Source organism: Moellerella wisconsensis, assembly GCF_022592395.1.
GTDB classification, from domain to species: Bacteria; Pseudomonadota; Gammaproteobacteria; order Enterobacterales; family Enterobacteriaceae; genus Moellerella; species Moellerella wisconsensis.
Genome location: NZ_CP093242.1, coordinates 2883569 through 3114254 on the forward strand (window position 1 = coordinate 2883569; position 230686 = coordinate 3114254).

Here is a 230686-nt window from a genome sequence, read left to right on the forward strand (position 1 = left end):
AAACACTAACATTTGCCGATCAGCTAGAGCCTGATTTATACCAAACTCGTCCTTCGTTAATGAATATAATGAAGCAAGCAGGGTTTAAAACATTTTGGATCACTAATCAGCAGACAATGACCGAAAGAAATACCATGTTAACGGCATTTTCACGGCAAACAGATAAACAATATTATCTCAATAACGATATGGCACAAAGCTCCAGAAGTTATGATGATGCTGTATTGGCACCGTTTAAAGAAGCATTAGCCGATCCTGCAGAACGCAAATTTATTGTGGTTCATCTGCTAGGTACGCATATGAAATATCAATTCCGTTACCCACCGGAAAAAGAAATTTTTACCGGCAAAGATAACGCGGTTCCAGCCAATTTAAGTGATAAAAATCTTGATGACTATAATGCCTATGATAATGCCCAACATTATAATGACTATGTAGTATCGAGTTTAATTAAAGATTTTGATAATACAAAGGACAATGGTTTCTTAGTTTACTTTTCTGATCATGGAGAAGAAGTCTTTGATACTGAACCTCATAAAACTTTAGGTAGAAATGAAGGTTCACCGACTAAGCCAATGTATAATATCCCTTTCATTATTTGGCGTTCGCCTGCATGGCTAGAAAATCATAATATCAACCTAGATGACAAAACTCAGCGCCCATATAGCAATATGAATTTTATTTATACATGGAGTGAATTAGCTGGGTTTAATTACGATGGATTTATCCCTGAGAAGAGTTTACTCAATGATAACTATCAGCCTCAACCTAGATATATTGGCGATCCTAGTAAAAAACAAAACCTGAGGCTATATGATGATCTCACAAAATAGTCACATCATCATAAAAAACCAGATTGAATAGAATAAATGATTATCAAAACTACTCGGCGGATCTCGTCGAGTAGTCATTATTATAATAATACATCATTGAAATTGAATAAATGCAACCAATTGTCGTTAACCATAGAATAGATTATTCTTCATTAGTTCGATTGATTTTTCCATCAGTTAAAATAAAACTTACCTTATCATTCCAATACTCGGCCAAAAATATATCTTCTATTTTTTGGATATTATGCTGTTTAATTTGCTGCTGTATCCATTCTTTATCTTTACCTATTTTGTCTAACGCGGCGACTCTAATCTCACCATCTTTCATTAAAATAACTGAAGGCATTTTTGATTTATCGCAGATGACCGTTAATTGACCATCAGGCTCAATTTGAGCATAGTAAATTTCTTGGAAAGCATGGATCCCTTGGGCATGAAGGCGAGAAATTAAATTAAGGATATCTATTTTATTACTTTTTTCTAAAATATTATCCATTAAAAAATTACCATTTTTTATAATTGGAATTGGATCGCCAATGGTAACCGAACGGAAAAAATTAAATTTCTTAGTTAAATAATTAAGTAAAGATATAAAAATCACACCAATAAACAATAATATAATATATTGATGTAAGGGGATACTATCACTATAAATAACCCCACCAATAATTCCCCCTAAAACAAAGTTTCCAATAAAATCAATCGGGGTCATTTGGGATAACTGAGTTTTACCAGATAAATTCATGTGTGTTATCACGATAGTAAATCCGATAAAGAATTTAACGATTACTAGCGCATAATAATAGGTCATTTTACTTCATCCATTAGTCTATTATATTAATATAACTATTATAGAGCATATTCAGTTATTTAGTCTTTGTTATATGACGCTATTTATTAAAACACTGAGAAAAAAGTATAATATACAGTTTTTAAATAACGCCCTGATGAGGAAACAATAAAATATATATAAAAATCAAATAATTAACCAATCAATTAATTGACCATGTTTTTAGATACTATTCTATTTGTGATAATAACAAGAAAAATCAATCAGTTTAGTTTGTTTTATCGCAATCCCGAAAGTATCGTTTTCCAGACTTTGCTACAAACTTTGCTAAATATACTATATTTATCAGGCTTAATTGGTTATAGTTTTTAGCCAATGACAGCAATAAGTGATTGTCTGACATACTGAAATAGCTTAGTTCGTTAAATCATTTTAACCAGAAAGGATTTATCTATGAATAAGAAAATTTTAAGTTCTTTAATTTTAGCAGGTGTGATCACAATGGCAGCTGGCTGTGATGATACAACAAAAAATAAAGCCGACGATGCTGTTCAGCAAGCTAAAGAAAATGCGGAACAAGTAAAAGATGCGGGTGAAAAAAAGGCAGCTGAATTAACTGATAGTGCTAAAGATAAAGCAGCTGAAATAAAAGATAGTGCTGATAAAAAAGCTGATGAACTCTCTGATAAATCAGCTGAATTAAAAGATAGCGCTGATAAAAAAGCTGATGAGATAGCAGAGAAAGCTACTGAATTAAAAGACAGTGCAGATAAAAAAGCCGACGAACTCTCAGTTAAAGCCGGTGAATTAACTGACTCTGCTAAAGATACTGCAGCTGAGCTTAAAAAAGATGCAGAAAAAAAAGCTGACGCTATCAAACAAGATACCAGCAAGCTAAGTGCTGAATTATCTGACAAAGCGCAGGATGTTAAAACTGATGCAATTAACAGAGCTGATCAGCTAACTGATGATGCTAAAAAGAAAACTGAAGAGTTGAAATCAGAAAATAAATAATAAATTCACTCTTTAAATTAATGCCAATTAAGCGAATTGAAAACATCAATTCGCTTTTTTATTTTTAATTCACTATGTTAATCTAACCGCTAAAATTTATATCATCATTATTCTATTCAGGGCATCCAATGGAAATAAAACACAGTATAGGCTATCAATCAGCAGAACTAATCCAACAGGCATTTTATTTACGCCATGCTGTTTTCAGTGACGAACAAGGTTTTCCTGCTGAAATCGATGTTGACCAATATGATGATACCGCTGTGCATGTAGTTCTATTTGATAATAATAATCCTATCGCTGTTCTCCGTGCAATGGACCTACAAGATGGTAGATTGAAAATTGGTCGAGTTGCTGTATTAGCGGAATATCGAGGCAAAGGTGTTGGTCGTATGTTGATGGATTTTATTGCTAATTACGCTCGAAATAACCATTTTAATCAACTGGTACTTTCCGCTCAATGTTCAGCAAAAGCCTTCTATGACCGCTTAGGTTATCAAGCTGAGGGGGACATTTATTCTGAGGAAGGTGTGGATCATATAAAAATGTACCTAAAATTATAGCGATGGATACAATCTAGGCTGAGACCATATGAACTGAATAGGGGCTATGGCTGTGAGCATAGTGCAACAGCCTAGTTTCTTCTATATGCTGTTTATTTAAACAAAATACTGGGTGATCTTAATTTCAGTAACAATGTTATATTTTATATTAATTATGAAAAATAATGTGATAGCTAAAGTAAATAAGATTATTAAATAACTGCCATGAACAATAAACTGTTCATAAATAAAATTTATAAATAGATAATATTACTTACTTCCCTATTTAAAGGATAATAACATACTTATATTTTATATAATCATATTATTACATAAAATATGTATAAATAAGATTATTTTTGTTATCGATGATTTAAAATATATAGTACTAAAACAACAACTCAGCATCCAAAATGGCTAAAAGTTGATTTTCACGGCATAAAATGGCAATATGCATCGCGTTTTAACAGAGTAATTAATTAGTCTACGTTATTGTTTACTCTTTGCGTCACTTGCTCAATAGTATGAATATAGAGTTCTTGAGCAGTTTAATTATTATAAATAAAATTTATAATTTCTATTTATAATGCTATATCCACCATAAGTTTACGAATAAATCGTCCTAGAGATAAACTAATGAGATGATATTCGTATTTTAAGAAGGGTTTCTCATATCAACATGTTTGATATGTAAATAAAACAAGAAAAAGAGAAAAATTTTATGAGTCAACATGCTACTGACGAAAAGAAAGTACGCTCAAAAATTAGTCCCCCCGTTTTTTACTCCTCAGCTGTTGTTATTTTATTAATTGTTGGGTTCGCCGCACTGCTACCTGAATTAGCAGAATCTCATCTAAGTCATCTTCAGCAAAACCTGTTCATGAATGCAAGTTGGTTTTACATTCTGGCTGTTGCTATCATCTTATTGAGTGTGACTTATCTGGGACTCTCCCGATATGGCCAAATTAAATTGGGTCCTGATCATGCGCAACCTAATTTTAGTTACCTCTCCTGGTTCGCCATGTTATTTTCCGCAGGTATGGGGATCGGCTTGATGTTCTTCGGTGTTGCTGAGCCAGTGATGCACTACCTTAATCCACCAACTGGCGATGCACAAACCATACAAGCCGCGAAAGAGGCTATGCGCCTGACCTTTTTCCACTGGGGACTGCATGCATGGGCTATTTACGCCATAGTTGCGCTTATATTAGCTTTCTTCAGTTACCGCCATGGCTTACCTCTGACTTTAAGATCGGCACTGTATCCTATTATTGGTGACCGTATTTATGGGCCGATTGGGCATGCGGTCGATGTATTTGCCGTCGTTGGTACCGTATTTGGTGTCGCTACCTCTCTCGGATTTGGTGTATTACAGGTTAACTCGGGGCTAAATCATCTATTTGGCTTACCTGTTACTCCAACGGTTCAAGTGTCTTTGATTATCTTATTTACCGGATTAGCCACGCTATCGGTAGTGTCTGGTTTAGATAAAGGGATCAGAATTCTGTCCGAACTTAACCTCGGATTAGCCTTCTTATTACTATTATTAGTACTGATTTTGGGCCCAACAGTTCTGCTGCTGAAATCATTTGTTGAAAACACTGGTGGCTATCTTTCTGAAATAGTCAGCAAAACCTTTAATTTATATGCTTATGAACCTAAATCCAGTGATTGGCTAGGTGGATGGACGCTACTATATTGGGGATGGTGGTTATCTTGGTCTCCTTTTGTTGGGATGTTCATCGCTCGTATTTCGCGCGGCCGCACCATTCGTGAATTCGTGACTGGTGTATTATTTGTTCCCGCAGGTTTTACGCTTTTATGGATGACTATCTTCGGTAATAGTGCAATCAACCTGATAATGAATAAAGGCGCCACCCAACTGGCCGAAACTGTTCAATCTGATGTTTCTCTTGCATTATTTGATTTTTTAACCTATTTCCCATTCTCCACCGTACTGTCTTTCGTGGCGATGGTGATGGTGATTGTGTTCTTCGTGACCTCTGCCGACTCCGGTGCGATGGTTGTTGATACATTAGCCTCAGGCGGTGATTCAAATACCCCTATTTGGCAACGTATCTTCTGGGCAGCGCTAATGGGCATAGTCGCGATAACGATGTTACTGGCGGGCGGTCTGCAAGCCCTACAAACTTTAACAATCGCCAGTGCTTTACCGTTCTCAATGGTGCTATTAGCCTCCATTTATGGTCTGTTTAAAGCACTACGTGTCGATGCTTATAAACGTGATAGCCAACAATTGGCAACGATTGCACCAACCAGTAGTCGAACACCAATACCTTGGCAGCGTCGACTAAGAAATATTGTCTATTTCCCGAAACGCTCACAAGTTAAACGCTTTGTTGATGAAGTGGTTCAGCCGTCAATGGAACTGGTATCACAAGAACTAGAAAAACAGGGAACTGTATGCATCATTCATCATGAAGACGACGGACGCATCGGTCTGGAAGTAGACTTAGGCGATGATATGAACTTCTTATATGAAGTACGCTTACGCTACTATATTCAGCCGTCATTTGCCTTAAGTGGAATGAATGACACCGATGATGAGAAAGATGAGGAACAAAAATACTATCGTGCTGAAATCCATTTAAAAGAAGGTGGTCAGGATTACGATATTATGGGATGGAATAAAGAACAAATTATTCATGATATCCTTGACCAATATGAAAAACATATTCACTTCTTACATATACTGGGCAAATAACTACTATTATTTGTGGTGTCCACGTTAAGCTATATATGCCGATGATTAATTCATCGGCATTTTTTTGCCTCTATTTTACATATATTATACGAAATTATTTTTTTCTATTTCATGCTGATCATTAACACGATCCAAAGCAATTAATTCATCGAGTAGTTGAGTCAACTGCTGCATTTTCTCACTAGAAAAAGCCTGTTCGATAGAGTGATAACCCGCTTCGACTTCTTGCCGAGCACGATCATACAAATCTTGCCCCTGCGGCGTAAGGGATACATATAGCTTACGTTGATCATTCAATGGTTTAAGACGAAAAATAAGCCCATCACGTTCCATTCGCGTTAATATTCCAGTCAAACTTGGCCGTAAAATACAGGTTTTAACCGATAAATCATGAAAATCAATTGAACGACTATCAGCAAGTACGCGAATAATTCTCCATTGCTGTTCGGTCAAATTATAGGATTTCAGGATCGGACGAAAAAAACTCATCGCGGTCTCACGGGCTTGGAGTAAAGCAATGGTCAATGATTCATGCATAAGTTAATAGCCTATCAGATGTAAAGAGTGACTCATTCAATATCTACAACATGTTACTTCAAATCGCCGCTGCATTGAAATTTCCACAGCAATTTAAGTATTTTGCGCCCCAGTATAGATACTGATGATTTAATGATCCTCATCGTGCTGAGATTAGCATACACAATGAACAATCACCAAGAAAAAAGCCTTTAATATTAATGAATAAATAATAATTAAAATCAAGATTATAGTTAAATAAAAGTTAAAACCAAAAAGAAAAACAAATCATAGGAAATCATAACTCAATGTTTTTAGTTAATTTTATTTTTCACTGATAGCAAAATGTTAATAAGATCACAATTAGAATTAACAAATCAGTTAATCTATTGCTAATCGGGATTATTTACTTTATTAATATGTTAATAACTTTCGAGGCTAGTCTCATACCATGCATTAGGAGTCGTCAATGAAAGGCACTGTTTTTGCCGTTGCTCTCAATCATCAAAGCCAAATTGATTTTTGGCATGATGCCTTTGAACAAGCCCCCTATAAAAACCTACCAAAAACACCGGTATGGTTTATTAAACCGCGTAATACCATTATCCAATCAGGCGAGATTATCCCTTACCCTGTAGGTGAAGAGGTTTTAAGTGGTGCGACAGTGGCGATTGTGATTGGCAAAAAAGCCCGCAAAGTCAGTGTTAAGAACGCCTCAGATTACATTGCAGGCTATGCACTAGCCAACGAGGTTAGTCTACCAGAGACCAGTTTTTATCGCCCAGCTATCAAAGCTAAATGTCGTGATGGCTTTTGTCCCATTGGGGAGATAGCCGATATTTCGTTCCCAGAGATATTAGAAATAGTGACTGAAATCAATGGACAAGAAGTCGACCGCTGGTCCACAAAAGATTTACTTCGCTCGGCGAATCAATTAGTGGCTGCACTCAGTGATTTTGCGACCTTAAAAGCGGGCGATATGATTTTAATCGGCACACCACAGCAACGTATAGCAATCCACCCCGGTGATAATATTCAAATTAAAGCGGCTGGTTTTCCAACCCTAACCAATAACGTGATAGCACAATCGACACAAAAAAATGCTCCAAAAGATGATCCCTCAGTACTGATTGGGCAAGCTAAAATTCGCTACCAAGGAACTGAATATACGGTCACCGTTGAAGAAAATAACGCGATTACTCTGCCAACAGGGCAACAAATCGCTGCCGATGATCCTCAGTTAGAATTTTTGCCCCCGACACGCGGCACCTTATTTGCTTTAGGTTTAAATTATGCCGATCACGCGGCTGAATTAGCATTCAAACCGCCAGTCGAGCCGCTGATTTTTATCAAAGCTAATAATTCACTTACTGGGCATCGTCAAGTTTCTGTTCGCCCAGATAATGTTGAATATATGCACTACGAATCTGAATTAGTTGTCGTTATCGGTAAAACAGCCCGTAATGTTTCACAAGCCGATGCCATGGATTATGTCGCTGGATATACTTTATGTAACGACTATGCAATACGCGACTATTTGGAAAACTATTACCGCCCTAACTTACGCGTCAAAAGCCGAGATACGCTGACCCCTATCGGCCCGATAATTATTGATAAAAAATACATTAGCGATCCGCATAATTTAGCCTTAAGTACTTATGTTAATGGGGAATTACGCCAACGCGGGACTACCGCTGATTTAATTTTTAATATTCCTTTTTTAATCGCTTATTTAAGCGAATTTATGATATTACAACCGGGTGACATGATAGCTACGGGTACCCCAAAAGGGCTTTCTGACGTCGTACCCGGCGATGAAGTTATCGTTGAAGTCGAAGGCGTTGGTCGCCTATTCAACCACATTATCAGTGAAGACGATTATCGCCAAGTGATTGCCCGCCAAGAAAATCCCCCCGCGTGTGACAATACTGAAAGGAGCGCCTGTAATGACTAAGATTAATCATTGGATCAACGGTAAAAATGTCGCCAGTAAAAACTATTTTACGACAACAAATCCCGCCACTGGTGACGTACTTGCAGAGGTCGCTTCTGGTGGACAAGATGAGGTTAATCAAGCTGTTGCAGCAGCCAAAGCGGCTTTCCCTAAATGGGCAAATACGCCAATGAAAGAGCGCGCACGTTTAATGCGTCGCCTTGGCGAATTAATTGATCAACATGTCCCGCAAATCGCCGAGATGGAAACCAACGATACCGGTTTACCTATCCATCAGACTAAAAATGTATTGATCCCTCGCGCCTCGCATAACTTTGAATTCTTTGCCGAAGTGTGTCAGCAAATGAACGGCAGAACCTATCCTGTCGACGATAAAATGATGAACTATACGCTTATCCAACCCGTTGGCGTATGTGCGCTGGTTTCGCCTTGGAACGTGCCATTTATGACGGCAACGTGGAAAACCGCTCCCTGCTTAGCGCTAGGGAATACAGCGGTGTTAAAAATGTCTGAACTCTCCCCGCTGTCGGCTAATCGTTTAGGCGAATTAGCGCTTGAAGCGGGTATTCCGGCAGGCGTATTAAACGTGGTTCAAGGTTATGGCAGCACCGCAGGCGATGCATTGGTTAAACATAACGATGTGCGTGCGGTTTCATTCACTGGCGGAACCGCCACAGGTCGTATGATCATGCAAAATGCTGGCCTAAAAAAATATTCAATGGAATTAGGCGGAAAATCGCCAGTGCTTATTTTTGAAGATGCGGATGTCGAACGCGCTCTAGATGCGGCTTTATTTACTATTTTCTCCATTAATGGTGAACGCTGCACCGCAGGATCGCGCATCTTTATTCAAGAAAGCATTTATCCCGAATTTGTAAAACGCTTTGCCGAGAGAGCTAATCGCCTAAAAGTGGGTGATCCGAATGATCCTCAAACTCAAATTGGCGCGCTAATTAGCCAGCAACATTGGGATAAAGTATCGGGATATATTCGTTTAGGTATCGAAGAAGGCGCAACATTATTAGCTGGCGGCCCTGATAAGCCTCGCGATCTGCCTTCTCATTTGAAAAATGGTAACTTCTTGCGCCCTACCGTGCTAGCCGATGTTAATAATCAAATGCGCGTTGCCCAAGAAGAAATCTTTGGCCCTGTAGCCTGCTTGATCCCCTTCAAAACCGAAGAAGAGGGTCTGCGTATGGCCAATGACATCGAATATGGTCTAGCGTCTTATATTTGGACTCAAGATGTCAGCAAAATACTGCGTCTATCGCGCAGCATTGAAGCCGGTATGGTGTTTGTTAATACCCAAAACGTTCGTGATTTACGCCAACCTTTCGGTGGGGTAAAAGCCTCCGGTGTAGGACGTGAAGGTGGGGAATATAGCTTTGATGTTTTCGCTGAAATAAAAAACGTCTGTATTTCATTGGGTGACCACTCAATTCCACGTTGGGGCATTTAACATTAATACACGCCACGGGATTAGCTTAAATATCGCGTCACAGCCAGTGCCGCTATCCTCGGTGTCGCTTTAAATGACCGCAGGACAGTGCAACAAAGATAGATTTTACAGTGAGGATTTATGGGCAAATTAGCGCTAGCAGCAAAGATTACACATGTTCCTTCGATGTACCTGTCTGAATTACCGGGTAAACATCAGGGGTGTCGTCAAGGGGCTATCGACGGACACAAAGAAATTAGTCGACGCTGCCGTGAATTAGGCGTAGATACCCTGATTGTATTTGATACCCACTGGCTGGTAAACAGCGCCTATCACATTAATTGTGCCGATCACTTTAAAGGCATTTATACCAGCAACGAATTACCGCATTTTATTCGTGATATGGAATATGAATACGATGGTAATTCAACCCTAGGTCGCATGATAGGCGAAGAGGCCAGAAAACTGGGTGTTAGAGCGCAATCACATGAAATTCCTAGCCTAACACTGGAATATGCCACATTAGTTCCGATGCGCTACATGAATAGTGATCGCCATTTTAAAGTGATTTCTATTTCTGCATTTTGTACCTCTCATACTTTTGAAAATAGCCGAAAACTGGGTGAAGCCGTATTAACGGCGATTGAAAAATATGATGGTACCGTAGCCGTCTTAGCCAGTGGCTCGTTGTCCCACCGCTTTATTGATGATACTCGTGCAGAAGAAGGCATGAATAACTATACCCGTGAATTTGACGAGCAAATGGATAAACGAGTGGTGAAATTATGGTCTGAAGGCCGCTTCAATGAGTTCTGTAAAATGTTGCCGGAATATGCTGATTATTGCTATGGCGAAGGCCATATGCATGACACCGTAATGCTGCTTGGTATGCTGGGTTGGGATCAATACGCTGAGCCCGTCGAGATATTAACTGATCTCTTTCCAAGCTCCGGCACCGGACAAATTAATGCGATATTTCCGCTGCCCGAGTCAATAACTCAGCGCCAAGCTGCTACAGCTTAAGGAGTCGATTCATGCCGCATTTCTACGCTGAATGTACCGAGAATATTAAACATCAAGCCAAACTACCCGAGCTATTTGCAAAAGTTAATACGGCTTTAGCGAATACCGGGATCTTCCCGCTGGCAGGTATTCGTAGCCGAGCTATTTGGCTGGATACTTGGCAAATGGCAGACGGTAAACATGATTATGCTTTTGTGCATTTTACCTTAAAAATTGGCGCAGGACGCAGCATTGAACAGCGTAAACAGACCGGTGACATGCTCTTTGCGCTGATCAAAACGCATTTTTCTGCCTTAATGGCACAGCGTTATCTGGCGTTGTCATTCACAATGGAAGAGTTAGACCCGATCCTCAACTTTAAACAAAACAACGTTCACGCTCTGTTTGCCAAGGAGTAACATGCCGATGCCTCAGCCTCTGCTCGCGTTACCTCAATCTCCACAACAGCCACCTAAATGGCTGATCCCCTTGTTGGGTTCGTTGGTGGCATTCGGTCCTTTATCGATTGATATGTATCTGCCTGCGTTACCACAAATGGGCTCAGAGTTGCAGGCGTCACCGGGGCAGATACAATATACGCTTGGGGCTTTTTTTATCGGATTTTGTGTTGGCATGCTGCTGTATGGCCCCCTGAGCGATACGTTAGGGCGGCGTAAAATATTGCTCGCGGGATTAGCATTATTTTCACTCGCCAGCCTACTGTGTAGTTTTTCAACACAAGTTGAACAACTGATTTTATTGCGCGCTCTGCAAGCTTTTGGCAGCGGAGCCGCTATTGTTATGGCTCGCGCCATTGCCCGTGATATTTATGCCAATCATGAATTACCACGCGTTTTATCGTTAATGACTTTGGTTACCATGATAGCGCCGCTAATCGCTCCATTATTGGGGGGATTTTTACTGCTGCATTTTAATTGGCCATCAATTTTTATTTTACTGTGCGGGATGGGATTATTAAGCATGCTAGTAGTTTTCTGTTATTTGCCAGAGACATTGGCTTCAAAACGAATCTCCAATGTACCAACTCGCTTATCTCCCTCTGTAAAGCAGCTTATTGGGTCAGCATTTGATAACTATAAACAATTAATCGCTGACAAATATACTCTCAGTATTATCGGGACTCTGGCATTTTCATTTGCGGCGATGTTCGCCTTTATAAGCGGGTCGCCTTTTATTTATATCAACTATTTTAATATTTCAGCGCAATATTATGGGCTACTATTTGGCTGCAATATTCTCGGCATGATGCTGATGTTATTAGTCAATGTACGAGCATTACGTCGCTATAATTTGCCAAAACTGCTATTTATGCAGACAACTGCTCAATTAGTATTCGGTCTGCTGCTAGTTATTTGTTATCAGCAAAGTCTTCCTGTTATTGTAGTACTAATAGTGCTGTTTTTGTCGCTGGTTAATGCGATTGGAACAAACAGCCTATCACTCTTATTGCAACATCGAGCGAGTCTCGCTGGCAGCGCAAGTGCACTGGCGATTTCAGTGCAATTTGCCATGGCGGCGCTGGCGAGTGTTGCAGTTTCTGTTCTACAAGATGGTTCCCCATTTGCTATGACACTGGTTATGGCAGTCTGTGCCGCTTTAAGCTGGATAAGCCAACGCTTTTCTGCAAAGCATGCTTCGACACAACTGCAATCCGTGTCTTCGGAGAAAAAATAAAAATGACTATGATCACCTCTTCCTCACTTTATCGCCAGCAAGCTTATATCAACGGTCAATGGGTTGATGCAGATAACCACCACGTTTTTGAAGTGACTAATCCAGCAACCGGAGAAGTGATAGCTAACATCAGCGATGTTGGCGCCGCGGAAACTCAGCGGGCTATTCAAGCAGCAGAGCAAGCGTTACCGGCATGGAAAGCCATGACGGCGAAACAACGCAGCCAAATTCTGAATAAATGGTTCCGTCTGATGATGGAAAACCAGCAGGAATTAGCCGAGATCCTCAGCTTAGAGCAAGGAAAATCTCATGCTGAAGCCATGGGTGAAATCGCTTACGGTGCTAGCTTTATTGAATGGTTTGCCGAAGAAGGTAAACGGACTTATGGCGAAACCATTCCTTCTCCGCTGCCAGGCCGTCGAATCGCGACCATTAAACAGCCAATTGGGGTAGTTGCCGCAATTACCCCGTGGAATTTCCCTAATGCCATGATCACCCGCAAAGCGGGCCCCGCCTTAGCGGCTGGCTGTACCATGGTATTAAAACCTGCCGCAGAAACACCGTTATCTGCATTAGCCCTAGCGGTATTGGCGCAAGAAGCAGGGATCCCCGCTGGCGTATTTAATATTGTTCCAGGTACCGATGCTAAATCTATCGGTGAAGTACTGACCTCAAGCCCCATTGTGCGCAAATTAACCTTCACGGGTTCAACGCGTGTCGGTAAGCTGTTAATGGCACAATGTGCTGATACAGTGAAAAAAATGTCATTAGAGCTGGGAGGGAATGCGCCATTTATTATCTTTGATGACGCCGATTTAGACGCCGCCGTTGAAGGGGTATTAGTCGCGAAATTCCGTAACAGTGGGCAAACTTGTGTATGTGCCAACCGCATCTTAGTGCAAGAAGGCGTGTACGATGAATTTGCGGCTCGTTTAGCCACCGCTGTAAAAGCACTGAAAGTTGGCCCGGCGACACAAAGTGATTCTCAACAAGGCCCATTAATTAACCAAGCCGCGATTGATAAAGTTAAACAACATATTGCCGATGCGGTCTCCCACGGGGCGCGTGTTATTGCCGGAGGGAAATCCGCCTCTCTCGGTGGACTGTTCTTTGAACCAACCGTGCTGGTGGATGTCGATAAATCGATGAAAGTATCTTATGAAGAAACTTTCGGCCCTGTTGCCCCGCTGTTCAAATTCCGTGATGAAGCAGAAGCTATCAAACTGGCTAACGATACTGAATTTGGTTTAGCGTCGTACTTCTACTCTCGCGATATCGGGCGTATTTATCGAGTGGCTGAAGCGCTCGAAAGTGGCATGGTGGGGATCAACGAAGGGATTATTTCAAACGAAGCCGCGCCATTCGGCGGTATAAAACAATCGGGACTGGGGCGTGAAGGTTCACGTTACGGAATCGAAGACTATCAGGAAGTGAAATACCTCTGCTTTGGTGGCATAGAGGAATAGGAGCCAAACCCATATGTTACAGAAAGATATCGTATCGCAGGTTGCACAGCGTCTGAATAACGCAGAAAAAAAAGGTGAGCAAATCCGCCAGATCTCTTTAGATCATCCAGAAATTACGATTGAAGATGCATATGCGATTCAACGTGAATGGGTAGGTTTAAAAATGTCTGAAGGGCGAATACTGAAAGGGCATAAAATTGGGTTAACCTCGAAAGCGATGCAAGCTAGCTCGCAAATTGATGAACCCGATTACGGTGCATTACTGGATGATATGTTTTTCGCTGATGGTAGCGAGATCCCTTTTGACCGTTTTATTGTTCCTCGCATTGAAGTTGAACTGGCATTTGTACTGGCAAAGCCACTCCGTGGCCCAAATTGTACCTTGTTCGATGTTTATAATGCGACAGACTATGTTATTCCTGCGTTGGAGTTGATTGATGCTCGTTGTCATAACATCGATCCTGAGACTCAACGTCCACGCAAAGTGTTCGATACGATTTCTGATAACGCCGCTAACGCAGCCGTTATCATGGGCGGACGTCCAATTAAACCGAGAGATCTCGACTTACGTTGGATAAGCGCCCTTCTGTACCGCAATGGCGTTATTGAGGAGTCAGGTGTTGCTGCCGCAGTACTGAATCACCCAGCAAATGGTGTGGCTTGGTTGGCGAACAAACTGGCACCTCATAATGTTGAGTTAGACGCGGGACAAATTATTCTCGCGGGCTCCTTCACCCGTCCTGTGCCTGTTCGTCGTGGAGATACTTTCCACGCCGACTATGGGGTAATGGGATCAATCAGCTGCCATTTTGTCTAAAGAGGCTCTCATGGAAATGCCAAAAAATAGCTTTAAGCGCGCCCTAAAAGCGGGCCAACCACAAATTGGTCTATGGCTGGGCCTGAGTAGCGCATACAGCGCCGAATTGGTCGCAGGAGCCGGATTTGACTGGTTATTGATTGACGGTGAACATGCACCAAATACAATCCCGACTATTTTATCTCAATTACAAGCTATCGCCCCATACCCATCACAGCCAGTAGTCCGGCCACCGTGGAATGATCCAGTAATTATCAAACAATTATTAGATATTGGCGCACAGACATTATTGATCCCGATGATCCAAAATGCTCAGCAAGCCGAGCAAGCCGTTAAAGCGACTCGTTATCCTCCCGCGGGGATCCGGGGTGTTGGTAGCGCACTAGCCCGTGCCTCACGCTGGAATCGGGTCGCAGATTATATTCATCAAGCTAACGATGAAATGTGTGTGATTGTGCAAGTTGAAACGCGTGAAGCCTTAATAAACTTACCTCAAATTTTACAGATTGATGGCGTGGATGGCGTATTTATCGGCCCTGCCGATCTCAGCGCTGACATGGGATTTGCGGGCAATCCTAATCACCCTGAAGTTAGAACCGCTATCGAACAGGCGATTTTATTAATCAAACAAGCCGGTAAAGCTTCAGGCATATTAATGGCTGCACCTGACGTAGCTGAACATTATTTAAAATTGGGTGCCTTATTTGTTGCTGTCGGCGTTGATACCACTTTATTAGCCCGCAGTGCGGAATCACTAGCCGCAAAATTTAAATCTAATCGTCAAATATCAGTGGCTGCATCTAGTGTTTATTAATAATTAACTCACTATAGATAAAGCCATATATAAAAAAATATTAAATTTTAAAAATTATTATAAATAGAATATACCGATGAAATATATGCCTGATTTATTTCAGCGTTTATTGGTGCTTATAAACCATCAAAAATAATCAGAATAAGAATTAAACTGTTTATAATTAAATGGTTAAAGAATAATAAACCTCGCGTATAAAATCAGTCGGAATAGCCAACTGGGCAGATGCACGTTATCTGCCTAATAGCCTCTTGTACCTATAAATGAGAGAATAATAATGAAAAATACCGCGGATATTACGGCGAGCAATCCCGCAGACCAACATAAAAATTTAACTGAGCCTCAACAACGAGTAATAAAAAAACTGTTTCGTCGTTTAATTGTATTTTTATTTGTTCTATTTATTTTCTCATTTTTAGATCGCATTAATATTGGCTTTGCCGGTTTAACCATGGGTAAAGATCTCGGCCTTTCATCCACGATGTTTGGCTTAGCCGCAACCCTATTTTATGTCACTTACGTTATTTTCGGTATTCCTAGTAATATTATGCTTGGGATTGTAGGCGCTCGCCGTTGGATTGCCACCATTATGGTGCTGTGGGGATTTGCCTCCACTGCCACCATGTTCGCAACCGGCCCTACCAGTTTATATATTTTGCGCATGCTGGTCGGTATCGCCGAAGCGGGTTTCTTGCCCGGCATTTTAGTTTATCTCACCTACTGGTTTCCCGCCTATTTCCGAGCTCGCGCCAACGCATTATTTATGGTTGCGATGCCGGTCACTATGGCTTTTGGCTCTTTAGCTTCGGGCTATATTCTCGAAATGGATGGAATACTTAACTTACATGGCTGGCAATGGCTATTCTTGCTAGAAGGCTTTCCATCGGTATTATTGGGCGTATTAGTTTGGTTTTATCTTGATGATTCTCCGTCAAAAGCCAAGTGGCTGACTTCAGAGGATAAAGCCTGCCTCAAAGAGATGATGGAGCAAGATAATCTGCAATTAGTTCAGCCTCACGGGGCTAAAAGCCAGAGCGCATTACAAACCACCAGCTTATGGAAAGAAATATTCACTCCTACAATCTTAATGTATACCGTGGCCTATTTTTGTTTAACCAATACATTGAGCGCAATTAATATCTGGACACCACAGATAATGCAAAGCTTTAATCAGGGCAGCAGTAACGCCATGATTGGCTTGCTCACCGCCATACCTCAATTCTGTACTATTTTTGGTATGATCTATTGGAGTCGGCGCTCTGACCGATTACAAGAACGAAAAATGCATACCGCTTTGCCGTTCTTATTCGCGGCCGCAGGTTGGATCCTTGCATCACTTACCAGTCATCCACTTGTGCAGTTGCTCGGTATTATCATGGCATCAACAGGCTCATTTACAGCAATGGCTGTCTTTTGGACTACGCCAGATCAATCCATTAGCCTGCGCGCCCGTGCTGTAGGTATTGCGGTTATCAATGCAACCGGTAATATTGGCTCCGCCGTTAGTCCATTATTAATAGGTTGGTTTAAAGATACTACCGGCAGCTTTAACTCAGGGCTGTATTTTGTCGCAGGGCTATTGGTTATTGGGGCTATAATTGTGCTATTCATCCCGATGAAAAGCTCACGCCCAAGAGCAACACCTTAGCGAATGTTGATGGTTATTATCCATGGAGTCCTGCGTTATGTCTGATGTTTCTATATCGACAATCACCAACATTGATATCAGTAAAGATTATGACGAAACTCAGGGCACTGATGACGTTCATTATCAGACATTCGGTAAAATGGCGGCTTTTTTTGGTCGTGATATGCAAGCCCATCGTCATGATGGGTTTTTCCAACTGCATTATTTAGTCACCGGGCATATCACTTTACAGCTTGATGAGCAGCGTTATTCTGTTCAAGCACCGTTATTTATTTTGACTCCGCCCTCGGTACCCCATACTTTTTTTACTCAGGAAGATACCGACGGCTACGTGCTCACAGTACGTCAGGAACTGATCTCGCCATTGTTACATTCGCTGTATCCTACCCAGCCTGATATTATCGATATTCCAGCTATTTGCTTATCTGTAGCTGATAAACCGGCTGATTTAGCTACTTTTAATCATTATTGGGCATTGATTGAAAGAGAATCATCCCATCAATATGCTGGTCGCGATCAAGCACTCTCGAACCTTGCACAAGCGATGTTTACTTTTTTACTTCGCAGCATTCCGCTCGATGATCATCATATTTGTGGAATGCGAGGTGAGCTTAAGTTATTTCAAAGATTTAACCAGCTTATTGACCATCATTATCACCAGCATTTATCGGTACCAGAATACGCCGATAAATTAGGCATTACTGAATCTCGCTTAAAAGATATGTGTCGCAGATTTGCCAATCGACCACCTAAGCGATTGATTTTAGACCGTATATTACGCGAGGCTAAGCGTTTATTATTGTTCAGCGATAGCCCTGTATTTGAAATCGCCTATCGGCTCGGGTTTAAAGATCCGGCATATTTCGCCCGCTTTTTTAATCGTTCTGTCGGCAGCTCACCCAGCGTATGGCGAGATAATAATCTTCATTCTCCGTCATTATAACTGATGTCTCTTCTCTAATTTGAGGCTACCCGTTAGCGCCCTATTTTCCTCATCGATTTTTCCTTTTGTTATAATTTTATCGTCTCTATAAACAATTATTTGCTAACCCGTTTTCTTATCAGTGCGGAGTTTCTGATTTATCTAATTAATTATAACTTTACAAATTAAAAACATTTTAATTCTTTGTTATTTTATTTTAATCTACATTAATACTGGCTAACAAAATCACAAATAGTGATATTCAATATTAAAAACATCACTTTCCATCATGACAGGTATAATTATAAAACCACTCTATCCATATGAATAAAAACAATAAAATAATGTGAAATTAATTTATTATTATAAAAGTATATTGCAGATCACAATTCCATAACAAATAATCACTTCCAACGAAAAGTACCGGTTATCCTCTGTAAAATCTCTGTTCTCTCTCAAGAAAAGACGCTTCAATGGTCATACATAAAACAAACATAAATTTAACATTTCGTATTAGTCATTATTGCCTAATATGCTTTCCGATAACGAGGTAGACATGAAGCCAGAAGATTTTCGTTCCGATGCTAAACGCCCTTTTAATAGTCAGGAATATCTGAAGAGCCTCCAAGATGGTCGTGAGATTTATATTTATGGTAAGCGAGTTAAAGATGTCACTACCCACCCAGCTTTTCGTAATTCAGCAGCGTCGATAGGGCAATTATATGATGCACTTCATGATGAAAAAACACACAATTCACTCTGCTGGAATACCGATACCGGCAACGGCGGTTATACCCACAAATTCTTCCGCTATGCGACAGGAAAAGACGAATTGCGCCAACAACGTGACGCCATTGCCGACTGGTCACGCCAAAGCTACGGATGGATGGGACGCACTCCCGATTATAAGGCGGCATTCGCCAGCGTTTTAGGGGCTAATCCTGAATATTATGGTCAATTTGCGGATAATGCACGCACTTGGTATAAACGCATTCAAGAGAGCGGACTGTACTTCAACCACGCTATCGTTAACCCCCCTATCGATCGCCATAAATCCGCGGATGAAGTAAAAGACGTTTATATCAAACTGGAAAAAGAAACAGATGCAGGTATTATCGTCAGCGGCGCAAAAGTAGTCGCCACTAACTCGGCACTGACTCACTATAATTTTATCGGTTTTGGCTCAGCGCAAGTGATGGGCGATAATCCTGATTTTGCCCTCATGTTTGTGGCACCTATGGATGCTGACGGGGTTAAATTAATCTCGCGAGCATCCTATGAATTAGTCGCTGGCGCTACGGGAGCACCATTTGATTACCCACTTTCTAGCCGTTTCGACGAGAATGACGCGATACTGGTAATGGATCATGTGCTGATACCATGGGAAAATGTCCTGATTTATCGTGATTTTGATCGGGCGAGAAACTGGGCAGTTCAAGGGGGATTTGCTCGCTTATTCCCACTGCAAGCCTGTGTACGCTTGGCGGTGAAATTAGACTTCATCACCGGGCTATTGCAAAAAAGTTTAGAGTGCACTGGCGTTATCGATTTCCGCGGTGTACAAGCATCGTTAGGCGAAGTCGTCGCATGGCGTAACTTATTTTGGTCATTGAGCGATGCGATGTGTTCAGAAGCGCAGCAATGGGAAGGCGGCTCTTATTTACCGGATACCCAAGCGATTCAGACATACCGCGTAATGGCACCAATGGCCTACACCAAAATTAAGAATATTATTGAAAGTAACGTCGCTAGTGGTCTGATTTATTTACCATCAAGCGTACGCGATATGAATAATCCGGAGATTGATAAATATCTGGCTAAATATGTTCGCGGCTCAAATGGTATGGATCACGTTGAACGAATTAAAGTTTTGAAATTAATGTGGGATGCGATAGGCAGTGAATTCGGCGGGCGCCATGAGCTATATGAAATAAACTATGCGGGTAGCCAAGATGAAATTCGCCTGCAATGCTTACGTCATGCTTATGGCTCAGGAAATATGAAAGCAATGACCGATATGGTTGACCGTTGCCTATCTGATTACGATCAGCATGGCTGGACTCGACCGCATCTACACAATAATAACGATATTAACATGTTAGATTCGCTGCTTAAATAATTAGCAGCAGGAGGCCAAAAATGTCCCTAGAAAACGAACATCGTCTGCGTTTTAGAGATGCTATGTCGAGCCTATCGGCAGCGGTGAATATTGTCACTACCGACGGGGATGCAGGTTGCTGCGGTATCACCGCAACAGCAGTCTGCTCTGTAACTGATACACCACCGACATTAATGGTATGTATTAATCGCAATAGCAGCATGAATGCGGTGTTTCAGGAAAATGGCCGCCTGTGTGTCAATATTCTTAATCATCAACAAGAAGAGATGGCTTGCCACTTTGCCGGAATGACTGGCACCAGTATGGAAGAACGCTTTAGTTGGGACATTTGGAGCCAAGGTATTCTCAATCAACCCTTGCTAAAAGAAGCACTAGCCAATCTTGAAGGTGAAATTACCCAAGTACAAGAAGTTGGGACTCACTATGTTTATTTGGTTGAGATGAAACAAATTATTGTACGAGATGAAGGGCATGGGTTAATTTACTTTAAACGCAAATTCCATCCGGTTATACATCAACAGCTGCAAGTTGCCATATAATCTACATCACTATAGCCAACATCTTACTTTATAAGCGCCTTAATAGGCGCTTTTTTAGCACCGAAGCTTAGTACCAGTGCATTAGCAAAATCAAAATATAGCGCTGAAATATAGCCCCGAAATATAGCGTGGATTAATACTAAAAAGCCCCCGACAGATCACTGCCGAGGGCTTATATCAACAACAATAATTGTTACTTATTCATAGTGACAATACGATTGTTTGTTTTATAAAAGAATAACTTACAGTACATTCACGCTGTTAAGCTCTTTAAATGCTTGTTCCAAACGAACAACCATAGAATCCTGAGCTTTACGTAACCAAGCACGTGGATCATAGTATTTTTTGTTTGGTTTATCAGCACCTTCTGGATTACCCAGCTGAGCTTGTAAATAACCTTCATTCTTTTTGTAGTAATTCAGAATACCTTCCCAAGTCGCCCATTGGGTATCAGTATCGATATTCATTTTAACCACACCGTAACCTACTGCTTCTTTTATTTCTTCTGCTGTAGAACCTGAACCGCCATGGAACACGAAATTTAGGCTGTTATGTGGCAGATTGAATTTTTCAGAAACATAGTCTTGAGAGTTACGCAGAATTTTTGGCGTTAACTGTACGTTACCTGGTTTATAAACACCGTGTACGTTACCGAAAGATGCTGCGATAGTGAAACGTGGGCTAACAGCATTCAGTTTTTCGTAAGCGTATGCAACGTCTTCTGGCTGAGTGTATAACTCTGAGCTATCCATACCGCTGTTATCAACGCCGTCTTCTTCACCACCAGTACAACCCAGCTCGATTTCCAGAGTCATATCGATTTTCGCCATGCGCGCAAGATATTTAGCACAAGTCGCGATATTTTCTTCCAGTGATTCTTCTGACAGGTCAATCATGTGAGAAGAGAACAGTGGTTTACCCGTTTTAGCGTAATGTTTTTCGCCAGCATCCAGTAAGCCATCAATCCAAGGCAGCAATTTACGTGCGCAATGGTCAGTATGCAGGATGACAGGTACACCATAGTGTTCAGCCATTTGATGCGCATGGTGGGCACCAGAAATAGCCCCCAGAACTGCTGCTTGTTGACCTTCTGCTTTCAGACCTTTACCGGCGATAAATGCTGCACCACCGTTAGAGAACTGAACAATAACTGGCGAACGTACTTTTGCAGCCGCTTCCATTACCGCATTGATAGAATCTGTACCAACACAGTTAACAGCTGGCAGGGCAAAATTATTTTCCTTAGCAACTGCGAAAACTTTCTGAACATCATCGCCAGTAATTACACCTGGTTTTACGAAATCAAAAATCTTAGACATATGACAGGGTCCTGTAGTTAACAAGCAGCCAATGCTGCCTGTTGTTTCATGACATAATTACGCTTTAGCACGTTCTTCTAGCATCACAACTGCTGGCAATTTTTTACCTTCAACGAATTCAAGGAATGCACCACCGCCAGTTGAAATGTATGAAATTTTATCTGCAATACCAAACAGATCGATAGCTGCTAATGTATCGCCGCCACCAGCAATTGAGAAAGCTTCGCTATCTGCGATAGCTTTAGCAATCACTTCAGTACCTTTACGGAAATTAGGGAATTCGAAAACGCCTACTGGGCCATTCCACAGAATAGTTTTCGCATTTTTCAGAATTTCAGCTAAACGCTCAGCAGATTCATCACCTAAATCCAAAATTTGTTCATCGTCTTTAATTTCAGTCGATGATTTTAAAGTTGCTTCTGCAGTTTCTGAGAACTCGGTTGCAACACGGACGTCTGTAGGCACAGGAATATGGCAGTTAATCAGTAATTTTTTGGCTTCTGGAATTAAATCTGCTTCATATAAAGAACGACCTACGTTATTACCTTCTGCAGCAATAAAGGTATTAGCGATACCGCCACCAACAATCAGCTGATCAGCGATTTTAGACAGTGAATCTAATACAGTCAGTTTGGTCGATACTTTAGAACCGCCAACAATTGCCACCATTGGGCGAGCTGGGTTGCCTAATGCTTTCCCTAAAGCTTCTAATTCTGCGCTCAATAATGGGCCAGAACAGGCGATAGGTGCAAATTTAGCCACACCATGAGTTGACGCTTGTGCACGGTGAGCAGTACCAAACGCATCCATCACATAAACATCACACAGTGCTGCATACTGTTTTGATAATGTTTCGTCGTCTTTTTTCTCGCCTTTATTAAAGCGAACGTTTTCCAGAACAACTAATTCACCTTCTGCGATATCAACACCGTTCAGATAATCTTTTACCAAACGAACGGGGTAATCAATTTTATCGGCCAGATAGTCAACAACAGGCTGCAGGGAGAATTCTTCATTGTACTCACCTTCGGTCGGACGACCTAAGTGAGAAGTGACCATTACTTTTGCACCTTGCTTAAGAGCATTTTCAATTGTTGGTAATGAAGCGCGAATACGCGCATCAGAGGTAACTTTGCCATCTTTCACAGGAACGTTCAGGTCAGCACGGATGAATACACGTTTACCCGCTAGATCCAAATCGGTCATCTTAATTACAGACATGGTGAATCCTCTTGTTGATTCTCTATATAAATTGATCTTCTCTGCTGAGCCTTGATTGGCGTGAGCCGTGTGGTCTAACAGCAGATAATTAGTTTAAATCTGTCGCTACCATTGCCAATGTTGTATCGAGCATCCGGTTAGCGAATCCCCACTCATTATCGCACCAAACTAAGGTTTTTATCAGGTGCTTACCGCTCACTCTGGTTTGTGTTCCATCAACGATGGCACTGTGGGGGTCATGATTAAAATCCATCGATACCAGAGGGAGTTCTGTATAATCTATTATACCACGAAATCTATCAGCTGCAGCGCTGCGAAGTAAACGATTCACTTCCTCAACACTCACATCATCTCGCACAGTCACACTCAAATCAATGGCAGTCACATTTATCGTTGGTACACGTACAGATATCGCTTCGAAATGATCTTTAAATTGTGGGAAAATACGCGATATCCCTGCCGCTAATCGCGTATCAACCGGAATAATTGACTGGCTTGCAGCGCGAGTTCTGCGTAAATCTTTATGATAAGCATCAATCACGGGTTGATCATTCATCGACGCATGGATAGTTGTTACTGTCCCTGATTCAATACCAAAAGCGTCGTCCAACAATTTAATCACTGGAATAATACAATTGGTGGTGCAAGATGCATTAGAAACCAATTTATCATTTGAAGTTAGCGTTTGATGATTGACTCCATACACCACCGTTGCATCTAAATCATCGCTGCCAGGATGAGAAAATAACACCTTTTTTGCGCCGGAGGCTAAATGAGCTAAACCGTCTTCGCGGCTGCCATAGACTCCACTGCAATCTAGCACAATATCGATGCCTAACTCTTTCCAAGGAAGTTGCGCTATTTCAGGCCGGTGGAACAAACGAATTTGATCATCACCCACCAAAAGTAAATCATTATTAAGGCGGACATCCCATGCAAATCGACCATGGCTGGAATCATATTTAAGCAAATGAGCGATCCCTTCGGGCTCTGCTAATTCATTGACTGCAATCACAGAAATCTCAGCTCTTCGGCCTGATTCATATAGGGCTCTTAACACACTTCGTCCAATACGACCAAAACCGTTAATTGCCACTCGAATTGCCATGTCACACCTTAAAATAGAATAAAAACCTACGGTCACTAAGGATAACTGACTCAATCAAACTGTACTGCTGATTTCATCGGTGAAATAACAAAAGTGTGCTTCACTCGACATTTTTGACATTTATTTTTCAACATTTCTGGTGTTTTTATATTTTCTCGCCAGAAACTGAAACGGTTCAGCAGGTATAAAAATAGCTTAAGGGATATGATGGGATAACGCAATAGTAAAAAAACTGTCTGATTAAAATAAAGACAAAATAATGATAAACATCATCGGTGGCAATTATTGAAAGACGCAGAAAGAAGAAAAGTAACAATAATATAATAATAGTATAAGAATAAAAAAAACGCCCCCGTTCAAACTGACACGGAGGCATTTTCAGCAAAAAACAGAGATTATTTCAGCAGAGATTTCGCTTGAGTAACCACGTTTTCAACTGAGAAACCGAATTCTTTAAACAACAATTCAGCAGGAGCAGATTCACCGAAGCTGTGCATTCCGATGATAGCACCATTCAAACCGGTATATTTAAACCAGTAATCAGCAATGCCTGCTTCGATAGCAACACGTGCAGAGACAGCAGAAGGCAGAACAGACTCACGGTATGCTGCGTCTTGTTTATCAAATGCATCAGTAGATGGCATAGAAACAACACGCACTTTACGCCCTTCTGCACTCAGTTGTTCACTGGCTTTAACCGCCAGCTCAACTTCAGAACCGGTCGCAATGAAAATGAGTTCTGGCTGACCTTCACAATCTTTCAATACATAAGCACCTTTCTCAATATCAGCCAATTGCTGGGCAGTACGAGGCTGCTGAGCTAAGTTCTGACGAGAGAAAATTAATGCGCTAGGACCATCTTTACGTTCAACGGCATATTTCCAAGCCACTGCCGACTCAACTTGGTCACAAGGACGCCAGGTACTCATATTTGGTGTCACGCGCAGGCTAGCCAATTGCTCAACCGGTTGGTGAGTTGGGCCATCTTCACCCAGACCGATAGAATCGTGAGTATAAACAAAAATGCTCCGAATTTTCATTAATGCAGCCATACGCACAGCATTACGCGCATATTCAACAAACATTAAGAAAGTTGCACCGTAAGGAACAAAACCGCCATGCAGAGCAATACCATTCATGATCGCAGACATACCAAATTCACGCACACCATAATGAATATAGTTACCCGCGATATCTTCATTCAATGGCTTAGAACCTGACCACATAGTCAAATTACTTGGAGCTAAATCGGCAGAGCCACCAAGAAATTCTGGTAAAATTTTACCAAAAGCTTCTAAGGTGTTTTGAGATGCTTTACGGCTAGCGATATTGGCTGGATTAGCTTGTAAGTTGTCGATAAATTTCTGAGCTTCTTTCTCAAAATCAGCCGGCAGTTCACCTGCCATACGGCGTGTAAATTCACTGGCTAACTCAGGGAATTCTTTTGCATAAGCGGCAAATTTCGTTTCCCATGCGGCTTGTTTAGCTTTTCCTGCTTCACGCGCATCCCACTCTGTATAAATTTCTTGTGGGATTTCAAATGGTGCATACGGCCAATCTAACGCTTTGCGCGTTGCCGCAATTTCATCATCACCTAAAGGCGCACCATGAACGGCTTCAGTACCTGCTTTATGAGGTGAACCAAAACCGATAACGGTTTTACACATAATCAATGTTGGTTTATCAGTAACGCCGTGCGCTTCAGTAATTGCCGCTTTAATTTGATCAGCATCATGCCCATCAATATCACGAATAACATGCCAGTTATACGCTTCAAAACGCGCTGCGGTATCGTCAGTAAACCAACCCTGAACATGACCATCAATGGAAATACCATTGTCATCATAAAATGCGGTCAATTTGCCCAGCTTTAAGGTACCCGCTAAAGAGCAAACTTCATGAGAGATACCTTCCATCATACAACCGTCGCCCATAAAGGCGTAAGTATGATGATTAACGATATCATGGCCCGGACGGTTAAATTGTGCAGCTAGCGTACGCTCAGCAATAGCGAAGCCAACAGCATTAGCAATACCTTGACCTAATGGGCCAGTAGTTGTTTCAACGCCTGGAGTATAACCATATTCTGGATGGCCGGGAGTTTTAGAATGTAGTTGGCGGAAGTTTTTCAATTCTTCGATAGAAAGATCATAACCTGTCAGATGCAACAAGCTATAAATCAGCATAGAGCCATGACCATTAGATAAAACAAAGCGATCGCGATTGGCCCAATGTGGATCGGCTGGATTATGATTCATATAATCACGCCACAATACTTCTGCAATATCTGCCATGCCCATAGGCGCGCCAGGATGCCCTGATTTTGCTTTTTGTACCGCGTCCATACTGAGAAAACGGATAGCATTAGCAAGGGTTTTACGACTAGTCATTATTATACTCCAGGTCGGATAAAAGCGTACTTAAACCAATTTATTACAGCGTAGTTCAGCATATAGTCAGCGTATAGTTTTGCGTATAGTTTACCATATAGCTCAGCGGTTACTGTAAGGCAATTGCTGCCAGTTAGAAACTCATGCTATGAAACTAACGCAAATCGTCGCAGACAGCAATTATTTGCTTCTCAGCTAACACTATATTATACAGATAAAGTATCACCTCAAATAAAAATGCTTTATTGCGCAACACGCTAATTTCATCAGCTGTTTTGCGCAAACCATCGGGATATTAAACCTGAGATTAATACCTATAATCAAGGTAATTTACTGATAAAGCGTAGAAAGTCACAATAATCTTAATTTTGTGCAAAATACCAACATTTCAAAAGAAAATGAGCCTTTTTAGATAATCTAATCATCAATTCAATCTAGCTCTTAGCGTGATTATTTACCTGAAGCAATAAAAAACTTTATCTTAATTATAGCCAACTCAATTGATCTTATCAGGAATACAATTATCTTAATTAGCCAACGGACGAAAAATAATTTAAATGGAGATTCACTTATGACTAAAAATATTAATTTATCAGTAATTAGCCAACAATTAATTAATACATGGAATAATAATAAAGAACCGTACTTAGTAAAAGATATTAATTCTAAATACTTATATTTAAATAATGCATTTCGTAAACTAATTAATTTACCCGACAACATTGATATTATTGGACTAACCGATGCTGATATCAGTTCAGTGAGCTATTTTTTACATCAAGACTATATAAAATTAGAAAAAAAAGTACATAAAGAGTTAAGGCGTGTATCATCCGTTGAATCACATATATTCCACTCAAATAATCCAAGAGAAATTTACATCTGTGATAGAACACCATTATTTGATAATGAGCATAAATTATTTGCAGTAAGCTTTCATTTCTCTCTTTATAGTAATTTTTCTTCTAATTACTATATTGATAACCAACTTCCTAGCATGATAAATATTCAAGACCCTGATCCTGAAATAAATATGACATCTGAAGAAATAGCAACTCTAACATTATTTTCTCATTTAATGACTCCTGAAGAAATTGCCACTCTTTTAGACTTAGACAATGAAGATGTATCTGAATATTTAACAAATATATGCTTTAAATTAAAAGCCTCATCGCTTGATGAATTATCCGAGTATTGCCAAGAACATCAATTTAATAGCAATGTTCCTGATAAACTTATGCCGCAAGGCACACATGAATTAACCTAACCATAATTAATTCAACCATTAAACACACACCATCTTTATGTCTATAATTTATTATCGGGAACAACTATGAATAATTTCAATATTAATAATCTGCCAGCAGATATGATCAATACTTTTGAAATGAGTGAAGATGCTTGGGGAATTAAAGATAAAAATTCAAATTTTGCTTATGTTAATACTACATTTAAAAATTTACAACGCTTATCTAATGAATTCGATTATGAAGGTTTAGCTGATAAAGAAATCCCATGGGAAGGGGCTAAATTTTTTCAAGAATTTATTACCCATGATAAAACGGTCATGAGCAGAAATAAAACCATTACATCGCTGGAAACCCACAAGTGGTATAATGAATTAAACTTATCATCATATTTATTTGATAAGTTTCCATTCTATGATGAACAAGGGGAATGCCAAGGTATTATATTTTATGGGCGTCAAGCTCACTCATATTGTCTCAATCGTCTATTTCGTGGCAAACTTCCCGGTTCATTAATGTTTACTCCGCCGGTAGAAACGATATCTGCTCGAGAATGGGATGTTATTTTCTTATTTATTCATCGCTATACCAGTAAACAAATCGGTAATATTTTAAATATCTCCTACCGTACTGTCGAAAACCATTTCGCCGCTATTTATCAAAAAATTGGCATTCATAAAGCCTCTCAATTTTTAGAATATTGCTACGAGCACGATTTTGATTTGTACGTCCCAGAACATTTTGTTAAATCCGGTAGTCGCTTATTATTTAAGGAATAATATTATGAATAATTTCAATATTAATAATCTGCCAGCAGATATGATCAATACTTTTGAAATGAGCCAAGATGCTTGGGGAATTAAAGACAAAAATTCAAATTTTGCTTATGTTAACACTAAATTAAAAAACTTACATAGCTTATCTAATGAATTCGATTATGAGGGTTTGTCTGATGGAGATATACCGTGGAATGGCTCTACATATTATAAAGAACATATATTACATGACCAAACAACAATAAAAAAGAATATTAATGTAACATCATTAGAAACTCATCATTTTTCTAAAGAAAATAATCTATCGTCATACCTATGTGAAAAAATGCCTTTCTATGATGAAAATGGTATCTGCCAAGGGCTTATCTTTCATGCCCGCCAAGCTCACTCATATTGTCTCAATCGTCTATTTCGTGGCAAACTTCCCGGTTCATTAATGTTTACTCCGCCGGTAGAAACGATATCTGCTCGAGAATGGGATGTTATTTTCTTATTTATTCATCGCTATACCAGTAAACAAATCGGTAATATTTTAAATATCTCCTACCGTACTGTCGAAAACCATTTCGCCGCTATTTATCGAAAAATTGGTATTCATAAAGCTTCTCAATTTTTAGAATATTGCTACGAGCACGATTTTGATTTGTACGTCCCAGAACATTTTGTTAAATCCGGTAGTCGCTTATTATTTAAGGAATAATATTATGAATAATTTCAATATTAATAATCTGCCAGCAGATATGATCAATACTTTTGAAATGAGCCAAGATGCTTGGGGAATTAAAGACAAAAATTCTTGTACTGTTTATGGTAATAATGCGGTTAAAAACTTACTTTCTCTTGACAAAAAATTCTCTTTAGAAGGCCTTTATGATGATGAAATCCCATGGAGTGGGGCTGAGTATCATAATGAATTCAAATTACACGACAAACTGGTTATGGTCCAAAAAAAAACCATTACTTCTTTAGAAACCCATAAATTTTCTCATGAAAATCATTTTTCCTCATACTTATGGGATGTAATTCCATTTTTTGATCAGCAAGGGGAATGCCAAGGTATTATATATTATGGACGCCAAGCTCACTCATATTGTCTCAATCGTCTATTTCGTGGCAAACTTCCCGGTTCATTAATGTTTACTCCGCCGGTAGAAACGATATCTGCTCGAGAATGGGATGTTATTTTCTTATTTATTCATCGCTATACCAGTAAACAAATCGGTAATATTTTAAATATCTCCTACCGCACTGTCGAAAACCATTTCGCCGCTATTTATCGAAAAATTGGCATTCATAAAGCCTCTCAATTTTTAGAATATTGCTACGAGCACGATTTTGATTTGTACGTCCCAGAACATTTTGTTAAATCCGGTAGCCGCTTATTATTTAAGGAATAACACTATAAATAATTTCAATATTAATAATCTGCCTGCAGATATGATCAATACTTTTGAAATGAGCCAAGATGCTTGGGCGATTAAAGATAAAAATTCCTGCTTTATTTATGGTAATAATGCCGTTAAAAGCTTACTTTCTCTTGACAAGAAATTTACTTTAGAAGGCCATTATGATAATGAAATTCCATGGGATGGGGCTGAATACTACCAAGAATTTATGCTCCATGATAAAATAGTCATGAGCAGAAATAAAACCATTATCTCTTTAGAAACCCATAAGTTCTCTTATGAAAATTATTTATCCTCCTACTTAACTGAAAAAATTCCATTTTTTGATAAAAATCAAGAATGCCAAGGCATTATCTTTCATGCTCGTAAAGCTAACTCGTATTGTCTCTATCATTTATTTCGCGGTAAAATTCCAAGTTCATTAATATTTACTCCACCAGTCGAAAGCATTTCCTCAATAGAATGGGATATTATTTTCTTATTTATTCATCGCTATACTAGGAAACAAATAAGTCGGATTTTGAAAATTTCCTACCGTACTGTCGAAAATAATTTCGTGAGAATTTATCGAAAAATAGGTGTTCATAAAGCTGCTCAATTTTTAGAATATTGTTATGAACATCATTTTGATTTATACGTCCCAGAGCATTTTGTTAAATCTAGTAGTTGCTTGCTGTTTAAAGAGTAAATATAATATGATTTCAGTTTGTTTTTTAATTAACTCGAAAAATACAAATGGTATATAAATAGACTCAAAATATCTAGAGTTAAATATTTAAATTAAAAATAATAGTTCACTCTAAAAAATAGTGTATATAATATAATGCATTTAGAAAACAAAGACTTATTATCAGCGGAAATAATAAATACATTAGATAATAATACAGATCCTTGGTATATAAAAGACACTAAATTAAAATATATTTATGCAAACAGTCCATATAAAGAACTAATTGAAAATGATAATTTACTTGGATATACAGAAAATGAAATAACTTCATTATTTAAAAAATATAGCTATCTAATTGAACAACATGAAATTAATGTAATGAAAAAATTACATCGAATATCATCCATAGGAAATTTTAAATGTAAAAATAATAATAAAAACAAATTATTATTTTTTGATAAAATGCCAATGATCAATGCAAACAATTTTTGTATTGGTATTTTATCTCATGTTAGGGAAACTATTTACTTTAATGCATTAGATTATTTAAATAACACTAGTTTTTTATCTATTTATACTAATAATCCAAATAAATTATTAACATCAAGAGAATGGAAAATTTTATTTCTTTTTTGTCGTGGAATTTCTAATAAATCAATCTCAAATGAAATTGGGATTTCACAAAAAACACTAGAAAATAATTTATGTCTAATTTATGAAAAACTAACAGTAAGTTCACCAATAGAACTCAGAATTTTGTGCAAAAAGTACCACTATGATCTTTATATCCCTAAAGCATATTTAAATAGCCTCAGTTATCTTATTATCTAACACTAAGTATTTAACCCTCTTTTTTATAAATAAAGATCATCTATGATATAACAATGAACTACTAAAAGTTGAAGTTGAAATTTAGTTATCTAAATAACAATTATAATATAATTTAACTGTATTTAATAACTTAATTTATTTAAATTCTAATATTTTAGTAGTTACTCGATATATCAATCACGATATATTAATAATATATAAATGAATTTATTATGGAGATGATTATATGAATATACTGGATAAATATGATTGGCATCCCGCAGATATTATTGCAGCAATAAAAAAACAAGGTACGTGCCTATCACAAGTATCACGGAGGGCAGGCCTTGCTTCTTCAACATTATCAAATGCTTTACAACGTCCATGGCCAAAAGGGGAAGCAATTATCGCACATCAACTCGGGATATCACCCATGGATATTTGGCCTTCACGATATATAAATAATAAAGCCAATACTTTTTGGCTAGAACTAACACTAACTAATGTACGCTGATCATCACAGATATAAACAACAAAAAACCCTGAGTATAAATACTCAGGGCTTCAAATTTGTTGGCGGAACGGACGGGACTCGAACCCGCGACCCCCTGCGTGACAGGCAGGTATTCTAACCAACTGAACTACCGCTCCACTCTTTGTCCTTGCTTCAGAACAAGGCGAATATTACGGATACTAGACACTCCCGTCAATCATTTTTCTTTCAAAATGATTCGTTTGAGCAGTTTTTAGCCTTAATTCTATTTTATACTAGTGCACGATCTGACTTTCATCTTTTTCTAGTCGCCATAAGCAAGATTTTCCAGACTTTTTATCCACTAGATCAAGACGAGACTCATGTTCTATCAGTTCAGTCGCGTTGGCATAAATAACTTTTAGCCCCGATACAGGTCGTTCTACCCGCTGAATCTCCTGAATCGAATTTTCATTTGATGATTCCATTTCCAATGAAAATGCTAAAGAGGTCTGCCCGCCAGTCATGGCTAAATAGACATCAGATAATATTTCAGCATCCAGTAACGCCCCGTGTAACTGGCGTTTTGAGTTATCGATCATGTATCGATCACATAATGCATCTAAGTTATTGCGTTTCCCCGGGAATAACGTTCTTGCTAACGCCAAACTATCGGTTATCTGACAAAACTCAGCAGTTGGGGGGATCCCTCGATTAAGCTTTCTAAATTCATAATCCATAAATCCAATATCAAACGACGCATTATGGATAACTAATTCTGCCCCGCGAATAAATTCGATAAATTCATCAGCTATATCAGCAAATACAGGTTTATCCATTAAGAATTCATCACTAATCCCATGGATACCAAAAGCTTCAGGATCAACTAAGCGATCTGGTTTGATATAGATATGAAAATTTCGCCCTGTCAATCGACGATTAATCACTTCTACCGCACCGATCTCTATAATATTATGGCCTTCATAATGAACACCAAGTTTGTTCATACCGGTTGTTTCGGTATCAAGTACAATTTGTCGTTTTATCGCCGTGCTCATAATAGTTTTTTATGTCAGACTAAGGTTTTTAATAATATAAGGTAAGTCTACCAGAAATGATTAAACAGGTAGAGATTTTCACTGATGGTTCATGCTTAGGTAATCCCGGTCCCGGTGGCTATGGAGTTCTTCTTAGGTATCAAGGTCATACGAAGGAACTAAGCCAAGGGTTTTTCTTAACAACCAATAATCGAATGGAACTTCTCGCTGCAATTGTAGCATTAGAGTCCTTAAAGAGGCCGTGTAATATTATTTTAACCACAGATAGCCAGTATGTACGCCAGGGGATCACACAATGGATCCATAACTGGAAACGTAAGCAATGGCGTAAAGCGGATAAATCTCCTGTGATTAATGTTGATCTGTGGAAGCGGCTTGATGAAGCCATTATCCGACATCAAATCGATTGGCGCTGGGTTAAAGGTCATGCTGGGCATGCAGAAAATGAAAAATGTGATGAACTCGCACGTCAGGCTGCCAATTCACCAACCGAAGAAGATAGCGGATATAAACCAGCAAATTAAATTTAATCACGTTTTTTCATTGACTTAGTAACTCCAAGTGCATTACCTATTTTCATATTTGACCGGCTGAATTTCAAACATGTTGGGGTCAGTGGGCAGGTTCGTTTACGTGCGACGATAATGCTCAATGTCCCAATTCCCTTAATATGATGATTAAGCCAAGACTCCGGATGGTGCCAAGGGAGTAATTGACAATGAGTTAAATAGAAAATTTCATAATTTAGGACACTCAACCAATCATAAATACGCCAAGAGGGAAACATTCGACTATTAAAAGGCGGCTGCTTTCTTAATACAGGAATACATTTAGCCATCCCTATTAAGCTAAAGGGATTAAATTCAGAAATGATCAACCAACCATCATCAACCAAAACCCGATCTACCCCGCGTAATAACCAATGTGGATCCTCGCTGTATGAAAGCATATTTACCATTAGACAAGCATCGATCGACTTGCTGTCAAAAGGTAACGCATAAGGATCACCGATCACATTAAAACGTGGATCATTATTCCCCATACTAAACTGATGAGATATCATACACTCTTCAGTCTGAATTTCAGTGCTCAAATGCCCTAACTTAAGCAAATGAAAACCATAAATTTTTGCTAACCAAGGCTGTAATTGATATTCCAGAGCTAAGCGATATTGTTCACCAAAATAGATATCTGACCAGCTTACTGGCATCTTAATTTTTTTCTTTATGCGCGCTGACTTCATGAATTTCCCCTTTCATCGACTTATAGAGGTAATAATGGAGCTTATACGGATACCTGCCCTGAATGATAATTATATTTGGCTACTCGCAGATGCTGATCATCAGTGTATCATTGTTGATCCTTCGGAGTCAGAACCAGTTATCGAAATTATTAACCAAAAAAAACTCACCCCTGTTGCTATTCTATTAACTCATCATCATAACGACCATGTGGGTGGCGTTCCTCAATTATTAACTCACTATGCCAAATTACCCGTTTTTGGTCCTGCCGAAACAGCTAAAAAAGGAACAGACCACCTAGTTACAGATGGTGATTCAATTAATATTGGTTCGTTCTATTTTAATGTTATTGCCCTGCCTGGTCATACTCTGGGTCACATTGGCTTTTATCAAGCGCCTTATCTATTTTGTGGAGATACATTATTTTCTGCCGGCTGTGGTCGGATTTTTGAAGGGACGCCTGAACAGATGTTTCAATCTCTGGAGAGAATTTCAGCTTTACCTGATGATACATTGATATGCTGTGCCCATGAATATACAGAATCAAACCTCAAATTTGCACATCATATTTGGCCTGAAAATGAAGCTATAACTAATTATTTACATCTAATTCATACTAAACGACAAAAATTAGAACCAACAGTACCTAGTACATTGAAAATAGAAAGAAAAATTAATTTATTCCTACAATGTAATAATAGTGATTTACAGAAAAAGTTAGCAATCAAGATCGACAAACCTTCACTAAGAGCGACATTTACCTTACTTCGTCAATTAAAAGATCAGTTTTAAACTTTGATCATTGTGTTATCTAGCTTAGGACAGTATTATTGTTCAACTTTTAGATATGAAGAATAACAACGATGAAGACAAAAGCGATACTATTCGCCATTGTTCTGCTTGCTGGTTGCCAATCACCTTCGAAACACAACAAGCAGAACGTCTCTTCAGCAAGTCACGCTATAGAAACTGTTGCTTCCCATAATCAGGCGGCAAGTAGACAAACTCCATTGTTAGAAAATGATCTCTGGGGTTATATTAGTGATGAACTGAAGATGAATGTGCCAAGAAATGCTCGTATCCAAGAACAAGCGAATAATTTCTTATCAAAAAAAGATCAACTTCAAACCATGACTGTTCGGGCTGAGCCTTATATGTACTGGATTGTTGATGAAATCAATGATCGCAATTTACCTATGGAGCTGGCACTGGTTCCCATTATTGAAAGCTCATTTAATCCAAATGCAACGTCATCAGCCCAAGCCGCGGGATTATGGCAAATCGTGCCTATTACTGCACGCTCATATGGCTTAAAACAAAATCAATGGGTTGATGATCGGAGAAATTTAGCTGCCTCTACTTCGGCGGCATTTGATCTGCTTGAAAACTTAAATGTCATGTTTGGGCATGATTGGGAGCTAACTTTAGCCGCATATAATTGTGGTGAAGGTTGTGTGCTAAATGCGATAAAGAAAAATGAAGCACAAGGATTACCTACTGATTTTTGGTCTTTATCGCTCCCCAAAGAAACCATGTTATACGTGCCTAAAATTTTGGCATTAAGTAAAATATTACGCGATAAAGATAATTATCAAATACGATTACCGCACTCAAATAAGAATAAAGCATTAACTCAAATAGATGTCGGCCAACAAATTACACTTTCACAAGCCGCTGAACTCGCAGGATTAACGATAGAATCGCTTAAAACATATAACTCGGGATATAAAAAAGGGATCACATCTCCTGATGGCCCTCATTATATTATGCTACCGGCAAATAAAGCTGAGCGGTTTAAACTCGCATTAACAGATCAATCTGTTTTAGCCAATATTCGTTCCGCAGTAAATAAAAATAATCAGCGTACTCAACAGATACACCAACAAGCGATAACTCGCTATAAGGTCAAATCTGGAGATACACTTTCAAGTATCGCTAAACGTTATAATACCCACCCGAAAAAAATCCAACAAATTAATGGTTTAAAAACAGCGAGTAATATAAAGGTTGGTCAAATATTAAAAATTACAGGCAAACAGCGATCAGAAAATCATGCTAAATCAAAATCACCTTCTTCTATCTATAAAGTTAAAAGAGGGGATTCTTATTACAGTATTGCTAAGCGCCACGGAATCAAACTAAAAGACCTAATGAATTGGAACTCTGGTGTGAAAATGGCTGATTTAAAGCCAGGCGTGACTCTTTCTCTATACCTGTAATTCAAATAGGAGCCAGCTTAAATTTAGTAAAGCTGGTTTTTTCTTAATAACCTAAAATTATTTTATTATTTTAATTTTTAGCACATTAACAATATTCCATTACTGATTAACTTAAATTTATTAGTTATATATAAAAAAAGCATTTTTTATTCATTATTTCTTTCACTCTAATTTTTTTACTTTTTTTATAAGAAAATTTAAAAAATATAGATAAAACAATACAAATAACTATATATTAAAACTTTTACAGCTTAAAATTGTATTATTTTGAAGCAACTCTACCGATGGTGATAAAAAAAACCTTCATACGGGTGGTGACTTATGCAAGAATAATGCTATATTAATGCTTATTGAACACTAGCGATACCAATCAATTCTATATCCAAAATGACACTGTCAAAATTTATCAAAATAATTAGATATACTATTACAATAGCTTTCTAAGTAGTTTGTAAGTGGTTTTTTGATATAGTATTTTTTGGGTTAATTCAGAAAATTTATTATGATTAATAATACAATTTATTAATCATAATAAAACTGGTAAGTGTTTTTTCTAATCCACTGACCGGAGGTGACTATGGATGAATATTCACCCAGATATTACGATACTGCTGAATTAAAGTATTTATGTGATAGCCTTAACAATGATGCGATATTATCGCTACATAAGACTAAAACGCATTGGATTAATGATTTAAGTTCACAGCAAAGTACGAATTTGAATGAGTTAATAGAGCATGTGGCTGCATTTTTTTGGAAATTTAAGATAAAATACCCTAGTGAACGCTTAGTCATCTCTCTAGTTGATGAATATCTTGATGAAACTTATAATTTATTTGGTAGTCCATTAATCACATTAAATGAATTTTCAGATTGGCAAAAAATGAATACTCACTTAATTGATGAATTAAATAACGATTTAAAGTGTTCAGTAGCCAAACTATGATGCATTTACCCCCTCCACGATCAAAGAAATTTAAAAGTTTTAAATTATGAATGAAAGACAGGAAAATATGACTAAAACAGACTATCTGATGCGTTTAAGAAAATGCACGACTATTGAAACATTAGAGCGTGTTATTGAAAAAAATAAATATGAGCTATCTGATGATGAACTCGAACTGTTTTTTTCCGCTGCTGACCATCGTCTAGCAGAACTAACAATGAATAAACTGTATGACAAAATTCCAGCATCTGTCTGGAAATATGTTCGATAAGCAACAGCACCTAATATCAGATAGCATTTGTTTTAGCCGATAAGTTAATTATTCTATCGGCTAGATGCTTTTATATGATTTATTAAAATAAGTTATTAAAATAAGTTATATCAATTAAAGCTACTGTTAGATTGAACTGTTCAAAACAATTATTAGTCTATGAGATTATTCATATCGCTATCGCTCACCATAAAAACCACTTACATGAGTAATCCCCATTAAATAATAATTGTAAGTTATTACAATTATACGATTTATTGTATTTTAATCACAACATAAGTATATTTAAAATCTAAACAATATAGAAATATCAATTTTCATTAAATACTTATTTTTCATATTATAAATTTTATTAAAATCATACTATTAAGAATAAACTAATAAAATTAGATATTTTAACCATGGAATAAAAAGTTTAATGATACCAATAGCAACATACAAGAAAGAGTGTAAAGAAATATAACGATGAGATTTAGATTGGGTGGGAACCCTGTCAGCGACATCCCGGCACACACATCCCCTGCCATGGCTGCTTCCTTCCGGACCTGACCAAGTTAACAAGTTAGCATTGCGGGAGAACCAACAGGATCCCCATTGAGTACTTCTAATAAAGCGAGGGCATTATGCGTGATATAAAAAAGAATAGCAACAATTGAGCCACTAACCGCTCAGTTATTATACAATGACATTTTGATTAATAGCGAATATCATTAATTTAGCTTAATAAACGCCCATTGTATATTAATAACCATTTATCAATCAGCCATCACTATCAACAGCTGTCAGCACCATATCAACATTATTATCCACGCCATTGTTTACCACTTCATAGAGAGATTCGGTGACATACCATAATTTTCCTTCTACTGAAATCGTAGCACTTACAATAACTTTTGCATCTGGTCTAACTTCACTTTTTTTATAATTAATTTCAAAGGGAAACGGCGATTGATGACCCTTTGTATTATAAGATTTTTGAGAAAGGATAACAGAAGGAACGCCAAATAAAGAGGCATCCGATAAAGTTACAGTAATAATGGCATTTTTAGGCAACGCAATGCGTTGTAATACCATGATAGATCCATTTACGGTATTAATATCCGTAGTATTCTTACTAGCATCATCTTTCGGTGCAAAAAACTCTATATTTTTTCCATTACCTTCACACGAAGATAATACGAAAATAGATGCTAAGGCGATGATTACATTATAAACCTTCATATCACGTTCCCGATGACACATTTTGTTAAATTTAAATTACCTTACTTATACAAATACATATTTTCTTACTCAATTTAATCAATTATACACAAATTTATAGTTAGCATAGCTAGATAATCATCAATTAAAGTTAGTTTTTGCTAAAAATGACCTTCTATAATCTGATAAAAATAAAATTTAAATTCAGTAAAATAACAACAAATAAGCTAAGTAATTACACCTAAGCCAGTGATTGTAAACATAATAATAGATATCGTTAACGAGTTTAAAATATCTATTTCTATACTAAATATGCCCCTCATTAAACGTAATAAAAATTAAATCTCCTACCTCTTTAATCCTTTTAGTGGGAGAATATTTTACATTGAACTATGATGAATTAGGTAAAAGTTGATTATGAGTCCAGCATTAAAAAATCTGATTGAATTAATGAAGCTCGAAAAAATTGAGGAAGGTTTGTTTCGAGGACAAAGTGAAGATCTTGGTTTACCTCAAGTATTTGGCGGCCAAGTTGTTGGGCAAGCAATGTATGCAGCAGAGCAAACCGTACCAAATGAACGAATGATTAATTCGTTTCATAGCTATTTTCTTCGCCCTGGAGATAGTCGTCGACCAATTATCTATGATGTTGAAATATTAAGAGATGGCGGCAGTTTTAGTGCGCGTCGTGTTAGTGCTATCCAGCATGGTAAACCTATTTTTTACATGACCGCTTCATTTCAAACTCAAGAAGATGGATATCAGCATCAAAATTTAATGCCTGATATTCCTGGGCCTGATAACTTAATTTCTCAAGATGAAATTATAAAAAAAATAGCGGCTAATCTTCCTGAGCCAATAAAAAAATACGCATTACGCCCTAATCCCTTTGAATTTAGACCGATTGAATTTTACAGTCCATTTGACAATAAACCACAGGAACCAAATCGCTATATTTGGTTTAAATCACAAGGAGAATTACCAAATATTCCTTCTTTGCATCATTATTTATTAGGCTATGTTTCTGACTATAACTTTTTACCAACCGCACTTCAGCCACATGGTCGCGGATTTATGGAAAAAAACTTACAAGTAGCAACAATAGATCACTCTATGTGGTTCCATCGTCCATTTAAGCTCGATGAATGGCTATTATATGCCATTGAAAGCCCTTCAGCCTCTGGTGGACGTGGGTTTGTTAAAGGACAAATTTATGACCAGAGAGGAAACCTGATCGCAACTGCGGTGCAAGAAGGTTTGATGCGGATACGTGATAATTAGCCATTAACGGTAGATGAGATAACTGATTGTAAATAGATAAGATATTATAAATAATGCCAGCATTATACTGTAATGCTTGTCAGTTAAGCATCCAATAATGCCGCAATGTATATCGTTGCGGCTTTTTCTTTATGGCCCGGGGTAATATCTTTGTCATCGAGCGGGCAGAATAAATTAACTCTACCACTTCAAAGCTCAACTAATTCATCTTCAATGCCTAGTTTTCCTGAACCTAATTTTCCAGTACATAATATTGCGAGCCGGTATCCCGTATTTTCTATATCTGATATTTACCAATGACACAATAAATCGAATGTATAAAATTTTTTATCGAATATTGTCAGAGAATGGCTGAGGTCAGTCAGAGTAACAGTGTTCATTTGCTGTCGGCACGAACTCTGCATCATTTTCGGGGTATCGGGTATACGCCAAAGCGTCCCATCTCTGAGCATCAAAATTAACTCACTCCCGTTCAACAAAGGTCATATTTCCAACCAGAGCTATCTTATTTTCTCAAAGACTTTGCGAATAATATCTTCACCTAGCAGCTGTCAAGCCTAAACAATCACGCTTCGTGTGACATAATGCGATTTTCTGGATAAAAGCAATATAGAGATGTGAAGCAAACTGAGTTATAGAAAGTGACCTGAAAATCGACATTCCAGTAACATCTCAAACCATCATTTACACCGGAAGTCTATATTTATGTAGAGTAATAATACCAGTATTGATCAAATATACTTTGATGAGTTCAGTAGAAAGGAGAACAGAAAAAGTAGCAAGCTTTTTTTGGTAGAAATGAAACAATAATATCAATAACTTAGATAAATAAAATCCGTAACCTTAGGAAGACTACGGATTTTTACAGAACTGGAGTATCGTTCTATTTTATTCTTAACCAATCGATATCAGAGCATTATTCTGCCATTTAACTTTTATTTTATAACTGTCTCAAAAGAGATTAATTTCTGAAATTTGATCATTCGTTACAGCTCGTTATTAACAATAGTTGTAGTAAGTAATCACTTACAATTAATAGCTTAAAGCTCTAATATATTAGCTAATTAATTATATGCACTTTCACCATGTGATGTTACATCTAGACCTTCACGCTCTTGTTCAATACTAACTCTTAAACCCACAGTCATATCGGCAAATTTAAAGGCGCATGCAGCAACAATGGCTGTCCAAACGATACATATCACAATACTTAATGCCTGCACTCCTGCTTGCTTAGCCATGGTCATGCCTTCTGCATAGCCGGTTCCACCAAACACCGAGGCGGTTAAAATACCGGTTAATAAGCAGCCTATAATTCCACAAACACCATGCACTCCAAAGACATCACAGACATCATCTGCTTTCAGCCAGCGTTTTAACACCACAACCCCCCATAAACCAGCAGCACCGCAGAGTAATCCAATAATTAATGCGCCGCCAATACCGACTGTTCCTGCAGCAGGTGTAATCCCAACTAATCCAGCAAGGCATCCTGATGATGCGCCTAATAATGAAGGCTGACCGCGGAATAACCATTCAGAGAGTGTCCATGACAATATCGCCCCCGATGTTGCAACAACTGTATTAATAAATGCTAAGGCTGCGACCTCATCTGCGGCACCAGCAGATCCGGCATTGAAACCAAACCAACCGATAAATAAAATAGCCGCGCCAATGAATACCATTGGTAAGTTATGCGGTTTAATCGCTTCTTTGCCCAAACCAGCACGCTTGCCTAAAAAGTAAGCCCCCACTAACCCTGCAACTGCAGCATTAATATGAACGACCGTTCCTCCAGCAAAATCTAACGCGCCATCTTGAGATAACCAACCTCCCCCCCAAACCATATGAGCCATCGGTAAATAAGCAAATGTCGTCCAAATCAGACTAAAAATAAGTACTGCAGAGAACTTAATACGTTCACTTAATGCGCCGGCGACTAATGCAACGGTCAGGCTAGCAAATGCGCCCTGAAAAACAACATGTATAAATTGAGGAATAGAGCCTGTCATACTGCTTAAAGTAATATTTTTCAGCATCACTTGATCAAAACCACCAAAGAAATCATTACCTTCACTGAAAGCGATACTGTAGCCATATACAATCCAAATAACAGAAACTAAAGCAAAAATAACTACCACTTGAGCCATCAAGGATAATACGTTTTTCGCTCTTAGTAAGCCGCCATAAAATAGTGCTATCCCGGGCAAGATCATAAATAAGACTAATGCAGTGCAAATCATCATAAAGGCATTATCTGCTTTATCTAATGTCGCCGGCTCAGATACAGCCATGAACGGTAAGCAAGTAAGTACTAACATTAAACTTCTATAAAATAACTTGTTCATCATTCATCTCCTAAATAGCATCATCAGCTTTTTCACCTGTACGGATCCGCACCACTTGCTCTAAATCTAATACAAAAATTTTACCGTCACCCACCTTGCCAGTTTTAGCGGCCTGTTCAATTGCCTCAATTACTGGCTCGAATTGCTCCTCTGTGACAGCTATTTCCATTTTTACTTTGGGCAAGAAATCGACGGTATACTCGGCACCACGGTAAAGTTCTGAATGACCTTTTTGACGACCGAAACCACGAATCTCTGAAATAGTTAATCCTTGAATACCGATATCAGATAACGCTTCGCGGACATCCTCTAATTTGAAAGGTTTAATAATTGCAATAATGTATTTCATATTATTCTCCGCTCGCGTATGAATATAATATCTTATCTATCTCAATTTATTGGTCGATGATTATAAAAATTAGCGCTTTGGATAATTAGTAATAAACATCTTTCCCCTGCTTTTAATTGCCTAAATAAATAACTACAATTTATATAAAGCAATCTATATGCCAATATTAAAATTATTTAATTATCAATTAGATAACAAAAAAAAATGGCAACAGTTATACTGTCGCCACTAAATTTGCATTATTTTCGTGCGTTATGAGATTAAGACATTAAATTAATAAAGGATCATCAGTCGATACATTCAACGATTCACCCACTTGTTGAAGCTGATACATTTGGTGATAGCGGCCTTTTCGTTGCAATAATTGTTGATGAGTTCCTTGCTCAACAATTGCACCACGATGAAGCACAACAATTTGGGAGGCTTCGACAATCGTTGATAATCGATGAGCAATAACAACTAACGTCGTCTTTTTGCGAATTAAATATAATGCCTTCTGAATTGCTTGCTCAGTTCCAGAGTCAATATTGGCCGTCGCTTCATCTAATATCAATATTTTAGGGGTTTGAACTAATACTCTAGCCATCGCTAATAATTGCTTTTGCCCTGCAGATAAAGTATTTCCTTGCTCACCTAACGCTGAATCTAATCCATTCGGCAAAGAACTTACATGTTCGGCTAATTGCACCATCTCTAGCACTTGCCAGACCCTTTCTTCAGAAATATCACGACCTAAGGCAATATTATCAAAAAATGAGGCAGCCAAAACCACTGGATCTTGCTGAACCATAGCAATACCATTACGCAAAACTTGATGGGATAAGGTATGTAATGGACGGTCATCAAGATAAATATCACCTTGTTGCCAAGGGTAATAACCCATTAATAAATTAGCGATAGTGCTTTTTCCACTTCCCGTATGCCCAACTAGCGCTAAAAAACCATGGGCTGGGACATGCAAATTAATATTTTGCAGCACCGGGCGATCTTTTTTATAACTGAAAGATAAATTTTTAATATCGATTTTACCACTGTTTAATGGTGCAATTTCTTGTCCATATGCTTGTTGTGGGCTATCCATCAATTCAAAGACTCTTTCACCGGACACAACCGCTTGTTGTAGCATAGATTGCTGAGAGGTTAATTCTATTAGTGGTTGATTTAAACGCCCTAAATAATTGATAAACGCGTATAAAACTCCAACCCCTACCGTTTCTGTTCCTTCAAAGCCAAATAATAATAAAAGGCCACATAAAATAGCAGCAGAAAATAGACTTAATAATGGACGCAGCAAAATACCATCTAATTTAAGTGCCTGCATTCGTGCATTATAGTGATCTCGGCTGGCTGAAAACATTTTTTCGCCAAATCTAGCCTGCTGACGAAACTGTTGTATCACGGTCATTCCATTAATAATTTCGTTAAACCCATTATTAATATCCGCTAAATAAGATCTTACTCGTCTGACAATCGGCGTACTCAAACGTTGATAAATAACCATCACCACAAATACCGCCGGAAAAATTAATATCGCGATCGATGCCATTCGCCAGTCAAGTGAATACATCGCAATCAACATGGCACAAACTAAAGCCAAACTACGAAATACTGTAGGAACCACAGTGATAAATAAATCTTTAATCACTTCGGTATCATTAGTTACCCTTGAAATTAATTGACCTACCGGCTGATTATCAAAAGCACTCAGAGGCTGACGAATAGCTGCACTCATCGTATCTGTTCGGAGTTGCTGAACAACACCAACAGATGCGCGATTAAATAGAATAGTTTGATAATAATGAAGCACAGCTGCGGTAATTTGCAGCACAATAAAAGCAATGGCGAGCAATACCGTCATTGATAACTCAACCGTCTTGGTCGCGACCATATTATCAATAAAATAACTCACTAATAATGGGCCACTAACTTCAGCCAATGCCGCAACCCACAACATAATAATCGCAATAACCATCGGCTTTCGGTGAGCTTTTCCGTAAGAAAGTAACCGCTTAAGCGCTGGCCATAAAGGACGTTTTTGACTCATTAGTAATCATCCAATTCGGCTTCAATCTGCTGGTAATGATACATATCTTTATACCAACCCATTGATGATATTAACTGTGTATGCGTGCCTTGTGCAGCGATCGCCCCCTGAGATAATACCAATATATTATCTGCTTCAGTTAGTGCGGATAAACGATGAGCACTAATAATTAAGGTACGATCAGTACGCCATTGAGTCAGATTTTGTAAAATTTGATATTCAGTCTGGCCATCTACGGCCGATAACGCATCATCTAAAACTAATATTTCAGCATCTAATAATAAGGCGCGAGCAATAGAGATTCTCTGTTTTTGCCCACCTGATAACATGACCCCACGCTCACCAACTTGTGTATGATAACCTTCTGGTAGGCGCATAATATCATCATGCACATTGGCTAAACGTGCCGCAATAATAATTTCATCTTCCGTTGCTTCGGGTTTTCCTAAGGCGATATTCTCAGCAATGCTGGCCGAAAACAAAAACGGATTTTGATTAACTACAGCCAAACGAGCTCGCCAGTTATCCAGCTTAATTTCTCGTAGATCAATTGATTGGAACAATATAGACCCTTCGCTTAAATCAAACTGACGTTGTAACAAAGCAATTAATGTTGATTTTCCAGATCCCGTAGGACCACAAATTCCCAATAATTCCCCCGGCGATAAAGTAAATTGAATATTATGTAATGACGCTCTTTGTGCTTCAGGATAAATGAAACGAGCAATATCAACGTGCAATTGGCCTCTCATTGGCTTCAATAGTTCTTGCCCTTCATTTACACTAGGTGTTTCATCGAGTAAAGAACGTATGCGACTATAAGCTGCGCTCCCTCTCTCAACGATATTAAACATCCATGCAAGTGCTAGCATTGGCCAAATCATTAAACCTAAGTACATGATAAAACTTGTTAATTCACCTAGCGTAAGCGTGCCATGCAATACCATCCAACTCCCACCACCTATCGCCAATAAATTAGCCATACCAATGGCAATAAAAATAGTAGGATCAAATCGGGCATCAATTTCAGCCACGTGCATATTGCGGCGCCCGGTCTCGGTTGCGACCTGTTCAAATTGATTGGATTGATTATCTTCCAAACCAAATGCTTTGATCATCCGAATACTAGTTAAGCTTTCTTGCGCCTGATTATTCAATAACGAGAATGCCCCTTGCGCATGTTTAAAACGGTGATGTAATTGATCACCATAGCGTTTTATTACTAATGCCATAATTGGCATGGGAACCAAAGCTAAAAGAGTCAGTTGCCAACTGATATCTATGCTCATCATAATTAACACCGCGCAACCCATAACTAATGAATCCACCAGCGTTAAAACACCTTCACCCGCCGCAAAAACGACACGATCAACATCATTGGTTGTACGCGCAATAAGATCGCCCGTACGATGACGTAAATAAAAAGCCTGATCTTGCTGACTAAGTTGCTGATAAATTTTTTGCCTTAATTGTATTGCTAGCTTATAGGAGGCACCAAATAACCAAAGACGCCAAATATAACGTAAACCATAAACGAGTAATGCAATTCCTAGCATTACTGCAACCCACACTACTAATTGCTGACGACTCATGGTTTCGCGACTGATACCATCGATAACCAGCCCCACAAGGCGTGGAGGTATTATTTGTAATATTGCTATAAGTACCAAAAAGCAAACAGCGCCGGTATAACGCCGCCACTCACTGAGAAAATACCAGCGTAGCTGAGAAAATAATCGCACGTTTTATTGCCTTGAACGGTTAGTAAAAAATACCAAAGAATAAGATAAGTCGATATTTAATATCGCAGTATCTATAAATTTATTAATTAGTCTGGGATTGGCAATGCCGTAGTATACTTTATTCGTTCCATCGCAAAACTGGAGGTGACATCAATCAATCCCTGCACTCCATTGACTAACTTTTTATAAAATAAATCGTATGATTTCATATCTCTGACTTCAACTTGCATCAAATAGTCGTATTCACCGGCCATCCGATAGAATGCCATCACTTCTGGCATTTGATTAACAAAAGTTACGAATTGTTCATACCATTCACTGTTATGGTGCTGTGTTCTGATCATTACAATGACAGTTAATCCTAAACCTAGCTTTTCACTGTCTAATAAGGTCACTCGACCTAAAATATATCCTTCATCTTCAAGGCGTTTTAATCTTTTCCAACAAGGTGTTGAGGTTAAGTTGACCGCTTCTGCTAATGTATTCAACGAAACGCTGCTATCAACTTGTAAGAGACTAAGAAGTTTTTTATCTATTTTATCTAACATCTGATTAATCCACTTGAAGGCTCATTTTGCTCCCCTGATAGTATCAAGCGTATTAGATCAAACACTGCCAGGAAATTATTTTTTATATTTTATAATAAACTCAGAAAAATTTTATCTAGATTGAGCGATATAGACATTATATGATTCATTTTTAACAATAATACAGAAAATCAACTGGCATTACTCTCAGTAGGTAAGTCTCCTGCCGAATTATTCGGCTAGCATATATCGCTTAAAATACTCTTCATTAATAAACAAAACTCAGTAAGCAAAGAGCTATCAATCAGCTTACAATGACGTATAGCAAATTGATGTAACATATTAGCAAATAACTGGCTAGGGCTTGAGAATAGCCAATAGCCGATAAATATTTATCGGGAGATATAAGTAATGAAACGTGCAGTTGTAGTGTTCAGTGGTGGTCAAGATTCAACAACTTGCCTAATTCAAGCACTTAAAAATTATGATGATGTCCATTGTGTCACTTTTGACTATGGACAACGCCACCGTGCGGAAATTCAAGTTGCCCAACGACTGAGTAAAAATCTTGGTGCTTCAGCGCATAAAACGCTGGATGTGACTTTACTAAATGAACTCGCGATTAGTAGTTTAACTCGGGATAATATTCCGGTACCCGATTTCTCTGAAAGTGAAAAGAGTGCGATCCCTAGTACTTTTGTTCCTGGCCGCAATATTTTATTTCTTACTCTCGCGGCTATTTATGCATACCAAGTTCAAGCAGAAGCCGTTATCACTGGGGTCTGTGAAACAGACTTTTCCGGTTATCCTGATTGCAGGAATGATTTTGTTAAAGCATTAAATACAGCGGTTTCTGCGGGCCTTGCTCGTGATATTCGTTTCGAAACACCATTAATGTGGCTCGATAAAGCGGAAACTTGGGCACTAGCTGACTACTATGAACATTTAGAAACAATCCGCCAAGACACATTAACTTGCTATAACGGTATTCAAGGTGATGGCTGTGGCGAATGTGCTGCTTGCCACCTTAGGGCAAATGGTTTAGAGCGTTATCAAGATAATAAATCAGCAATTATGCAGTCAATGAAACAAAAAGTAGGTTTAGCGTAATCTTTATCAACTAAGCTGAAATAGACTGAGCTAAACAAATGTCATCTTTATCCTCTGTAAGATAAAGATGACGACTCAACACAATAAAAATTTATGCTAATTTTCATCATTTACATCAAGTATCTGCCTCAATTTATCCGTGATCGGTAACGCCTTATTGGTTATTAAATCAATAAAAACAAAAGTAATTGTCGCATCAGAAACTAATTCTTTGGTTTGATTTCTCTCGCGGGTTATCTGCTGATAGCACACCGCACTTTTTTCGCCTATTTTCTGTATTGAGGAACTAATCGTTAATTGATCTCCTAATACAGCCCCAATGCGGTAATTAACATTAATATTAACTGCCACCATAGCCATTTTATTTAGCATCATCCATTCTTTAAGCTGATTTTTATCTAGCCATGCCCAGCGATCCATTTCATAAAATTCAAGATAGCGAGCATTATTTACATGACCAAAAACATCTATATGATAACCAATAACTTTAATTTGTGATGCCATATCAACCTCGATATAATTATAAAGTGGTTATAACATAACAAATAATAAATTAATTTTTTGATAGCTTTTCTAACTTACGAAGTACATCACAATAATTAAACATAAATAATAAAAATAATTAATAAAAATAAAATAACCACCAAAACAATTAGTTATGGTGGTTAAAGCTATTTATAACTTGAGTTTATCTCTATTATTTTCGATGAATAAAGGCCCTATCCCATTAACTTCTTGTAAGTTTTCAATGGATTTAAAATCGCCAAATTTTTCTCGGTAATCAATAATTGCTTGTGCCTTACGAACACCAATACCACTTAGCTTTAAGGCTAACTCATCGGCATCAGCTTTATTAATATTAACCAAATCATTGGATGTAGTAGAAACTACAGCCGGTTCTTTGGTTAATGTATCGCTCTCTCTCTTATCTGGTTTACTTTTCGAAATTAATTTGCCCACTAACTCTGAGCTGGTATCTGCTTTTGCTTTATCCGCCAGCACTAATGTGGGTACCACTGATAGCAATGATGTAATAAATATTAAGGCCGTTCCTAGTTTTCTTTGGTTATTCCATAACATGATTTATTTCTCCTTTAAGCGAGCTTTCATCATGCCTGAATAAATTCTCCAAACCGCTCCTTATCGATAAAAACAAGAAAGGCAACCCAAAGGTAGCCTTTCTGTTACAGCAAAATAAGATTATTTTGCGAGCCCGTACATATTTCTGTGAGAATTATTATTCCACTTTCTGTTCTTTATGTTAGGCGTTAGCTTCAAGCTGTTATTCTAAATTCAAAACTTCAACTTTTGCATTATCACGCAAATTAATCATCAATGTTTCCTGCATCGCTGCACTCATTAATGCTTTATATTGCTGAGCAAAACCTTGTAAATCTTGATCTTCAGGCTGACCGGCAATAACTTTATCTAACTGAATAATAACCACGTTACCTAAACTATCACGCGCGCTAGCAAACGTTGGTTTGTCTTCCTGTGGTTCAGGCATTGAAAATGCCGTATCTACAATCGGATTTTGCTGTTCAAGACGAGTCACGGTCTTAGATGCATCAAAATGTACGCCAGCTTCAGTTAATGCCGCTTCGCCTTTACCGTCTTTTAACGCCGCTAACAGCTTGGTACTTTCAGCTTGTAATGCAACTTCTGCTTTTTGACGCTTCACCAGATCGGTAATCTCTTGTTTAACGCTATCAAATGGTTGTACTGCTTCAGGTTTATATTCATCCACTCGAATAACAAATGCACGATCACCTTCGACATTAATAACGTCAGAGTTTAATCCGGTGGTGCCATTGGCATCAACTAAACGATCACTAAATATTTCAGCAATAACTTTATTGAAATTCAGTTCTTGTGGCGGATTATTACGATCAAACCAATCGGTGGTGACTTTTTTAATTCCTGCCGCTTCTTCTGCTGAAATCAATGATTCATTATCATTTGTCGCTGCATCACTGACTTTTTGTTGCAAGTCATAAAATTGTTTAATTTCAGAATCTTGACGTAAAGTCGTTTCAATTTGTGACTTCACTTGATCCAGCGGCTTAATCACTTCCGGTTTAATATCGTCTAAACGAAAGATAATATAGCCCGCCGTTGATTTAATCGGTGCAGAAAATTGACCTTTCTCTGTCAGATTAGCATCAATAATCTCGCTCGGCGTAGATGTTGCTTCCATCCAACCAATTACACCTTTATTCGCCGCACTAAATTTATCCGTAGATTTTTCGCTAGCAAGCGTCGCAAAATCAGCACCTTGTTTTAACGCTGATTCAATTTCAGCGGCCTCTTCTGGAGTCGCAACTTGGATCATACTGTATTGTTGCTGTTGAGGCTGAGTAAAGTTCTTCAGATTCTGCTCATAGTAAGTTTTAATTTCTTCATCTGTAATTTTTACGTCAGAAGACATATTCGCAGCATCTAATTTGATATAGCTGACTTTAACTTTTTCAGGGGAAAGGAAACTACTTTGATTGGAGTGATAATAATCCTGTAGTTCTTGTTCCGTAACTGTCTGTTTTTTATGCATATCAGCTAAAGACAAGGTTGCAGAACGAATATCGCGTTTCTGCATAATTAATTCAGCGTAGGCTTTAACTTCTGAAGGTAAAGCAAACTCGGTTCCGCTAAATGTATTTCCTAGCTGTTCTCTGACTAAATCCTGACCAATTTGTTGTGCCAAATTATCAGCATTTATATTGTATTGAGCGAGTACTGCACGATATCTGTCACTATTGAATTGGCCATCAACTTGGAAGATAGGCATTTCAAAAATGCTCTGTTTAATCTGAGCATCGCTGGCAGAAAGACCAAGTTTGTTAGCATATTGATTGAATAAAGACACATTAATTAAGTTTTCAAGTGCCTGACGACGCAACTGATTCATCGTTTGTTCATTGCTAGCAACTTCAGAAAATCTATCGCCCAGACGTTCCTGCATCGTTTGTCTTTCTTGTTGAAAAGCCTGTTGCAGTTGTGCGCGAGAAATTGGCTGGCCATTAACTTCAGCTGCATCATTCGCAGATCCACTAATCAGATAACCACCGACGCCGGTTAATACAAACGACACCATGATTACACCCAGCACGATTTTAAGCACAGGACTGTTCGCCGCCGTGCGTAGATTGTCCATCATAAAAAGGCTTAACTCCGCTTTGTTGATTTCAATTAGCTAATGATACGCTATCTTAAACTTTAATAGAAAAAAAAGCGCATCATTTCCATGATGCACTCTATATTATCCTAACCGCGCTGATGAGTCAGTGTCAGTTTCTCTAAAATAAGCAGAAATAATAACCTGATACTGAATAATTATGAATTAACAGCGTCTTTTAAGGCTTTTCCTGGACGGAATTTAGGCACTTTGGTCGCTGCTATCTCAATTTTCGCACCTGTCTGTGGGTTACGACCAGTACGGGCAGCGCGATCACTCACTGCAAAAGTACCGAATCCAACTAATGCAACATCGTCACCTTGTTTTAAAGAGTCTGTAATTGATGCTACGAAAGTATCAACAACACGACCTGCTGCGGCTTTAGAAATATTTGCATCTGCTGCGATTTGATCAATTAATTGTGATTTATTCACGCTTATTATCCCCATAATTAGTTTGGCTATCACTTTGAGCTTTAAAATAGCCCTTAATGTGATGTTGTCGTTATATCAATACTGATAATTAATGGCAAGAGAACATATTCTCCACACATAATTATCAGAATCTTCGTTTAGATTAATTTCACAAAAAAAAGACTGACAAGCGTCAATTGCACTGTCAGTCTTTTATTCTGAGTGGTTGATTAAACTCGCTCTGTTATTACTGTTTAGTTACCACTTCCATACCCATCGGTGGATTTTGCAATGCTAATGCCAAAACCTCTTCAATAGTTTTCACTGGATGAATTTCTAAATCAGCAATCACGTTATCTGGAATTTCTTCCAAATCACGTTTATTTTCTTCAGGGATCAGAACCACTTTAATACCACCACGATGCGCCGCTAATAATTTCTCTTTTAGCCCGCCAATTGGCAATACTTGCCCCCTCAACGTTATTTCACCGGTCATAGCAACTTCAGCGCGTACAGGATTACCTGTTAAACAAGAAACCAGTGCGGTTGACATCGCAATACCGGCGCTTGGACCATCTTTTGGTGTTGCCCCTTCAGGCACATGCACATGGATATCACGTTTTTCATAGAAATCACTATTGATACCCAATTTGTCCGCACGCGCTCTGACTACGGTTAATGCAGCCTGAATTGATTCTTGCATAACTTCACCCAGTGAACCGGTGTAAGTTAATTTTCCTTTTCCAGGAACACAAGCGGTTTCAATTGTCAGCAGATCGCCGCCTACTTCAGTCCATGCTAGTCCAGTGACTTGGCCCACACGGTTTTCAGTATCGGCACGACCGTAATCGACTTTACGTACACCTAAGAAATCTTTCAAATTGTCAGCGGTAATATCGATATGCTTAAGGGATTTATCCATCAGCAAGGTTTTTACAGCTTTACGGCACAATTTAGAAATTTCACGTTCGAGACTACGTACGCCAGCTTCACGGGTATAGTAACGAATAATCCCCATAATTGCGCTTTCATCGATGGTTAATTCGCCTTTTTTCAATGCATTACGCTGAAGCTGTTTAGGCAACAAATGCTGCATTGCGATATTCAGTTTTTCATCTTCGGTATAACCGGAAAGACGAATAACTTCCATACGGTCAAGCAATGGCGCAGGAATATTCATCGAGTTTGAGGTCGCGACAAACATTACATCAGACAAATCATAATCGACTTCTAAATAATGATCATTAAATGCAATATTTTGCTCTGGATCTAATACCTCAAGTAAGGCTGAAGCAGGATCGCCACGCATATCGGATGACATCTTATCGATTTCATCTAATAAGAATAATGGGTTTTTAACCCCAACTTTAGCCATTTTCTGGATCAGTTTACCCGGCATAGAGCCAATATAGGTACGACGATGCCCACGGATTTCCGCTTCATCTCGTACGCCACCTAAGGCCATGCGCACGTATTTACGACCTGTCGCTTTGGCGATAGATTGGCCTAACGAGGTTTTACCTACCCCTGGAGGCCCCACCAAACATAGAATGGGCCCTTTAATTTTACTAACCCGGCTTTGTACCGCGAGATACTCAAGAATACGTTCTTTAACTCGCTCAAGACCGTAATGATCGCTATCTAACACTTCCTGCGCTTTAATCAGGTCTTTTTTCACTTTACTGCGCGCATTCCATGGAACTTGGATCATCCACTCAATGTAACTGCGAACCACTGTGGCTTCCGCTGACATTGGTGACATCATTTTCAGTTTTTGTAACTCTGCTTCCGCCTTTTCATGTGCCTCTTTCGGCATTTTGGCTTCTTCAATTTTACGTTTCAGAGATTCATATTCATCAGGCGTATCATCCATCTCGCCTAATTCTTTCTGAATCGCTTTCATTTGTTCGTTCAGATAATATTCACGCTGGCTTTTTTCCATCTGCTTTTTAACGCGATTACGAATGCGTTTTTCAACTTGCAGCAGATCGATTTCAGATTCCATCATTTCCATCAGATATTCTAGGCGCTCGCCTACATCTGACATTTCTAATACACGCTGTTTATCCGCTAATTTCAACGGCATATGTGAAGCGATGGTATCTGCTAATTTATCAACGTCATCAATTGCATTTAGTGAAGTTAAAACTTCTGGTGGGATTTTTTTGTTCAGTTTGATATAGCCTTCAAACTGATTAATCGCCACACGGATTAATGCTTCTTGTTCTTTTTCATCAACAGCTTCAGACGTTAGGTACTCAGCCTGAGCCAAGAAATATTCACCATTATCTGTCAGTGTGCTGATATGGGCACGTTTTAAACCTTCTACCAGTACTTTGACTGTCCCATCGGGCAGTTTCAACATTTGTAGAACGGAAGCTACGGTACCGACAGAAAAAAGATCATTTACCCCTGGCTCATCAGTTGAGGCTTCTTTTTGGGCAACCAGCATTACCTGCTTGTCATGATCCATCGCTGCTTCCAGACTGTGAATGGATTTTTCACGTCCAACAAACAGTGGGATCACCATATGTGGGTATACCACTACATCACGCAGAGGCAATACGGGTATTTCAATGCGTTCGGAACGCTCAGGATTCATAAAGCTCTCTCTTCGTTTAGCTTACGCCAATTTAAGGGTTTCAAGGCACAAAGTGATCGAAACCGCACCTCAGAATATAAACTATATGGGGACAAGATTTTGACATTCAATAGTAATAAAGCGATTAAAAACAAAATGAGGGGATACCCCTCATTTTGCATAATGCGCTATTGATGGAAAATCCTAAGTGTTAATTATCACCAGAAGCTTGAGCATCAGGTTTACTGTAAATCAACAATGGCTCTGACTGCTCATTAATTACATTTTCATCAACGATAACAGTCGCTACATCGTCCATGGAAGGTAAGTCATACATTGTATTTAACAGAACACCTTCAACGATAGAACGTAAACCACGTGCCCCAGTTTTACGGGCCATGGCTTTCTTAGCAATTGCTTTTAACGCATCATCGCGAAACTCGAGCTCAACGCCTTCTAAATTAAATAATGCCTGATATTGTTTAGTCAGTGCATTCTTTGGCTCTTTCAGAATTTGAATTAAGGCTTCTTCACTCAGTTCAGTCAATGTTGCAACCACTGGCAAACGACCAATGAACTCAGGGATCAGTCCAAATTTAATCAAATCTTCAGGCTCTGCTTGAGACAGTAATTCACCTTCTGTGGCTTTTTCTGACTCACCTTTCACTTCTGCCGCAAAACCAATACCAGAACGAGTATTGATACGTTGGCCGATAACTTTATCTAATCCAGCAAATGCACCACCACAAATAAATAGAATTTTAGAGGTATCTACCTGTAAAAATTCCTGCTGTGGATGCTTACGTCCACCTTGAGGTGGAACTGCAGCTACTGTTCCTTCAATCAGTTTCAGCAGCGCCTGCTGAACACCTTCACCAGAAACATCTCGGGTAATCGATGGATTATCTGATTTACGAGAAATTTTATCAATTTCATCAATATATACGATACCACGTTGTGCTTTCTCAACATCGTAGTCGCATTTTTGCAATAATTTCTGAATAATATTTTCGACATCTTCACCGACATAGCCGGCTTCTGTCAGCGTTGTTGCATCTGCCATAGTAAACGGCACATCCAAATAACGCGCTAATGTTTCTGCCAGTAATGTTTTACCGCTACCTGTTGGACCAATTAGCAAGATATTACTTTTACCAAGCTCAATGCCCTCACTGGTTTTATCGCCATTACGCAGACGTTTATAGTGGTTATAAACCGCGACGGCCAGAACTTTTTTGGCTTTTTCTTGACCAATAACATAATCGTCTAAATGTTGACGAATTTCATGCGGCGTTGGCAAAGCACTGCGCTCACGATGAGGCGCTAATTCTTTGATCTCTTCACGAATAATATCATTGCAAAGATCGACACACTCATTACAAACATATACTGACGGGCCGGCTATCAGCTTACGCACTTCATGCTGACTCTTGCCGCAGAAAGAGCAGTACAACAGTTTCCCTGAACCCTCTTTGCGCTTATCTGTCATCAGTTGACCTCACTTATATGCGACTATCTTGCTTTTATTTAGAGCAGATAGGAAAATTTCATCGCGCTATTATCGATAGCATGAAAGATTGAAACTACCAATATCCTAGCGTTATTTCACGGGAGTAATCGGTAATTCACTCATTCATCAAGCTCGATTATCCACGGTTAGTATAAATATGATCGACCAGACCGTAATCTTTTGCTTCTGGTGCAGACAAGAAGCGATCACGCTCGGTATCACGATTAATTTCTTCTAATGTTCTACCTGTATGGTGAGCCATTAGCTGGTTCATACGCGCTTTAACTTTTAATATTTCTTGAGCATGGATTTCAATATCCGTTGCCTGACCTTGATATCCACCTAATGGTTGGTGGATCATAACGCGAGAGTTCGGCAAACAGAAACGTTTACCTTTCGCGCCAGCGGTCAATAAAAATGCGCCCATTGAACAAGCCTGCCCCATACAAATGGTACTTACGTCAGGTTTGATAAATTGCATTGTGTCATAAATAGACATCCCTGCGGTGATAACACCACCAGGCGAGTTTATGTAAAGATGAATATCCTTTTCTGGATTTTCAGCTTCTAAGAATAACATCTGAGCAACCACCAGATTGGCCATATGATCTTCCACCTGACCCGTCAGGAAGATAATACGTTCTTTTAATAAACGAGAGTAAATATCATACGAACGTTCACCCCGAGAGGTCTGCTCAATGACCATTGGCACCAATGCCATATGGGGTGCTAAGTGATCCTGACTGTCAAAATGTGACATTTCTATCTCCTATTTAAATCTTACTGGTGCTTGAGCTTAATAATTTAATCTAGAATGACACTCGTCACGCTAAAAAATGGCGATTTTTTAATTAAATAATGCGTTTTACTCGCCTATTTTATCATTCACTGTTTATTTATAGCTTGTACAACGCATTATTTACAAGGTGCTATTTACTCGGCGTTATCGACAAACATATAACTAACAAGCGAGCGGCCTATAACTACCGCAGTAGTTATTATTGGTGTTATTACAGGCGAAAATAATTTAGCGTCATCTAAAATAGTTTAACACAAGTGAACTGGGATACACGGACTTCTCGCGCGTCAGCAAACAACAGACTTATTATAAATAAAAAAAATCCAGAACTACTCTGGTTATTTTTAGAGCAATAAAAAGTATCTATGCCCGGACTATATACGAACTATGTACGAACTATGTACAGACGACTTTTAGTATGACTTAAAATATCTGGGGATTAATTATTTTTTTTCAAGGTCTATCAGTATTCTTGCCACTTAATAGACAAAAAACCCGTAGTTAATCACTACGGGTTTCTTACTTAAGAACATCTCAGAAAAGAGAGGATTAACCCATCTGAACTTGATTCATCAGCTCAGTGAAGTTAGTTTCTTTTTCTGTAACTTTCGCCGCTTCCAGTAATTTTTCTACTGCTTGCTCTTCAAGAGCTAAGTTGCGAACGCTATCCATCAACTCATTGTTCTTGCTGTAGTATTCGATAACTTCAGCAGGATCTTCATAAGCAGATGCCATTTCTTCGATCAGAACTTTGACACGATCTTCATCAGCTTTCAGCTCATTAGTGCGAATAACTTCACCTAACAGCAGACCGATAACAACGCGACGTTTAGCTTGTTCTGCAAACAGTTCACGAGGCAGTTCCATCGCTTGTTTTTCATCGCCACCGAAGCGTTGTGCTGCTTGACGACGCAGAACATCGATTTCACCATCGATAACTGCAACAGGAACATCGATGTCATTCGCTTTAACCAGGCCATCAAGAACCTGAGCTTTAACACGGCTGCGAATTGCATTTTTCAATTCACGTTGCATGTTTTTACGAACTTCAGCACGCAGACCGTCTAAAGTACCATCAGCGATACCGAAACGTTTGATGAATTCTTCAGTAAATTCTGGCAGTTCACGTTGTTCTACTTTTTTCAGAACGATTGCAAACTTAGCCGCTTTACCTTTCAGGTTTTCAGCATGGTAATCTTCTGGGAAGTTAACATCGATATCGAATTCTTCACCAGCTTTATGACCAACAACACCTTCTTCAAAACCTGGGATCATGCGGCCTTCGCCCATAACCAGCGCGAAATCTTCAGCTTTTCCGCCTTCGAATTCTTCGCCATCGATAGAACCAGAGAAGTTAACAGTAACACGAGAATCAGCCGCAGCGGCTTCGTCAGTTTCTTTCCACTCTGCTTGTTGTTTACGCAGAGTATCCAGCATGTTATCAACGTCTTCTTCTTTAACTTCAACCGCTGGTTTTTCAACTTCAATGGTATCTAAACCTTGTAGTTCGATTTCTGGGTAAACTTCAAATTCTACAGAATAAGTGAAGTCTTTACCGTCTTCAAACTGCTCAGGTTTATAGCTCGGTGCGCCGGCTGGATTAACTTTGTTTTCAATGATTGCATTGATAAAGTTACGTTGCATAACGTCACCTAGAACATCCTGAAGTACAGATGCGCCATAACGCTGTTTAACGATGTGCATTGGTACTTTCCCTTTACGGAAGCCATCAATGCGAACTTTTTTCGCAGCATTCACTAATTCACTATTTACTGCTTTTTCAATATCGGCAGCAGGAACGGTGATTGTTACACGACGCCCAAGGCCTTGAGTCGTTTCAACAGAAACTTGCATCTTGTTACCTCAAAAAAAAATCTTAGTGCTCGGTCAACTCCAGAGTTATGTCAACGGTATAAACCGACAACAATCTCCCTTCCAGAACCGGGGCCGCCATATTGACGAACGATAATCCCTGTATCAGAAGCATCCCGAAACCTTACTGAAAATTAGACGCAACATTATACCGATGCATGAGGGTTGAGTCGAGAAAAGCCGATAAAAGAGGCAATTATTCCTGTTTTTTGTGACTTTTCTGACTTATATGCGCTAAAACCCCCCACTTACCTGGAGAAAAAACAACCAGACCGGTATTCGATCGCGATAAATATAAATAAAACACCTTCACCGAGAAAATGAAATCACCACATTATCGGCAAGCCAGTTATTTTATTTATCCTTAACGACATATTAACTGCAATGTCTTCGATAACTTAGGTTTTCTACAACCCTATTTTATATGGGTAGATTTCTACTGCTTTATCTTATGCAACTAAGCTTTATACAACTAAGCTTTATACAACTATATTTTTATAAAACTATATCTTCTACAACTATACCTTAAATAATGTCCGGCATGCAGAAGACAATGGCTGATAAATTGACTTATTAAGTGTGCCGGATAGTCCAACAGAGTCAACACCCTACGCTAGAATTATCTTATCTACGGTAGGATTAATGTTTACCACCGCCGCGACATGCAGGCGATGACAACTTCGTATCTTGTAATTCATGCCATTCTTGCGGTGTATAAGTATGTAGAGCCAAAGCATGAACACTGCCCGCCAGTTCTTCAGAAAGAAGCGCATAAATCGCCCGATGGCGAGCTATCATACGCTGTTCAGCAAACAGCTCAGTAACAATAATAACTTTGAAATGGCTTTCTGCACCGGGCGCCACATTATGTTGATGACTTTCATTAATAACATCGATAAATGTTGGCGAAAATTTTTGCTGCAATTTAGCCATAATGTGTTGCTGTAGATTCTCTGTTTGCTGTTCAGACATAAGGTAACCTCTTGGTAAACGGTATTTTTCAACTATATTTTTTACAAATATCATAATTGCTATCATCGCGGTAATTGAATAATCTCATATTCCAAAATAATCGAGATTTTTATTATCTTCGCCAATGATAGGGATATCTGATAATGCCAAGGCAGTGTTATAATAATCGCAATAGATTTTATTGCCCGAATAATGGTAACTCAAATCAGACATTGTTGTGAGTAATGCTGTAATTTAACTGAATTATCTACGATTTTATATTTTATGACGCCATCTATACGATAGAATTAAATCGTTGGGTATCCCCGAATAAAGATGCACATTAACGGAACATATTTAATTAAGAAAGATTAACCGGGAAAAAATTATGCTGAAAAGACTCTGTTTTCCACTTTTTGCTATCTTGTTGCTGGCAGGCTGCGCAGCACCGAATAATACCTTATCTTTAGAGCCTAAAATTACGCTACCAGCACAAAATCAGGCACAAGGAACACGCTCAATTAGTATCACTAGCGTGGATAATCGCAGTTCAAAATCATTAGCAGAAATTAATCGTGATGGAAAATTAGTACAATTAATGCCTTCACGTGATCCTCGTTACTTGCTGCAAGAAGCGGTCGAAAAACAAATGAATGCACGCGGTTTTACCATTAGTTCACCGGCAAATATTAATTTAGTTATTCAATTGAATAGCCTGAACGCCAATGTTCAAGAAGGCAGCTTACGACATAATATTACCGCACAAGCTAACGTAACCATTGATGCTCAAGCGCCAAATGGCTCCAAGACGACACGAACCTTCAATCGCAATTATAATGTGCGAGGACCGATGGGGGCTAGCAACGCAAAAATTGAAAGTGCCATTAATACCGCGCTAACCGATATTATTACTGATATGGCAAATGATCAGGATATTAGCCTGTTTATTAAACAAAATTCGAATTGATTTTTCATCATCTATACCTCAATACATACTCAGTGGCAGAATATAGCAAGCTCACGGTAAGAATATCGTTAGCGTTGATACTTGTTCTTCTTGAAATATAAGCGGTATATACAAAGGCTCCGTCGCGCAGCAGAGCCACAGGATTACTATGAGTCGCCCTTTATTACCTAATTCAATCGCCCTGATCCTATTAGGTTTTGTTTCAGGCCTCCCGCTCGCTCTTACCGGCGGTACTCTGCAAGCGTGGTTAACCGTTGAAAATGTTGATATTAAAACCATCGGCTTTTTCTCCTTAGTCGGGCAAGCTTATGTTTTAAAATTTCTGTGGTCGCCGATGATGGATAGGTATACACCTCCATTTTTAGGCCGCCGTCGTGGCTGGTTAGTCACCACGCAGATTTTGCTGGTTGCCAGTATTGCTGGGATGGCCTTTATGAATCCGTCACAGCATCTATGGTGGCTGGCCTCATTTGCCGTTATCGTCGCCTTCTGCTCAGCATCACAAGATATCGTCTTCGATGCCTATAAAACTGATTTATTGAGTGCAGAAGAACGCGGTGTTGGTGCTGCTGTGTCAGTCATGGGCTATCGAATCAGTATGTTAGTGTCTGGTGGGCTCTCTTTATGGATGGCTGATACCTTTTTAAGCTGGAAGCAACTGTATTTATTAATGGCCGCATTAATGCTCATAGGGGTAGTTGCCACTTTATTCGCTAAAGAACCCGAAGATAATTGTGCCCCGCCCGCTTCATTAAAAGACGCTATTTATGAGCCATTAGCCGAATTTTTCAGCCGCAATAATGCATGGTTGATTTTATTATTACTGATTTTTTATAAAATGGGTGATGCCTTTGTAATGGCATTAAACACCAACTTTTTATTAAATGGCTTAGGTTTTAGCCTCAGTGAAGTCGGGGCGGTCAATAAAACTGTCGGGATGACAGCAACCATTGTTGGCGCATTACTGGGCGGCTATTTAATGAAAGAGATGAGTCTATTTAAGGCGTTACTAGTATTTGGTATTCTGCAAGGTGTCTCTAATATTGGTTATTGGTTCTTGGCGGTAACTCCAGCAAATATTTATTCGATGGGCTCAATTATTTTCCTAGAAAATATATTTTCCGGTATGGGAACCGCGGCCTTTGTCGCATTATTAATGACGCTGTGTAATAAATCGCTATCCGCCACTCAATTTGCTTTATTATCGGCACTCTCTGCCGTTGGTCGCGTTTATATTGGTCCTGTCGCTAGCGTATTAGTCAGTAATTACGGCTGGCCACTGTTTTATCTTATTTCTATCGGTGTAGCTTTTCCGGGCATCATACTGTTATTAGCCTGCCGTAAATCACTGTTATATACCCAAGTTACCGGGATGTTCCAGCGCCGAGAACTGTTTCCAGCGGCTTATAAAATTGCCGTTAAAACATTATTAGTAAGCGTCATATGTTTAGGATTATGGTTGCTATCACTATTAATTTTCAGTTTTTCTACTATTAAAATCTACATGTTTACCCAACAATTAGATCTTTGGTTAAACCTAAACGCATATCAGGATATTTTATTTAATACTGGAATATCAATTGGATGTATTAGCTTAATTCTTGGCGGATGTCTCGATTTCTTTGCAGTGAAAAAAGCCGTTGAGCAGAGCCACTAATCCTATATTTAGCTAAAATGCTGGGTAAGATCCCAGCGTTTTATTAATTAATCTATTATTAATAAAAATAAACAACTTGAAGTCGCTCAGTAAATTTGACTATTCTCCGCCCTATTAAGTGATGCAGATCACTTAGCCAATGAAATCTATTTTTTATTTACACTATAAGAGTCTAAAATATCACAGTTTTAGGCAAGTCAGCATTGGCTGAATACGAATTTAATCACTTAATAATTAAATGATAATAATATAAAAAATGAAAAAACAACTGCTATGTCTCGCCGCCCTAGCTTCTTTATCTAGTGCTGCACACGCTGATTTTTTAGATTATCAGAATGGTTTTGCCGACATCAATGTCAACTATTTGGATTGGTCTCGCCATACTGAAAATAAATCAAAAGATGGCTCACGCAAACAAGATTTCGCTTACATCGAATTAGAAGGTGGCGCAAACTTTAAGTGGGGCGAACTGTATGGTTTCTTCGATCTAGAAAATCCATTTCACAAAAGAAGAACAGAGCCAAGCCGTAATCAACGCTATACGGTAAAAACCACCAGCCGTATTTATTTAGGCGAAACAGGTTTTAACTTGTACGGCCATGTTTATGGTACTTGGTCAATGCCTGGCGCACGCTATGGCGGCAACTTCCATGAAGTCAATACACTGTATGGGATTGGTTATAATACCGGTATAGGTAATCTATGGTTCAAACCTTTTGTTGCGCTACATTATGTTGATCAAACCTATTATTCTGGCAATAACGGCTATGTTGTCGGTTGGGTCGCTGGCTATAACTTCAAAGTATTAAAAGAAGATTTCGCCATCACCAACTGGCATGAAATGGAATTCAACCGCAATGAACGCTACGGAAATGGTGGCAGTCACGGTATTAATGGCGCAGTCGCTTTATGGTGGAATGCAACGCCTAATTTAGCGGCTGGTGTACAATATCGTTACGCTGATAATAAATTAGGTGAAGACTTCTATCAGGATGCGATTGTTTATACCTTAAAATATAATTTCTAAGGTGTCGAATTAATCACCAATAATAACGAAGATATCTCGCTATTATTTGGCTTGTGGATTACAGCCCCATCACTACCGATAAGAACGACTGCCCATCAGTCGTTCTTTTTTCTTAAAAAGCCTCATCTTTTTGCCTAATAAAACCGATATATAGCCGTCGATGTTTAAACTAATCTTTTTTTGTTTCTTTTTTCTTTTAAAAATTACAAAGATATTTTAAGATTAAGCGCGCTTTATCAAAGGATCGTTAAATCCTAGGCTATAAATTTAACTTTTAGCTAATGATGCTTTTACATGTGATCACATCTACATAAAGAGCCAACATTTCGATTTCTTTACCTTACAATTGTTTACACTACTATAACCTTACCGTAAAATGCCCACACTGATGAAACGACAATAGAATTTTTGTCATTTGGGGTCGTGGATGAGACTTATGAACTACAAAAAAAGTATTGGGGCAATCTCACTGTTAGTAGCTTCCTTGTTATTAGGCGGCTGCGATATGGTGTTGATGGATCCTAAAGGCGCCGTTGGTGTCGAACAGAAAAAGCTAATCCTTACTGCGATTGGCCTCATGCTGATAGTTGTGATCCCGGTAATTATCATGGCAATTGCATTTGCTGTGAAGTATCGTCAATCTAACAAATCAGCTACTTACAGTCCTAACTGGGGTCATTCAAATAAGATTGAATTGGTAGTTTGGACCATTCCTATCATTATTATTATTATCCTTGGGACCATCACTTGGAAAACAACCCATGAGCTGGATCCTTATCAGCCATTAGTGAGCGACCAAAAACCAATAACTATCGAAGTTATTTCTACCGACTGGAAATGGGTATTTATCTATCCTGAACAAGGCATTGCCACCGTCAATGAAATTGCTTTCCCGACGGGTGTTCCTGTTAACTTCAAAATCACTTCAGATTCTGTAATGAACTCTTTCTTCATTCCTGCTCTGGGTGGACAAATTTACGCCATGGCAGGTATGCAAACTAAATTGCACCTGATTGCTAACGAACCTGGTACCTATAAAGGTATCTCTTCAAGCTACAGTGGTGCTGGATTCTCTGACATGAAGTTTAATGCGATTGCAACACCGACGCAGGAAGGCTTTGATGAGTGGGTTCAGAAGGTAAAAGCTTCACCAAAAACGCTTGATACTATGCAAGCATTTGATGAGTTAGCTAAACCTAGCCAAAAAGTTCCAGTTACCTACTTCTCAAGCGTAAAACCTAATCTGTATGCAGATATCGTGATGAAATTCGGTCATGAGCATCACGCGGGTATGACGTCTATGGATCACAAAGAACAGTCTGCGGATCACTCTATGAATATGAGCCATTCAGCTCATGCAGGCGTTGAGGAATAAGGGCATGTTGGGAAAATTAACACTTGATGCAGTCCCGCTCCACGAGCCAATTATCGTAATCACCCTATTAGCTATTATTATTGGTGGTTTAGGTGTAGTCGGCGCGATTACTTATTTCCGTAAATGGAAATGGTTATGGGGCGAATGGTTAACCACCGTTGACCATAAAAAAATTGGTATTATGTATATCATCGTGGCGATGGTCATGTTGTTCCGTGGATTTGCGGATGCAATCATGATGCGTAGTCAGCAAGCACTGGCCTCTGCCGGTGAAGCAGGATTCTTGCCACCTCACCATTACGACCAAATCTTTACCGCGCACGGCGTTATCATGATTTTCTTCATGGCGACACCGTTTGTGGTCGGTTTGATGAACTTAGTCGTTCCCCTTCAGATTGGTGCGCGTGATGTTGCGTTCCCATTCCTGAACTCGTTGAGCTTCTGGTTCTTCGTTGTCGGTGTCGTTCTGATTAATATCTCTTTAGGTGTTGGCGAATTCGCACAAACCGGTTGGTTAGCGTATCCACCATTATCCGGCAAAGAATATAATCCGGGTGTCGGGGTCGATTATTGGATATGGAGTCTGCAAATCTCAGGTATCGGTACTTTACTGACTGGGGTTAACTTCTTCGCTACCATTATCCGTATGCGTGCTCCTGGTATGTCGATGATGAAAATGCCAGTCTTTACTTGGGCGGCATTCTGTACCAACATCCTAATTATCGCCGCATTCCCTATCCTAACAGTGACTATTACTCTGTTGACCCTTGACCGTTATCTCGGTACCCATTTCTTTACCAATGATATGGGCGGCAACATGATGATGTACATCAACCTGATTTGGGCTTGGGGTCATCCTGAAGTTTATATTCTAGTCTTGCCAGTATTTGGTGTGTTCTCTGAGGTTACTGCAACCTTCTCCAAAAAACGCCTGTTTGGCTATACCTCGCTGGTATGGGCAACTATCGCCATTACTGTACTGTCGTTCATCGTTTGGTTACACCACTTCTTCACCATGGGATCAGGCGCTAACGTCAACGCCTTCTTCGGTATTGCCACCATGATTATTTCAATCCCAACCGGGGTTAAAATCTTCAACTGGCTATTTACCATGTATCAAGGCCGTATCGAATTTAAATCCCCAATGCTGTGGACAATTGGTTTTATCATCACCTTCTCTATCGGTGGGATGACCGGCGTTCTATTAGCGGTTCCAGGGGCTAACTTTGTCCTGCATAACAGCTTATTCCTGATTGCGCACTTCCATAACGTAATTATCGGCGGTGTAGTCTTCGGTTGTTTCGCGGGTATGACTTATTGGTTCCCGAAAGCATTTGGCTTTATGCTAAATGAGAAATGGGGCGTTCGTGCATTCTGGTTCTGGATCATCGGCTTCTTCTTTGCCTTTATGCCACTGTACGTTCTTGGCTTTATGGGAATGACACGCCGTATTAGCCAGAACATCGACCCTCAGTACCATACCATGCTGCTAGTCGCATCTTTTGGTGCACTCCTAATAGCTATCGGTATTCTGTGCCAAGTTATCCAAATCGTTGTCAGTATCCGTGATCGCCACGAAAACCGTGATTTAACCGGTGACCCGTGGGGAGGACGTACGCTGGAATGGTCAACATCTTCACCACCTCCATTCTATAATTTCGCGATTGAACCCAATGTTCAAACCCGTGATGCGTGGTGGGATATGAAAGAAAAAGGTACTGCACATCAGCGCCCTGCGGGATATGAAGAGATCCATATGCCGAAAAATACAGGTGCTGGCGTGATTATTGCCGGATTCAGTCTGGTGTTCGGTTTTGCCATGATATGGCATATCTGGTGGCTAGCGATTATTGGTTTCGCAGGTATGATTGTCACCTGGATTGTGAAAAGCTTTGACACAGACGTTGATTTCTATGTACCTGTGGCTGAAATCGAAAAAATCGAGACTAAGCATTTTGAAGATTTAGACAAGGCAGGTGTAAAAAATGTCAACTAATACAATGACCAATCAGAATGAGGCCCATGCAGAGCATGGGCACCACGATGCAGGAGCTACCAAAGTCTTCGGTTTCTGGATCTACCTGATGAGCGACTTAATTCTGTTTGCCAGCCTGTTCGCAACCTATGTTGTGTTATCCGGCGGTACGGCAGGCGGTCCGAGCGGTAAAGACATCTTCAGCCTGAAGTTTGTCCTAGGCGAAACTTTCTTATTGTTGTTCAGTAGCATTACTTATGGTTTTGCAATGCTGGCGATGCATAAAGGAAAAGTTGCTACCGTTAACCTCTGGTTATTCGTGACTTTCCTACTAGGTCTTGGCTTCGTTATCATGGAAGTTTACGAATTCCATGAATTGATTTCAGAAGATTATGGTCCAGATCGTAGCGGCTTTTTATCTGCGTTCTTTGCTTTGGTTGCTACTCACGGCCTGCACGTTACCGCAGGTCTGGTGTGGATTATCATCATGATGATCCAAGTTTCATGCCGTGGTTTAACCCAAGTAAATCAAACACGTCTTAACTGCTTGAGCCTGTTCTGGCACTTCTTAGATGTGGTTTGGATCTGTGTATTTACCGTTGTTTATCTGCTGGGGGCAATATAATGAGTCATGTTAAAGATGCTCATACAGGAGCGAGCCACGGTAGTGCCAAAACATACGTGATTGGCTTTATACTGTCAGTTATCTTGACAGTCATCCCATTCTGGATGGTAATGGAAGGCACTGCATCTCAATCCACGATTTTAGCGGTTGTGGTTGGTATGGCAGTGGTTCAGATCCTAGTACATCTGGTGTGTTTCCTCCATATGAATACATCATCAGATGAACGCTGGAACCTGATTGCATTCCTGTTCACTTTGCTAATCATCGGTATCGTTGTTATTGGCTCTCTGTGGATTATGTACAACCTGAACATCAATATGATGCTCGACTAAAGAGTCGCCAATATGTTTAAGCAATACCTGCAAGTGACCAAACCAGGAATTATTTTCGGAAATTTAATTTCTGTGATCGGCGGTTTTCTGCTCGCGTCGAAAGGCGTGATTGACTATCCCCTGTTCATTGCGACTTTGCTGGGTGTATCACTGGTTGTGGCATCTGGTTGTGTATTTAACAACTATATCGACCGTGATATCGACAGGATCATGGAAAGAACCAAAAATCGCCCTTTAGTTAAAGGGCTGATTGACCCGAAAGTTAGCCTGATTTATGCCGCTGCTCTCGGTATTGCTGGCATGGTGCTGCTACTTGTAGCAGCCAATGCCTTGGCAATGCTTATCGCGGTTGCCGGTTTTATTGTCTATGTCGGGGTTTACAGCTTATATATGAAGCGTAAATCCGTCTATGGTACTTTAATCGGTAGTTTGTCAGGTGCTGCGCCTCCGGTTATTGGTTATTGCGCTGTCACTAATGAATTTGATGCTGGCGCATTGATCTTGTTATTAATTTTCAGCTTATGGCAAATGCCGCATTCATACGCCATTGCAATTTTCCGTTTTAAAGACTATCAAGCAGCTAATATTCCCGTTTTGCCGGTCATCAAAGGAATTTCAGTCGCTAAAACGCATATTATCCTCTATATTCTGGCCTTTATGATTGCAACAGTAATGTTGGCGCTCAGCGGTTACGCGGGTTACAAATATTTAGTTGTTGCAGCTGCGGTTAGCCTATGGTGGCTAGGTATGGCTATTTCAGGATTTAAAACCACTAATGATGATCGTGTCTGGGCACGCAAACTGTTTATCTTTTCCATTATTACGATAACCTCTCTGAGCGTAATGATGTCTGTTGACCCAACAGTTTCTGCTGATACGGTACTGACTTATGTCCGGTAATCTGCTGAATAATCGCTAGCAAAATAAAAGATAGTTGATAATGGCAGGTAAATCCTGCCATTATTGTCTTTATCAAATAGCGGTTATCAAATAACATTCATTGAATAACCCGCACATTGACAGCATCAACCTTAACCACCAGCCAAATCGCATGTTTATTTCTAGGAATGTCCCTAGAATTACGTGTTTATATTTTTTGAGGTAACACCATGAACGATAATAAAATGACACCGCGGGAACTCAGAGCCACGTGGGGTTTAGGATCGGTTTTTTCCTTGCGAATGCTGGGAATGTTTATGGTTTTGCCCATCCTCACCAGCTATGGCTTAGAACTCAAAGGAGCAACTGAATTTCTGCTCGGACTGGCTATTGGTATCTATGGGTTAAGTCAGGCTATTTTTCAAATTCCTTTTGGCTTTTTATCCGATCGATTCGGTCGTAAGCCGATAATTGTTTTTGGACTGCTCATTTTTATTGCCGGCAGTATATTAGCTGCGTTAAGTGACTCTATTTGGGGAATTATTATCGGCCGAGCATTACAAGGTGCCGGGGCTATTTCAGCCGCCGTAATGGCCTTACTCTCAGATTTGACTCGCGAACAGAATCGAACTAAAGCGATGGCATTTATCGGGATTAGTTTTGGTCTAACCTTCGCTATCGCCTTAGTTTTAGGCCCAATTCTAACCCATGCTATAGGTATCCAAGGATTATTTTGGGGGATCACCCTGCTAGCGATTGGCGGGATCCTCATCACTCTATTTGCGGTACCAAATAGCCAACATCATAGCTTAAACCGCGAATCAGGCTTTGTTAAAGGCCATTTACGTGCTGTTTTAACTCACCCGCAATTGCTCAAACTTAATTTTGGTATTCTTTGTCTGCATACATTACTGATGTCTAGCTTTGTCGCCCTGCCATTAATAATGACCCATGCCGGATTTGCCGCAGAGCAGCATTGGAAAGCCTATCTAATCACGATGTTAGTCGCCTTTGTAGCCGTTCTGCCTTTTATTATTTATGCTGAAAAACAGCGTCGAATGAAACAAGTTTTCTTGTTCTGTATCGCGCTATTGTTTATTGCCGAGATTATTCTGTGGCTTTCTGGCGATAATTTATGGATTATTTTCCTCGGGATTCAACTATTCTTTATCGCCTTTAATGTTATGGAAGCCATTCTACCTTCACTGATCAGCAAAGAAGCACCCGCCGGTTATAAAGGCACTGCGATGGGAATATATTCCACCTGTCAGTTTTTAGGCGTAGCTATCGGGGGGATTTTTGGTGGCTGGCTATATCAACATCAAGGCGCATCTGGCGTATTTATCGGTGGATTAATTGTTGCTTCGCTGTGGTTCATTGTCAGCTTAACAATGAAGCAGCCCCCTTATACCAGCAGTATTCGTCTGGTAATGCCCCATCGATTTAAAGCTATTCCAGCGCTACAGGCTAAACTTTCACAGCAACCGGGCGTCAGCGAAGTCGTTATTGTCGTCGATGAAATGAGCGTGTATGTCAAAGTCGATAAAAAACTCACGTCTCGCGAGCAGTTAGAATCTATTGTTAACGCCGAATAGTTGGTTGAATAAATAGCTATTTGAATAATGAGCGCAATAGTTAAATTCAATCAACGTAATGACAGCCCGAAGCTCGATTGGGCTGTCATTAACTTACTCAATAAAAAGCATTTAATAGAAAAACGAAATAAAGACCGGCAAGTAATCTTAATCGCGGAAGTTATTAAACTGAAACGGCTGCCCCAAATCGCTCTGACGAACCAAATTCATCACTGCCTGTAAATCATCGCGCGATTTTCCAGTCACTCGTACTTGCTCACCTTGAATTTGCGCCTGTACTTTTAACTTGCTATCTTTAATCAACTTAACGATTTTCTTAGCTTGTGCAGTATCGATCCCCTGCTGCAATGTCGCTTCTACGCTGTACATTTTACCGCTGTGCAGCATCTCACTGGGTACCGTTAATACGGCACCATCAATACCGCGTTTAGACATTTTTTCGCGTAGAATATCAACCAGTTGGTTAACCTGAAAATCAGATTCACTGGTCAACTTAATCGATTCATTTTTTTCATTCAGTTCAATACTGGCGGTCACGTTACGGAAATCCCAGCGACTGGTCAGTTCTCTTTGAGCGTTTTCGACCGCATTACGAACTTCATGCAATTCAACTTCAGAAACAATATCAAATGATGGCATGCTCTATGACCTCCTGATAATCAATAGGATGGAATGATAGCCTCTTTCTATTACAAGGAAAAGAGCCGACCCCGAGGATAATAAACTCGATTTATGCTTTTATATACCAACCCGTGAGATCACCGTGAAATAAGAGAGAGATAAAAAATAGCTTTGGTTTATCTCCTCAATATAGACGCTATAATCTCCTCATATAGCAAAAATAGGAAACAACAAATCGTAGATAGCAGGGAGAACAATTGAAAATTACGCTAATTGGTTGTGGTTCTATCGGTAAACTGTGGCTTGCGGCTCTGCATCAACAGCAACATGAGGTGCAAGGCTGGCTACGACTTCCAAAAGAGGAATTGTCTTTATATATCAATAATGTGAATGGCGATACATTTAACCAGGTTATTGCGAGCAATGATTTGGCGCACTTGAAAGCCAGTCAGTTAATTATTGTTTGTCTAAAAGCCTGGCAGGTCTCAGCCGCGTTAAACCCGCTCAGTGATCTTATCGCAACTGATTGTCCTATTTTATTGCTGCACAATGGTATGGGTACCCTCGATGAGCTGCAATTTAATCAGCATCCGCTGTTGGCAGGAACAACCACTCATGCGGCTTGGCAAGATAACCACCAAGTTTTTCATGTTGCTCAAGGGATTACACATATTGGCGCCGTCAATCAACCTGCCCAAAATTACAGCTATATTGCCGATATTCTGCATCAAGCCCTACCAGATGTCGCATGGCATAACCAAATTATCACTACTTGCTGGCAAAAACTGGCGGTTAACTGCGTGATAAATCCATTAACGGTACTGTATGATTGTCATAATGGTGAGCTTCTCAATTATAGCGATCAAATTCAGCTTTTAACCCATGAAATCTATCAAGTTATGGTCGCAGAAGGGCTCTATACCGAAGAACAATCTTTATCTCATCATATTAATCGCGTGCTCACCGATACCCATCAAAATTTTTCATCGATGTTACAGGATGTCAGAAATCAACGCCGTACAGAAATCGATTATATTACGGGTTATCTCCTCAAACGAGCGCGACTTTACGGTATTAATACCCCCGAGAATGATCGCATTTATCATCTTATTAAATATAGGGAACAACACTATGACAGTTTCGGTACTGGTCTGTCTGGCTAACGGCAGTGAAGAAATGGAAGCGGTAACAACTATCGACATATTGGTAAGAGCCGGTATAAACGTTACGACGGCCAGTGTGACTAATGATGGCTCAACCCAGATTACTTGCTCGCGTGGCGTCAAGCTTATCGCCGATTATCCGCTCGTTAAAATTGCCGATGAGCCTTTTGATGCGCTAGTGTTGCCCGGTGGATTATCCGGTGCAGAAACCTTCCGTGACAGCCCGTTAGTGATAGAAAAAATTCGCCGTATGCATCATGAAGGTCATATTATTGCGGCTATTTGTGCTTCTCCAGCGGTTGTATTGGAATACCATCAATTATTTCCGATTGGCAATATGACCGGCTATCCGAGCTTAAAAGATAAAATTGCGAGCAATAAATGGGTCGATAAACGAGTCTATTTTGACGAACGGGTCAATTTATTAACCAGCCAAGGGCCGGCTACTGCGATTGATTTTGCGTTGAAATTAATTGAGTTATTAATTGATAAATCAAAAGCCGCTGAAATCGCCGCTGAATTAATATTACCGCCGGGGATCAATAACTATGTCGATAATCAGTGGTTATTTGAAAATTAATAATTAGCTTACCATAAGGCTATATTCGATAAAAAAGTCGGAGATATTGAGAATGGATCTCCTCAATTTTCTCCAACTTTTTATATTGCCGAGCTTATAAATCAGTCTGTTTATCGAACAATCTGTTGATGAATCAGCTAGCGTATTCATCAATTAACTTACAAGCCGCTGAGCTGCTCTTAGTAAATGATGAAAATAGCTAAATAATATCCGCCAGAAAAATCACCCTGTGAAGCCTAGCAGAATTAAGGACGATACACTTTAACGTTGGTGTATCCCTGCTCATGCAAATACAGCGCTTGTAGACGACTCATTACGCCTCGGTCACAGTACAACATGTAGGTTTTATCTTTTCCTAACTCTGCAAATTGCGTACTTAATTTGTAGAATGGGATATGGATCACTTCCACATTGTCGATATGCAGTGGTTTGGCTTCAGCTTCATCATTAGAACGAATATCAACGACGATTTCATCCTGAGCAGCTATTTCACTCACCGTTTCAACTTCCGTCACTTGCTGTTTACTTTCGGTCGCAATTTGACGGATATCCAGATTTTGCGCTTGAGATACCGCGTTCTCTAATACCTCAAAATTGAAATGAGCTTCTTCTGCTTCAATTTTTTCTTTGATAGCTTTTACGGTCGGGCTTTTTGAAATAACACCGCAGAATTCTGGCATGGTACGAGCAAAATCTTCCGTACCGATCTGTCTGGCCAGATTAATAATAGTTTCTTTATCGTGCGAGATTAAAGGCCTTAAAATTAAGGTATCGGTCGCATTATCGATCAAGCGCAGATTGGTCAATGTTTGGCTAGAAACTTGGCCTAATGCTTCACCAGTGACCAGCGCCTGAACGCCATAACGCTCTGCAACTTTAGAGGCGGCACGTACCATCATGCGTTTGAGCACAACGCCCATTTGTCCGTCATCTACTTTTTCAAGAATTTCAGCAACAACCGGTTCAAAGTCGATAGCAACAAAACGCACTTTATGGGAGCTACCAAAACGGTTCCATAAATAATGAGCCACTTGTTTTACGCCGATTTCATGGGCTGCACCGCCTAAATTAAAGAAACAGTAATGCACACGACAACCGCGACGCATCAGCATATAGCTGGATACACCAGAGTCAAATCCGCCTGAAATTAATGATAAAACATCTTCTTGAGTACCAATTGGGAAACCACCGATACCTTCATAGCGTGCTTTAACTAAAATTAATTTTTCATCTTCAATTTCAAGATGAACAGTAACCTCAGGTTTAGTTAATTTAACTTTGGCTGATGCTATATTTTGGTTTAATCCACCGCCGATATAACGTTCGGCATCAATTGAACTAAACTCATGTTTCCCTTTACGTTTTACACGAACACAAAAGGTTTTATTTTCCAGCGCCGGCGCATAAGCCTGATGAGTCATTTCATAGATATGATGCAGACTAGTAAATGGATGTTCTTCAACTTCTAAAATATGATGAATACCGGGAATACGCGTTAATGCGTCACAAATTTCATCGTGACGAATCTCACTTTTAACCCGTACCGCAATGTTATCCCAATGACGAACAACCGCGATATCATCGCCGAAGGATTTAAGCACATTACGAATATTGCTGGTTAGTATTTTAATAAAACGCAGTCTTACTGACTGGCTTTTAATAGTAATTTCTGGGAATAACTTAATGATAAACTTCATAATTGGCTGTACAGTTAATTTATAATTTAGGCGGTTATATCCCCCGTTTCCCTTAAAGCACAGACTGGTTTATGCTAAACCATGCCGCAGCGTAACGTATCTAATTCGGTTCGCTGCCGCTCTGCATCTAAAAGTTTGGGGAGATAAATTAACGCAATGAATGATAGAAAGAAGCGTTAACTTTCCGAGTGTCAATAAGGTGGCGGATTATAACATCATCTTGTGGAATGCGCCTAAAAACACGAAGAATAAATTGTATCCTTTGTTATACTAGGATAGTCTCCAATTCATATAGACTGACCCGACTTTTATAAAAAGCAAATATTATGGCTAAAGAAAAATCTCAGCGCGTTCCTTCTGTCAGCTTCGAAAACTCACTGCAAGAACTGGAACAAATCGTCGCAAAATTAGAATCTGGTGAACTTCCTCTCGAAGACGCATTAAATGAATTTGAACGTGGAATTCAGATTGCCAAACAAGGGCAAAAAGTTTTGCAGCAAGCCGAGCAGCGTGTCCAAATCCTGCTGCGTGATGATGAAAACGATCAGGAAACGCCTGCTCACGCTCAATCACTTACAGATTTTTCTCCTGATACCGAATAAATTATGCCTGAACAAACGCATTTATCATTTATCCAATTACAGCAACAGGCTCAAATTCGTGTGGATAACTTTTTGTTATCCGTACTGAAATCACAGCCTTTTGCCGGCTCCGCCTTAGCCAATACGATGCAGCACGGGGCATTACTGGGTGGCAAACGCCTACGCCCTTTCTTGACTTATGCCGTTGGCGGTATGTTAGGTGTCAGCGAAAATAATTTAGATGCTCCAGCCGCCGCGGTAGAATCTATTCACGCCTATTCATTAATTCATGATGATCTTCCGGCGATGGATAATGACGATTTACGCAGAGGCCAACCGACGTGCCATATAAAATTTGGCGAAGCCAATGCTATTTTGGCCGGAGATGCTTTGCAGACCTTAGCTTTTCAAATTTTATCGACATCATCGATGCCCGATGTGGCAGATAAAGACCGCATTGCCATGATAGCTGAACTTGCGATTGCCAGTGGTTTAACCGGAATGTGTGGTGGGCAAGCGCTTGATCTCGAAGCTGAAGGTAAAAATATTGATTTACCGTCTTTAGAGCGAATTCATCAGCATAAAACGGGCGCATTAATTAAAGCAGCTATCCGGCTTGGGGCCTATGCCGCTGGCGATAAAGGCCGGAAAGTCATGCCGGCTCTGGATAAATATGCCGAAGCCATTGGCTTAGCATTTCAAGTACAAGATGACATTCTTGATGTTATCGGTGAGACCGAGGTGACAGGCAAGCGTCAGGGCTCTGACCTCCAGCTAGATAAAAGTACCTATCCCTCACTATTAGGATTAAAGCAAGCACAGCAAAAAGCCCTCGAGCTATACGCTGATGCGCTTAATGCTTTAGAAACTATAGCCCAACAAGGTTATAATATCGAAACATTAAAAGCCCTAGCCAATTTCGTTATTGAGCGTAAAAACTAATCTGAACAGTCGATCGATTATTCGAAGAGACACGATCAGTTTCAGTTAACGCAATCAGTTTACGCTTTTGATTAACAAGCGACATGGCTAAGTAAACTTAAACGCAGCCTCTTTCTGAGGCAGCGATTTTCCGAATTAACAATAAAAAATGTAGTGGGCATCATAATGAGTATTGATATTGCCAAGTACCCAACCTTAGCGCTGGCAGCAACTCCAGAAGAGTTGCGCATGCTGCCAAAAGAAAGCCTGCCTAAACTATGTGATGAGTTAAGGCAATTTTTGCTTAACAGCGTCAGCCGTTCTAGTGGACATTTTGCTTCCGGGCTTGGCACAATCGAACTGACTGTGGCTCTGCACTACGTTTATAAAACGCCCTTTGATAATCTTATCTGGGATGTGGGTCATCAGGCGTACCCACATAAAATTCTGACTGGACGCCGTGATCGAATCGATACTATTCGACAAAAGAATGGGTTACACCCTTTCCCATGGCGGGCAGAAAGTGAATATGATGTGCTGAGCGTAGGCCATTCTTCAACGTCTATCAGTGCTGGCTTAGGGATGGCGGTGGCTGCGCAGCGGGAAGATCACGGACGTAAAACCGTATGTGTAATTGGCGACGGTGCAATAACTGCGGGTATGGCTTTTGAAGCCATGAATCACGCTGGTGATATCGCGCCGGATATGCTGGTCGTCCTGAATGATAATGAGATGTCGATCTCTGAAAATGTCGGTGCGTTAAATAATCACTTAGCTCATTTATTATCAGGAAAATTATATACCACGCTTAGAGAAGGCGGAAAAAAGGTCTTCTCTAATCTGCCGCCAATTAAAGAACTACTGAAAAAAACCGAAGAGCATATCAAAGGCATGGTTGTGCCGGGCACCATGTTCGAAGAATTAGGCTTCAATTATATTGGCCCGGTCGATGGCCATGACGTATTAGCATTAGTTCAAACGCTACGTAATATGCGTGACCTAAAAGGCCCGCAATTTCTCCACATTATGACCAAAAAAGGTCGTGGTTATGAGCCCGCAGAGAAAGACCCCATTAGTTGGCATGCGGTGCCTAAATTTGATCCATCGACCTTTACGCTGCCAAAAAGTAAGGATACTCGCCCAACATTCTCTAAAATATTTGGCGACTGGCTATGTGAAGAAGCAGCAACCGATGCAAAATTAATGGCTGTGACTCCCGCCATGCGCGAAGGCTCTGGCATGGTTCGATTCTCCAAAGAATATCCAGACCAATATTTTGATGTCGCGATTGCAGAGCAACATGCCGTCACATTTGCCGCGGGATTAGCCGTAGGTGGCTACAAACCTATTGTCGCAATTTATTCCACATTTTTACAACGTGCTTACGATCAAGTGATCCACGATGTAGCTATCCAAAAATTACCGGTGTTATTTGCTATCGACCGCGCGGGGATAGTCGGTGCTGACGGTCAAACACATCAAGGCGCATTTGACCTTTCGTTCTTACGCTGTATTCCTGATCTAATCATTATGGCACCAAGCGATGAAAACGAATGCCGCCAAATGCTACATACGGGCTATCAATATGATCAAGGGCCTGTCGCCGTACGTTATCCTCGAGGTGCAGGAACAGGCGCACAATTAACGCCTTTATCGCCATTACCGATAGGTAAAGCTATTGCTCGTCGCCAAGGTGAAAAAATTGCTATTTTGAACTTCGGCACGTTATTATCAGAAGCCTTAATAGCTGCTGAGTCACTGAATGCTACCGTAGTAGACATGCGCTTTATCAAGCCTCTCGATGAAGCGATGATCCTCGAACTCGCAGCATCACATGAAATTCTGGTGACTCTGGAAGAAAATGCCATTATGGGCGGCGCAGGCAGTGGCGTAAATGAACTATTAATGCGCGAAAAAATTCTTATTCCGCTGCTGAACCTTGGATTACCGGACTTTTTCATTCCACAAGGTAACCAAACAGAAATACAAGCGGATTTAGGCTTAGATAGCGCGGGTATAGAGAACTCAATTAAACACTATCTGGCTAAATAAGTTTATTAAATTTCAAAACAGCACGGCGATTGATTAATACCGTGCTGTTTAATTAAATCTTTCTCTAATTTATTCAGCTTAAATAACTAATATTGATTATATCTATTACGGTTAACCGATTTTTATGAGCCTGCATTAGCTATTAATCTGCTTTAAATAACCATGCTCGAATATCCTATCTAGAATAATCAAACCGAATATAATGATTTTCAAATGCGACCAAAAAGTAAATGGGTCTGAAATGCTATCGTTATGTTATAAATTGGTATTATTTAATTAATGCTCTTCGATAAGTAACGCTATACTCTTTATCTTTTCTGATTTAACTTAGTTTGTCTGCCTATGATTAGTAGAAGATACCGACTAGAGATAGGTTAAATACAACAAAGGTAAAGGAACCCTAAAATTAAAATCTGCCTAGTGATATTCTCATAGAAATAGACCATCTATTCTTCAGCCTCAATCAAAACCACGCTAAATAATAAGATTAGGTATAAATAATAAAATTAAATCATAAAAAGTATACAAGCATATTGCAATTATAAAAAATAAAGCTCAATATATACGCATCATATTATTTATTATTCTCAGTAATTATTTTTAACCTTCATTATATAGTTGAAATTACTTATTTTAACTATATTACGTTACCGTACGCCTCTATTTAAGCTGCCTTTTGGCAGCTTCCTTTTATTGTATTTATATTAATTACCGCTCGTCTAAATTATCACCAACAAAATTAATTTATTTACGGCTATAACGCAAAAATGAGCTATCTGCCGTAGCAAAATAGCCCATATTTAAACATCAAAACTTACTAGTATTAATGTAATGATGATCGAATTATCATATGTCGTATCAGCAGTATTCTAATTGGCAGAGAATGGCATGAGATTATAAAATGCCAATAGCCACACCATAACATACGCAAAAATTGCCGCGATCACATCGTCGATCATAATACCAAAACCACCGCTGACACGCCTATCAAACCAACGGATTGGCCATGGCTTCCACATATCAAAAATGCGGAAAATAAAGAAGCCGGTTAATATCCATTCCCAACTTACTGTAGGGATAGCCATTAAGGTTATCCACATGCCGATAAATTCATCCCACACGATACTGCCGTGATCGTGAACTTTCATATCATCTGAGGTACGCTGACAAATTAAACAGCCGATAAAAAAACCAGCCACAATAATTACCCAGCAACTCCATATTGGCATCCGAGCCATCAATAACCAAAATGGAATAGCCGCTAATGAGCCCATGGTTCCAGGTACAATAGGTGATAATCCGCTGCCAAATCCGGTCGCCAGTAAATGCCATGGATTACGCATTTTTAGTCGATCTGTTGCTTCACTCATATGTACCTTCCAAATTAAAATGATCAAATCCCTGTAAGGAAACAGATATTTCCTGTTCGCCTTTAAAATAGCGAACACCTTCCGATTCAGGACGAATTTGACCGATACAAGTAAAGCCGGAGCCAGTATGCGCTAAAGCCATTTCTAATGCACCGCGATTAATCTCAGGAACAGTAAAGCACAGTTCATAATCTTCCCCACCGCTTAATGACCAAATACGAGCTTGTTCTTCGGTGCAAGATTGATCTAAATAACATTGGGTTAATGCAGATGATAACGGCAATTTATCGAGATTAATCCGTGCACCTGTACCACTTATTTTTAAAATGTGGGCTAAATCAGAAATCAAACCGTCTGAAATATCAATCGCGGATGACGCCAAATTACGTAAAGCTTGGCCTTGTAAAACGCGAGGCTGAGGGCGTAAATGACGCTGAACTAACCACTCGCGTTGTGAAAGATCATCAACTTGTAAACGTTGCTGTAATATTGCTAAGCCGGCAGCACTATCGCCCAATGTACCAGTAACATAAATCCAATCACCAATACGTGCACCAGATCGCGTTAATGCTTTACCCGTAGGTACTAGTCCATGAATAGTATAGGTTAAACTCATCGGTCCGCGAGTTGTATCTCCACCTATTAGTTGAATTCCATAATAATTTAATTGCTCAAATAATGAGTCGCTAAATTGAGATAACCATGCAGTATCAACAGAGGGGAGGGTTAATGCTAAAGAGACCCAAGCCGGATCAGCACCCATAGCAGCAAGATCGCTAATATTTACCGCTAAAGATTTATACGCCAGATCGGCAGGTGAGATATCCGGCAAAAAATGAATACCGGAGACCAAAGTGTCTGTACTCACAGCCAGTTGCTGTTTTTCAGGGATAGTCATTAACGCACAGTCATCACCAATACCAATATTAACATCATGGCGGTTAATTGTCTGGCGGTTAAAGTAACGTGCGATGAGGTCAAATTCGCCATATGACATTATGTATCATCCCAAATTTGTAATGCTGATGTATATAAGGCCGGTTAGCCGGCCTTATTATGCATTACTACCGTTTTGTCAGGGGGAACCCCGGTAAACAATTATTTCTTTTTACGTACGGCCGGAGCAGCTTTATCTAACACACCGTTGACAAACTTATGGCTGTCTTCAGCGCCAAATACTTTAGCCAGTTCGATACCTTCGTTGATTGCAACTTTAAAAGGCACATCTTGACGATAGCTCAGTTCATACATAGAAATACGCAGAATGGCTTTTTCAACTTGACCCAACTCTTCTAACTGACGAGACAAATATGGATTCATCAATTGGTCAAGTTTGGCTGCGTTGGTAGCAACACCCGACAGCAGTTCACGAAAATATGCCACATCGACACCAGACATGTCCTGTTCAGATAAAAATTCTAATTCCACATCTGCGATATTATTACCGGATAACTGCCATGAATAAATGGCCTGAACAGCACATTCACGGGCGCGACGACGAGCAGCAGGTTTCACAAGATCCCCCTTAAATAAGAACTAAATCAGCTTTTTAAAGCTTTAATTACATTAATCATTTCAAGTGCAGTCAGCGCAGCTTCGGCGCCTTTATTACCTGCCTTTGTTCCTGCTCGTTCAATAGCCTGTTCTATGTTTTCAGTGGTCAAAACACCGAAAGTCACCGGAATATTACTATTCAATGCAACATGAGAAAGACCTGAACTGCATTCACCGGCAACGTACTCGAAATGGGCTGTGCCACCACGGATAACTGTACCCAATGCAACCACTGCATCATATTTGTTGGTTTCTACCAGTACTTTTACTGCCAGTGGTAATTCATAGGCACCGGGTACCCAAACCACAGTGATATTGTCTGAAGGAACTTGGCCAATGCGATCTAACGCATCAATAGCACCTTCCAGCAGGCTGTCATTAATGAAGTTGTTAAAACGAGCGATAACAATTGCTATACGAGCTTCAGGAGCAGCAACAACACCTTTGATTACGTTCATAGCCTTCCTTAAAATATCAATTTAGATCCGCGGGGCGCGGATTTTATCACATTCTTTCATTCACTGCGTCTTTCAATTTTAGCAAAGAGGCAAAAAAGTTATATTTGGTGCTATTTATCGCCAGTTACCAAAGTGGGCGTAATCGTAAACGCACATCGTCACCGACTTTAGTGACCTCGGTAAATTCAAATTTTGGCGCATCACTAAGATGAGCTAATTCGGGTAAGTTAATCAACCCGCGGGCCGTATCGCCTAAAAGTTTTGGCGCAATATACAGGATAAGTTCATCGACTAAGCCCAATTTAAGTAAAGATCCCGCCAGTTTGGGGCCACTTTCAACCCAGATACTATTGATATTGCGCTTAGCTAACTGCATCATCAAAATGACTAAATCGATGCCTTCTGCATGCTCAGGGATCGCCAGTTGCTCTACATCACCAGCAAATTCTGTCGGCTGTGGCTGAGGACGCACTAACCAGCATGCTCCGTCGAGTTGAGTCACTTGATGTTGAGAAGTCACTCGATTATGACGGTCTAAAATAATTCGGGTAGGTTGACGTACAGACGCTTGCGGATAAATAGCTTGAATATCCGTCGATAACTGTTCCCAACGCACTGTTAATGCAGGATCGTCGGCTAAAACAGTGCTACTAGTAGTTAAAATAGCGCTAGCTTGAGCACGGAAATTCTGTACATCTTGACGCGCCGCTGGCGAAGTTATCCATTTACTTTCACCGGAGGCCAATGCAGTTTTACCGTCTAATGAGGCGGCTAATTTTAATTGAATATATGGGAATGCTGTACGCATTCGCTTAAAGAAACCCCGATTAATCGCTTCGGCTTCCGCCATCAATACGCCACTTTCAACCTCAATACCTGCCTGTTGCAGCATAAATAACCCCCGTCCCGCCACTTGCGGATTGGGATCTTGCATCGCCGCAACGACTCGGCTAACACCGGCTTTAATTAATGCTTCTGCACAAGGCGGTGTACGGCCATGGTGGCTACAAGGCTCTAACGTAACGTAAGCAGTTGCACCTTTAGCACGTTCACCTGCCATTTTTAAGGCATGAACCTCGGCGTGTGGCTCGCCTGCTTTTTGGTGATATCCTGTACCAACCACTTGATTATCAAGGACAATAACACAGCCGACATTGGGATTGGGAGAAGTAGTAAATCGGCCTAATTGGGCTAACTCGATAGCTTGTGCCATATATTGGGCATCTTGCTGTTGCTGCGTTTGCGGTATGGATTTTTGCGTTGATTGTTGCATAATTTAGTCCTGTAGCCGCGCAATCTCTTCGCCAAACTCACGAATATCTTCAAAACTACGATAAACAGATGCAAAACGGATATAAGCGACTTTATCCAACTTTTTCAATTCATCCATCACCAAATTGCCGATCATTTTCGAGGCAACTTCACGTTCACCGGTCGCTCGCAATTGTGACTTAATCACATTGATAGCCATTTCAACATCATCAGAGCTTACGGGACGTTTTTCCAGTGCTTTTAATAAACCTCGACGCAGTTTTTCTTCGTCGAAAGGCTCGCGAATATCGTCACTTTTAATCACTCGAGGCATAACAAGTTCGGCGACTTCAAAAGTGGTAAAACGCTCGTGGCATTCCAAGCATTGTCGACGCCTGCGAACCTGAGATCCGTCGGCAACCAGGCGGGAGTCGATCACTTTGGTATCTACGGCAGCGCAAAATGGGCAATGCATAGCGGTTCCTGATTCAGATTACGGGAGAATAGTGTACCTCAGACTGCCATGAAAAACACCCTGACAGTGAATGCTGTCAGGGTGTTTTATCGGCAGACTATTAGCCGGCGATCACAAGATTGGCGGAAAGTGATGAGCTTTTCGACTAACTCAATAAATTAACTCAGTTAATTATTGGGTCTGAAAAATATCTCACTGTCATTATCACTTTCACCCTTTCCCGTCGTTATCTTATTTTTGTCGTAATTTCGCTGCTACATTTATGCAGCTATATTTGCGAAGCTACGCGCTAATTAAGGTAACAGGGAATCTTGATCTGCACCTTCTTTTTCGACTTTAGTTTGGATCAGATGCTCACGTCTCATGCCCATTTTCAGTGCTAATGCAGAAGCCACATAAATAGAGGAGACAGTCCCGATGGTCACACCAATCAACATAACTAAAGAGAAGCCTTCTAACATCGCGCCACCGAAGATATACAGCATCAGAACCACCAATAAGGTCGTTGCTGAGGTCATAATCGTACGGCTTAATGTTTGCGTTAGTGAGACGTTCATAATCTCATAAGGCGTTCCGCGACGGATTTTACGGAAGTTTTCACGAATACGGTCAGAAACCACGATACTGTCATTCAGTGAATACCCGATAACCGACATCAAAGACGCCACAATAGTCATATCAATTTCAATTTTGAATAGCGATAAAATACCCAAGGTAATTATCACGTCATGGGCTAGTGCCACAACTGCACCCGCAGCCAAGCGCCATTCAAAACGACATCCAACATAAATCAAAATACAGATTAATGCCGCAACAAGCGCTAAGGCACCGGTTTGTGCCAATTCGGCACCCACACTCGGCCCAACAAACTCGATGCGTTTTACTGTCGCCTTATCATCCACATTATTGTTGATAATGGTAATAATCTCTTTACCCACTTCTTGACCCGCAACGCCTTCAATCGGCGGTAAACGGATCATGATGTCACGGCTACTGCCGAAATTCTGGATAAGTGGATCTCGATGATCTGAATTAGATAAGCTATCGCGGATCTTATCCAAATCAGCTGGCTGGCTGAGGCTAATCTCAATGACGGTACCGCCAGTGAAATCTAATCCCCAGTTAAAGCCTTTAACCCCAATAACCACAATCGAAGCGATCAACAATATGATAGAAATCGTAAAGGCAACGTTGTCCCAGCGCATAAAGTCATAGACTTTACGGCCATGGTTTAATTGTTCAACAGTATAATCCTGTGCCACAACGTGCTCCTTAAATTGACAGCTTCTTAATACGTTTACCACCATACAGCAGGTTCACGATAGCGCGTGTTCCTATGATTGCAGTAAACATTGAGGTGGCGACACCAATTGCTGTCGTAATCGCAAAGCCTTTAATCGACCCAGTCCCCACAGCATACAAAATAATAGCGGTGATTAAGGTAGTTAAGTTTGCATCGATAATACTTGAGAAAGCGCCTTTATACCCTTCATGAATTGCTTGCTGGACAGATCGCCCATTCCGCAACTCTTCTTTGATACGCTCATTTATCAGTACGTTAGCATCAACTGCAACGGCCAGTGTCAGCACGATCCCGGCAATACCCGGCATGGTGAGTGTCGCCCCCGGTAATAGAGACATTATCCCGACAATCATCACTAAGTTTGCAAGCAATGCTGTACTAGCAATCAGACCAAATTTACGATAGTAAATCATCATAAATAGAATCGATGCTATCAGACCAGCCAGACACGCTTTCAGACCTTGTTCAATATTCTGTAAGCCCAGTGTCGGACCAATCGTCCGTTCTTCAACAATTTGGATAGGTGCAATCAATGCCCCGGCACGCAATAGTAAAGATAATTGACGTGCTTCTGCTGGGTTTGAAATACCGGTAATCCGGAATTTACTCCCAAAGCGTGCAGAAATACGAGCTACGTTGATCACTTTCTCATCTTTAACCAGAATCGAGCGACCCGCTGCATCTTTTTTACCGCTGTCTTTATATTCGACAAATAGCGCTGCCATCAATTTATCCTGATTATCACGAGTGAAATCAGACATGATGGTACCGCCCGAGCTGTCCAAGCCAATACTGACCTGTGGTGCGCCCATTTCGTCATTTTCTGAGGTTGAATCAGTAATATGATCGCCGGTGAGGATAACGCGTTTAAACAACACGACAGGCTCATCTTCACGGGTATATTTCACTTCAGAGTCACCTGGAATACGACCAGATGCAGCCGCAGAACTATCTACGCCACTGTTAACTAAACGAAATTCTAAAGTTGCAGTTGCGCCCAGAATTTCTTTTGCTCGTGCCGTATCTTGAATACCCGGTAACTCAACCACGATGCGATCCGCACCTTGACGTTGAACTAATGGTTCTGCAACGCCTAACTGGTTTACACGGTTACGCAGGATATTGATATTCTGAGAAACAGCATAATTACGCGCTTCACGTAAGCGCTCATCAGTCATAATGGCTGTCATGGTATTACCACTGCCATTAGTGAGCACTAAATCAGGATAGCGACGGGTCAGATAACTCTCCGCTTTAGAGCGGTCATCTGTATTACGGAATCGAACTTCGACGCCATAATCATTAATTTTACGAATAGAAGAATATGGAATACCTTGATCACGCAAGTCACTGCGTAAGCCATCCATATTTTGTTCCTGCAATTTGCTTAATGCAGTATCCATATCAACTTCCATCAGGAAGTGGACACCACCGCGCAGATCAAGCCCTAATTTCATCGGCTCGGCCCCTAAAGTCTCTAACCAACTTGGGGTTGCAGGCGCTAAGTTTAATGCGACAACGTATTGATCACCCAGTGCTTCCATTAAGGATTCACGGGCATGCAATTGAATATCAGGGTTATTAAAACGCGCTAAAATAGCCCCATTCTCCAGAGCAATAGATTTGCTCTGTATATTCTCTTTATCTAATATTTTACGGACTTGGACCAGCGTTTGTTCATTGGCGGCGGTTCCCCGCACGCCAGTGATCTGAACAGCCGGATCCTCACCATACAGGTTGGGAAGTGCATATAGCAGACCGATGAGGATCGCAGCGATCAGCATCAGATACTTCCACAAAGGATAACGGTTTAGCACGGCTAGTTCCCTTCGGGAAAATCAGAAATTAAATAGCTTTCATTGTGCCTTTAGGCAATACAGCAGCAACGAAATCACGTTTGATAGTTACTTCAGTCGTTTCGTTCAGCGCGATAACCACATAACCGGTATCAGAAACTTTACTTACACGACCAATCAGACCACCAGTTGTCAGGACTTCATCGCCTTTAGCAATAGAATCCATCAATTTTTTATGGTCTTTAGCACGTTTTTGTTGTGGACGCAGGATCATAAAATAAAAGATCAATGCAAATACAACTAACATGATAACTAAAGAATAAGGGCTACCCTGACCTGGTGCGCCAGCTGATGCCGCTGCTTCAGAAATAAAAAAACTCATTCAACTTTCCTCATTGTTATTGAACGCAATTTAAAACACTAAGTGCCAACAAGCCCGATATGCTACACAGATTAAGACAAATTGGCACTCAAATTCATTCGCCTTTTATCGGCGGTACAGGTTTACCAATCCGTTGGTAGAAATCTTGTACAAATTGATCGAAATTACCCGCTTCAATCGCCGAGCGAATTCCCGACATTAAGCGTTGATAGTAACGCAGATTATGAATGGTATTTAATCTCGCGCCAAGGATTTCGTTACAACGGTCAAGATGATGCAAATAGGCACGGCTATAATGACGACAAGTATAGCAATCGCACTCGTCATCCAACGTTGCAGTGTCCGATTTATATTTAGCATTACGAATTTTAACCACGCCAGTAGTAACAAATAAATGTCCGTTACGTGCATTGCGTGTTGGCATAACGCAGTCAAACATATCTATCCCACGGCGTACGCCTTCCACTAGATCTTCAGGTTTACCCACCCCCATTAAATAACGAGGTTTATCCTGTGGAATTTGAGGGCAAACATGTTCCAAAATACGGTGCATGTCTTCTTTAGGTTCACCGACCGCTAAGCCGCCTACAGCGTAACCATCAAAACCGATTTCAACCAGACCTTTGACTGAAATATCACGTAAATCTTCGTAAATTCCGCCCTGAATAATACCGAATAATGAATTTTTATTCTTCAGTTCATCAAAGCGTTGACGGCTACGAGCCGCCCAGCGTAATGACATTTCCATTGAATTCTTCGCATAATCCCAATCAGCAGGATATGGCGTACATTCATCAAAAATCATGACAATGTCAGAACCGAGGTCATACTGAATTTCCATCGATTTTTCTGGGCTAAGAAAAATTTTCTCACCATTAATCGGATTGCGGAAATGTACACCTTCTTCTTTTATCTTGCGGGTTGCCCCTAAGCTAAAGACCTGAAAGCCGCCGGAATCGGTCAGGATAGGACCTTGCCATTGCATGAAATCGTGCAGATCGCCATGCAACTTCATGATCTCCTGACCTGGACGTAACCAAAGATGGAAAGTATTGCCCAGTAGAATCTCAGCGCCTGTCTCTTTGACTTCCTCTGGCGTCATGCCTTTTACTGTGCCATAGGTTCCTACCGGCATAAATGCGGGAGTCTCAACCGTTCCACGTTCAAAAATCAAGCGACCACGACGAGCATTGCCGTCTGTAGTCTGTAATTCATATTTCAAGTTTGCCTCCAGGCACCAGAAAAACAGTCTGATGCTATGCTAAAAAATATCAGCCACCTGCGAAGCAGAAGCTGATAAGAGTTTGCTAGTTATACATAACCGTTTATTCGCTCACGTCCAATTGCCCAACCTGTTCAGCTGGCGCTTGTAAATTACGCGTAATAAACATGGCATCGCCATAACTAAAGAAACGGTATTGTTGTTCAACCGCTTCGCGATAAGCCCGCATAGTATTTTGATATCCTGCGAAAGCAGAAACCAGCATAATCAAAGTTGATTCAGGTAGATGAAAATTAGTAATTAATGCATCGACGACCTGATAGTTATATCCTGGATAAATAAAGATTTGTGTATCATCGAAAAACGGCGCAATTAACTGTTCTTTACTGGCCTGAGCCGCGCTTTCTAGCGATCGAACCGAGGTTGTCCCTACAGCAACAACGCGATTTCCTCGCGCTTTACACGCTAACACGGCATCCACTACATCCTGAGAGATCTCTGCGTATTCAGAATGCATAATGTGGTCTTCGATGGTATCAACTCGCACAGGCTGAAACGTCCCCGCCCCAACATGTAGAGTCACAAACGCCATTTCAATGCCTTTTTCTCGCAGTGCTGCAAGTAAGGGTTCATCAAAATGTAGCCCTGCTGTTGGCGCAGCGACTGCGCCAGGACGTTGGCTATAAACGGTTTGATACAGCTCTTTATCCGCTTCTTCATCTGGGCGATCAATATAAGGCGGCAGTGGCATATGTCCGATCTGATTGAGGATAGTCAAAATATCACGGCTATCATCAAAGCGGAGCTCAAACAACGCCCCATGCCTTGCCAGCATTGTGGCTTTTACGCTTTCATCGTCACCCAGTAACAGCTCAGCGCCTTCTTTTGGTGCTTTCGATGCTCTAACATGCGCCAGAACACGGTTATCATCCAGCATACGTTCAACCAGTACTTCAATTTTACCGCCTGATGCCTTACGGCCAAATAACCGTGCAGGAATAACGCGAGTATTATTGAATACCAAGAGATCGCCAGGTTCCAGTTTCTCAAGAACATCAGTAAAAATACCGTGCGTGAGTTGTCCTGTGGTGCCATCCAAGCTCAGCAAGCGACAAGCACTGCGTTGGGATTGTGGATAGTGAGCAATCAGCCCTTCAGGTAGTTCAAAAGTAAAATCTGAGACACGCATTGTATTGACATCATTCCGAAAAAATAGGCGTACTAGTCTAGTGCTGAGCAACAAAAGGCGCAAGAAATAAGCGTGCTTTAGGATAAAAAAGGCCGAATATCGAACAAATAAGTCAAAAATAGTGATAGTCGTCGATGAAAAAAAGCCTCTATCTTCGATTAAATAGCTGGCGCTTGAATAAACTAAACGATGACCAATGCATTATGATGCTAAATATCACTGACTGTAACTTGCTTGATAAGCAGTATATACTGAAGCAATGAATTTTCTTGCGCATCTCCATCTCGCCCACCTTGCCGAAAGCTCGCTATTAGGCAATATTATGGCCGACTTTGTCCGGGGCGATCCTACGGAGCTTTTCAGCGCCGACATCGTGAGCGGGATCCGTATGCATCGCAGAATCGATGTTGAAACAGATAAACATCCGCTAGTTGTTGGAGCAAAAAGGTTTTTTCGGCCTGCCTATCGGCGAGTTGCTCCGATTACGTTGGATTTAATCTGGGATCACTTTTTGTCATTGCACTGGTCAAAGATCGAACCCGAATTGCCATTGGCCGAGTTTGTGCGTCAAGCACGCCAGCAAATTGAACCTCAATTATCTGTTACCCCAGAAAGATTTCAGTCGTTAAATGAGCACTTATGGCCACAAAATTGGCTAATACGCTATGCGGAGCCTGAATATATCGGTGCATCCCTTAGGGGCATGGCACGTAGACGCCCAAAACTAAGCGATTTAGCCGGTTCATATGATGATTTTAGAGCTGAATATGCACAGTTTGAGCAGATATTTTGGCAGTTTTACCCACAAATGATGCAAAAAGCGGTAAAAAAACAATTTATCTCTGAGCATATCAAACCATAAACATAAGAATTTACTGCTTGAACTTTAGCAGAATAACCTTATCTTATTGGAGTAATATGTCAGAACGCCAACCATTGATAGATAAAATCTATCTTATTAATCGGTATTTTGACCTTTAATCTGGATAATAAATTCCTTATTATCTCTAAGTATTAAAAAAACTTTAATTCACACTCACAGGAGTAAATTATGGTTCTGGTAACACGTCAAGCCCCTGATTTTACCGCCGCTGCCGTTATGGGCAATGGCGAAATCGTCAATGATTTCAACCTGAAAGCACACCTGAACGGCCGCCCAGCAGTTATTTTCTTCTGGCCAATGGACTTCACTTTTGTTTGTCCTTCAGAGCTGATCGCTTTTGATCACCGTTATAAAGATTTCCAAGCTCGTGGCTTTGAAGTTATCGGTGTTTCAATGGACTCAGAGTTCGTACATAACGCATGGCGTAAAACTCCTATCGACAACGGTGGTATTGGTGAAGTTCAATATCCTATGGTTGCTGATGTTAAACACGAAATCATTAAAGCATACGGTATCGAACACCCAGAAGCAGGCGTTGCTCTGCGTGGTTCATTCCTGATCGACAAAAATGGTGTTGTTCGTCACCAAGTAGTTAACGACCTTCCATTAGGCCGTAACATCGATGAAATGCTGCGTATGGTTGATGCTCTGCAGTTCCATGAAGAACACGGCGAAGTTTGTCCTGCACAGTGGGCTAAAGGCCAAGAAGGCATGAATGCATCTCCAGATGGCGTTGCAAAATATCTGAAACAGAACTCAAGCAAACTGTAATCGACTAGATTAACGAGAACTGTCTCATAAGCCAGCGTAATTGCTGGCTTTTTTATACTTATTTTGGCGATATATCTGTTTGATGCTTTATTTCTCCCCCCTTTTTCATTCCACTCTTAATTAATCAAGCTATGCAGTTACTGAGGATTAATCAAATTAACAGTAAATATAAGCCATAAAAAAAACCTTAGCCCAAATGAACTAAGGTTTTAAATTTGATAGATAATCTTATCTTTTTGCCGAAAAACCCTGAGTGTTTACTCTACATTGAGCGGCTTGATTGATTTAACTATGCTTGTTTGTGCTTATGATTTGCAGAAGCAAATAACAAATCATAAATAATTGCGGCCACCAGAACGATAGCAGTAGGCAGTAGCCATGCTAAATCCTGTTCGTATAAAGGCATTTTAGTCATCCACTGCGGGATCCAATCCTTTAAATGATCTGACGCTTTTGCCGCACCGATTAAGCCGAAAATTACACTGGCTAACATGGTTGGCGAGACCACTGCTGGCGCATTCTTCCACCATTTCAATGTGAAGCTAAGCAAAATCAATACGATACATGGAGGATAAATAGCCACCAGCACCGGTAAAGAGAAAGCTATCAGATTGCTTAGCCCTAAATTGGAAACTAACATTGAGAAGACCCCCAAAATTAATACCAATTTTCGATATGATATTGAAATATAACGGCTAAAGAACTCAGCACATGCACAAGTCAGGCCTACTGCAGTTACCATACAAGCAACAAAAATCAGTACCGCAAGGAAGAAGCTACCGTAATTACCAAAGGTATACTGTACGTAGGCATGTAAAATATCTGCGCCATCAGCCGCTTCAGGGATCAACGTGCCACTGTTTTCGCCAAGTTTAAACAATGATAAATAAACGAGTGTTAACAGAACGCCAGCAATCAATCCAGCCCACATGGTATAACGGGTCAATAATGATGAATTCTCGACCCCACGCGAGCGAGCGGCATTCACAATGACGATACCAAACACCATTGCGCCCAAAGTATCCATGGTCAAATAGCCATTAATAAAGCCATTTGAGAATGCCATATCATGATAACCATTCATTGCTGGCATCGGATCGCCTGCCGGCCACATGACCGCAGCAATCCCCAATACAGCCAGCGCTAACATTTTAACCGGCGCTAAAATGTGCCCAACGCTATCGAGTAAACGGCCAGGATAAAGCGAAATACCAATGACCAAAACGAAATATACTGCGCTATAAATCAGCAAAGAAATATCAGATTCACCGCCAACTAAAGGGGCAATACCCACTTTGTAAGATACCGTTGCGGTACGTGGGGTAGCAAACAGCGGGCCGACAGATAAATATGCAATAACAGCCAGCAATAAGCCCGCAGTTTTACCAATCGGCGAACTTAGGGCCTCAACCCCACCGCCGACTTTAGCTAATGCCACCACTGTTAATACCGGTAATCCAACCCCGGTAATTAGAAAGCCAATTGCGGCAGTCCAAACTTGATCACCTGCCTGCAAACCAACCATTGGTGGAAAAATAATGTTCCCTGCACCGACAAACAGCGCAAAGGTCATGAACCCTAGGGCTAAAATATCTCTTGATGTTAAACGATGAGCCATAATTTTGTTAAATTTTTGTTTGAATTAAAGGAAGCTGAGAGCTGTTAGCTCTTAACCTATTGAAAATTAACTGGCGGCACTGAGTGCTATTTTAAAATATCCTTAACAGAATAATATACAGCGATATTAAATCTTATGAGTCAAAAATATTAAAAAACAGGAAAAATCGCCAACAACTGGCGACAAGTAAAACTTTTATAGGGCAAAAAGGCAAGCCAAATAGTACAGACAAGAATAAAATACCAAACTATTTTTCCAAACCAGTGATTACTATTAATAATCAAAGAATATGCACTATATGATGTGTATAAAAAACAAACAACAGTCGATATTACGAGTAAAAATAAAAAAATAAAACGCTCTATAACGAAAGAATAGAAACAAATATAATCACTTAGGTGACTTTCTCTCAATAACAATCAACGCTGGTGGCAAAACAAAACTAAATTCACTGCCTTTACCAAGCATACTATTGATGAATAATTGGCTGTTATGATGCTGTAATGCATGTTTAACAATCGCTAGACCAAGCCCTGTACCTCCGCCACTTTGGCGAGAGCGCGCTTTATCCACCCGATAAAAACGTTCCGTCAGCCGTGGTAAGTGCTCGACAGAAATTCCCGGCCCATTATCCACCACCGAAAACGTAGCCCCTTGTCGCGTCTGCTGCCAGCTCACGTTGATTAAAGTACCGTCTGGAGTATGGTTAATCGCATTATAAACGAGATTAGCCATTGCGCTGCGTAGCTGTTCTTGATTGCCATACACCAACAGATTTTCATCGATATCAAAATTAACCTGTTGTTTTCCTTGACTAAGGCTATGGGCTTCCTGCGCTAAAATGTTGAGAATTGACGGAATATTGACTTGTTCATTTAAGTTAATTTGTGGTGCAACTTCAATACGAGAGAGTTGGAGAAGCTGCTTGACCAAATTATCCATTCGGAACGCTTGCTCTTGCATTAATGTCAGTGCTTTTTTATTGATTGGGGAAACATCGGGCTGATCATCCATCACTTCTAAATACCCTTGAATCACCGTCAATGGGGTGCGTAACTCATGGCTAACATTGGCAAAAAAGTCACGCCGTGCTTTTTCTAGTCGACGTTTCTCGGTGATATCTCTGGCGACCATTAACAACTGATCATCGGCATAAGGTAAAATACGAAATTCCACAACCGAGCCATTATTCAGCTCTAGCGTCAGGGCTTGAGTATAGTTTTTAGCACTAAAATAGCGATTAAAATCAGGATAACGCAATAAATTAATAATATGTTGCCCGCTATCTTCTGGCCAACGAAACCCGAGTAAATGCTGAGCATGGCGATTACACCAAAAAATAATGCCTTCTTCGGTCAGCATCACTATCGCATCAGGCAAAGATTCAGCACCGCTACGAAAGCGCTTAATTAATTGGCCTAATTCGCGACGACGTTTACGATTACGCTGCTGTAACTGATTAATTCCATAGAATATTGGCTCCCAGCCCCCTTTACCTTCTGGCGCTATCATGCTGCGATCAAGCCATAACCAATAAGAGAGTTTGAGTAAATTATAGCTGTGCCATATTAAGGCGGCTAACAGTGATATCACCAATAGCCATGCTAAGTGACCAACAAAAATAGCTAAAATAAAGGCGGGTAAACAAAATAAAATTAGCCCCCAAACCAGTTGTTTCCATGATAAACGCTCGAGCACGTAAGCTCTCCCTATGGATTAATCAGTAACGAACAGAAAAACGATAGCCGGTACCACGTACAGTTTGCACCATTTTTTCATGCCCCCCAATTTCTAAGGCTTTACGTAAGCGACGAATATGCACATCAACGGTTCTATCCTCCACATAGACATTCGCCCCCCACACATAATTAAGCAGTTGCTCGCGGCTATACACTCTTTCAGGATGGGTCATAAAAAAATGCAGTAATTTATATTCTGTCGGCCCCATGTCAATCGGGATATCGTTGCTAGTAACACGGTGGGAAGTCGGATCGAGAGCTAATCCATTCATATCAATAACATCTTCAGCCGCCATTGGAGAAATACGGCGTAAAATAGCTTTAACTCGCGCAATTAATTCTTTCGGTGAAAAAGGTTTAGTCAAATAATCATCGGCGCCGACTTCTAATCCCTTTACCCTATCTTCTTCTTCGCCTCTAGCAGTGAGCATCATAACTGGAATATCCCGCATCTCACTGTCTCGTTTCATATATTTAATCACTTGGATACCCGAGCCACCGGGGATCATCCAATCCAACAAGACTAAATCAGGATATGGATCGACCAACTGCCCTAATGCTGAATCATAATCATCGGCTTCGATAGGCTGAAAACCATTTTGTTCTAATACAAAACAAACCATTTCTCGGATGGGCGCTTCATCTTCAACAACCAGAATACGTCTTGCCATGGGTGATCCTGTGAATAAGGTTAGATTATTTGCGATTTTGCCGATTATGCGTCACTTTTATGACAGAATTATGAATTTACACTCTCGATTCTGACATACTTTAGTTAATTTGGATCTTTTCTCGCTTACCGTTGATATATTGCTGCGATTATTACTATCATTTTGTTGGTTTTTTTATTTCAACGTTCACAATAGCCACAATAACTTAAAAATACCGTGTTATCTCTCTTTTAGGCGGATCATTATGCGTATAATTCACACATCGGACTGGCATTTGGGGCAATATTTTTTCACCAAAACCCGTGCTCCTGAACATCAATATTTTTTACATTGGCTGATAGAGCAAGTTAAACATTATCAAGTTGATGCTGTGATTGTCGCCGGTGATATTTTCGATACCGGTTCACCACCGAGCTATGCACGCGAAATTTATAATCGTTTTATTGTTGAATTGCATAAAACAGGCTGCCAATTAGTTATTCTTGGGGGAAATCACGATTCGGTAGCGATGCTAAATGAATCTAAACAACTGCTTTCATATTTAAATATCCATGTTATCGCCAACGCTAATAATCAATCGATTGAACAATCAGTAATTGTATTAAACGATAACCAAGGAAAACCGGGCGCGTTGCTGTGTGCAATCCCTTTTTTACGCCCTCGCGATATGATAAAAAGCCTGGCTGGGCAAAGCAGCAGTGAAAAACAACAATCACTACTTGAGGCAATCACCGAGTATTATCATCAAAGTTATCAATATGCTGAGCAATTACGCCAGCAGCTCGGCAAAGCTTTGCCGATTATTGCGACCGGGCATTTAACCGCAGTCGGTGCCAGCACCAGTGATTCGGTTCGGGATATTTATATTGGCAGTTTAGAGGCCTTCCCCGCCGATGCTTTTCCCCCCGCGGATTACATTGCTTTGGGACATATCCATCGTCCACAAGTGATTGGTGGGCAAGCCCATATTCGCTATAGTGGCTCACCTATTCCGCTAAGTTTCGATGAAAATGGTCAAGATAAAACACTGTGTTTAATCGAGTTTACACAGGATAAATTAACCGCTATCGAATGCCTCAGTATCCCCCAGTTTCAGCCGATGGCAACCCTTAAAGGTACACTTAACGATATTCAGCAGCAATTAAGCCCATATCAAAATTATCACGCTGAACGTCCGGTATGGCTGGATATTGAAGTTGCCTCGCAAGATTATTTAGCCGATATACAACAGCGAGTTGAACAAATGACCGCCGGATTACCAGTTGAAGTAATTTTATTACGTCGTGCTCGTCGCCAAAATCAAACGCTCAGTGCCACTGCCAACAATGAGACCTTGAATGAACTAACTGTCGAAGAAGTGTTTCTGCGCCGCTTAGCCGATGCCGAGCTGGAAGACCCTCAATATCAACAGCGACTGACATTATTATTTCGCCAATCCTACGAAGCATTTCAGTCTACTGAGGAGGATCAAGCGTGAAAATTTTAAGCCTACGATTGAAAAATATTAATTCACTCAAAGGTGAATGGAAAATTGATTTCACTCAGGAGCCATTCGCTAGTCAGGGATTATTTGCAATAACAGGCCCAACAGGCGCAGGGAAGACCTCGTTGCTGGATGCCATTTGCCTCGCGCTTTATCACCAAACACCGCGCTTAGGAACGATTTCACAGAGTCAAAATGAGCTGATGACTCGCCATACCGGAGAATGTTTAGCTGAAGTTGAATTTGAAGTTAAAGGTATCGGTTACCGAGCTTTTTGGAGCCAACGTCGAGCTGGCGGCAAAGCCGGCGGAAAATTACAAGCGCCGAAAGGTGAACTAGCATACATAGCCGATGGAAAAATCTTGGCGGAAAAAGTTAAAGATAAATTAGAGTTAGTTACTCAGTTAACTGGTTTAGATTTTGGTCGTTTTACTAAATCTATCTTGCTATCACAAGGGGAATTTGCCGCCTTCTTAAATGCCTCAGAAAAAGATCGGGCGGATTTACTGGAAGAAATTACGGGTACCGAAATTTATAGTCAGCTATCTAAATATATTTTCCAACAACATAAACTCGTCCGCAATTCGCTCGAGTTACTCAAGGCACAAGCCGGTAATATTGATGTGCTAACCCCAGAGCAACATCAATCTTTGCTTAATCAGCAGCAATTACTGGCAGAGCAAGAACAACAGTTATCTCAACAGCGGCAGCAACTGCAACTCGCAGAACAGTGGCATCTTAAACAACAGCAATTGCTTGAACAGCAAAAGGTTCAACAAGCCCAAAAAATCGCGGCAGAAAAAGCCGTCACTGATGCCGCCCCCCAGTTACAGATTTTAGCCAACAGCGAGCCAGCAGAAAAACTGCGCCCATTATGGAATGAGCTCCAGCGCAGTGAAAAAAACCTGGAGCAGCAGGCACAAAAACAACAACAAACCCAACAGCAACTCATCGCAGAGCAGGCTCGTTATCAACCACTTGAGCAGCAGAAAAAACAACTAGAAACTCAATTAAAACAGCATATAACGCAAACTTACCAACAAAACGAACTCATAGAAACTCAAATTCGTCCTCTGGATATAGATATCGATCACCTGCGTAAGCAATTATCGGGCGCAGAGCAACAGATCACCGATATTCAGCAACAACAGCAACAAAAAGCCACTCAACTAGCAAAAGTGGATACACAGTTAGCCCAAGATATTCAGCAGCAACAACAATTAGCCGGTGAAATGCAACACAACCAGCAGTGTACAGCTATCGCACCTAAACTTAGCGGCTGGCGACAAAATATCGTTTTATTATCAGGGTTATATCAACAGCATGCCACACAGCAACAGCAGGCTGAAAAATTACAAATTGAGCAGCAAGAAATCCAGAAAACCCAGCAGACGCTGAGTAATAGCCTGCATTATGCCGAGCAAGAAAAACAACAAGCACAGCAACAATATCAACTTAGTCAGCAAGCCATCGCTCAATGGCAGCAACAGCATAATACTGATCAGCTAAAGCAGCATATAGAGCAACTGCAGCAGCGATTACAAGCGCTTAATCTGCTGCCCTATTTATTACAACAGCACAACGATAATCAGCAGTCGCTATCATTAGCTGAACAGCAAATTACTGATTTATCAACATCGTTAAATCAATTAGCGCAGCAAAAAGTAACCTGTGAGAATAATATTGCGTTACGCCAGCCTCATCTAACTGATTTAACAGCAAAATTAGCACTCGAAAAGCAAATCGTCAGCTTAGAACAGCAACGCCAATTATTAATCGCAGGCGCGCCTTGTCCCTTGTGCGGCTCGCAAGATCACCCTGCCGTTGAAGCTTATCAACAACTGTCATCTAGCCAGACTGAACAACAATTAGCTCAATTAAATCAACAATTAGAACAAGACAAACAGCAACTCATCACGATCAATAGTCATATTGCGCTGGATAATGAACGTCTCGTCGAGCAACAAAAACAGCGTGAGAACTTAATTAAGCAGCAAAAAATCGTCGCACAGCAATGGCAAACAACCAGTGAGAAAGCCGCAGAAACAGTATTACCTTATAGTTTAGAGGCCATTGAGCAGCGGCAACACAGCCTAAACACACAATTAACTGAGAATACCCAATGGCTAGCCGAATTAGATATTTTAATTGAAAATCATAAGCATGCAGAAAAAATACTGACAACAAAACAAGAATACTATCAACAACAATCAGCAGCATTACAATTAGCTAATCAGCGTAACCTCCATAGCGTGCAGACCATAGCAGCCCTTGAGCAGCAACGGTATGCACTACATCAGCAACAACAAGATATCGAAGCCGAACTAAATAATCAGTTAGCTGAATATCAACTGTGTTTACCTGCCATAGAAGAACGACAATCTTGGCTGCAACAATTAGAGCAGCGTTGTCACCTATTTGAGCAACAGCAGCAACGTCTACAACAGCTTGCCCAGTCGATTGAATTGCAAAAAACTCAGCGCCAGTCATTGTATGAACAACAGATAACGCTAAACCAACAACTTGATAAAATTCAACAACAAGTTGCTGAACATCGCCAATTAATTAATACCAAACACGCATTGCGCGTTGAGCTATTTGGTCAGCAGCTAATATCGCAAGTACAAACTCAAGCACAACAAAAACAGCAACAGCTAGAGCGTACACTGCAAGAAATAGATGCGGAGTTATTACTGGCTGAGCGTAAAATTTCCTCGCTACAAGGTCAAGCCAACGAGATTGAAACTGCACATAAAGAAGCTACCGCCGCTCAAGTAAAAGCACAAAACGACTTTGAACTAGCATTAAAGCATTGCCCATTTGCGACTCGTCAAGATTTTCTATCTGCGCTAATTACCGAAGAAGAAAGCCTGCGATTACAACAATTAAAACAACAACTACAACACGCATTATGGCACGCAGATAATCGTAGCCAGAGCATAGAACAATCGCTCAAAGAGCATGAGAATAATCAACCCGATCCCGCAAAACGAAACGCTATCGAAGCACTAAAAACACAGATTGAACAATATGATCTGGAAATTAGAAATATTACGCTACAGCAAGGGCAAATTCTCAGCCAATTAGCCACAGATAAGCAATTGCGCCAACAACAGCATGCGCTATTACAGCAAATAGAAAAGCAACAGCAGCAATATGATGATTGGAGCTATCTAAATGAATTAATTGGCTCTGCCGAGGGTGATAAATTCCGCCGCTATGCTCAGGGATTAACCTTAGATCATCTCGTTAGCTTGGCTAATCTGCGCTTAAATAAGCTACATGGGCGCTATTTATTACAACGTAATAATTCAGGAACCTTAGAATTACAAGTGATCGACAGTTGGCAAGCAGACAGTGTGCGCGATATTAAAACCCTCTCAGGCGGCGAAAGCTTTCTGGTCAGTTTATCTCTGGCACTGGCATTATCCGATTTAGTCAGCCACAAAACACAGCTTGAATCCCTGTTTCTGGACGAAGGCTTTGGTACTTTAGATCCTGAAACCTTAGATATCGCGCTTGATGCACTCGATCATTTGAATGCCAGTGGTAAAACTATCGGAGTAATCAGCCATGTTGAAGCAATGAAAGAACGAATTCCACTGCAAATCGAGGTGAAAAAAATTAATGGACTGGGCTATAGTGAGTTACCAGGAAAATATAAAATATCAAAATAATTCAATGAATTATCTTTGTTATCTTAACTTTAGAACTAATTTTTTGGCCTAATTCTGCGATTAACACGTAAAAATTTGAACCTAAAGGTTAAAAATTTTTTCTATGATTTTTAGTGGCTACCGTTATAGTAGTTACAAGAGTTATTTATCAGGTAATTACTTACTGGATAATAATAAATTGTTTGAATAAACGTCAAAAATCATAAATTAACGAGCGCGCCTTACTCCGTATAAATAATCGTTAATTTATTAATATATAAAATATAAGTTATTGAATTATCTTATAGAAGCGCCTAGATAAAATACTAAAATTTTTAATCTATGCCGCATCTACCTAATGACCTAAGGAGACACACATGTCTAACGCCTTTATTGAAATGCTAAAAAACCGCCGTACTATTTATAATCTAGGCGATTCACTGTCAGTCTCTCATGACCATATCAGTCAGTTAGTTAAAGATGCCGTGAAGCACTCACCGTCTTCTTTTAATTCACAAACCTCACGTGTGGTCATTTTGTTCGGCGAACAACATAAAAAACTGTGGGATCTAACCAAAGAAACTTTGCGCGCTATCGTTCCCGCAGGATCCTTTGCTGCCACTGAACAAAAAATCGACAGTTTTGCCGCCGGTGCCGGTTCAATTCTATTTTTTGAAGATCTTAATGTGGTTAAAGGTCTGCAAGAAAAATTTGCTGCCTATGCGGATAATTTCCCAATTTGGTCTGAGCAATCCAGTGGTATGGCGCAATTAGCCGTATGGAGTGCATTGGCTGAAGAAAACATCGGCGCATCGTTACAGCACTATAACCCACTGATTGATAACTTTGTGGCTAAAGAATGGCACATCCCAGAACATTGGTTACTGCGTGCACAAATGGTGTTTGGCTCAATTAATGCGCCTGCGGGTGACAAAGACTTTATGGATGATGAACAACGTTTCAGAATCTATCAATAAAATTTTTAGTGGCCACAAAATAGCGCATCTACAATAGTGAGTGGTCACAAACTACACTATATAAAATATTAGCCATATTATATAAACGCCTCCTAGCTTATTTAAATTAGGAGGCATTATTTATACTGTCTAGCAAATGCTCACTTAATGCTCGCGCGCTGGGCAATCAATCACCTTAAAATCGGTGCTATAACAAATATAAAATTCGTCGCGATTAATTTGGATATGCTTATTTTTTAATTGGGGATTATATTGCTGTAAAAATTCAATCAACTGATTATTCGGCAATCTGTCAGCCGGTAAAACCAAACTATTAAATAGCGCCTGCTGTTTAGCAAAATATTGTTGTGGCTGCTCAAAATCACAAGCTCCGTGTTTTTCCCATTCACCTTGCAGTAAATCTGCCCCCGGCGAAGCACAAAGATACGGTTTCAATAACGAATAATCCACGGGCGCTAAATCACCTCGACATAAACGCGGGTGCTTACTAATATCAGACCAATCGCGGCACTGTTCCATCGATTTTCCATCACACGTTTGTGCCCATAAACCATGTACAATCCAACCAAATTTATTATCTGAAAAACATTGCAGTTCAAATTTTTTATATTCCTGCTGAACTTTGTTTACTTTATTTTTATATTTAAGCTGTTCAATACTGCGTCTTTTAGAATCACAAAATGTCGGCGAATAGTTAATAGCTAACTTAAAATAATCAGTTTTAGCCTGATCATTACGCCCATATTTATCTTGCTTCGCCTTAAAATTATAATCAATCGATGTAGTAGCAGGGATCTGACAAGAGACACCTTCAATTAATCTGTCTTGCGGCTTAAGCGTGGATGTAAGTTGACTTTCTGACGTCACACAACCTGCGGCGAGTAAAATCAGCACCACTGATAATCGTTTTAATGAACGCATCTTAAAATTCCCTGACTCGATATTTTATCTTTGAATTGTTTTTATAGTTTATTTTTGGATTAATAATAAAATTAGGTAACAGTAATAGGCCCACCCTAAAGGGCAGGCATTCTATTATTATTTTGCCATCAAATCTAATTGATAAACGGCGAAACCAATATCATCATTTCCAATATAAGTCATTGGATATTGGCCATGCTGCTGAATAAAATTAGCGGCTTTATCGCTCGGTGACGTTTCAACACGAATATCTAATTTTTTATCGCTATGAATTGGCATAAGGGACCAATTATTTTCGGCTTGAGTCGCAACTTGTCCCTGCTGTTTTGACATTTTGGCAATATAATTGGCTAAAATAGTCCGGTTTTCATCTGGGGAGGCAAAAGCGATATGATCATCACCGGTGCCGGCAAATTTACCGCCATAACCCCGATAGTTATTGGTTGCCACTAAGAAAATCGCTTGTGGATCGATTGGTTTACCTTGATATGTAACGTCTTTAATCCGATTGGCTTGTTTATTCAGCAACTGGCAGTCGGTATCATATTTAGCCGGTTGTGTCACATCGACTTTATAATTTATGCCGCTGATGGTATCAAAATTATAGGTTCGAAAGCCGTCCCAATTAAGCAATGATTGCGGTTTACTGGAAGTCACATCAATTTGGTTATACATTCCTGCCGAGCATTCAAGCCATTCAATAACCTCGGCACCACTGGCTTTTACTACCACTAAGGTGTTGGGATAAAGATACAAATCGGCAGCATTACGAAATGTTAAATCGCCTTTTTCAACTTCAACAAAATCTGCGGGAGCATTTTTACGACCACCCGCTTTAAACGGTGCTGCTGCCGCTAATACTGGCAAATCAGCCAAATCTGGATCACCTTGAATAAACTGGCGTGTATAATCAGCCTGTGCATCATTAACTATTTGAACGGTCGGATCACTTTGTACTAAGGCTAAATAGCTGTACATATTTTCAGACGCTTTACCGATAAATTTGCCGACAAAATCACGGGTTCCCCGGTGCTGCTGTTCAATAATTTGTGCTAATTGAGCATCGCGTTCAACGAGCGGCTTTTTGTTGGTTTTATCATAAATAGGACGCGCTTCGGCCTTGGCTTCCGTGACTTTCCAGCTGCCACTGTCGTTATTCAATACCATATCGACGACCCCTAAATGATCGCCCCATTGACCCGGCATCACAGCAGGAATACCATTTACGGTACCTTTTTCAATATCAACGCCCTTGATATTGGCAAATTCTTGGCTGGGGAACACTCCGTGAGCATGGCCAAACATAATGGCATCTATACCAGCGACTTCGCTGAGGTAGTAAACAGAGTTTTCTGCCATGGCTTTATAAGGATCTTGTGAGAAACCCGAATGCGGAATAGCAACGATTAAATCGGCACCTTCTTTTTTCATTTGAGGCACAAATTTGTTGGCAGTTTCGGTAATATCATTAACCACCACTTTGCCGTCTAAATTAGCTTTGTCCCAAATGGCAATTTGTGGTGGAACAAAGCCAATATAGCCAATTTTAATTGTATGGCTATTCCCCTGGCGATCTTTCACCGCAGTATCGACGATAATATATGGCGTAAAATAATTTTTGCCACTTTTAGCATCCATGATGTTGGCATTAACATAAGGGAATTTAGCGCCAGCAATCGCTTGTTTAAGATAATCGAGCCCAAAATTGAATTCGTGATTACCAAAATTACCTACGGTATAACCCATAGTATTCATCAGCATATGCGCCGGATGAGATTCTCCCTCAGCCAGCCCTTTGGCTGCCATATAGTCAGCAAGAGGGCTACCTTGGATCAGATCCCCATTATCGACCAATATCGCATTAGTTACTTCGCCTTTCGCAGCTTTGATCAAGCTGGCGGTACGTACTAAGCCAAATTGCTCCGTTGATTTATCCTTAAAATAATCAAAATCGACTAAATTACTATGGATATCAGAGGTTTCCATGACACGCAAATCAACTGTCGCCGCATTAACATTTGCAGCGATCAATAGGGCCAATGTTGAAAATTTCAACATATGCTTCACCATAATTACACCTCATTTATAGGTTATATCAAGGGGATACGCGAGTTTTACTTTCCCGGAGTTAACTGAGGGAATGCCATTCAAGATAAAGCCATTCATCGTCATATACCGCGACGACTAGCTCGCTAAAAAAACACTTTATTGCACTGAAAAAGCCATTACTTTCAACGACGGATTTAATTAATCATCGTTACACTATTAGTACATCAATAACTAGCGAACCAATAAAACACACAGAAAAAGCAATGAATTTCAATTATTTAATTGTTCCGCGATACTATCAAAAAAAGCATATTTTTTCGTGAGTGTTATCACATTTGTTATGTTTACCTCAATCACATTACAAATATTGGGTGATCTACATTGCAACTTTCTCGATTAATCAATTATTGCGGAGTTAAAATTACTTTGGCACTTAATGTTTTTAACCATCATTTTTTTCGCTAATCACCGGACAATTCGCTATCATTGAGCCAGTTCAATCTTGGAATAAAAAAGGTAGGTTGTGTCATGTGGTTCAAGAATTTAATTATTTATCGTCTAAATCGAGATTTAGCATTATCCGCCGATGATTTAGAACAACAGCTTGCCCCACTGGCTTATCATCCTTGTGGCAGCCAAGATATGATGAAAGTCGGTTGGGTACCGCCAATGGGACATCACAGCGATGCGCTCACTCATGTTTCAGGCAATCAAATTCTTATTTGTGCAAAAAAAGAAGATAAAATGTTGCCATCTCCAGTGATCAAGCAGGAGTTGCAAGACAAAATTGAACGTCTTGAAAGTGAGCAAGGAAGAAAACTCAAAAAAACTGAAAAAGATTCATTAAAAGATGAAGTGGTACACACCTTATTACCGCGCGCATTCAGTAAATTTAGTAAAACCTATATTTGGATAGATACCGTAAATCAACTGGTGATTGTTGATGCCGCAAGTGCGAAACGTGCAGAGGATAATTTAGCACTGTTGCGAAAAAGCCTAGGCTCTCTGCCGGTAGTTCCTCTGAGCTTTAAAAATCCAATTGAGTTGACTCTAACCGAATGGGTACGGGCGGGTGATTTACCGCAAGGCTTTGCTTTAATGGAAGAAGCAGAGCTCAAAGCGATTCTGGAAGAAGGCGGTATTATTCGCTGTAAAAAACAAGATTTAGTCTCTGATGAAATTGCTGTACATATTGAAGCGGGGAAATTGGTTACCAAACTTTCACTCGATTGGGAGGAACGGATCCAATTTATGCTCGCCGATGACGGTTCATTAAAACGTTTAAAATTCAGTGAAACATTAAAAGATCAGAATGAAGATATAGGCAAAGAAGATTTTGCTCAACGTTTTGATGCTGATTATGCCTTGATGACAGGCGAGCTAAGTGCGCTTATTTTGCGATTAATTGATGTTCTTGGCGGCGAAGCTGAAGGTTAATTAGCCAATAATCAAACATTGCGTATGGAAATAGCTACCATGCGCAATTTTTCCTTCCTTTCTCGATAATTGCTATCCATTAACCCCCGTTGAGTATCACTAAAGCTAAACTCATCGCTCTAGCATTCAATTTACTGAAAAACATCAACTCCTTTGCAAGCTAAAATACGACTCCCATAACAGCTATCTGCTATTTTTTCACTCAGTTAACATCCTGATAACCCGCTTATTGACGGGATACAAAAACTCTGGTTGATTAAAAGTTAACTTCCCTCAGCCGTACTACCTAGCTCACATTATCCATATTCCATTATCGAGGAGGCAACATGAGTACCGTGACCGAAACAACATTAAATCCAAGCTCAGTGGTTAGTCTGCAAAAAATCACCGCAGAAAACTTCTCTGAAATTTGCCTACTGAGCCACACTCTGGGTGAAGCTCAACGCTCAATGGTTGCAGATAATGCTTACTCGATGGTAGAAGCTCAGTTTTCTGATTGTGCTTGGTATCGCGGTATTTATGCTGATAATGTTCCTGTTGGATTCATCATGCTACATTCAGGATTAGATGATGATGAGCTCGAATATCAAGGCATTATGCTGTGGCGTTTTATGATAGCAGAACCGTATCAAAAACTCGGTTTTGGGCGCGAAGCTTTGCTGCAAGTTATTAATTACTTGAAAAATAAAGGCTATCCACGCCTATATAATAGCTGTGGCGAAGGCGAAGAGAGTCCATTTGAATTTTATCAAAAACTGGGATTTGTCCCGACCGGAGCTTATGTTGATGATGAATGTGAATTAATGTTAGATCTTAATAGCTGGCAAAATCAACAAAGTTAAATCTATCGCTATATTTACTATGTTGGCTCATCCCTGTTGATAAAAATAATACTGTCAGCGCACACCGTATAGCCTCAATCATAAACGTCTACTAAATGGTATCGGTGTGCCAATCTCAATACTCTTATATTAGTCCTGTAAAAATAACATCCCGCTGTTGTTTGAGATTCTCTCATAAACTATCTACCGATTATTCCAATCTTTTGTACCGCTAATATGAAACCATTATTTTAACTATCATCACCGGTTGTTTTTTGAACACTCCGTTATAATAGGTTTAAAACACACACAATAATTATTGATAAATTCAACTTTTGAAGTGAATTTTTAACTAAATTGAAAATATTAAACTATTTTTTATTTACCATTACGATTATTTGGATTATCGTAAAACACTAAAAAATTTAAACATCGACAAACAATTGTCTATAATTGGCAAAGAAGACTACTTTTTGTTAACAAACAAGGTTCGGGGATATGAAAAAACTTTCTAAATATATTATAGGGATCATCATTCTTATAATTGTTGCTACATTAATTTTTCTTTTTAGACCAATAGCCTCATCTCAGGTTAAAACTACCGCAGACGAGCCGGTGGTGGATGTCGTCCTGATTGGCGGCGGGGTCATGAGCGGCACATTAGGAACTTATCTGGCTGAGCTAGAACCAGATTGGCAGATCCGTATGTATGAGCGCTTAGATAATGTGGCTGAAGATAGCTCAAACGGCTGGAATAACGCCGGTACCGGCCACTCTGGTTTTATGGAAATGAACTATACACCAGAAAAAAATGGCAAAGTAGAAGTCACTAAAGCAGCGGATATTGCCCAACAATTTGAAATTTCAAAACAATTTTGGTCTTATCAAGTACAGCAAGATATTTTAGGCGCACCAAATACCTTCATTAATCCGGTTCCTCATATTGCGTTCGTTTGGGGCGATAATGTTGATTTCTTATCAAAACGCTATCAAGCGATGATCAAAAATCCGATGTTCTATGGCATGAAATATTCAGATTCGCCAGAAGAGATCAAAACATGGGCGCCGCTGATTATAGAAGGCCGTCCAGCTGATGAAAAAGTTGCCGCGACTCGCATGGATGTTGGCGCAGATGTTAACTATGGTGAAATTACTCGCCAGTTAATTACTAATTTAGCTAAAAACGATAATTTCAAACTGGAAACATCGACCGAAGTAAATGGGATTAGCCGCAATGACGATGGAACGTGGAGTGTCAGTTTTAAAAATGTTAAAACTGGGGCCGAAAGCCATGTTAAAACTCGCTTCGTCTTTATCGGTGCGGGCGGTGCTGCCATTAAATTATTGCAATACACTGGCTTAGAAGAATCTAAGCAGTATGCTGGCTTCCCTGTCGGTGGACAATTCTTAGTTTCTGATAATCCTGAAGTGGTAAAACAGCATACAGCAAAAGTGTATGGTAAAGCCTCGGTAGGTGCACCTCCAATGTCCGTTCCACATATCGATACCCGCTACTTAGACGATAAAAAATATGTTTTGTTTGGTCCATTTGCTACCTATTCAAATAAATTCTTGAAATATGGAAGCCAATTAGACTTAGTCAATACCGTCAATAATAACAACTTATTCGGTATGATTGCTGTCGGTGCAGAAAACTTTGATTTGGTTAAATACCTGATAAGTCAGGTTATGTTAAACGATGAAGAACGATTCCAATCACTGCAAGATTATTATCCTGACGCTAAGAAAGAAGACTGGAAGCTAATCACTGCAGGACAACGTGTTCAGATAATCAAACAACCTGAAGGCAAACCTGCTGCACTGCAATTTGGTACGGAAGTATTTGTTTCTGATGATAAAACAGTTTCTGCATTATTAGGCGCATCACCAGGTGCTTCTACTTCTCCTTACATTATGCTGACCCTGTTAAATAAAGCGTTCCCAACTAAAGTGGAAAATCAATGGAATGAAAAACTGCATGAAATCATTCCTTCATACGGTAAAAATTTAGAAGAAGATCCACAACTTCTGGACCAAACACGTCAATATACTAGCCGTGTACTGGGCTTAAATTATACCCCAATGACACCTGCTAATGCGGAGCAATCCTCATCTGCGGTTACTGAAGCCCAAGCCCAGTAATCTATGCAGTAGCTAACTCGTCATTAATTTTAAAAGAGAGTATTTATATACTCTCTTTTTTTTATTTCAAATTCTATCATCAGCCTCATATACGGACGATTTTATAAACCATCTCACCTTGTCTACTCGCTTTATCTCGCTGCCTTTCTTAGATACATGCTAAGGTACATTGCCTAATATAACCTTATATATTAAGTTGTTAAGCTATACAAAGGTACATATAAAAACTCACATAAAAAACCAGCCGGAAGATCATCGCTCTTCCGGCTGGCTATAATTATTATTTATCGATGTTATGGTTCAAACTCGATATTCAATCAATCATTCTATTTTTGAATCAAATAACGAATTGTTGGTCCATCTTGCTGAATATCTAATACTTTATAGCCATAATTAGCGGCATCAAGCGGAATATTATTGATGGATTGTGGGCAATCACTAATTACCTCTAAGATTTCTCCAGCCTTTAACGATGGCATAGCTTCAAGCGTCGCCACGGCAGGATATGGACAAGGTTCACCCACCATATCCAAACTATAATCAGGAATAATATCTTTCTGGCTCATACAGACTCCTTAACAGCTAATGGCATAGTTTGGATTCTTTTACGGAAAAAATGTTTTTCCCATACCAGCATCAAAATAAACGAAAGAGCAAGTAGCAGATAAGTCACTCCTAATCCGCCCATCGGTCCAAAAGTTTTTAGTAAATTAACTTTATCGAAATCGGTCGCTAACCACGGAGCAAAATCATCCCAGTAATAAGCTAATATTGTGGCGCCGATGATATTACCGAATCCAACCCACCAATAATGGACTTGCCCTTCGACCGCGCGATACATCCAACCTGTTTCACAGCCCCCCGCCAGCACAATACCAAAACCAAATAAGATCCCCCCAAGAATAGCATTCGGACCAGCCCAGAAGATTTTTGGTGATGCTCCTAATTGAACATAACTAAAAATACCTATCGTACTGACTGCCATCCCGATAATAATCGCTTTAGCCATATGAGTACGTCCGGTAATCCACAGATCGCGAAACGCAGAGGTAAAGCAGATTTGAGCACGTTCGATTAATAAACCAAACCCAATACCGCACAGCATAGCAAAGCCCATGACTGGCGATTTTAACAAATAATAGAAAGCGCCCGCTAAAGAAAGAGCAAAAATGACCATGCCGAGTCTAAAGCGTCTGCGAGCAACATCATGACGCTGAGTTAACGGCGAAGCTGCAGTGACTTTTTTGAGTTTAACCGGAATACGGAACATCGGTAATAAGGTGAATTTAGCCCCGAAGTAAGAACCAATAGCCGTCGCCACAGCAAAGAACCAAGCATGCAATGAGAATTGAGGGATACCCGTAAAAAATGCCGCTAAGTTACAGCCCATGGCTAAACGCGCACCAAATCCAGCAATAATACCGCCAAGAATAGCTTGAAAAATACGGATACGATGTTGCGGTTGGCGTAATTTCACATTATTAGCCCATAACGCCGCTGCAATACAACCAGCAAACATACCAATAATCATCACACCGTCGATTCTGTCTAATGGTGTACCTTCGAAGCCAATAATTTTAAAATATCCCCACTGCTCTGGATGTGCGCCAAACAACTGCATAATGTGCCCGCCCCAACGAGTAAATTCGCCAGTCACAGCCCAAAAGGTGCCTGTTAATCCAAAATAATAGGTTGATAAGATACCGGCGGCAATGACCGCTGGCAGCGGTTTCCAAAAGCGCACCAGATAAAGTGATTTAAATTCAGACCAATTCATAATAAATTCCACAATATTCACGTCAGGCACCTGACAGAGAATGCTACTGTCGCCAAATTTGCGCACAGCAGGTTTGATCTGCGGTATCTTACTACGATTAAATATTTTCAACAGTACAATATAGAGGGGATTTATTAAAAAACTGTTATAGCTAAAAATAAAGCAAAAAAAAAGCGTTATCAAAGATAACGCTGCTAAATATATAGCTTTATTGTATCGATAGAGGGGTAAATATATATGAAAAATTCACCGTAAAACGGCTTAGTGCTTGCTATGCGTAGTAAAAGTCAGCCCATCTAACTTTCATTAATAACACGACAGAAACAATACTTATTTAATTTAAGAAACGAGAATAAAAGATAAAACTGATATAACTTAATTATAAGTTTAATTGAAAATAGATGTTCAATTAACTAGGTTTGAATAATTTAATATTTCAAAAAATGAATTAATATTATTCGATAGCTTTAATCAGTATTGAAAAATTATCTTTTTGATAGCGTCCTGGTGTATAAAAATTTACTGGCTTAAATTAAAAAGTATTGAAAAGTGTTTCAAAGTGTTATCTAACTGCATTATAACCCAACATCTGACTAGCGCAAGTATTTTTTTGATTTAAATCAAATTAATCAACAAAAACAAAATTAGACCAATAAAAACAATAGGTTAAAATTATAAAATAATTAAAAACGTAGTAAAAACCTAAATTAAGGGATGTTTTTATCAGCTTCATGCTGTTACAAATTATATTAACAAATATTGATATAGTCTGGTAGTTTGCTGTATTAAACACAAAAAACACGCATTGAATTAATCAAGCTAATCAGTCTTTAATTAATTTATCTTATTATTGATAAAAATAATCATGAATTTATTGAATGAGCCATAACTAAAATGAATAATTAATGTTATTTCAAATGTATTTGATTAAATAATAAATTATTAAGTGACTTATTACCAATTAAATTTATCATTTAATTAACATTATCGATGTCTAGATAGGATTTAAATAAAGCAATAAAGTGCTAATTATTTAAACCACATTATTATAATGGTTTAAATTGGATAATCAATCATTAGCTAATTGTTACAAAAAACAACAGAAATATATCCTATTACAATCAACATAAATAGCTACAATCTACGGTAATATAATGTTTAATTTAAAAAAAACGGCCTCAGCTATTTATGTTGAGACCGTTTTAATACATTTCAATTAATGATTAATAAATCGATTTACGGTGCCTTAGAAACGGTTTCCATGCCGACTAAACCAATCTTCAAATAACCAGATTGGCGTAACGCATTCATAACATTCATCATCGTTTCATAATCAACCGTCTTATCTGCTTGAAAGAAAATAGTCGTTTCTTTATTAGCACTAGTCAGACCATCGAGTACACTGGACAACTGTTCTTTTGATACTGCCTGCTCACCAACAAATAATTGGCTGTCGGCCTTAACCGTCAAGAATACCGGTTTTTCTGGTCGAGGTTGTGGCTGTGCCGTTGATGCAGGTAAATCGACTTTAATATCGACCGTAGCTAATGGAGCTGCAACCATAAAGATAATCAATAAAACCAGCATCACGTCGATAAAAGGCGTGACGTTGATTTCATGCATTTCACCGCTATCATCCAGTTCTTCGCCTAAACGCATTGCCATAATAATTACCTTGCTTTACTGTTTTCTAAATCGAGATCACGACCTAGCAATAACGCAGCTTGTGCTGCCATATCACCGACCTGTCCCCGATAGCTGTTGATCATACGAGCAAATATATTATAAATAACTACGGCTGGAATCGCCGCAATCAAACCAATCGCCGTTGCCAATAATGCCTCAGCAATACCAGGAGCCACAACCGCGAGATTAGTTGTTTGTGAGTGCGCGATACCGATAAAACTGTTCATTATTCCCCACACCGTGCCAAAAAGCCCGACAAATGGAGAAATAGCCCCGATAGTTGCAAGATAACCATTACCTCGCCCCATATAACGACTAATTGCCGCAACAGCGCGCTCAAGACGAAATGTTGTTCGCTCTTTGGTACCGGCAAGATCGGTGCTATTTAATGAGAGGGTACGCTCTGAGGCCGCTTCATTTAATAGCAAATATGAGATACTTGTTTTGCTAAATTTCTCAGCAATTGACAGAGCTTCATCTAGCGAAGCTACATCGGCTAAAGCCCGTTGCTCTTTTTTCAATCGACGACGAGCAGTAATTAGCTCGGCACCTTTGGAGAAAAATAACGCCCAAGTGATCACCGAGGCAATAATTAGGCCGATCATAACCACTTTTACCACTACGTCGGCATTTTGGTACATTCCCCAAACAGATAGGTCTTCATTAAACCCACCTTTTGGTTGTGCAGAAACGAGTTCCTCAACCGCTACTGGCTGTCCTTCATTGCCTTCTAAAGGCGAATTATTCTCACTAATCACAGGCGTTGCCGAATCAGGCTTAGATTCCGCGATTGTTTGGCCATTTACTGCGCTAGAATTAGATGAAACTGAATTTAGTGGTGCTGATTGTTCTGCATTTGGCGTTGCGGGAGTGGTATCTGCAACCGCAGAACCCGACAAGCCGATTGCCAATAGAATAGAAGCTGTCAATTTACGCATCAGTTGGCCTATTACTCTCTTTTACCTATTTAATGAATATTTAGTCGCGATGAACTACCTTTACATCGACTAACCCCGCAAAGCACACATCCATCCGCAAATGCTATGAGCTGCTTTTTTACTCACAATAACCTGAAATATAGGGGAATGCTCAATAACACAATCTGAAATCAATGCTTATCACATAATAAAATTGCTTAAAGTAACCACAATATGAGCATTGTCACCCTTTGTAATCTGAAGTACGGTGAATATATGCCAAAAAAACATGGCAGATAATAGCAGACACAAGATGAATTGATAGTAATTATCATTACTATTCAGACTTTTTGTTATTTTCCCAAAAAAAATAACTTAGTCAAATAGTAGATAACTTTTTATCCTCAATTCTCGCCATCAAATTGAATAATTATCAGGTTCAAGATTTCTATTTGTACTTCTCAAGCAAAATCATTTAACGTCAAAGCAAGGCTTTGTTGAATAAAAATCAGCCTATGTAGTTTTAGATCAATAGCAATTGGAAGTATCTAGGGATCGAGAGGCCAATATGACAAACGAAAAATTACACACACAGTTAGTCCAGATAGGCAGAGATGCCAAATATACTCAAAAAGGCGTAAATCCGATTATTCAGCGCTCCTCTTCCATTATCTTTGATTCGCTGGCGGATAAACAACACGCCACCACTAATCGCAGCAAACAAGCCTTATTTTATGGCCGCCGAGGTACGCAAACGCATTTTGCCTTTCAGCAGGCAATGACTGAATTAGAAGAAGGTGCGGGATGTGTATTGTATCCTTCTGGTGCAGCCGCTATCACAAATGCTATTCTCGCATTTGTCCAAGCAGACTCTCATATCGTAGTGAGTGGCGCTGTTTATGATCCAACCCAGAATTTTTGCGATCAGATCCTCAGTAAACTGAAAGTGAAAACTAGCTATATAGACCCTCTGATAGGCGAAGATATTACCGATTATCTGCAACCAAATACTCGGGTGGTTTTCCTTGAGTCCCCCAGCTCTATTACCATGGAGATCCAAGATATTCCGGCGATCGTACAAGCCGTGCGCGGTTATAATCCCGAAATTATCATAATGATGGATAATACTTGGGCTGCGGGAGTGCTGTTTAAACCACTGGATCATGATGTTGATATTTCTATTCAATCAGCCACTAAGTATATTAATGGGCATTCTGATGGCATGCTGGGTACTGCTGTGGCTAACCAACGCTGTATTGATACCTTACGTGAAAACTCTTATTTGTTAGGGCAAACGGCTGATCCCGATAGTATTTATATGGCAGGACGTGGTCTACATACACTCGCAGTACGCTTAAAACAGCATGAAAAAAGTAGCCTCGAAATTGCACATTGGTTAGAGAAACGCCCTGAAGTTGAACGTGTTTATCACCCCGCATTAGCGAGTTGCCCTGGATATGAAATATTTAAACGCGATTTTAGTGGCTGTAATGGCTTGTTCTCTTTTAGCTTAAAACAGACGTTATCCGCCCAGCAGTTCCAGAATTTTCTCGATTATTTCACCCATTTTAAAATGGCATTTTCATGGGGGGGCTATGAATCACTAATTTTAGGTTATCAACCCGAAGATCTCCGAGCGATGCGGCAATATGATTATACACCAGCCGCAGGAACCTTATTCCGCCTGCATGTTGGTTTAGAAGACAGCGCCGATTTAATTGCCGATTTAACCGCCGCATTTGCACGACTTTAATTGCAGATACCGGAGCAGTGAAAAAATAACACTCAGTATATTTACTTAAATCATTGCTCCTTCGGCCATTTAACGTAAACAAATCAAAACGGAAGGTTTTTTTTATTGTAAAATAACTAATAAATATAATTTATCAGCAAATAACAGGAACGATTATGGAAGTATTACACGAAATTGTGCGTGCCCTTTGGGATCACGATTTCATGAAACTCTCCAATCCCGATATCCTTTGGGTTATTTATGGGGTTCTTTTTATCGTTATCGTTTTAGAGAATGGTGTGTTACCAGCGGCATTCTTACCGGGAGATACACTGTTAATCCTCTCCGGTGCCTTGATTGCTAAAGGGGTTTTACATTTTATCCCTACGATATTAATCTTGACGGTCGCCGCTAGCCTCGGCTGTTGGCTAGGTTTTCTGCAAGGGCGATGGCTAAGTGATACCAAGGTGGTCAAACGCTGGCTAGAACAATTGCCGCAAGAATATCATCACAAAGCCAATCATTTGTTTCATAATCAAGGATTATATGCGCTATTAATCGGGCGTTTTCTGGCATTTGTTCGCACCTTGTTACCAGTATTAGCCGGATTATCTGAGCTAAGTCATCGTCGTTTCCAGCTATTTAACTGGTTAAGTGGATTATTATGGGTCGGCCTCATCGTGACTCTCGGCTATGCTCTAAATCAAATTCCATTTATTAAGCAACACGAACAATTGGTTATGAGCGTATTAATGATCTTACCGATTTTATTGCTGGTTGCTGGGCTTATCGGCTCAATAGTTATGTACTGGAAGCACCGAAAAAATAGCTCAACCCACTAATTAGGCGATAAATAGATACGACTCACCACATTGATACTGTAGGTGCCAAATAGGTGCCAAATAGGTGCGAGCTTAATTTTATATATAAGCCGCACCAAATGCCGACTCATTATTTTCAGTATTTTGACCTCGGCTAAAATCATCTCTTTGCTAAATATTTCTATAAAGTAAATATTCGTATACCGCATCAAATAGCCTTTCAATGCAATTCACTCGTGCTATGTTTAATACAGATTGATACTCACTATTAAGGAGATAATCATGGATAAGCAAACTTACATCACGCTAGCTGATGGGAATCGCATGCCGCAATTAGGATTAGGTGTTTGGCAAGCGACAAATGATCAGGCCGAGAATGCAGTACACACCGCGCTTGATAACGGCTATCGTTCCATCGATACCGCAGCAATTTATCAGAATGAAGAAGGCGTAGGAAAAGCATTGAGTACCACGTCAGTGCCTAGAGAATCTCTGTTTATCACCACCAAGTTATGGAATACAGACCAACAACATGCACGTAAAGCATTGACCGATAGCTTAAAAAAATTGCAATTGGACTATGTTGATCTGTATTTGATGCACTGGCCAGTCCCAGAACAAGGGCATTATGTTGATGCTTGGCAGCAAATGATTGAATTACAAAAATCGGGCCTCGCTAAAAGTATCGGTGTATGTAACTTCCAACCAGCACATTTACTGCGCTTAGAAGCAGAAACTGGTGTTAAGCCGGTGATCAACCAGGTAGAAATTCACCCACTGCATGCTCAACTTGAGCTGGCGTGCTGGCAAAAATGCCATGATATAGTGACCGAATCTTGGAGCCCTCTGGCTCAAGGCGGTAATGGGGTCTTCGATAGCGAAATTATTCAAGCATTAAGTAAAAAATATGCAAAAACACCAGCACAGATTGTGATCCGCTGGCATATCGATCGCGGCTTAGTCGTTATCCCTAAATCTGTAACTGAATCACGAATTATAGAAAACTTAGCTGTCTTTGATTTTAAATTAGACAAAAGTGAAGTTTTAGCGATTAATTTACTGGATCAAGGTAAACGACTTGGCCCAAATCCTTATACCTTTAGCCGCGCAGATTAATTTTTAATTGGCTCAAAAAATAAATAGCCCGGTATGACCACCGGGCTATTTTCATTGAACAAACTAATTAATTTTTTATATCATTAGCTTTTATACTATCAATTTTTAGCATTAATTAGCGCATGCATTTCCTGCACTGAAATCACGGTTTCTGTCGGATCGGCACTTAATGACATCGTTGTCGCAAAACCGCCATTTAGCGTAGTATCGTAATGCACTTTATATTGCAGCGCACTGCGACGCATCAGTTTAGAATCTTCGATAGCCTGACGACCTGCCGTTGTATTAACGATATAGTCATATTCACCATTCTTAATTCTATCCTGAATATGTGGGCGTCCTTCATGTACCTTATTAACCAAACGTGGATTGATCCCCGCTTCCCCTAATACGATAGCTGTACCGTGAGTCGCATCGAGTTCAAAGCCATGTTTTAATAATTTAGCGGCTAAATCGACCACACGCGTTTTATCACCTTCACGCACTGATAATAAGGCACGGCCTGATTTTTTCATGGTCGAACTGCTGCCCAGCATCGCTTTGGCGAACGCTTCGGCGAATGTACGGCCAACTCCCATAACCTCACCAGTCGAGCGCATTTCTGGCCCTAAGATAGGGTCAACACCGAGGAATTTGTTAAACGGCAGCACCACTTCTTTCACCGAATAATAAGGTGGAATGACTTCCTCTGTCACACCTTGTTCTGCTAAGGTTTGCCCTACCATCACGCGCGCGGCTACTTTGGCTAACGGCACACCAGTCGCTTTAGATACAAAAGGGACGGTTCTTGCTGCACGCGGATTAACTTCAATCAGATAAACTTCGTTGCCTTTTACCGCAAATTGGACATTCATCAACCCACGAACACGTAATTCGAATGCCAGTTTTCTGACTTGCTCACGCATCACATCTTGAATTTCTTGGCTTAATGTATAGGCAGGTAATGAACATGCTGAGTCACCAGAGTGAACTCCCGCTTGTTCGATATGCTCCATAATTCCACCAATAAAGACCATTTCACCGTCACAAATGGCATCAACATCGACTTCAACAGCATCATCTAAGAAGCGATCAAGAAGTACCGGTGCATCGTTTGAAACGCTAACCGCCGTCTGGAAATAGCGACGTAAGTCTATCTCATCGTTAACAATCTCCATCGCTCGACCACCAAGTACATAAGATGGGCGCACAACCAATGGATAGCCAATCAAATTGGCTTTTTCTACCGCCTGTTCAATCGCTGTTACCGTCGCATTTTCTGGCTGTTTCAGGTTTAAGCGGTTTACTGCTTGCTGGAAACGCTCCCTATCTTCCGCTCGGTCGATAGCATCTGGGCTAGTACCGATAACAGGAACACCCGCAGCTTCAAGTGCACGTGCTAATTTCAGTGGCGTTTGACCGCCATATTGAACAATAACGCCTTTCGGCTGTTCAATCCGTACAATTTCTAACACATCTTCTAAAGTAACAGGTTCAAAATAAAGACGGTCGGAGGTGTCATAGTCGGTTGAAACTGTTTCAGGGTTGCAATTGACCATAATGGTTTCATAACCATCTTCACGCAGAGCCAATGCTGCATGAACACAACAATAGTCAAATTCAATCCCTTGTCCGATACGGTTAGGCCCGCCCCCCAGAACCATAATTTTTGGTTTGGCGTCGCTCGGATTAGATTCGCACTCTTCTTCATAAGTTGAATACATGTAAGCGGTATCCGTAGAGAACTCCGCTGCACAGGTATCGACACGTTTATAAACGGGATGCAAACCATAACCTTGGCGTAATTTACGCACTTCGGCTTCAGAAACACCGACTAGGCTGGCTAAACGAGCATCTGCAAATCCTTTGCGTTTCAAATGGTACAAGAATTCTTTAGTTAATCCGTTAATGCCCAGCTCTGCAACTTGCTCTTCGAGACGGACTAGTTCTTCAATTTGCACTAAGAACCAGCGGTCGATGTTAGTCAAATTAAACACGCCATCGATAGATAATCCCGCGCGAAAAGCATCGGCGATATACCAAGCACGCTCAGCGCCGGCATCTTTAAGCTCACGGCGAATACGTGTCAAGGATTCAGGATCATCTAAGCTGACTTTTGGATCAAATCCGGTCGCGCCAACTTCCAGACCGCGCAATGCTTTTTGCATTGATTCTTGGAATGTACGGCCAATCGCCATCACTTCGCCCACAGATTTCATTTGTGTTGTCAGACGATCGTTAGTTCCGGCGAATTTTTCAAAGTTAAAACGTGGAATTTTAGTGACGACATAGTCAATTGATGGCTCGAAAGAGGCTGGCGTTAATCCACCTGTGATATCATTCATCAACTCATCAAGGGTATAACCGACCGCTAATTTTGCCGCAATTTTGGCAATCGGGAAGCCGGTCGCTTTTGAAGCTAAAGCTGAAGAACGCGAAACACGCGGGTTCATTTCGATAACAATCAAACGGCCATTCTTAGGGTTTACCGAGAACTGAACGTTTGAACCGCCGGTTTCCACGCCAATTTCACGCAATACTGCCATCGAGGCATCTCGCATGATTTGGTATTCTTTATCAGTTAATGTTTGTGCCGGAGCAACAGTGATTGAGTCGCCGGTATGAATACCCATGGCATCAAAGTTTTCGATTGAGCACACGATAATGCAGTTATCATTTTTATCGCGCACCACTTCCATTTCATACTCTTTCCAACCAATTAATGATTCATCAATCAATAATTCATTGGTCGGTGATAAATCTAAACCGCGGGTACATATTTCTTCGAATTCTTCACGGTTATAAGCGATACCACCACCGCTACCCCCCATGGTAAATGACGGGCGAATAATACAAGGAAAACCAACATCATCGGCAACCGCATAAGCTTCTTCCATGGTATGCGCAATACCAGAACGTGCAGTTTCAAGACCGATTTTTTTCATCGCTTTATCAAAACGCTGGCGGTCTTCGGCTTTATCGATAGCATCGGCAGTTGCACCAATCATGGTGACGCCAAATTCTTTTAGTACGCCTTTGCGTTCAAGTTCTAATGCGCAGTTAAGTGCAGTTTGTCCACCCATCGTAGGTAAAACAGCATCTGGGCGTTCTTTTTCGATGATCTTACGCACAACTTCCCAGTGGATCGGCTCAATATACGTGGCATCCGCCATTTCAGGATCAGTCATAATGGTCGCTGGGTTAGAGTTCACCAGAATCACCCGATAGCCTTCTTCCCGCAATGCTTTACACGCTTGAGCACCTGAATAATCGAATTCACATGCCTGACCAATAACGATAGGCCCTGCTCCAAGGATCAGGATGCTTTTAATATCTGTACGTTTTGCCATTTTCCGCTCCCAATTATTCAGCTGTGCTACGTGGATTTTCTTGACGATATGCGGTGATCAACTCGATAAAGTGATCGAACAGTTTCGCTGCATCATGTGGCCCTGAGCTGGCTTCTGGGTGTCCTTGAAAACTAAATGCCGGTTTGTCAGTGCGATGAATACCTTGCAATGTGCCATCAAATAATGATTTGTGCGTCACACGCAAGTTAGCGGGTAATGTCGTCTCATCTACAGCAAAACCGTGATTTTGTGCGGTGATCATCACCACATCGTTATCGATATCTTTAACTGGATGATTGGCACCGTGGTGACCAAATTTCATTTTTATCGTACGCGCACCACTGGCTAAGGCTAATAACTGGTGCCCTAAACAGATACCAAAAACAGGAATGTCGGTGGTTAAAAATTGTTGAATAGCGTTAATCGCGTAGTCACATGGGGCTGGGTCGCCAGGGCCATTGGATAAGAAAATACCGTCTGGTGCCATTTTTAAAACGTCTTCAGCAGAGGTATCAGCAGGAACAACGGTCAAACGACAGCCTCTATCTACTAACATCCGTAGAATATTACGCTTAGCCCCAAAATCGTAAGCGACAACATGATACGGTAACTCAGCCGGATCTTTCGCAGCTTGCTGACCGTCTTGTAAGGTCCATGAACCTTGTGACCATGGATACGCTTCACGCGTTGTGACTTCTTTAGCTAAATCTAAACCATTTAATCCGCCAAAAGCTTTAGCTTTTTCTAAAGCAACTGCGGGATCTAAATTATCACCGGCAATAATGCAACCGTTCTGTGCGCCTTTCTCTCTTAGTATGCGCGTCAATTTCCTCGTATCTATATCGGCGATAGCAACAATCTGCTGGCGCTTCAAATAATCAGACAAACTTTCTTGTCCACGGAAATTACTATATACCAAAGGTAAATCACGAATAACTAACCCTTGAGCATGCACGCGAGTTGACTCTTCATCATCAGCGTTGGTGCCGACATTACCGATATGGGGATAAGTGAGAGTAACAATTTGGCGGGAATAGGAAGGGTCTGTAAGAATTTCTTGGTATCCGGTCATTGACGTATTGAAAACGACTTCTCCAACGGCGGCACCGACAGCACCGATAGCGCGGCCATGGAATTGGGTTCCGTCTTCCAGAACCAATATAGCTGACTTTATCAAAACACCCTCCAGGGAATAATAAATCACGGTTTGTGCATATTAATTCAGATTTGAGGATCTAAATCAATGCCAAATTGCTTTTTTAAGCAAAAATTTGGCAAATTGCGCGCATTCTAATGATGCAAAGGGCAGTTGTCTAGAAAAATCATTATATTTATTACTTTTTTCTTTCCTTGACCCTATTAAGTCCCTATAAACAGTAAAACAAAGTCTCATGTGAGTAAAGTAAACGATTGCAATAGAAGATAATTAAAAAGCGTTATAGAAAAACAGCCATCACGCTTATAGCGGTGAATTATTAATCACAATGGCAGTTAAAAGCAAAGATAAACAACAAAAACAACCAAATAAATAATAATTGATAATTACAAAGAGATAAATCACAATAAAGTTAATATTATTGTGATTTATCAATAAGTTAAAAAACAATCAAATTAAAGTGAATCAAGATTAAGCACGTCTTTCATATCAAATAACCCTTTATTTTTAGACTTTAACCAAACGGAAGCCTTAACAGCGCCATTTGCAAAGGTCATTCGACTCGAAGCCTTATGAGTTATTTCAACTCGCTCGCCGATATCAGCAAACATTGCGGTATGCTCGCCGACTATATCGCCGGCTCTCACTGTCGCAAAACCAATAGTGTGTGGTTTTCGTTCTCCGGTATAGCCTTCACGCGTATAAACCGCACAATCTTTCAGTGAGCGGCCTAATGCATGGGCGATTGATTCTCCCATCGCCAATGCAGTACCTGAAGGCGCATCTACTTTATGGCGATGATGAGCTTCAATAATTTCAATATCGCTATAATCGCCCATGATTTTTGCCGCTTTTTCTAGCAATTTCAGCACTAAGTTCACTCCAACGCTAAAATTGGCAGCAAAAACAATTGGAATAGAGTGCGCCGCATTAGCAATGGCTTGTTTACCCGCATCATCAAATCCGGTAGTGCCAATAACCATGGCTTTATGATGTGCACAGCAAATTGATAGATAATTAAGTGTGGCTTCTGGGCGAGTAAAATCGATAACCACATCAAAATCATCCGTAATTTTCGCCAAATCATCTTGAATCAGCACGCCATTACAGCCTATTCCTGCCATTTCACCCGCATCGACACCTACCAAAGATGAACCAACACGTTCGATTGCTGCACCAAGGCAGACGCCATCCAGTTGTGCTGTCGCTTGGATCAATTGACGTCCCATGCGCCCACCAGCCCCAACAATAGCAACTCGCACTAATGAATCTGTCATGTTTTCCCTTACTTAAAATATGATTTAAAGAAATTAATAACAGATTAGCGATCATCGTTGAGCTGTGCCAGTGTTAAACGACAGTTATTAACAAAAGCCTATAAAGCCATGGAATTATCAGAAAAACTTGTAATAAAACATGAAGAGGGAAAAGTATGACTAAAAAAAGGAAAAAAGAGAGAGATGCCATCTTTATACGCTTAAGATGGCATTAAAAATGGGCGGCCACTCTACTAACTTAGAATGATATTATTGCTAAACAATGACAAAAAAGACGATGAGGCCATTTTTTAAATCACTTGTTTAACATCGACGCGCAGTTCTTTAGGCACTTCAAAAACAATGTTTTCTTCGCGCCCCTGCAAATCAGTCACCTCACCGGCGCCTAACTGCTGTAAACGCTCAATCACTTGGCGCACTAAAATATCAGGCGCTGAAGCCCCCGCAGTCAACCCAATAATCTGTTTGTTTTCTAGCCATTCGGTTTGAATATCGTCAGCAGAATCAATCAAATAAGCAGGTTTACCCATACGCGATGCAAGTTCAGCTAATCGATTTGAATTGGACGAGTTTTTTGACCCCACCACCAGTACAATATCTGCCTGCTGGGCTAAATCACGAGCCGCTTCTTGACGATTAGTTGTGGCATAACAGATATCATCTTTACGTGGTCCGACAATTTTAGGGAATCGCTTAACCAAAGCATCAATAACATCCGAAGTATCATCTACAGACAGCGTAGTCTGGGTCATAAAACTCAGATTATCTTCATCTTTAACTTGGAGTTTCAATACATCTTGTGGATTTTCGACCAAGTACATCCCGCCTTCAGGGTTGTTATACTGCCCCATCGTGCCTTCAACTTCAGGGTGCCCAGCATGGCCAATTAAAATGGCTTCTTTGCCTTTACGGCTCGCGCGAGCGACTTCCATATGCACTTTGGTGACCAATGGACAGGTCGCATCAAATAGCATAGTTAAATTACGTTCTCGGGCTTCTTGACGAATAGCCTGTGACACACCATGGGCTGAGAAAATCAGAATAGCACCATCAGGGACATCAGATATTTCTTCGATGAAAATCGCACCGCGTTCACGCAGATTATTTACTACGTAGCGGTTATGTACTACTTCATGGCGTACATAAATAGGTGCGCCATACATTTCTAACGCACGTTCGACAATACTAATTGCGCGATCAACACCCGCGCAAAATCCACGAGGATTAGCCAGCAATATCTGCATTTTGACTCTCCATTTGCGGGTCAATCTCAAGCACTTCAATATCGAAAGTGATATTTTGTTCGGCGAGAGGATGATTAAAATCAACGGTGATTGATTCACCATCGATTGATTTTACAACGCCTGGCATTTCACTGCCATTAATAGCCGTAAACAGAATGATGGTCCCAATTTCTGGGATCCCAGAATCAATAAAATCACGTAAATGAAAATACTGAACTAAATCAGGATTACTTTTACCAAAAACGGTATCACCGGGCAGAGTAAACTGTTTTTTCTCCCCCGCAGTCAACCCAAGAAGTTCAGCTTCTAATTCTGGAGACAGTGAGTTATCCCCGAGACGAAATAAGGTCGGTTTTCCCTGACTGAGTGACGAATCAGCGGTTGAGCCATCTTCCAGTTTAAGCGTAAAGTGCAGTAAAACTGCACTGTGCTCCTGCACCTGCGTAGACATGTATAGAACCTATTAGCAAAAATAAAAATCAGCCCGGAGAACCGGGCTGATGAGGTGTAATGATAAGGCCTATCTATTGCAGGCTATCAACCAACTATTTAGCCTGCTTGGCCTGTGATTTATTTTCGGGTAAAAAACTTTCGAAAATAATTAACGCCGCTCCGACACAAATTGCCATATCGGCAAGATTAAATGTCGGCCAATGCCAACTCCCGACATAGAAATCGAGATAATCGATCACAAATCCATGCATTAGACGATCAATTAAATTCCCAATCGCCCCACCAATAATCAAGGCATAGGCTATGTTACTTAATCTTTTAGCGGCACTTTGGCGGTACATCATGACGATTAAAATCACTGAGATAGCAATGGCTATTCCCGCAAAGAACCAGCGCTGCCAGCCACCTTTATCGGCTAAAAAGCTAAATGCAGCGCCAAAATTTTGCGCATACATTAGATTAAAAAATGACGTAACTTCAATCGGTACATACAGTCTGAAATTTTGATAAACGTATTGTTTAATCGCAATATCCAGAATTAAGACCAATACAGTTAACCATAACCAACGTAAACCAGTGGAACAAATGGGTGTCTTCATTATGCAAACTTACGCTTTTCACCGTCACCGGCGACATTAGTAACACAGCGGCCACACAAATCAGCATGCTCTGCATCTTTACCGATATCGGTCGTGTAATGCCAGCAACGAGGGCACTTTTCACCTTCGGCTTTGCTAAAGGCAATTTTCAGACCGCTCAGCTCGCTGTCTTGAGCTTCGGCTGGTGCTTGTGCGATATCGACTACTTTGGCTTGCGATGTCAGCAGAGCAAAGCGTAATTCATCACCGAGTTGATTCAGTTTTTGCGCTAATTGGCTATCTGCATACAGAGTCACAGCGGCTTCCAATGAACTTCTGATATGTTTATCAGTACGTGCTTGTTCAAGCACTTTGTTCACTTCGCTACGAATAATCAGCAATTCAGCCCAGAACTCATCATTCATTTGCTCATCGGCTTTTAAGCCGAACAGCTGCTCGTACCACTCTTCAGTTAACACAAATTTACTGCGCTCGCCTGGCATCTGCTGCCAAATTTCTTCTGCGGTAAAGGACAGAATAGGCGCAATCCAACGAACCATAGCTTCTGAGATATGGTACAACGCGGTTTGACAGCTACGACGCGCAATACTGTCGCTTTTCGCCGTATATTGACGATCTTTAATTATATCGAGGTAGAAAGAACCCATTTCGATAGAACAGAAATGCATCAGGCGCTGAACCACTGATAAGAAATCATACTCTTCGTAATGTTTCAGGATTTCTTCTTGTGCTACTTTTGCACGGCCTACCGCCCAGCGATCAAGGCTGACCATATCTTCTGGTTTAACCTGATCGGTTTCTGGATTAAAACCGTTTAAGTTCGCCAGCAAGAAACGGGCAGTATTACGAATACGGCGATATGAATCAGCAGCACGTTTCAAGATTTCATCAGAAACAGCAATTTCACCCGCGTAATCGGTTGAAGCTACCCATAAGCGCAGAATATCGGCACCCAGTTTATTCATCACATCTTGTGGGCTTACCGTATTGCCCAGTGATTTTGACATTTTACGGCCTTGGCCATCAACGGTGAAACCGTGAGTCAGAACCTGACGGTAAGGCGCTTTGCCTTTCATCGCGGTAGATAACATCAGCGATGACATAAACCAACCACGGTGCTGGTCTGAGCCTTCCAAATAGATATCAGCAGAATGACCTTTAAACTCAGGACGCGCATCAACCACCGCAAAATGGGTCGAGCCAGAGTCAAACCACACATCCAGTGTATCAGGAACTTTACGGTAATTAGCCGCATCTGCGCCTAATAAATCCGCCGGGTCAAGATCCCACCACGCTTGAATCCCATCAACTTCTACACGTTTAGCCACTTCTTCCATCAGCTCAAGCGTACGCGGATGCAATTCTTCGGTTTCATTATGTACGAAGAGAGACATTGGCGTGCCCCAAGTACGCTGACGAGAGATACACCAGTCTGGGCGATTTTCAACCATAGATTCGATACGTGCACGTCCCCAACCAGGGATCCACTCGACGATATCAATTTCTTTCAGTGATTGTTTACGCAGACCGTTTTTGTCCATACCGATAAACCATTGCGGAGTCGCACGGAAAATAACCGGCGTTTTATGACGCCAACAGCATGGATAGCTATGCTGAATCGGTTGTTTAAACAGCAGTGTGCCTTTTTCATCTAATAAATTAACGACAATATCATTCGCTTTGAAAATAAATACGCCATCTAATTCAGGATAAGTATTAGCTAAGAAGCAACCATCTGGACCGACTGGATTAGCAACTTCTAAATCATATTTTTGACCAATGACATAGTCTTCAGGACCATGGCCAGGTGCAGTATGCACTGCGCCCGTACCTGCATCTAGCGTGACGTGGTCGCCTAAGATAACGGGAACATCGAAGCCCATGAATGGATGATTGAAGCGCAGTAATTCAAGTTCACTGCCCGTACATTGACCGACAACTTGCCACTCAGAAATACCGACCGTTTTCATCACATCTTCGACTAAATCTTCAGCCAAAATCATCAGCTCGCCATTAGCTTTTAATAGCTGATAATTAAATTCAGGATTCAATGAAATAGCACGGTTAGCTGGCAACGTCCATGGAGTGGTTGTCCAAATAATCATTGAAACGGACTGACCATCAGCGTTAAACGCAAATTTTTCAGCCACAACAGCGCTATCAACCGCAGGGAAACGGACATAAATAGATGGCGATGTTTTATCGTAATATTCAACTTCCGCTTCTGCCAGTGATGAACCACATGCGGTACACCAATGAACCGGTTTTGCGCCTTTCACTAAGTGACCGTTAGCGATAGTTTTAGCGAGTGCACGAATAATGTTAGCTTCTGTTTTAAAATCCATGGTCAGATAAGGATGTTCCCAATCGCCTAAAACACCAAGACGAATGAAATCAGCTTTCTGGCCTTCGATTTGTTCTTTTGCATATTTACGGCATTCGGCACGGAATTCAGCGGCGGAAACTTTTTCGCCCGGTTTACCGACAATCTGCTCAACTTTATGCTCGATTGGTAAACCATGGCAATCCCATCCAGGGATATACGGTGAATCAAAACCTGATAACCCTTTGGATTTAATAATAATATCTTTGAGAATTTTGTTGACTGAGTGACCAATATGAATATTGCCGTTAGCGTACGGAGGGCCATCGTGCAAAATAAACATTTTTTTGCCCGATTTTGCTTCACGAATAGCCTGATACAAGCCTTCTTTATACCAGTTATCTAACATTTGTGGCTCGCGTTTAGCGAGATCACCACGCATAGGAAACCCTGTTTCAGGTAGATTCAAGGTGTTTTTATAGTCACTCATTCGATTCTCAGTTCCAATTTTCCGCTAAATTATATGACTTATTGCGACAGATATTTTCTTGCCGCGATCACATCATTTGCGATCTGCTCCTTCAATGCATCGAGTGAAGCAAATCGCTGCTCATCGCGTAATTTTTTACGCAAAACAACATCAATATGACGACCATACAAGTCCATGCAGGTATCAATAAGATGAACTTCTAGTTGCTGACCTTTGCCTGCGACCGTTGGCCGAGTACCAATATTCGCCACACCGGGTAACGGTTTTTCGTCTAGTCCGTACACTTCAACCGCATAAACCCCTTTCACAGGGGCAACCAAACGCTTTAACGGTAGATTGGCGGTTGGGAAGCCAATCGTACGTCCGAGTTGGTTTCCGTGAACAACTCGCCCACTGATCCTATACGGATGACCTAATAACGTTTCCGCTAATAAAAGGTCATCTTGCTGGATTGCTTGGCGTATTGCAGTACTGCTAATACGCAGTCCCGAATCACAAAAGCTTTCAGTATTAGCCACTTCAAAACCAGAAGCCTTACCAGCATCTTGTAAAAATTTGAAGTCGCCCAGACGATTTTTACCAAAACGAAAATCATCACCGACGGCTAAAAATTTCACGCCCAGTTTTTTAACCAATAACTGTGAAACAAATTCATCGGGCGTCAGTGAAGCGAAATGATCGTTAAACTCAACACAGAGTAAATAATCAAGGCCGTTTTCTGCAAGATATTTCACTTTGTCACGCAAACGTGTCAAACGTGCGGGTGCTTTATCACCCATAAAAAATTCTAACGGCTGAGGTTCAAAAATCATTACCATAGTAGGTAAACCCAGCCTTTGTGCCTCAAGCTTTAAATTTTTCAATAAAGCTTGATGTCCACGATGCACACCATCAAAGTTACCAATTGTTAATACACAACCATGATGACACGCCCGTATATTCTGTATACCGCGAATTAGCTCCATAACAGGCTCAATACCGTGGAAATTACTGGATTATACCTTGTACTTGACCCAAGGTTAACCCAAGATCGTAAAAGGATTTCATTAACATCAGTGATCAATACAACAAAATTGTCCTGACGTCTCGAAAAATATGAAATTTATTGTATTTTATCACGCTCAAAAAACAGCTGTTTTTTTTATCGATTATAATTTGTACAAATAAAATGCTTTTCTATGATAATTATGAACAAAAATGCCGATTAGTGACAATGTTTTCATTTCAGATTAATCAATTAACATTTTTTCGTGTTAAAGTCTGTATTCTGGTGGCGTTAACTGGTAAAATCCTTCGCCATTCACAACGCAATAATAGTGTCGATGTACAAGACGCTTGTTTGCACAAATCCATTGACAAATGAAGGGCGACAGGGCATATTCCTCGACCTTTGAATGTCCTCGAAAGAATATATTTGGGAGTTTGACCTTGGCTAATATCAAATCAGCTAAGAAACGCGCCATTCAGTCAGAAAAACGTCGTCAGCATAACGCTAGCCGTCGTTCTATGGTGCGTACTTTTATCAAGAAAGTATACGTTGCTATCGCTTCTGGCGATAAAGAAGCTGCTCAGAAAGCATTCAATGACATGCAACCAATTGTTGATCGTCACGCTACTAAAGGCCTGATCCACAAAAATAAAGCAGCACGTCATAAGAGCAGTTTAGCAGCTCAAATCAAAGCAATGTAATTTTTTGCTTTTGATTAAATTAAAAAAACCGGCTCTGCCGGTTTTTTTATATCTGCTATAAAATATCTGTCATTACACTTTTTGTTCTAATCGATTAAACGGTGTATTAAATAATTCAGAAAAATCTTTATTGCAGACTCGTTGAACCGCTGGGTGTTGGATCATACGTTCGGCAAAAATAACATAATACTCTTCTTTTACGCTGTCTAATGTGCCTATCTCAACTACTTCATCATCGGAAAAAATATCCTTAGCATACAATGATGGTGCCACAAAAATTGCATTATGATACATACCAAACGCTTTCATTAATGCCGCATCATCAAACTCGCCAAGCACTTCAACTTGTAAATTTTTATTACGGATCCAAGTTAATAGATGACGACCTAGCATTGAACGTCTGCCCGGGATCAGTAAACGGCGTTCTTCTAAACATTCAGGAAATGGTTTCTTAGGTGCAGGCTGACGGCAAAAAAAGCTTACGCTACATTCGCCTAATTTAACCGAAAACAATCCTTCTTGTTGCGATGAATCAACCGGGCAATCGGATAAGATCATATCCAATTTATGCTGACTCAACTGCTCTAATAACATTTCATGAGTCGATTCAAAACAACGTAAATGAATTTGTTCATGCTCCACAACCGCAGTTTCAAGTACCCGGCTGACTAAACGTTTAGATAATGCATCTGCCACACCAACATCAAATAATAAATTTGACTCACGGCTATAATTCACAATATCAAGCATTTCTTGGCTCAGCATAAACATTTTATCCGCATAACGGAAAATAAGCTGCCCCAATTCTGAAGGCACTAAACCTCGTCCTTGTCGTTTAAATAATTTGCCCCCTAACCGTTCTTCCAGTGCTTTAATTTGGCCTGTAATGGTTTGTGGCGTCAAATACAAGGCTTCTGCGGCTCCAACTACCGAACCTTCCTTACAAACATGCCAAAAATAATAAAGATGGTTAAAGTTTAAATGTGACACCTGCATATCAATTCCTTCTGTACTGCCAACAATAGTAATAACAAATACAGACTCAGTAGCCTTTATCTGCTCTCCATTCTAAGGAGCTAAGACAATAAAATACTCGCAGTATGAAAAAAATAATCATACTGCAAGCACATAATTGAAGATTAATTCGGAAATTCTGACGTTAAATCTTATTACAATTATAAAGTTTAGTCTAAGATTGTATTGTTGCTCGATTCGGTAAGGATAACTTTAACAAGATAAAACCGATCACCGCAGCTACCGTCGATCCAATTAAAATACCTAGGCGCGAGTAGGTGCTATAGCTTTCAGCTAACCCATCAAAGGCTAAACCGGCAATAAAGATAGACATAGTAAAACCGATCCCACAAAGTACTGATACAGCAAAAATTTGCTTCAGGTTAATCTCACCGGGTAGTTTAGCCAACCCTAGTTTTACCGAAACCAAGCTAAAGAGAAAAATCCCTAATGGCTTACCAATAAATAATCCGGCAGCTACCCCTAAAGGCAAGGTGCTAATTAAGCCATCGAAAGTCACCCCCTGAAGTTGAACGCCTGCATTTGCAAATGCAAACAGAGGTAAAATTAAATAAGCAACCCACGGGTGTAAAACATGCTCCAACTCTTCAGAGGGTTTGGTATTACTGGTACCACGTAACGGAATTAAGAAACCGACCACGACACCGGCTAACGTCGCATGTACGCCTGATTTTAAAATACAGACCCACAAGATTAAGCCAACCACTAAATAAGCTGATGAGTTTTCAACTCGACGCCAGTTCATCATAATTAACAATAAGATACATACGGCAGCTAACCCTAATGCAACGAGTGACACCGATTTAGTATAGAAGAACGCAATAATGACAATCACGCCCAAATCGTCAATAATCGCTAGCGCTAACAAGAAAACTTTAAGCTCTGTAGGGACACGCTTACCTAATAACGCCATAACACCCAGTGCAAAAGCAATATCCGTGGCGGCAGGAATCGCCCACCCTTGTCGAGTCACCTCGTCTGCACCATTAAATACTAGATAGATAAGCGCAGGCGCAATCATGCCGCCTAACGCAGCAATCGCCGGGAAAATAGCTTTATCACGCCCAGCCAAAGAGCCTTCCAATAATTCTCTTTTAACTTCCAAGCCCACCACTAAAAAGAAGATCGCCATAAGAAAATCGTTAATCCACAATATAAGTGGCTTATCAATCTCTAATGCAGCAACTTTCACTGCCACTGGGATATCTAAAAATTGCTGATATATCGCCTGTAATGGTGTATTTGCCATAACCAAAGCGATAATGGCAGCAATAATAAGCAACAAACCACCCGCTGCTTCTAATCTGAGAAATTGACGTATAATTGCTGTCATATTTACTAACCTTATAAATTGATTTGATTGTTAATATTATGCTAACAATCAATTCGAAAAAAATCGTTTATTTATGGATAATAACTCGGAAAAACCAACATTATAGGATCATCATGATTAAATAATCCAAATCCAGTTAATTAGTTGTTACCTTAATATTCAATACACTATATTTTGGTAAATTATCGAAATTTAGTACGAGAGTCATTAATGTTATCGGCGGTAAGCTGTTTTTTTCGTAGGTTATGATGAGAAAAGAACAATAAAAACTGTAAGATAACCATTCAGATCGCATAACATCATCATATTACGCGGGAATATACAGCGAAAACTCATCACATGACTGATTCTAAGATACGAAGCGACAATATTAACTTATGACTATTTCTGTATTACTTGCCGTATTATTTGCTGCTTTTTGCCATGCTAGTTGGAATGCGCTAGTTAAATTTGGTAATGATCGATTATTTGGTCTGCTTATCATTGCTTTCTTTTCAGGCTTGCTATCAGCGCCTGCACTATTGTGGGTCGGGTTTCCCCCATCTGAATCAATTCCTTGGCTAGCTTTATCCACTTTATTTCATATTGGTTATACTGTTTTTCTCAGCAAAGCCTATTCAACTGGCGATTTAAGTCAAATTTATCCAATATCGCGCGGTACCGCACCACTTATGGTGGCAGCTCTGAGCATCATTATTTTTAATCATCCTCTATCTCTAAGCGAATTGGCCGGTATTTTATTGATTATCACCGGCGTATTGTTGATTGCTTTAGTAGGTAAAGAGCGACAGCTGAATATTAAAGGAAAAGCATTAATTTATGCTCTAATTACCGCCTTATTTACCGCCTGCTATACATTAGCCGATGGACAAGGTGCGAGAGCAGGCGATTCGCCACTTAGCTATACACTGTGGCTATTTTTTATCAATGGGCTAGTTTTGATTATTCCTGCAATAATTAAATACCGAACCACACTGCTGAAGGGATGTCGCCGTTATTGGAAAATAGGGATATTCGGTGGATTAATGCAATTAATGAGTTATGGCATTGTTATTTGGGCTATGAGTAAATCGTCAATTGTTTTAGTTGCCGCTTTAAGAGAAACCAGTGTGTTATTTGCGATGTTTTTATCTATCGTCTTTCTGAAAGAACATTTTAGCCGTACACGCATAATCGCCTGCGTGGTTATTCTGGGCGGTGTATTACTAGCTAAAATGAGCCACTGATCATTTCTCCTCCTAATCGCCTTTCTATTAAAAATAATAACGCCCATATTACTCTCATAATATGGGCGTTATTTTTAACTAGAATACAGCTAAGCTATGATGATAAACGACAGAAAAATTATTTATTGGTTAAATCATCAAAGAATTTTTTCACGCTATCTAAAAAGCGTTTTGAACGCGGGCTATTTTTTTCGCCACTAGTCCCGCCTAAAGATTCGCCTAATTCTCGTAATAATTCTTTCTGTTTTTCGTTGAGTTTAACCGGTGTTTCTACCACGATATGGCACATCAAATCTCCCTGATGTCCACCACGGACAGATTTCACACCTTTATTCTTCATACGGAAGATTTTGCCTGTTTGCGTTTCTGCTGGGATCTTAAGTTTTACTCGACCATCCAGCGTTGGTACTTCAATTTCACCGCCTAATGCAGCCACAGTGAAATTAATCGGCACTTCGCAATGCAGGTTATTATCATCCCGCTCAAAAATATGATGAGGTAAAACTCTTACCTGTACATATAAATCACCCGCTGGTGCGCCATTATCTCCGGCTTCACCTTCGCCACTTAAGCGAACTCTATCTCCAGTATCAACGCCCGCTGGGATCTTAACGGATAAGGTTTTATATTTCTCAACTCGACCATGCCCATGACATTTGTTGCACGGCTCTTTAATAATTTTTCCACGACCATGACAAGTTGGACAAGGCTGCTGAACCGAGAAAAATCCTTGGCGCATATGAACTTGGCCTGCACCATGACAGGTAGAACAAGTCTCAACATCAGTACCCGGTTTCGCTCCATTACCATGACAAACATCACAAGTTTGTAATATAGGAATACGGATCTCTTTGGTCACCCCACGAACAGCTTCTTCTAGTGTTAAGTCGATGTTGTACTGAAGATCAGATCCACGACTAGAACGTTGCTGACGGCGTCCTCCGCCGAATATATCGCCGAAGACGTCACCAAAAACATCGCTGAAATCAGCGCCACCGCCGAAACCACCACCGAAGCCACCGCCGCCTCCGCCCATTCCACCTTGCTCAAAGGCTGCATGACCATATTGGTCATAAGCGGCACGTTTTTGTTCGTCAGAAAGGACTTCGTATGCTTCCTTGATTTCTTTGAATTTTTTTTCAGATTCGTCTTTATTACCCTGATTACGATCAGGATGATATTTCATCGCTAAGCGCTTATACGCTTTTTTGATCTCTTGATCTGTCGCAGTTTTAGAAAGACCTAAAACTTCGTAAAAATCTACTTTTGCCATTTAATTTACCCTTAACATACGCACACGGGCGAAGAGTTTCCTCAACGCCCGTGTCCGGAATTCAGCAACTGATAAGATAATTCCCTATCGGGTCACTGCGCCCGCTAAGGGCCTTATTTTTTGTCTTTGTCGTTAACTTCTTCAAACTCTGCGTCAACAACATCATCATCTTTTTTAGCTTCTGCGCCTGCATTTGCAGCACCCGCTTGAGCTTGCTGCTGAGCCATTTCCATCAGTTTAGATGAAGCTTCTACCAGCGCTTGAATTTTCGCTTCGATTTCTGCTTTATCTTCACCTTTTAAAGAGGCTTCCAGTTCAGATAAAGCTTTTTCGATTTTCTCTTTATCTTCTGCTGGCAATTGCTCACCGGCTTCTTGAATTTGTTTACGTGTACCATGAACCAGTTGGTCAGCTTGGTTACGCGTTTGAACCAATTCTTCAAATTTACGGTCAGCTTCAGCATTGGCTTCCGCTTCATTTACCATTTTCGCGATTTCTTCTTCGTTCAGACCAGAAGATGCTTTAATGGTAATTTGTTGCTCACGACCACTATTTTTATCTTTCGCAGAAACATGCAAGATACCATCAGCATCAATATCGAAAGTAACTTCGATTTGAGGCATCCCACGAGGCGCAGCTTGGATACCATCCAGATTAAACTGACCCAGTGATTTGTTATCACTTGCACGTTTACGCTCACCTTGCAGCACGTGAATAGTTACTGCTGATTGATTATCTTCAGCGGTAGAGAACACTTGGCTGTGTTTAGTTGGGATCGTGGTATTTTTAGCAATCAGAGCAGTCATAACACCGCCCATAGTTTCAATACCTAAAGACAATGGAGTTACGTCAAGTAACAGCACATCTTTAACATCACCCGCTAACACACCACCTTGAACCGCAGCACCAATCGCAACTGCTTCGTCAGGGTTGACGTCTTTACGTGGTTCTTTACCAAAGAAATCAGCAACAACTTTCTGTACCAGTGGCATACGAGTCTGACCACCGACTAAAATAACGTCGTTAATTTCGTTTACGCTTAAGTTTGCATCTTTCAGAGCAACTTTTACTGGCTCCATAGAGCGTTTGATTAAATCTTCTACCAGTGACTCTAATTTTGCACGAGTCACTTTAATATTCATATGTTTAGGACCTGATGCATCTGCAGTGATGTATGGTAAGTTAACATCCGTTTGCTGTGCAGATGATAGCTCAATTTTAGCTTTCTCTGCAGCTTCTTTCAGACGTTGCATTGCCAGTGGATCGTTATGCAGATCAACACCTTGTTCTTTCTTAAATTCGTCAACCAGATAGTTAATCAGACGGTTATCAAAGTCTTCACCACCTAAGTGAGTATCACCATTGGTTGCTAAAACTTCATAAGTTTTTTCGCCATCAACTTCATCAATTTCAATAATTGACAGGTCGAATGTACCACCACCTAAGTCATAAACCGCAATAGTACGATTACCGATTTCTTTATCTAAACCGTAAGCTAATGCAGCCGCTGTTGGTTCGTTGATGATACGTTTAACATCTAAACCTGCGATACGGCCAGCATCTTTAGTTGCTTGGCGCTGAGCATCGTTAAAGTAAGCTGGAACAGTAATCACTGCTTCAGTCACTGGCTCACCTAAATAATCTTCTGCTGTTTTCTTCATTTTTTTCAGGATTTCAGCAGAAATCTGTGGTGGAGCTAATTTTTGACCTTTAACATCAATCCATGCATCACCATTATCAGCAGAGATAATTTTGAATGGCATGATTGATTCATCACGCTGAACTTCTTCGTCTTGGAAACGACGACCGATCAGACGTTTGATTGCAAACAGTGTATTTTGTGGATTAGTTACAGCCTGACGTTTTGCTGGCTGACCTACTAAAATTTCACCGTCCTGTGTATAAGCAATTATTGAAGGGGTAGTACGATCGCCTTCAGCATTTTCTAATACGCGCGCATTTGCGCCATCCATAATTGCTACACATGAGTTAGTAGTACCCAAGTCGATACCAATAATTTTACCCATTCTAAACGCCTCCAAAGGAATTCTTTTTATTAAATCTCGTTACCAATCTATATGAGGCTCAATATTTCATTTTCAAGGGAGTTTTTTCTCCAACCTCAAAAAAAATTTCTGTCTATAACAGTGAATGAGACCGATAACTATGGTTGATATAAAAGATGGGGGCATAAATTAATTCATCAAGGGGAAAATTAAAATTTTTTCGGATTTTTTATCAAAAAATACAGCTCATGATCATTGTCTGTACGATTAATTGTACGTATGATGCGCGGCCACGGTAAATCTCGTGGCTCTTTATTTTATTTATATATTTGAAATTATTATTCTTTTTCAGAGGTTATATGCACTCAAGTACGCTTGCGAATCCCGGTCCATTAGGATTACTAGGTTTTGGTATGACAACCATCCTATTAAATATTCATAATGCAGGTTTTTTCCCCCTTGCCTCTGTTATTTTGAGCATGGGAATTTTTTACGGTGGTATAGCTCAAGTTATCGCAGGTATTTTCGAATATAAAAAAGGAAATACCTTTGCTGCGACTGCTTTTACCTCTTACGGTATGTTCTGGCTCACTTTAGTTGGCTTACTATTTTTACCTACAATGGGGCTAGCAGAGCCGACTGAGCCTGCATTTTTAGCAGTCTATTTGCTAATTTGGGGAATTTTCACTCTGTTTATGTTTGTTGGCACACTTAAAGCTAACACCGCTTTGCAATTTGTCTTTGGGAGCTTAACTATTCTGTTTGCTCTGCTGGCGATTGCTAATTTTACCGGCAGTGAGTCATTATTAAAAATTGCTGGCTATGTTGGAATTATTTGCGGAGCAAGTGCATTTTATTTAGCAATGGCTGAAGTATTAAATGAACAATACGGGCGTACTGTATTGCCTATTGGCCAACGCTAGTTATATATTTGGATTAATCAGGTGAATTCAATCACCTGATTAATTTTTATACCTAAATTAACGAATCGCAGATTTTGGTCGAAAGGCTGTTACAATCTTTGGATTAGTTTCTACATAAGGGCCATCGAGTAATTGAATACAATAAGGAACGCTAGCAAAAATACCGGCTACAATCACCTCACCTTGCTGATTTTTCAATCCTTCCAGTGTTTCCGCAATAGCTTTAGGTTGTCCAGGTAAATTCAATATCAATGATTGATGGCGAATGACGCCAACCTGACGAGATAAAATAGCCGTCGGAACAAACTTCAAGCTAATCTGCCGCATTTGTTCGCCAAATCCAGGCATTTCACGATCAGCAACAGCCAAAGTTGCATCTGGGGTGACATCTCGCCTCGCAGGCCCGGTTCCCCCAGTAGTTAATACTAAATGACAGCCAAATTCATCAACCAACTCACATAATGTTTGTTCAATCAGCGATTGCTCATCTGGGATTAAACGGGTTTCTACGCTAAATGGTGTCGTTATCACCGTAGATAACCAATTTTCTAGTGCGGGGATCCCTTTATCTTCATAAATACCATTAGAAGCACGATCGGAAACCGAAACCAGACCTATGCGCAACTCATTCATACCAACCTCTAATTAACTCGCGGGATAGCTCAAATTCAAAAGATATTCAGGGGCGAGCACTCTCGTCTCACCGCTTTTCTATGGGCTAAATAGTATCATGAGGGTCATTAAAGTTGCAGCGTTATCCTATGTTATCGTATAACTTCCCCCGATTATTTGTCAGGATTTATACCCCATAAATTAACGTGAATTTTTATTTAACGCTAACTCTGGTTTAACAATGATATAAAAATAAACCGGTGATCATCCTAAATTCACATTCATATGGATGATAATTAAATTAGACTATTATCAACACTCGCTAAACGTAAAAAAGACCGCCCTTCTCAGGTGCAGTCTTTTTATCAATTAATATCTTATCTGTAAGATATTATTAAATATAATCTCTAATTACTTACAGTAAATCAGCGATCATTTTTTCCAGTTTTTCTTGGTCGATGGCAAATTTACGGATACCTTCCGCTAGTTTATCAATCGCCATTGGATCTTGATTATGATCCCAATAGAATTCCGCTTCAGTTAATGGTGCAGGAAGCTGCTTGGTTTTGCCAGCATCAGTCAATTTACGTACCACTTCACCTTGGCTTTCTGACAATTCTTTCAGCAATGCTGGAGCAATAGTCAAGCGGTCACAGCCCGCTAGCTCTAAAATTTCACCACTGTTACGGAAGCTTGCGCCCATAACAACCGTTTTAAAGCCATGTTCTTTATAGAAATTATAAATTTCAGTTACAGAAATAACACCTGGATCTTCCTGTGGTGCGTATTCTTTTTTATCACTGTTAGCTTTATGCCAGTCCAGAATACGGCCAACGAATGGAGAGATCAGGAAAACACCAGCTTCTGCACAAGCACGCGCTTGAGCAAAGGAGAACAATAAGGTCAGATTACAGTTGATACCTTCTTTTTCCAGTTGTTCTGCAGCACGAATACCCTGCCAAGTTGAGGCCAATTTGATCAGAATACGGTCGTTGCTAATACCCGCTTCATTATACAGTTTAATTAAACGACGAGCTTTAGCGATACACGCTTCGGTATCGTATGACAGACGCGCATCCACTTCAGTTGAAACACGACCAGGGACTAATTTTAGGATTTCTAAACCAATATTGACTGCAAGTTTGTCGCACGCATCAATAATTTGTTGAGCACGATTATCACTTTGCTTACGTGCCCATTCTACCGCTTCATCGATAAGTTTACGGTATTCAGGAATTTGTGCAGCATTAAGGATAAGAGATGGGTTAGTTGTCGCATCTTCAGGTTTATAAAGCTTCATCGCTTCAATATCGCCAGTATCTGCAACTACGGTGGTTAATTTACGTAAGGAGGTTAATTTATCGGTCATTTCTTATAATCTCGTTGTTATAGATGGAGTTGAGGCAAATGCCGTACCGTTCATTGATAATAACACGGACGTAGTTAGCTGCAAGGAGCTTAATCATTTCAAACTCAACTATTTGATTAGCAAACGATTTCGCTAGTGAAATTAAAACTGAATCCATTAAGCCATCATAATAGAATAAGACGAATATGATTAAAATGTTAATCATTTTTTCTTATTTCAGCTATTAACCTTTTTGCATTAAATTTTGTTACAGTAAATACAATATTGTCTTACAGGGATTAATTTTTATGCTGATTACTATTTCGCCTGCAAAAACATTGGATTATGAAACACCTTTAGTGACAAAAGAGTTTACACAGCCTGAATTACTCGAACAGTCACAGCAGCTTATTGATATATGCCGACAGCTAACACCTGCCGATATCAGCCATTTAATGAAAGTGAGTGATAAAATTGCCGGATTAAATGCAGCTCGCTTTGGCGAATGGCAGCCTAATTTTACACCAGAAAACGCTCGCCAAGCTATTCTGGCTTTTAAAGGTGATGTTTATACGGGTATGCAAGCTGAAACTTTTAGTTCTGCAGATTTTACTTTCGCACAGCAGCATTTAAGAATGCTATCTGGCCTATATGGTGTTTTACGTCCACTAGATTTAATGCAACCTTACCGTCTAGAAATGGGAACACGACTTAAAAATCAACGTGGTAAAGATCTGTACGAGTTTTGGGGCGATATTATTACACAGCAACTAAACCAAGCTATTAGACAGCAAGGTGATAATATCTTAATTAATTTAGCCTCAGATGAATATTTTAAAGCCGTTAACCAAAAACAACTGGAAGCCACAATTATCAAGCCGGTATTTCTTGACGAGAAAAATGGACAATTTAAAGTCATCAGCTTCTATGCTAAAAAAGCTCGAGGATTGATGAGCCGCTTTATTATTCAAAATCAGTTAACTACCGTAGATCAGCTGACTGAATTCAATCTTGAGGGCTATGTTTTTGCCGAGTCTGCATCACAAGATAATGAATTAGTGTTTAAACGCGCTGAGCAGTTTTAATTTCAGCAAATCACGCTATCTGACGATCCTATCTCGTACTATAGGCTATGAGGTATGCACAATACACTATATGCTATAAACCATAAAAAAACGGAAGCATTTAGCTTCCGTTTTTACTAATTATTTATTCGCAACTTTCATCAAAAAATCACGTAACTGGCTAAAATCAGCCGGTAAATAATGTGACAATAATGGCAATTCAGCGCGCTCCGCCAATGCCTGTGGCAACGGTAATGTTTTGTTCAAAATAGCTTCTACGCTCTCTTTGAACTTGGCAGGGTGAGCTGTTCCTAAGAATAATCCATATTCGCCAGCTTGCAGTTGATTACGCAGAACATGATAAGCGACCGCAGCATGTGGCTCAGAAAGATAACCTTTTTTATCTAGCTCACGTACCGTTTCTTTTGTTACTTCATCAGTAACTGCGCCATGAGCTAACTCACTCAATGACCAGCCTTTGCGCTGGAATAACTCTTCAATACGCGGCCAGTTGTTCGGTTGGCTAACATCCATGGCATTGGATAATGTCGCTACGGTTTGATGTGGCAGCCATTTTCCATTTTCTAAATAACGCGGCACAGTATCATTAACGTTAGTCGCTGCAATAAAGCGTTTAACAGGTAAACCCATGGCTTTAGCTAATAAGCCCGCGGTTAAATCACCAAAATTACCACTTGGAACTGAAATAACTAACTGTTCACGTTTATCTTCAGCTATTTGTGAGACAGCTTCAAAGTAATAACAGATTTGCGCTAATAAACGACTGATGTTAATAGAGTTAGCTGAGTTTAGATGTACCGCTTTCTTTAGTTCTTCATCATCGAACGCTTGTTTCACTAACGCTTGGCAAGCATCAAAATCATCTTTAACTGCTACGGTGTGGATGTTTTCACCCAGCGTACAGAATAATTTTTCCTGTAATGGGCTAATTTTGCCCTCAGGGTAAAGGATCACAACACGAACGTTATTTAAGCGATAAAACGCATGTGCTACCGCGGCTCCAGTATCACCTGATGTGGCGGTTAAAATTGTTACCGGCTCATTACCCGCAACTTGTGTCAGCATTTGAGCCATAAAACGGCCACCAAAATCTTTAAATGCTAATGTAGGTCCATGATATAGCTCTAGACTCGCCACATCATTCTCAACTTCAACCACTGGCGCAGGAAAAGCAAACGCAGTTTTAACTCGCTCAGCTAATTGCTCCGCAGGAATTTCATCGCCAATAAAAGCAGATAGAATGCGGCTACTGCGTGTGACAAAATCTAATTTTAATAATTGATTAATTTCATCACGGCTGAATTCTGGCAGATCTTGAGGAAAAAACAGCCCTTGTTGTCTGCCTAACCCTTGTTTAACCGCCTGCGCAAAACTGACTTGTTCACTATTATCTTTTAAATTATACAGTTTCATTATTTACCCTATTGTCCTTGCGCCTGCGAGATCCAGACGGCAGATATGCACAAATCCTTCATCATTTTGAACGTAATTTTGTTCCAGCCACTCAGCCATTGTTTCAGCGGTTTGTTGATCATTACAAATAGCAAATAATGTCGGCCCTGAACCAGAAATCCCACAAGCCAATGCACCAATTTCACGTGCGGCTTCTCTTGCTTGTGCAAACCTTGGCAATAATTGAGTTCGGTATGGCTCGGCAACCACATCTTTAATCATGCTTACGGCTAATTCTGGCTGCTGAGTATGACAAGCATGAATAAAACCGGATAAATAACGCCCATGATTAATAATATCTTTACGCGAATAGCTGTCTGGTAAAATTGCACGCGCCTCTGCCGTGGAAACTTTAATTCCAGGATAAGCCATAACCCAGTACCACTGTTCGAAGGCTGGTACAGGTTGTGAAATAATTCCATTTTGTTCGAGGATCAGCTGTAAACCGCCCAAATAACATGGAGCCACATTATCGTAATGAACGCTGCCTGAAATTCGCCCTTCAAGTTCACCCATCATTTCTAACAGTATGGTTTCATCAAACGGCTTTCCCGCATACTCATTTAATGCCATTAATCCAGCAACAACGGAACAGGCACTTGATCCTAATCCCGAGCCGATTGGCATATTTTTTTCTAATATCATTTCAACATTCAATGTTTTGCCAAGCCGCTCACAAAATAATTGCCAGCATTGATAAACGATATTGTGTTCAGGTTTTTTAGGGAGTTTACTAACAAAGCGCCCTTCATTTTTTAGTGAGAATCCATCGGCTGATTTGACGGTAACACAGTCACCTAATAACGTGCCATCAATCGGAGAAACTGCTGCGCCCAGCACATCGAATCCGACACTGACATTACCAATTGATGCTGGCGCATAAACTTTAACCACTTTTAAACCCCCAGTTTCCACGATAAAGTACGTAATACATCAGCAAAAACACCGGCTGCTGTGACATCATTACCCGCACCATAGCCTCTCAGTACTAACGGGATGGGTTGATAATAGCGTGTATAGAAGGCTAAGGCATTCTCACCGTTTTTAACTTTAAACAGTGGATCGTTGCCATCTACAGCAACCATTTTAACCTGACAACGCCCTTCTTCAATCATACCAACATAACGCAGCACTTTTTCATCCACTGCTGCTTGGCGAAGTTTGTCTGCAAACTGTTGATCTAATGAAGGCAAACGCGCCATAAATTCAGCAACATCGCCACTGCTATCGAAATCAGCCGGTAATACTGGTTCGATATTAATATCGTCTAATTCTAATTTATAGCCCGCTTCACGGGCGAGGATAAGTAATTTACGCGCCACATCCATTCCCGAAAGATCATCACGAGGATCGGGCTCAGTAAATCCTTTTTCTTTAGCTAATAACGTAGCTTCAGATAACGACATTCCTTCATCTAACTTACCAAAAATAAAGGATAATGATCCTGATAGTATTCCACTAAAATGGACTAATTCATCCCCTGCATTTAATAAATTTTGTAAGTTTTCAATCACCGGTAATCCCGCACCGACGTTGGTATCATAAAGGAACTTACGTTTTGAATGTTCAGCTGCTACGCGCAATTGATGATAATAATCCATGCTCAGAGTATTGGCTTTCTTGTTTGGAGTAACGACATTAAAGCCATCTTTCAAGAAGTTAACGTACTGCTCAGCAATCGCCTGATTAGAGGTACAATCAACAATCACAGGATTCAAGAAGTGATATTCACGCTCTAAACGAATTAAACGACTTAAACTAAACGGCTCAGAAGCTTCTGCCAGCGCAGATGCCCAGTGACTCAAATCTATCCCTTGCATATCTGTCAGCATAGCTTTTGAATTAGCAATCCCACAAACACGCAAATCGATATGTTTTTGGCGTAACCATTGCTGCTGACGATGAATTTGTTCAATCAATGCGCTACCCACGCCACCGACACCAACAATAAAGACTTCAACTACTTGCGCTGTATTAAACAGCATCTGATGGCATAAGCGTACCGCAGTCGTTCCCGCTTCATTAGCAATAACCGCAGAAATAGAACGCTCTGATGACCCTTGAGCTATCGCCACAATATTAATATTACCGCGAGTTAATGCCGCAAAGAAACGGGCTGAAATTCCTTTTAAAGTACGCATTCCGTCACCAACAACCGAAATGATCGACAGCTGTTCCATAACATCCAGCTCGTCTAATAGACCATCTTTTAGCTCCAGATAAAATTCTTCTTCCAATGCTAAACGCGCGCGTTTCAATTCATTTTGTGGCACACAAAAACTGATGCTATATTCAGAAGATGATTGCGTGATTAACACGACTGAGATGCCTTTACGTGACATAACAGAAAAAATACGCGCAGCCATGCCGACCATGCCTTTCATACCGGGCCCGGATACGTTGATCATCGCCATATTACTGAGATTAGTAATCCCTTTAACTGGCGTACTGTCATCTTTTTGTCCATCTCCAATTAATGTTCCAGGAGCGGATGGATTAGTAGTATTTTTGATCAGACAAGGAATTTGGAATTGAGCAATTGGAGCAATAGTGCGGGGATGTAAAACTTTAGCGCCAAAATAAGAAAGTTCCATTGCTTCTTGATAAGACATGCCTTTTAATAATCGGGCATCAGCAACAACTCGCGGGTCACAAGTATAGACTCCATCAACATCCGTCCATATTTCACAGCAATCAGCACGCAAGCAAGTTGCTAATACTGCGGCCGAATAATCAGAACCATTACGACCAAGAACAACTAATTCGTTTTTTTCATTTCCTGCAGTAAATCCTGCCATTAAAATTATATGATCAGCGGGAATATTTAATGCAGAAATACGTTGGGTTGATTCACTTATATCCACTGCCGATTCTAAATAATGCCCTTTTGCTAGTAGACTTTTCACCGGATCTATTACAGTTACTTTATGGCCACGAGCAGTTAATACTGATTCCATGATAGCGATAGATAATTTTTCACCGCGGCAAATAATAGCAGCATTGATGCTGTCTGGGCATTGACCTAGAAGAGAAATACCATGCAGTACTTGTTTAATTTGGGCGAATTCGTTTTCAGTGAGTTTTTTAAGTCGTTCATAATCAAAACCAGGCTGCTTATCGCGTAAGCCCGTTAATAATGTATCGAAGATCTGCTCAGCATCATTCACATGAGTAATGACATCTTTGCCTTCAACTGTTTTTTCAATCATTGCCACCAGATGATTGGTAATTTTTGCCGGTGCAGAAAGCACCAACGCGACCTGTCCATCTTCAAGTTTACTTTCCGCAATCTCGGCAACGTTTAATACCCGTTGATCATTTGCGACTGAAGTTCCGCCAAATTTTAGTACTCGCATGGTATTTATCTCCTGATCCTTGCCTCAAAAAAAAGCCCGCATCTTATTGGATGCGGGCTTTTTTCATTTGTTTTTTAAGATGCGTCAGCCCGCCCCGTTACCTGTGGTTTCGGTGGTGGTTGTAATAATAATGGTTGTCAGGCTGATTGTGCGCATAAATTCCTGTCTGTCTATTGAGTCGTTAACTTCTACCCTATACTGGTTAAAGCAATCAGCATAAATTGTCAAATTATTAGCTATTTTCAAGCTCAATATCAATCAACAAATCACAGTAAATATACCAACTTCTGATTTGAAAAAATATTCTTCATCGGCAATATATCAAAAAACCAACACAAACAACTAAGTTAGTTTAAATCACAAAAATATTTAACTTTAATTTAATTTTTGATAACTTAAGCACATTAGTGTTCAATTAGTAACCATGAAATAGCACCCTAGAATAGAATCAAAAAATCAAAATTTCACACTCGTTAGCTCTACTTTTATGATAAAATTTATATTTATTTATCATAATTTACACATCGAAAACGTTGTTAACGTGCTACAATTAATTTTGATATGTATCAATAAAAGTTATTTTTTTAGGTGGTAAATGCAGTATTAGCTGTTATATTGCTGTTAACAAAACCATGTCATTAAATATCTCTATTTATCTTTACTTCCTATAGAATAAAATATAGTAGTATTCAATGCATTGATGTTTTGTAATACAAGATTAATAACTTATGTCAGGTTTTTGGTTCCCAAAAAGAATAAATAACTCATTCACTAAAAACATAACTTAAGTCTACGATTTCTATTTTTAAATATTTAGGTAGCAACTATGCAAACCCCTCACATTTTAATTGTTGAAGACGAGATTGTCACACGCAATACACTCAAAAGTATTTTTGAAGCAGAAGGATATATTGTTCACGAAGCTACTGATGGCGCAGAAATGCACAATGTATTATCTGATCATGATATTAATCTGGTCATTATGGATATTAATTTACCCGGTAAAAATGGTTTATTGCTGGCTCGTGAATTACGTGAACAAGAAAGCATTGCATTAATGTTTTTAACTGGCCGTGATAACGAAGTTGATAAAATTCTTGGCCTAGAAATTGGTGCTGATGATTACATTACTAAGCCGTTTAATCCTCGCGAATTAACTATTCGCGCACGCAACTTGCTTTCTCGTACTATGAATTTAGCGGGTAACAGCGAAGAACGTCGCCAAGTGGAAAGCTATAAATTTAATGGCTGGGAATTAGACATTAACAGCCGTTCATTAGTTAGCCCAGCTGGCGAGCACTATAAGCTGCCACGCAGTGAGTTCCGTGCCATGCTGCATTTCTGTGAAAACCCGGGCAAAATTCAAACTCGTGAAGAACTGCTGAAAAAAATGACTGGCCGTGAGCTTAAACCTCATGACCGTACTGTTGATGTGACTATTCGTCGTATTCGTAAGCATTTTGAATCAACACCAGACACTCCAGAAATCATCGCGACTATTCACGGTGAAGGCTATCGTTTCTGTGGTGATTTAGTCGAATAATATTTGGCTAAATAATTTTGGTATTAAAATAACCGACGCTGACATAACAAGCGTCGGTTATTTTTTTTATTCAGATTTAATGCCAAGGAATGATCGGCACAGCACTTAATGCGTTGTCCGGAGAGCCTTCAATAATTTTATCTGAATAAGTAAGATAAATCAGAGCATTGCGTTTATCATCATAAAAACGTACTACCTGCAATTTTTTGAAAACTAAGGATGTCCGTTTTTGAAATACCACTTGTCCTTTTTTAGGCGAGCGTTTAACCCGATCGGTTAATGTAATCGGCCCAACCTGCTGACAAGAAATCGCTGCATCGGCAGTATCTTCGGCTAAACCAAGCCCGCCTTTTATTCCGCCAGTCTTTGCTCGACTAATATAACAAGTGACGTTCTCAACATCAGGATCATCAAATGCTTCGACTACAATCTTATGATCTGGTCCAAATACTTTAAAAACAGTATCAACAGAGCCAACAACTTCAGCATAAGAAATAGCTGGCAGAGCACTTAATATCACTGCTAAAAATAAGTTTTTTACATGAAGCAATCGCATACTGTTTTCTCTCTAAATATTTTTTAGCCGAATATCCAGCAGATAAATAACGCAGTAAATAATAACCCACTGAACAATAGTATAGAATTAAACGTATTTACTATAAACGAAAAAGCTAACTTGATATAGAATAGCGGTTTGTTAATCACCTATATCAATTTTTCAGGTCTAATTGACTAGGAATATATATGGATCAGACCAACATTATTCGTGATCTTCTCCGCTGGTTGGATGAAAATCTAGACAAACCCCTTTCACTAGATAATGTCGCAGCTAAAGCGGGATATTCCAAATGGCATTTGCAACGAATGTTCAAAGAGATCACTAATCAAGCGATTGGTTCCTATATCCGTGCTAGGCGTCTTTCTCGTGCAGCTGTTGCATTAAGGCTTACTAGTCGTCCAATTTTGGATATCGCTTTGCAGTATCGTTTTGATTCTCAACAAACCTTTACGCGCGCTTTTAAAAAACAATTTGATATTACACCGGCATTATACCGTCGTAATGAGGAGTGGTGTGCCACAGGTATTTGTCCGCCGATTATTCTCGATGAGCGCCCTCATGCTGAACCTGAGTTTGTTAATTTACCTGAAAAACAATTACTTGGTTTCGAACAAAGTTGCAGCTATGCCTTAGAAGAATGGTCGACGGCCTGCTCTAAAATGCGCCATGATTTTTGGCATTATTATTTAAGTCATACTACCGTCGTTCCTACAGAAGTTTTTGGTTTACATCATGTAGTGCATAATTCAGAGCATGATGATGACCAAACAGTATTTTATACCACAGCGGTAGAGCCTAAAAATGCAGATTTGAATAATGATAAATACCGAGGAATTAATTTACCGGGCGGTGATTATGTAAAATTTGGTTTTAGAGGGGAAGCCACACGCCAGAATCTGCAAGAATTTTTGCATATGATTTATGGTGTGTATTTGCCACAACTAAAATTAACTCGTCGGTCGGGCTATGATATTGAACATTATATTTTAAAACCACTGTCTCCTGAAGATATGGAGAATACTGATCCTAAACATCATATCGCGGCTTTTGATTACTATGTGCCAATAAAAGTGCCAATAAAACAGTACCAATAAAGCGGTTATAGTAGAATGAAATGTATCGATGAAAATGCCTTTATCAAGAAATACCGCTTATAAAAGAGGCATCCATTCAAAAGTAGCGTTCAAAAATAGCATACGTAGTTAAAATATAAATAATATCATCAACTACTGATGTTTTAGGCCGAGTTCTATCAACAAAAATCGGCCTGAAACATCACATTAGCGTATAAAATCATTTACGCTTGCTGTTCATCCAGTGCTGGCTGGGTTAAATGTGTCACTTCACCTGCCGTTTCAACAATCCAACCATTTGCTAACCACGGGCTATTTTGATAATCAACACGCGATATTGAACAGTTACGTAAACGCAAACGACGTTCCGAATGCGCTGGAACTCCGAGAATTCGGCTAAGTAATGCGCTTAATGCAATCCCATGACTGACCAATAATGGGCGGCTTCCCTCGGGTAAATTACGGCAGTTTTCTAATGCCGCAAACATACGAGTAGCCAACTCATTCATTGATTCACCTTCAGGAATTCGCCCATCAGGCGTACCATCAATCAGGCTTTTACGCCATAATTCTTCGGTTTCAGTGAGAGAATCGATATCGCGTTGCTCTAGCACCCCCATATTTAATTCACGTAAACGAGGATCGGCAATCACTTGGCAATCACATTGTTGTGCAATTATTTGTGCAGTTTCGCGTGTGCGCCCCATATCACTAGTGATAATATGCGTTATACCTTCGGATTTTACTCTTTCCGCAACCTGCCTGGCCTGTTGTTTCCCGGTTTCAGTTAAAGGACTGTCGGACTGACCCTGAATACGGCGAGCCACGTTCCATTCGGTTTCGCCATGGCGAACAAGATAAACCTGTAACATAGATTTGTTCCGTAATTACTTCGCGATATATGTTCAAAGGAAAAATAATTAATGTATCAAGTTATAGCTGCAACGACTAATCCTGCCAAAATAAAAGCGATTACCCTTGCTTTCGATGCTGTATTTGGACCAGGCAACTATCAAATTGAAGACATCAACGTCGATAGCAGCGTTCCACAACAACCTCTCGGTAATAATGAAACGCGCACAGGCGCAAGACAACGCGTAATGGCGTCACGTCAAGTTCGCCCTGAAGCTGACTTCTGGGTGGGAATTGAAGCAGGGGTTGATGAAGATATGACTTTTGCTTGGATTGTCGTCGAACATAAACAAATTCGAGGAGAATCACGTTCTGCAAGTTTAATGATACCAGAAAAAATCCTAGCAGGAATTCGTGAAGGTCGCGAGCTAGGTGATGAAATGGCAGATTTAACCGGAATTGATAATATCAAACAGCAAGGTGGCGCAATAGGATTCTTCACCAATGGTTTATTAACCCGCACAAGCGTATACCAACAAGCGCTGATACTTGCACTGGTTCCCATCAAGCATGAAATTTATAAAGAGCTTAACCAGATAGAAGATTGATTATACCTAAAAAATAAACTAAAAGGGGCATTGTTTGCCCCTTTCTCGTAAAATTTAGCTTAATTCATTGATAAAACTAATTATTTAAGCAACTGTTGTTCTAACCAATTTTTCACGTCTGTCGGTGCTGATTTCAAGCTATTTGAACCACGAGTTATCGTTGCAATCCCGACACCAAGCTCAGACTTTAACTCCCGCTGGCTCATTTCTCCGCGCATTAATTCCTGAATAATACGTACACGAGTTGCTAATGCTGTACGTTCATCAGGAGTTAATAAGAGTTGTAGAACTGGATGCTGTAGATCTTGCTCAAAAGCATGCTGAAGTAACCGGACAAAGCGTTGCCAGTCATCGTTATCATCAGCCATCAGCGCCGGATCATTAAGGTGATTTGCTGCCATGTTATTCCGCCATACTATTCAACTAGTACAAATCATAACATAAAAGCACACAAATCACCGCATTTCCTACTTTAATAACGCATTAACCACTCTGAATTAGTCAGAACATTCGCTTTTTGATGCAAAAAGTTCTTATAAAACAAATCGTAAGCTAATACATTTTTAACATAGCCTCGGGTTTCAGAGAACGGAATACTTTCAATAAATGCCACGGCGTCCAAACGCCCTGCACTATTATTAAGCCAACGATTCACTCGCGATGGACCGGCATTATACGCCGCGCTAGCTAAGATACGGTTATTACCAAACTGTTGATAAACCGACTCTAAATAAGCAGTACCAATTTCGATATTTTTAATCGGATCAACTAACTGACTACTATTCACATAGCCGCTAATCCCTTGAGTATCAACAGTATGCTTTGCAGTAGCGGGCATAATTTGCATCAAACCTGTTGCTCCAACCGGTGAACGTGCCTGAGGATTCCAAGCACTTTCTTGGCGAGCAATCGCCATCGCATAACTTTTATCGATACTTTTATTTTTAGTATAACGATCGAACTCAGCTCCCCAAGCTAATGGAAAACGCTCTTCTAGATGATCCCAAAGTTTGGCACTAATCGTAGCCTGAACGCTTAAATCGGCCCAATTTTGTTGCAATGCATAGCGGGCAAGTTGCTCTTGTTTATTGGCTGGCTGAGTTGAAACTAAATTAATCCATTCATTTCTTGCCTGATTATCCATTTCCCAATACATCAATTCACGAATACGATTAATTTCAGGCAATGAGGCTATACTGCTATCAGGTTGTTCAGCAGCCTTGATATATAAAGGATATGTCAGATTAAGTTGTTGTGCAGCAACCATAGGATAAAAGCCTCGTGACTCCATCAACTTACGTAAAATAGCCTCACCTTCAGCTTTTTTACCTTGATCAATCAACGTCATCGCCAACCAATACTGCCATTCCTCTTTGGTTTTACTTTCTTCAGGCAGTCTTTTCAGCCATTGAGCCACGCCCGGTTTATCATTTAAACCTAATGATAAGCGAACTCGACGCTCCAATAATGATGCAGAATTAGAATTATTAATCACCTCATCGCGCCATTTTTGCTGCTCAGGAGTCACCTCGCCCATATATTGCCAAGCGACAGATTCACTCATTTGTTGACGCTCTTTAGCATTCATTTTTTGCGCACGAGCAATGGTATTAATCGCTTCTCTCGCCTGATCTGGCGATTGACGAGCAAAGCGGCTAAACGCAGCTAACGTAGCTTCGCGAGTAAAATCAGTCGCTGCAGTTTCGCGCGCGAATTGAGTCACCGATGCCGGATTATTTTGCAATTTAATTAAAGCATCAGAAATAGTTTTATAACTCGCCGGTAAGCGCTTGGCCAAATAACTCGCAATTGAGGTATTTCCACTTTTAATTGCTAAGCTAATACGCTGTAAGATCAATTCGGGGGTTAATTGGCCTTCTTTTTCCCAAGCGTCAAATAACTTATCGCAACTTGATGGCATTGAATTTCCATTCAACCAAGCTTCTTCAGCGCCCTGCCAAGCAATTTGTTGTTGCCCTGTTACCCAGTTAGCATAGTAATAATTGCATCTTGCTTCTGCTGGCTTGGGCGCTTCGGGGCTAAAAGCCAATAATGCGGACCATTCTTGACGGCGTGCTAATTCATTGACAAATCGAGCTTTAAGCGAGCGTGCTGGCGGTAAATTAGGATGCGTTGCAATAAAATCATTCACTTGCTTGGCGGAGACAATATCCATATCTTGGGATAATTCACGATACTCTAAATAAGGATATAATGGATAATCCTGTAAAGTTGGCATTAATCGCTCAACTTCATCCATATTTTTAGCATCCCAAGCCTGTTTAATCGCTTGATAACGTTCACGTTGTTGCGAAAGACTGTCTGCCCAACTGGCTGCTGATACCAGCATTACCGCAGCAGGTATCGCTGCTATCCACCACTTATTCATGAAGCACCGCTCCTTATTACCTTGATATTTATACCGTTAACCTAAAAATGATTTCAATTTTTTCGCTAACAACAATAATTATCCATCACTTTATCAAATATTTATCTATTTGCATGTGATTATTCAATACTTTAATACGATGATTAACACTGCTCACCCTAAGTTTACGGCGTTTAACCAGAATAATTTAGCTAATAACAATAAAATACCACATCTCCCATCATCAGCTCATAATCAGTTCTTAGATAAGTTTAAGCACAATCATAAACAAACGACTAAACCCAGCATGATAGATAGGATAAAAGAATAAAAAAGGCTAAACTATCAAGCAAACAAGTTTATCCAATTAGTGATAATCAGGTTATTGCTGATAGCTGATATTGGTTAATCAGTATTCTACTGGCTTAGAATAGTTATAAGTTAAAGAAAGAACTGATAATAATCATAAAATTCATTTAATTAGCGATAGCAAAAACGATAACTTTTAGAAATCATAGGGTATATAAAATTGGCTCAATACGTTTATTCTATGCACCGCGTGGGGAAAGTTGTCCCACCTAAACGGCATATTTTAAAGAACATCTCTTTAAGCTTTTTTCCGGGAGCAAAGATCGGTGTTTTAGGTCTTAACGGGGCAGGTAAATCTACCTTACTGCGCATTATGGCGGGTATCGATACAGATATTGAAGGTGAAGCGCGCCCGCAACCAGGAATTAAAATTGGTTACCTGCCACAGGAACCTAAACTTAATTTAGAACATACCGTACGTGAAGCGGTCGAAGAAGGCGTTAGCGAAGTTAAAAATGCGCTGAATCGTCTGGATGAAGTGTATGCGGCTTATGCAGATCCTGATGCTGATTTTGATCAATTAGCCAAAGAACAAGGTCAATTAGAAGCCATTATTCAATCACACGATGGTCATAATCTGGATAACCAGTTAGAGCGTGCGGCAGATGCACTTCGCTTACCTGCTTGGGATGCCCAAATTAAACATTTATCTGGGGGTGAACGCCGTCGTGTAGCAATTTGTCGTTTACTGTTAGAAAAACCAGACATGCTGCTGCTCGATGAGCCAACTAACCACTTGGATGCTGAATCCGTCGCTTGGTTAGAACGCTTCTTACATGATTATGAAGGTACTGTTGTGGCAATTACCCATGACCGTTACTTCTTAGACAATGTCGCCGGCTGGATCTTAGAGCTTGACCGTGGTGAAGGTATTCCATGGGAAGGTAACTATTCTTCTTGGTTAGAGCAAAAAGATAATCGCTTGGCGCAAGAAGCCTCTTCAGAAGCGGCTCGCCGTAAATCTATCGAGAAAGAACTTGAATGGATCCGTCAAAATCCAAAAGGCCGCCAAGCCAAAGGCAAAGCCCGTTTAGCTCGTTTCGAAGAACTTAATAACGTTGAGTATCAAAAACGTAACGAAACTAGCGAGCTGTTTATTCCACCAGGTCCACGTTTAGGTGATAAAGTTCTCGAAGTTGAGAATCTAAGCAAATCGTATGGCGATCGTATGCTGATCGATAACCTGAGCTTTGCTATTCCTAAAGGTGCGATTGTCGGTATTATCGGTCCGAACGGAGCGGGTAAATCAACATTGTTCCGCATGATCTCCGGTCAAGAACAACCAGATTCAGGAACCATCAGTTTAGGTGACACGGTTAAAGTCGCGTCAGTTGATCAGTTCCGTGATGAGATGGACGACAGCAAAACCGTCTGGGAAGAAGTATCTAACGGCCAAGATATTATGCGTATTGGCAATTTCGAACTGCCAAGCCGCGCTTATGTCGGTCGATTTAACTTTAAAGGAACAGACCAGGGTAAGCGCGTAGGAGAACTTTCCGGAGGTGAACGGGGTCGTCTGCATCTCGCCAAACTGTTACAAGTTGGCGGTAACATGCTGTTATTAGATGAGCCAACCAATGACCTAGATATCGAAACTCTGCGTGCGCTGGAAAACGCCTTATTAGAATTCCCGGGCTGTGCTATGGTCATTTCCCATGACCGTTGGTTCCTTGACCGTATCGCAACGCACATTATTGATTATCAAGATGAAGGTAAAGTCGCGTTCTTCGAAGGTAACTTCACCGAATATGAAGACTTCAAAAAACGCACTCTGGGCGCGGAAGCACTTCAACCACATCGCATTAAATACAAAAAAATGATCAAATAATTATTATTTTGACATCTTGTTGATAAATATAATTAAAACGGCACCTTCTGGGTGCCGTTTGTTGATTCAAAATAACTTAATTTTCCATCATTAATAGCTGTTGGACTAACTCTACACAACGTAAAAAACGCGTATCATAATCAGGAGAGTCCACATGCACAAAATCGACATTATTTTTATTTAGCATTTCAATCAATAAGGTTTGAAATGTCTGGCGATCTTGATCGCTGCCTAAGCTGCGTAATCCATCTGCCACCCACGGAGTATTATTCTCTAATAAAATAACCAAATCAAAACGATACTCATCAATGAGTGCTTGAACAAACGGATGTTCTTTACCTTCATAACGTTTGCAGAAAGCCTGTGTGGTAATAAAATCAGTATCAATAAAAGCAACTTTATTTGCATATTTAACTGCAAAATCAATATATTGAGCGTGACCCAATGCAATTTTATCGTAATCTGAGTATTGCAATGCCATTTCATCACCGCCAAGGTGAGAAAAAACATAATCCCGACCGAATTCCCACGCACTGGTAGTATTGAAAATATTGGCTAATTTATTGACTAAAGTTGATTTTCCACTCGATTCTCCACCTAAAATCGCTACTTTTCGTACAAAGAATGGCTTAACTTCAGTTGGGATGTATTCCCAATATTTAAACGGTGCCTGCCGGATTTGGTGGCCACTAATATTCATAAAACTACGTTCAGGATCTATCAACGTGGTTTCAATACCCAAGTATTTTTTATAGCGTGGCGCATCGTTTTTTTCGCCCGAATAAATATAACTTGGGCGGATATTTTTCTGCTTAAGAAACTTATGCATTCCTTCGCTCCACACTTGCCAACCGTGCGGATAGGGTTCAATACCTTTTTCATCAAATAAATGGATATGAATATTTTTCTGATATTTAAAAGTTTGTAATAACCAACGTAAGCGATCGCTCACTGTTGGCTGCTGTGACATCGAGCTGTTAAGGAACAGATTTTTATCCCGCGGCTCATCATGGCAAAGGATTACATGTAATTCATCGACCTGACTACAAGCACGTTGTATCAGATAAATATGGCCCGTATGTAAAGGATAAAATTTACCAAAAACCACTCCGACCACTTTCTCTTTTTGTGGGTATTCCAAACCAAGAAAACGGTGCAAAGCAGCTATTTTTTGGGCGCTTGGACTTTTGATTTTATTATTAATTAGCTGACTCAAATAACCTTTAGTCATCTCGCTAGCATCGGCAACTTGTTGTAAGGTATAACCTGTCTGCCTAATCGCATCTTTTAAATAATCAAACTCTGCCATCAGTCCCTCCGATTCAGTCAAATTCTTCCATTACGCTGAGTGCATCAGCAAGTTTTTTTACGCCGTACACTTTCATGTTCGGTAAGGGCTTTTTAGGCATATTAGCATAAGGTACGATGGCGCGTTTGAACCCATGTTTAGCCGCTTCAGAAATACGCTCTTGTCCACTAGGAACGGGGCGAATTTCACCGGCTAAACCAACTTCGCCAAATACCACTAAATCCCGTGGTAGAGGTCTATCACGAAAACTAGACACTAAAGAGAGCAATAAAGCTAAATCCGCACTAGTTTCAGTGACTTTTACCCCACCAACGACATTGACGAATACGTCTTGATCCGCCATTAATAATCCACCGTGACGATGCAGCACGGCCAATAAAATAGCTAAGCGATTTTGTTCTAAGCCAACAGCAACACGACGCGGATTAGACATCATTGAATGATCCACTAGCGCTTGGATCTCAACCAATAAAGGTCGCGTGCCTTCCCAAACTACCATGACCGAACTGCCAGAAGTAATTTCTTCGCCGCGACTCAAGAATATAGCAGAAGGATTGCTAACCTCTTTAAGTCCTTGCTCTGTCATGGCAAAGACCCCCAGCTCATTCACCGCCCCAAAACGGTTTTTATGGCTACGTAAAGTTCTGAACCGTGAATCACCATCACCGTCGAGCATTACTGAGCAATCGATGCAGTGCTCCAATACTTTAGGGCCAGCTAATGAACCATCTTTGGTGACATGCCCGACCATAACGATTGCCACACCTCGGGTTTTGGCAAAGCGTGTTAAATAAGCGGCTGTTTCTCTGACCTGCGCCACGCTCCCCGGGGAGGATTGAATATCAGCCATATGCATGACTTGAATCGAGTCGATAACCATTAATTTAGGGTTTTCTTGTTCTGCTGTTAAGCAGATTTGTTCGATACTGGTTTCCGATAACATATTCAAATTATCGGTCGGTAACCCTAAACGATGGGCTCGCATCGCTACTTGCTGCAAGGATTCTTCACCGGTGACATACAGAGTTTTCATTTGTGCCGATAGCTGACACATCGTCTGTAATAATAACGTACTTTTCCCTGCACCAGGATTTCCACCGATCAATATGGCACTCCCGGGGACAACCCCTCCCCCTAACACGCGGTCAAACTCTTTAAATCCAGTCGAAAAGCGAGGGACTTCTTCTAAGCTAATTTCAGAAAGTTTTTGTACTTTACTGATACCGCTATTACCCGCGTAGCCAGTAAATCGATCATTACGAGCCGCTGCTGGGCTGGCCGCTAAACGGATTTCTGTAATGGTATTCCACGCATTACAGGCAGTGCATTGCCCCTGCCATCGAGGATAATCTGCACCGCATTCATTACAGACAAATGCTCGTTTTGCACCTTTTGCCACAACCTGCTCCTATTTTTTATAAAATTAGCTTAACGTTCTTCGTGTTTTAGTCCACCACTGAGCACACATAATACGCCCATTAAATCGGCATGACGGATAGCGACTGCCGCACGGGCATAGACTTTTGGCTTAGCATGATAGGCGATACCTAATCCGGCTTTGCGGATCATTTTTAAATCATTCGCGCCATCACCTATCGCGACCGTTTGTTCTAGCGGAATATTGAGCTGCTCAGCCAATTTAATCAGCGTTTGGGCTTTATATTTAGCATCGATAATTGGCCCTTTAACTTTTCCAGTTAGCTTGCCAGCTTTTACGTCTAGCTGGTTAGCCACTGCCGCTACTAATTTTAATCGTTGGCGCAGGTCATCGGCAAAAAAGGTAAATCCACCCGAAGCTATTGCCACATGCCAGTCCATAGCTTGTAATTTACGCACTAAGCTGGTTAAACCGGGCATCAAAGGCAGTGTTTCTAATACTTGATGTAAGATATTGGCATCAGCACCTTCTAATAAAGCCACCCGAGCGCGTAAACTTTCAGTAAAATCTAATTCGCCCAACATCGCACGCTCAGTTACTTCGGCAACTTGTTCACCGACACCTGCTAAGCGTGCGATTTCATCAATGCATTCAATCTGAATCGCCGTTGAATCCATATCCATAACTAATAAACCCGGGGAACGTAAGCGTGGAATTTTCCCTAATGGAACCACATCCAATTGGCATTCATCGGCTAATTTTTTAATTCGGCTATTTAGGCTTCCGGCAATTCTAACCACTTGATAATCATCAATTCGCCAAGAAGATACAATCACAATTGCAGCGCCTAGCCGTTGTTGAAAGTTACTGATTCGAGTTTTATCTAGCCCACGACCATATAATAGCCAACCACTGTCGCCTGCGCGATAGTCCAATGGCATAACCTCTTCCCCAGTGAGTGACAAAGGTAATCCCGGCCATTTTTGGATCTCGTCGGGTAAATAACAATAGGTTAAACTTGTTGACATGAAAACTTGCTCCTGTAATCCTCACTGCCCTATTTTAGGAAAATGGTGGTTAGCCATTAATGGCTTGAAACAAAAACTGCGCTTCAAACTATCCTATCTACCTAACCTCTGGCAACATATACCCGTGATACTTCACGCTGTGGGTGCATTGTCGATGGCGGCGATAACGGCAAAACAACAGTGAAAATGTGAATGATGATCCAGACAAAATTATCTTTTCGACTGCATAAATCAGTAATTATTATTACCTGTATTGCGCTTATCGCGCTATTAATGCAAAGCGTATCCTATATCAGCCGTATTCATTATCAGGCGCGAATCGATCAGTTTAAACAGCTGTCTCATACACTTGCTGAACAAGTGGCGTTTAGCTTATCCGATTATATTGTCGACGGCAGTAAAGATTTTAATCGTGAGATGATTATCGCTAATCTGGATAAAATGACCTCCAATAGTCGGATCCTCGATGCCAGTGTTTATCTTAATAATGGGACTCTTATCGCTGAATCAGGGGAAAACGTTCCAATCAAATCGCGTTTAGCTATTGATAATGCAAATAATCAACATCCATTTCAATATCAATTGGTTGTGCCTATCCCTGATGCAGTTCATCCCAAAGGATATATGCGTATGACCATCGATACCCAACAATTATCAACCGAAGCCCAGCAAGCAGATAATACCACTAATATTTTACGTATGTTTATGTTGTTAACTTTTGCGACTGGCTTTATTTTAGCCAATACATTATTCCGTTTAAAACATAAAAAAGGACAAAAATTACCTTTTCCATTGATGGAAGATGAAGATTTGACTGAAAACTATCTAGAGTCACAAGCTAATAGTGAACAAAAAACGGCTATGAAAAAAATCAAAAAAGAGCCAAAGAAATCACGTGCTCACCGTGATAAATACCATCATGCGGCAAAACATAAGCCCAAGAAACCAAATACGAAAAAAGTGGAGTAGTAATTCTATCGTTTCGCCAATCTATCAATAGAAACAAATAAGCAATATATAAGGATTTATCTTAAAAAAATAAAATTAAATAAGATAAATTCACTCAGCACAATAAGATGAAAATAAAGCAATAAAATCAATACATTACAATTAAAAAAAAACTGAAGTATCAATATGGTAATTTTTTGTTCGGATTAATCACTAGGTTAACTGATTAAATGTGTTAGTTTTAAGTTGTCATGCTATAAATTCAATTATTTTGATTTTTTATTCTTTGCAAGGTAAAACCAAAAAATAATCCTGCGAAAATATTCACTTAACAAAGAATATATTATTGTTTATGCTACTTAACAGAGGGGATGATGCGATTTAATTCACTATCCATTATCGGATTTAATGAATTAGGCTAGGAAGCCATACAAGGATGTATAAACAAGGACGTATTCTCTATCTACCTTTTTATTCCTCTACCTTTTTGTGTTTTCCTACTTCACCTATAAAAAACCCCAACCGAAGTCAGGGTTTTATCATCAAAGATAAATCTTGGGCCTAGAAATTATTTATCGCCCAATAAAACAGAATCTAATGCAATTTCAATCATTTCGTTGAACGTAGTTTGACGCTCTTCGGCAGTTGTTTGTTCGCCGGTTTTAATATGATCAGAAACCGTACAGATAGTTAATGCTTTCGCACCATACTCTGCTGCAACGCCATAAATACCCGCAGCTTCCATTTCTACACCCAGAATACCGTATTTTTCCATCACTTTGAACATATCAGGATCTGGAGAATAGAATAAATCTGCAGAGAATAAGTTACCAACGCGCACATTGATATTTCTAGCTTTTGCCGCTTCAACTGCATTATGTACTAAGCCATAATCAGCGATAGCCGCGAAATCATGATTTTTAAAACGTTGACGGTTAACGTTAGAATCAGTACATGCCCCCATACCAATAACAACATCACGTAATTTGACATCATCCATTACCGCGCCGCATGAGCCCACACGAATGATGACTTTAACACCAAAATCTTTAATTAATTCAGTTGCATAAATAGAGCATGAAGCGATCCCCATACCATGCCCCATCACTGAAATTTTACGGCCTTTATAGCTGCCGGTAAAACCAAGCATGCCGCGAACATTATTAACCTGGCGAACATCATCTAAAAAGGTTTCAGCAATATATTTTGCGCGCAGTGGATCGCCTGGCATCAAGACAACATCTGCAAAATCACCCATTTCTGCATTAATATGAGGGGTAGCCATTATTATTCCTTATTATTTAATCAGTTAATGCTGCATCACTTGGCATAACCTTGCATTGCAGCCGTTCTGATAATGATGACAAAAGCATGCGTTCAATAATAATCAATCGCATGCTTAATGAAGTTATTTAGCACAAATTAAAACATTACTTTGCCATAATCCATCGGAGATAGGTCAAAATAATTAGCTACTGTTTGACCAATATCTGCAAAGCTTTCACGGTGACCGAGAGAGCCAGCTTTGATTTTCGGACCATAAACTAACACTGGAATATGCTCGCGAGTATGATCGGTGCCCGGCCATGTTGGATCGCAACCATGATCTGCGGTCAAAATCAGCATATCTTCGTCTTTTAGCTGTGCCATCAACTCAGGTAAACGACGGTCAAATAATTCAAGTGCTGCCGCATAACCCGCAACATCGCGACGGTGACCATAAGCAGAATCAAAATCGACAAAGTTAGTAAAGACGATCGTTTTATCGCCAGCTAATTTCATTTCTTCTACGGTGGCGTCAAATAATTGATCTAATCCAGTCGCTTTGACTTTTTTAGTGATACCTACATGGGCATAGATATCAGCAATTTTACCGATAGAAACCACTTCGCCTTGTTTCTCTTCAACCAGTTTTTGTAACATAGTTGGTGCTGGTGGTTTAACCGCGTAGTCATGACGATTACCCGTACGAGCAAAATTACCTGCTTTATCGCCAACAAATGGACGTGCAATTACACGGCCGATGTTATAGCCACCTTTGGTCAACTCTTCACGGGCGATTTCGCACAGTTCATACAGTTTATCTAAACCGTAAGTTTCTTCATGGCATGCAATTTGGAATACGGAGTCAGCAGAGGTATAGAAAATCGGTTTACCGGTTTTCATGTGCTCTTCACCCAGAGCATCCAAAATAACCGTACCTGATGAATGACAGTTTCCTAAATAACCTGGCAGATTAGCGCGTTTAACTAAAACATCCAGTAATTCTTGTGGGAAGCTATTTTCTTCATCTTTAAAATAACCCCACTCAAACAGCACAGGAACACCTGCAATTTCCCAGTGACCTGATGGTGTATCTTTACCGGAAGAGAGCTCACTCGCGTAGCCATAGGCACCAATAACTTCAGCACTAGCATCTAAACCTGCTGGGAACTGACCACATGATTCTTCTGCGGCTTTACCTAAACCTAATTTAGTTAAATTAGGTAGGTTTAATGGGCCCTTACGGCCAATATCAGCTTCGCCACGCGCACACGCATCTGCAATGTGGCCTAATGTATTTGCGCCAATATCACCGAATTTGTCGGCATCTCCCGCTGCACCAATACCAAAAGAATCCAGTACCATAATAAATGTACGTTTCATAATACTCTCCTGCGCCATACTTTTATGAACATCATCTTAATGAACATCAAAAGCATACCGCTGATAAATTCAATACGTCTTACCTATTATACTCGAGATTAAATATTATAGAGTTGCAGTGGCACTATTTGCCTACTGCAACGCTATTATCGAGCATAACTAGGCAATATTATTCACTAATTTGACGATAAACCATTGGATTAACTGGCGCAGCCTGCTGGCCCAGAGTCATGGCATCACGAACTTCTTGTGCTGCCGCTTCCCATGATTTTTCATCGTTAGCATGGATCATCGCTAATGGTGTTTTGCTATCAATTTTAGTACCAAGTGCAGCAATATCACTTAGACCAACACTGTAATCAATCGCATCAGTCGCTTTACGTCGACCGCCACCTAAAGTCACCACAGACATACCTAGCGCACGGGTATCCATTGCAGTGATGATACCTTCCGCTTGGGTATAGACAGGTTTACTTAATACCGCAGTTGGCAGATATTTAGCATAATTTTCAACGAAATCTGTTGGACCATTTTGCGCTGCAACCATACGACCAAACACTTCGGCAGCTTTACCGTTATCTAATACTGCTTGCAGTTTTTCACGCGCTTGTTGGCGATCTGATGCTAAATTAGCAGAAACCAGCATTTCAACACACAATGCCATGGTGACTTCAAACAGACGTGGATTTCGATATTCACCGGTTAAGAACCGAACAGCTTCGCGAACTTCAACCGCATTACCCGCACTTGAGGCTAAAACCTCGTTCATATCGGTTAACAGTGCGGTTGTTTTACAACCAGCACCATTAGCAACTTTCACGATAGACTCAGCTAATTCAGTCGATTTTTCATACGTTGGCATAAATGCGCCAGAACCAACTTTAACATCCATCACCAAGGCATCAAGCCCTTCAGCTAATTTCTTACCTAAAATAGAAGCTGTAATTAATGGGATAGCATCAACCGTTGCTGTAATATCGCGAGTCGCATAAAAACGCTTGTCAGCAGGCGCTAAAGAATTGGTTTGACCAATAATTGCGACGCCAACATTTTTGATAATATCGCGGAAACGAGCATCATCTGGAAAAATATCAAAACCAGGAATTGCTTCGAGTTTATCCAAGGTTCCGCCGGTATGGCCTAAACCACGGCCAGAAATCATCGGTACATAACCGCCACATGCAGCAACCATTGGGCCCAGCATCAGCGAAGTCACGTCACCGACACCCCCGGTAGAATGTTTATCTACAATTGGGCCGTTAAGATTAAGTGATTTCCAATTTAATACGCTGCCTGAATCACGCATAGCCAAAGTTAATGCAACACGCTCGTCCATAACCATGTCATTAAAATAGATAGTCATCGCTAAAGCAGCAATTTGACCTTCAGAAACAGAGTTGTCGCGAACACCATTAATAAAGAAACGAATTTCTTCTTCGCTGAGTTGTTTGCCATCACGTTTTTTACGGATAATTTCTTGTGCTAAAAACAAAATATACTCCTTAAAATTCAACCAGAGGGGGGACTCAATCTACGAATTTCTCCGAGATTAATAACCGCTATTTTGCTTTTGTCCCGCAAAACCTAACGTGCTGAGTAAACTACCCAGTAAACTTGATGCACCAAAGCGGAAATGACGTGCATCAGCCCAGCCTTCGCCCATAATTCTGTCTGCCAATGCTAAATATTGAGCCGCTTCTTCAGCTGTACGCACACCACCCGCTGGTTTGAAACCGACAGTTTTACCAACTCCCATATCATGAATAACTTGGATCATGATCTCAGCGCTTTCCAGCGTTGCATTAACAGGTACTTTACCGGTTGATGTTTTAATAAAATCAGCGCCTGCATTAATTGAGATTTCAGATGCTTTACGAATTAATTCTGCTGTTTTCAGCTCGCCCGTTTCAATAATAACTTTTAATAGCACGCCTGCTTCCGCACAAGCTTCTTTACATGCTTTAACTAAATCAAAACCGATTTGTTCATTGCCAGCCATCAATGCGCGATAAGGGAAAACCACATCTACATCATCAGCACCATAAGCGATAGCTGCACGAGTCTCGGCTAATGCGATATCAATATCATCATTACCATGAGGGAAATTAGTGACAGTAGCGATACGAATATCTGGGGTGCCTTGCTCGCGTAAAACTTTGCGTGCTAGCGGAACAAAACGTGGATAGATACAAATTGCCGCGGTGTTACCTGCTGGGCTTTTTGCTTGATGACATAAATCTGTGACTTTTTGGTCAGTGTCATCTTCATTAAGTGTAGTTAAGTCCATCAAAGCCAGTGCGCGTTGCGCAGCTGCAGTTAAATTAGTCATAAAACTCTCCAACGATATTATTTATTTATCAGAACATTATGTTCTTTGTTGGCGAGCGGGCTTGGTTCCTTAAAGATGTTGCGATAGCCGATGGCTAAAGTAACAGCTGAGTTCCGTCTCACCGCACGATGCTCTCTGATTCCACCTTTGAGAGCGGTTACCTTTCCATAAATGCTCAATATGTTGTTATTTGAACATGGAACAGAACGTATTTATGTGCCACAAATCACATTATACAATTGTATGTTACATGATTAAATGTAACCACGTGATCACAGTCACTAATTATACGCTATTTAACCTCAGCTTTATGCTCTCTAATAAGTTTTATTCCATAAAAGTCGGTTATTTTTAGTTATATTGCATTACCAAAATAGAAAACTATCAAAAATAAACCGCTCAAAAAAATAAAATTAGAAAAAATATAACTGAAAATAAATTGAGTACCGCTTCACTTCAGTAATAAACACTTAAAATAATAAGAAGAATCAATGTAGTTAACTCAACTATTAAGATTAACTTACGGAGGATCAGCGAATAAATTATTATTTTAGAAACTACAAGATGAGTAACTGCTGGTAAAGAGTATACAACAGATTAGCAGTTGGTAAGTAGAATGATACAGAGCTACGAAGCGGCTCACAAAATTAGACTGCCATGGCGAAAAATTTCATCATGGCAGCCAATCAATCTCTTTTAAAATCAATTAAATGACAGCAAGCGTCAGGAAGAAGCCCGCAATAGTAGCACTCATTAAGTTAGACAGAGTCCCGGCCATTACGGCTTTGAGCCCTAAACGTGCTACATCTTGACGACGGTTAGGTGCCATGCTACCTAATCCACCGAGAAGAATAGCGACCGAAGATAAATTAGCAAAACCGCATAAAGCAAAGGAGATAATAGCTTTAGTATGTTCTGATAACACTTGTTTACCGGCAGCAATAACATCAGCATCAGGTTTGAGATACTCACCAAAATTAATGTATGCCACAAATTCATTGACTACAATCTTCTGTCCGATGAATGAACCCGCAATATTAGCTTCGCTCCAAGGAACACCTATCAAATAAGCAATTGGAGAAAAACACCAACCGAGGATCAACTCAAGCGAAAGCTGTGGATAATCAAACCAGCCACCGATACCGCTTAAAATACCATTTAATAACGCAATTAAGGCAACAAAAGCTAATAGCATCGCACCTACGTTAAGCGCTAATTGCATACCTGATGCCGCACCTGACGCTGCCGCATCAATCACGTTAGCTGGGCGTTCATCCTCAGCTACTAAATCCATCGCATCAGCTCTGTCTTTCATGTCTTCAGTTTCTGGCACCATTAATTTAGCAAATAATAACCCGCCTGGAGCCGCCATAAATGAAGCTGCAATCAAGTATTCCATCGGAACACCCATTTGAGCATAGCCAGCAAGTACAGCGCCCGCAACAGAAGCCAGCCCGCCACTCATGATGGCAAATAGCTCAGAATTAGTCATTGTGGCAATATAAGGACGCACAACTAACGGTGCTTCAGTCTGACCCACAAAAATATTTGCAGTAGCTGACAATGATTCAGTTCTTGAAGTTCCGAGCAGTTTTTGTAGCCCACCCCCAAGAATTTTAATAATAAATTGCATGATGCCCAGATAATAGAGCACAGCGATTAATGAGGAGAAAAATACGATAACTGGCAATACGCGCAAAGCAAAAATGAAGCCACCACCGCCAAACAGTTCAAACATTTTATCAGAAACTAGACCACCGAAAATGAAGTCCATCCCTTCTTTGCCGTAACCGATTACACTTGATACTGCATCAGATACAGCGAGGAGCACTTTACGGCCTGCGGGGACATAAAGAACTAAAGCACCTACTCCAATCTGAATTAGGAAAGCACCAACGACAGTTCGAAGCTTAATTGCACGGCGATTAGTTGAGAATAGCACAGCAATGAAAATCAAAGCCGCCATCCCCACTAGACTCATAATGAGTTGCATGGAAGTATCCCTGTTCACTTAATTCTAAATTGATATATCAGTAAACTTATTTGTTTACCGACTCTTTTCGATGCTGATTATACCGAGTCACCGCCAATAACTCTTAACCTTTGTCACAAATACGAGTTGATAAAAGTAACAAGAAAGTATGTTTTGTGATATTTATCACAAAAAAATCAATACCCGTAGAAAATTAATAATATTAAGAATTAATTGAAAATTGCTAATGTGAATATGGTAGATAGTGCTTTTACTCATATCGCTGAGCGTATTGATAGGATGTCTAATAAAGATTAAATAATGATTGGCTATTTTTGTAAAGCTGAGCAGCGATTTCTTCGGGGGGTTCCTGACGCAGTTCACATAATGTCTGAAATACATAACCAATCCGTTCTGGACGATTCGATTCACCTTGAAAACCACTGAGTGGCATATCGGGAGCATCAGTTTCTAATAATAGTGAAGATAATGGTAATTGTGCGATAACTTGTCGCGTTTTTTGTGCCCTTTCATAAGTTATCGTGCCTCCCACGCCTATCGAATATCCTAATTTAATAAAAGCTTGGGCTTGCGATAAACTTCCCGAAAATCCATGTACTACACCGGTCGCAGGCACAGGATGACGCCGCAATATAGCCGCTAATTGATCATGACTTTTGCGAGAATGTAGAATTACCGGTAAATCATAGTATTTGGCTAATTTAAGTTGTTCTATTAGCACAATTTTTTGCTGCTCTACTGGAGCATCTGTCTGATAAAAATCTAAGCCAATTTCTCCCACCGCAACACACTTTGAGTTTTTTTCACTCAATCGTTGAGATAATTTATCAATATGAGAGGACTGAAATGACGCAAGAAAAAGAGGGTGAAAACCTAAAGCAGCATATAATTCAATATGTTGACGAGACAAATCCCAAATACGATCAATATTGGCAACATCAATTGCGGGCATAATAATATGCGAAATTTCAGCCTGTCTTACCCGTTGTAAACTGTCGACAATATTTTCGCTAAACAAAGGAAAATCAAAATGACAGTGAGTATCTATAAACACTTTATTTCCCCGATGCTATACGCTCAACAATATTAACCTGTTGTTTTTCTTGTTCATTCAGTTCACTATTTTGTTGTTTGTCTAATTCATATTGAGCGACGGCGGCTTCGACATAATCATCTTCAAGTAAAATTTCATCTTGCGCTGTTTGCTTATCAAAAGACTCCGTAAGATGAATATTTTGCTGAGTGAAACAATCGCCTAATGCAGCTAGAAAATAGCGGCCACAATGTCGACCCGTATGATAATCATAATTTAATGATGATAATCGGCTACCAAGTGCACTACTTTTTAATGGCGTAGGAGGATATATTTCAAATACTTGCAAGTTACCCGGTGGGTTCTCAATAAATTCTTGGGTACGACGATAGCTTTTTAAATGAGTTTTCATAATCAACGCCATTTTTTGTAAGCTGCTGGTTTCTAACCAACGCGTCATTCTTTTAACCCATTCAGGAGTAAAATAGACTTGAGATGGTACCGTTCTAATCACTACAATAGTATCCGCACCACGCAGATAGGCTTCCTCAACAGGGATAGCCGCAGTAATCCCTCCATCAAGATACAAATGCCCGTCGAATTCAACCCCCGAACGATAAAACCCTGGAATTGCACTTGAGGCACGAATAATATCTAACCAATTATCTTTATCTGGCTGTAAATAAACCGCATCAAAATTATCACTCCGACAAGTACTCATCAAAAATTCTCGACCAGAATCAATCAATTCCAATCCTTTTTCGAGCGCTAGTGGATTCTCTTGATTAGTTACATTAATCAACCAATCGAGATCGATTAAGTGCCCACCACGAATAAAACGCAATGGATTAAAAAATTGTGGATTAGTTGTATAACGAGTAATTATTCGGCGAGCGTATCCACGCTGACCGCAAACATATGAAGATAAATTTTGGGCGCCGGCAGAGGTGCCAATCATGATATCAAAGGGATTAAAATCAGCTTTAAGAAACTCATCCAGTACACCCGCGGTAAAAATTCCGCGCTGACCACCACCTTCACAAATAAGCGCTGTTTTTCCGGAATTAATTTGTTCGTAAAAGGCTAGTGGCTCGATGCTACCTAAAGTGACTGAAACATGTTTTCCCATAACTGATTCTCAAATAATCATAATTAACAGAATAATAGACAAATACCGTAACATATTGAGTTACCAAAAGATTATCATCCTGTGATAACACACGGAATTCGGGCTATCCTCGACGGATAACCCGATGTAATAACGTGATAATTTATTACCGGCACGATATCGGTAACTGCACGGTAGTAGGTAGGTCAAATACTGTAATTAATTTATGTTACCTGATTATAAACTCAGTTTAGCCGATTATTGGGCTTAATTAGCGACCATTAGGCTGCTTTGTACTGATTTAACACCATTGATTGCAGAAACCATATTAACGACTTGATCTATCTGATTATCATTTTTCACAAAACCAGAAATATAAACCACACCTTTAACAGTTTTTACAGAAATATCATTGCTGTCTATACCACTAGTTGATAACAGTTTACTTTTAATTTGTGCCGTAATGCTGCTGTCATCCATATATTTATCAACGTTATTAACACCTTTGGTGATCGCTTGACCGGCATCTTTGCCTGCCATATCAACCGTTTCTGCAGCGCTATCCCAAGTTTGAGATGCCTGTTGTTTTAATGATTCAGCTGATGCAAAACCACTGAACAAGGCACAGCTCAATCCAATAGCTGTTAGTGAGCGTAAAAGTGCTGTCTTTCTCATCTTGAACCTTCCTTAATAGTTAATAATATTTCCGCTATTAACGTGTTAATTAATATAGGCGGTGGGTCATTAATCAAGCCCTGTAAGATTAAAAATAATCTCCATCCAACCTAGGGCTCTCAACCAATTGACAAAGTATAGCCTATGAAAAATAAACTGAAAAAGAAAGGGAAAAAATCAGCAATACAGAATATTCTGGTGAATAATAACAAAAGAAAAGAAAACCAATCCAATACTGACGTTCTTTACCAAACTAAACACTGCCAAAGTACATTTCTCCGGCAGTGTTAGCTTAATAGACGATTAATGCTCGCGAGTTTTACGGAATAAAACTTCAGGATAGCGTTCGCTAGTAATATTTAAGTTAACCATGGTTGGAGCAATATACGTTAAGTTATCACCACCATCTAACGCTAAATTCTGTTCATTTTTACGTTTAAACTCTTCGAATTTCTTCACATCATCGCATTCAACCCAACGCGCAGTTGATACGTTAATATTTTCATAAATCGCTTCAACGTTATATTCATTTTTCAGCCGCGATACCACCACATCAAATTGCAGTACCCCGACAGCACCAACAATCAAATCATTATTGGCTAGAGGACGGAAGACCTGCACCGCCCCTTCTTCAGATAACTGCACTAATCCTTTAAGTAACTGTTTCTGCTTGAGAGGATCGCGTAGACGAATCCGGCGGAATAATTCTGGCGCAAAGTTAGGAATACCGGTGAATTTCATATCTTCACCTTGAGTAAAGGTATCACCAATTTGAATGGTACCGTGATTATGTAAACCGATAATATCTCCCGGGAACGCATGTTCAACGTGTGAACGATCGCCAGCCATGAAGGTTAATGCATCAGAAATTACAACATCTTTATTAATACGCACCTGACGCAGTTTCATGCCTTTTTCATAGGTTCCAGACACAATACGCAAGAAAGCGACGCGGTCTCGATGTTTTGGATCCATATTTGCCTGAATTTTAAACACAAATCCGGTAAATTTCTCTTCTGCTGCCACAACTTCACGGGTATCTGTTTTGCGTGGCATCGGCGTTGGCGCCCACTCAACTAAGCCATCCAGCATATGGTCAACACCAAAGTTACCCAACGCAGTACCAAAGAATACTGGGGTTAACTCGCCCGCTAAAAAGGCTTCTTGTTCAAATTCGTGGGAAGCCCCCTGAACAAGCTCTAGTTCTTCGCGTAATTGTGCCGCTAAATCTTCACCCACGGCATCCTCTAATTCAGGATTATTCAGTCCTTTAATAACACGGACATCCTGAATAGTGTGGCCTTTACCCGTCTGATAAAGATATGTTTCATCACGCAGGAGATGATAAACACCTTTAAATAATTTTCCGCAGCCGATCGGCCAAGTAATCGGGCAACACGCGATCTTTAGCTCGTTTTCGACTTCATCCATTAACTCCATCGGATCACGAATATCTCGGTCGAGTTTATTCATAAACGTTAGGATGGGTGTATCACGCAGACGTGTAACTTCCATCAATTTACGGGTACGATCTTCAACCCCTTTACTGGAATCGATGACCATCAAACAGCAGTCAACGGCAGTTAAAGTACGGTAAGTATCTTCAGAGAAGTCTTCATGCCCTGGGGTATCTAACAGATTTATCAAACAGTCATGGTATGGGAACTGCATCACTGACGTAGTAATCGAAATACCACGTTGTTTTTCCATTTCCATCCAGTCTGATTTTGCATGCTGGTTAGAACCACGGCCTTTCACCGTACCCGCGCGTTGAATCGCTTGTCCAAATAACAATACCTTTTCGGTAATCGTGGTTTTACCGGCATCAGGGTGAGAAATAATAGCGAAAGTTCGACGTTTAGCGACTTCCTGCAAAAATTCAGATTGAGACATCAATTAAATCTTCTAGTTTAAGCACAGAGTTAAGCACCAATAAAAAACACCCATTGGGCGAATTTTGGGCATGCCAAATCCGTTATGTTAATAGACAATTAGCTTTATTTTCGCTGATTTTGGCTTGAGAAACAATCAATGCTTTCCTTCCACAATATATTTCATGTCCATAAAAAGCGACATAGGTGCAATCACCTAAGTGATCTTAACACCATCAAAATCGGCGCTAATTATTTGTATATCATCTTCAAATAGTTGCTTATAGAGCAGCAATGAGTTAGCGACTATTTTTCAACTATATTCTCCAATCATATCTCCCGACTAGATTCCTCGACTAGATCCCCCAATTAGTGACTATTCAAAAATCTATAGTTCTTTTTATAAATCAATAACTATTGGAAAAAATTTTTCAGAATAAATCTAAGTTGATCTGATATTTACTATAATCAATCGATATATTTACAGTTAAAATATGGGCAATATCCAAGTTAGCTGGCTGCCATTATTCGAGCGTAAAAGTATCCTGAAATAATGTAAGCGCGAGAATAAGTGCATCTTCACGGCCATGTTTAGCAGGATAGTAATCCTTACGCACAGTAACCTCATGAAATCCCATATTTTCATACAGTCGAATGGCAGCGCGATTTGATTCACGAACTTCTAACCATAACGTTAAAATATTCTTTTCTGTTAAGTCCTGAATTAAACGTTCCATTAATTGACGACCGTATCCCTGTCCCTGAAAATCAGGATGGATAGCGATATTAAATAATGTCGCTTCGTCTAAAACAGATTGTGTAATAGCAAAACCAATTATCTGATTATCGACCGAGATTTTTAAATTATAATATTTTTCACCCTGATTACCGTAAAAAACGCGCTCACTCCAGGGAAAATCATGGCTCAGCTTTTCAATTAAAAAAGCTGTCGCTAAATCAGATTGTTTTAACGTTGAAATTTTCGTCATTTTGATAGATTTGCTTCCATAAAGACCGTTTTGCTTCACTACTGATACTAAGCTTTGCGAGTGCTGGGCTGGTGATCAGCGCACTTTTTGTTTCTGGTATGCGGCTGTCACCGCAGACCCAACAAGGCACAGATACTGGTGATGGCAACATATCGAGCTGCTCTGAATCAATGCACACAATATCCGTTTTATCTATTTTTATTGCCTGAAAAATATCTTTCAATAGCTGATTATTTAAATCGATCCCATCATCAGCGATAATAATAAGCTTAGCTGATTCTGGAATATTTACCCCTCTCTCACCCTTAAGTGCTGAGGGATGACGGAGTATCCATTGGGTTATCCCCATGGACTTTAAAAGCTTGTCTCTTCGGGTCATGCGAGTTGTTCCAGCCATCAGTAAATACCCATGACATCTTATCAGAGCAGATAATTAGCGCCAATAATACAGATTTATTCAGCCAATATCTGGTAAGGTAGCACGGATTATGAATTATTTATTTACGGAGAATTAGAGACTATGTCCTTACTTACACCAGCCAGCGAAGTAATACAGCGCCATCTGGAACATTTTGCTGATCGCCATGTCATTCTGGCAGGTGATATTCAGGACGATCTCGCGGTGGTATTAGATGCCGCCAGCGTACGTGTTCTCACTAATCAGTATCATCAATGGCAAGTATTGGAGCCATTATTAAAAGATAACGTGCAATTTAATTTTATTGCCGAAGCTGATTTTATCGCTAAATGTAATACCTTGATTTATTTCTGGCCAAAAAACAAACAAGAGGCTTGTTTCCAGTTAGATAATTTATGCACTTATCTACCCGCTGATTGCGATATCTTCATTGTGGGCGAAAATCGTAGCGGTGTAAAAAGTGCTGAAAAAATCATGGAAGGTATCAGCACACTGAAAAAAATTGACTCCGCTCGTCGTTGTAGCCTGTTTTATGGCGCATTAGAAAATCAAACTGCCTTCGAGTTAAATCAATGGTGGCGCAATTATAGTTTCGAAGATACACAAGTCAAAGCGTTACCGGGCGTATTCAGTCAAGACGATTTGGATATGGGTAGTCGCTTACTACTTTCAACATTAGAGCAGCCTATCTCTGGAAGTTTACTCGATTTAGCTTGTGGTTCTGGTATTTTAGCGGCCAACTTAGGCCAACAAAATCCTGAATTAAAATTAACTCTCAGTGATGTTAGCGCAACTGCATTATATTCAGCAGCTGAAACCCTGAAAGCTAATCAGTTAGAAGGTAAAATTATCGCTAGTAATGTCTATTCTGAAATTAATGATAAATTCGATTGGATTATTACTAATCCGCCATTCCATGATGGTATCCATACCAACTATTCTGCGGCTGAGAATATGATCATGCAGGCACCTAAGCATTTAAAATCTGGCGGTAGATTTAGAATGGTAGCAAATGCATTTTTACCTTATGCAGATCTACTGGATAAAGCTTTCGGTGGGCATATTGTGTTGCTGAAAACCGGTAAATTTAAAGTTTATGAAGCCACTAAACGATAATTTGTATCAAGCTAAAACCTAAGCTATTTGCTTGGGCTATGTAGCGTTGATTAGTGCTGATGAATTTTGCGTCAAACAATGCATTCAGCACTAAAAAATTATTGACCTACACCAGAAGAATTAGCCTAAAATCCGCCCCGTACTATTTTATAATGTTATGGCTGATTATATTAAGTCTGAACTGCGAGGGTGGCGGAATTGGTAGACGCGCTAGCTTCAGGTGTTAGTGTCCTTACGGACGTGGGGGTTCAAGTCCCCCCTTTCGCACCAACAGACAATGTCAATAGCATTTTAATCATTTAAAACCAATGAGTTAACCCATCATTGGGCGATAGCTTTTTAATTATAATCTGTATTCTTCTCTTCTCTTTATTTTTGATATTTTAATTTAATCAATATGTTAGGTTGTAATTACTTTATCATATCAGGGTATTTATTTTAGCTGCCAATCTTCGTCTGGCTATATTATAGATTTATTTATAGTGGTATTTGATAGGCCAAATTACGGAAATAAGTGCACTGAAAAAGCCAGTAAACTAAAGGCCAACGCTAATACTGCCGGTAAAATTAAAAATAAACGCGAACTCTTATTAAATAACATTACTGCAGTCAATAGCATCGCAATAACTGTCGCTATCTTCAGATGATCAATACCGGATTGACTCATAAGATAGATAATACTTAATAAAACAACGGCAATAACCCCCCATAATCCGGGGCTATTTGAGCGTATCGATATACGCTGACTGGCTTTGATTGTCATATTTTCACCCCTGGTATTTTGCTGGCTGTCGCTAAGTAACTATTTTGAAAGTGACGTTAATTGCCACACCCAAATGATAATGATTATCAATCATATCTGTTTTTTAGCGAAAAACAACACCATTATTACTAAGGGAAAAGATTTTTTAGCTACGATTCACAAAGCTAAAATATTAACTAATTATTTGATTAATAAAACTTAATCATCTTATTTATATACAAATAAAAAGCAAAATAAAAAAGTTAATAAAAATAAATACTCTCTACCAGTGATTACTGAAAGCTACTATATAAAAAAATCCTCGCCATAAAGCCTATAGCGAGGATTATTCAGTAACCCATAATGATTAAAAATGTCTAATAAGTTGGCTATTTTTTCTCATGATCTATATTCATTTGCTCAGCTCTTTGATCAGCGATACCTTCGAGGGCATGGTAAGCCACGGCACTAAATAGTGAATTAAGCCGCTTCATATCACCCAATAAGCTAACATGCAGATTACTGGTATCGAGACTCTGCATATTTTGTTCATGTAAACGTTCAACATGAGAATAAGCATATCTTTGATTTAATAGACGAAAACGATGTTTTGCCCGACGTAATCGACGTGCATTATCCAGATCACCAGAGACAAATACTGACATCCCTAAACTGAGATTATGCTGGAGCCGCTCCATCAAGGTATTTAATTCTTTAAAGCCATTAGGCGAAAATGAACAACGATTATCTAATGATTTCTTGATCATTTCTGATGTCATACGATGAATAATCGTCGCGGATTGCTGCAGATTCAATGCAGTATCAATAATTTCAGCCCAGCGTCTTGAATCATCTTCACTCAGCTCATTTTGCTGTAACTGAGCAAGATATAACTTAATGCTACTATGCAACATATCCACTTCTTCTTCGAGATGATTAATCTCCCTGCGCTGATCCTTATTACCGTTCAAAACCTCAATAAAACGTTGCAACATTTGCTCGACAACATCGCCCATGCGTAACGTTTCACGTACAGCATTAGCTATCGCCAATGATGGAGTTTCTAACGCACTTTTATCCAGATAACGCGGGCCAATTTCACTTTCAGTTTTCGGTGGTGTGGGGATCATTACCATACATACGCGAGCCATGGGGCCAACAAATGGCAACATGATTAAACAACGAATTAAGTTATAAAAAACATGAAAATAAATCACGACTTCAGCTTCATTAAACCCGTATTGATCAACTGACATCGAAAGAGGTTTAATCCATGGTAAAATAATCAAACAGCCAATCAACTTGAAGAATAAGCTACCTAATACAACTTGCCGAGCAATTTCATTTTGCCCACGGCTGCTCATTAATGCCAATAATCCACTGCCGATATTCGACCCTATCACAATGCATAAGCTAATATACAGTGGCACTAATCCGGTCGCACTTAGCGTTGCGGTGATCAGTACTGCGGCAAGGCTCGAATAACTTATCATGGCAAAAATAGCCCCAACTAACAGTGCTAAAACCACATCACCGCTCAACGAGGTGAAAATCGTTCGAACCGCTTCTGCATGAGTAATAGGCTCGGCCGCGGCTACAATTAATTGCAGTGCCAGTAAGATAAGCCCAAGGCCAATACCTACGCGCCCCATTTGACCAATCCGATTCTTTTTATGACTTAAAAATGTGCTTACACCCGCTAAAATGAGTAGCGGAGAAAGCCAAGAAAGATCAAAAGTCAGCACCCTCGCCATAAGCGCAGTACCCACATCGGCACCCAGCATAATCACCATGGCAGGGGCGAGCGAAATTAGCCCTTGGGAAACAAAAGAGATCACCAGCATTGCCGTGGCATTACTGCTTTGGACCAATGCCGTAACACCAACACCTGCTAAAAAAGCGTTTGATTTTCGGTTAATGCTTTTTCCCAATATTCGGCGTAAATCTGCGCCAAAAACTCGCATAATGCCGGTCCGGACGATATGCGTCCCCCAAACCAATAATGCGACCGAAGATAAGAGATGTAATAATATCAGCATTAAAATCCTAATAGATAAATTGTGTCCGTCGTTTCAAAGACGACTGTTGTTAATAACCAAAAAGGAAGAATATATGTATAGAAAATAGTGTTATATCAATATATACAGCCTGCAATCATTAATAGCTTAGCGTCTATTTTGCAACCAGTATACCATAAGCGACCTAATAACATTCTTTGTTTTTCAATATATTACAAAAATACAGCCAGATTATAAAGTCGATCGCTGTCTGATAAACATACGCTTAATTGCCAAAAAATCTCATCATAATAGGCAGTTTATTTAGCATTTTTCTGTAGACTATCATAATAAAGTACAGCAAAAAATCACTCCACAATCGGCTGATTTTCTAATCTCAATCAATACTCTCGCGTACACTATTCCTCCAGTGTCACTGATATAATAAAAGAAACAAAAAAATCCCGCAGAGATCCTCTCCACAGGGATTTTACTTAAGTAGGGCGGTTAATTAATTATTAATCGGAGGTTATTTTAATCCCATCGCATCACGCATAGTAAAAAATAGATCGGTCTGATCGGTTAATCCCATCACATTAGCAGCATAAGGACCAAATGCGGCGACCCGCAACTGTGAGCCGGTATGCTCTTGCGATTCACCTTCTGAGTTCCCATAATTGACCACCATGACCGCACCATCTTTAGTCACCAGGGCTTGGGTTAAACCGCTTGATTTCACATCCTCGCCAATAATCTGGCTGGAATGTGCATGATCAGCGGTAACAATGACTAAGGTATCACCGTGCTTTTTAGCAAAATCTAGCCCGACTTGAACCGCTTGATCTAACGCTACCGTTTCACCAATTTGTCCACAAGGATTCGCCGCATGATCTTGTTTGTCAATTGAGGCGCTTTCTACCTGTAAAAAAAAGCCATTCGGATTTTCTTGTAGTAAATTTATAGCTTTTTCAGTCATTTGTGCTAATGTCGGCGCATTAGGATCAAACTTGGCATTCGGTTTACATGTCAGAGGTTCAGCAGATAAATCACGCTGATAACGTGCTTTTGGACCTTCCCAAGCAACCGCCATATTGCCCTCATGAAATAATCCTAATACAGGTTTTTGTTGGTTAGCCGAACTTACTGCCGCTAATGATTTCGCATCACGAACAATCTGATAGCCCCGGGCTTCGGCCTGTTGCTCGAGTGTTTTACCTTGATATTCACCGGCTTTGGCAAATTGCTTAAAACTTTTTGCTCCACCACCGAGAGTTACATCAGCTCGAGTCACTAACAATTGTTCTGAAATGGAACCTCGTCCCCCATTCTCTAACGCATTACTGGCGCATTTCTCACTGGTTTCTTCTGGACCATAGCATTTACGCGCGGTTACATGAGCTACCATTGCGGCAGGTGTCGCATCCTGAATTTCAGAGGTCGTTACATTACCCGTCGCTTTGCCATTACGCTTGGCAATTTCTAACAATGTTTCATGGTCTTTACCATCAACATCAACCCCGAGGGCACCATTATAGGTTTTAACTCCTGATGACCATGCGGTCGCTGATGCCGCAGAATCCGTCACATAATCCGGTTTTTTACTGTGTTTATTTAATGAATAGTGAGTGTATTGCCCGGTGATTGGCAACGCATCAATACCTTTAAAAAAGCCGCCGGCACCTTCTGCATAGTTACGCGCGACCGTAATTTCAGAATCCCCCATGCCATCACCAATAAATAGAATGACATTTTTAGCTTGGCTATTTAACAGCGCTGCGCGCATCGCCTCAGTTTGCTCTGCTGATAATCGACGCGCGCCACCAAATTGAGTGATATCACCTTGAGCAGTACGGTTTTGAGCCAATACATCACTGCTTTCAATGGTATTTTTTGCCGCGATAGCTGGTATAGACGTTGCCGACACCATGGACGTAATAGCTAAAGCCAAAATAGATTTCATACGACGATTCATCATGTTTATTTCCTTGCTTGCAATAAGAGATATCAAACAATGTGTATCTCGAATGGCAATCATCCTAGGGGATATACATGACAGTTAGATGAACTCTTTGTGTCAAAATTAAGTGTCACTCACGCAAATTAAATAGGAATAAACAAAAACAACCAATTCAATAGGCAACAATCTATTACTGACTGAATAGATAAAAGAAGCTGATCACAAAGACAGCTTATTCATTAATTGACTAACTAATTGTAATGCACTCAATAATCGATGGCGCTGTTCTGGGGTTAAACGTAAATAACGCCGGCTCGCAGGCAGTCTGCTGACCAACTCTGATGCCGTAAACGGTGTTATCTCACAATGCCAATTCCCTTGTTTAATTTCCAAATTAAGCGAAGTAAAATCAAGCTGTTCTAAGGTTTGAGTTATCACAGGATAGGCCGAAAACTGCGCAATAATCTGTTGCCCTACAGGTTGATGCGAAATCCACTTAATTTTTTTTTGACGTAATACGCCTGTTGTTTTCAACTCAATTCTGGCATCCAGTGAGGTAGAAAGCGCCCCACGAACCGAGAAACGCGTGTTCACAATAAAGGCTAAAAATAACACCTTAACCTGCTCAGTAACGCTAACCGTTAATTGATTATCCAGACTAATGACTAATTCAGTTGGCGTAATACGCTGAGACGGATACGGCAGTAGATCTCGTTCTAAGCGATTTAAGGTGATCCCAGCTTGATAACCCGCGGGAAGACGCGGCTGATTCAACCGTTGCCAAAAAGTACTTTTTTTCATCGGATTACGCGAGGCTACGCAGCGGCTCAAGTTGCACCTCCGAAGGTGAATTACTACCAAATGCTTGCGCTAAAACGAGCTCAACGTCGACGGGCTTAAATGGATTTACTTTTTGCACCAATACCGTCCAGACTAAAGCATAACTAGCCGTTAATCCCAACATAATAGCAAATGGAATATACACATCGGCCTTATCCATTCCCGGCGGCGTGATATATAAAATAGCGACAATAATACCGATACTGGAAATAATCTGTGGCAATGGGAAAAAAGGCGATTTATAAGCACGGTGTAAATCAGGACGGCGAATACGCAATAATACGACTGAGATTGTCACTAATAAATAAGCCGTGCCCCAAGAACATACAGCAGCCAGTACTAAAGGCATAATTCGATTTAAATCGCCTTGAATGGCAAAGGCATGCAAGCAAGGAATGAGAACCGCAACTAAAATACCGAATACAGGGGTTTTAAAGCGCGGATGCAAATAAGCAAAAATACGTGGTAACGCACCATCTAACGCCATACCATATAGAATCCGAGGTACCGCAGCCATTAACGTATTTATCGTGGCACCACCAGCAAGTAATAAACCTATTCCAATCCAGTATTTCCCCACATCCCCCATGACTTGTTCAGCAAATGCTGGTATTGCCATTGGCGTTTCGAGCAAACTAATATTAGTTTTGCTATCGATAATAATATTTTCAACTTGATGGGTCATGGCCGCACCATACATAAACATACAAGCCGCCACACCACATAATCCGGTCGCCATCGCGCGTGGAATAACTCGAGCAGAGTTTTTAATTTCTGGCGCCATCGGGGTAACTAATTCACAACCAACAAACATAAACATTGCCATGCCAATAAAGCTCACCACCAGCGTAGGATCAGAAAGATTTAAAGCCTTCCCAAACCAACCTTCTACTGGCACATTAAAAGGCATTAATAAACCACACAGGCTAAAGATAACCAAAGTACTCCACATGGCAAAAGTCAGAATAATTTCAACCTTACTAAAAGCTTCAATTCCAAAAGCGTTTAATAAACCAAACGTAATAACTAAACCCACTCCAACCATCCATGAAGTATTATTACTTTCCATCACAGTGTTTAGACTTTCGAAATTTACCAATGCCATAATACCGGACAAAATAGTCTCTGCGGTACCCGCAAAAATATGTACTATCAAGTAAGCTGATAATGCGCCGGTAATTGCCCAAAAGCGTCCCATGCCGCAAGAAATATAATCGTAAACCGATCCTGATGTGGGTAAAATAGCCGCCGCTTCAGAAAATGTGGTCAATTGCGCCTGCATCATAATAAAGCTAAGTAATACCGCTATCTCCACCAATACCAAAACCACTGGTGACGGTTAAAATAACCGGGCTCGCCATAATAACACCCACCGAGCTGGCTAATGTCGTCGGGAAACCTACTTTACCTTTCTCTATATGAGAGGTTAATTTTCTCGCTATATCCATTGTGCACCTCTATCACTATTGCCAAAAATAATAGTTAATATTGTTGTTAATTTTTTGTAGCGTGAATTAGTAATAGCCTAAAGCAGGAAATAATAACCATCGTCCTAAAGAACGATAACTCGAGGGGGAGAGAATGGCAGAGAAGATAATAGAAAGTACCGGTGATCAGAGTAGCTATTTAGATAACATCTTAAATACAATAAGTAATTTTAAAAATAGATTATTAATATATTAATTAACTTTGTCTGATTTGTACCAAAGCACGCTACTCAACTGGCTTGAAGAATAAAAATACAATTAGAATTGTGTAATCTAGCTAACGTTATTAATATGTGTATTTGGTGTTAATTTATGTTTAATGCATGATATTCGCAGCTCATTCTATTCGGGTTATAAAATAGGTTAAAATATGGATAGCGCACCTTTTACCTCTCACCAGCGTTCACTTATTGACTGCTGTCTTAATACCCTCGCTCATATTATTCCGATATCTGGCGCTGCCTATTATTTAGTTGATGAGCAATGGCGTGCTGAACACTATGTGTTATATGGTATTTCGTTGCAGGTACATCAACATTATTTAGATCACTTTCAGCAACTCGATCCTTTACAACCTGTCAATTTTAAAAATGACGATCAACGAGTGATCGGGCTATATCATCAGGCAAAGGTTCATGATCATGCTTTTTATCGTAAATTTATGCGCCCAAATAATTTATGCGATAGGGTAGAAATCTTCATTAGACAAAGAAATAAAATTATCGCGGGGATCTCTGTATTAAGAAATACACCGTTTCAGCATCATGAAATAACCCGTCTAAAGGCTATCTTGCCGATTGCAGAACTAGCCACTTTCGATATATTGCCAGAATTAAGAACAAATTTAACGCCAAAAGAAGTAGAAGTCGTACAGTTAGTCCGTGAAGGCGCCAGTAATAAACGTATCGCCTTATTATTAGATATCTCCCTCTCAACTGTAAAAACTCATTTACGCAACATCTTCGCTAAAACCAAAGTCACTAGTCGTACAGAATTAGTCTCATCTGGGTTTATTATTAAACAATAAATCACCATTTACGCTAAAGTGATAGATACTAAATAATCACCTTAAACTCAGTGTTTATTGCTAAATAAATATCTTTAATTGAATTTAATAACTAGATTTCATTAAAATGATATTATTTTAGAATTATAAGAAATACTGCTTACATATAATAATTTTTTATTTATTTAGCCTTATCCCCATTAATAATTCATCATAAAAAGTCTTTTTAATAATTATTTATCCCACGATAACAAATTATCAAATATATTTTTAATTTAAAATATATTATTTAGTTAGCCCAAAAAAACATTACAGATAATCATTATCATCTGCAAAGAAAAGTCAATGTGCTGTTTTATATGAAAAATTAAATGATAACTAAAAACCAAAAAAACAGATAACATAATTAAAATTAACCAATAACACTACACATGCAAAAATTTAATTAAATATTCCTTTTTTGCATATTGCCAATAAAATAATATTTTAAGTAGTATGAAGCTGACAGGGTAATTTTTAGCCACAGTATATTATTGATTATAATAATTCCTCAAAAGGAAGTTCTATGGACATATTAAAAGACAGTAAACTACTTCTAGTCAGTATATTTATTATATTACTGGCAGAAGCTATCGGACAAATAAAGATTGGCTTAGTGATGGTTTTTCCTATGCTTTATTCGATGTTAATGGGTGGGGTCATAAGTTTTCCTAAATTTAAAATACTAAACGAAAAAAATATGGCGCGAGCAGCCTCAATCATGAGTGTGGCCTTAGTGTTATTAATCGCTAAATTAAGCACCTCGGTTGGAGCCTCATGGGAAAAAATCATACAAGCTGGCGGTGCATTAGTTTTGCAAGAAGTCGGACACTTTATTGGCACGATTTTATTAGGATTACCGCTAGCCATTATGCTTGGCATGGGTCGTGAAGCCGTTGGCGCGACTTATTCCGTCGGACGAGAACCCAATATTGCGATCATCGAAGCTAAATATGGCTTAAGCTCTCCAGAAGGCCGGGGAGTCATGGCGATGTATATTTGTGGAACCTTATTTGGCGCCATATGGATGGGGGTTCTCGCCAGTGTTATTGCCGGATTAAATATTCTTAGTCCATTAGCCTTAGCTATGGGTGCAGGCGTTGGTAGTGGTTCAATGCTCGCTGCGGCCGTAGCCCCATTACTCGAAATTTATCCTGACCAAGCGGCGGATATTCAAGCGTTTTCATCTTCGGCTAATCTGATGTCTTCCGTGCTCGGCCTGTATATCTATATTTTCTTTTCCTTGCCATTTGCCTCGTTCTTATATAACAAACTAAGCAGAAAACGGGCTATCGATGATGTTTGTACACTGGATAATAAGGATAATTAATAATGAAAAAACTCATCGAAATTGCAATCATTTTAGTTTTACTGATGATTATAACCGCATTAGGGGATGCCGTCGGTGGTTCTATGTCTGGCCGAGGATTATTTTCTACTCTCTTTATCGATACTTTGATAGCAATGGCTTTACTGGCTGTGATGTCCTTTGCTGCCTACCTTATCGGCCAAATCCCACTGTTCAATAAACTACCAGTGATCTTCTGGGTCTCAATTATTTCTGCCCTATTATGCTCCCCATTATTTCCTTACGATAAAGAAATGATAGCCATGACTAGCAAAGTATCGATTGCCGTCATCAGTACCGTGGTACTGGCCTTTGCCGGTTTATCTTTAGGCAAAGATATCGATAAATTTAAAGCGATTTCATGGAGAATAATCCCTGTTTCTCTCGCTGTATTCTCAGGAACCTTCTTATTCGCGGCACTTATCGGGCAATTAACCCTCTCATGGAGTGGCGTAATTTAATTCAGGAAAATACTTATGATGACTAAAGAACAGCTTAAATCGCAGGTTTGTGCGGCAATTGCAGCCAGAAAAAATGATATAAAACAACTTGCTGAAAATATTTGGCGCGAACCAGAATTAGGTTTTAAAGAGACTAAAACAGCGCAAAAAGTGGAACAGGCGTTTGAAGCATTGGGGGTTCCTTACCGTAATAAATTAGCACTTACCGGAGTCAAAGGCCGCTTAAAAGGTGGAAAAGCCAGTAAACGTACGATTGCGGTAATAGGCGAACTGGACGCGATTTTATGCGCCGAACATCCTGATGCTGATGATCAAACAGGCGCAGCTCACTGCTGTGGACACAATGCGCAAATCGCCAATATGATGGCTGTCACCATGGGATTAATTGACTCAGGTGCAATGGCTTATTTAGCAGGTGATGTTGTCCCCTTTGCCGTTCCCGCAGAGGAATATGTTGAACTAGCATATCGTAATAAATTAATTGAACAGGGCAAAATTAGCTTTATTGGTGGCAAACCTGAATTAATTTCTCGCGGTGAATTTGATGACATCGATATGGCATTACAAATTCACTTAACTAGTGTAAAACCTGAACGTGATAATGGTTTTATTGAAATATCAACCACCACCAACGGTTTCGTCGGTAAATTAATTAATTACAAAGGAAAACCATCCCATGCGGCTGCCGCACCTCATTTAGGTGTCAATGCGCTAAATGCTGCCATGATGGGGATAATGGGGGTTAATGCGATTCGAGAAACCTTCCAAGAAAAAGACTATGTGCGTTTCCATCCCATTATTACCCAAGGGGGCGATCTCGTTAATGTCACCCCAAGTGATGTTCGCCTAGAAAGCTATGTGCGAGCGTCCAACGTACCGGCGATGATAGATGCCAATGAACGAATTACCAGAGCATTAGTTGCTGGAGCGATGGCTGTCGGTGCCGATGTTGAAGTCAAAGATCTCCCCGGTTATTTGCCGCTATATAACAACAGTTCACTGAATAATTTATTGCAACAAAATGCTGAGCACTTAATTGGTGAAGAAAATGTTTGGGTCGCTAAACATATGACAGGCAGTACCGATACTGGTGATTTATCTCATATTATGCCGGTTAGCCACCCATGGATAGGCTCTATTCGCGGAGGATTGCATGGCAAGGATTATACGGTTTTCGATGAGGATATGGCCTATATTCGCCCAGCCCAAATGATGGCAATGACCATTATTGATCTGCTATTTGACGATGCACAACCCGCAGAAGAGCTATTAGCTAACTATCAACCGTTGATGTCTAAAGATGAATATCTCGCTTTCATTAATAGCTTTAAGAACGCATCATAATGGCTCAGTTTGCGATAATACATAAAAATAGCACTTAAAATAGTGTTTAAAAAGCAGTTAAGGCCCCCAGATATTGGTGGCCTTAATTATCTAATTCTAATAATTATCAAATAATTAATAACGTATCATGATCGATTTCAGTTCAGTATAATATTCAATAAACGCACTACCGAATTCACGGCCGATCCCTGATGATTTGGTCCCACCAAAAGGAACCGCAGGATCGAGAAACGTATGCATATTAACCCATACCGTCCCAGCTTTAATGTGTGGGATCATACGCATTGCTTTACCCAGATCGTTGGTCCACACACTCGCCGCTAACCCAAAAGGCGTATTATTGATCATCGAAATAAGCTCGTTTTCATCGTCATAGGCTAAAAAGGTCCCTACGGGTCCAAACGTCTCTTCTTGCATCAAACGATCTTTGGAGCTATGCGCGCGAATGATCGTCGGTAAAACAAAATAACCCGCTCCTGCCAATGGTTCAGCACCGTAAATAATCTCACTGCCGTCGCTGCGTGCTTGAGCAAATAATTTAAGAATTTTATCGTAATGGGCTTTATTGGCTAACGGCCCCATATCTGTCGATTCATCCAATGGAGAACCAATTTTAAACCCCGCAAGACGTTGTTTTAAAGCGTCCAATACCGGTGAAATTAATTTAGCTGGGATATAAAAACGCTCTGCGGCGGCACAAATTTGTCCTTGATTCAGGTAACCCGCCTCAATTATCCCCTCAACCATTTTATCTACCGATAAATCAGCCAGAAAAACTGCTGCATTTTTACCGCCTAACTCTAACGTCACATGAGTCAGTTTACCGTCCATCGCGGCTTTACCGACTGCAAGCCCAGTGGGTACCGAGCCAGTAAAAGTCACTTTTGCACACAACGAATGGCTGATTAATGCAGGACCAAGCTCTCGCCCATCACCGTTAATAATATTAATTACACCATCGGGGATGCCAGCTTCTTTAGCTAATTCAGCCACTCTAAGCATCGTTAAGGGCGTGAATTCACTCGGTTTCAGTACAATGGTACAGCCACACGTCAGCGCTGCGGCAAGCTTCCATATCGAAATCATAATGGAAAAGTTCCACGGAATAATTCCTGCAACCACGCCCAGAGGTTCACGGCGCGTAAATGCGCTGTATTGCTCGCCATGGAAAGAAGGCAAAGAAACATTCAAGGTTTCGCCACTGATTTTGGTCGCCCATCCTGCAAAATAGCGTAAAAACTGAGCGGAAGAGCCAATTTCAAGAACACGCGATAATTGAATAGTTTTACCAGAACATAATGTTTCTAACTGAGCGAGTTCTTCATTATGTTTTTCCAATAAATCTGCTAAACGATTCAAGCATTGGCCACGTTCCATGGGTGTAGTTTGTGCCCATACGCCTTGAAATGCAGCTGATGCTGCCTGCATCGCCGCATCAACTTGGCCCAGCGTTGCCCCATTAACTGTCGCGATCACTTGTTCTGTCGCCGGATTTATCACAGAGAAACTGTTTGCGCCGTTACCAAGCACCGCTTGGCCATTAATATAATGCCCGTGTTGGCGCTGAATAAACGATCTCACTTCGGGTAATAAGGCAATGTCACTCATCTTTCCTCTCCACTATTTCACGGCTCTTTCGCAACTCTATTGAGCAGTTAGCCATTTACGCAGGCAATATAATGTTTCACAAAACGCTCTGCGGTAATTTCCCAAAGAACTTCCGTGCCTTTTACTGCAAACCAGCTATCACCACGTTGGTATTCAACCATTACGCCGGTTGTTAAATCGGTTAATTTAACTGAGCCTTCATAGACCGTTGCCATTTCATCAAATGGGTAGGTCATTTTGAAACTGCCGGTGGTACAAGCAAAAATACCACAAGTCAGATTATCCGTCGGTTCACCATGGATCATGGCGACACTGGCTTGTGGATCCCCGGAAACTACCTCAGAGCCAAGATGAGTTACGCTTCCAATATTCAGCAGTTCTGGCAGAGGTTTATTCAGTAATAAAGGAGAAATCATGATGTTATACCTTGTTAAGTTAGGGAGAATTAATTAACGACGCCCTTGCCAATAGCCCGAGGTTTGGTGCCAAATTTTACCAAGGGAGACAATCACATTGCGTAAACTATCTTTACCAAGAATAGTGGCATGGGGAATAGAACTCATCAGCTCATAACGCGGTGATCCTTCAGCCATCCCTTCAGCAAGAACTTTGCAGACAATATGGCTAGGGGTTACGCCAAAACCGGAATATCCCTGCACAAAAAATACATTTTTATGCTGAGGTAATGAGCCAATTTGTGGAAATAAGTTTGCGCTACAGCACATTGGTCCCCCCCAGGCTAATTCAATTTTTACATCGTTGAGATAGGGGAAAACTTTTAGCATTAAGTTACGATTCCACGCTTTAAGATCCGCCGGAATATACTCTAAAAAGCCGGTTGCACTGCCAAATAATAAGCGGTTTTCTCGGGTGACTCGGTAATAATCGATCACCGGGCGAATATCACTGTATGCGCCACGGATCGGGCTGATCTGATTGATTAGATCGTCGGATAACTCTTCGGTCATCATTTGGAATGCATAGGTATTAATGGTCTTACTGTAGAGCGCTGGCTCTAAGCCATCGAGGAAGGCATTGCACGCCCAAAGCATTTTTGTCGCACGAACTGATCCCATTGCCGTGTGAACTGTGACTCTATCGCCATAATCGACTTTCAGCACTTGGCTATTTTCAAAGATTTTAGCTCCGTACTCGCTAACGGCTTTTGCTTCACCTAACAATAGATTTAATGAATGGACATGCCCACCCCCCATATGCTTTATTGCACTGGTATAGGCATCGGAGCCAATCACTTTCCTCACTTCTGAGCCGGTATAAAACTCAATATCTTCGTCTGGCGTGATAGCTTGAAACTCTTTTATCCAACTGCGTAAAGTTTTTTCTTGCCGTTGATTACTGCCCAGATAAGCATAGCCATGACAAAAATCAGCATCAATGTTGTATTTTGCAATACGCTCACGAATAATTGCAGCACCCATATTACTGATTTTAAATATGGTTTCTAAACCATCGGTACCAACGTGCTTTTTGATCACGTCGAGATCATGGCCGATCCCCGCCATAACTTGCCCACCATTGCGTCCTGTTCCCCCGTAACCGAGATAACGACCTTCCAAAATAGCAATATTGGTGATGCCCTTTTCGCACAGCTCTAATGCAGTGTTGATCCCTGAGAAACCGCCACCAATGATCACAACATCAACATCTAGATCCTCGGTTAACGTCGGGAAGCGTAAATCATATTTTTTCGTTGCCGAGTAATAGGTTAATGATTCAACTTGATTATTCATTTGGATACCCTGTTAGTATCTTGTCATAACCTTGATTATCTTCACCTAGGATTAACTTTTATATGTCCCTTTAGGTACATTATAAACATTTATTTAACATTTGTGATGAGTATAGAAAAATGAACAAAAATAAAACCATGATCTAAAATTAATTTAATCATTATTTATCAAACTATTAGACTGATATTTAGTGATATATCAGCATATATGATGCAGCATAATCCATCGTACAAACCAGCCTAAAAAAATGTTTAATCTTTATTCTTTACTTTGAATATCAATATTTCAATCACTTGATTTATATGGATAAATATATTTTATCACCTTAAAACATCGGTATTAAGTTAAAAACTAATTAATCGGCTTAATTTATAATAAATTATGGATTTTTTAAGTTCATTAATAAGTTAAACAATTCAGCTTGAGAGTTAATATTTAGTTTTTGATAAATATTTTTACGATGGTTTTTCACCGTACCCGGACTAATAAATAACGCTTGTGCAATATACGGCGTTCTTTTACCTGCTAAAATGAGTTCAACCACCTCATACTCTCTTGGGGTTAAACTAAAATGACGCCGAACATTTGACTGAATAGAAGGAGTTGAAGGCTCGGCAACAGTGGCTATTTGTATTTGACGATGTAATCGTGCGACGCTAGAAATAATCTCAATAGCCTCTTTAAACTGGGTTTGGCGCTGCTTTTCTAGCCTAAATTGCTGCTCTTCATTACCAAAAAATAGCCCTATTCGTTTATCTGGCGACAGCTCAATCAATAATCCAGCTTCATCTTGCCAACCGGTTTTCCGATAAAAATTCAGATAATAATCAGTATGATAAAATCCATTTGGTGCAAGATCTTTTAAAGTAAGTAGTTGATTATCGCCACCTTTAATTAATTGCTGATAAAATGGGTCCATTAAATATGCCCCTTGCTGGTAAATCCGATTTAACAGGTCACTATTTCGATGTTCCACTTTGATTAAACAGTGTGGCGGTGTGTCGTTTTCAAACGCATAAATAATGGCATTATCAAACGGAATGAAATCACCGAGCCAAGTTAATAGGTTAGGATAAAAATTATCGGTTGCGACAGCATCGATCACTTGCGGTAACCTCTCTATATATCCTTCCATTTGGCCCCCATAAGTTATTTCATTTCAATATTAATGAATCCTATTTTATACCTGTGGCTAAAATTTAAGCCTGTCTATAAAAAACACATTCAGCCAAGAAGCTCAATTATTATGTTATTAATATGTTAATTAAATCACACTATCATGGACACTATTCTAAATACTATTCTGCAAAAGTAGAGAGAGCCTAAATTAAGCGGCATAAACCGCTTTTAGTTCACAGGAAATCTATGCTTAGTCATATATGATTGAATATATTTAATTAGGAGGAACTATGACACAACAGAAGATCATTCTTGACTGCGATCCGGGGCATGACGATGCAATGGCTATTTTACTGGCACTGGGGCATCCAGATATTGATTTACTGGCAATTACAACAGTCGTCGGTAATCAAACACTGGAAAAAGTCACCCATAATGCGCGCACTATAGCCCAATTTGCAGGCATGAAAAATATACCGATCGCTGCCGGCTGTCATCGTCCTTTAATCAGATCAATTCAAAATGCCGCACAAGTTCATGGAATTAGCGGGCTCGATGGAACCCATTTACCTGAACCTACCTTAGCTTTAGATAATCGCCATGCTGTTGATTTAATTATTGAAACATTAAAATCACATCCAGCAAAAACCATTACATTGGTTCCTATTGGAGGGCTAACCAATATTGCCCTTGCCGTAAGAAAAGCACCAGAAATCGTAGAATTGGTCAAAGAAGTGGTTTTAATGGGCGGTGGTTACCATATAGGTAATCAGTCTGCGGTCGCTGAATTCAATATTCGTATTGATCCCGAAGCTGCTCATATTGTATTTAACGAGAAATGGCCATTAACCATGGTGGGGTTAGATTTAACCCATCAAGCCAAACCAACCGCACAAATTATGGCTGATATTGCAGCATTAAATACACCGATTAGCCAGTTTGTTACCGACTCCATGAATTATTACACTGCTGGTTACCGCCAACGTAATCAAGCTACAGATTACGCCCCGGTTAATGATCCTTGTGCTGTGGCTTATGTGATAGATAAAACGTTAATAACCACTCAACGAGTACCGATAAATATCGAACTTCAGGGGCAATTAACCTGTGGAATGACTGTTGCTGATTTCCGTCATCCTGCACCGCCGGACTGCCATACACAAGTCGCCGTCAGCTTGGATAATCCGCGTTTATGGCAATTATTTATAAACGCATTAAAAAATCTGAACTAAGCTAATTAAAATCATGAGTAACATACCGAACAGCAAATAAAATATCACCACACGCTGTTCGGATTTTATTAACTTATTGATTATTTACTAATTTTTTTAATGGTAAATAGCGACGAATCAAACGCCAACGTAGCTTTAAGCTAGTGGCATTGCGCCACACAATATCCCAATAACCATTATCTAAAAATTTTCTCGCCATCTGTCGCTTTAGCTCGGGGGATTCAATCGACATAATCGCGAGGATCACCCCTAATCCTTCTTTGCCGATTTGCCACAAACAGGCGGGTGCCTGTTTAACTTGATCAGGATAACGCTGATAAATAGCCATTAGCATATCTATAATTTTCAAATAGGTGTTTATTTTACGCACCTGTCGTTCATCGCCTTGCAGTGAATGGGATACCGATTGATTATGGACTAAATAATCGTAAAATGACTTATTAGTAAACTGTACGCGTTGTGCGGCTAATAGTACTTCAGTGGTCCAAGGAATATCCTGATGATGTAATTTTGGCTCAAAAGCAAATTGATGGGCTGTCAAAAAATCCAGACGATATACATTCAGCCAAGCAACATGCAAAAATTTACGTGAACTTAATCCGATTTGTAGCCATTCAGCACCAGAAATCACCCCCGTCGAAGGTACTCGGTTAGGAGGGAAAATTGTTTTTTCCGGCGAGCCATCAGTATAAATGTAGGTACCATTACAGGTTGCGACATCTAATTCATTGGTCTCTGCCATTTCCAATAAGCGCTTATACATCCCGGGATGGATAACATCATCGATATCAGGAAAAGTAATATAATGCCCTGTCGCAGCAGCCATACCGCGATTACGAGTTACTGAAACGCCTTGATTCTCATGCTCTAGAATCTTGATATTAGGAAATTTATTTTGATATTGGCAGATCAATGCTGCACTGTTATCCGTTGATCCATCATTAACTAAAATAAGCTCCCAGTTATCCAGCTGTTGCGCTAATAAGCTATCAAAAAACTGGACGAGAAATTTACCACCGTTATAAACCGCAGCAACAATACTCAATATGGGTCGAGAGGACATATTTAAACCTTATAAAATCCTGAATTGCTTATACTAAAAATAAACGATTAAAATATCACACCAACAATTCATGTAAAGGCGAAAATAAGACCCGTATACTCTATATTTATAGAATATAATATTAAAATAAATTATCTAGGTATTACTATTTACCTACGCATTTTTTATTATTATTCAATTGATTATTCACCCTGTGCTAAGGAAATAACATGGCTGGAAGTAGCTTATTAGCCTTATTAGATGATATCGCCGCAGTATTAGATGATGTCGCATTGATGACCAAAGTTGCCGCTAAAAAAACCTCAGGAGTTTTAGGCGATGATCTGGCACTGAATGCCCAGCAAGTCACCGGAGTACGAGCAGATAGAGAGATCCCTGTCGTTTGGGCTGTAGCAAAAGGATCGTTTCGTAACAAATTGATCTTAGTCCCACTCGCGCTGTTGATCAGCGCATTTGCGCCTTGGGCAGTTACCCCGTTATTAATGTTGGGGGGAGCATTCTTATGTTTTGAAGGTGCTGAAAAACTGGTACATAAATATTTGCATCGAAAAGAAAGTCATAATAATGAAGATATTACGCCGGTAATGACGGCTGAAGAAATTTCAGCGTATGAGCAACAAAAAATCAAAGGTGCTATTCGTACCGATTTTGTTCTCTCGGCAGAAATTATTGCACTGACTCTGGGCATAGTTGCAGGAGCAACATTACTGAATCAAGTCGTGGTGTTATCTATCATTGCCATTGTGATGACTATTGGTGTATATGGTCTAGTCGCGGGGATCGTTAAACTTGACGATCTGGGATTTTATTTGCAAAAAACAGCATCGAAGCTGTTGAGAAAAATCGGCGATGGTTTAATCAGCGCCACTCCTTACCTAATGAAAACACTGTCTGTCGTCGGAACTGCAGCCATGTTTATGGTGGGGGGCGGGATTCTAACCCATGGTATTAGCCTGCTGCATGAGCCGATTGAATCTCTGACCACCAGCGCAAGTTCTGTCCCGGTGATTGGTCATATTTTACCCCTTATTACTCCGACACTGCTTAATATGCTTGCCGGTGTTATTGCTGGTTTACTGCTGGTTGGAGTGATCACCATATTTAGTCGCTTCAAAAAACAGCCTAACAATGCGTAATGTATGCAACATATTTATAAGGCTATATCAACATAAAAAAAACCCATCTCATAAGAGATGGGGGCTTTAAGCGCAGCAATAATTGTAAATCGTTCTGCTGGAGAACGGGGATAACTGTCAATATCCCCGGGTTCCGCTGATGTTTAACTAAATTTAACTGGATTGGAATATTTAACTAAATTGCTAACAATATCAACTAGTGGCGATTTCTTACTAGCTGATAACGGCGTGTTAAATATTCGATTGGTGCACTCCAGATATGTACCAAACGGCAGAATGGAAACAGCAAAAACAGCGTCATTCCTAAAACTAAATGCAACTTAAAGATTAATGCAACACCTTCAAGATGGGCAGCCGCGCCCCAGTGGAAAGTAACGATGGATTGCGCCCAATCCACCAGTTTTAACATTTCGCTGCCGTCCATATGTTGCGCGGAAAATGGAATAGTCAGTAAACCTAAACACACTTGCACCACCAGCAACGTCAAAATAAGAATATCTCCGAAACTGGAGGTTGCTCTCACTCGCGGATTAGTTAAACGGCGTTTAAGTAACATTGCCCCGCCAATCAACATTAATACGCCACAGATCCCACCGCCAATCATCGCCATCAATTGTTTAATATGCATTGGTAGGAAAGATTCATACATCCAATGAGGTGTTAACATGCCTAAGAAATGCCCAGCAAATACCCCAATAATCCCGATGTGGAATAAATTAGAGGCCAAACGCATGCCTTTTTTATCCAACATTTGGCTAGATCCTGCACGCCAAGAGTATTGCCCATAGTCGTACCTTAGCCAACTACCGACCAAAAATACCGTACCGGCAATGTACGGATAGATATCAAAAAAGAATTGATTGATATAATTCATTTGCTCACTCCTGATGTTAAATCAGAATCCAAATCGAGATATTGTGGCACTACCGCGCCAGCAAAGCGGCGCTGATGACGCGAGATATCACTATCACAGGTTTTATCATCGGCAAAAAATTTAACCTGTTCTTCTTCCCACACTGCATCCAGCGCTTCGGGCGTGTCGTCGCGAGCTTCTTTCGCGACCTGTTCACTGAGCTGTTGGGTCTCTAATTCGCTGTTTGATAGCACTAATAACAACTCAAACAACTTAGCAAAGCGGCTTTCACGTTGCTTTAAACGCTCCCCAACTAAGGCAAGAATAGGGGCAATATTGAGCAGCCCTTCTTGTCGCTCTTTGGCTGGCAGTGTAGTTAGATATTCCAAATATAGCGGTAAATGATCCGGCAATTCACGGCTATCAATTTGCAGTCCATTCTGTTGATATTGCGCCATTAAATCGACCATAGCCTGACCACGATCGCGAGATTCAGCATGTACGTGCTCAAATAATAGCAATGATGTTGCTCGGCCTTTATCAAATAATTCGCAATATTCAGCCTGTCTATCAAGCAAAGGTACGCTAGTATATTCACGCACAAACATCATTAATTGCACCGCTTGTGTAAACGGTAATTCATCGGCACGCTCTAGCGCCTCGATCAATTCATCACGATGCGCCCAAAGCTCCTCTGTAGGATATTCAAGTAAGCAAGAAATCACTTTTAGAGAGATCATAATGAGTTCTCCTTTGAGTTTGTCGAAGCTGTTTTTGGTGTGATATCAATGGCATCAATTCGTTTGCTATTAAACAAATTGAATTTACTGTCACTGCCATGGCAGCCATCTCCAAAACTAAAACCGCAAGCTTTCGCTTCAGGGAAGGCTTCAGCAGCTAATTCCCGGTGACTAGAAGGGATCACAAAACGATCTTCATAGTTAGCAATCGCTAAATAACGGTACATTTCCTGCGCTTGGGCTTCAGTCAATCCCACTTGCTCTAGCGCTTGTAAATCTTGTTTTTTCTCGACGGTTTCCGCACGTTTATAATGGCGCATCGCCAACATACGTTTTAACGCTAATAACACGGGGGCTGTATCACCCGCTGTTAATAAATTAGCCAGATATTGCACCGGGATACGTAAACTTTCGACATCCGGTAACACCCCGTTATGCGCTAGCATTCCAGCATCTGCTACCGATTGGATCGGGGATAATGGCGGCACATACCAAACCATTGGTAACGTGCGATATTCAGGATGCAAAGGTAACGCCAGTTTCCATTCCATCGCCATTTTATAGACCGGTGATTTCTGCGCGGCATCGATTACACTGAGCGGGATTCCATCTTTTTGAGCTTGCTCGATAACCGCAGGATCATGCGGATTAAGAAAAATATCTAACTGACTTTGGTACAGATCTTTTTCATTCTCAACACTTGCCGCCTGCTCAATTTTATCGGCATCGTACAGTAATACGCCTAAATAACGGATACGCCCAACACAAGTTTCTGAGCATACGGTTGGCATACCTGATTCAATACGTGGATAACAGAAAATACATTTTTCTGATTTACCGCTTTTCCAATTGAAATAGATTTTTTTATACGGGCAGCCAGTCAAACACATCCGCCAGCCACGACATTTATCTTGATCAATCAAGACAATCCCGTCTTCAGAACGTTTATAAATGGCTCCGCTCGGGCACGTAGCCACGCAAGCCGGATTTAAACAATGTTCACATAAACGCGGTAAATACATCATGAATGTATTTTCAAATTGCCCATACATCTCTTTCTGCATATTGGCAAAGTTCATATCGTGGGCGCGTTTTTCGAACTCACCGCCCAGATCGTCTTCCCAATTAGGCCCACCATTAATATTGCTCATACGCTGCCCTGTGATCAGCGAGCGAGGGCGAGCCGTCGGTACATTCTTACCTTCTGGGGCATTTTTCAGATGCCCATAGTCATAATCAAAAGGCTCATAATAGTCATCTAATGCAGGAACGTCTGGGTTAGCAAAAATTTTTGATAATACCCCGACTTTATTACCCATTTTAGGTACTAATTTGCCTTTAATATTACGGATCCAACCGCCTTTCCATTTTTCTTGGTCTTCCCAATTTAATGGATATCCGACACCTGGCTTAGTTTCTACATTATTAAACCACGCATATTCAACACCTTCGCGGCTGGTCCATACATTTTTGCAGGTCACAGAACAAGTATGGCAACCAATACATTTATCCAAATTCAAGACCATGCCGACCTGAGAACGAATTTTCATTAGGCTTTCTCCTTCCCGCTCAGAGTCTGTTGATAACCATCTTGCTCACCATCGAGCCAATCAACTTGTTTCATTTTACGCACCACCACAAATTCATCACGGTTTGACCCGACCGTTCCATAATAATTAAAGCCATACGCTAACTGACCGTATCCGCCTATCATATGTGTCGGTTTTGGACAGACTCGTGTAACTGAGTTATGGATCCCACCGCGTTGCTGGGTAATTTCTGAGCCGGGTAAATTAATTAAACGTTCTTGGGCGTGATACATCATGATCATCCCATCAGGAATACGTTGGCTAACAATAGCTTTTGCCGTCAATGCACCATTCGCATTAAACGCTTCCACCCAATCATTATCCTGAATGCCTAACTGATTCGCGTCGTCTTCACTGAGCCAAACCACAGGGCCGCCTCGGCCTAATGTCAGCATCAATAAGTTATCGCTATAAGTTGAGTGAATTCCCCATTTTTGATGCGGAGTCAAAAAGTTAAGCGCTTTCTCTGGGAAACCGTTCGGCTTAGCGCCCAATAACGGCTGTGCTGCGCGAGTATCAATCGGCGGACGATACACCACTAAACTCTCACCAAACGCGCGCATCCACTCATGATCTTGATACAATTGCTGACGGCCACTAATCGTGCGCCACGGGATCATTTCATGCACATTAGTGTAGCCTGCGCTATACGAGACATGTTCATCTTCTAAACCAGACCATGTTGGGCTCGAAATAATTTTACGCGGCTGCGCGACAATATCGCGGAAGCGAATTTTTTCATCTTCTTTATTACGTGCTAAATGCGTGTGGTCACGCCCCGTCACTTTACCCAGAGCTTCCCACGCTTTTACCGCCACCTGACCGTTAGTCTCCGGCGCTAATGATAAAATAACTTCAGCCGCATCAATCGCTGTCTCAATTTTAGGACGTCCCGCATTCGGACCACCTTCTGGCTGAACTTGATTTAAGCGTTTTAAAAATTCAACTTCATCTTGCGTATTCCAGCTAATTCCCTTACCGCCATTGCCCAATTTATCTAACAATGGACCTAAAGAGGTGAAACGTGCGTATGTCGCGGGATAATCACGCTCAACTGTCAATATATGCGGTGCTGTTTTGCCCGGAATAAGCTCACACTGGCCTTTTTTCCAATCTTGAACATCATACGGTTGTGCCATTTCAGCCGCGCTATCATGTTGGATAGGCAAGGTCACCACATCGGTTTCTTTCCCTAAATGGCCGACGCTGACTTCTGAAAAGGCTTTCGCGATGCCCTTATAAATTTCCCAATCACTTTTGGATTCCCAGGCTGGATCAACGGCAGCAGACAGTGGATGAATAAATGGATGCATATCCGAAGTATTCATATCGTCTTTTTCATACCAAGTCGCGGTTGGTAACACTACATCAGAAAATAGGCAAGTACTGGACATACGGAAATCCAGTGTCACCACTAAATCAACTTTACCTTTCGCGCCTTCATCCTGCCATTCCACTTCTTCTGGTTTAACCCAGCCTTGTTCGCCTAAATCTTTCCCTTGAATACCGTTCTCAGTACCTAGCAGATACTTCAGTAAATATTCATGCCCTTTACCTGCTGACCCCAAAAGATTAGAACGCCAAATAAATAGATTTCGTGGGAAATTTTGCGGATTATCAGGTTGTTCCGCAGCAAAGCGTAAACTACCGTCTTTTAAATGCTTAACCGTATAATCAACCGCCGATAAACCTTCAGCTTCCGCTTGTTTAGCAATATTAAGCGGATTAGTGGCTAATTGCGGGGCAGAAGGAAGCCAGCCCATACGTTCAGCACGCACATTTAAATCAATTAAACTTGGGCTAAAACGGGTTTTATCCGCCAGCGGTGATAATAATTCTTGAGTATTTACCGTTTCATAGCGCCATTGACTGGAATGATTATAGAAAAATGACGTACTGTTCATATGTCGTGGTGGGCGCTGCCAATCCAAACCGAAGGCCAGCGGTAACCAACCCGTTTGTGGGCGTAATTTCTCTTGGCCAACATAATGCGACCAACCGCCGCCGCTTTGTCCAACACAACCACAGAAAATCAACATATTGATAATCGCACGGTAGGTCATATCCATATGATACCAATGGTTAATACCCGCGCCGACAATCACCATAGAGCGACCATGCGTTTTTTCTGCATTGTCCGCAAACTCACGCGCAATACGAATAATATTCTGGCGGCTTACTCCTGTGACTTGCTCTGCCCATGCCGGTGAGTAAGCCCTTACATCATCATAATCTTTCGCGCAGTTTTGATCGTCAAAACCACGATCAATACCGTAATTAGCCAGCATCAAATCATATACGCTGGTCACGAATGCTTGACTACCATCAGATAATTGAATTCGTTTAACTGGCAGTTTATGCAGCAGAACATCTTTTAGCTCAACATGATTAAAATGTTCGGTTTCAATCCCACCAAAATAAGGGAAGCCAACATCCAGCACATCATCATGTTTGCCCGCTAAGCTCAATTGCATTTTTAACGGTTGATTATTGGCAGCATCTCGCGGTTCTAAATCCCACTTGCCGCTGCCATCCCAACGGAATCCCATCGAGCCTTGTGGAATACACAATTCCCCATTATTTTCATCGATAGCCACCGTTTTCCACTCGGCATTTTGTTGCTCACCGAGAGCATCGGTCAGATCAGAAGCCCGCAGCATACGGCCTGGTACATAATAGCCATCTTCACGTACGTCTAAACGTACCAACATCGGCATATCGGTGTAAGTACGTACATACTCACGGAAATATTCAGCTTCACGTTTAACATGGAACTCATTCAAGATGACATGGCCCATCGCCATCGCCATCGCACTGTCCGTCCCTTGTTTCGGATTCAACCAATGGTCACATAACTTAGCAATTTCAGCGTAATCCGGAGTTACCGCAACAGTTTTGGTTCCTTTATAGCGAACTTCGGTAAAAAAGTGAGCATCCGGAGTTCGTGTCTGCGGAACATTAGATCCCCAAGCAATAATATAAGATGAGTTATACCAATCTGCAGATTCTGGAACGTCGGTTTGTTCGCCCCAAGTCATAGGTGAAGCAGGGGGTAAATCGCAATACCAATCATAAAAGCTAAGACAAGCACCACCAATTAAGGATAAATAACGGGCGCCGGCTGCATAAGAGACCATCGACATCGCAGGAATTGGCGAGAAACCGATAATACGGTCAGGGCCGAATTCTTTTGCAGTCGCCACATTTGCCGCAGCAATTAATTGGTTAACCTCTTGCCAGCTAGAACGGACAAATCCGCCACGGCCTCGCGCTTGTTTATAACTTTCAGCCTTTTGTGGATCATTAATAATCGAGAGCCACGCATTAACCGGATCTGAATGCTGAGCTATTGCTTCACGCCATAGCTTAAGTAAGCGCTTACGAACCATTGGATATTTAACCCGGTTAGCACTATATAAATACCATGAATAGCTCGCTCCGCGCGGGCAACCACGTGGTTCATGATCAGGCAAATCAGGGCGGGTACGCGGGTAATCGGTCTGCTGAGTTTCCCAAGTGACTAACCCATTTTTAACGTAAATTTTCCAGCTGCATGAGCCGGTACAGTTCACACCATGAGTAGAACGTACGACTTTATCGTGCTGCCAACGGCTACGATAGCCATCTTCCCAATCGCGGTTGACGTTCAATTCTTGACCGTGCTCACCGGCAAAGGTTTCGCCTAATTGCTTAAAATAGCGAAATCTATCTAAAAACTTGCTCATTCGGATTGCCTCCTGAGGACACTGGCGCTGCCAATGCCGTACATTGCTTAATAAAGGTTATCTTTATATTTTGAATTTATTATTTACTTTTACGTCCGTAGATTAGCCAAGTGACCAAGACACAAACGATATAAAATACGAAGAAGATTTTCATTGCTCCAGCAGGTGAGCCGGTTAATGCCAATGATGTTCCAAAAGCTTTAGGGATAAAGAAACCGCCCATTGCGCCAATAGCAGAGATAAACCCTAAAGCAGCGGCACTTTCCGTTACTGATTTTGTTTGTGCTTCATCATCACTGCCACCTTGGGCTTTAACGCGATCTACGGTTATTTTCCGAAATACCACTGCAATCATTTGGAAAGTAGAACCGCTGCCTAATCCTGCAGTTAAAAACAGCACCATGAACACCGCATAAAAGGCAATAAAAGAGCCACCAAGACCATGAACAGGCAAGGTTAAAAACAATAAACCGGAGAAAATAGCCATCACTATAAAGTTAATTAAAGTTACTTTTACCCCGCCAAAACGGTCAGACAACATGCCGCCAAGTGGGCGAGCTAATGCCCCGAGAAATGGACCAAAAAAGGCAAATTTGAGAATAACAATGTCAGGAAATTGGGTTTTAGACAGCATAGCGAACCCAGCAGAGAACCCAATAAATGAGCCAAATGTCGCCAAATACAGCAAGCTGAGTATCCATAAGTGCCCACGTTTTAATACTGGCAACTGCTCTTTTAGTGACGCCTTATTGGCCGCAAGATCGTTCATGCCAAACCACGCCATTGCAGTAAAAAACAGTAAAAAAGGTACCCAAATCCAAGCCGCATTTTCTAACCACAGCGAACTGCCATCATCCTGTACAACGCCTTCGCCACCAAAGATGCTAAATACACCGACGCCAATGATAAAAGGAGCGACCAACTGCATGACACTAACGCCTAAATTTCCTAGGCCACCATTCAGGCCCAAAGCACCGCCTTGATGTGCTTTAGGAAAGAAAAAGCTGATATTCGCCATACTTGAAGCAAAATTAGCGCCAGCAAAACCACAAAGTAGCGAAATAATGACAAAGATACTGAAAGGTGTTGTCGTATCTTGAATAGCTAATCCAAGCCATACACAAGGAATAATAAGAAACACTGTGCTGATAGCCGTCCAGCGACGCCCACCAAAAATAGGAATAACAAACGAATAAGGCACACGCAAGATTGCGCCAGAAACAGAAGGTAAGGCCGTTAATAAAAATAACTGATCGGTGGTGAAATTAAAGCCGACTTTATTTAAATTCACCGCTACTGCGCTAAAAAGCATCCAAACACAAAACGCTAATAACAAACATGGAATGGAGATCCATAAATTGCGGGTTGCAATTTTTTTTCCTGTTTGTAGCCAGAATTTATTATCTTCAGGATGCCAATCCTGAATAATACGTTCAGTTTTGTTGCTATTATTAGATTTCGATAATTGACTCATTACTCACCCCAGTGGATAGTATTTCTGGGCTGAGTTTGTAATTAATTAGAATAAACTTAGATGATCTAAATCAATGGATAAGTGGCTATTTTTTAGCCTCGCCGACATAATAATACTTTAGAGGCACGTAGAGGTAATAAAGTTTATTAATTGATTTTTAAATAAAAAATAAACTCGCACTCTATTTTTACTGAGTAAATAGACCTATAAGATTGACCACGAGATATTTAGTATTAACTATAAAGTAGTATATTTAATTTATCTGATTAATTTAACAATACGTCATGAGTCTAAGCGATTAATATTTGACAAAACGACTCCTCTTTTAAGAGTCTAATTCACCCATGAAACCGCTATTTATAATATTACCGATAGCTAATAGGTTGTAATATGATACCAAGATCTAAGCGATTTTCTATTATTAATCAAGTTATTGGATTAATGCTATTCATTGCAATATTAGGAATTATCGGTATGACAATTTCTAATCGAATGATTATCAGTGTGCAAGGTAATGCACATGCAATTAATAAATCAGGCTCATTAAGAATGCAGAGTTATCGTCTACTCTCTTTGCTCCCATTAAATAAGACCTCTGAACCTTATCTTGAGGAATTAGAGCAGACACTAACCAGTGACGAATTATTGCAAGCAGTACAAGCAGAGAAACTTTCCGCACAATTATCTGATATCACTCATTACTGGAAAGATAGACTGAGGCCAACATTAGAATTAGCTAAAAATCCTAATGAAGCTAAAAATGAAGTGGTTGAATTTGTAAATAAATTAGATCATCTAGTGTATATCATCGATGAAACTACGGAGAATAAATTTACCTACGTAGCGATGACGCAAATCATGTTTATCGCCTTAGTTTTTTTACTATTAATCTGCACTATCTGCCATTTAAGACGCAAATTTCTTTATCCATGGAATAGACTGCTTAATATTGTTAGCGCCATTGGACATAAAGATTTCAGTCAACGCTATCCCGTCACTGGTAAACAAGATGAATTAGATGCATTAGGTCTTACTTTAAATCAAATGTCTGATGAATTAGCCGAAAGTTATCATCAACTTGAAGCACGAGTAGAAGAAAAAACCGCCGACCTATGGCATAAAAATCAGCAACTGTCTTTTTTATATCAATCTAATCAAACACTACATTCTCGTGAACCTATATGTGCAAAAATACAGCAGGTTTTAATTGAACTACAAAAAATTACAAGCGTAAAAAACTTACGTTTTCGTCTATATGAAGATAATAACGAAAAATATTATAACGAAATTTTTTGTTATAAAAATCAACCCCATCTAGATTGCCAACATAACAACTGCCAAATATGTCAGCAAAATATGGATTATAAGCCGCTTATTGAGCCGGCTATTCTTAGCTGGGAACTGGCCGATAATATTCATCGCTATGGCGTAATTATTGGTGAAACAACTCCAGATAATACGTTATCGCAAGAGCAAGATAATCTGGTGCTCATGTTGGTCAAACAAATCTCTGGCATGTTAGCGATGGAATATCAAATTGAACAACAACAACAATTATTATTAATGGATGAACGTTCGGCGATTGCCAGAGAATTACATGACTCAATCGCACAATCGCTTTCTTGTTTAAAAATGCAAATCAGCTATTTACAAATGCAAGCCAATACACTGCCCGAAAATTGCCAAGTCTTATTAGGGGAAATGCGCCAAGAAATTAATTCAGCCTATAGCCAATTGCGCGAATTATTAACCACATTCCGCTTAAAACTTGCCGAACCAGGGTTATTACCATCGCTTGAGAATACCCTCAATGAATTTAATCAGCGACTCGGATTTATCATTGAACTCGATTATAATTTACCAGCAAAAAGTGTTTCATCTCATCAGGCGATACATATCATACAGATTATCCGAGAAGCACTAAGTAATATCCTCAAACATGCACATGCCAATTGGGCGGCTATCTCTTTATCTAAACAAGATAATAAAATCATTGTTATTATTAGTGATAACGGCGAGGGAATTGAGCCAAATCCTGAAAAACAGAATCATTATGGGCTAATTATTATGAAAGAACGAGCTCAGAGCCTAAATGGTACATGTGTTATTACCCCAAGGAAATTAGGGGGCACGGATGTTAGCGTGACTTTCCCGTTCACCCCGAAGACAATAAATACAAAAAGTGATGGAGTAAATTAATCATGGATAAGCAATGTAGCGATACACAACAAGCCACCATTTTACTAATAGACGATCATCCGATGCTACGAAGCGGTGTTAAGCAACTAATTAGTTTGGCTCCTCAACTTAACGTTATCGGTGAAGCTGGTGATGGCGTTCAAGGTATTAAACTCGCTGAAGAATATGATCCCGATTTAATCCTATTAGATCTTAATATGCCAGGTATGAATGGGCTTGAAACTTTAGATAATCTAAGAAGACGAGAGCTCTCTGGCCGAATTATTGTTTTTACTGTATCTAATTACGGTGATGACTTAATTAACGCATTAAAGCGCGGCGCTGATGGTTATTTACTAAAAGATATGGAACCAGAAGATTTATTAGAAGCATTAAAACAAGCGGCAGCAGGAAAAATGGTCGTTAGCCCAACCTTAACCTCTATTCTAGCCACGTCATTACGTGAAGGTCGTAATAATGATGATAGTAATAATTTAGCCTCATTGACCCCTCGAGAAAGAGATATTTTAGATTTAATCGCGCAAGGATTGGCCAATAAAATGATCGCGCGTAAACTGGATATTACCGAAAGTACGGTTAAAGTTCACGTTAAACATTTATTAAAGAAATTAAACTTAAAATCACGTGTTGAAGCTGCTGTCTGGGTACACCAACAAAAATAATCTAAAATAAAACCTGATTATTAATAATTTCTAATAATTAGGTTTTATTAAAAATAACTTTATTTAATATATTAATAGTTGAAATTATTTTTTTATTATATTAATTACTCTTGAATTCGACTTTTAAATTTAGCTTAATAACTAAATACTTATAAAAAGTAAATTATTGTAAAATATCTTTTATTATTTGCTATATCTAATCAATTGAATAAAGATAAAGACAATTCAATCCAAATTAGACATAAAAAATAAAATAATAAATTATTTAATAATACGTTAATATTATAACTAATCATTGAAATAATATAGCCCGAATATTAAGGTGAAAAATGGAAGATTTACTCATTTTAGTTGATAAGCATGATAAACCACGAGGGACGATGCCCAAAATGCAAGCTCATCAGTTAGGTGAACTTCATCGCGCCTTTTCGATTTTCTTATTTAATCAACAGGGTCAATTGCTGATACAACAACGAGCCTTTCATAAATATCATTCAGCAGGGCAATGGGCAAATAGCTGCTGCAGCCATCCTAAGCCAGCAGAGCTAACACTAGATGCCGCCAATCGTAGGCTAGGTGAAGAATTAAATATTTCCAGCAATTTGACCCATATCGGCGAATTTATCTATCAATCTGAAGTAAATGGTGGGTTAATAGAGCATGAATACGATCATATTTATATTGGCTTATTTGATGACTGCATCAGTCCTAATCTTCAAGAAGTTGCAGCAACGCGCTGGATTGGTATTCAAAACTTATATGATGAAATAAAGAATAATCCGCAAAATTATACTGAGTGGCTGAAGATTATTTTAACTCATTACCCTGCTTCAACTATAGAAAATTGGTTTTCTCAATTGCAAACCCCAGTAACAATATAAATATTTCATTAATAATTAAATAAAATAAAAAATTAATTCCCATAATTAAGAGAATTAATTTTATTTTCATAAAGCTACTGCAAGATAATTATATCAGTAATTGCCTGACCTAATTCTTGTGTACTGCCCTTCCCCCCCATATCACGAGTCAATGAACGCCGTTCTCTAATCACAGTCTCTATAGCATTCATAATAATATCATGTATTTGAGGACAGCCTAAATGTTGCATCATCATTGCCGCAGCCCAAATAGTCCCGATAGGATTGGCAATATTCAAACCTGCAATATCAGGGGCAGAACCATGAACTGGCTCGAACATCGAAGGAAAATCTTTTTCTGGATTAATATTTGCTGAAGGGGCTATCGCAATAGTTCCAGTACAGGCTGGCCCTAAATCAGATAAAATGTCACCAAATAGATTAGAGCCAACAATAACATCATAAAATTCAGGCATACGAACCAAATTAGCCGCAAAAATATCAATATGAAATTGGTCAACACGCACTTCTGGATAATTTTTTGCCATGGCAGCGACACGACTATCCCAATAGGGCATGGAATGAAATAAGCCATTCGATTTAGTCGCTGAACTTAAATGTTTTTTCTCTCGCGATTGCGCCAAATCAAACGCATATTTTAAAATCCTGTCTGTACCTTTACGGGTAAAAATACTTTGCTGAGAAACCACTTCATCCTCAGTTCCTTCATATTGGATCCCACCAATAGATGAATATTCACCTTCTACATTTTCACGAACCACATAGAAATCAATATCTCCTGGTTTTTTATTAGCTAATGGTGATTGTATTCCTTCAAATAAACGTACAGGTCGCAAATTCACATATTGATTAAATGCTCGGCGGATGGTTAACAATAATTCCCACAATGAAATATGATCAGGAACTCCCGGAAATCCTACCGCACCAAGAAAGATCGCATCAAAATTACGTAATTTATCAATGCCATTTTCTGGCATCATACGACCCGTTTTGTGATAACGTTCGCAAGACCAATCAAAATGGGTAAAATTTAACTGTACACCTTGCTGCTTTGCTGCAGCCTGTAAAACTTTCAGCCCTTCAGGAATAACTTCTTTCCCAATACCATCCCCAGGAATAACCGCAATAGAAAATTGATCCGCCATGCCCACCTCTGATTTTAATTATGCTAATTAAATAGTTATCACCCACAGTTTACGATACGCTATGATAAAATACAGACATCATATGTAATCTATGAGTTTACAGATCATGAACAAGCTGCCTGCATTAGAAGATATGCGTGTTTTTGCCACTGCGGCTCGCCTAATGAGCTTTTCTAAGACAGCTGAACAGCTGTTAGTCTCTCCAGCCTATATTTCCAAACGGATTAAACTGCTCGAAGAAAATCTGGGGCATCGTTTATTTTTCCGTTCAGCCAGAAGCATCAGCTTAACCCACGAAGGAAAAATTGTTTTAATCCATACTGAGCGCCTACTTGGTGAAATCGAAGATATGCAGCAAGCACTCCGCTCACATCGCCAAGAGATCAAAGGCGAGTTAAAAATAAGCTGTAGCACTGGGTTTGGTAGTACGTATATAAATCCCTATATCCTTGATCTTCGTTCTCATTATCCAATGCTGGGGATCAATCTTAATCTAACCGATCTCAGCGTTGATCTTGTTAGTGAAGATATCGATGTTGATATTTGTATTGGTGGAACTATTCCAGAGCAATATATCGCTCGATTAATAGCTCATAATCAGCGGATTTTATGTGCTTCTCCTGAGTACTTAGCGCATCACGGTTATCCTCAACATCCGCATGATCTGGAGAAATACCACTGTATTACTCTACGAGAGCGCAATCAATCTCCAGTGCAATGGAAACTTGAACAACAAGGAAAAATTCTGACCATATCACCGAATAGTCGGCTAAGTGTGAACAACGGAGAAGTCGCAAAGCAATGGTGCCTTAATGGTGAAGGGATCATATTGCGATCACAGTGGAATGTAGCCAATGAGTTACAACAAGGTAAACTGATTCAAATATTACCCCAATGGGCACAAACAGCCGATGTTTATGCCGTCTATTCACGCAGTATAAAAACAAATGCTAGCCTGCGCGTATTTGTCGAAAATTTAGAACAGTATCTGACTAAAAATTTACATCATGACTAGGGGATTATAGATAAAGATTTATGTACAAGAATCATATATAGAAGCTCTGACGAAAATAAAAATATATTCCTATTTATCTTTTATAAGATATCCTATATTTAATTTATTACTCTAAAATCAGTTTGTTGAACGAGTTTTATTTTCACCTCATTCTCCCCTGCTAAATAAATAACCCAATAGTATAATTTATATACTCTATTTATGGCTAACTTCATAAAATATTGAGTCATGAAATAACCCAACGAAGAAACCAATATATCTGATTAATATCTAACAGATCAAATATTCTTAACCAGCCCATATATAAAAACAAAAATAACTCTTTCTGTTACTCTAGCCGTTAGTTAGATGGAAAAAATTAAAAGTACTCGAAAAGTTAGCCCTGATATGAGATAAAAATATCCTCAAATCAGTAACAGTTAGTATGTATATAGTGAAGTTAATAGGCACATGGGGGGAATTTAAATATATTTTTGCTTATACCAATAATATCTCCCTCAAGCTATTTACATAAAAATGTGAGATTGGATCGCAAAATCGAGTTACTCGATATGTAAGCTCAGTATGCAATTAACAAACGGAAAAATCTTCCTATCAATGATCGGGAGAAAAAAGGATTTACTTAGCCATTGAATCGACCTCTAAAAAATGGAGTATACCAATTCAGAACTGAAAACAAGCGATGAGTCGCTTTATTATTGAGTCCGGTGAGCGCCTAGACGGCCACATTTAATGAAAGGCAAATATACAGAATTATTTACAGGGTTACTAAACGCTAAATAGACAAATAGACAAATAGACAAATAGACAAATAGACAAATAAAAATACACTTTAACCCTCTGACTAGTTGTTTATTTTTATTTTTTCTAGCGACGCAAAAAAGCCACCCTATTGGATGGCTTCTTCGTCTTTATTAAAGTCTGGCAGTTCCCTACTCTCACATGGGGAGACCCCACACTACCATCGGCGCTACGGCGTTTCACTTCTGAGTTCGGCATGGGGTCAGGTGGGACCACCGCGCTATCGCCGCCAGACATATTCTGTCTGTCAACATGATGTCACCTTTCAGCTTCCATCACATTAACTTTAATCTTGAACAAGCTGTCATTTTAAACAATATTCTTTTCTGATTTATTTCATTATTTGATTATTCACCAAAATAAATCGCTAAATCATTCAGTGTCTCTCTAAAACACCTTCGGTGTTGTAAGGTTAAGCCTCTCGGTTCATTAGTACTGGTTAGCTCAACGGCTCGCACCGCTTACACACCCAGCCTATCAACGTCTTAGTCTTAAACGTTCCTTCAGGACTCTCAAGGAGTCAGGGAAGACTCATCTCAAGGCAAGTTTCCCGCTTAGATGCTTTCAGCGGTTATCTCTTCCGCACTTAGCTACCGGGCAATGCCATTGGCATGACAACCCGAACACCAGTGGTGCGTCCACTCCGGTCCTCTCGTACTAGGAGCAGCCCCTTTCAATCTTCCAACGCCCACGGCAGATAGGGACCGAACTGTCTCACGACGTTCTAAACCCAGCTCGCGTACCACTTTAAACGGCGAACAGCCGTACCCTTGGGACCTACTTCAGCCCCAGGATGTGATGAGCCGACATCGAGGTGCCAAACACCGCCGTCGATATGAACTCTTGGGCGGTATCAGCCTGTTATCCCCGGAGTACCTTTTATCCGTTGAGCGATGGCCCTTCCATTCAGAACCACCGGATCACTATGACCTACTTTCGTACCTGCTCGAGCCGTCACTCTCGCAGTCAAGCTAGCTTATGCCATTGCACTAACCTCACGATGTCCGACCGTGATTAGCTAACCTTCGTGCTCCTCCGTTACTCTTTGGGAGGAGACCGCCCCAGTCAAACTACCCACCAGACACTGTCCGCAACCCAGATAATGGGTCTACGTTAGAACATCAAACATTAAAGGGTGGTATTTCAAGGTTGGCTCCATGCAGACTGGCGTCCACACTTCAAAGCCTCCCACCTATCCTACACATCAAGGCTCAATGTTCAGTGTCAAGCTATAGTAAAGGTTCACGGGGTCTTTCCGTCTTGCCGCGGGTACACTGCATCTTCACAGCGAGTTCAATTTCACTGAGTCTCGGGTGGAGACAGCCTGGCCATCATTACGCCATTCGTGCAGGTCGGAACTTACCCGACAAGGAATTTCGCTACCTTAGGACCGTTATAGTTACGGCCGCCGTTTACTGGGGCTTCGATCAAGAGCTTCGCTTACGCTAACCCCATCAATTAACCTTCCAGCACCGGGCAGGCGTCACACCGTATACGTCCACTTTCGTGTTTGCACAGTGCTGTGTTTTTAATAAACAGTTGCAGCCAGCTGGTATCTGCGACTGGCTTCAGCTCCGTGAGTAAATCACTTCACCTAGCGCCAGCGTGCCTTCTCCCGAAGTTACGGCACCATTTTGCCTAGTTCCTTCACCCGAGTTCTCTCAAGCGCCTTAGTATTCTCTACCTGACCACCTGTGTCGGTTTGGGGTACGATTAATGATAATCTAGAGCTTAGAGGCTTTTCCTGGAAGCATGGCATCAGTTACTTCATCACCGTAGTGACTCGTCATCAGACCTCAGTGTATAGTGAACCGGATTTGCCTAATTCACCCACCTACATCCTTAAACCGGGACAACCGTCGCCCAGCTAACTTAGCCTTCTCCGTCCCCCCATCGCAATTATCACCAGTACGGGAATATTAACCCGTTGCCCATCGACTACGCTTTTCAGCCTCGCCTTAGGGGTCGACTCACCCTGCCCCGATTAACGTTGGACAGGAACCCTTGGTCTTCCGGCGTGCGGGTTTTTCACCCGCATTATCGTTACTTATGTCAGCATTCGCACTTCTGATACCTCCAGCATGCCTCACAGCACACCTTCGCAGGCTTACAGAACGCTCCCCTACCCAACAATATTTAAATATCGCTGCCGCAGCTTCGGTGCATAGTTTAGCCCCGTTACATCTTCCGCGCAGACCGACTCGACCAGTGAGCTATTACGCTTTCTTTAAATGATGGCTGCTTCTAAGCCAACATCCTGGCTGTCTGAGCCTTTCCACTTCGTTTCCCACTTAACTATGACTTTGGGACCTTAGCTGGCGGTCTGGGTTGTTTCCCTCTTCACGACGAACGTTAGCACCCGCCGTGTGTCTCCCGTGATAACATTCTTCGGTATTCGTAGTTTGCATCGAGTTGGTAAGTCGGGATGACCCCCTAGTCGAAACAGTGCTCTACCCCCGAAGATGAATTCACGAGGCGCTACCTAAATAGCTTTCGGGGAGAACCAGCTATCTCCCGGTTTGATTGGCCTTTCACCCCCAGCCACAAGTCATCCGCTAATTTTTCAACATTAGTCGGTTCGGTCCTCCAGTTAGTGTTACCCAACCTTCAACCTGCCCATGGCTAGATCACCGGGTTTCGGGTCTATACCCTGCAACTCATTCGCCCAGTTAAGACTCGGTTTCCCTACGGCTCCCCTATTCGGTTAACCTTGCTACAGAATATAAGTCGCTGACCCATTATACAAAAGGTACGCAGTCACCCTGATAAATCAAGGCTCCCACTGCTTGTACGTACACGGTTTCAGGTTCTATTTCACTCCCCTCGCCGGGGTTCTTTTCGCCTTTCCCTCACGGTACTGGTTCACTATCGGTCAGTCAGGAGTATTTAGCCTTGGAGGATGGTCCCCCCATATTCAGACAGGATAACACGTGTCCCGCCCTACTCGTCGAACTCACAACACTAACATTTTCAGATACGGGGCTATCACCCTTTACTGCCAGACTTTCCAGACTGTTCTCTTAATGCTAGCGTTGATGTTGGTTCTGGGCTGCTCCCCGTTCGCTCGCCGCTACTAGGGGAATCTCGGTTGATTTCTTTTCCTCGAGGTACTGAGATGTTTCAGTTCCCTCGGTTCGCTTCATTTAGCTATGTATTCACTAAATGATGATGCACCAAAGTGCACCGGGTTTCCCCATTCGGACATCGTCGGCTAATAACGCTTCATATCAGCTCACCGACGCTTTTCGCAGATTAGCACGTCCTTCATCGCCTCTGACTGCCTAGGCATCCACCGTGTACGCTTATTCGCTTAACCTCACAACCCGAAGGTGTTTCTGAATACGAGTGACTGTGCATCATGATTTCTTTGTTAGTCCGTGCGCGCAATGCTCACGTACCTTAAGTACGCTGCGCTTGCTGTGCGCGGGCTGCCTTGAACTCATTTCGCTCGTCAACTCGACATTGCAGAGAACATCTACAAATTGGAGTATTTTGAGAGACTCTAGTATTCTTTCGACAAAGAATACCGTTGTTTTCAATTTTCAGCTTGTTCCAGATTATTAAAGAGCATAATTGTTAAGCCGACTCAATAAGTCAGCTTAATCATTATTTTTGGGTACCGCCTTTCACTCGATAACCGCGCAATTGGCGTCCCCTAGGGGATTCGAACCCCTGTTACCGCCGTGAAAGGGCGGTGTCCTAGGCCTCTAGACGAAGGGGACATCAGTCACTGCTTCGCAGACGCGCATTTTGCTCTACTTTTCTATCAGACAATCTGTGTGAGCACTTCACATTCAACTTCGAATTTAGGTAAGGAGGTGATCCAACCGCAGGTTCCCCTACGGTTACCTTGTTACGACTTCACCCCAGTCATGAATCACAAAGTGGTAAGCGCCCCCCCGAAGGTTAAGCTACCTACTTCTTTTGCAACCCACTCCCATGGTGTGACGGGCGGTGTGTACAAGGCCCGGGAACGTATTCACCGTAGCATTCTGATCTACGATTACTAGCGATTCCGACTTCATGGAGTCGAGTTGCAGACTCCAATCCGGACTACGACGCACTTTATGAGTTCCGCTGGCTCTCGCGAGTTCGCTTCTCTTTGTATGCGCCATTGTAGCACGTGTGTAGCCCTACTCGTAAGGGCCATGATGACTTGACGTCATCCCCACCTTCCTCCGGTTTATCACCGGCAGTCTCCCTTGAGTTCCCACCATTACGTGCTGGCAACAAAGGATAAGGGTTGCGCTCGTTGCGGGACTTAACCCAACATTTCACAACACGAGCTGACGACAGCCATGCAGCACCTGTCTCAGAGTTCCCGAAGGCACTAAAGCATCTCTGCTAAATTCTCTGGATGTCAAGAGTAGGTAAGGTTCTTCGCGTTGCATCGAATTAAACCACATGCTCCACCGCTTGTGCGGGCCCCCGTCAATTCATTTGAGTTTTAACCTTGCGGCCGTACTCCCCAGGCGGTCGATTTAACGCGTTAGCTCCGGAAGCCACTCCTCAAGGGAACAACCTCCAAATCGACATCGTTTACAGCGTGGACTACCAGGGTATCTAATCCTGTTTGCTCCCCACGCTTTCGCACCTGAGCGTCAGTCTTTGTCCAGGGGGCCGCCTTCGCCACCGGTATTCCTCCACATCTCTACGCATTTCACCGCTACACATGGAATTCTACCCCCCTCTACAAGACTCTAGCTGACCAGTTTTAGATGCCATTCCCAGGTTAAGCCCGGGGATTTCACATCTAACTTAATCAACCGCCTGCGTGCGCTTTACGCCCAGTAATTCCGATTAACGCTTGCACCCCCCGTATTACCGCGGCTGCTGGCACGGAGTTAGCCGGTGCTTCTTCTGTCGGTAACGTCAATCGCTGATAGTATTAATATCAACGCCTTCCTCCCGACTGAAAGTACTTTACAACCCTAAGGCCTTCTTCATACACGCGGCATGGCTGCATCAGGCTTGCGCCCATTGTGCAATATTCCCCACTGCTGCCTCCCGTAGGAGTCTGGGCCGTGTCTCAGTCCCAGTGTGGCTGATCATCCTCTCAGACCAGCTAGAGATCGTCGCCTAGGTGAGCCATTACCTCACCTACTAGCTAATCCCATATGGGTTCATCCGACAGCGCAAGGCCCGAAGGTCCCCTGCTTTGCTCCTTAGAGATTATGCGGTATTAGCTACCGTTTCCAGTAGTTATCCCCCTCTGTCAGGCAGATCCCCATACATTACTCACCCGTCCGCCGCTCGTCAGCAAAGAAGCAAGCTTCTTCCTGTTACCGCTCGACTTGCATGTGTTAGGCCTGCCGCCAGCGTTCAATCTGAGCCATGATCAAACTCTTCAATTAAAGTTTGATGCTCAAAGAATTAAACTGACTTCATTTATTCATATATGAATTAACGTGTTAGTCACTCTTTAAGACTTAAAATCAAAAATATTTTTTATTTCGATAGTGTCTTGTGAGTGCCCACACAGATTGTCTGATAAATTGTTAAAGAGCGTTGCAACAAGGCTTAAGGTAACTCGTTAAGGTTCTTGTTGCGAGGTGGCGTATATTACTCTTTTCATTCAGGAAGTCAAGCATTTATTTTCAACTTTCTTTCCGAACTACTTCGACCATCACCTCCATCATCCCGCTGTTTTTCAAGGCGCTTATCGCGCTTTGGAACTTTCAAACTCAACCGTTCGGCCGGTTTGTCGTGACAACGGAGCGGATTATAGGGAGCTTATTAAACCCTGGCAAGCAAAAATTACATTTTTATTTCCGTTTGCATCATTTTCACTCATAACGGGTAATTATAATACTTATTGTTGCTTTTTCACCCTTTAAAATCAAAAAATTGTTGAGTAAAACTAGCAACTTTATTCCAATCAGTATATTCAACTTCTTTGGTCGTATCTGTTTCACCATCTGTCATTCTCATTATAAGCTGGATCATCTTTTTATCGAACCAGCTATAACGTGGATAAAACAGTGCGCCGGCAAATACGCCGACCATAGAGGGCCGCCAAGGCGTCTTTTCTAGAAACTTTCTAACATAGACATTCGTTTCAGCCGAGTCTTTTCCTGCTTTACGCGCAGTTAAATTGACACCAAAAAAAGCACTCGAAAGAGTATTTAACTGTTTTTGATGCGTCTTAGTAAAATTCATCAACGCCTTATTAAAGTGTCCATAACGAATTGATGCTCCGACAATAACTTTACTATAACTGGATAAGTTAAAGTTTTTGTCATTATTCAAATCACGAATGTCACACTGCCCACCTAAAGTACGCAGTTGCTCAGCCATTTTTAATATAATCTTTTTTGTCTGCCCATCAGTACTGGAATAGAGTAATAAGTAATTCATTATTTTTTCACCTTCTTCTTATATATAGCTATAGCCGTTATTAGTCACGCCAGAATGTTGGGGTAAATAATACTAATAAAGTAAACACTTCGAGACGTCCAAACAGCATAGTTACTACTAAAATCCATTTACCTACGGGATTCATCGATGTGAAGTTATCAGCAACCGTACCTAAACCGGGCCCCAAATTATTTAATGTTGTTGCAATGGCTGAAAATGCAGAAAATTCATCAACTCCGGTACTAATAAGCAGTAATAAGCTAATGATAAAAACCAGCGCATAAGCAGAAAAAAATCCCCACACAGCTTCAATAATACGTTCAGGTAGCGCTCGTTGGCCTAATTTGATGGTATAGACGGCGTTTGGATGAACCAATCTTTTTAGCTCTCGCGACCCCTGTAAAAATAGCATTAAGATTCGAATAACCTTAAGTCCTCCTCCCGTCGATCCCGCACATCCTCCGACGAAAGCAGCGCATAACAACAAAATAGGTAAAAATAAAGGCCAACCAGAAAAACTATCGGTGGTAAAGCCGGCAGTTGTTGCCATTGATACGACCTGAAAGAAAGCTTGATCAAGCGTTTGTCCAAAACTATCGTAGACCGAATGGTAAACCAACACCGAGGTACAGATAATAACCAGCGCCAGTTGGAAACCAATAAACATACGAAATTCAGGGTCTCGCGAATATATGCCCAAGCTACGCCCAGTTAGTAACGCAAAATGAAGACCAAAGTTACACCCTGAAATAATTAAAAATACGCCAATAATAGTATTGATTGCAGGGCTATTAAAATAGCCAATACTGGCATCGTGGGTTGAAAAACCGCCAATAGCTATCGTTGAAAAACTATGCGAAATAGCATCGAAGACATCCATACCGGCTGCCCATAGCGCTAATGCACAAACTATCGTGAGCAAGACATAAATCAACCACAGCGTTTTTGCTGTTTCTGCGATACGGGGGCGCATCTTATTATCTTTCAATGGCCCGGGCATTTCAGCACGATAAAGCTGCATCCCCCCGACCCCAAGTAACGGTAAAATAGCAACCGCTAAGACAATGATCCCCATACCACCTAACCACTGCAGCATCTGCCGATAAAACAAAATCGCTTTAGGCAACGTATCAAGACCGGTTAACGTTGTTGCGCCTGTCGTCGTTAATCCCGAAAAGGATTCAAAAAAGGCATCAGTTACTGAGAGATTAGGCTTCTCGGAAAAAATAAACGGTAACGCCCCAACACTTCCCAGCACCGTCCAAAAGAGCACGACAATCAAGAAACCTTCTTTGGCTTTTAATTCATGTTTGCTATTACGTGTTGGTATCCACAAGAAAAGACCAATTAATAGTGCAGCAACGAAAGTCTGGCTAAATGCTCGTCCGGCACCATCACGGTAAATTAATGCCACTATTCCTGGAATAACCATAGTAAAAGAAAAAATAATAACAAGTAGCCCGACAATTCGGGTTATCGCGCGAAAATGCATGGAGCAGGTTCCTTGCCAACCAATATGATTAAGATTCTGGGGTTAATTTAAGAGTTCCACGGCTCATATCACGTAATTTATCACCACATACCGCTTCTAAAGTTGCAGGGAGTGATATTTGTAGTGCGACAGATTCACCGTATTCACTGTTTATTATTTGCCCTTCACTTTGTGAAACAAATTGTTCAACCAAACTAATCTGAGAATAATCACAGTTAAGATGGAAAATTTTTTGCGGTATTTTTGTTTTTGTCTGTAACAGTTTTAACGCCTGTTGTGCACCATTGCCATAAGCTTTAACTAATCCACCTGTACCCAATTTGATCCCGCCAAAATAGCGGACACAAACACAAGTTATTTCACCAATTTGACTGCCCAGTAGCTGAGCAATCATCGGTTTCCCCGCCGTTCCCGTTGGCTCACCATCATCGGAAAAACCCAACTGCTGAGAGTCATCTGGCCGACCAGCGACGAATGCCCAGCAATGGTGCCGGGCATCAGGATACTGCGTTTTTATTGATTCAATAAATTTTTTTGCCGCTTCAGTACCTTCTGTATGCGCTAAATAGGTAATAAAACGGCTTTTCTTTATTTCCTCAGTAAATGAGACCGGCTCAGCCGGAATTAAATAAGGTCGCATTAGGGTAGCTGCAAATCTCGGGTCATATTCTCAATACGGTTATGATGAATAACAATATTATCTTCGATTCTTATGCCGCCATAAGGTTTCATTTGTTCAATTTTATGCCAATTAAAATGTGTTTTAAACTCACTTTCACGCCATGATGCCAGCAATGATTCGATAAAATATAATCCGGGCTCGATAGTTAACACCATTTTCGGCTCTATCACTCGGGTGCACCGCAAGAAAGGATACATTTTTGGCGCAGCTAAATGAGTACCGTTTTCATCTTGCATAAAACCAGCAACATCATGAACTTGCAATCCTAAAGGATGACCTAATCCGTGAGGAAGGAATGGAGTTGTTATCCCCTGCTCAACCATTGCCTCTTCGCTTAATCCTTTGATTATATCGTGTTTCTTCAGAATCTTAGCGATTCTATGATGCATATCAACATGATAGTCAGTATATCTGACGCCGGCTTTAATCGAATTAATCAATGCTTGCTGTTGTTCATTTAAATCTTTGACTAAAGCTGCAAAATCACTTTTATGTTTAGCCGCATATGTCCGGGTAATATCAGCGGCATAGCCATTATATTCGGCCCCAGCATCAATCAGAAAGCTTCTAAATTCACTCGGAACTCGCTGTTGCTGTTTGGTATAGTGCAGTACTGCGGCATTTTCATTCAAAGCAACAATATTACCATAAGGAACATTAGTGTCACGATGCCCTGTGGCTTGTAAATAGCTGATATTAATATCAAACTCACTCATTTCAGCCTGAAATACTTCAAATGCTGAGAGATGGCCATTCACCGCCATTTTTTGCGCTTCTCGCATACAGTACAGCTCATAGTCTGTTTTATAAGAGCGATAATAATGATAATAATCAACGACTGATTGTGGATTGATATTTTGCTGTTTAATACCTAAAGCGCTGGCTTTATCTATTGCTTCGCCAATATACGCTACATTATCTTTAGAAAATTTATTTAATAATTCATTGATTTCATTTGAATTATTTAATGGAATAAGCTCAATCTCATTAGTCCAAAAGGCATTAGGTAACGGCTCTACACTGTGCCAATAATCAACCGGTGAATAAAACCATAATTTAGGCTTGTTTATACCATCAACCCATAACCAACTATGTGGAACATCGGTGACAGGTACCCAAGCTTTGAAATGTGGATTAACTTTAAATGGGTAGTCACTATCATCTAGAAAAATACGCAGTGGTTCACCCGAATGGATAAGCACTGCATCTAACTCACTGCGCTGTAAAACTTGCTGAGTTCTTTGCTGTAAGGTATTGATATGTTCAGAGTAAAGGACCGCCAATTTATCCATTTCATTTAACCTTTATATTTTTTCATAGATCTCAAGCTTAGCACGTTAGCCTCGCTCTCTGGTATGGGATCATATAAAGCCAGAGTTAATTTTATGATTTAAATAAAAATTTAATATGGTTCCTCTACTTTCGCTCTTATTATGCTGTGATCCTCGTTCCAGTTTGTTGATTATTTGTTTGCATTTTTTTAACAATAAAATCACACTCAATGCATCTGGTCGTACCAGATGATTAATCATCATAAGGAGAACGGCATGCTTTATCAAAGTGATACCATTGAAGTCCGCTGGGTGAAAACGGGAATTGCAGAGCTAATATTTAATGCTTTAGGTCCTATCAATAAACTGGATACACAAACGGTTGCTTCTCTAGATGAAGCTGTCGCCATTCTTGAACAACAAACTGAACTACAAGGGCTGATTTTACGCTCAACAAAATCAGCATTTATTGTCGGTGCGGATATCAAAGAGTTTTTATCGCTGTTCGATGCCCCCAAAGAACAACTTATTGAATGGCTAAAATATGCCAACGGTATCTTTAATCGAATCGAAGATCTGCCTATACCTACGGTAAGTGCAATTAATGGTTACGCCCTCGGTGGCGGGTGTGAATGTGTTCTAGCTACTGATTTTCGTATTGCTACACCAGATGCCCGCATCGGATTACCAGAAACCAAACTTGGGATCATGCCTGGTTTTGGCGGTTCTGTTCGTTTACCTCGATTAATTGGCAGCGATAATGCATTAGAAATTATTACTGCAGGTAAAGATATTGGCGCTAACGAGGCATTAAAATTAGGATTAGTAAATGCTATTGTCGCCACTGAACAATTACAACGTTCAGCCTTAAAGCTGATTGAACAAGCGATTGCTGGATCTATTGATTGGAAGAAAGCACGACAGCCAAAGCTATCACCACTCCAATTAAGCCCGCTAGAACAGTCTATGAGTTTTAATGTTGCCAAAGGCATGGTTATAAAAGTAGCCGGAAAGCATTATCCTGCCCCATTAACAGCTGTTACTACTATTGAAAAAGCAGCAAATTGTGCGCGTAATGAAGCCTTACAACATGAAACCGCGGCCTTTATACCATTAGCTCATAGCACCGTAGCGCAAGCCCTGGTTAGCATATTTCTAAATGATCAATATATTAAAACCTTAAACAAGAAATATACACAGCAGGAGAGCCCACCCAATAAAGTCATGGTATTAGGAGCCGGAATTATGGGGGGGGGGATTGCCTATCAATCAGCCAGCAAAGGCGTTTCTGTGCTGATGAAAGATATAAACGATCATTCTCTACAACTTGGAATACAAGAAGCAGAAAAGTTGCTTAATAATCAATTCGAACGCGGTAAATTATCTGCGTTAAAAATGGTAAAAATACTCTCATCTATTCACCCATCTCTTGACTATCATGGCAGTAAAGATGTTGATATCGTTATTGAAGCGGTGATAGAAAATCCTAAAATCAAAGCCGCCGTTTTAGCCGAGGCTGAAGCATTAATCTCCCCCGAATCTATTATCACTTCAAATACATCAACAATTCCAATCACTAAACTGGCTAATGCACTTCTCAGGCCTGAAAATTTTTGTGGTATGCACTTTTTCAATCCAGTGCATCGCATGCCATTAGTTGAAGTTATTCGCGGCGAAAAAACCTCTGATGACACTCTAGCAAAAGTAGTTGCCTACGCCATCAAAATGGGAAAAACACCAATAGTCGTTAATGATTGTCCTGGATTTTTTGTTAATCGTGTTTTATTTCCTTATTTCTCTGGATTCAGTTTATTACTGCAAGATGGCGCAGATTTTAACCAAATCGATAAGGTAATGGAGACAGAATTTGGCTGGCCAATGGGTCCCGCTTATTTATTAGATGTAGTTGGAATTGATACCGCACATCATGCCCAGCAGGTAATGGCTGTAGGTTTTCCTGAACGTATGACTAAATCAACGCGGGATGCTATTGATATTCTGTATGAACAACAACGATTTGGACAAAAAAATAACCAAGGTTTTTATCAATATCAAAAAGATAAAAAAGGAAAACCGATTAAATTGGCCGATCCTATCGTCGAACAGTTAATTAATCCTAATCAGCAGCCGAAAAAATCATTCACTTCAGAGCAAATAATTCAAAGAATGATGATCCCAATGATAAATGAAGTCGTTCGTTGTTTGGAAGAAGGCATTATTCAATCACCCGCAGAGGCCGATATTGCTCTCGTTTATGGCTTAGGTTTTCCGCCATTTCACGGAGGGATTTTCCGTTATATCGAGACGCTTGGTCTAGCTAACTATGTACAATCTACCGAGCAATATTCATATTTAGGACCTTTATATCAAGTCCCTGAAGGATTAAAACAGCGATCAATAACCAATAACCGTTATTATCCGCAACCTGCCACAGTTGCTATTAATGTAAAAAAATCGATGAGGGGTTAAGAACATGGAAAATGTTGTCATAGTCGATGCGATTCGTACACCAATGGGTCGTTCTAAAGGTGGCGTATTTCGCCATGTTCGCGCTGAAGATCTTTCTGCTCATTTAATGCAAGCGATTTTCCTGCGTAATCCCAATGCCGATAAAAGTGAGTTAAATGATATTATTTGGGGTTGCGTACAACAAACATTAGAACAAGGATTTAATATTGCTCGCAATGCAGCATTATTAACCGATATTCCACATTCTGTCCCGGCAGTAACCGTGAATCGGCTGTGTGGATCATCAATGCAAGCGCTTCATGATGCGAGCAGACTCATAATGACAGGTGACGCACATTCTGTACTGATTGGTGGCGTTGAACACATGGGGCATATTCCCATGACACATGGGGTAGATTTTAACCCTAAAATTGCGCTCAAAATTGCCAAAGCAGCCGGTGCGATGGGATTAACCGCAGAGATGCTAGCAACGATATATAAAATTAGTCGTCAACAACAAGATGCCTTCGCATTACGTTCACATGTCAAAGCTGCTGAAGCGACAAAACAAGGACAGTTTACTAATGAAATTGTGCCTATTGAAGGGCATGATAGCGAAGGAAATTTGATTTCTATCGATTATGATGAAGTTATCAGATTCGATGCTAATCTGAATGATCTTACAGCGCTGCGCCCCGCATTTAATCCCGTCAATGGTACTGTGACAGCCGGTAATTCGTCAGCGCTATCCGATGGTGCATCTGCCATGTTAATCACCAGCGAAAGTTATGCCCGTGCAAATGGTTTAAAACCTCGCGCCCGGATCCGTTCAATGGCGGTTATTGGATGTGATCCTTCAACCATGGGATATGGTCCAGTTCCTGCCTCTGAAATCGCATTAAAACGTGCTGGATTATCACTAGCAGATATTGATGTTATCGAATTAAATGAAGCCTTTGCAGCACAGTCTTTAGCTTGCATGAAAGGCTTTAAATTATCTGAAAGTACAATCGAAGAAAAAGTAAATTTGCAGGGTGGTGCAATTGCACTCGGCCATCCTTTAGGGTGTTCTGGGACGCGCATAACCACTACATTATTGAATCAACTAGAGCGGCAACAAGGGCAATTTGGCCTAGCAACCATGTGTATCGGGCTAGGACAAGGCATCTCAACCATTATTGAACGCCTATAATCCTGATATTTGAGTTGCAGATAGAAAACTTCACCTGCAACTCAAAATATATAAAATAAATTATTTGATTTCGCTGTTTGTCTGTACGTTGTTTATTTCCCGCCTAGTCAGGGGCGGGCTTTTTACGCAAGAATTAGCGACCCTAAATAATTATAATAGCTAAATATGATAACTAAATATAATAGCTAAATAAATTCGTAAGCATCGCCAAATAATTTTTCTTTATCGGCATTACGTTCATTACAAAAACGCTCACGAGCCACCTTCGCCATTTCAAAGCGGCCTGCAATATAAATTTCGTGGTTCGCCAAATCACCAAAATCATCCAACACGGCGCTAAGTACCGTTCCAGTACGACCCCGCCAATGCTCTTCAGGTTGCTCAACAACCGGAATGATTTTTAAATTAGGGTGCTGTTCTGACAAAGCCTGCAGTTCACCGAGATCATATAAATGAGCCAGTTCTCGCCCTCCCCAGTAAAAAGTAATTTCACGAGCAGGATCCTCAATCAAAGCGGCCAGTAAAATTGAATGGGTATAAGAGAATCCAGTGCCTCCGGCAATTAAGATCATCGGATTACGGCTGTTTTCACGAAACCATGCTTTACCATGTGGGATATCAATATCAATGCAACGTTGATCTAAAATTCTATCCATCACCGCCATTGCATAAAGATTAATTTCAGAGGCACCGATATGTAACTCGATAGTTTCTTTATTTGATGGCGTCGATGCCATTGAAAATGGGCGTTTATCGCGTTCATCCATCACGACCATAAGATACTGGCCAGCCTTAAAATCAAAGGGACCTGCAGGTAATAAAATTACGCGATAAACAGTCTCTGTTATTGATTCAACGGAAGTTACCTTACAGCTTAGCATTGTCATCAATCCCTCTTATTTATCTAAAATATCTAATTGATCCCAAATGGTATCCACACGAGATTTGATTTCTTCCGTCATTACAATCGGTCTGCCCCATTCTCTGTTGGTTTCGCCAGGCCATTTATTGGTGGCATCTAATCCCATTTTTGAACCTAAACCAGACACTGGTGAAGCAAAATCAAGATAGTCAATCGGGGTGTTTTCCATCATGATAGTGTCACGCGCAGGATCCATACGGGTGGTTATCGCCCACATTACATCATTCCAATCTCGCGCATTAATATCATCATCACAAACAATAACAAATTTAGTATACATAAACTGGCGCAGATAGGACCAAACGCCCATCATGACGCGCTTGGCATGCCCCGCATATTGTTTTTTCATTGTGACCACCGCTAAGCGATATGAACAACCTTCTGGGGGTAAATAAAAATCAACAATCTCAGGGAATTGTTTCTGTAAAATAGGAACCAAAACTTCATTTAGAGCCACACCAAGAACGGCCGGCTCATCCGGTGGTCGCCCGGTATAAGTAGAATGGTAAATAGGATCAGGGCGCTGAGTGATGTGCGTAACCGTAAAAACAGGAAAGTGATCAATCTCATTATAATAACCAGTATGGTCACCATAAGGACCTTCAGGTGCCATTTCGCCCGGTTCAATATAGCCTTCTAAAATAATTTCAGCGCCTGCAGGTACTTCTAAATCATTAGAAATACATTTAACCACTTCCGATTTATTACCGCGTAATAATCCAGCAAACGCATATTCTGATAGTGTATCAGGCACTGGAGTGACTGCGCCAAGAATAGTGGCAGGATCGGCACCTAAAGCAACCGCAACAGGGAAACGCTCACCGGGATGGGCTTCACACCACTCTTGAAAATCTAACGCGCCGCCGCGATGAGATAGCCAACGCATAATTAATTTATTTTTACCCAGCACTTGCTGGCGATAAATGCCTAAATTTTGACGCTCTTTATAAGGACCTCGAGTTACCGTAAGCCCCCATGTAATTAATGGTGCCGCGTCTTCTGGCCAACAATGCATGACCGGAATTCGAGATAAATCAACTTCATCTCCTGACCATATCTGTTCTTGGCAAGGAGCTGAGTTCAATCGTTTCACCGGCATATTCAACACTTGCTTAAATTTGGGCATTTTGTCGAATAAATCACGAAATCCTTTTGGCGGCTCTGGCTCTTTTAAAAACGCCAATAACTTGCCGACTTCATGAAGTGCTTTAACATCGTCTTGTCCCATGCCCATTGCTACTCGTTTGGCAGTACCAAATAAATTACACAGTACCGGCATGTCGTAGCCTTTAGGATTTTCAAACAATAATGCCGGCCCACCTGCTCGCAACGTTCTGTCGGAGATTTCCGTCATTTCCAGGTAGGGGTCAACTTCCATGGTGATGCGTTTTAATTCGCCTTTCTTTTCTAATAGTGAAAGGAATTCTCTGAGGTCGCGGTATTTCATCATGCTCTTTTTATGTTTGCAGGAGGAACTTCATTATAAAGCGTCCTGTAGGTGTTACAAGTTATCTAGCTATCCATTGAATAATAAGATGTTTTATTTATAAAGACCGGGTTATTTTTACTGACATTCAAAGGGAACATATTTGGCTAAAGCGTGAGTATCAAATTGCTCGTCAAAGACTTGGTTATGCTGAAATAATTTAAACCCTTGCTGCTTAGCACTAAAGTAACTCAATTTATTGCCTTCGATTTGTAATCCACTACCTTCCCGCAGTGCGACCACCCGTTCAGTCGGATTAATAATACAAAATTCAGCTAAACGCTCATCTCGAGTTTCGCCCATATGTCCACTAAGATGACCGTCGATATAATGAGGATTAATTTGTAAAGGGAATAACCCCAAAGAAGGCATAACCACCGCATTGCTAACCGGCATATCATTCGTAGTACGAATGCTCGGCGTCGCAACATTGCAGCCTGCACTCCATCCGATATAAGGAACTTGTCGTTCACGCACGGCTCGCTGAATAGGAACAATCAAATTATATTGATGCAAACATTGATTTAGCTGCCATGTATTTCCTCCACTGACCAAAATACATTCAGCTTGTTCAATCGCTTGAACAGGATCAGCAAACTGTTCAATAGATTTAACATCAATTCCTAATGCTGAAGTTAATTCATTAGCACGCTCATCATGAGATCCTCGTAATATTGCATAAGGGATCAATAGGGCTCGAGTCACTTTGCGCCGTTCAATCATCGAATGGATCCGAGGTAACGCATAGCTTAACCAAATCGAATTACCGGGTAATTTACCATTACTTAATAAAAAAATATCCATCGTATTTCCTTAATAATTATTATGTCTACCAATCAAAAAATTTATTTTATTTTAGTTTATAGCATAATAATGCTTAATATATTTTAGTCACATTTTTATATGGTGATTTGTTATCATGGCATAGATATTTTAATAATGAGCCAATATTATGGAAAAATGGTACCTTCTTTACTGTAAACGAGGCCAAATAGATAGGGCAATCGAACACCTGACCCGTCAATTTGTTGACTGTATGACCCCGATGGTTGAAATGGAAAAAGTAGTCAGAGGAAAACGAGCTAAAGTAACCGAAGCGCTATTTCCTAACTACCTATTTGTGAAGTTTGACCATGAGAAAATTCATACCACGACCATTCAATCAACGCGTGGAGTCAGTCATTTTGTTCGCTTTGGTCAATACCCAACCGTAGTTCCGGACAAACTCATTGAAACCTTTACTTTGGCTATGTCTCAATCACTAACTGAACCATCAACTCCGATTGATGGCGATAAAGTGGTTATACTCGAGGGTATTTTTGCTGGTATTGAAGCTATTTATAAAGAACCGGATGGCGAGAAACGTTCGATACTATTTCTAAATATCTTAAATCAAAATGTACCAAAATCGTTAGATAACCGACTGTTTAAAAAACTAGATAACTAACTCTTACTGCTTTTTAGTTTTACTTCAGCCATAAAAAAACCGCGATTAATCTCATCAGCGGTTTTTTTTGTCAGCTTGAAAGGGCTATGTCACTCGTCTTGATTTTCTGCCTGCTCATTCTGGTAATCTTTGCGGCTCTTACCCACATAAAAATTAGATAGCAATACCCCTAGCTCAAACAGTAAATACATCGGTACGGCCAATAACGTTTGAGACAGTACATCCGGCGGAGTTAAAAACATTCCAACAATAAATGCGCCCACCAAAATATACGGTCGTTTACGTTTCAATGACTGTGGCGTAGTTACCCCCGTCCAACACAGTAAAATGATGGCAATAGGCACTTCAAATGCAGCACCGAATGCCATAAATAAGGTCATGACAAAGCTTAAATATTTACTGATATCAGGGATAAAATTAACACTTTCTGGCGTTGTTTTAACGAAAAAACCAAACGCCAATGGAAACACCACAAAATAAGCAAACGCCATGCCTAAATAAAAGAGAAAACTACTGGAAACCAGTAATGGCAGCATTAATCTACGTTCATGTTTATATAATGCCGGCGCAATGAATGCCCAAATTTGATATAAAATCATAGGTACCGAAAGAAAAACGGAAACCATGATTGTCAGCTTAATGGGGGTAAAAAAGGTCGAGGCAACATCAGTTGCACTCATCTGAGAGCCCATAGGCAATTTATCAATTAACGGCGCGGCAACTAATCGATAAATATCATTAGAAAAATAGGCAAGAGCAAAGAAAACCACCAATACGGTAATTAAACAGTTGAGTAAACGTTTTCTTAACTCAATTAAATGACTAATGAGCGGTTGTGTATCATTAACAGCCATGTTTTAGTTTTCACTATGATTTTGATGAGAACTTTTCTTTACTTCTGAGGTAGCTAGTTTGTCTGGTGCTGCCGGAGTATGGGCAGGCTCTAAGATAGATTCAGTCTCTACCACAGAAGCCATTTTGGCGGCGACCTCAGGATCAGGATCATTTTCGTTTGATGTTTTTTCAGGATCACTAGCTTGTTTTACGGCAACGTCGTAGTTTTCAGTTAACTCTGTCGCTTTTTTCAATTCATCGCTAATGCTCTCAGCCGATGAACTGTAGCTTTGTTTCAGTGACTCAGCAGCCTGCCGAAGCTCATCCATAGACTGTTTCAGTTCAGGAGAAAGCGCCTGTAGTCCCGCTTTTTCCTCAACTTTTTTCAGGCTTTCCTGTAGCTCTTGCAATTTAAACTCTTGCGAGAGTTCATTTTGTACATTGGCAGCAAGAGAACGCATCGCTCGGATCCAACCGGCAACTGTTCTTACAGCTACAGGCAAGCGTTCTGGCCCTAAAACAACCAGGCCAATCACCGCAACCAAGAGTAACTCAGGAAAACTTATATCAAACACGGTTTAACCCTACTGTTTATTTTTGCTCTCAACACTGCTATCAGCTTTATCGGCTGTTTTCTGTTGAGCGATATTTTTAGTTTCAAAGTCAGCATCATTAGTTTGTTCTGATTTGTCAGCTTTATTGGTATCTTCATCATTAATGGCTTTTTTGAAGCCTTTTAAGGATTCACCAAGATCGGAGCCCAGAGAACGCAATTTTTTAGTGCCGAAAATTAGAATAACTAAAAGAGCGATAATAATAAGCTGCCATGGGCTTCCGAAAGCTGCCATTGCGATTGTTGATTCCATCGTTTTTACCTCTATAGAAGTGGGATCAAGACTAATGAGCCCATTATATACAACCCAAATTAAATACGGAAACAGTTAACATGCTGGTAAGTTTGTTTGAAAACAAACTTACCTCAGTTTTTCCCTGATTTACACCATCCTAACAACCAAGACAACGCCCCTGCAAACATAAACGCAGCAGATATTTTTACTGAATCGGAAAGATAGAACAAACTACCACATAAAATAAATGTTGCACCTATTCCTAATAGATATTGTGACTTTCGCTGGTTCACCCGCTGATTTTTAAGCTCTTTTGATAATCCATCGAGGCTATTTTGCAGGTATTTATGCTGACGCAGCGCGCCATAAATTAAATCAGGGATCTCAGGCATTTTTTCAGCCCAATAAGGTGCTTTTTCTTTTAGCGCTTTAGTGATAGCAGGAAGCCCAACTTGGCTTAAAATCCAATCCTCAAGGAAAGGTTTAGCTGTTTTCCATAAATCGAGCTGCGGATAGAGCTGGCGACCTAATCCTTCAACGTATAATAATGTTTTTTGCAATAAAACGAGTTGAGGCTGAACTTCCATATTAAAGCGACGGGCAGTATTAAATAAATTTAATAACACATGGCCAAATGAAATTTCTGATAATGGTTTTTCAAAAATCGGCTCACATACCGTACGAATAGCAAATTCAAAATCTTCAACATTAGTATCGACAGGAACCCAACCCGAATCTACATGCAGCTCAGCGACTTTACGATAATCGCGATTAAAAAAAGCGATAAAGTTTTCAGCCAAATAGCGTTTATCTTCTTTATTTAATGAGCCAACAATACCGCAATCGATACCAATATACAGTGGATCTTCTGGGTGATCATAACTGACGAAGATATTGCCCGGGTGCATATCCGCATGAAAGAAGCTATCTCTAAATACTTGAGTAAAGAAGACTTTTACACCTCTTTCTGCTAGCAACTTCATATTGGTCCCCTGAGCTTCCAGCGCCTGAATATCGGAAACCGGGATGCCGTAGATACGCTCCATTACCATGACATTCTCACGGCAATAATCAGAGTAGACTTCAGGAATATACAGCATTGCGCTGTTTTCAAAGTTGCGGCGTAATTGAATCGCATTGGCTGATTCACGCAATAAATTTAACTCATCTATTAGCGTTTTTTCATATTCCTTCACAACTTCTTTCGGCCGCAGACGTCGACCATCAGGCAAGAGAGGAACCCAGCTTGCAATGCGATACATTAGACGCATATCAGCCTTGATCACCGGAAGAATATCTGGGCGAATAACTTTTATGACAATTTGCTTGCCATTCTCTTTTAATTTAGCGGTATGTACTTGAGCAATAGAAGCAGAAGCAAGTGCAGTCTCATCAAAATCATCGAACCAGTTTTCTAACGATCCACCAAGGGAATCTTCAATATATTGACGCGCTAATTTGCCGTCAAAGCTAGCGACTTTATCTTGTAATAGACACAGTTGATCAGCTATCGCCGGGGGAAATAAATCACGTCGAGTAGAAAGCATCTGACCAAATTTAATCCAAACCGGCCCAAGTTCTTGTAATGCGAGTCTTAATCGTTGACCTAACTCTTTATCTTTATGCTGATTTTTAATCCAAAAAAAACCATAACGCCCGATACGTAAAGGGATAGTTAATTTGATTTTTGGTATTAATTCATCCAACCCATAAGAGAGAAATACCCGAATAATGAAATAAAGTCGTTTTAATTCACCGGGTGTCATGCTTCTCCTCCAGCTGCTTTAAGCGTTGTTCAAGCTGAGACAGTTCAGTCGATACCTGCTCTACTTGAGAGCTAAAATACATTAATTCCAGAGGCCCGGGGGCCATTTTCCACTCTTCAATAAGCGTTTCTTGCAAATAGGTTTTCTGGCGAGAGAGTAAATGCGCCGCAAGCCCCGTCCCTTTGCGCAAAAATTGGCTAATGCCTTCAGCAACAACATCGCCAATATAAGGTGCTAAATAATGCGCGGGATCCCACTCGGCTAAATCCAACAAAGTAGACCAATGTTGGACAACTTGCATATCACCCTCAATAACCACATCACCTTGATTGATCAGTCGTGAAAGTTGCTGCTTATCTTTCAGTTTAATCAATGTAAAAACAGAGGTTCTGAGGGTGCAATCAGCAGGCTCGCTCCATTGACTTAAAACATCAACATGGTTATCACTAAACACCAGTGTTAATGCTTTATCCAACTCTTTTAAATCAATAGACATTGTCTTACCCGTGAGACGGGTTCTCGCTGGCTTTAAGACCCCCTCTTTAAATAGCAATCTATTTAAACAGGTTTCCATTAACGCAGTGACAGCTGAATAGATAGCCACATGATTTAAAATAGTATTTTTTGCTGATGCTGATGGCATATCCATCTTAAAATTTAAATCCTTTGTGTAAAGCAACAATACCGCCAGTCATATTGTCATAAGAGACTTGATCAAAACCGGCGTCTTCCATCATCGACTTCAAGGTTTCTTGGTCTGGATGCATACGGATAGACTCCGTTAAATAGCGATAACTATCTGCATCGTTAACAATCACTTGACCAATACGCGGGAGGATATGGAAAGAATAAGTATCATAGGCTTTATTTAGCGGCTGGAAGATAGGTTTAGAAAATTCCAAGACTAATAAACGTCCGCCGGGTTTTAGCACACGGAACATAGAGCGTAAGGCTTTATTTTTATCCGTTACATTACGTAAACCAAACGAAATAGTAATACAATCAAAATAATTATCAGGGAACGGTAATTCTTCTGCATTGGCTTGAACATAATTTACGTTGCCAACAATCCCCGAGTCACGCAGTTTTTCGCGTCCCATTTTAAGCATCGAGTCGTTGATATCGGCAAGAACAACTTCACCTTTTTCACCAACCAATCGAGAAAATTTAGCGGTTAAATCACCAGTTCCACCCGCCAGATCAAGCACACGCTGTCCACGTCGGACACCACTGGCTTCAATAGTAAAACGCTTCCAAATACGGTGAATGCCAAAAGACATAACATCATTCATTAAGTCATATTTTGAAGCTACAGAGTGAAAAACATTCGCAACTAGGCCTTCTTTTTCATTTTTGCCTACTTTGCGGAAACCAAAATCAGTGGTTTCTTTAGATTGATCTGCCATTTATGTATGCCTGCTTATATTTCAAACTTTGGTGAGAATTGTAACAGTCTTTGCGCTAAAACCCTATTAGGAACTCGATGATCCCGCACAATATGACCCGGTCGCTTTATCTGCCAGCAGAGGATCTATAGGCTGCTTTATTTCGACGCCTAATTCACGAAATCCTTCAGCTTGACTGATCAAATTCCCTCGTCCTTCAGCTAAACGTTTCATTGCTGATTGATAAGTCGCCTGTGCTTTGGTCAAGCTAGTTCCTAAGAGCTGCATATCATCAACAAATAAACGCATTTTGTCATACATTTTAGCAGCTCTTGTCGCAATTTCTTGTGCATTTTGACTTTGACGTTCATAACGCCATAAGTTATTAATCGTACGGACAGCAACTAACAATGTTGATGGGCAGACAAGCATAATATTATGTTTCAGCCCTTCATCAAGTAATTCAGGCGCTTCTCGCAGTGCCACCAAATACGCGGGTTCGACAGGAATAAACATCAATACATAGTCTAATGATCGAAGCCCCGGCAATTGATGATAATCTTTATTACTCAATAGCTTAATATGATTTCTAATTGATGCTATGTGGTTGCGTAGTGCTTGCGCTTGGATTTCACTATCGTCACTATTAAAATACTGCTCATAAGCAGTTAGCGACATTTTAGCATCAACAACAATATCTTTGCCTTCGGGTAAACGAATAATAACATCAGGCTGATAACGGCTATTATGCCCAGTATTAATACTGACCTGGGTTTCAAATTCATAGCCTTTGCGCAAACCAGAAGCTTCTAAAATCCGCGCTAAAATAGTCTCGCCCCAATTACCTTGGATTTTATTGTCGCCTTTTAATGCGCGGGTGAGATTAACCGCTTCTTTTGCCATCAGGCTATTTAATTGTTGTAACTGACGAATTTCGTGAGCCAACGTGTGTCGTTCGCGAGCTTCTTGCCCAAAACTATCTTGTACTTGCCGGCGAAAACCGTCCAACTGTTCACGAAATGGCGTTAATAAAGAGATCAAACTTTGACGATTATGTTCTGTTGCACGCCGCTCATTCTGTTCAAAAATGCGATTAGCTAAGTTTTCAAACTGAGTATTTAATCGCTGTTCACTATTGATTAGTATCCGTTGTTTTTCTTCATATGCTAATTGAGTTTGCTCTAATCGCGTGGCTATTTCGCGTAATTCAACTTCTTGCTCACGATTGATATCTCGCTGAGTTCGCAACTCTTGATCTAAACGAATGGATTCATCTTTCCAATGCGTAAGGTGGATGTTTTTCTCCTCACTCATGGCCAATAAACGACTCACCTCGCGTAATTCATTATCCTTATCATTTATTTTTTGCGAGATAGACCACCATACAGCTATTGCACCGAGCAAAATACCGCATAACGTGCCTATAACTGCATACAATAAAGAGGTATCCACCATGATTTCCTTAGATTTAAAACTATTTTCAATGACATAAATATGCCATTAAGCTATCCGTGGCCTAATACTATCCACAACGCCAATTTACTCTAAATCGCTATTCAACTAAGCTGATAGTATCTTCTCAACTTGGGCATTTTATTTCATCGTTTAAGTTATAAATAATATAGCTTGATGGCTTAATAAATAGCTTAGGGTATATCTTATTAGCAGCTATGCAATAAAGTAAAAGGATACGAGATAAGTGTCCAGTGGTGAATTCCCTATCGTCCAATATTTGCCAACCAGCTCGCTATTTTTACATCCAACCTGCAATCCAGCGTAATCCAAATGCCCCTGGAGCTAAAATACCAAACGCCCAAATCATAGCTGACAATAAATTAGCCGTTTGAAAATATCGCTGTGGCATACTGCAAATACCAGCAATCAATGGGATCACCGCTCTAAACGGACCAAAGAAACGGCCAACAAAGACTCCCCAAACGC

Annotated in this window: 190 protein-coding genes, 3 tRNA genes, 3 rRNA genes, 1 other RNA gene, 1 pseudogene and 1 other annotated feature (2 of these 199 cut by a window edge); of the genes and pseudogenes, 80 read left to right on the top strand and 118 right to left on the bottom strand. The window is 40.3% G+C overall.

Annotation, left to right across the window (positions count from 1 at the left end):
* Positions 1-833, top strand: the final stretch of a protein-coding gene (locus tag MNY66_RS12660) for a phosphoethanolamine transferase CptA (RefSeq protein WP_241501019.1). 877 nt of this gene lie to the left of the window's left edge; only the last 833 of its 1710 coding nucleotides appear in the window; its start codon lies beyond the left edge, outside the window; it ends in the stop codon at positions 831-833.
* Positions 834-975: 142 nt separating this feature from the next.
* Here MNY66_RS12660 and MNY66_RS12665 read toward each other — a convergent pair whose 3' ends face one another.
* Positions 976-1644, bottom strand: coding sequence for a DUF421 domain-containing protein (locus MNY66_RS12665; protein WP_047256652.1), 669 nt, complete (start codon positions 1642-1644; stop codon positions 976-978).
* 432 nt (positions 1645-2076) lie between these two features.
* Here MNY66_RS12665 and MNY66_RS12670 point away from each other — a divergent pair, with 432 nt between their 5' ends.
* The 3 genes from MNY66_RS12670 (at position 2077) to betT (ending at position 5904) form a co-directional block, all read left to right on the top strand.
* The gene (locus MNY66_RS12670; RefSeq protein WP_047256653.1) at positions 2077-2637 is read left to right on the top strand and encodes a hypothetical protein; all 561 of its coding nucleotides are present in this window, start codon (positions 2077-2079) and stop codon (positions 2635-2637) included.
* Between the two features lie 128 nt (positions 2638-2765).
* Positions 2766-3200, top strand: a complete 435-nt coding sequence (locus MNY66_RS12675) for a GNAT family N-acetyltransferase (protein ID WP_047256654.1) — start codon at positions 2766-2768, stop codon at positions 3198-3200.
* Between the two features lie 700 nt (positions 3201-3900).
* Positions 3901-5904 carry a choline BCCT transporter BetT gene (gene betT, locus MNY66_RS12680; protein WP_047256655.1) on the top strand — a complete coding sequence of 668 codons (2004 nt, stop codon included), beginning with the start codon at positions 3901-3903 and terminating at the stop codon, positions 5902-5904.
* A gap of 84 nt (positions 5905-5988) precedes the next feature.
* Here betT and hpaR read toward each other — a convergent pair whose 3' ends face one another.
* Positions 5989-6441 carry a homoprotocatechuate degradation operon regulator HpaR gene (gene hpaR, locus MNY66_RS12685; protein WP_241501020.1) on the bottom strand — a complete coding sequence of 151 codons (453 nt, stop codon included), beginning with the start codon at positions 6439-6441 and terminating at the stop codon, positions 5989-5991.
* A gap of 448 nt (positions 6442-6889) precedes the next feature.
* Between hpaR and MNY66_RS12690 the strand changes: the two genes are divergently transcribed.
* The 12 genes from MNY66_RS12690 to hpaC all read left to right on the top strand — a co-directional run bounded on the left by MNY66_RS12690 (position 6890) and on the right by hpaC (position 20834).
* On the top strand, positions 6890-8374 hold the full coding sequence (locus MNY66_RS12690; RefSeq protein ID WP_241501021.1) for a fumarylacetoacetate hydrolase family protein: 1485 nt from the start codon (positions 6890-6892) through the stop codon (positions 8372-8374).
* Positions 8367-9833, top strand: coding sequence for a 5-carboxymethyl-2-hydroxymuconate semialdehyde dehydrogenase (gene hpaE, locus MNY66_RS12695; RefSeq protein WP_047256658.1), 1467 nt, complete (start codon positions 8367-8369; stop codon positions 9831-9833). Before MNY66_RS12690 ends, hpaE begins: the two co-directional genes overlap by 8 nt.
* A 120-nt stretch (positions 9834-9953) precedes the next feature.
* On the top strand, positions 9954-10835 hold the full coding sequence (hpaD, locus tag MNY66_RS12700; protein WP_047256659.1) for a 3,4-dihydroxyphenylacetate 2,3-dioxygenase: 882 nt from the start codon (positions 9954-9956) through the stop codon (positions 10833-10835).
* An 11-nt stretch (positions 10836-10846) separates the two neighbouring features.
* Positions 10847-11233 (top strand): 5-carboxymethyl-2-hydroxymuconate Delta-isomerase, encoded by a 387-nt coding sequence (locus MNY66_RS12705; RefSeq protein ID WP_047256660.1) that lies wholly within the window; start codon positions 10847-10849, stop codon positions 11231-11233.
* Between the two features lie 7 nt (positions 11234-11240).
* Positions 11241-12509, top strand: a complete 1269-nt coding sequence (locus MNY66_RS12710; RefSeq protein ID WP_241501022.1) for a Bcr/CflA family multidrug efflux MFS transporter — start codon at positions 11241-11243, stop codon at positions 12507-12509.
* Positions 12510-12511: 2 nt separating this feature from the next.
* Positions 12512-13975: an NAD-dependent succinate-semialdehyde dehydrogenase gene (locus MNY66_RS12715; RefSeq protein WP_047256661.1), complete on the top strand. Its 1464-nt coding sequence runs from the start codon at positions 12512-12514 to the stop codon at positions 13973-13975.
* Positions 13976-13988: 13 nt separating this feature from the next.
* The gene (hpaH, locus tag MNY66_RS12720; RefSeq protein ID WP_047256662.1) at positions 13989-14792 is read left to right on the top strand and encodes a 2-oxo-hept-4-ene-1,7-dioate hydratase; all 804 of its coding nucleotides are present in this window, start codon (positions 13989-13991) and stop codon (positions 14790-14792) included.
* Positions 14793-14802: 10 nt separating this feature from the next.
* Positions 14803-15606: a 4-hydroxy-2-oxoheptanedioate aldolase gene (hpaI, locus tag MNY66_RS12725; RefSeq protein ID WP_241501023.1), complete on the top strand. Its 804-nt coding sequence runs from the start codon at positions 14803-14805 to the stop codon at positions 15604-15606.
* A gap of 277 nt (positions 15607-15883) precedes the next feature.
* A complete protein-coding gene (hpaX, locus tag MNY66_RS12730) occupies positions 15884-17254 on the top strand; it encodes a 4-hydroxyphenylacetate permease (protein ID WP_241501024.1) in 1371 nt (456 codons plus the stop codon).
* A gap of 37 nt (positions 17255-17291) precedes the next feature.
* Positions 17292-18197: a 4-hydroxyphenylacetate catabolism regulatory protein HpaA gene (hpaA, locus tag MNY66_RS12735; RefSeq protein ID WP_241501025.1), complete on the top strand. Its 906-nt coding sequence runs from the start codon at positions 17292-17294 to the stop codon at positions 18195-18197.
* Positions 18198-18732: 535 nt separating this feature from the next.
* On the top strand, positions 18733-20295 hold the full coding sequence (gene hpaB, locus MNY66_RS12740) for a 4-hydroxyphenylacetate 3-monooxygenase, oxygenase component (protein WP_241501026.1): 1563 nt from the start codon (positions 18733-18735) through the stop codon (positions 20293-20295).
* Between the two features lie 20 nt (positions 20296-20315).
* Entirely contained in the window at positions 20316-20834 is a 519-nt protein-coding gene (gene hpaC / locus MNY66_RS12745; protein WP_053907699.1) for a 4-hydroxyphenylacetate 3-monooxygenase, reductase component, read from the top strand.
* A 242-nt stretch (positions 20835-21076) separates the two neighbouring features.
* On the opposite strand, the gene fbaA is transcribed toward hpaC, so the two are convergent.
* The 4 genes from fbaA to tkt all read right to left on the bottom strand — a co-directional run bounded on the left by fbaA (position 21077) and on the right by tkt (position 26872).
* Positions 21077-22153, bottom strand: a complete 1077-nt coding sequence (fbaA, locus tag MNY66_RS12750) for a class II fructose-bisphosphate aldolase (RefSeq protein WP_047256668.1) — start codon at positions 22151-22153, stop codon at positions 21077-21079.
* A 57-nt stretch (positions 22154-22210) separates the two neighbouring features.
* Positions 22211-23374 (bottom strand): phosphoglycerate kinase, encoded by a 1164-nt coding sequence (gene pgk, locus MNY66_RS12755; protein ID WP_047256669.1) that lies wholly within the window; start codon positions 23372-23374, stop codon positions 22211-22213.
* Positions 23375-23462: 88 nt separating this feature from the next.
* Positions 23463-24482, bottom strand: coding sequence for an erythrose-4-phosphate dehydrogenase (epd, locus tag MNY66_RS12760; RefSeq protein ID WP_047256670.1), 1020 nt, complete (start codon positions 24480-24482; stop codon positions 23463-23465).
* Between the two features lie 395 nt (positions 24483-24877).
* Entirely contained in the window at positions 24878-26872 is a 1995-nt protein-coding gene (gene tkt / locus MNY66_RS12765) for a transketolase (RefSeq protein ID WP_047256671.1), read from the bottom strand.
* A gap of 571 nt (positions 26873-27443) precedes the next feature.
* On the opposite strand from tkt, the gene MNY66_RS12770 reads away from it, so the two are divergent.
* From MNY66_RS12770 to MNY66_RS12800, 7 genes are all read left to right on the top strand, one after another.
* Positions 27444-28139: a transcriptional regulator gene (locus MNY66_RS12770; RefSeq protein WP_047256672.1), complete on the top strand. Its 696-nt coding sequence runs from the start codon at positions 27444-27446 to the stop codon at positions 28137-28139.
* 66 nt (positions 28140-28205) lie between these two features.
* Positions 28206-28898 carry a PAS and helix-turn-helix domain-containing protein gene (locus tag MNY66_RS12775; RefSeq protein WP_241501027.1) on the top strand — a complete coding sequence of 231 codons (693 nt, stop codon included), beginning with the start codon at positions 28206-28208 and terminating at the stop codon, positions 28896-28898.
* Between the two features lie 4 nt (positions 28899-28902).
* Positions 28903-29595, top strand: coding sequence for a PAS and helix-turn-helix domain-containing protein (locus MNY66_RS12780; protein WP_241501028.1), 693 nt, complete (start codon positions 28903-28905; stop codon positions 29593-29595).
* A gap of 4 nt (positions 29596-29599) precedes the next feature.
* Complete coding sequence (locus tag MNY66_RS12785; protein WP_241501029.1) at positions 29600-30292, top strand: PAS and helix-turn-helix domain-containing protein; 693 nt, start codon at positions 29600-29602, stop codon at positions 30290-30292.
* Positions 30255-30989, top strand: coding sequence for a PAS domain-containing protein (locus MNY66_RS12790; RefSeq protein ID WP_241501030.1), 735 nt, complete (start codon positions 30255-30257; stop codon positions 30987-30989). The genes MNY66_RS12785 and MNY66_RS12790 overlap by 38 nt, the downstream gene beginning before the upstream one ends.
* 135 nt (positions 30990-31124) lie before the next feature.
* On the top strand, positions 31125-31802 hold the full coding sequence (locus MNY66_RS12795) for a response regulator transcription factor (protein WP_241501031.1): 678 nt from the start codon (positions 31125-31127) through the stop codon (positions 31800-31802).
* 226 nt (positions 31803-32028) lie between these two features.
* Positions 32029-32295 (top strand): helix-turn-helix domain-containing protein, encoded by a 267-nt coding sequence (locus tag MNY66_RS12800; protein WP_047256406.1) that lies wholly within the window; start codon positions 32029-32031, stop codon positions 32293-32295.
* Positions 32296-32355: 60 nt separating this feature from the next.
* Here the strand turns inward: MNY66_RS12800 and MNY66_RS12805 are convergent.
* Together MNY66_RS12805 and dnaQ are read right to left on the bottom strand one after the other, a co-directional pair.
* Positions 32356-32432, bottom strand: a tRNA-Asp gene (locus MNY66_RS12805).
* A 117-nt stretch (positions 32433-32549) separates the two neighbouring features.
* Positions 32550-33311, bottom strand: a complete 762-nt coding sequence (gene dnaQ / locus MNY66_RS12810; protein ID WP_047256407.1) for a DNA polymerase III subunit epsilon — start codon at positions 33309-33311, stop codon at positions 32550-32552.
* Between the two features lie 56 nt (positions 33312-33367).
* Between dnaQ and rnhA the strand changes: the two genes are divergently transcribed.
* Positions 33368-33835, top strand: coding sequence for a ribonuclease HI (gene rnhA, locus MNY66_RS12815; protein WP_047256408.1), 468 nt, complete (start codon positions 33368-33370; stop codon positions 33833-33835).
* A 2-nt stretch (positions 33836-33837) separates the two neighbouring features.
* Here rnhA and MNY66_RS12820 read toward each other — a convergent pair whose 3' ends face one another.
* Positions 33838-34554 (bottom strand): class I SAM-dependent methyltransferase, encoded by a 717-nt coding sequence (locus tag MNY66_RS12820; protein ID WP_241501032.1) that lies wholly within the window; start codon positions 34552-34554, stop codon positions 33838-33840.
* A 34-nt stretch (positions 34555-34588) separates the two neighbouring features.
* On the opposite strand from MNY66_RS12820, the gene gloB reads away from it, so the two are divergent.
* The 4 genes from gloB to MNY66_RS12840 all read left to right on the top strand — a co-directional run bounded on the left by gloB (position 34589) and on the right by MNY66_RS12840 (position 37988).
* Positions 34589-35344: a hydroxyacylglutathione hydrolase gene (gloB, locus tag MNY66_RS12825; protein WP_047256410.1), complete on the top strand. Its 756-nt coding sequence runs from the start codon at positions 34589-34591 to the stop codon at positions 35342-35344.
* Between the two features lie 71 nt (positions 35345-35415).
* Positions 35416-36771 (top strand): murein transglycosylase D, encoded by a 1356-nt coding sequence (gene mltD / locus MNY66_RS12830; RefSeq protein ID WP_047256411.1) that lies wholly within the window; start codon positions 35416-35418, stop codon positions 36769-36771.
* A gap of 577 nt (positions 36772-37348) precedes the next feature.
* On the top strand, positions 37349-37717 hold the full coding sequence (gene tomB, locus MNY66_RS12835; RefSeq protein ID WP_047256412.1) for an Hha toxicity modulator TomB: 369 nt from the start codon (positions 37349-37351) through the stop codon (positions 37715-37717).
* Positions 37718-37784: 67 nt separating this feature from the next.
* On the top strand, positions 37785-37988 hold the full coding sequence (locus MNY66_RS12840) for an HHA domain-containing protein (RefSeq protein ID WP_047256413.1): 204 nt from the start codon (positions 37785-37787) through the stop codon (positions 37986-37988).
* Positions 37989-38476: 488 nt separating this feature from the next.
* Here MNY66_RS12840 and ffs read toward each other — a convergent pair.
* Positions 38477-38573, bottom strand: an RNA gene (ffs, locus tag MNY66_RS12845) — signal recognition particle sRNA small type.
* Positions 38574-38747: 174 nt separating this feature from the next.
* Positions 38748-39209: a YbaY family lipoprotein gene (locus MNY66_RS12850; RefSeq protein WP_047256414.1), complete on the bottom strand. Its 462-nt coding sequence runs from the start codon at positions 39207-39209 to the stop codon at positions 38748-38750.
* A 396-nt stretch (positions 39210-39605) separates the two neighbouring features.
* Here MNY66_RS12850 and tesB point away from each other — a divergent pair, with 396 nt between their 5' ends.
* Positions 39606-40469, top strand: coding sequence for an acyl-CoA thioesterase II (gene tesB, locus MNY66_RS12855; protein ID WP_241501033.1), 864 nt, complete (start codon positions 39606-39608; stop codon positions 40467-40469).
* A gap of 1064 nt (positions 40470-41533) precedes the next feature.
* Here tesB and amtB read toward each other — a convergent pair.
* From amtB to MNY66_RS12880, 5 genes are all read right to left on the bottom strand, one after another.
* On the bottom strand, positions 41534-42790 hold the full coding sequence (gene amtB / locus MNY66_RS12860) for an ammonium transporter AmtB (protein ID WP_420915525.1): 1257 nt from the start codon (positions 42788-42790) through the stop codon (positions 41534-41536).
* A gap of 37 nt (positions 42791-42827) precedes the next feature.
* On the bottom strand, positions 42828-43166 hold the full coding sequence (glnK, locus tag MNY66_RS12865) for a P-II family nitrogen regulator (protein ID WP_047256417.1): 339 nt from the start codon (positions 43164-43166) through the stop codon (positions 42828-42830).
* 268 nt (positions 43167-43434) lie between these two features.
* On the bottom strand, positions 43435-45210 hold the full coding sequence (locus tag MNY66_RS12870) for a SmdB family multidrug efflux ABC transporter permease/ATP-binding protein (RefSeq protein WP_241501034.1): 1776 nt from the start codon (positions 45208-45210) through the stop codon (positions 43435-43437).
* Entirely contained in the window at positions 45210-46952 is a 1743-nt protein-coding gene (locus MNY66_RS12875; RefSeq protein WP_241501035.1) for a SmdA family multidrug ABC transporter permease/ATP-binding protein, read from the bottom strand. Before MNY66_RS12875 ends, MNY66_RS12870 begins: the two co-directional genes overlap by 1 nt.
* An 86-nt stretch (positions 46953-47038) precedes the next feature.
* Positions 47039-47500, bottom strand: coding sequence for an Lrp/AsnC family transcriptional regulator (locus tag MNY66_RS12880; RefSeq protein WP_047256420.1), 462 nt, complete (start codon positions 47498-47500; stop codon positions 47039-47041).
* Positions 47501-47890: 390 nt separating this feature from the next.
* Here MNY66_RS12880 and queC point away from each other — a divergent pair, with 390 nt between their 5' ends.
* Positions 47891-48589, top strand: coding sequence for a 7-cyano-7-deazaguanine synthase QueC (gene queC / locus MNY66_RS12885; protein WP_047256421.1), 699 nt, complete (start codon positions 47891-47893; stop codon positions 48587-48589).
* A gap of 96 nt (positions 48590-48685) precedes the next feature.
* Here the strand turns inward: queC and MNY66_RS12890 are convergent, their stop codons facing one another.
* The 9 genes from MNY66_RS12890 to bolA all read right to left on the bottom strand — a co-directional run bounded on the left by MNY66_RS12890 (position 48686) and on the right by bolA (position 59908).
* A complete protein-coding gene (locus tag MNY66_RS12890; RefSeq protein WP_241501036.1) occupies positions 48686-49093 on the bottom strand; it encodes an acyl-CoA thioesterase in 408 nt (135 codons plus the stop codon).
* Between the two features lie 171 nt (positions 49094-49264).
* Complete coding sequence (locus tag MNY66_RS12895; RefSeq protein ID WP_047256423.1) at positions 49265-49669, bottom strand: ComEA family DNA-binding protein; 405 nt, start codon at positions 49667-49669, stop codon at positions 49265-49267.
* 202 nt (positions 49670-49871) lie between these two features.
* On the bottom strand, positions 49872-51743 hold the full coding sequence (ppiD, locus tag MNY66_RS12900; RefSeq protein ID WP_241501037.1) for a peptidylprolyl isomerase: 1872 nt from the start codon (positions 51741-51743) through the stop codon (positions 49872-49874).
* Between the two features lie 176 nt (positions 51744-51919).
* Positions 51920-52195: a nucleoid-associated protein HU-beta gene (hupB, locus tag MNY66_RS12905; RefSeq protein ID WP_047256425.1), complete on the bottom strand. Its 276-nt coding sequence runs from the start codon at positions 52193-52195 to the stop codon at positions 51920-51922.
* A 226-nt stretch (positions 52196-52421) separates the two neighbouring features.
* Positions 52422-54776: an endopeptidase La gene (lon, locus tag MNY66_RS12910; protein ID WP_241501038.1), complete on the bottom strand. Its 2355-nt coding sequence runs from the start codon at positions 54774-54776 to the stop codon at positions 52422-52424.
* Positions 54777-54966: 190 nt separating this feature from the next.
* Positions 54967-56244 carry an ATP-dependent protease ATP-binding subunit ClpX gene (gene clpX / locus MNY66_RS12915; protein WP_047256427.1) on the bottom strand — a complete coding sequence of 426 codons (1278 nt, stop codon included), beginning with the start codon at positions 56242-56244 and terminating at the stop codon, positions 54967-54969.
* Positions 56245-56401: 157 nt separating this feature from the next.
* Positions 56402-57025, bottom strand: a complete 624-nt coding sequence (gene clpP / locus MNY66_RS12920) for an ATP-dependent Clp endopeptidase proteolytic subunit ClpP (RefSeq protein WP_047256428.1) — start codon at positions 57023-57025, stop codon at positions 56402-56404.
* A gap of 588 nt (positions 57026-57613) precedes the next feature.
* Complete coding sequence (tig, locus tag MNY66_RS12925; protein WP_047256429.1) at positions 57614-58918, bottom strand: trigger factor; 1305 nt, start codon at positions 58916-58918, stop codon at positions 57614-57616.
* Between the two features lie 657 nt (positions 58919-59575).
* The gene (bolA, locus tag MNY66_RS12930; RefSeq protein ID WP_241501039.1) at positions 59576-59908 is read right to left on the bottom strand and encodes a transcriptional regulator BolA; all 333 of its coding nucleotides are present in this window, start codon (positions 59906-59908) and stop codon (positions 59576-59578) included.
* A 367-nt stretch (positions 59909-60275) separates the two neighbouring features.
* On the opposite strand from bolA, the gene MNY66_RS12935 reads away from it, so the two are divergent.
* From MNY66_RS12935 to MNY66_RS12975, 9 genes are all read left to right on the top strand, one after another.
* Entirely contained in the window at positions 60276-60854 is a 579-nt protein-coding gene (locus MNY66_RS12935) for a YajG family lipoprotein (protein WP_047256431.1), read from the top strand.
* A gap of 148 nt (positions 60855-61002) precedes the next feature.
* Positions 61003-62511, top strand: coding sequence for an AmpG family muropeptide MFS transporter (locus MNY66_RS12940; protein ID WP_241501040.1), 1509 nt, complete (start codon positions 61003-61005; stop codon positions 62509-62511).
* A gap of 256 nt (positions 62512-62767) precedes the next feature.
* Complete coding sequence (locus MNY66_RS12945; RefSeq protein ID WP_047256433.1) at positions 62768-63538, top strand: nucleoside-specific channel-forming Tsx family protein; 771 nt, start codon at positions 62768-62770, stop codon at positions 63536-63538.
* 427 nt (positions 63539-63965) lie between these two features.
* Positions 63966-64913, top strand: coding sequence for a cytochrome o ubiquinol oxidase subunit II (cyoA, locus tag MNY66_RS12950; RefSeq protein ID WP_047256434.1), 948 nt, complete (start codon positions 63966-63968; stop codon positions 64911-64913).
* 4 nt (positions 64914-64917) lie between these two features.
* Entirely contained in the window at positions 64918-66909 is a 1992-nt protein-coding gene (gene cyoB, locus MNY66_RS12955) for a cytochrome o ubiquinol oxidase subunit I (protein WP_047256435.1), read from the top strand.
* Complete coding sequence (locus MNY66_RS12960) at positions 66899-67513, top strand: cytochrome o ubiquinol oxidase subunit III (protein WP_047256436.1); 615 nt, start codon at positions 66899-66901, stop codon at positions 67511-67513. Before cyoB ends, MNY66_RS12960 begins: the two co-directional genes overlap by 11 nt.
* A complete protein-coding gene (locus MNY66_RS12965) occupies positions 67513-67845 on the top strand; it encodes a cytochrome o ubiquinol oxidase subunit IV (RefSeq protein ID WP_047256437.1) in 333 nt (110 codons plus the stop codon). Before MNY66_RS12960 ends, MNY66_RS12965 begins: the two co-directional genes overlap by 1 nt.
* Positions 67846-67857: 12 nt before the next feature.
* Positions 67858-68745 carry a heme o synthase gene (cyoE, locus tag MNY66_RS12970; protein WP_047256438.1) on the top strand — a complete coding sequence of 296 codons (888 nt, stop codon included), beginning with the start codon at positions 67858-67860 and terminating at the stop codon, positions 68743-68745.
* 209 nt (positions 68746-68954) lie between these two features.
* Entirely contained in the window at positions 68955-70319 is a 1365-nt protein-coding gene (locus MNY66_RS12975; protein WP_047256439.1) for an MFS transporter, read from the top strand.
* A gap of 147 nt (positions 70320-70466) precedes the next feature.
* Here MNY66_RS12975 and MNY66_RS12980 read toward each other — a convergent pair whose 3' ends face one another.
* Positions 70467-70958, bottom strand: a complete 492-nt coding sequence (locus tag MNY66_RS12980) for a YajQ family cyclic di-GMP-binding protein (RefSeq protein ID WP_047256440.1) — start codon at positions 70956-70958, stop codon at positions 70467-70469.
* A gap of 239 nt (positions 70959-71197) precedes the next feature.
* Here MNY66_RS12980 and panE point away from each other — a divergent pair, with 239 nt between their 5' ends.
* Together panE and yajL are read left to right on the top strand one after the other, a co-directional pair.
* A complete protein-coding gene (panE, locus tag MNY66_RS12985; RefSeq protein ID WP_047256441.1) occupies positions 71198-72103 on the top strand; it encodes a 2-dehydropantoate 2-reductase in 906 nt (301 codons plus the stop codon).
* Positions 72072-72683, top strand: a complete 612-nt coding sequence (gene yajL / locus MNY66_RS12990) for a protein deglycase YajL (RefSeq protein ID WP_047256442.1) — start codon at positions 72072-72074, stop codon at positions 72681-72683. Before panE ends, yajL begins: the two co-directional genes overlap by 32 nt.
* A 245-nt stretch (positions 72684-72928) precedes the next feature.
* Here yajL and thiI read toward each other — a convergent pair whose 3' ends face one another.
* Positions 72929-74380 carry a tRNA uracil 4-sulfurtransferase ThiI gene (gene thiI, locus MNY66_RS12995; protein WP_047256443.1) on the bottom strand — a complete coding sequence of 484 codons (1452 nt, stop codon included), beginning with the start codon at positions 74378-74380 and terminating at the stop codon, positions 72929-72931.
* Positions 74381-74706: 326 nt separating this feature from the next.
* Here thiI and xseB point away from each other — a divergent pair, with 326 nt between their 5' ends.
* The 3 genes from xseB to dxs all read left to right on the top strand — a co-directional run bounded on the left by xseB (position 74707) and on the right by dxs (position 77934).
* A complete protein-coding gene (gene xseB / locus MNY66_RS13000; protein ID WP_047256444.1) occupies positions 74707-74982 on the top strand; it encodes an exodeoxyribonuclease VII small subunit in 276 nt (91 codons plus the stop codon).
* A 3-nt stretch (positions 74983-74985) separates the two neighbouring features.
* Positions 74986-75903 carry a (2E,6E)-farnesyl diphosphate synthase gene (ispA, locus tag MNY66_RS13005; protein ID WP_241501041.1) on the top strand — a complete coding sequence of 306 codons (918 nt, stop codon included), beginning with the start codon at positions 74986-74988 and terminating at the stop codon, positions 75901-75903.
* Positions 75904-76068: 165 nt separating this feature from the next.
* Entirely contained in the window at positions 76069-77934 is a 1866-nt protein-coding gene (gene dxs, locus MNY66_RS13010; RefSeq protein WP_241501042.1) for a 1-deoxy-D-xylulose-5-phosphate synthase, read from the top strand.
* Positions 77935-78803: 869 nt separating this feature from the next.
* Here dxs and pgpA read toward each other — a convergent pair.
* The 11 genes from pgpA to queA form a co-directional block, all read right to left on the bottom strand.
* Complete coding sequence (gene pgpA, locus MNY66_RS13015) at positions 78804-79304, bottom strand: phosphatidylglycerophosphatase A (protein ID WP_047256447.1); 501 nt, start codon at positions 79302-79304, stop codon at positions 78804-78806.
* Positions 79297-80301, bottom strand: a complete 1005-nt coding sequence (gene thiL / locus MNY66_RS13020; RefSeq protein ID WP_047256448.1) for a thiamine-phosphate kinase — start codon at positions 80299-80301, stop codon at positions 79297-79299. The genes pgpA and thiL overlap by 8 nt, the downstream gene beginning before the upstream one ends.
* 101 nt (positions 80302-80402) lie before the next feature.
* A complete protein-coding gene (nusB, locus tag MNY66_RS13025) occupies positions 80403-80819 on the bottom strand; it encodes a transcription antitermination factor NusB (RefSeq protein ID WP_047256449.1) in 417 nt (138 codons plus the stop codon).
* A 26-nt stretch (positions 80820-80845) separates the two neighbouring features.
* Positions 80846-81316 carry a 6,7-dimethyl-8-ribityllumazine synthase gene (gene ribH, locus MNY66_RS13030; protein WP_047256450.1) on the bottom strand — a complete coding sequence of 157 codons (471 nt, stop codon included), beginning with the start codon at positions 81314-81316 and terminating at the stop codon, positions 80846-80848.
* A 124-nt stretch (positions 81317-81440) separates the two neighbouring features.
* Positions 81441-82589 (bottom strand): bifunctional diaminohydroxyphosphoribosylaminopyrimidine deaminase/5-amino-6-(5-phosphoribosylamino)uracil reductase RibD, encoded by a 1149-nt coding sequence (gene ribD, locus MNY66_RS13035; RefSeq protein WP_047256451.1) that lies wholly within the window; start codon positions 82587-82589, stop codon positions 81441-81443.
* A gap of 3 nt (positions 82590-82592) precedes the next feature.
* Positions 82593-83042 carry a transcriptional regulator NrdR gene (nrdR, locus tag MNY66_RS13040; protein ID WP_047256452.1) on the bottom strand — a complete coding sequence of 150 codons (450 nt, stop codon included), beginning with the start codon at positions 83040-83042 and terminating at the stop codon, positions 82593-82595.
* A 293-nt stretch (positions 83043-83335) separates the two neighbouring features.
* Entirely contained in the window at positions 83336-84304 is a 969-nt protein-coding gene (gene secF, locus MNY66_RS13045) for a protein translocase subunit SecF (RefSeq protein WP_047256453.1), read from the bottom strand.
* A 10-nt stretch (positions 84305-84314) separates the two neighbouring features.
* Entirely contained in the window at positions 84315-86162 is a 1848-nt protein-coding gene (secD, locus tag MNY66_RS13050; RefSeq protein ID WP_072057353.1) for a protein translocase subunit SecD, read from the bottom strand.
* Positions 86163-86190: 28 nt separating this feature from the next.
* Positions 86191-86523 carry a preprotein translocase subunit YajC gene (gene yajC / locus MNY66_RS13055; RefSeq protein ID WP_047256455.1) on the bottom strand — a complete coding sequence of 111 codons (333 nt, stop codon included), beginning with the start codon at positions 86521-86523 and terminating at the stop codon, positions 86191-86193.
* Positions 86524-86617: 94 nt separating this feature from the next.
* Positions 86618-87745: a tRNA guanosine(34) transglycosylase Tgt gene (gene tgt / locus MNY66_RS13060; RefSeq protein WP_047256456.1), complete on the bottom strand. Its 1128-nt coding sequence runs from the start codon at positions 87743-87745 to the stop codon at positions 86618-86620.
* Between the two features lie 103 nt (positions 87746-87848).
* Complete coding sequence (queA, locus tag MNY66_RS13065) at positions 87849-88934, bottom strand: tRNA preQ1(34) S-adenosylmethionine ribosyltransferase-isomerase QueA (RefSeq protein ID WP_047256457.1); 1086 nt, start codon at positions 88932-88934, stop codon at positions 87849-87851.
* Between the two features lie 259 nt (positions 88935-89193).
* On the opposite strand from queA, the gene MNY66_RS13070 reads away from it, so the two are divergent.
* Both MNY66_RS13070 and MNY66_RS13075 read left to right on the top strand, forming a co-directional pair.
* Positions 89194-89796 (top strand): acyl carrier protein phosphodiesterase, encoded by a 603-nt coding sequence (locus tag MNY66_RS13070; protein ID WP_241501043.1) that lies wholly within the window; start codon positions 89194-89196, stop codon positions 89794-89796.
* A gap of 189 nt (positions 89797-89985) precedes the next feature.
* A complete protein-coding gene (locus MNY66_RS13075) occupies positions 89986-90588 on the top strand; it encodes a peroxiredoxin C (protein WP_047256459.1) in 603 nt (200 codons plus the stop codon).
* A 289-nt stretch (positions 90589-90877) separates the two neighbouring features.
* Here MNY66_RS13075 and brnQ read toward each other — a convergent pair whose 3' ends face one another.
* The 3 genes from brnQ to phoB all read right to left on the bottom strand — a co-directional run bounded on the left by brnQ (position 90878) and on the right by phoB (position 94616).
* Positions 90878-92206 carry a branched-chain amino acid transport system II carrier protein gene (gene brnQ, locus MNY66_RS13080; protein ID WP_047256460.1) on the bottom strand — a complete coding sequence of 443 codons (1329 nt, stop codon included), beginning with the start codon at positions 92204-92206 and terminating at the stop codon, positions 90878-90880.
* 390 nt (positions 92207-92596) lie between these two features.
* On the bottom strand, positions 92597-93904 hold the full coding sequence (phoR, locus tag MNY66_RS13085; RefSeq protein ID WP_241501044.1) for a phosphate regulon sensor histidine kinase PhoR: 1308 nt from the start codon (positions 93902-93904) through the stop codon (positions 92597-92599).
* A gap of 22 nt (positions 93905-93926) precedes the next feature.
* Positions 93927-94616 (bottom strand): phosphate regulon transcriptional regulator PhoB, encoded by a 690-nt coding sequence (gene phoB, locus MNY66_RS13090; protein ID WP_053907654.1) that lies wholly within the window; start codon positions 94614-94616, stop codon positions 93927-93929.
* Between the two features lie 244 nt (positions 94617-94860).
* Here phoB and sbcD point away from each other — a divergent pair, with 244 nt between their 5' ends.
* From sbcD to MNY66_RS13105, 3 genes are all read left to right on the top strand, one after another.
* The gene (gene sbcD, locus MNY66_RS13095; RefSeq protein WP_241501045.1) at positions 94861-96093 is read left to right on the top strand and encodes an exonuclease subunit SbcD; all 1233 of its coding nucleotides are present in this window, start codon (positions 94861-94863) and stop codon (positions 96091-96093) included.
* Positions 96090-99776: an SbcC/MukB-like Walker B domain-containing protein gene (locus MNY66_RS13100; protein WP_241501046.1), complete on the top strand. Its 3687-nt coding sequence runs from the start codon at positions 96090-96092 to the stop codon at positions 99774-99776. Before sbcD ends, MNY66_RS13100 begins: the two co-directional genes overlap by 4 nt.
* A 356-nt stretch (positions 99777-100132) precedes the next feature.
* Positions 100133-100732 (top strand): nitroreductase family protein, encoded by a 600-nt coding sequence (locus MNY66_RS13105; RefSeq protein ID WP_047256465.1) that lies wholly within the window; start codon positions 100133-100135, stop codon positions 100730-100732.
* Positions 100733-100876: 144 nt separating this feature from the next.
* Here the strand turns inward: MNY66_RS13105 and MNY66_RS13110 are convergent, their stop codons facing one another.
* Together MNY66_RS13110 and MNY66_RS13115 are read right to left on the bottom strand one after the other, a co-directional pair.
* Positions 100877-101653: a ribonuclease T2 family protein gene (locus MNY66_RS13110; protein WP_241501047.1), complete on the bottom strand. Its 777-nt coding sequence runs from the start codon at positions 101651-101653 to the stop codon at positions 100877-100879.
* 117 nt (positions 101654-101770) lie between these two features.
* Positions 101771-103723: a bifunctional 2',3'-cyclic-nucleotide 2'-phosphodiesterase/3'-nucleotidase gene (locus MNY66_RS13115; RefSeq protein ID WP_241501048.1), complete on the bottom strand. Its 1953-nt coding sequence runs from the start codon at positions 103721-103723 to the stop codon at positions 101771-101773.
* Positions 103724-104230: 507 nt separating this feature from the next.
* Here MNY66_RS13115 and rdgC point away from each other — a divergent pair.
* The 3 genes from rdgC to mqo all read left to right on the top strand — a co-directional run bounded on the left by rdgC (position 104231) and on the right by mqo (position 108102).
* On the top strand, positions 104231-105139 hold the full coding sequence (gene rdgC, locus MNY66_RS13120) for a recombination-associated protein RdgC (protein WP_047256468.1): 909 nt from the start codon (positions 104231-104233) through the stop codon (positions 105137-105139).
* 326 nt (positions 105140-105465) lie between these two features.
* Positions 105466-105981: a GNAT family N-acetyltransferase gene (locus MNY66_RS13125; RefSeq protein ID WP_241501049.1), complete on the top strand. Its 516-nt coding sequence runs from the start codon at positions 105466-105468 to the stop codon at positions 105979-105981.
* A gap of 477 nt (positions 105982-106458) precedes the next feature.
* Positions 106459-108102 (top strand): malate dehydrogenase (quinone), encoded by a 1644-nt coding sequence (gene mqo / locus MNY66_RS13130; protein WP_241501050.1) that lies wholly within the window; start codon positions 106459-106461, stop codon positions 108100-108102.
* 326 nt (positions 108103-108428) lie between these two features.
* Here mqo and yedF read toward each other — a convergent pair whose 3' ends face one another.
* The 4 genes from yedF to exbB all read right to left on the bottom strand — a co-directional run bounded on the left by yedF (position 108429) and on the right by exbB (position 112503).
* On the bottom strand, positions 108429-108668 hold the full coding sequence (yedF, locus tag MNY66_RS13135; protein WP_047256471.1) for a sulfurtransferase-like selenium metabolism protein YedF: 240 nt from the start codon (positions 108666-108668) through the stop codon (positions 108429-108431).
* Positions 108665-109879 carry a selenium metabolism membrane protein YedE/FdhT gene (gene yedE, locus MNY66_RS13140; RefSeq protein ID WP_047256472.1) on the bottom strand — a complete coding sequence of 405 codons (1215 nt, stop codon included), beginning with the start codon at positions 109877-109879 and terminating at the stop codon, positions 108665-108667. The genes yedF and yedE overlap by 4 nt, the downstream gene beginning before the upstream one ends.
* 1236 nt (positions 109880-111115) lie before the next feature.
* Positions 111116-111544 carry a TonB system transport protein ExbD gene (gene exbD, locus MNY66_RS13145; RefSeq protein ID WP_047255087.1) on the bottom strand — a complete coding sequence of 143 codons (429 nt, stop codon included), beginning with the start codon at positions 111542-111544 and terminating at the stop codon, positions 111116-111118.
* Between the two features lie 5 nt (positions 111545-111549).
* Positions 111550-112503 carry a tonB-system energizer ExbB gene (gene exbB, locus MNY66_RS13150; RefSeq protein ID WP_241501051.1) on the bottom strand — a complete coding sequence of 318 codons (954 nt, stop codon included), beginning with the start codon at positions 112501-112503 and terminating at the stop codon, positions 111550-111552.
* Positions 112504-113050: 547 nt separating this feature from the next.
* On the opposite strand from exbB, the gene metC reads away from it, so the two are divergent.
* From metC to dkgA, 3 genes are all read left to right on the top strand, one after another.
* The gene (metC, locus tag MNY66_RS13155) at positions 113051-114235 is read left to right on the top strand and encodes a cystathionine beta-lyase (RefSeq protein WP_241501052.1); all 1185 of its coding nucleotides are present in this window, start codon (positions 113051-113053) and stop codon (positions 114233-114235) included.
* A 155-nt stretch (positions 114236-114390) separates the two neighbouring features.
* Positions 114391-115056, top strand: a complete 666-nt coding sequence (locus MNY66_RS13160) for a DedA family protein (RefSeq protein WP_241501053.1) — start codon at positions 114391-114393, stop codon at positions 115054-115056.
* 261 nt (positions 115057-115317) lie between these two features.
* A complete protein-coding gene (gene dkgA / locus MNY66_RS13165) occupies positions 115318-116151 on the top strand; it encodes a 2,5-didehydrogluconate reductase DkgA (protein WP_047255083.1) in 834 nt (277 codons plus the stop codon).
* Positions 116152-116249: 98 nt separating this feature from the next.
* On the opposite strand, the gene carB is transcribed toward dkgA, so the two are convergent.
* The 8 genes from carB to ribF form a co-directional block, all read right to left on the bottom strand.
* Entirely contained in the window at positions 116250-119480 is a 3231-nt protein-coding gene (carB, locus tag MNY66_RS13170; RefSeq protein ID WP_047255082.1) for a carbamoyl-phosphate synthase large subunit, read from the bottom strand.
* Between the two features lie 13 nt (positions 119481-119493).
* A complete protein-coding gene (gene carA, locus MNY66_RS13175; protein WP_241501054.1) occupies positions 119494-120657 on the bottom strand; it encodes a glutamine-hydrolyzing carbamoyl-phosphate synthase small subunit in 1164 nt (387 codons plus the stop codon).
* Between the two features lie 434 nt (positions 120658-121091).
* A complete protein-coding gene (gene dapB / locus MNY66_RS13180; protein ID WP_241501055.1) occupies positions 121092-121913 on the bottom strand; it encodes a 4-hydroxy-tetrahydrodipicolinate reductase in 822 nt (273 codons plus the stop codon).
* A 290-nt stretch (positions 121914-122203) separates the two neighbouring features.
* Positions 122204-123157 carry a 4-hydroxy-3-methylbut-2-enyl diphosphate reductase gene (gene ispH / locus MNY66_RS13185; RefSeq protein WP_047255079.1) on the bottom strand — a complete coding sequence of 318 codons (954 nt, stop codon included), beginning with the start codon at positions 123155-123157 and terminating at the stop codon, positions 122204-122206.
* Positions 123138-123608, bottom strand: a complete 471-nt coding sequence (gene fkpB, locus MNY66_RS13190) for an FKBP-type peptidyl-prolyl cis-trans isomerase (protein ID WP_047255078.1) — start codon at positions 123606-123608, stop codon at positions 123138-123140. The genes ispH and fkpB overlap by 20 nt, the downstream gene beginning before the upstream one ends.
* A 94-nt stretch (positions 123609-123702) precedes the next feature.
* The gene (gene lspA, locus MNY66_RS13195; RefSeq protein WP_241501056.1) at positions 123703-124209 is read right to left on the bottom strand and encodes a signal peptidase II; all 507 of its coding nucleotides are present in this window, start codon (positions 124207-124209) and stop codon (positions 123703-123705) included.
* A complete protein-coding gene (gene ileS, locus MNY66_RS13200) occupies positions 124209-127022 on the bottom strand; it encodes an isoleucine--tRNA ligase (protein WP_241501057.1) in 2814 nt (937 codons plus the stop codon). The genes lspA and ileS overlap by 1 nt, the downstream gene beginning before the upstream one ends.
* Positions 127023-127060: 38 nt before the next feature.
* Positions 127061-127987, bottom strand: a complete 927-nt coding sequence (ribF, locus tag MNY66_RS13205; protein ID WP_047255075.1) for a bifunctional riboflavin kinase/FAD synthetase — start codon at positions 127985-127987, stop codon at positions 127061-127063.
* Between the two features lie 463 nt (positions 127988-128450).
* On the opposite strand from ribF, the gene rpsT reads away from it, so the two are divergent.
* Positions 128451-128711, top strand: coding sequence for a 30S ribosomal protein S20 (gene rpsT, locus MNY66_RS13210; protein WP_047255073.1), 261 nt, complete (start codon positions 128451-128453; stop codon positions 128709-128711).
* A 72-nt stretch (positions 128712-128783) separates the two neighbouring features.
* Here rpsT and nhaR read toward each other — a convergent pair whose 3' ends face one another.
* Both nhaR and nhaA read right to left on the bottom strand, forming a co-directional pair.
* Positions 128784-129707 (bottom strand): transcriptional activator NhaR, encoded by a 924-nt coding sequence (gene nhaR, locus MNY66_RS13215; protein ID WP_053907633.1) that lies wholly within the window; start codon positions 129705-129707, stop codon positions 128784-128786.
* Between the two features lie 193 nt (positions 129708-129900).
* Complete coding sequence (nhaA, locus tag MNY66_RS13220; protein WP_241501058.1) at positions 129901-131079, bottom strand: Na+/H+ antiporter NhaA; 1179 nt, start codon at positions 131077-131079, stop codon at positions 129901-129903.
* A 377-nt stretch (positions 131080-131456) separates the two neighbouring features.
* Between nhaA and MNY66_RS13225 the strand changes: the two genes are divergently transcribed.
* Entirely contained in the window at positions 131457-132305 is an 849-nt protein-coding gene (locus MNY66_RS13225; protein ID WP_047255070.1) for a DMT family transporter, read from the top strand.
* Positions 132306-132423: 118 nt separating this feature from the next.
* Here MNY66_RS13225 and dnaJ read toward each other — a convergent pair whose 3' ends face one another.
* Together dnaJ and dnaK are read right to left on the bottom strand one after the other, a co-directional pair.
* Positions 132424-133578, bottom strand: a complete 1155-nt coding sequence (gene dnaJ / locus MNY66_RS13230) for a molecular chaperone DnaJ (RefSeq protein WP_241501059.1) — start codon at positions 133576-133578, stop codon at positions 132424-132426.
* 113 nt (positions 133579-133691) lie between these two features.
* Positions 133692-135605: a molecular chaperone DnaK gene (dnaK, locus tag MNY66_RS13235; protein WP_047255068.1), complete on the bottom strand. Its 1914-nt coding sequence runs from the start codon at positions 135603-135605 to the stop codon at positions 133692-133694.
* A gap of 338 nt (positions 135606-135943) precedes the next feature.
* Here dnaK and satP point away from each other — a divergent pair, with 338 nt between their 5' ends.
* Positions 135944-136507: an acetate uptake transporter gene (gene satP, locus MNY66_RS13240; RefSeq protein ID WP_047255067.1), complete on the top strand. Its 564-nt coding sequence runs from the start codon at positions 135944-135946 to the stop codon at positions 136505-136507.
* 57 nt (positions 136508-136564) lie between these two features.
* Here satP and mog read toward each other — a convergent pair whose 3' ends face one another.
* Positions 136565-137140, bottom strand: coding sequence for a molybdopterin adenylyltransferase (gene mog, locus MNY66_RS13245; RefSeq protein ID WP_047255066.1), 576 nt, complete (start codon positions 137138-137140; stop codon positions 136565-136567).
* A 394-nt stretch (positions 137141-137534) separates the two neighbouring features.
* Positions 137535-138488, bottom strand: a complete 954-nt coding sequence (gene tal / locus MNY66_RS13250; protein ID WP_047255065.1) for a transaldolase — start codon at positions 138486-138488, stop codon at positions 137535-137537.
* A gap of 287 nt (positions 138489-138775) precedes the next feature.
* Here tal and yaaA point away from each other — a divergent pair, with 287 nt between their 5' ends.
* Positions 138776-139552, top strand: a complete 777-nt coding sequence (gene yaaA / locus MNY66_RS13255; RefSeq protein ID WP_241501060.1) for a peroxide stress protein YaaA — start codon at positions 138776-138778, stop codon at positions 139550-139552.
* Positions 139553-139672: 120 nt separating this feature from the next.
* Here yaaA and thrC read toward each other — a convergent pair whose 3' ends face one another.
* The 4 genes from thrC to thrL form a co-directional block, all read right to left on the bottom strand.
* A complete protein-coding gene (gene thrC, locus MNY66_RS13260; RefSeq protein WP_047255062.1) occupies positions 139673-140965 on the bottom strand; it encodes a threonine synthase in 1293 nt (430 codons plus the stop codon).
* Positions 140966-140968: 3 nt separating this feature from the next.
* Positions 140969-141898, bottom strand: a complete 930-nt coding sequence (gene thrB / locus MNY66_RS13265; protein WP_047255090.1) for a homoserine kinase — start codon at positions 141896-141898, stop codon at positions 140969-140971.
* 2 nt (positions 141899-141900) lie between these two features.
* Positions 141901-144360 carry a bifunctional aspartate kinase/homoserine dehydrogenase I gene (gene thrA / locus MNY66_RS13270; RefSeq protein WP_241501061.1) on the bottom strand — a complete coding sequence of 820 codons (2460 nt, stop codon included), beginning with the start codon at positions 144358-144360 and terminating at the stop codon, positions 141901-141903.
* Positions 144361-144385: 25 nt separating this feature from the next.
* Positions 144386-144509: a sequence feature (Thr leader region), on the bottom strand.
* A complete protein-coding gene (gene thrL / locus MNY66_RS18075; protein WP_353938184.1) occupies positions 144445-144516 on the bottom strand; it encodes a thr operon leader peptide in 72 nt (23 codons plus the stop codon). Its footprint overlaps the feature before it by 65 nt.
* A 670-nt stretch (positions 144517-145186) precedes the next feature.
* Here thrL and arcA point away from each other — a divergent pair.
* Positions 145187-145903, top strand: coding sequence for a two-component system response regulator ArcA (gene arcA, locus MNY66_RS13275; protein ID WP_047255060.1), 717 nt, complete (start codon positions 145187-145189; stop codon positions 145901-145903).
* A gap of 76 nt (positions 145904-145979) precedes the next feature.
* Here the strand turns inward: arcA and creA are convergent, their stop codons facing one another.
* Positions 145980-146459, bottom strand: coding sequence for a protein CreA (creA, locus tag MNY66_RS13280; protein ID WP_047255059.1), 480 nt, complete (start codon positions 146457-146459; stop codon positions 145980-145982).
* A 188-nt stretch (positions 146460-146647) separates the two neighbouring features.
* On the opposite strand from creA, the gene robA reads away from it, so the two are divergent.
* Positions 146648-147556, top strand: coding sequence for an MDR efflux pump AcrAB transcriptional activator RobA (robA, locus tag MNY66_RS13285; RefSeq protein WP_047255058.1), 909 nt, complete (start codon positions 146648-146650; stop codon positions 147554-147556).
* A gap of 203 nt (positions 147557-147759) precedes the next feature.
* On the opposite strand, the gene gpmB is transcribed toward robA, so the two are convergent.
* Positions 147760-148407 carry a 2,3-diphosphoglycerate-dependent phosphoglycerate mutase GpmB gene (gene gpmB / locus MNY66_RS13290; protein WP_047255057.1) on the bottom strand — a complete coding sequence of 216 codons (648 nt, stop codon included), beginning with the start codon at positions 148405-148407 and terminating at the stop codon, positions 147760-147762.
* 51 nt (positions 148408-148458) lie between these two features.
* On the opposite strand from gpmB, the gene yjjX reads away from it, so the two are divergent.
* Positions 148459-148995, top strand: a complete 537-nt coding sequence (gene yjjX, locus MNY66_RS13295) for an inosine/xanthosine triphosphatase (protein ID WP_047255056.1) — start codon at positions 148459-148461, stop codon at positions 148993-148995.
* Positions 148996-149075: 80 nt separating this feature from the next.
* Here yjjX and trpR read toward each other — a convergent pair whose 3' ends face one another.
* Together trpR and sltY are read right to left on the bottom strand one after the other, a co-directional pair.
* On the bottom strand, positions 149076-149396 hold the full coding sequence (trpR, locus tag MNY66_RS13300) for a trp operon repressor (RefSeq protein WP_241501062.1): 321 nt from the start codon (positions 149394-149396) through the stop codon (positions 149076-149078).
* A 71-nt stretch (positions 149397-149467) separates the two neighbouring features.
* A complete protein-coding gene (sltY, locus tag MNY66_RS13305) occupies positions 149468-151384 on the bottom strand; it encodes a murein transglycosylase (RefSeq protein ID WP_241501063.1) in 1917 nt (638 codons plus the stop codon).
* A 508-nt stretch (positions 151385-151892) separates the two neighbouring features.
* On the opposite strand from sltY, the gene ettA reads away from it, so the two are divergent.
* Positions 151893-153560: an energy-dependent translational throttle protein EttA gene (gene ettA / locus MNY66_RS13310; RefSeq protein WP_047255053.1), complete on the top strand. Its 1668-nt coding sequence runs from the start codon at positions 151893-151895 to the stop codon at positions 153558-153560.
* Between the two features lie 76 nt (positions 153561-153636).
* On the opposite strand, the gene nadR is transcribed toward ettA, so the two are convergent.
* Genes nadR through serB form a run of 3 tightly spaced genes read right to left on the bottom strand, consistent with a single transcriptional unit; the run spans position 153637 to position 157275 of the window.
* Entirely contained in the window at positions 153637-154869 is a 1233-nt protein-coding gene (gene nadR / locus MNY66_RS13315) for a multifunctional transcriptional regulator/nicotinamide-nucleotide adenylyltransferase/ribosylnicotinamide kinase NadR (protein ID WP_047255052.1), read from the bottom strand.
* Positions 154870-154882: 13 nt separating this feature from the next.
* Positions 154883-156268, bottom strand: a complete 1386-nt coding sequence (gene radA / locus MNY66_RS13320) for a DNA repair protein RadA (RefSeq protein ID WP_047255051.1) — start codon at positions 156266-156268, stop codon at positions 154883-154885.
* 29 nt (positions 156269-156297) lie between these two features.
* Positions 156298-157275, bottom strand: coding sequence for a phosphoserine phosphatase (gene serB, locus MNY66_RS13325; protein ID WP_047255050.1), 978 nt, complete (start codon positions 157273-157275; stop codon positions 156298-156300).
* Here serB and MNY66_RS13330 point away from each other — a divergent pair.
* The gene (locus MNY66_RS13330) at positions 157274-157459 is read left to right on the top strand and encodes a hypothetical protein (protein WP_156170979.1); all 186 of its coding nucleotides are present in this window, start codon (positions 157274-157276) and stop codon (positions 157457-157459) included. The genes serB and MNY66_RS13330 overlap by 2 nt on opposite strands.
* An 11-nt stretch (positions 157460-157470) precedes the next feature.
* Positions 157471-158244, top strand: coding sequence for an AhpA/YtjB family protein (locus MNY66_RS13335; RefSeq protein WP_047255089.1), 774 nt, complete (start codon positions 157471-157473; stop codon positions 158242-158244).
* Positions 158245-158791: 547 nt separating this feature from the next.
* Here MNY66_RS13335 and deoD read toward each other — a convergent pair.
* From deoD to MNY66_RS13390, 11 genes are all read right to left on the bottom strand, one after another.
* A complete protein-coding gene (gene deoD / locus MNY66_RS13340) occupies positions 158792-159508 on the bottom strand; it encodes a purine-nucleoside phosphorylase (protein ID WP_047255049.1) in 717 nt (238 codons plus the stop codon).
* Between the two features lie 137 nt (positions 159509-159645).
* Entirely contained in the window at positions 159646-160869 is a 1224-nt protein-coding gene (gene deoB, locus MNY66_RS13345) for a phosphopentomutase (RefSeq protein WP_047255048.1), read from the bottom strand.
* A gap of 169 nt (positions 160870-161038) precedes the next feature.
* Entirely contained in the window at positions 161039-162361 is a 1323-nt protein-coding gene (gene deoA / locus MNY66_RS13350) for a thymidine phosphorylase (protein WP_047255047.1), read from the bottom strand.
* A 57-nt stretch (positions 162362-162418) separates the two neighbouring features.
* Complete coding sequence (deoC, locus tag MNY66_RS13355; protein ID WP_047255046.1) at positions 162419-163198, bottom strand: deoxyribose-phosphate aldolase; 780 nt, start codon at positions 163196-163198, stop codon at positions 162419-162421.
* Positions 163199-163904: 706 nt separating this feature from the next.
* Complete coding sequence (locus tag MNY66_RS13360) at positions 163905-165179, bottom strand: NupC/NupG family nucleoside CNT transporter (protein ID WP_197075988.1); 1275 nt, start codon at positions 165177-165179, stop codon at positions 163905-163907.
* Between the two features lie 295 nt (positions 165180-165474).
* Positions 165475-166245, bottom strand: a complete 771-nt coding sequence (locus MNY66_RS13365; RefSeq protein ID WP_047255044.1) for a TatD family hydrolase — start codon at positions 166243-166245, stop codon at positions 165475-165477.
* A 1-nt stretch (position 166246) separates the two neighbouring features.
* Complete coding sequence (locus MNY66_RS13370; protein WP_082120771.1) at positions 166247-167353, bottom strand: patatin-like phospholipase family protein; 1107 nt, start codon at positions 167351-167353, stop codon at positions 166247-166249.
* A 246-nt stretch (positions 167354-167599) separates the two neighbouring features.
* Positions 167600-168007 (bottom strand): BON domain-containing protein, encoded by a 408-nt coding sequence (locus tag MNY66_RS13375; RefSeq protein WP_047255043.1) that lies wholly within the window; start codon positions 168005-168007, stop codon positions 167600-167602.
* Positions 168008-168310: 303 nt separating this feature from the next.
* Positions 168311-169900 carry a peptide chain release factor 3 gene (gene prfC, locus MNY66_RS13380; RefSeq protein WP_047255042.1) on the bottom strand — a complete coding sequence of 530 codons (1590 nt, stop codon included), beginning with the start codon at positions 169898-169900 and terminating at the stop codon, positions 168311-168313.
* 502 nt (positions 169901-170402) lie between these two features.
* Positions 170403-170867, bottom strand: a complete 465-nt coding sequence (rimI, locus tag MNY66_RS13385; protein ID WP_047255041.1) for a ribosomal protein S18-alanine N-acetyltransferase — start codon at positions 170865-170867, stop codon at positions 170403-170405.
* A complete protein-coding gene (locus tag MNY66_RS13390) occupies positions 170836-171264 on the bottom strand; it encodes a DNA polymerase III subunit psi (protein WP_231637001.1) in 429 nt (142 codons plus the stop codon). The genes rimI and MNY66_RS13390 overlap by 32 nt, the downstream gene beginning before the upstream one ends.
* A gap of 123 nt (positions 171265-171387) precedes the next feature.
* Here MNY66_RS13390 and rsmC point away from each other — a divergent pair, with 123 nt between their 5' ends.
* Together rsmC and MNY66_RS13400 are read left to right on the top strand one after the other, a co-directional pair.
* On the top strand, positions 171388-172401 hold the full coding sequence (rsmC, locus tag MNY66_RS13395; protein WP_241501064.1) for a 16S rRNA (guanine(1207)-N(2))-methyltransferase RsmC: 1014 nt from the start codon (positions 171388-171390) through the stop codon (positions 172399-172401).
* 183 nt (positions 172402-172584) lie between these two features.
* A tRNA-Leu gene (locus tag MNY66_RS13400) sits at positions 172585-172671 on the top strand.
* Positions 172672-172903: 232 nt separating this feature from the next.
* Here the strand turns inward: MNY66_RS13400 and MNY66_RS13405 are convergent.
* The 5 genes and pseudogenes from MNY66_RS13405 to MNY66_RS13425 form a co-directional block, all read right to left on the bottom strand.
* Positions 172904-173164 (bottom strand): DUF1435 family protein, encoded by a 261-nt coding sequence (locus MNY66_RS13405; RefSeq protein WP_053907609.1) that lies wholly within the window; start codon positions 173162-173164, stop codon positions 172904-172906.
* A gap of 368 nt (positions 173165-173532) precedes the next feature.
* Complete coding sequence (locus tag MNY66_RS13410; protein ID WP_047255037.1) at positions 173533-175182, bottom strand: Na/Pi cotransporter family protein; 1650 nt, start codon at positions 175180-175182, stop codon at positions 173533-173535.
* Positions 175183-175669: 487 nt separating this feature from the next.
* The gene (gene phoA / locus MNY66_RS13415) at positions 175670-177115 is read right to left on the bottom strand and encodes an alkaline phosphatase (RefSeq protein ID WP_053907608.1); all 1446 of its coding nucleotides are present in this window, start codon (positions 177113-177115) and stop codon (positions 175670-175672) included.
* Positions 177116-177316: 201 nt separating this feature from the next.
* Positions 177317-177928 (bottom strand): DUF3156 family protein, encoded by a 612-nt coding sequence (locus MNY66_RS13420; RefSeq protein ID WP_337252302.1) that lies wholly within the window; start codon positions 177926-177928, stop codon positions 177317-177319.
* Positions 177903-179385 (bottom strand): annotated as a pseudogene (locus MNY66_RS13425) (APC family permease). Before MNY66_RS13425 ends, MNY66_RS13420 begins: the two are co-directional and overlap by 26 nt.
* Before the next feature lie 409 nt (positions 179386-179794).
* On the opposite strand from MNY66_RS13425, the gene MNY66_RS13430 reads away from it, so the two are divergent.
* From MNY66_RS13430 to MNY66_RS13445, 4 genes are all read left to right on the top strand, one after another.
* A complete protein-coding gene (locus tag MNY66_RS13430) occupies positions 179795-180451 on the top strand; it encodes a helix-turn-helix transcriptional regulator (RefSeq protein WP_047255034.1) in 657 nt (218 codons plus the stop codon).
* A 544-nt stretch (positions 180452-180995) separates the two neighbouring features.
* Entirely contained in the window at positions 180996-181799 is an 804-nt protein-coding gene (locus MNY66_RS13435; protein WP_047255886.1) for a DUF3100 domain-containing protein, read from the top strand.
* A 2-nt stretch (positions 181800-181801) separates the two neighbouring features.
* On the top strand, positions 181802-182278 hold the full coding sequence (locus MNY66_RS13440) for a hypothetical protein (RefSeq protein WP_047255887.1): 477 nt from the start codon (positions 181802-181804) through the stop codon (positions 182276-182278).
* 15 nt (positions 182279-182293) lie between these two features.
* Positions 182294-183622 (top strand): amidohydrolase, encoded by a 1329-nt coding sequence (locus tag MNY66_RS13445; protein WP_241501065.1) that lies wholly within the window; start codon positions 182294-182296, stop codon positions 183620-183622.
* A 114-nt stretch (positions 183623-183736) separates the two neighbouring features.
* Here MNY66_RS13445 and MNY66_RS13450 read toward each other — a convergent pair whose 3' ends face one another.
* The 4 genes from MNY66_RS13450 to MNY66_RS13465 form a co-directional block, all read right to left on the bottom strand.
* Positions 183737-185230, bottom strand: a complete 1494-nt coding sequence (locus MNY66_RS13450; RefSeq protein WP_241501066.1) for an aldehyde dehydrogenase family protein — start codon at positions 185228-185230, stop codon at positions 183737-183739.
* Positions 185231-185277: 47 nt separating this feature from the next.
* Positions 185278-185646, bottom strand: coding sequence for a cupin domain-containing protein (locus MNY66_RS13455; protein WP_047255889.1), 369 nt, complete (start codon positions 185644-185646; stop codon positions 185278-185280).
* A 33-nt stretch (positions 185647-185679) separates the two neighbouring features.
* Positions 185680-186981, bottom strand: a complete 1302-nt coding sequence (locus tag MNY66_RS13460; protein WP_047255890.1) for an NAD(P)/FAD-dependent oxidoreductase — start codon at positions 186979-186981, stop codon at positions 185680-185682.
* A 379-nt stretch (positions 186982-187360) separates the two neighbouring features.
* Positions 187361-188116: a helix-turn-helix transcriptional regulator gene (locus MNY66_RS13465; RefSeq protein WP_241501067.1), complete on the bottom strand. Its 756-nt coding sequence runs from the start codon at positions 188114-188116 to the stop codon at positions 187361-187363.
* Positions 188117-188390: 274 nt separating this feature from the next.
* Between MNY66_RS13465 and uriH the strand changes: the two genes are divergently transcribed.
* Positions 188391-189332, top strand: a complete 942-nt coding sequence (uriH, locus tag MNY66_RS13470; protein ID WP_241501068.1) for a uridine-preferring nucleoside hydrolase UriH — start codon at positions 188391-188393, stop codon at positions 189330-189332.
* A 73-nt stretch (positions 189333-189405) separates the two neighbouring features.
* Here the strand turns inward: uriH and MNY66_RS13475 are convergent, their stop codons facing one another.
* Entirely contained in the window at positions 189406-190395 is a 990-nt protein-coding gene (locus MNY66_RS13475) for a glycosyltransferase (protein WP_047255893.1), read from the bottom strand.
* A 209-nt stretch (positions 190396-190604) separates the two neighbouring features.
* Between MNY66_RS13475 and MNY66_RS13480 the strand changes: the two genes are divergently transcribed.
* Positions 190605-191531, top strand: a complete 927-nt coding sequence (locus MNY66_RS13480) for a DUF808 domain-containing protein (RefSeq protein WP_241501069.1) — start codon at positions 190605-190607, stop codon at positions 191529-191531.
* Positions 191532-191727: 196 nt separating this feature from the next.
* Here MNY66_RS13480 and narI read toward each other — a convergent pair whose 3' ends face one another.
* From narI to MNY66_RS13505, 5 genes are all read right to left on the bottom strand, one after another.
* Positions 191728-192405 carry a respiratory nitrate reductase subunit gamma gene (gene narI, locus MNY66_RS13485; RefSeq protein WP_047255895.1) on the bottom strand — a complete coding sequence of 226 codons (678 nt, stop codon included), beginning with the start codon at positions 192403-192405 and terminating at the stop codon, positions 191728-191730.
* The gene (gene narJ, locus MNY66_RS13490) at positions 192402-193124 is read right to left on the bottom strand and encodes a nitrate reductase molybdenum cofactor assembly chaperone (protein ID WP_241501070.1); all 723 of its coding nucleotides are present in this window, start codon (positions 193122-193124) and stop codon (positions 192402-192404) included. Before narJ ends, narI begins: the two co-directional genes overlap by 4 nt.
* A complete protein-coding gene (gene narH, locus MNY66_RS13495) occupies positions 193121-194674 on the bottom strand; it encodes a nitrate reductase subunit beta (RefSeq protein WP_047255897.1) in 1554 nt (517 codons plus the stop codon). Before narH ends, narJ begins: the two co-directional genes overlap by 4 nt.
* Positions 194674-198438, bottom strand: coding sequence for a nitrate reductase subunit alpha (locus MNY66_RS13500; protein WP_047255898.1), 3765 nt, complete (start codon positions 198436-198438; stop codon positions 194674-194676). Before MNY66_RS13500 ends, narH begins: the two co-directional genes overlap by 1 nt.
* 79 nt (positions 198439-198517) lie before the next feature.
* Positions 198518-199912 carry a NarK family nitrate/nitrite MFS transporter gene (locus tag MNY66_RS13505; protein ID WP_241501071.1) on the bottom strand — a complete coding sequence of 465 codons (1395 nt, stop codon included), beginning with the start codon at positions 199910-199912 and terminating at the stop codon, positions 198518-198520.
* A 390-nt stretch (positions 199913-200302) separates the two neighbouring features.
* Here MNY66_RS13505 and narX point away from each other — a divergent pair, with 390 nt between their 5' ends.
* The 3 genes from narX (at position 200303) to idi (ending at position 203654) form a co-directional block, all read left to right on the top strand.
* Positions 200303-202111, top strand: coding sequence for a nitrate/nitrite two-component system sensor histidine kinase NarX (gene narX, locus MNY66_RS13510; protein WP_241501072.1), 1809 nt, complete (start codon positions 200303-200305; stop codon positions 202109-202111).
* Positions 202112-202113: 2 nt separating this feature from the next.
* Complete coding sequence (gene narL, locus MNY66_RS13515) at positions 202114-202773, top strand: two-component system response regulator NarL (RefSeq protein ID WP_047255901.1); 660 nt, start codon at positions 202114-202116, stop codon at positions 202771-202773.
* A 329-nt stretch (positions 202774-203102) separates the two neighbouring features.
* Entirely contained in the window at positions 203103-203654 is a 552-nt protein-coding gene (idi, locus tag MNY66_RS13520; RefSeq protein WP_241501073.1) for an isopentenyl-diphosphate Delta-isomerase, read from the top strand.
* A 74-nt stretch (positions 203655-203728) separates the two neighbouring features.
* Here idi and MNY66_RS13525 read toward each other — a convergent pair whose 3' ends face one another.
* Positions 203729-204799 (bottom strand): tartrate dehydrogenase, encoded by a 1071-nt coding sequence (locus MNY66_RS13525; RefSeq protein WP_047255903.1) that lies wholly within the window; start codon positions 204797-204799, stop codon positions 203729-203731.
* Positions 204800-204905: 106 nt separating this feature from the next.
* Between MNY66_RS13525 and MNY66_RS13530 the strand changes: the two genes are divergently transcribed.
* The gene (locus MNY66_RS13530; RefSeq protein ID WP_047255905.1) at positions 204906-205814 is read left to right on the top strand and encodes a LysR family transcriptional regulator; all 909 of its coding nucleotides are present in this window, start codon (positions 204906-204908) and stop codon (positions 205812-205814) included.
* Positions 205815-206733: 919 nt separating this feature from the next.
* Here the strand turns inward: MNY66_RS13530 and rrf are convergent.
* The 8 genes from rrf to pepQ all read right to left on the bottom strand — a co-directional run bounded on the left by rrf (position 206734) and on the right by pepQ (position 216438).
* Positions 206734-206849, bottom strand: a 5S ribosomal RNA gene (gene rrf / locus MNY66_RS13535).
* Positions 206850-207023: 174 nt separating this feature from the next.
* Positions 207024-209931: ribosomal RNA gene (locus MNY66_RS13540) — 23S ribosomal RNA — on the bottom strand.
* A gap of 330 nt (positions 209932-210261) precedes the next feature.
* A tRNA-Glu gene (locus tag MNY66_RS13545) sits at positions 210262-210337 on the bottom strand.
* An 89-nt stretch (positions 210338-210426) separates the two neighbouring features.
* Positions 210427-211969: ribosomal RNA gene (locus MNY66_RS13550) — 16S ribosomal RNA — on the bottom strand.
* The 16S, 23S and 5S rRNA genes sit together here with 1 tRNA gene alongside, the layout of an rRNA operon.
* 472 nt (positions 211970-212441) lie before the next feature.
* Positions 212442-212972 (bottom strand): menaquinone-dependent protoporphyrinogen IX dehydrogenase, encoded by a 531-nt coding sequence (gene hemG, locus MNY66_RS13555; RefSeq protein ID WP_047254692.1) that lies wholly within the window; start codon positions 212970-212972, stop codon positions 212442-212444.
* Between the two features lie 40 nt (positions 212973-213012).
* Positions 213013-214464 carry a Trk system potassium transporter TrkH gene (trkH, locus tag MNY66_RS13560; protein ID WP_047254691.1) on the bottom strand — a complete coding sequence of 484 codons (1452 nt, stop codon included), beginning with the start codon at positions 214462-214464 and terminating at the stop codon, positions 213013-213015.
* A 28-nt stretch (positions 214465-214492) separates the two neighbouring features.
* Positions 214493-215104: an IMPACT family protein gene (locus MNY66_RS13565; RefSeq protein WP_047254690.1), complete on the bottom strand. Its 612-nt coding sequence runs from the start codon at positions 215102-215104 to the stop codon at positions 214493-214495.
* Entirely contained in the window at positions 215104-216438 is a 1335-nt protein-coding gene (pepQ, locus tag MNY66_RS13570) for a Xaa-Pro dipeptidase (protein ID WP_241501074.1), read from the bottom strand. Before pepQ ends, MNY66_RS13565 begins: the two co-directional genes overlap by 1 nt.
* A gap of 255 nt (positions 216439-216693) precedes the next feature.
* Between pepQ and fadB the strand changes: the two genes are divergently transcribed.
* The gene (gene fadB / locus MNY66_RS13575) at positions 216694-218886 is read left to right on the top strand and encodes a fatty acid oxidation complex subunit alpha FadB (protein ID WP_241501075.1); all 2193 of its coding nucleotides are present in this window, start codon (positions 216694-216696) and stop codon (positions 218884-218886) included.
* A 4-nt stretch (positions 218887-218890) separates the two neighbouring features.
* Positions 218891-220057 carry an acetyl-CoA C-acyltransferase FadA gene (gene fadA / locus MNY66_RS13580; protein ID WP_241501076.1) on the top strand — a complete coding sequence of 389 codons (1167 nt, stop codon included), beginning with the start codon at positions 218891-218893 and terminating at the stop codon, positions 220055-220057.
* A gap of 185 nt (positions 220058-220242) precedes the next feature.
* Here fadA and fre read toward each other — a convergent pair whose 3' ends face one another.
* The 3 genes from fre to pepE all read right to left on the bottom strand — a co-directional run bounded on the left by fre (position 220243) and on the right by pepE (position 223269).
* Entirely contained in the window at positions 220243-220944 is a 702-nt protein-coding gene (fre, locus tag MNY66_RS13585; protein WP_047254686.1) for an NAD(P)H-flavin reductase, read from the bottom strand.
* 9 nt (positions 220945-220953) lie between these two features.
* On the bottom strand, positions 220954-222426 hold the full coding sequence (gene ubiD / locus MNY66_RS13590) for a 4-hydroxy-3-polyprenylbenzoate decarboxylase (protein ID WP_047254685.1): 1473 nt from the start codon (positions 222424-222426) through the stop codon (positions 220954-220956).
* 117 nt (positions 222427-222543) lie between these two features.
* Complete coding sequence (gene pepE / locus MNY66_RS13595; protein WP_047254684.1) at positions 222544-223269, bottom strand: dipeptidase PepE; 726 nt, start codon at positions 223267-223269, stop codon at positions 222544-222546.
* Between the two features lie 148 nt (positions 223270-223417).
* Between pepE and rfaH the strand changes: the two genes are divergently transcribed.
* Complete coding sequence (gene rfaH, locus MNY66_RS13600) at positions 223418-223912, top strand: transcription/translation regulatory transformer protein RfaH (protein WP_047254683.1); 495 nt, start codon at positions 223418-223420, stop codon at positions 223910-223912.
* An 89-nt stretch (positions 223913-224001) separates the two neighbouring features.
* Here rfaH and tatC read toward each other — a convergent pair whose 3' ends face one another.
* The 8 genes from tatC to MNY66_RS13640 form a co-directional block, all read right to left on the bottom strand.
* Positions 224002-224766, bottom strand: coding sequence for a Sec-independent protein translocase subunit TatC (gene tatC, locus MNY66_RS13605; RefSeq protein WP_047254682.1), 765 nt, complete (start codon positions 224764-224766; stop codon positions 224002-224004).
* A gap of 3 nt (positions 224767-224769) precedes the next feature.
* Entirely contained in the window at positions 224770-225321 is a 552-nt protein-coding gene (tatB, locus tag MNY66_RS13610) for a Sec-independent protein translocase protein TatB (RefSeq protein ID WP_047254681.1), read from the bottom strand.
* Between the two features lie 9 nt (positions 225322-225330).
* The gene (gene tatA, locus MNY66_RS13615) at positions 225331-225612 is read right to left on the bottom strand and encodes a twin-arginine translocase TatA/TatE family subunit (protein WP_047254680.1); all 282 of its coding nucleotides are present in this window, start codon (positions 225610-225612) and stop codon (positions 225331-225333) included.
* A gap of 113 nt (positions 225613-225725) precedes the next feature.
* Positions 225726-227360 carry a ubiquinone biosynthesis regulatory protein kinase UbiB gene (gene ubiB, locus MNY66_RS13620; protein WP_047254679.1) on the bottom strand — a complete coding sequence of 545 codons (1635 nt, stop codon included), beginning with the start codon at positions 227358-227360 and terminating at the stop codon, positions 225726-225728.
* Positions 227347-228009: a ubiquinone biosynthesis accessory factor UbiJ gene (locus MNY66_RS13625; RefSeq protein ID WP_047254678.1), complete on the bottom strand. Its 663-nt coding sequence runs from the start codon at positions 228007-228009 to the stop codon at positions 227347-227349. The genes ubiB and MNY66_RS13625 overlap by 14 nt, the downstream gene beginning before the upstream one ends.
* Before the next feature lies 1 nt (position 228010).
* A complete protein-coding gene (gene ubiE, locus MNY66_RS13630; RefSeq protein ID WP_047254677.1) occupies positions 228011-228766 on the bottom strand; it encodes a bifunctional demethylmenaquinone methyltransferase/2-methoxy-6-polyprenyl-1,4-benzoquinol methylase UbiE in 756 nt (251 codons plus the stop codon).
* Between the two features lie 66 nt (positions 228767-228832).
* Positions 228833-230197, bottom strand: coding sequence for a DNA recombination protein RmuC (gene rmuC / locus MNY66_RS13635; protein WP_047254694.1), 1365 nt, complete (start codon positions 230195-230197; stop codon positions 228833-228835).
* Positions 230198-230498: 301 nt separating this feature from the next.
* Positions 230499-230686, bottom strand: partial view of a DedA family protein gene (locus MNY66_RS13640; RefSeq protein WP_414738763.1) — the end only. Its footprint extends 373 nt past the window's final position; 188 of the gene's 561 nt are visible here — the last part of the coding sequence; the start codon falls outside the window, past its right edge; it ends in the stop codon at positions 230499-230501.

What these genes read in the sequence shown, in the direction of transcription:
- brnQ (WP_047256460.1), bottom strand. Translation starts at nt 92,206, where the DNA reads ATGGCTCATCGTTTAACATCAAGAGATATTTTAGCCCTAGGGTTCATG.
- MNY66_RS12840 (WP_047256413.1), top strand. Translation starts at nt 37,785, where the DNA reads ATGACTAAAACAGACTATCTGATGCGTTTAAGAAAATGCACGACTATT.
- dapB (WP_241501055.1), bottom strand. Translation starts at nt 121,913, where the DNA reads ATGACAGATTCATTAGTGCGAGTTGCTATTGTTGGGGCTGGTGGGCGC.
- fkpB (WP_047255078.1), bottom strand. Translation starts at nt 123,608, where the DNA reads ATGTCTACGCAGGTGCAGGAGCACAGTGCAGTTTTACTGCACTTTACG.
- deoC (WP_047255046.1), bottom strand. Translation starts at nt 163,198, where the DNA reads ATGACTAATTTAACTGCAGCTGCGCAACGCGCACTGGCTTTGATGGAC.
- MNY66_RS12960 (WP_047256436.1), top strand. Translation starts at nt 66,899, where the DNA reads ATGTCAACTAATACAATGACCAATCAGAATGAGGCCCATGCAGAGCAT.
- MNY66_RS12715 (WP_047256661.1), top strand. Translation starts at nt 12,512, where the DNA reads ATGACTATGATCACCTCTTCCTCACTTTATCGCCAGCAAGCTTATATC.
- MNY66_RS12675 (WP_047256654.1), top strand. Translation starts at nt 2,766, where the DNA reads ATGGAAATAAAACACAGTATAGGCTATCAATCAGCAGAACTAATCCAA.
- MNY66_RS13505 (WP_241501071.1), bottom strand. Translation starts at nt 199,912, where the DNA reads ATGAGTCAATTATCGAAATCTAATAATAGCAACAAAACTGAACGTATT.
- MNY66_RS13075 (WP_047256459.1), top strand. Translation starts at nt 89,986, where the DNA reads ATGGTTCTGGTAACACGTCAAGCCCCTGATTTTACCGCCGCTGCCGTT.
- phoB (WP_053907654.1), bottom strand. Translation starts at nt 94,616, where the DNA reads ATGGCAAGACGTATTCTGGTTGTTGAAGATGAAGCGCCCATCCGAGAA.
- rimI (WP_047255041.1), bottom strand. Translation starts at nt 170,867, where the DNA reads ATGACGAAAATTTCAACGTTAAAACAATCTGATTTAGCGACAGCTTTT.
- MNY66_RS12780 (WP_241501028.1), top strand. Translation starts at nt 28,903, where the DNA reads ATGAATAATTTCAATATTAATAATCTGCCAGCAGATATGATCAATACT.
- MNY66_RS12935 (WP_047256431.1), top strand. Translation starts at nt 60,276, where the DNA reads ATGCTGAAAAGACTCTGTTTTCCACTTTTTGCTATCTTGTTGCTGGCA.
- MNY66_RS13565 (WP_047254690.1), bottom strand. Translation starts at nt 215,104, where the DNA reads ATGCGACCTTATTTAATTCCGGCTGAGCCGGTCTCATTTACTGAGGAA.
- nrdR (WP_047256452.1), bottom strand. Translation starts at nt 83,042, where the DNA reads ATGCATTGCCCATTTTGCGCTGCCGTAGATACCAAAGTGATCGACTCC.
- pgk (WP_047256669.1), bottom strand. Translation starts at nt 23,374, where the DNA reads ATGTCTGTAATTAAGATGACCGATTTGGATCTAGCGGGTAAACGTGTA.
- creA (WP_047255059.1), bottom strand. Translation starts at nt 146,459, where the DNA reads ATGCGATTGCTTCATGTAAAAAACTTATTTTTAGCAGTGATATTAAGT.
- deoD (WP_047255049.1), bottom strand. Translation starts at nt 159,508, where the DNA reads ATGGCTACCCCTCATATTAATGCAGAAATGGGTGATTTTGCAGATGTT.
- ribF (WP_047255075.1), bottom strand. Translation starts at nt 127,987, where the DNA reads ATGGAGCTAATTCGCGGTATACAGAATATACGGGCGTGTCATCATGGT.
- MNY66_RS12975 (WP_047256439.1), top strand. Translation starts at nt 68,955, where the DNA reads ATGAACGATAATAAAATGACACCGCGGGAACTCAGAGCCACGTGGGGT.
- deoB (WP_047255048.1), bottom strand. Translation starts at nt 160,869, where the DNA reads ATGAAACGTACATTTATTATGGTACTGGATTCTTTTGGTATTGGTGCA.
- MNY66_RS13375 (WP_047255043.1), bottom strand. Translation starts at nt 168,007, where the DNA reads ATGAGAAAGACAGCACTTTTACGCTCACTAACAGCTATTGGATTGAGC.
- MNY66_RS13405 (WP_053907609.1), bottom strand. Translation starts at nt 173,164, where the DNA reads ATGACAATCAAAGCCAGTCAGCGTATATCGATACGCTCAAATAGCCCC.
- epd (WP_047256670.1), bottom strand. Translation starts at nt 24,482, where the DNA reads ATGGCAATTCGAGTGGCAATTAACGGTTTTGGTCGTATTGGACGAAGT.
- MNY66_RS12850 (WP_047256414.1), bottom strand. Translation starts at nt 39,209, where the DNA reads ATGAAGGTTTATAATGTAATCATCGCCTTAGCATCTATTTTCGTATTA.
- tig (WP_047256429.1), bottom strand. Translation starts at nt 58,918, where the DNA reads ATGCAAGTTTCTGTTGAAACGACTCAAGGCCTTGGGCGTCGTGTAACA.
- MNY66_RS13455 (WP_047255889.1), bottom strand. Translation starts at nt 185,646, where the DNA reads ATGATTTCTCCTTTATTACTGAATAAACCTCTGCCAGAACTGCTGAAT.
- rsmC (WP_241501064.1), top strand. Translation starts at nt 171,388, where the DNA reads ATGTCCTTACTTACACCAGCCAGCGAAGTAATACAGCGCCATCTGGAA.
- MNY66_RS13225 (WP_047255070.1), top strand. Translation starts at nt 131,457, where the DNA reads ATGACTATTTCTGTATTACTTGCCGTATTATTTGCTGCTTTTTGCCAT.
- queA (WP_047256457.1), bottom strand. Translation starts at nt 88,934, where the DNA reads ATGCGTGTCTCAGATTTTACTTTTGAACTACCTGAAGGGCTGATTGCT.
- exbB (WP_241501051.1), bottom strand. Translation starts at nt 112,503, where the DNA reads ATGCGTAAATTGACAGCTTCTATTCTATTGGCAATCGGCTTGTCGGGT.
- MNY66_RS13480 (WP_241501069.1), top strand. Translation starts at nt 190,605, where the DNA reads ATGGCTGGAAGTAGCTTATTAGCCTTATTAGATGATATCGCCGCAGTA.
- hpaI (WP_241501023.1), top strand. Translation starts at nt 14,803, where the DNA reads ATGGAAATGCCAAAAAATAGCTTTAAGCGCGCCCTAAAAGCGGGCCAA.
- tkt (WP_047256671.1), bottom strand. Translation starts at nt 26,872, where the DNA reads ATGACTAGTCGTAAAACCCTTGCTAATGCTATCCGTTTTCTCAGTATG.
- MNY66_RS12775 (WP_241501027.1), top strand. Translation starts at nt 28,206, where the DNA reads ATGAATAATTTCAATATTAATAATCTGCCAGCAGATATGATCAATACT.
- MNY66_RS12710 (WP_241501022.1), top strand. Translation starts at nt 11,241, where the DNA reads ATGCCTCAGCCTCTGCTCGCGTTACCTCAATCTCCACAACAGCCACCT.
- yaaA (WP_241501060.1), top strand. Translation starts at nt 138,776, where the DNA reads ATGCTGATTACTATTTCGCCTGCAAAAACATTGGATTATGAAACACCT.
- phoA (WP_053907608.1), bottom strand. Translation starts at nt 177,115, where the DNA reads ATGATGAATCGTCGTATGAAATCTATTTTGGCTTTAGCTATTACGTCC.
- cyoB (WP_047256435.1), top strand. Translation starts at nt 64,918, where the DNA reads ATGTTGGGAAAATTAACACTTGATGCAGTCCCGCTCCACGAGCCAATT.
- nadR (WP_047255052.1), bottom strand. Translation starts at nt 154,869, where the DNA reads ATGGCAGAGTTTGATTATTTAAAAGATGCGATTAGGCAGACAGGTTAT.
- MNY66_RS12940 (WP_241501040.1), top strand. Translation starts at nt 61,003, where the DNA reads ATGAGTCGCCCTTTATTACCTAATTCAATCGCCCTGATCCTATTAGGT.
- MNY66_RS12965 (WP_047256437.1), top strand. Translation starts at nt 67,513, where the DNA reads ATGAGTCATGTTAAAGATGCTCATACAGGAGCGAGCCACGGTAGTGCC.
- exbD (WP_047255087.1), bottom strand. Translation starts at nt 111,544, where the DNA reads ATGGCAATGCGTTTAGGCGAAGAACTGGATGATAGCGGTGAAATGCAT.
- dnaQ (WP_047256407.1), bottom strand. Translation starts at nt 33,311, where the DNA reads ATGAGCACGGCGATAAAACGACAAATTGTACTTGATACCGAAACAACC.
- yedF (WP_047256471.1), bottom strand. Translation starts at nt 108,668, where the DNA reads ATGAGCCAGAAAGATATTATTCCTGATTATAGTTTGGATATGGTGGGT.
- clpP (WP_047256428.1), bottom strand. Translation starts at nt 57,025, where the DNA reads ATGTCACATTTTGACAGTCAGGATCACTTAGCACCCCATATGGCATTG.
- satP (WP_047255067.1), top strand. Translation starts at nt 135,944, where the DNA reads ATGCACTCAAGTACGCTTGCGAATCCCGGTCCATTAGGATTACTAGGT.
- MNY66_RS12870 (WP_241501034.1), bottom strand. Translation starts at nt 45,210, where the DNA reads ATGAGTCAAAAACGTCCTTTATGGCCAGCGCTTAAGCGGTTACTTTCT.
- ubiD (WP_047254685.1), bottom strand. Translation starts at nt 222,426, where the DNA reads ATGAAATACCGCGACCTCAGAGAATTCCTTTCACTATTAGAAAAGAAA.
- narI (WP_047255895.1), bottom strand. Translation starts at nt 192,405, where the DNA reads ATGAATTATATCAATCAATTCTTTTTTGATATCTATCCGTACATTGCC.
- hpaE (WP_047256658.1), top strand. Translation starts at nt 8,367, where the DNA reads ATGACTAAGATTAATCATTGGATCAACGGTAAAAATGTCGCCAGTAAA.
- MNY66_RS13430 (WP_047255034.1), top strand. Translation starts at nt 179,795, where the DNA reads ATGGATAGCGCACCTTTTACCTCTCACCAGCGTTCACTTATTGACTGC.
- narX (WP_241501072.1), top strand. Translation starts at nt 200,303, where the DNA reads ATGATACCAAGATCTAAGCGATTTTCTATTATTAATCAAGTTATTGGA.
- pepQ (WP_241501074.1), bottom strand. Translation starts at nt 216,438, where the DNA reads ATGGATAAATTGGCGGTCCTTTACTCTGAACATATCAATACCTTACAG.
- yjjX (WP_047255056.1), top strand. Translation starts at nt 148,459, where the DNA reads ATGTATCAAGTTATAGCTGCAACGACTAATCCTGCCAAAATAAAAGCG.
- MNY66_RS13105 (WP_047256465.1), top strand. Translation starts at nt 100,133, where the DNA reads ATGTCTAACGCCTTTATTGAAATGCTAAAAAACCGCCGTACTATTTAT.
- MNY66_RS13390 (WP_231637001.1), bottom strand. Translation starts at nt 171,264, where the DNA reads ATGGCTGGAACAACTCGCATGACCCGAAGAGACAAGCTTTTAAAGTCC.
- narL (WP_047255901.1), top strand. Translation starts at nt 202,114, where the DNA reads ATGGATAAGCAATGTAGCGATACACAACAAGCCACCATTTTACTAATA.
- MNY66_RS12705 (WP_047256660.1), top strand. Translation starts at nt 10,847, where the DNA reads ATGCCGCATTTCTACGCTGAATGTACCGAGAATATTAAACATCAAGCC.
- ubiB (WP_047254679.1), bottom strand. Translation starts at nt 227,360, where the DNA reads ATGACACCCGGTGAATTAAAACGACTTTATTTCATTATTCGGGTATTT.
- fadA (WP_241501076.1), top strand. Translation starts at nt 218,891, where the DNA reads ATGGAAAATGTTGTCATAGTCGATGCGATTCGTACACCAATGGGTCGT.
- thrA (WP_241501061.1), bottom strand. Translation starts at nt 144,360, where the DNA reads ATGCGAGTACTAAAATTTGGCGGAACTTCAGTCGCAAATGATCAACGG.
- hpaB (WP_241501026.1), top strand. Translation starts at nt 18,733, where the DNA reads ATGAAGCCAGAAGATTTTCGTTCCGATGCTAAACGCCCTTTTAATAGT.
- pgpA (WP_047256447.1), bottom strand. Translation starts at nt 79,304, where the DNA reads ATGAGTGAAGCAACAGATCGACTAAAAATGCGTAATCCATGGCATTTA.
- MNY66_RS12690 (WP_241501021.1), top strand. Translation starts at nt 6,890, where the DNA reads ATGAAAGGCACTGTTTTTGCCGTTGCTCTCAATCATCAAAGCCAAATT.
- MNY66_RS13335 (WP_047255089.1), top strand. Translation starts at nt 157,471, where the DNA reads ATGATCCAGACAAAATTATCTTTTCGACTGCATAAATCAGTAATTATT.
- MNY66_RS13475 (WP_047255893.1), bottom strand. Translation starts at nt 190,395, where the DNA reads ATGTCCTCTCGACCCATATTGAGTATTGTTGCTGCGGTTTATAACGGT.
- arcA (WP_047255060.1), top strand. Translation starts at nt 145,187, where the DNA reads ATGCAAACCCCTCACATTTTAATTGTTGAAGACGAGATTGTCACACGC.
- tomB (WP_047256412.1), top strand. Translation starts at nt 37,349, where the DNA reads ATGGATGAATATTCACCCAGATATTACGATACTGCTGAATTAAAGTAT.
- sbcD (WP_241501045.1), top strand. Translation starts at nt 94,861, where the DNA reads ATGCGTATAATTCACACATCGGACTGGCATTTGGGGCAATATTTTTTC.
- MNY66_RS13115 (WP_241501048.1), bottom strand. Translation starts at nt 103,723, where the DNA reads ATGGTGAAGCATATGTTGAAATTTTCAACATTGGCCCTATTGATCGCT.
- hpaD (WP_047256659.1), top strand. Translation starts at nt 9,954, where the DNA reads ATGGGCAAATTAGCGCTAGCAGCAAAGATTACACATGTTCCTTCGATG.
- carB (WP_047255082.1), bottom strand. Translation starts at nt 119,480, where the DNA reads ATGGCAAAACGTACAGATATTAAAAGCATCCTGATCCTTGGAGCAGGG.
- MNY66_RS13440 (WP_047255887.1), top strand. Translation starts at nt 181,802, where the DNA reads ATGAAAAAACTCATCGAAATTGCAATCATTTTAGTTTTACTGATGATT.
- MNY66_RS13160 (WP_241501053.1), top strand. Translation starts at nt 114,391, where the DNA reads ATGGAAGTATTACACGAAATTGTGCGTGCCCTTTGGGATCACGATTTC.
- MNY66_RS13330 (WP_156170979.1), top strand. Translation starts at nt 157,274, where the DNA reads ATGAAAACTTGCTCCTGTAATCCTCACTGCCCTATTTTAGGAAAATGG.
- ribD (WP_047256451.1), bottom strand. Translation starts at nt 82,589, where the DNA reads ATGCAACAATCAACGCAAAAATCCATACCGCAAACGCAGCAACAGCAA.
- gpmB (WP_047255057.1), bottom strand. Translation starts at nt 148,407, where the DNA reads ATGTTACAGGTTTATCTTGTTCGCCATGGCGAAACCGAATGGAACGTG.
- fadB (WP_241501075.1), top strand. Translation starts at nt 216,694, where the DNA reads ATGCTTTATCAAAGTGATACCATTGAAGTCCGCTGGGTGAAAACGGGA.
- MNY66_RS12665 (WP_047256652.1), bottom strand. Translation starts at nt 1,644, where the DNA reads ATGACCTATTATTATGCGCTAGTAATCGTTAAATTCTTTATCGGATTT.
- betT (WP_047256655.1), top strand. Translation starts at nt 3,901, where the DNA reads ATGAGTCAACATGCTACTGACGAAAAGAAAGTACGCTCAAAAATTAGT.
- MNY66_RS12895 (WP_047256423.1), bottom strand. Translation starts at nt 49,669, where the DNA reads ATGTTATGGAATAACCAAAGAAAACTAGGAACGGCCTTAATATTTATT.
- MNY66_RS13525 (WP_047255903.1), bottom strand. Translation starts at nt 204,799, where the DNA reads ATGGCGGATCAATTTTCTATTGCGGTTATTCCTGGGGATGGTATTGGG.
- MNY66_RS13360 (WP_197075988.1), bottom strand. Translation starts at nt 165,179, where the DNA reads ATGAGTCTAGTGGGGATGGCGGCTTTGATTTTCATTGCTGTGCTATTC.
- fbaA (WP_047256668.1), bottom strand. Translation starts at nt 22,153, where the DNA reads ATGTCTAAGATTTTTGATTTCGTAAAACCAGGTGTAATTACTGGCGAT.
- xseB (WP_047256444.1), top strand. Translation starts at nt 74,707, where the DNA reads ATGGCTAAAGAAAAATCTCAGCGCGTTCCTTCTGTCAGCTTCGAAAAC.
- tal (WP_047255065.1), bottom strand. Translation starts at nt 138,488, where the DNA reads ATGACCGATAAATTAACCTCCTTACGTAAATTAACCACCGTAGTTGCA.
- yajC (WP_047256455.1), bottom strand. Translation starts at nt 86,523, where the DNA reads ATGAGTTTTTTTATTTCTGAAGCAGCGGCATCAGCTGGCGCACCAGGT.
- hpaC (WP_053907699.1), top strand. Translation starts at nt 20,316, where the DNA reads ATGTCCCTAGAAAACGAACATCGTCTGCGTTTTAGAGATGCTATGTCG.
- rnhA (WP_047256408.1), top strand. Translation starts at nt 33,368, where the DNA reads ATGATTAAACAGGTAGAGATTTTCACTGATGGTTCATGCTTAGGTAAT.
- MNY66_RS12800 (WP_047256406.1), top strand. Translation starts at nt 32,029, where the DNA reads ATGAATATACTGGATAAATATGATTGGCATCCCGCAGATATTATTGCA.
- dkgA (WP_047255083.1), top strand. Translation starts at nt 115,318, where the DNA reads ATGGATAAGCAAACTTACATCACGCTAGCTGATGGGAATCGCATGCCG.
- nhaA (WP_241501058.1), bottom strand. Translation starts at nt 131,079, where the DNA reads ATGACAGCAATTATACGTCAATTTCTCAGATTAGAAGCAGCGGGTGGT.
- MNY66_RS13460 (WP_047255890.1), bottom strand. Translation starts at nt 186,981, where the DNA reads ATGAATAATCAAGTTGAATCATTAACCTATTACTCGGCAACGAAAAAA.
- MNY66_RS13500 (WP_047255898.1), bottom strand. Translation starts at nt 198,438, where the DNA reads ATGAGCAAGTTTTTAGATAGATTTCGCTATTTTAAGCAATTAGGCGAA.
- MNY66_RS12670 (WP_047256653.1), top strand. Translation starts at nt 2,077, where the DNA reads ATGAATAAGAAAATTTTAAGTTCTTTAATTTTAGCAGGTGTGATCACA.
- yedE (WP_047256472.1), bottom strand. Translation starts at nt 109,879, where the DNA reads ATGAATTGGTCTGAATTTAAATCACTTTATCTGGTGCGCTTTTGGAAA.
- robA (WP_047255058.1), top strand. Translation starts at nt 146,648, where the DNA reads ATGGATCAGACCAACATTATTCGTGATCTTCTCCGCTGGTTGGATGAA.
- ispA (WP_241501041.1), top strand. Translation starts at nt 74,986, where the DNA reads ATGCCTGAACAAACGCATTTATCATTTATCCAATTACAGCAACAGGCT.
- cyoE (WP_047256438.1), top strand. Translation starts at nt 67,858, where the DNA reads ATGTTTAAGCAATACCTGCAAGTGACCAAACCAGGAATTATTTTCGGA.
- MNY66_RS13370 (WP_082120771.1), bottom strand. Translation starts at nt 167,353, where the DNA reads ATGGGAAAACATGTTTCAGTCACTTTAGGTAGCATCGAGCCACTAGCC.
- hemG (WP_047254692.1), bottom strand. Translation starts at nt 212,972, where the DNA reads ATGAATTACTTATTACTCTATTCCAGTACTGATGGGCAGACAAAAAAG.
- mqo (WP_241501050.1), top strand. Translation starts at nt 106,459, where the DNA reads ATGAAAAAACTTTCTAAATATATTATAGGGATCATCATTCTTATAATT.
- dxs (WP_241501042.1), top strand. Translation starts at nt 76,069, where the DNA reads ATGAGTATTGATATTGCCAAGTACCCAACCTTAGCGCTGGCAGCAACT.
- hpaH (WP_047256662.1), top strand. Translation starts at nt 13,989, where the DNA reads ATGTTACAGAAAGATATCGTATCGCAGGTTGCACAGCGTCTGAATAAC.
- trkH (WP_047254691.1), bottom strand. Translation starts at nt 214,464, where the DNA reads ATGCATTTTCGCGCGATAACCCGAATTGTCGGGCTACTTGTTATTATT.
- thiL (WP_047256448.1), bottom strand. Translation starts at nt 80,301, where the DNA reads ATGTCATATGGCGAATTTGACCTCATCGCACGTTACTTTAACCGCCAG.
- idi (WP_241501073.1), top strand. Translation starts at nt 203,103, where the DNA reads ATGGAAGATTTACTCATTTTAGTTGATAAGCATGATAAACCACGAGGG.
- MNY66_RS13435 (WP_047255886.1), top strand. Translation starts at nt 180,996, where the DNA reads ATGGACATATTAAAAGACAGTAAACTACTTCTAGTCAGTATATTTATT.
- ubiE (WP_047254677.1), bottom strand. Translation starts at nt 228,766, where the DNA reads ATGGCAGATCAATCTAAAGAAACCACTGATTTTGGTTTCCGCAAAGTA.
- mog (WP_047255066.1), bottom strand. Translation starts at nt 137,140, where the DNA reads ATGAATGAGTTGCGCATAGGTCTGGTTTCGGTTTCCGATCGTGCTTCT.
- MNY66_RS13445 (WP_241501065.1), top strand. Translation starts at nt 182,294, where the DNA reads ATGATGACTAAAGAACAGCTTAAATCGCAGGTTTGTGCGGCAATTGCA.
- thrC (WP_047255062.1), bottom strand. Translation starts at nt 140,965, where the DNA reads ATGAAACTGTATAATTTAAAAGATAATAGTGAACAAGTCAGTTTTGCG.
- clpX (WP_047256427.1), bottom strand. Translation starts at nt 56,244, where the DNA reads ATGACAGATAAGCGCAAAGAGGGTTCAGGGAAACTGTTGTACTGCTCT.
- ppiD (WP_241501037.1), bottom strand. Translation starts at nt 51,743, where the DNA reads ATGATGGACAATCTACGCACGGCGGCGAACAGTCCTGTGCTTAAAATC.
- MNY66_RS12820 (WP_241501032.1), bottom strand. Translation starts at nt 34,554, where the DNA reads ATGAAGTCAGCGCGCATAAAGAAAAAAATTAAGATGCCAGTAAGCTGG.
- MNY66_RS13125 (WP_241501049.1), top strand. Translation starts at nt 105,466, where the DNA reads ATGAGTACCGTGACCGAAACAACATTAAATCCAAGCTCAGTGGTTAGT.
- MNY66_RS12785 (WP_241501029.1), top strand. Translation starts at nt 29,600, where the DNA reads ATGAATAATTTCAATATTAATAATCTGCCAGCAGATATGATCAATACT.
- mltD (WP_047256411.1), top strand. Translation starts at nt 35,416, where the DNA reads ATGAAGACAAAAGCGATACTATTCGCCATTGTTCTGCTTGCTGGTTGC.
- MNY66_RS12890 (WP_241501036.1), bottom strand. Translation starts at nt 49,093, where the DNA reads ATGGCATCACAAATTAAAGTTATTGGTTATCATATAGATGTTTTTGGT.
- tesB (WP_241501033.1), top strand. Translation starts at nt 39,606, where the DNA reads ATGAGTCCAGCATTAAAAAATCTGATTGAATTAATGAAGCTCGAAAAA.
- tatA (WP_047254680.1), bottom strand. Translation starts at nt 225,612, where the DNA reads ATGGAATCAACAATCGCAATGGCAGCTTTCGGAAGCCCATGGCAGCTT.
- hpaX (WP_241501024.1), top strand. Translation starts at nt 15,884, where the DNA reads ATGAAAAATACCGCGGATATTACGGCGAGCAATCCCGCAGACCAACAT.
- MNY66_RS12945 (WP_047256433.1), top strand. Translation starts at nt 62,768, where the DNA reads ATGAAAAAACAACTGCTATGTCTCGCCGCCCTAGCTTCTTTATCTAGT.
- ileS (WP_241501057.1), bottom strand. Translation starts at nt 127,022, where the DNA reads ATGAGTGACTATAAAAACACCTTGAATCTACCTGAAACAGGGTTTCCT.
- ispH (WP_047255079.1), bottom strand. Translation starts at nt 123,157, where the DNA reads ATGCAGATATTGCTGGCTAATCCTCGTGGATTTTGCGCGGGTGTTGAT.
- MNY66_RS12795 (WP_241501031.1), top strand. Translation starts at nt 31,125, where the DNA reads ATGCATTTAGAAAACAAAGACTTATTATCAGCGGAAATAATAAATACA.
- narH (WP_047255897.1), bottom strand. Translation starts at nt 194,674, where the DNA reads ATGAAAATTCGTTCTCAGGTCGGCATGGTCTTGAATTTGGATAAATGT.
- prfC (WP_047255042.1), bottom strand. Translation starts at nt 169,900, where the DNA reads ATGTCTCAATCTGAATTTTTGCAGGAAGTCGCTAAACGTCGAACTTTC.
- hpaA (WP_241501025.1), top strand. Translation starts at nt 17,292, where the DNA reads ATGTCTGATGTTTCTATATCGACAATCACCAACATTGATATCAGTAAA.
- hpaR (WP_241501020.1), bottom strand. Translation starts at nt 6,441, where the DNA reads ATGCATGAATCATTGACCATTGCTTTACTCCAAGCCCGTGAGACCGCG.
- dnaK (WP_047255068.1), bottom strand. Translation starts at nt 135,605, where the DNA reads ATGGGTAAAATTATTGGTATCGACTTGGGTACTACTAACTCATGTGTA.
- trpR (WP_241501062.1), bottom strand. Translation starts at nt 149,396, where the DNA reads ATGGCAGCAAATCACCTTAATGATCCGGCGCTGATGGCTGATGATAAC.
- serB (WP_047255050.1), bottom strand. Translation starts at nt 157,275, where the DNA reads ATGTCAACAAGTTTAACCTATTGTTATTTACCCGACGAGATCCAAAAA.
- gloB (WP_047256410.1), top strand. Translation starts at nt 34,589, where the DNA reads ATGGAGCTTATACGGATACCTGCCCTGAATGATAATTATATTTGGCTA.
- rfaH (WP_047254683.1), top strand. Translation starts at nt 223,418, where the DNA reads ATGGAAAAATGGTACCTTCTTTACTGTAAACGAGGCCAAATAGATAGG.
- dnaJ (WP_241501059.1), bottom strand. Translation starts at nt 133,578, where the DNA reads ATGGCAAAAGTAGATTTTTACGAAGTTTTAGGTCTTTCTAAAACTGCG.
- tatC (WP_047254682.1), bottom strand. Translation starts at nt 224,766, where the DNA reads ATGGCTGTTAATGATACACAACCGCTCATTAGTCATTTAATTGAGTTA.
- thiI (WP_047256443.1), bottom strand. Translation starts at nt 74,380, where the DNA reads ATGAAGTTTATCATTAAGTTATTCCCAGAAATTACTATTAAAAGCCAG.
- glnK (WP_047256417.1), bottom strand. Translation starts at nt 43,166, where the DNA reads ATGAAATACATTATTGCAATTATTAAACCTTTCAAATTAGAGGATGTC.
- MNY66_RS13070 (WP_241501043.1), top strand. Translation starts at nt 89,194, where the DNA reads ATGAATTTTCTTGCGCATCTCCATCTCGCCCACCTTGCCGAAAGCTCG.
- uriH (WP_241501068.1), top strand. Translation starts at nt 188,391, where the DNA reads ATGACACAACAGAAGATCATTCTTGACTGCGATCCGGGGCATGACGAT.
- amtB (WP_420915525.1), bottom strand. Translation starts at nt 42,790, where the DNA reads ATGTTAGTACTTACTTGCTTACCGTTCATGGCTGTATCTGAGCCGGCG.
- yajL (WP_047256442.1), top strand. Translation starts at nt 72,072, where the DNA reads ATGACAGTTTCGGTACTGGTCTGTCTGGCTAACGGCAGTGAAGAAATG.
- sltY (WP_241501063.1), bottom strand. Translation starts at nt 151,384, where the DNA reads ATGAATAAGTGGTGGATAGCAGCGATACCTGCTGCGGTAATGCTGGTA.
- rdgC (WP_047256468.1), top strand. Translation starts at nt 104,231, where the DNA reads ATGTGGTTCAAGAATTTAATTATTTATCGTCTAAATCGAGATTTAGCA.
- MNY66_RS13530 (WP_047255905.1), top strand. Translation starts at nt 204,906, where the DNA reads ATGAACAAGCTGCCTGCATTAGAAGATATGCGTGTTTTTGCCACTGCG.
- narJ (WP_241501070.1), bottom strand. Translation starts at nt 193,124, where the DNA reads ATGATCTCTCTAAAAGTGATTTCTTGCTTACTTGAATATCCTACAGAG.
- MNY66_RS13450 (WP_241501066.1), bottom strand. Translation starts at nt 185,230, where the DNA reads ATGAGTGACATTGCCTTATTACCCGAAGTGAGATCGTTTATTCAGCGC.
- fre (WP_047254686.1), bottom strand. Translation starts at nt 220,944, where the DNA reads ATGACAATGCTAAGCTGTAAGGTAACTTCCGTTGAATCAATAACAGAG.
- MNY66_RS12770 (WP_047256672.1), top strand. Translation starts at nt 27,444, where the DNA reads ATGACTAAAAATATTAATTTATCAGTAATTAGCCAACAATTAATTAAT.
- nhaR (WP_053907633.1), bottom strand. Translation starts at nt 129,707, where the DNA reads ATGCAGGTGTCACATTTAAACTTTAACCATCTTTATTATTTTTGGCAT.
- ribH (WP_047256450.1), bottom strand. Translation starts at nt 81,316, where the DNA reads ATGAACGTAATCAAAGGTGTTGTTGCTGCTCCTGAAGCTCGTATAGCA.
- metC (WP_241501052.1), top strand. Translation starts at nt 113,051, where the DNA reads ATGACAAACGAAAAATTACACACACAGTTAGTCCAGATAGGCAGAGAT.
- MNY66_RS13410 (WP_047255037.1), bottom strand. Translation starts at nt 175,182, where the DNA reads ATGCTGATATTATTACATCTCTTATCTTCGGTCGCATTATTGGTTTGG.
- pepE (WP_047254684.1), bottom strand. Translation starts at nt 223,269, where the DNA reads ATGGATATTTTTTTATTAAGTAATGGTAAATTACCCGGTAATTCGATT.
- bolA (WP_241501039.1), bottom strand. Translation starts at nt 59,908, where the DNA reads ATGTCTGAACAGCAAACAGAGAATCTACAGCAACACATTATGGCTAAA.
- lon (WP_241501038.1), bottom strand. Translation starts at nt 54,776, where the DNA reads ATGAATCCTGAGCGTTCCGAACGCATTGAAATACCCGTATTGCCTCTG.
- MNY66_RS13110 (WP_241501047.1), bottom strand. Translation starts at nt 101,653, where the DNA reads ATGCGTTCATTAAAACGATTATCAGTGGTGCTGATTTTACTCGCCGCA.
- MNY66_RS12880 (WP_047256420.1), bottom strand. Translation starts at nt 47,500, where the DNA reads ATGTTAGATAAAATAGATAAAAAACTTCTTAGTCTCTTACAAGTTGAT.
- lspA (WP_241501056.1), bottom strand. Translation starts at nt 124,209, where the DNA reads ATGAAGACACCCATTTGTTCCACTGGTTTACGTTGGTTATGGTTAACT.
- MNY66_RS13465 (WP_241501067.1), bottom strand. Translation starts at nt 188,116, where the DNA reads ATGGAAGGATATATAGAGAGGTTACCGCAAGTGATCGATGCTGTCGCA.
- MNY66_RS12980 (WP_047256440.1), bottom strand. Translation starts at nt 70,958, where the DNA reads ATGCCATCATTTGATATTGTTTCTGAAGTTGAATTGCATGAAGTTCGT.
- MNY66_RS13625 (WP_047254678.1), bottom strand. Translation starts at nt 228,009, where the DNA reads ATGGATATGCCATCAGCATCAGCAAAAAATACTATTTTAAATCATGTG.
- queC (WP_047256421.1), top strand. Translation starts at nt 47,891, where the DNA reads ATGAAACGTGCAGTTGTAGTGTTCAGTGGTGGTCAAGATTCAACAACT.
- cyoA (WP_047256434.1), top strand. Translation starts at nt 63,966, where the DNA reads ATGAGACTTATGAACTACAAAAAAAGTATTGGGGCAATCTCACTGTTA.